This is a genomic window from Burkholderia pseudomultivorans (assembly GCF_001718415.1).
Taxonomy (GTDB): Bacteria; Pseudomonadota; Gammaproteobacteria; order Burkholderiales; family Burkholderiaceae; genus Burkholderia; species Burkholderia pseudomultivorans_A.
This window is the reverse complement of record NZ_CP013377.1, coordinates 1,144,246-1,374,931: the sequence shown is the minus strand read 5'-3', so window position 1 is coordinate 1,374,931 and position 230,686 is coordinate 1,144,246. Positions and strand designations below refer to the sequence as shown.

General features: G+C 67.8%; 189 protein-coding genes and 1 pseudogene (2 of these 190 running past the window's edge). 92 read left to right on the top strand and 98 right to left on the bottom strand.

The window, feature by feature from the left end:
* The 3 genes from WS57_RS05810 to WS57_RS05800 form a co-directional block, all read right to left on the bottom strand.
* Positions 1 to 386: the 5' portion of a hypothetical protein gene (locus WS57_RS05810; protein WP_040131680.1), read on the bottom strand. The gene continues 31 nt to the left of window position 1, outside the view; only the first 386 of its 417 coding nucleotides appear in the window; it begins with the start codon at positions 384 to 386; its stop codon lies beyond the left edge, outside the window.
* A complete protein-coding gene (locus WS57_RS05805; RefSeq protein ID WP_081056830.1) occupies positions 383 to 1,138 on the bottom strand; it encodes an RNA polymerase sigma factor in 756 nt (251 codons plus the stop codon). Before WS57_RS05805 ends, WS57_RS05810 begins: the two co-directional genes overlap by 4 nt.
* A gap of 216 nt (positions 1,139 to 1,354) precedes the next feature.
* Positions 1,355 to 1,654 carry a YXWGXW repeat-containing protein gene (locus WS57_RS05800; RefSeq protein ID WP_040131679.1) on the bottom strand — a complete coding sequence of 100 codons (300 nt, stop codon included), beginning with the start codon at positions 1,652 to 1,654 and terminating at the stop codon, positions 1,355 to 1,357.
* Positions 1,655 to 1,986: 332 nt separating this feature from the next.
* Here WS57_RS05800 and WS57_RS05795 point away from each other — a divergent pair, with 332 nt between their 5' ends.
* The 3 genes from WS57_RS05795 (at position 1,987) to WS57_RS05785 (ending at position 4,637) form a co-directional block, all read left to right on the top strand.
* A complete protein-coding gene (locus WS57_RS05795) occupies positions 1,987 to 3,675 on the top strand; it encodes a purple acid phosphatase family protein (RefSeq protein ID WP_059480242.1) in 1,689 nt (562 codons plus the stop codon).
* Between the two features lie 113 nt (positions 3,676 to 3,788).
* Entirely contained in the window at positions 3,789 to 4,046 is a 258-nt protein-coding gene (locus tag WS57_RS05790) for a hypothetical protein (RefSeq protein WP_040131677.1), read from the top strand.
* A 294-nt stretch (positions 4,047 to 4,340) separates the two neighbouring features.
* Positions 4,341 to 4,637: a DUF4148 domain-containing protein gene (locus tag WS57_RS05785; RefSeq protein WP_040131676.1), complete on the top strand. Its 297-nt coding sequence runs from the start codon at positions 4,341 to 4,343 to the stop codon at positions 4,635 to 4,637.
* A gap of 133 nt (positions 4,638 to 4,770) precedes the next feature.
* Here WS57_RS05785 and WS57_RS05780 read toward each other — a convergent pair whose 3' ends face one another.
* The 6 genes from WS57_RS05780 to WS57_RS05755 all read right to left on the bottom strand — a co-directional run bounded on the left by WS57_RS05780 (position 4,771) and on the right by WS57_RS05755 (position 13,606).
* Positions 4,771 to 6,642, bottom strand: coding sequence for a sensor domain-containing diguanylate cyclase (locus WS57_RS05780; RefSeq protein WP_081337583.1), 1,872 nt, complete (start codon positions 6,640 to 6,642; stop codon positions 4,771 to 4,773).
* A complete protein-coding gene (locus WS57_RS05775) occupies positions 6,639 to 7,763 on the bottom strand; it encodes an ABC transporter substrate-binding protein (protein ID WP_009689265.1) in 1,125 nt (374 codons plus the stop codon). Before WS57_RS05775 ends, WS57_RS05780 begins: the two co-directional genes overlap by 4 nt.
* Before the next feature lie 303 nt (positions 7,764 to 8,066).
* The gene (locus WS57_RS05770) at positions 8,067 to 9,650 is read right to left on the bottom strand and encodes an aldehyde dehydrogenase (NADP(+)) (protein WP_069243865.1); all 1,584 of its coding nucleotides are present in this window, start codon (positions 9,648 to 9,650) and stop codon (positions 8,067 to 8,069) included.
* Positions 9,651 to 9,724: 74 nt separating this feature from the next.
* Entirely contained in the window at positions 9,725 to 10,657 is a 933-nt protein-coding gene (locus WS57_RS05765; protein WP_059517267.1) for a dihydrodipicolinate synthase family protein, read from the bottom strand.
* A 28-nt stretch (positions 10,658 to 10,685) separates the two neighbouring features.
* Positions 10,686 to 12,260, bottom strand: a complete 1,575-nt coding sequence (locus WS57_RS05760; RefSeq protein WP_059517269.1) for a UxaA family hydrolase — start codon at positions 12,258 to 12,260, stop codon at positions 10,686 to 10,688.
* Positions 12,261 to 12,292: 32 nt separating this feature from the next.
* Positions 12,293 to 13,606: an MFS transporter gene (locus tag WS57_RS05755; RefSeq protein WP_059480232.1), complete on the bottom strand. Its 1,314-nt coding sequence runs from the start codon at positions 13,604 to 13,606 to the stop codon at positions 12,293 to 12,295.
* A 258-nt stretch (positions 13,607 to 13,864) separates the two neighbouring features.
* On the opposite strand from WS57_RS05755, the gene WS57_RS05750 reads away from it, so the two are divergent.
* The 5 genes from WS57_RS05750 to WS57_RS05730 all read left to right on the top strand — a co-directional run bounded on the left by WS57_RS05750 (position 13,865) and on the right by WS57_RS05730 (position 18,961).
* A complete protein-coding gene (locus WS57_RS05750) occupies positions 13,865 to 14,596 on the top strand; it encodes a GntR family transcriptional regulator (protein ID WP_052102481.1) in 732 nt (243 codons plus the stop codon).
* A gap of 35 nt (positions 14,597 to 14,631) precedes the next feature.
* Positions 14,632 to 16,053: a PLP-dependent aminotransferase family protein gene (locus WS57_RS05745; protein WP_069244343.1), complete on the top strand. Its 1,422-nt coding sequence runs from the start codon at positions 14,632 to 14,634 to the stop codon at positions 16,051 to 16,053.
* An 88-nt stretch (positions 16,054 to 16,141) separates the two neighbouring features.
* On the top strand, positions 16,142 to 16,537 hold the full coding sequence (locus WS57_RS05740; protein WP_059517271.1) for a hypothetical protein: 396 nt from the start codon (positions 16,142 to 16,144) through the stop codon (positions 16,535 to 16,537).
* A 196-nt stretch (positions 16,538 to 16,733) separates the two neighbouring features.
* Complete coding sequence (locus WS57_RS05735; RefSeq protein WP_069243864.1) at positions 16,734 to 18,500, top strand: nitrite/sulfite reductase; 1,767 nt, start codon at positions 16,734 to 16,736, stop codon at positions 18,498 to 18,500.
* A complete protein-coding gene (locus WS57_RS05730; protein ID WP_069243863.1) occupies positions 18,497 to 18,961 on the top strand; it encodes a DUF934 domain-containing protein in 465 nt (154 codons plus the stop codon). The genes WS57_RS05735 and WS57_RS05730 overlap by 4 nt, the downstream gene beginning before the upstream one ends.
* Before the next feature lie 84 nt (positions 18,962 to 19,045).
* Here the strand turns inward: WS57_RS05730 and WS57_RS05725 are convergent, their stop codons facing one another.
* The 6 genes from WS57_RS05725 to WS57_RS05705 all read right to left on the bottom strand — a co-directional run bounded on the left by WS57_RS05725 (position 19,046) and on the right by WS57_RS05705 (position 26,067).
* Positions 19,046 to 20,326 carry a virulence factor family protein gene (locus WS57_RS05725; RefSeq protein WP_069243862.1) on the bottom strand — a complete coding sequence of 427 codons (1,281 nt, stop codon included), beginning with the start codon at positions 20,324 to 20,326 and terminating at the stop codon, positions 19,046 to 19,048.
* Complete coding sequence (gene mprF / locus WS57_RS05720; protein ID WP_069243861.1) at positions 20,323 to 22,917, bottom strand: bifunctional lysylphosphatidylglycerol flippase/synthetase MprF; 2,595 nt, start codon at positions 22,915 to 22,917, stop codon at positions 20,323 to 20,325. Before mprF ends, WS57_RS05725 begins: the two co-directional genes overlap by 4 nt.
* 493 nt (positions 22,918 to 23,410) lie before the next feature.
* Positions 23,411 to 24,046 (bottom strand): hypothetical protein, encoded by a 636-nt coding sequence (locus WS57_RS05715; protein WP_236871906.1) that lies wholly within the window; start codon positions 24,044 to 24,046, stop codon positions 23,411 to 23,413.
* A gap of 42 nt (positions 24,047 to 24,088) precedes the next feature.
* Entirely contained in the window at positions 24,089 to 24,397 is a 309-nt protein-coding gene (locus WS57_RS36890; RefSeq protein ID WP_155774264.1) for a hypothetical protein, read from the bottom strand.
* Between the two features lie 254 nt (positions 24,398 to 24,651).
* On the bottom strand, positions 24,652 to 25,086 hold the full coding sequence (locus tag WS57_RS05710) for a hypothetical protein (RefSeq protein ID WP_009687064.1): 435 nt from the start codon (positions 25,084 to 25,086) through the stop codon (positions 24,652 to 24,654).
* A 72-nt stretch (positions 25,087 to 25,158) separates the two neighbouring features.
* Complete coding sequence (locus tag WS57_RS05705; RefSeq protein WP_236871911.1) at positions 25,159 to 26,067, bottom strand: LysR family transcriptional regulator; 909 nt, start codon at positions 26,065 to 26,067, stop codon at positions 25,159 to 25,161.
* Positions 26,068 to 26,163: 96 nt separating this feature from the next.
* On the opposite strand from WS57_RS05705, the gene WS57_RS05700 reads away from it, so the two are divergent.
* Entirely contained in the window at positions 26,164 to 26,607 is a 444-nt protein-coding gene (locus WS57_RS05700) for a GlcG/HbpS family heme-binding protein (RefSeq protein ID WP_059517283.1), read from the top strand.
* A gap of 4 nt (positions 26,608 to 26,611) precedes the next feature.
* Complete coding sequence (locus WS57_RS05695; protein WP_009687067.1) at positions 26,612 to 27,388, top strand: SDR family oxidoreductase; 777 nt, start codon at positions 26,612 to 26,614, stop codon at positions 27,386 to 27,388.
* 97 nt (positions 27,389 to 27,485) lie between these two features.
* On the opposite strand, the gene WS57_RS05690 is transcribed toward WS57_RS05695, so the two are convergent.
* Genes WS57_RS05690 through WS57_RS05675 form a run of 4 tightly spaced genes read right to left on the bottom strand, consistent with a single transcriptional unit; the run spans position 27,486 to position 36,019 of the window.
* Positions 27,486 to 31,676 carry a bifunctional nitrate reductase/sulfite reductase flavoprotein subunit alpha gene (locus WS57_RS05690; RefSeq protein ID WP_069243859.1) on the bottom strand — a complete coding sequence of 1,397 codons (4,191 nt, stop codon included), beginning with the start codon at positions 31,674 to 31,676 and terminating at the stop codon, positions 27,486 to 27,488.
* A 16-nt stretch (positions 31,677 to 31,692) separates the two neighbouring features.
* Positions 31,693 to 32,040, bottom strand: coding sequence for a nitrite reductase small subunit NirD (gene nirD, locus WS57_RS05685; RefSeq protein ID WP_060296293.1), 348 nt, complete (start codon positions 32,038 to 32,040; stop codon positions 31,693 to 31,695).
* Between the two features lie 32 nt (positions 32,041 to 32,072).
* The gene (nirB, locus tag WS57_RS05680; protein WP_069243858.1) at positions 32,073 to 34,673 is read right to left on the bottom strand and encodes a nitrite reductase large subunit NirB; all 2,601 of its coding nucleotides are present in this window, start codon (positions 34,671 to 34,673) and stop codon (positions 32,073 to 32,075) included.
* A 20-nt stretch (positions 34,674 to 34,693) separates the two neighbouring features.
* Positions 34,694 to 36,019 (bottom strand): MFS transporter, encoded by a 1,326-nt coding sequence (locus WS57_RS05675; protein ID WP_069243857.1) that lies wholly within the window; start codon positions 36,017 to 36,019, stop codon positions 34,694 to 34,696.
* A gap of 644 nt (positions 36,020 to 36,663) precedes the next feature.
* Between WS57_RS05675 and cobA the strand changes: the two genes are divergently transcribed.
* From cobA to WS57_RS05645, 6 genes are all read left to right on the top strand, one after another.
* A complete protein-coding gene (gene cobA / locus WS57_RS05670) occupies positions 36,664 to 37,434 on the top strand; it encodes a uroporphyrinogen-III C-methyltransferase (protein ID WP_069244342.1) in 771 nt (256 codons plus the stop codon).
* A gap of 129 nt (positions 37,435 to 37,563) precedes the next feature.
* Positions 37,564 to 38,160 (top strand): ANTAR domain-containing response regulator, encoded by a 597-nt coding sequence (locus tag WS57_RS05665; RefSeq protein WP_069243856.1) that lies wholly within the window; start codon positions 37,564 to 37,566, stop codon positions 38,158 to 38,160.
* A 5-nt stretch (positions 38,161 to 38,165) separates the two neighbouring features.
* Positions 38,166 to 39,209, top strand: a complete 1,044-nt coding sequence (locus tag WS57_RS05660; protein WP_059480481.1) for a CmpA/NrtA family ABC transporter substrate-binding protein — start codon at positions 38,166 to 38,168, stop codon at positions 39,207 to 39,209.
* 151 nt (positions 39,210 to 39,360) lie between these two features.
* Positions 39,361 to 39,960 (top strand): uracil-DNA glycosylase family protein, encoded by a 600-nt coding sequence (locus WS57_RS05655; RefSeq protein ID WP_059605583.1) that lies wholly within the window; start codon positions 39,361 to 39,363, stop codon positions 39,958 to 39,960.
* A gap of 94 nt (positions 39,961 to 40,054) precedes the next feature.
* Positions 40,055 to 40,996: a helix-turn-helix transcriptional regulator gene (locus WS57_RS05650; protein WP_040131656.1), complete on the top strand. Its 942-nt coding sequence runs from the start codon at positions 40,055 to 40,057 to the stop codon at positions 40,994 to 40,996.
* 125 nt (positions 40,997 to 41,121) lie between these two features.
* Entirely contained in the window at positions 41,122 to 41,820 is a 699-nt protein-coding gene (locus tag WS57_RS05645) for a fumarylacetoacetate hydrolase family protein (protein ID WP_009692676.1), read from the top strand.
* Positions 41,821 to 41,854: 34 nt separating this feature from the next.
* On the opposite strand, the gene WS57_RS05640 is transcribed toward WS57_RS05645, so the two are convergent.
* Positions 41,855 to 43,159: a Bcr/CflA family efflux MFS transporter gene (locus WS57_RS05640; RefSeq protein ID WP_059605581.1), complete on the bottom strand. Its 1,305-nt coding sequence runs from the start codon at positions 43,157 to 43,159 to the stop codon at positions 41,855 to 41,857.
* Positions 43,160 to 43,348: 189 nt separating this feature from the next.
* Complete coding sequence (locus WS57_RS05635; RefSeq protein WP_236871905.1) at positions 43,349 to 44,929, bottom strand: trypsin-like peptidase domain-containing protein; 1,581 nt, start codon at positions 44,927 to 44,929, stop codon at positions 43,349 to 43,351.
* 320 nt (positions 44,930 to 45,249) lie between these two features.
* Here WS57_RS05635 and WS57_RS05630 point away from each other — a divergent pair, with 320 nt between their 5' ends.
* Entirely contained in the window at positions 45,250 to 45,756 is a 507-nt protein-coding gene (locus WS57_RS05630) for a GNAT family N-acetyltransferase (RefSeq protein WP_069243854.1), read from the top strand.
* A 95-nt stretch (positions 45,757 to 45,851) separates the two neighbouring features.
* Positions 45,852 to 46,409 carry a sugar O-acetyltransferase gene (locus WS57_RS05625; RefSeq protein WP_040131651.1) on the top strand — a complete coding sequence of 186 codons (558 nt, stop codon included), beginning with the start codon at positions 45,852 to 45,854 and terminating at the stop codon, positions 46,407 to 46,409.
* Positions 46,410 to 46,561: 152 nt separating this feature from the next.
* Here the strand turns inward: WS57_RS05625 and WS57_RS37930 are convergent, their stop codons facing one another.
* From WS57_RS37930 to WS57_RS05570, 11 genes and pseudogenes are all read right to left on the bottom strand, one after another.
* On the bottom strand, positions 46,562 to 47,431 hold the full coding sequence (locus tag WS57_RS37930) for a DUF6708 domain-containing protein (RefSeq protein ID WP_069243853.1): 870 nt from the start codon (positions 47,429 to 47,431) through the stop codon (positions 46,562 to 46,564).
* A gap of 15 nt (positions 47,432 to 47,446) precedes the next feature.
* Entirely contained in the window at positions 47,447 to 50,602 is a 3,156-nt protein-coding gene (locus tag WS57_RS05615) for a T6SS effector BTH_I2691 family protein (protein ID WP_155774263.1), read from the bottom strand.
* 16 nt (positions 50,603 to 50,618) lie between these two features.
* On the bottom strand, positions 50,619 to 51,569 hold the full coding sequence (locus tag WS57_RS05610) for a DUF4123 domain-containing protein (protein WP_155774262.1): 951 nt from the start codon (positions 51,567 to 51,569) through the stop codon (positions 50,619 to 50,621).
* A 14-nt stretch (positions 51,570 to 51,583) separates the two neighbouring features.
* Positions 51,584 to 54,421, bottom strand: coding sequence for a type VI secretion system Vgr family protein (locus WS57_RS05605; protein ID WP_069244340.1), 2,838 nt, complete (start codon positions 54,419 to 54,421; stop codon positions 51,584 to 51,586).
* 37 nt (positions 54,422 to 54,458) lie between these two features.
* Positions 54,459 to 55,097 carry a hypothetical protein gene (locus tag WS57_RS05600; RefSeq protein ID WP_144397926.1) on the bottom strand — a complete coding sequence of 213 codons (639 nt, stop codon included), beginning with the start codon at positions 55,095 to 55,097 and terminating at the stop codon, positions 54,459 to 54,461.
* The gene (locus WS57_RS05595) at positions 55,094 to 56,362 is read right to left on the bottom strand and encodes a hypothetical protein (RefSeq protein WP_059601635.1); all 1,269 of its coding nucleotides are present in this window, start codon (positions 56,360 to 56,362) and stop codon (positions 55,094 to 55,096) included. The genes WS57_RS05600 and WS57_RS05595 overlap by 4 nt, the downstream gene beginning before the upstream one ends.
* Positions 56,363 to 56,382: 20 nt before the next feature.
* A pseudogene (locus WS57_RS05590) lies at positions 56,383 to 59,055 on the bottom strand (type VI secretion system Vgr family protein); the annotation flags it as partial.
* Positions 59,056 to 59,179: 124 nt separating this feature from the next.
* Positions 59,180 to 61,576, bottom strand: coding sequence for a T6SS phospholipase effector Tle1-like catalytic domain-containing protein (locus WS57_RS05585; protein WP_009694744.1), 2,397 nt, complete (start codon positions 61,574 to 61,576; stop codon positions 59,180 to 59,182).
* Positions 61,573 to 62,187, bottom strand: coding sequence for a DUF3304 domain-containing protein (locus tag WS57_RS05580; protein ID WP_059517305.1), 615 nt, complete (start codon positions 62,185 to 62,187; stop codon positions 61,573 to 61,575). Before WS57_RS05580 ends, WS57_RS05585 begins: the two co-directional genes overlap by 4 nt.
* Positions 62,188 to 62,268: 81 nt before the next feature.
* Positions 62,269 to 63,093, bottom strand: coding sequence for a DUF4123 domain-containing protein (locus tag WS57_RS05575; protein ID WP_009694742.1), 825 nt, complete (start codon positions 63,091 to 63,093; stop codon positions 62,269 to 62,271).
* Between the two features lie 8 nt (positions 63,094 to 63,101).
* Positions 63,102 to 65,906, bottom strand: coding sequence for a type VI secretion system Vgr family protein (locus WS57_RS05570; protein ID WP_069243852.1), 2,805 nt, complete (start codon positions 65,904 to 65,906; stop codon positions 63,102 to 63,104).
* Positions 65,907 to 66,291: 385 nt separating this feature from the next.
* Here WS57_RS05570 and WS57_RS05565 point away from each other — a divergent pair, with 385 nt between their 5' ends.
* A complete protein-coding gene (locus tag WS57_RS05565; protein WP_009694740.1) occupies positions 66,292 to 66,552 on the top strand; it encodes a PAAR domain-containing protein in 261 nt (86 codons plus the stop codon).
* A 2-nt stretch (positions 66,553 to 66,554) separates the two neighbouring features.
* Positions 66,555 to 67,976, top strand: coding sequence for a hypothetical protein (locus WS57_RS05560; RefSeq protein ID WP_063888067.1), 1,422 nt, complete (start codon positions 66,555 to 66,557; stop codon positions 67,974 to 67,976).
* Between the two features lie 32 nt (positions 67,977 to 68,008).
* Here WS57_RS05560 and tssF read toward each other — a convergent pair whose 3' ends face one another.
* Together tssF and WS57_RS05550 are read right to left on the bottom strand one after the other, a co-directional pair.
* Complete coding sequence (tssF, locus tag WS57_RS05555) at positions 68,009 to 69,859, bottom strand: type VI secretion system baseplate subunit TssF (protein WP_059517315.1); 1,851 nt, start codon at positions 69,857 to 69,859, stop codon at positions 68,009 to 68,011.
* A gap of 153 nt (positions 69,860 to 70,012) precedes the next feature.
* Positions 70,013 to 71,488, bottom strand: coding sequence for a PLP-dependent aminotransferase family protein (locus tag WS57_RS05550; protein ID WP_040131643.1), 1,476 nt, complete (start codon positions 71,486 to 71,488; stop codon positions 70,013 to 70,015).
* Positions 71,489 to 71,642: 154 nt separating this feature from the next.
* Here WS57_RS05550 and WS57_RS05545 point away from each other — a divergent pair, with 154 nt between their 5' ends.
* Positions 71,643 to 72,842, top strand: a complete 1,200-nt coding sequence (locus WS57_RS05545) for a GNAT family N-acetyltransferase (RefSeq protein ID WP_009693392.1) — start codon at positions 71,643 to 71,645, stop codon at positions 72,840 to 72,842.
* A gap of 23 nt (positions 72,843 to 72,865) precedes the next feature.
* Here WS57_RS05545 and WS57_RS05540 read toward each other — a convergent pair whose 3' ends face one another.
* Together WS57_RS05540 and WS57_RS05535 are read right to left on the bottom strand one after the other, a co-directional pair.
* Positions 72,866 to 73,336 (bottom strand): DUF3331 domain-containing protein, encoded by a 471-nt coding sequence (locus WS57_RS05540; RefSeq protein WP_069243851.1) that lies wholly within the window; start codon positions 73,334 to 73,336, stop codon positions 72,866 to 72,868.
* A 44-nt stretch (positions 73,337 to 73,380) separates the two neighbouring features.
* On the bottom strand, positions 73,381 to 74,595 hold the full coding sequence (locus WS57_RS05535; protein ID WP_059517325.1) for a CynX/NimT family MFS transporter: 1,215 nt from the start codon (positions 74,593 to 74,595) through the stop codon (positions 73,381 to 73,383).
* A 314-nt stretch (positions 74,596 to 74,909) separates the two neighbouring features.
* On the opposite strand from WS57_RS05535, the gene WS57_RS05530 reads away from it, so the two are divergent.
* Positions 74,910 to 75,602, top strand: a complete 693-nt coding sequence (locus tag WS57_RS05530; RefSeq protein WP_155774261.1) for a hypothetical protein — start codon at positions 74,910 to 74,912, stop codon at positions 75,600 to 75,602.
* A 355-nt stretch (positions 75,603 to 75,957) separates the two neighbouring features.
* A complete protein-coding gene (locus tag WS57_RS05525) occupies positions 75,958 to 77,019 on the top strand; it encodes a 2,3-butanediol dehydrogenase (RefSeq protein WP_009693387.1) in 1,062 nt (353 codons plus the stop codon).
* A gap of 29 nt (positions 77,020 to 77,048) precedes the next feature.
* Here the strand turns inward: WS57_RS05525 and WS57_RS05520 are convergent, their stop codons facing one another.
* Positions 77,049 to 77,819: an alpha/beta fold hydrolase gene (locus WS57_RS05520; RefSeq protein WP_059601645.1), complete on the bottom strand. Its 771-nt coding sequence runs from the start codon at positions 77,817 to 77,819 to the stop codon at positions 77,049 to 77,051.
* 232 nt (positions 77,820 to 78,051) lie between these two features.
* Between WS57_RS05520 and WS57_RS05510 the strand changes: the two genes are divergently transcribed.
* From WS57_RS05510 to WS57_RS05495, 4 genes are all read left to right on the top strand, one after another.
* Positions 78,052 to 80,037 (top strand): hypothetical protein, encoded by a 1,986-nt coding sequence (locus WS57_RS05510; protein ID WP_155774260.1) that lies wholly within the window; start codon positions 78,052 to 78,054, stop codon positions 80,035 to 80,037.
* 349 nt (positions 80,038 to 80,386) lie between these two features.
* Complete coding sequence (locus WS57_RS05505; protein ID WP_009693383.1) at positions 80,387 to 81,472, top strand: helix-turn-helix transcriptional regulator; 1,086 nt, start codon at positions 80,387 to 80,389, stop codon at positions 81,470 to 81,472.
* Between the two features lie 111 nt (positions 81,473 to 81,583).
* Positions 81,584 to 82,240, top strand: a complete 657-nt coding sequence (locus tag WS57_RS05500; protein ID WP_009693382.1) for a VC0807 family protein — start codon at positions 81,584 to 81,586, stop codon at positions 82,238 to 82,240.
* Positions 82,241 to 82,341: 101 nt separating this feature from the next.
* Complete coding sequence (locus WS57_RS05495) at positions 82,342 to 83,208, top strand: CPBP family intramembrane glutamic endopeptidase (RefSeq protein ID WP_069243848.1); 867 nt, start codon at positions 82,342 to 82,344, stop codon at positions 83,206 to 83,208.
* Between the two features lie 18 nt (positions 83,209 to 83,226).
* Here the strand turns inward: WS57_RS05495 and WS57_RS05490 are convergent, their stop codons facing one another.
* From WS57_RS05490 to WS57_RS05470, 5 genes are all read right to left on the bottom strand, one after another.
* A complete protein-coding gene (locus WS57_RS05490; protein WP_040131634.1) occupies positions 83,227 to 84,207 on the bottom strand; it encodes an aldo/keto reductase in 981 nt (326 codons plus the stop codon).
* Between the two features lie 227 nt (positions 84,208 to 84,434).
* Positions 84,435 to 85,106 (bottom strand): MarC family protein, encoded by a 672-nt coding sequence (locus WS57_RS05485; RefSeq protein ID WP_009689372.1) that lies wholly within the window; start codon positions 85,104 to 85,106, stop codon positions 84,435 to 84,437.
* A 138-nt stretch (positions 85,107 to 85,244) separates the two neighbouring features.
* Positions 85,245 to 86,045, bottom strand: a complete 801-nt coding sequence (locus WS57_RS05480; protein ID WP_059517337.1) for an enoyl-CoA hydratase-related protein — start codon at positions 86,043 to 86,045, stop codon at positions 85,245 to 85,247.
* A 38-nt stretch (positions 86,046 to 86,083) separates the two neighbouring features.
* A complete protein-coding gene (gene paaK, locus WS57_RS05475; protein ID WP_069243847.1) occupies positions 86,084 to 87,406 on the bottom strand; it encodes a phenylacetate--CoA ligase PaaK in 1,323 nt (440 codons plus the stop codon).
* Between the two features lie 49 nt (positions 87,407 to 87,455).
* The gene (locus WS57_RS05470) at positions 87,456 to 89,012 is read right to left on the bottom strand and encodes a 3-hydroxyacyl-CoA dehydrogenase (RefSeq protein ID WP_069243846.1); all 1,557 of its coding nucleotides are present in this window, start codon (positions 89,010 to 89,012) and stop codon (positions 87,456 to 87,458) included.
* Positions 89,013 to 89,557: 545 nt separating this feature from the next.
* Here WS57_RS05470 and WS57_RS05460 point away from each other — a divergent pair.
* Positions 89,558 to 90,646 (top strand): calcium:proton antiporter, encoded by a 1,089-nt coding sequence (locus WS57_RS05460; RefSeq protein ID WP_009691032.1) that lies wholly within the window; start codon positions 89,558 to 89,560, stop codon positions 90,644 to 90,646.
* Positions 90,647 to 90,815: 169 nt separating this feature from the next.
* Here the strand turns inward: WS57_RS05460 and WS57_RS05455 are convergent, their stop codons facing one another.
* The 6 genes from WS57_RS05455 to WS57_RS05430 form a co-directional block, all read right to left on the bottom strand.
* Positions 90,816 to 91,637, bottom strand: a complete 822-nt coding sequence (locus tag WS57_RS05455; RefSeq protein ID WP_230945495.1) for an amidohydrolase family protein — start codon at positions 91,635 to 91,637, stop codon at positions 90,816 to 90,818.
* Positions 91,637 to 92,659, bottom strand: a complete 1,023-nt coding sequence (locus WS57_RS05450; RefSeq protein ID WP_059517342.1) for an NAD(P)-dependent oxidoreductase — start codon at positions 92,657 to 92,659, stop codon at positions 91,637 to 91,639. Before WS57_RS05450 ends, WS57_RS05455 begins: the two co-directional genes overlap by 1 nt.
* The gene (locus tag WS57_RS05445) at positions 92,656 to 93,735 is read right to left on the bottom strand and encodes a LacI family DNA-binding transcriptional regulator (RefSeq protein ID WP_059517343.1); all 1,080 of its coding nucleotides are present in this window, start codon (positions 93,733 to 93,735) and stop codon (positions 92,656 to 92,658) included. The genes WS57_RS05450 and WS57_RS05445 overlap by 4 nt, the downstream gene beginning before the upstream one ends.
* A 9-nt stretch (positions 93,736 to 93,744) precedes the next feature.
* Positions 93,745 to 95,637, bottom strand: a complete 1,893-nt coding sequence (locus WS57_RS05440) for a TRAP transporter large permease subunit (protein ID WP_081337581.1) — start codon at positions 95,635 to 95,637, stop codon at positions 93,745 to 93,747.
* A gap of 3 nt (positions 95,638 to 95,640) precedes the next feature.
* Complete coding sequence (locus tag WS57_RS05435) at positions 95,641 to 96,669, bottom strand: TRAP transporter substrate-binding protein (protein WP_009690542.1); 1,029 nt, start codon at positions 96,667 to 96,669, stop codon at positions 95,641 to 95,643.
* A gap of 236 nt (positions 96,670 to 96,905) precedes the next feature.
* Complete coding sequence (locus WS57_RS05430) at positions 96,906 to 97,811, bottom strand: LysR substrate-binding domain-containing protein (protein ID WP_059517347.1); 906 nt, start codon at positions 97,809 to 97,811, stop codon at positions 96,906 to 96,908.
* 113 nt (positions 97,812 to 97,924) lie between these two features.
* Between WS57_RS05430 and WS57_RS05425 the strand changes: the two genes are divergently transcribed.
* Complete coding sequence (locus WS57_RS05425) at positions 97,925 to 98,863, top strand: 2-hydroxyacid dehydrogenase (protein ID WP_069244339.1); 939 nt, start codon at positions 97,925 to 97,927, stop codon at positions 98,861 to 98,863.
* An 85-nt stretch (positions 98,864 to 98,948) separates the two neighbouring features.
* Complete coding sequence (locus WS57_RS05420; protein ID WP_069243844.1) at positions 98,949 to 100,313, top strand: MFS transporter; 1,365 nt, start codon at positions 98,949 to 98,951, stop codon at positions 100,311 to 100,313.
* 49 nt (positions 100,314 to 100,362) lie between these two features.
* On the opposite strand, the gene WS57_RS05415 is transcribed toward WS57_RS05420, so the two are convergent.
* Positions 100,363 to 101,334: a LysR family transcriptional regulator gene (locus tag WS57_RS05415; RefSeq protein WP_069243843.1), complete on the bottom strand. Its 972-nt coding sequence runs from the start codon at positions 101,332 to 101,334 to the stop codon at positions 100,363 to 100,365.
* A gap of 363 nt (positions 101,335 to 101,697) precedes the next feature.
* On the opposite strand from WS57_RS05415, the gene WS57_RS05410 reads away from it, so the two are divergent.
* From WS57_RS05410 to WS57_RS05400, 3 genes are all read left to right on the top strand, one after another.
* Positions 101,698 to 102,870, top strand: coding sequence for an HPP family protein (locus WS57_RS05410; RefSeq protein ID WP_069243842.1), 1,173 nt, complete (start codon positions 101,698 to 101,700; stop codon positions 102,868 to 102,870).
* A 99-nt stretch (positions 102,871 to 102,969) separates the two neighbouring features.
* Positions 102,970 to 103,383: a MarR family winged helix-turn-helix transcriptional regulator gene (locus tag WS57_RS05405; RefSeq protein WP_040131625.1), complete on the top strand. Its 414-nt coding sequence runs from the start codon at positions 102,970 to 102,972 to the stop codon at positions 103,381 to 103,383.
* A 13-nt stretch (positions 103,384 to 103,396) separates the two neighbouring features.
* A complete protein-coding gene (locus WS57_RS05400; RefSeq protein ID WP_059517353.1) occupies positions 103,397 to 105,184 on the top strand; it encodes a chloride channel protein in 1,788 nt (595 codons plus the stop codon).
* 181 nt (positions 105,185 to 105,365) lie between these two features.
* Here the strand turns inward: WS57_RS05400 and WS57_RS36885 are convergent, their stop codons facing one another.
* Positions 105,366 to 105,581 carry a hypothetical protein gene (locus WS57_RS36885; RefSeq protein WP_155774259.1) on the bottom strand — a complete coding sequence of 72 codons (216 nt, stop codon included), beginning with the start codon at positions 105,579 to 105,581 and terminating at the stop codon, positions 105,366 to 105,368.
* Positions 105,582 to 105,716: 135 nt separating this feature from the next.
* Here WS57_RS36885 and WS57_RS05395 point away from each other — a divergent pair, with 135 nt between their 5' ends.
* Positions 105,717 to 106,043 carry a hypothetical protein gene (locus tag WS57_RS05395; protein ID WP_009690553.1) on the top strand — a complete coding sequence of 109 codons (327 nt, stop codon included), beginning with the start codon at positions 105,717 to 105,719 and terminating at the stop codon, positions 106,041 to 106,043.
* Between the two features lie 108 nt (positions 106,044 to 106,151).
* On the opposite strand, the gene WS57_RS05390 is transcribed toward WS57_RS05395, so the two are convergent.
* Both WS57_RS05390 and WS57_RS05385 read right to left on the bottom strand, forming a co-directional pair.
* Positions 106,152 to 106,472 carry a pyrimidine/purine nucleoside phosphorylase gene (locus WS57_RS05390; protein ID WP_009690554.1) on the bottom strand — a complete coding sequence of 107 codons (321 nt, stop codon included), beginning with the start codon at positions 106,470 to 106,472 and terminating at the stop codon, positions 106,152 to 106,154.
* A gap of 100 nt (positions 106,473 to 106,572) precedes the next feature.
* On the bottom strand, positions 106,573 to 107,475 hold the full coding sequence (locus WS57_RS05385) for a LysR substrate-binding domain-containing protein (RefSeq protein WP_009690555.1): 903 nt from the start codon (positions 107,473 to 107,475) through the stop codon (positions 106,573 to 106,575).
* 181 nt (positions 107,476 to 107,656) lie between these two features.
* Here WS57_RS05385 and WS57_RS05380 point away from each other — a divergent pair, with 181 nt between their 5' ends.
* Together WS57_RS05380 and WS57_RS05375 are read left to right on the top strand one after the other, a co-directional pair.
* A complete protein-coding gene (locus WS57_RS05380; RefSeq protein WP_059517355.1) occupies positions 107,657 to 108,841 on the top strand; it encodes a M20 aminoacylase family protein in 1,185 nt (394 codons plus the stop codon).
* Between the two features lie 39 nt (positions 108,842 to 108,880).
* Positions 108,881 to 110,206, top strand: a complete 1,326-nt coding sequence (locus tag WS57_RS05375; RefSeq protein ID WP_059604207.1) for an MFS transporter — start codon at positions 108,881 to 108,883, stop codon at positions 110,204 to 110,206.
* An 88-nt stretch (positions 110,207 to 110,294) separates the two neighbouring features.
* Here the strand turns inward: WS57_RS05375 and WS57_RS05370 are convergent, their stop codons facing one another.
* The 5 genes from WS57_RS05370 to WS57_RS05350 form a co-directional block, all read right to left on the bottom strand.
* On the bottom strand, positions 110,295 to 111,398 hold the full coding sequence (locus tag WS57_RS05370) for a porin (protein ID WP_009690559.1): 1,104 nt from the start codon (positions 111,396 to 111,398) through the stop codon (positions 110,295 to 110,297).
* 63 nt (positions 111,399 to 111,461) lie between these two features.
* Complete coding sequence (locus WS57_RS05365; protein ID WP_059604212.1) at positions 111,462 to 111,881, bottom strand: DoxX family protein; 420 nt, start codon at positions 111,879 to 111,881, stop codon at positions 111,462 to 111,464.
* Positions 111,882 to 112,053: 172 nt separating this feature from the next.
* Positions 112,054 to 113,331 (bottom strand): c-type cytochrome, encoded by a 1,278-nt coding sequence (locus WS57_RS05360; protein WP_040131620.1) that lies wholly within the window; start codon positions 113,329 to 113,331, stop codon positions 112,054 to 112,056.
* 2 nt (positions 113,332 to 113,333) lie between these two features.
* Positions 113,334 to 114,953 carry a GMC family oxidoreductase gene (locus tag WS57_RS05355; RefSeq protein ID WP_009690562.1) on the bottom strand — a complete coding sequence of 540 codons (1,620 nt, stop codon included), beginning with the start codon at positions 114,951 to 114,953 and terminating at the stop codon, positions 113,334 to 113,336.
* The gene (locus WS57_RS05350; RefSeq protein WP_009690563.1) at positions 114,953 to 115,459 is read right to left on the bottom strand and encodes a sugar dehydrogenase complex small subunit; all 507 of its coding nucleotides are present in this window, start codon (positions 115,457 to 115,459) and stop codon (positions 114,953 to 114,955) included. Before WS57_RS05350 ends, WS57_RS05355 begins: the two co-directional genes overlap by 1 nt.
* A gap of 304 nt (positions 115,460 to 115,763) precedes the next feature.
* On the opposite strand from WS57_RS05350, the gene WS57_RS05345 reads away from it, so the two are divergent.
* Positions 115,764 to 121,808 (top strand): alpha-2-macroglobulin family protein, encoded by a 6,045-nt coding sequence (locus WS57_RS05345; protein WP_069243841.1) that lies wholly within the window; start codon positions 115,764 to 115,766, stop codon positions 121,806 to 121,808.
* A gap of 7 nt (positions 121,809 to 121,815) precedes the next feature.
* The gene (pbpC, locus tag WS57_RS05340; RefSeq protein WP_059517359.1) at positions 121,816 to 124,047 is read left to right on the top strand and encodes a penicillin-binding protein 1C; all 2,232 of its coding nucleotides are present in this window, start codon (positions 121,816 to 121,818) and stop codon (positions 124,045 to 124,047) included.
* A 9-nt stretch (positions 124,048 to 124,056) separates the two neighbouring features.
* On the opposite strand, the gene WS57_RS05335 is transcribed toward pbpC, so the two are convergent.
* Together WS57_RS05335 and WS57_RS37815 are read right to left on the bottom strand one after the other, a co-directional pair.
* On the bottom strand, positions 124,057 to 124,677 hold the full coding sequence (locus WS57_RS05335; RefSeq protein WP_059517361.1) for a LemA family protein: 621 nt from the start codon (positions 124,675 to 124,677) through the stop codon (positions 124,057 to 124,059).
* A gap of 79 nt (positions 124,678 to 124,756) precedes the next feature.
* Positions 124,757 to 126,223, bottom strand: coding sequence for a TPM domain-containing protein (locus tag WS57_RS37815; RefSeq protein ID WP_236871904.1), 1,467 nt, complete (start codon positions 126,221 to 126,223; stop codon positions 124,757 to 124,759).
* A gap of 120 nt (positions 126,224 to 126,343) precedes the next feature.
* On the opposite strand from WS57_RS37815, the gene WS57_RS05325 reads away from it, so the two are divergent.
* Positions 126,344 to 127,033 (top strand): hypothetical protein, encoded by a 690-nt coding sequence (locus WS57_RS05325; RefSeq protein WP_059517365.1) that lies wholly within the window; start codon positions 126,344 to 126,346, stop codon positions 127,031 to 127,033.
* A 23-nt stretch (positions 127,034 to 127,056) separates the two neighbouring features.
* Here WS57_RS05325 and WS57_RS05320 read toward each other — a convergent pair whose 3' ends face one another.
* Positions 127,057 to 128,304: a multidrug effflux MFS transporter gene (locus tag WS57_RS05320; RefSeq protein WP_069243840.1), complete on the bottom strand. Its 1,248-nt coding sequence runs from the start codon at positions 128,302 to 128,304 to the stop codon at positions 127,057 to 127,059.
* 307 nt (positions 128,305 to 128,611) lie between these two features.
* On the opposite strand from WS57_RS05320, the gene WS57_RS05315 reads away from it, so the two are divergent.
* The 3 genes from WS57_RS05315 (at position 128,612) to WS57_RS05305 (ending at position 131,028) form a co-directional block, all read left to right on the top strand.
* On the top strand, positions 128,612 to 129,157 hold the full coding sequence (locus WS57_RS05315; RefSeq protein ID WP_040131613.1) for a hypothetical protein: 546 nt from the start codon (positions 128,612 to 128,614) through the stop codon (positions 129,155 to 129,157).
* A 257-nt stretch (positions 129,158 to 129,414) separates the two neighbouring features.
* Positions 129,415 to 130,275 carry an urea carboxylase-associated family protein gene (locus WS57_RS05310; protein ID WP_059480148.1) on the top strand — a complete coding sequence of 287 codons (861 nt, stop codon included), beginning with the start codon at positions 129,415 to 129,417 and terminating at the stop codon, positions 130,273 to 130,275.
* A 78-nt stretch (positions 130,276 to 130,353) separates the two neighbouring features.
* Complete coding sequence (locus WS57_RS05305; protein ID WP_040131611.1) at positions 130,354 to 131,028, top strand: GntR family transcriptional regulator; 675 nt, start codon at positions 130,354 to 130,356, stop codon at positions 131,026 to 131,028.
* Between the two features lie 65 nt (positions 131,029 to 131,093).
* Here the strand turns inward: WS57_RS05305 and WS57_RS05300 are convergent, their stop codons facing one another.
* The 5 genes from WS57_RS05300 to WS57_RS05280 all read right to left on the bottom strand — a co-directional run bounded on the left by WS57_RS05300 (position 131,094) and on the right by WS57_RS05280 (position 136,559).
* Entirely contained in the window at positions 131,094 to 131,492 is a 399-nt protein-coding gene (locus WS57_RS05300) for an ectoine synthase (RefSeq protein WP_009691950.1), read from the bottom strand.
* A 61-nt stretch (positions 131,493 to 131,553) separates the two neighbouring features.
* Complete coding sequence (locus WS57_RS05295) at positions 131,554 to 132,885, bottom strand: amidase family protein (RefSeq protein WP_069243839.1); 1,332 nt, start codon at positions 132,883 to 132,885, stop codon at positions 131,554 to 131,556.
* A gap of 19 nt (positions 132,886 to 132,904) precedes the next feature.
* Positions 132,905 to 134,407 carry an amino acid ABC transporter permease/ATP-binding protein gene (locus tag WS57_RS05290; protein WP_009690323.1) on the bottom strand — a complete coding sequence of 501 codons (1,503 nt, stop codon included), beginning with the start codon at positions 134,405 to 134,407 and terminating at the stop codon, positions 132,905 to 132,907.
* Between the two features lie 93 nt (positions 134,408 to 134,500).
* Positions 134,501 to 135,343 carry an ABC transporter substrate-binding protein gene (locus WS57_RS05285; protein WP_069243838.1) on the bottom strand — a complete coding sequence of 281 codons (843 nt, stop codon included), beginning with the start codon at positions 135,341 to 135,343 and terminating at the stop codon, positions 134,501 to 134,503.
* A 319-nt stretch (positions 135,344 to 135,662) separates the two neighbouring features.
* Positions 135,663 to 136,559: a glutamate/aspartate ABC transporter substrate-binding protein gene (locus WS57_RS05280; protein ID WP_009691406.1), complete on the bottom strand. Its 897-nt coding sequence runs from the start codon at positions 136,557 to 136,559 to the stop codon at positions 135,663 to 135,665.
* Positions 136,560 to 136,982: 423 nt separating this feature from the next.
* Here WS57_RS05280 and WS57_RS05275 point away from each other — a divergent pair, with 423 nt between their 5' ends.
* On the top strand, positions 136,983 to 138,629 hold the full coding sequence (locus WS57_RS05275; RefSeq protein WP_059517375.1) for a S8 family peptidase: 1,647 nt from the start codon (positions 136,983 to 136,985) through the stop codon (positions 138,627 to 138,629).
* Positions 138,630 to 139,301: 672 nt separating this feature from the next.
* On the top strand, positions 139,302 to 142,064 hold the full coding sequence (gene mgtA / locus WS57_RS05270; RefSeq protein WP_069243837.1) for a magnesium-translocating P-type ATPase: 2,763 nt from the start codon (positions 139,302 to 139,304) through the stop codon (positions 142,062 to 142,064).
* A gap of 92 nt (positions 142,065 to 142,156) precedes the next feature.
* Here the strand turns inward: mgtA and WS57_RS05265 are convergent, their stop codons facing one another.
* The gene (locus WS57_RS05265; RefSeq protein WP_409070471.1) at positions 142,157 to 142,444 is read right to left on the bottom strand and encodes a transcriptional regulator; all 288 of its coding nucleotides are present in this window, start codon (positions 142,442 to 142,444) and stop codon (positions 142,157 to 142,159) included.
* 84 nt (positions 142,445 to 142,528) lie between these two features.
* A complete protein-coding gene (locus tag WS57_RS05260) occupies positions 142,529 to 143,416 on the bottom strand; it encodes a LysR family transcriptional regulator (RefSeq protein WP_009695426.1) in 888 nt (295 codons plus the stop codon).
* Positions 143,417 to 143,983: 567 nt separating this feature from the next.
* Between WS57_RS05260 and WS57_RS05250 the strand changes: the two genes are divergently transcribed.
* From WS57_RS05250 to WS57_RS05230, 5 genes are all read left to right on the top strand, one after another.
* Positions 143,984 to 145,078 (top strand): serine hydrolase, encoded by a 1,095-nt coding sequence (locus WS57_RS05250; RefSeq protein ID WP_069243836.1) that lies wholly within the window; start codon positions 143,984 to 143,986, stop codon positions 145,076 to 145,078.
* A gap of 41 nt (positions 145,079 to 145,119) precedes the next feature.
* Entirely contained in the window at positions 145,120 to 145,368 is a 249-nt protein-coding gene (locus WS57_RS05245; protein WP_009695422.1) for a DUF7661 family protein, read from the top strand.
* A 196-nt stretch (positions 145,369 to 145,564) separates the two neighbouring features.
* Positions 145,565 to 146,008 carry a MarR family winged helix-turn-helix transcriptional regulator gene (locus WS57_RS05240; protein ID WP_009695421.1) on the top strand — a complete coding sequence of 148 codons (444 nt, stop codon included), beginning with the start codon at positions 145,565 to 145,567 and terminating at the stop codon, positions 146,006 to 146,008.
* 76 nt (positions 146,009 to 146,084) lie between these two features.
* Positions 146,085 to 146,648 (top strand): isochorismatase family protein, encoded by a 564-nt coding sequence (locus tag WS57_RS05235; RefSeq protein ID WP_009695420.1) that lies wholly within the window; start codon positions 146,085 to 146,087, stop codon positions 146,646 to 146,648.
* Positions 146,645 to 148,099, top strand: coding sequence for a DHA2 family efflux MFS transporter permease subunit (locus WS57_RS05230; protein WP_069243835.1), 1,455 nt, complete (start codon positions 146,645 to 146,647; stop codon positions 148,097 to 148,099). Before WS57_RS05235 ends, WS57_RS05230 begins: the two co-directional genes overlap by 4 nt.
* Before the next feature lie 88 nt (positions 148,100 to 148,187).
* Here the strand turns inward: WS57_RS05230 and WS57_RS05225 are convergent, their stop codons facing one another.
* Positions 148,188 to 149,906 (bottom strand): SulP family inorganic anion transporter, encoded by a 1,719-nt coding sequence (locus WS57_RS05225; protein WP_069243834.1) that lies wholly within the window; start codon positions 149,904 to 149,906, stop codon positions 148,188 to 148,190.
* A 209-nt stretch (positions 149,907 to 150,115) separates the two neighbouring features.
* Between WS57_RS05225 and WS57_RS05220 the strand changes: the two genes are divergently transcribed.
* Complete coding sequence (locus WS57_RS05220; protein WP_059604167.1) at positions 150,116 to 151,375, top strand: mechanosensitive ion channel family protein; 1,260 nt, start codon at positions 150,116 to 150,118, stop codon at positions 151,373 to 151,375.
* A 106-nt stretch (positions 151,376 to 151,481) separates the two neighbouring features.
* Here the strand turns inward: WS57_RS05220 and WS57_RS05215 are convergent, their stop codons facing one another.
* On the bottom strand, positions 151,482 to 152,903 hold the full coding sequence (locus tag WS57_RS05215; RefSeq protein ID WP_069243833.1) for a PLP-dependent aminotransferase family protein: 1,422 nt from the start codon (positions 152,901 to 152,903) through the stop codon (positions 151,482 to 151,484).
* A gap of 155 nt (positions 152,904 to 153,058) precedes the next feature.
* Between WS57_RS05215 and WS57_RS05210 the strand changes: the two genes are divergently transcribed.
* Together WS57_RS05210 and WS57_RS05205 are read left to right on the top strand one after the other, a co-directional pair.
* Entirely contained in the window at positions 153,059 to 155,383 is a 2,325-nt protein-coding gene (locus tag WS57_RS05210; RefSeq protein ID WP_059480131.1) for an FdhF/YdeP family oxidoreductase, read from the top strand.
* Between the two features lie 12 nt (positions 155,384 to 155,395).
* Positions 155,396 to 156,316, top strand: coding sequence for a bestrophin family protein (locus WS57_RS05205; RefSeq protein WP_059517395.1), 921 nt, complete (start codon positions 155,396 to 155,398; stop codon positions 156,314 to 156,316).
* 24 nt (positions 156,317 to 156,340) lie between these two features.
* Here the strand turns inward: WS57_RS05205 and WS57_RS05200 are convergent, their stop codons facing one another.
* Entirely contained in the window at positions 156,341 to 158,380 is a 2,040-nt protein-coding gene (locus WS57_RS05200; RefSeq protein WP_059517397.1) for an FUSC family protein, read from the bottom strand.
* Between the two features lie 145 nt (positions 158,381 to 158,525).
* Here WS57_RS05200 and WS57_RS05195 point away from each other — a divergent pair, with 145 nt between their 5' ends.
* The 5 genes from WS57_RS05195 to WS57_RS05175 all read left to right on the top strand — a co-directional run bounded on the left by WS57_RS05195 (position 158,526) and on the right by WS57_RS05175 (position 164,138).
* Positions 158,526 to 159,428, top strand: coding sequence for a LysR family transcriptional regulator (locus WS57_RS05195; protein WP_060254320.1), 903 nt, complete (start codon positions 158,526 to 158,528; stop codon positions 159,426 to 159,428).
* 383 nt (positions 159,429 to 159,811) lie between these two features.
* Positions 159,812 to 161,371, top strand: a complete 1,560-nt coding sequence (locus tag WS57_RS05190; RefSeq protein WP_069243832.1) for a DHA2 family efflux MFS transporter permease subunit — start codon at positions 159,812 to 159,814, stop codon at positions 161,369 to 161,371.
* A gap of 143 nt (positions 161,372 to 161,514) precedes the next feature.
* Positions 161,515 to 161,844 (top strand): hypothetical protein, encoded by a 330-nt coding sequence (locus tag WS57_RS05185; RefSeq protein WP_069243831.1) that lies wholly within the window; start codon positions 161,515 to 161,517, stop codon positions 161,842 to 161,844.
* 257 nt (positions 161,845 to 162,101) lie between these two features.
* Positions 162,102 to 162,434, top strand: a complete 333-nt coding sequence (locus tag WS57_RS05180) for a hypothetical protein (protein ID WP_059517402.1) — start codon at positions 162,102 to 162,104, stop codon at positions 162,432 to 162,434.
* Between the two features lie 114 nt (positions 162,435 to 162,548).
* Complete coding sequence (locus WS57_RS05175; RefSeq protein ID WP_069243830.1) at positions 162,549 to 164,138, top strand: ABC transporter substrate-binding protein; 1,590 nt, start codon at positions 162,549 to 162,551, stop codon at positions 164,136 to 164,138.
* Between the two features lie 59 nt (positions 164,139 to 164,197).
* Here WS57_RS05175 and WS57_RS05170 read toward each other — a convergent pair whose 3' ends face one another.
* The 4 genes from WS57_RS05170 to WS57_RS05155 all read right to left on the bottom strand — a co-directional run bounded on the left by WS57_RS05170 (position 164,198) and on the right by WS57_RS05155 (position 168,838).
* The gene (locus tag WS57_RS05170) at positions 164,198 to 165,505 is read right to left on the bottom strand and encodes an Nramp family divalent metal transporter (protein ID WP_059604154.1); all 1,308 of its coding nucleotides are present in this window, start codon (positions 165,503 to 165,505) and stop codon (positions 164,198 to 164,200) included.
* A gap of 87 nt (positions 165,506 to 165,592) precedes the next feature.
* Positions 165,593 to 166,849: an oxalate decarboxylase family bicupin gene (locus WS57_RS05165; RefSeq protein WP_059517408.1), complete on the bottom strand. Its 1,257-nt coding sequence runs from the start codon at positions 166,847 to 166,849 to the stop codon at positions 165,593 to 165,595.
* Between the two features lie 402 nt (positions 166,850 to 167,251).
* Complete coding sequence (locus tag WS57_RS05160) at positions 167,252 to 168,586, bottom strand: type II toxin-antitoxin system HipA family toxin (protein ID WP_069243829.1); 1,335 nt, start codon at positions 168,584 to 168,586, stop codon at positions 167,252 to 167,254.
* Positions 168,587 to 168,589: 3 nt separating this feature from the next.
* Entirely contained in the window at positions 168,590 to 168,838 is a 249-nt protein-coding gene (locus WS57_RS05155; RefSeq protein ID WP_009692091.1) for a helix-turn-helix domain-containing protein, read from the bottom strand.
* A 50-nt stretch (positions 168,839 to 168,888) separates the two neighbouring features.
* On the opposite strand from WS57_RS05155, the gene WS57_RS36870 reads away from it, so the two are divergent.
* From WS57_RS36870 to WS57_RS05110, 10 genes are all read left to right on the top strand, one after another.
* Positions 168,889 to 169,038, top strand: coding sequence for a hypothetical protein (locus WS57_RS36870; RefSeq protein ID WP_155774258.1), 150 nt, complete (start codon positions 168,889 to 168,891; stop codon positions 169,036 to 169,038).
* Positions 169,039 to 169,073: 35 nt separating this feature from the next.
* Positions 169,074 to 169,940, top strand: coding sequence for a sap1 transcriptional regulator SapR (gene sapR / locus WS57_RS05150; protein ID WP_009692090.1), 867 nt, complete (start codon positions 169,074 to 169,076; stop codon positions 169,938 to 169,940).
* Between the two features lie 24 nt (positions 169,941 to 169,964).
* On the top strand, positions 169,965 to 170,528 hold the full coding sequence (gene ddpX / locus WS57_RS05145) for a D-alanyl-D-alanine dipeptidase (RefSeq protein ID WP_009692089.1): 564 nt from the start codon (positions 169,965 to 169,967) through the stop codon (positions 170,526 to 170,528).
* A gap of 47 nt (positions 170,529 to 170,575) precedes the next feature.
* Positions 170,576 to 172,177, top strand: coding sequence for an ABC transporter substrate-binding protein (locus WS57_RS05140; RefSeq protein ID WP_060254312.1), 1,602 nt, complete (start codon positions 170,576 to 170,578; stop codon positions 172,175 to 172,177).
* Between the two features lie 10 nt (positions 172,178 to 172,187).
* Positions 172,188 to 173,258, top strand: a complete 1,071-nt coding sequence (locus WS57_RS05135; protein WP_069243828.1) for an ABC transporter permease — start codon at positions 172,188 to 172,190, stop codon at positions 173,256 to 173,258.
* 66 nt (positions 173,259 to 173,324) lie between these two features.
* Entirely contained in the window at positions 173,325 to 174,239 is a 915-nt protein-coding gene (gene nikC / locus WS57_RS05130) for a nickel transporter permease (RefSeq protein WP_009692085.1), read from the top strand.
* Between the two features lies 1 nt (position 174,240).
* Complete coding sequence (locus WS57_RS05125; protein WP_081337579.1) at positions 174,241 to 175,149, top strand: ABC transporter ATP-binding protein; 909 nt, start codon at positions 174,241 to 174,243, stop codon at positions 175,147 to 175,149.
* Complete coding sequence (locus tag WS57_RS05120; protein WP_009692082.1) at positions 175,146 to 175,937, top strand: ABC transporter ATP-binding protein; 792 nt, start codon at positions 175,146 to 175,148, stop codon at positions 175,935 to 175,937. Before WS57_RS05125 ends, WS57_RS05120 begins: the two co-directional genes overlap by 4 nt.
* 123 nt (positions 175,938 to 176,060) lie before the next feature.
* On the top strand, positions 176,061 to 176,315 hold the full coding sequence (locus tag WS57_RS05115; protein WP_009692081.1) for a GlsB/YeaQ/YmgE family stress response membrane protein: 255 nt from the start codon (positions 176,061 to 176,063) through the stop codon (positions 176,313 to 176,315).
* Between the two features lie 334 nt (positions 176,316 to 176,649).
* Complete coding sequence (locus tag WS57_RS05110; RefSeq protein WP_009692080.1) at positions 176,650 to 176,985, top strand: type 1 fimbrial protein; 336 nt, start codon at positions 176,650 to 176,652, stop codon at positions 176,983 to 176,985.
* Positions 176,986 to 177,028: 43 nt separating this feature from the next.
* Here the strand turns inward: WS57_RS05110 and WS57_RS05105 are convergent, their stop codons facing one another.
* The 3 genes from WS57_RS05105 to WS57_RS05095 form a co-directional block, all read right to left on the bottom strand.
* Positions 177,029 to 177,901 (bottom strand): LysR substrate-binding domain-containing protein, encoded by an 873-nt coding sequence (locus tag WS57_RS05105; RefSeq protein WP_009692079.1) that lies wholly within the window; start codon positions 177,899 to 177,901, stop codon positions 177,029 to 177,031.
* Between the two features lie 94 nt (positions 177,902 to 177,995).
* A complete protein-coding gene (gene bla, locus WS57_RS05100; RefSeq protein WP_040131576.1) occupies positions 177,996 to 178,898 on the bottom strand; it encodes a class A beta-lactamase in 903 nt (300 codons plus the stop codon).
* A 209-nt stretch (positions 178,899 to 179,107) separates the two neighbouring features.
* A complete protein-coding gene (locus WS57_RS05095) occupies positions 179,108 to 179,968 on the bottom strand; it encodes a peptidoglycan DD-metalloendopeptidase family protein (protein ID WP_059517419.1) in 861 nt (286 codons plus the stop codon).
* Positions 179,969 to 180,481: 513 nt separating this feature from the next.
* Here WS57_RS05095 and WS57_RS05090 point away from each other — a divergent pair.
* The 5 genes from WS57_RS05090 to WS57_RS05075 all read left to right on the top strand — a co-directional run bounded on the left by WS57_RS05090 (position 180,482) and on the right by WS57_RS05075 (position 186,564).
* A complete protein-coding gene (locus WS57_RS05090; RefSeq protein WP_009693979.1) occupies positions 180,482 to 181,384 on the top strand; it encodes a LysR substrate-binding domain-containing protein in 903 nt (300 codons plus the stop codon).
* An 84-nt stretch (positions 181,385 to 181,468) separates the two neighbouring features.
* Entirely contained in the window at positions 181,469 to 182,176 is a 708-nt protein-coding gene (locus tag WS57_RS05085) for a hypothetical protein (protein WP_069243826.1), read from the top strand.
* Positions 182,177 to 182,228: 52 nt separating this feature from the next.
* Entirely contained in the window at positions 182,229 to 182,624 is a 396-nt protein-coding gene (locus tag WS57_RS05080; RefSeq protein WP_069243825.1) for an ester cyclase, read from the top strand.
* A gap of 150 nt (positions 182,625 to 182,774) precedes the next feature.
* Positions 182,775 to 183,782 (top strand): phosphotransferase enzyme family protein, encoded by a 1,008-nt coding sequence (locus WS57_RS35435; RefSeq protein ID WP_081056836.1) that lies wholly within the window; start codon positions 182,775 to 182,777, stop codon positions 183,780 to 183,782.
* 616 nt (positions 183,783 to 184,398) lie between these two features.
* Entirely contained in the window at positions 184,399 to 186,564 is a 2,166-nt protein-coding gene (locus WS57_RS05075; RefSeq protein ID WP_069243824.1) for a hypothetical protein, read from the top strand.
* A gap of 95 nt (positions 186,565 to 186,659) precedes the next feature.
* Here WS57_RS05075 and WS57_RS05070 read toward each other — a convergent pair whose 3' ends face one another.
* Together WS57_RS05070 and WS57_RS05065 are read right to left on the bottom strand one after the other, a co-directional pair.
* Positions 186,660 to 187,400, bottom strand: coding sequence for a sulfite exporter TauE/SafE family protein (locus tag WS57_RS05070; RefSeq protein ID WP_009693973.1), 741 nt, complete (start codon positions 187,398 to 187,400; stop codon positions 186,660 to 186,662).
* Between the two features lie 124 nt (positions 187,401 to 187,524).
* On the bottom strand, positions 187,525 to 188,535 hold the full coding sequence (locus WS57_RS05065; protein WP_059517424.1) for an aldo/keto reductase: 1,011 nt from the start codon (positions 188,533 to 188,535) through the stop codon (positions 187,525 to 187,527).
* 140 nt (positions 188,536 to 188,675) lie between these two features.
* Between WS57_RS05065 and WS57_RS05060 the strand changes: the two genes are divergently transcribed.
* Positions 188,676 to 189,587: a LysR family transcriptional regulator gene (locus WS57_RS05060; RefSeq protein WP_009693971.1), complete on the top strand. Its 912-nt coding sequence runs from the start codon at positions 188,676 to 188,678 to the stop codon at positions 189,585 to 189,587.
* Between the two features lie 52 nt (positions 189,588 to 189,639).
* Here WS57_RS05060 and WS57_RS05055 read toward each other — a convergent pair whose 3' ends face one another.
* Entirely contained in the window at positions 189,640 to 190,794 is a 1,155-nt protein-coding gene (locus WS57_RS05055; RefSeq protein WP_059517426.1) for a porin, read from the bottom strand.
* A 387-nt stretch (positions 190,795 to 191,181) separates the two neighbouring features.
* Here WS57_RS05055 and WS57_RS05050 point away from each other — a divergent pair, with 387 nt between their 5' ends.
* Both WS57_RS05050 and WS57_RS05045 read left to right on the top strand, forming a co-directional pair.
* Positions 191,182 to 192,279 (top strand): OpgC domain-containing protein, encoded by a 1,098-nt coding sequence (locus tag WS57_RS05050; protein ID WP_059517428.1) that lies wholly within the window; start codon positions 191,182 to 191,184, stop codon positions 192,277 to 192,279.
* Between the two features lie 58 nt (positions 192,280 to 192,337).
* On the top strand, positions 192,338 to 193,267 hold the full coding sequence (locus tag WS57_RS05045; RefSeq protein WP_059517429.1) for an alpha/beta hydrolase: 930 nt from the start codon (positions 192,338 to 192,340) through the stop codon (positions 193,265 to 193,267).
* Between the two features lie 171 nt (positions 193,268 to 193,438).
* Here WS57_RS05045 and WS57_RS05040 read toward each other — a convergent pair whose 3' ends face one another.
* Positions 193,439 to 194,653, bottom strand: coding sequence for an FAD-dependent monooxygenase (locus WS57_RS05040; RefSeq protein ID WP_059517431.1), 1,215 nt, complete (start codon positions 194,651 to 194,653; stop codon positions 193,439 to 193,441).
* A 165-nt stretch (positions 194,654 to 194,818) separates the two neighbouring features.
* Between WS57_RS05040 and WS57_RS05035 the strand changes: the two genes are divergently transcribed.
* Both WS57_RS05035 and WS57_RS05030 read left to right on the top strand, forming a co-directional pair.
* Positions 194,819 to 195,763 (top strand): LysR family transcriptional regulator, encoded by a 945-nt coding sequence (locus tag WS57_RS05035; RefSeq protein WP_059517433.1) that lies wholly within the window; start codon positions 194,819 to 194,821, stop codon positions 195,761 to 195,763.
* Between the two features lie 97 nt (positions 195,764 to 195,860).
* Positions 195,861 to 196,619 carry an SDR family oxidoreductase gene (locus WS57_RS05030; protein WP_009688698.1) on the top strand — a complete coding sequence of 253 codons (759 nt, stop codon included), beginning with the start codon at positions 195,861 to 195,863 and terminating at the stop codon, positions 196,617 to 196,619.
* A 109-nt stretch (positions 196,620 to 196,728) separates the two neighbouring features.
* On the opposite strand, the gene WS57_RS05025 is transcribed toward WS57_RS05030, so the two are convergent.
* From WS57_RS05025 to WS57_RS05015, 3 genes are all read right to left on the bottom strand, one after another.
* Positions 196,729 to 197,055, bottom strand: coding sequence for a hypothetical protein (locus tag WS57_RS05025; protein ID WP_059517436.1), 327 nt, complete (start codon positions 197,053 to 197,055; stop codon positions 196,729 to 196,731).
* Between the two features lie 203 nt (positions 197,056 to 197,258).
* Positions 197,259 to 198,353 carry a potassium channel family protein gene (locus WS57_RS05020; RefSeq protein WP_040131555.1) on the bottom strand — a complete coding sequence of 365 codons (1,095 nt, stop codon included), beginning with the start codon at positions 198,351 to 198,353 and terminating at the stop codon, positions 197,259 to 197,261.
* 82 nt (positions 198,354 to 198,435) lie between these two features.
* Positions 198,436 to 199,770 (bottom strand): NAD(P)/FAD-dependent oxidoreductase, encoded by a 1,335-nt coding sequence (locus WS57_RS05015; RefSeq protein WP_069243823.1) that lies wholly within the window; start codon positions 199,768 to 199,770, stop codon positions 198,436 to 198,438.
* 238 nt (positions 199,771 to 200,008) lie between these two features.
* On the opposite strand from WS57_RS05015, the gene WS57_RS05010 reads away from it, so the two are divergent.
* Together WS57_RS05010 and WS57_RS05005 are read left to right on the top strand one after the other, a co-directional pair.
* The gene (locus WS57_RS05010; protein ID WP_009688022.1) at positions 200,009 to 200,863 is read left to right on the top strand and encodes a helix-turn-helix domain-containing protein; all 855 of its coding nucleotides are present in this window, start codon (positions 200,009 to 200,011) and stop codon (positions 200,861 to 200,863) included.
* 86 nt (positions 200,864 to 200,949) lie between these two features.
* The gene (locus WS57_RS05005) at positions 200,950 to 202,617 is read left to right on the top strand and encodes an ATP-binding domain-containing protein (protein ID WP_059517440.1); all 1,668 of its coding nucleotides are present in this window, start codon (positions 200,950 to 200,952) and stop codon (positions 202,615 to 202,617) included.
* Between the two features lie 41 nt (positions 202,618 to 202,658).
* On the opposite strand, the gene WS57_RS05000 is transcribed toward WS57_RS05005, so the two are convergent.
* A complete protein-coding gene (locus WS57_RS05000; RefSeq protein WP_059517442.1) occupies positions 202,659 to 204,230 on the bottom strand; it encodes a methyl-accepting chemotaxis protein in 1,572 nt (523 codons plus the stop codon).
* A gap of 229 nt (positions 204,231 to 204,459) precedes the next feature.
* On the opposite strand from WS57_RS05000, the gene WS57_RS04995 reads away from it, so the two are divergent.
* From WS57_RS04995 to WS57_RS04980, 4 genes are all read left to right on the top strand, one after another.
* On the top strand, positions 204,460 to 205,977 hold the full coding sequence (locus WS57_RS04995) for an MDR family MFS transporter (RefSeq protein ID WP_069243822.1): 1,518 nt from the start codon (positions 204,460 to 204,462) through the stop codon (positions 205,975 to 205,977).
* Between the two features lie 215 nt (positions 205,978 to 206,192).
* A complete protein-coding gene (locus WS57_RS04990; RefSeq protein ID WP_069243821.1) occupies positions 206,193 to 206,759 on the top strand; it encodes a GNAT family N-acetyltransferase in 567 nt (188 codons plus the stop codon).
* 9 nt (positions 206,760 to 206,768) lie between these two features.
* Positions 206,769 to 207,614 carry a MerR family transcriptional regulator gene (locus WS57_RS04985; protein ID WP_059604141.1) on the top strand — a complete coding sequence of 282 codons (846 nt, stop codon included), beginning with the start codon at positions 206,769 to 206,771 and terminating at the stop codon, positions 207,612 to 207,614.
* Positions 207,615 to 207,737: 123 nt separating this feature from the next.
* The gene (locus WS57_RS04980) at positions 207,738 to 208,718 is read left to right on the top strand and encodes a sulfonate ABC transporter substrate-binding protein (RefSeq protein WP_059480075.1); all 981 of its coding nucleotides are present in this window, start codon (positions 207,738 to 207,740) and stop codon (positions 208,716 to 208,718) included.
* A gap of 89 nt (positions 208,719 to 208,807) precedes the next feature.
* Here WS57_RS04980 and speB read toward each other — a convergent pair whose 3' ends face one another.
* A complete protein-coding gene (speB, locus tag WS57_RS04975) occupies positions 208,808 to 209,776 on the bottom strand; it encodes an agmatinase (protein WP_069243820.1) in 969 nt (322 codons plus the stop codon).
* Positions 209,777 to 210,111: 335 nt separating this feature from the next.
* Between speB and WS57_RS04970 the strand changes: the two genes are divergently transcribed.
* On the top strand, positions 210,112 to 210,822 hold the full coding sequence (locus WS57_RS04970) for a lysoplasmalogenase (RefSeq protein ID WP_069243819.1): 711 nt from the start codon (positions 210,112 to 210,114) through the stop codon (positions 210,820 to 210,822).
* 81 nt (positions 210,823 to 210,903) lie between these two features.
* Here WS57_RS04970 and arsH read toward each other — a convergent pair whose 3' ends face one another.
* The 4 genes from arsH to WS57_RS04950 form a co-directional block, all read right to left on the bottom strand.
* A complete protein-coding gene (gene arsH, locus WS57_RS04965; RefSeq protein WP_059480072.1) occupies positions 210,904 to 211,626 on the bottom strand; it encodes an arsenical resistance protein ArsH in 723 nt (240 codons plus the stop codon).
* 20 nt (positions 211,627 to 211,646) lie between these two features.
* The gene (gene arsB, locus WS57_RS04960; RefSeq protein ID WP_069244338.1) at positions 211,647 to 212,717 is read right to left on the bottom strand and encodes an ACR3 family arsenite efflux transporter; all 1,071 of its coding nucleotides are present in this window, start codon (positions 212,715 to 212,717) and stop codon (positions 211,647 to 211,649) included.
* Positions 212,718 to 212,783: 66 nt separating this feature from the next.
* On the bottom strand, positions 212,784 to 213,278 hold the full coding sequence (locus WS57_RS04955; RefSeq protein WP_059517454.1) for an arsenate reductase ArsC: 495 nt from the start codon (positions 213,276 to 213,278) through the stop codon (positions 212,784 to 212,786).
* A 13-nt stretch (positions 213,279 to 213,291) separates the two neighbouring features.
* Positions 213,292 to 213,642 carry an ArsR/SmtB family transcription factor gene (locus WS57_RS04950; protein ID WP_059517456.1) on the bottom strand — a complete coding sequence of 117 codons (351 nt, stop codon included), beginning with the start codon at positions 213,640 to 213,642 and terminating at the stop codon, positions 213,292 to 213,294.
* Between the two features lie 379 nt (positions 213,643 to 214,021).
* On the opposite strand from WS57_RS04950, the gene WS57_RS04945 reads away from it, so the two are divergent.
* From WS57_RS04945 to WS57_RS04930, 4 genes are read left to right on the top strand one after another with little or no spacing between them, the layout of a single operon-like run.
* A complete protein-coding gene (locus WS57_RS04945; RefSeq protein ID WP_060334865.1) occupies positions 214,022 to 215,599 on the top strand; it encodes a flavin-containing monooxygenase in 1,578 nt (525 codons plus the stop codon).
* Between the two features lie 21 nt (positions 215,600 to 215,620).
* The gene (locus WS57_RS04940; RefSeq protein ID WP_069243818.1) at positions 215,621 to 216,559 is read left to right on the top strand and encodes an SDR family NAD(P)-dependent oxidoreductase; all 939 of its coding nucleotides are present in this window, start codon (positions 215,621 to 215,623) and stop codon (positions 216,557 to 216,559) included.
* Positions 216,556 to 217,461: a metal-dependent hydrolase gene (locus WS57_RS04935; protein ID WP_069243817.1), complete on the top strand. Its 906-nt coding sequence runs from the start codon at positions 216,556 to 216,558 to the stop codon at positions 217,459 to 217,461. Before WS57_RS04940 ends, WS57_RS04935 begins: the two co-directional genes overlap by 4 nt.
* A 4-nt stretch (positions 217,462 to 217,465) precedes the next feature.
* On the top strand, positions 217,466 to 218,377 hold the full coding sequence (locus WS57_RS04930) for an alpha/beta fold hydrolase (RefSeq protein ID WP_059517462.1): 912 nt from the start codon (positions 217,466 to 217,468) through the stop codon (positions 218,375 to 218,377).
* Here WS57_RS04930 and WS57_RS04925 read toward each other — a convergent pair.
* The gene (locus WS57_RS04925; RefSeq protein ID WP_059517464.1) at positions 218,338 to 218,895 is read right to left on the bottom strand and encodes a putative glycolipid-binding domain-containing protein; all 558 of its coding nucleotides are present in this window, start codon (positions 218,893 to 218,895) and stop codon (positions 218,338 to 218,340) included. The genes WS57_RS04930 and WS57_RS04925 overlap by 40 nt on opposite strands.
* Positions 218,896 to 219,017: 122 nt before the next feature.
* On the opposite strand from WS57_RS04925, the gene WS57_RS04920 reads away from it, so the two are divergent.
* Genes WS57_RS04920 through WS57_RS04910 form a run of 3 tightly spaced genes read left to right on the top strand, consistent with a single transcriptional unit; the run spans position 219,018 to position 220,909 of the window.
* Positions 219,018 to 219,914 carry an urea transporter gene (locus WS57_RS04920; RefSeq protein WP_059604124.1) on the top strand — a complete coding sequence of 299 codons (897 nt, stop codon included), beginning with the start codon at positions 219,018 to 219,020 and terminating at the stop codon, positions 219,912 to 219,914.
* Entirely contained in the window at positions 219,889 to 220,665 is a 777-nt protein-coding gene (locus tag WS57_RS04915; RefSeq protein ID WP_059604121.1) for a class II aldolase/adducin family protein, read from the top strand. Before WS57_RS04920 ends, WS57_RS04915 begins: the two co-directional genes overlap by 26 nt.
* A 55-nt stretch (positions 220,666 to 220,720) precedes the next feature.
* Complete coding sequence (locus WS57_RS04910; RefSeq protein WP_006413826.1) at positions 220,721 to 220,909, top strand: 4-oxalocrotonate tautomerase; 189 nt, start codon at positions 220,721 to 220,723, stop codon at positions 220,907 to 220,909.
* Between the two features lie 50 nt (positions 220,910 to 220,959).
* On the opposite strand, the gene WS57_RS37920 is transcribed toward WS57_RS04910, so the two are convergent.
* Positions 220,960 to 222,021: an SAM-dependent methyltransferase gene (locus tag WS57_RS37920; RefSeq protein ID WP_230956375.1), complete on the bottom strand. Its 1,062-nt coding sequence runs from the start codon at positions 222,019 to 222,021 to the stop codon at positions 220,960 to 220,962.
* Between the two features lie 268 nt (positions 222,022 to 222,289).
* Here WS57_RS37920 and WS57_RS04900 point away from each other — a divergent pair, with 268 nt between their 5' ends.
* A complete protein-coding gene (locus WS57_RS04900) occupies positions 222,290 to 227,131 on the top strand; it encodes an NAD-glutamate dehydrogenase (RefSeq protein WP_069243816.1) in 4,842 nt (1,613 codons plus the stop codon).
* A 10-nt stretch (positions 227,132 to 227,141) separates the two neighbouring features.
* Here the strand turns inward: WS57_RS04900 and WS57_RS04895 are convergent, their stop codons facing one another.
* The 6 genes from WS57_RS04895 to WS57_RS04870 form a co-directional block, all read right to left on the bottom strand.
* Positions 227,142 to 228,026 carry a class I SAM-dependent methyltransferase gene (locus WS57_RS04895; protein WP_059604116.1) on the bottom strand — a complete coding sequence of 295 codons (885 nt, stop codon included), beginning with the start codon at positions 228,024 to 228,026 and terminating at the stop codon, positions 227,142 to 227,144.
* Between the two features lie 7 nt (positions 228,027 to 228,033).
* The gene (locus WS57_RS04890; RefSeq protein ID WP_009695541.1) at positions 228,034 to 228,384 is read right to left on the bottom strand and encodes a VOC family protein; all 351 of its coding nucleotides are present in this window, start codon (positions 228,382 to 228,384) and stop codon (positions 228,034 to 228,036) included.
* A 1-nt stretch (position 228,385) separates the two neighbouring features.
* Positions 228,386 to 228,562 (bottom strand): CopG family transcriptional regulator, encoded by a 177-nt coding sequence (locus WS57_RS04885; RefSeq protein ID WP_009695542.1) that lies wholly within the window; start codon positions 228,560 to 228,562, stop codon positions 228,386 to 228,388.
* Positions 228,563 to 228,675: 113 nt separating this feature from the next.
* On the bottom strand, positions 228,676 to 229,506 hold the full coding sequence (locus tag WS57_RS04880; RefSeq protein ID WP_059517478.1) for an arylamine N-acetyltransferase family protein: 831 nt from the start codon (positions 229,504 to 229,506) through the stop codon (positions 228,676 to 228,678).
* 126 nt (positions 229,507 to 229,632) lie between these two features.
* Positions 229,633 to 230,319, bottom strand: a complete 687-nt coding sequence (locus WS57_RS04875; RefSeq protein WP_059480042.1) for a hypothetical protein — start codon at positions 230,317 to 230,319, stop codon at positions 229,633 to 229,635.
* A 236-nt stretch (positions 230,320 to 230,555) separates the two neighbouring features.
* Positions 230,556 to 230,686: the 3' portion of an amidase gene (locus WS57_RS04870; RefSeq protein WP_059604113.1), read on the bottom strand. The gene runs 1,354 nt beyond the window's last position; only the last 131 of its 1,485 coding nucleotides appear in the window; its start codon lies off the right edge, out of view; it ends in the stop codon at positions 230,556 to 230,558.

Genomic DNA, 230,686 nt, shown 5'->3' with positions numbered 1-230,686 from the left:
CCGAACGTCGTCGTCAGATAGCCCGGTTCGTGAGCCGGCGGCGCGCTGCCGAGCATCAGCATCGACACCACGACCGCTCCCGCGAGCGCGCCGGCCAGGCCGACGCCCGCGAACGCCGCGCCCGACCACCACACGCGCCCGCGTCGCCGCGCACGATGCGGCGCGGGCGCCGTCGCCACGATGCGCTCGACGAGGGCCGGCGCGGGCGGCGCCACGCTGTCGCGCGCGAGCCAGGCGTCGAGTTCGGCGGCATCGTCGAGCGCCGCCAGCGCGTCGGCCGGATGCGCGCGCGCCCACGCCTCGGCGGCCGCGCGCTCGCCGTCCGGCCAGCGCCGCGCATCCGCGCCGTAGGCGGCGACGATGGTACGAAATCGTTCGGGTGTCATCGCTTGTCCTCGCTAGGTGAATCGCCGGCCAGTTGCGCGCGCAGGTTGCGCCGGGCACGCGCGAGCAGGCTTTCCAGCGCATCGACGGTGATGCCCATCAGGTTGGCCGCCTCCACGTTCGACAGATCCTGATAGTACTGGAGCACGAGCGCTTCCCGCTGCCGGGGCGGCAGCGCGGCGAGCGCCTGCCGCACGCGCGCATCGCGCGAGCGGTGCTCGGCGTACGCGGCCGGCTCGGGATGCGGGTCGGGCACCTCGGGCAGGCTGTCGACCGGTTCCTCGCGCCGGCCGCGCAACCGGTCGTAGCAGAGGTTCAGCACGACGCGGTGCAGCCACGTATCGAACCGCGCGCCGCCGTCGCGCCAGCCCGGCGCGTGCTTCCAGATCCGCAGGAAGGTTTCCTGTGCGACATCCTCGGCTTCCGACCGGTCGCCGAGCATGCGCGTTGCGAGCGCGAGCAGCCGCGGCAGCTTGCGCGCGACGAGCGTGCGCACGGCCGACGCGTCGCGCGCGCCGACCCGCTGCACGAGTTCCGCATCCGGATCGCCGTCGCTCAACGCAGCGCGCTCCGCGATACGACACGCCTGCGCCGCGCTGCGGCCGCCTTCGGGCTGAAGCTCATCGTCGTGCTCTCCTTGCATGCGCCGGATTGTCGGCGGATCGCGATGCGCGGCCTGCGGCCCGGCGTCGCCGCCGGCGTCGCATGCAGCATCGGCCAGGTCCGTTTCATCGACATCGCGCTCGGACTGCATACCGGTCATGTCGGCCGCTTGCCGGCGCGCTCAATATACGACGACCGGCGCGGGCCGGTAATAGGCCGGACGCGCCGGCACCACGACGCAGCCGGCGAGCACGACGGCCGCGACTGCAACGATTACGACGGTTCGGAACGGCATCGCTCGACTCGTGACGTGAGATGAGAAATCCGCCGCGCGGGCACGCCCGCCCGCGCGACGACCGGCGGGCCGTCAGGCCCAGTGGCCTGGCACCCAGCGCCAGTTCGGGCCGCGTGCGACCCAGTGTCCCGGCACCCAGTGATAGCCGGCCCGCACCACCTGCCAGTGGCCGGGGATCCACACATAGCGCCCCTGCCGCCAATGCCAGTGCCCCTGGTCCCACACGTAGCCTGCGCGCGGCGCGGGCGCGACTTCGACACGCGGCGGCGGCGGTGCGTAAGGGGCGACGATGACGGCCTGCGCGAAGGCGGCGGATGCGGCCAGCGCGGCCGCGGCGGCCACGACGACACGCAAGGAAAGAGAAAGCTTCATGACAGACTCCGAAGAAAAGGCGCCGACCGGAAGCGGTCGTTGATCCTTTAAACGACCGAGCCACGACAATCCGTCGCCGAATCCGCAAATAATTTGCCGGTGCGGCGAAGCACGCCGGCAGCCACCGGCGCGACGGCGCGCCGATCGCGGGCCGCACGCGGCGGCGCGTCGCACCGACCGCCGCGGCGCTGTCACACCGCGGCAAAACTGCCTGCCGACAATGACGCACGCCGGAATCCCGCTCGTTTCCGGTCCACGCCCCGGCCGCATGCGCGGTCGCGCCACGCCGGGCGGTCCCCTCCCTCGCGTCTCAATCAACGAAAATCCCGACCATGTCGAACCAGGACCACGATCCCATCCAGCCGAACGAGCCGGCCGCTTCCGTGTCGCGCCGCGGCTTCCTGAAACTCGCCGGCGTCTCCGGCCTCGCCACCGCCGCGGGCGGGCTCGCGGCCGCCGGCAAGGCCGCCGCGTCGAATCCGGACGGCACGCCCGAACAGGTGCACCTGACGTGGGGCAACGACCCGAGCGCCGAAGTCGTGATCTCGTGGGCGTCGCTCGCGGCGGCCGTGAACCCGCGCGCGCGCATCGTCGCGGACGGCGAACCGCCGCGCACCGTGCACGGCGTGCAGCGCCTCTACACGGACGGCCTCAACGGCGAGACGGTGTTCACCTATCACGCGCGCGTGCACGGCCTGAAGCCGAACACCCGCTACCGCTACGAACTCACGGCCGACAACGACAGCAACGCCGCGCAGCCGTTCGCCGCGACCTTCACGACCGCGCCGCGCGGCCGCGCGCCGTTCCGCTTCACGAGCTACGGCGACCTCGCGACGCCGAACGGCGCATGGGTGCTGTCGTCGCCGCAGAGCCGCTTCGCGGTGCAGGCCGTCGAGCAGTTCCAGCCGCTGTTCCATCTGCTGAACGGCGATCTCTGCTACGCGAACCTGAACCCCGCGCACCAACCCGAGGTGTGGCGCGATTTCGGCAACAACAACCAGACGTCGGCCGCGAATCGCCCCTGGATGCCCTGCCCCGGCAATCACGAAATCGAGTTCAACAACGGCCCGCAGGGGCTCGACTCGTATCTCGCGCGCTATACGCTGCCCGAGAACGGCACGCGCTTTCCGGGCCGCTGGTACAGCTTCCGCGTGAGTTCGGTGCTGTTCATCTCGCTCGACGCCGACGATGTCGTGTACCAGGATGCGGCCGCGTTCGTCGCCGGGCCCGACCCGCTCGTGCCGGCCGCGAGCACCGGCCGCCCGCCGATCGCGCCCGGCACGTCGTTCTACGTGCGCGGCTACAGCAACGGCGAGCAGACGCGCTGGCTCGAACACACGCTGCGTCACGCAGCGCACGACGACGACATCGACTGGATCGTCGTGCAGATGCACCAGGACGCGCTGAGCTCGTCGAAAACGGGCAACGGCTCGGACAAGGGCATACGCGAAGCGTGGCTGCCGCTGTTCGACCGCTACGGCGTCGACCTCGTGCTGTGCGGGCACGACCACGACTACGAGCGCAGCTATCCGGTGCGCGGCTGCAATCACCGCGCCGGCGTCGACGCGGCGACCGGCGAAGTGGTCGAGACGCTGCAGCCGCGTCCGGTGGGGCCGATCGATCCGGATCGCACGCAGTTCGACACGAGCCACGGCACGATCCACCTGATTCTCGGCGGCGGCGGCACCAGCGCGCCGCTCGACGTCTACGGCGAGAACCCGGCCACCGGCAACGCGCAGGCGAAGATCTTCACGAAGCCGAACCGGCCGGTGCCGGGCGCGGCGACGAACACGTTCGTGCGCCAGCCGGCCGACGCGCTCGAGGATGCGATCTGGTCCGCGCGCCGCGATACGGGCACCGGCTACGGCATCGCGGTGTTCGACCACGATCCGGGCAAGCCGGGCGGCCAGACGACGATCACGATGCGCTACTACCACGCGCCGGGCGCGGACCAGCATCCGACCGCACAGTACGAGCTGTTCGAGACGGTCGAACTGAGCAAGAAGCGGCGCGAACGCTGACGCGACGGGCGGCCGCCGCGCACGGTGCGCGGCGGCCGCGGCCGGGCCGGCGATGAACTGCCGGCCGGGGCGCGCGGCCGGTGCCGCCGGGCAAGACGCGTTAGACTGTCCGGATGGAACAATGCCGTTACTGCCACCGAATCCGCGACGAATGGGACTGCCACGGCGACGAGTGCCGCCGTGCGATCGCGAAGGCGCTGCGCCGGCAGCGCGCGGGCCTGCCGATGGTGCCCGACCGCATCCGCAACGAAATCCCGTCCGGCGCCCCGACCCAGCAGGTGATCGCGGTGCTGTCGCGCCAGCGCCTGCGCGCGCGCCGCGGCAACGAAGAGCGTCGCGAGCGCAAGGAAATCGACGACGACGGGGTCTGAGCCGTCCGGCTCCCGGCCGCTCCGCGCCCCCGCCCTCTGCCGGCACGCCGCACGCGCCGCCGTGCGCCGTTGCGTGCGCGACGCATCACGGCTGCCGATACCCTCCCGATTGCCAACATTTCCCGCAACTCCAAACGGGGACAGACGGCATTTGCGTCTGGATTATTGTCTCTGCGGCAATGATCTTTCGCTGAAATCCACGTTTACCCTAGGTACACCGAAGCCTACGATGTAATCAACCGCAGACGACATGGTGTCGAACGCGGAAAGCCAATACAAACATCGGAGGTCATCATGAAATCGCTCGTTTATGCAGTCGTCGCCGCTACCGCCCTGTCCGCTTCGTTCGGCGCATTCGCCCAAAGCAACGTGACCCGCGCGCAAGTGCGCAACGAACTGGTCCAGCTGGAACAGGCCGGCTACAAGCCGAGCCAGTCGAGCCCGTACTACCCGGCCGACATCCAGGCCGCACAAGCCCGCGTCGCCGGCGACAACAGCGGCTACGGCGCACAGCCGGCCCCGGTCGTCCAGGGCGGCGCGCCGGCTGCCAAGGTGCAGAACCCGCGCGACTCGGTCTACTTCGGCCACTAAGCTGTCGCCGCTGCGCGCGTCGCGCGCAGCCTGACGGCCACGCAACGAGCCCGTCCCGCGACGGGCTCGTTGCATTTGCGCCGGCGCCGGATTGCGCGCACACCGTCGCGTCGGCAAGCTGCCACCCGCGCACTCAGTCGTCGGCACGCCCCGGCGCAGCACCGGCCTCGCCACGACGATTCCCGCCGTCCGCGTTGCCGCCGGCCAGATCGCCGCCGTCCACGTCGTCGCCGTTCGCGGCGGCCGGCGCGAGCCCGTCCCGGTCGTCCTGCACATGGACGCCGCTCAGCAATTCCTGATAACGCACGCACGCGCGCCGCCCGTTCGCCTTCGCCGCATACATCGCCGCGTCGGCCTTGACGAGCAGTTCCTCGGCGGACGCGCCGTCGGCCGGAAACTCGCTGACGCCGATGCTCGCGCCGACCGCCATGCGCCGTCCGCCCAGTTCGAGCTCCTCGGCCATCATCAGCTGGATGCGCGAGGCGACGTCGCCGATCACGACCGGCGAGCGCACATCGAGGATCAGCACGACGAACTCGTCGCCGCCGAGCCGCGCGACCATGTCGTCGCTGCGCAGCACGAGGCTCAGGCGTTTCGCGATCGTCACGAGCGTGCGGTCGCCGACCGAGTGCCCGTGCTGGTCGTTGATCAGCTTGAAGCGATCGAGGTCGACGAACATCACCGCGAGTCCGGCGTCCACCGCGGTCGCGTGCCGGATCTCGGCGTCGAGGCGCTCCATGAACAGCAGGCGGTTCGGCAGGCCCGTCAACGGATCGTGACCCGCGAGATGCGCGAGTTCCTGCTGCTTCGCGCGCAGCATCGCGACCTGCGTGCGGATCTCGACGCGCATGCTGTCGAAGCAGCGCGCCAGCACGCCGATCTCGTCCGCGCGCGCGACCGGCAGCCGGTCGGCGGCCGGATCGTCGAACACGTGCGTCGCCGCGCGCGCGAGCGCCTGCAGCGGCCGCGTGATCGCACGCGCGAACAGGATCGCCAGGATGCCGGCCAGCACGCTCGATACCAGCACCATCCTGACGATCCGGTCGCCGAGCCGGCCGGCGGGCGTCAGCACGTCCGCAAGCGGGCGCGCGGTGCCCAGCACGACGAAGCGGCCGCCGTCGTCGTTGCCGAACCGCGTGCGCACGAACGCGAGCATCTGTCCCGGCGCATCGTCGGGTTGCGCCAGCCCGTTCAGCGTCACGTTGGTGCGCGCGCCGTCGAACAGCGCGCGCGTGGCGGGAAAGCTGTCCTGCATCAGCACGCGCCGCCCGCGATCGAAGCCGAAGGTCTGCGACGGATCGGGGTGCACGAGAAAATCGCCCCATTCGTTCGCCAGATACACCGAATAGTCCTCCGGCAGATCGCGTTCGAGCCGCTCGAACACGCGCGACAGCTCGATGTCGACCACCAGCGCGCCGACCGTCCGGCCGCCGGCGTCGACGATCGGCGTGCCGACGCGCAGGATCGGCAGCCCTTCGGCCGCATGCGAGCCGGTCTCGTGATTGATCGCGATCGCCGACAGGTAGATGTGCCCGCGCGGCATCGCCAGCGTGTCGAACACGTAGGAAAACTGCCCTTTCTCCTGCAGCGCGCGATCGGGCACCACGACGATGCCGTGCGCATCGCGATCGACGCGGATGCGCTCCAGCCCGAAATGGCCGCGCTCGATCAGGCGGATCTGCAGATACTCGGGATGATTGGCCATGAAGCTGCAATAGACCTGCTCGAGCCGCAGGCGCGGCGGCCCGCCCCGATCGGCGCCGCGCGCGACGATCACCGACGACGGCATCTGCGCGAGCACCAGCGCATCGTCCGCGACGTCCGACAGCGCGGTCTCGAAGCGCTGGCCGAGCAGCTGCGTCGACATCAGCAGGCTGTGCTGCGCCTCCTGCACGAGCATCGTGCGGTTCGCGCGATAGGTGTAGTAGCCGGTCGCGCCCGACGCGATGACGCCGATGCACGCAAACAGCAGCGCCAGCTTCGACGTGAGCCCGAGCCGGATCATTTGCCGAGGCGCTCCGGCGGGTCGCCCGACACGATGCGATTCCACAGCGCCTCGCGTCGCGCGATGTTCTCGACCGGCTGGATCCAGACCAGATGCTGCCTGCCGACGTCCCGGCCGTGCGGCGGCGCCAGCGTGTTCGCGAGCCCCTGGCGCGTGGTCAGCAGCGCGCCGATCGCCGGTTCGAGCATGTAGTCGATCCACGCATACGCGAGATCGACTCGCGCGACGCCGCGCGTGATGGCCCAGCAATCGAGCCACGCGAGCGCGCCTTCGTCGGGGATCACATAGCCGACGTCGGCGCCGGCGCGGCGCAGCAGTTCGACCTGCTGGGTCCCGTAGTTGCCGAACATCAGCGCCGCGTGATGCTGGACGAACAGCGCGGTCGCCTCTTCCGGAAGCGTGTAATAGGTCAGCAGGTTGCGGCGCAGGTCGATCAGCTTGTGCGCGACGGCGAGCGTCTGCGCGGGCGACAGGTGAAACGGATCGGGATAGCCGAGCGCGAGCGCCGTCAACGAGAAATTGTGCTGCGCGCTGTTGAAGTCGAGCACCTTGCCTCGATAGCGCGGATTCCACAGCTCGAGCATCGAGCGCGGCGCGACCGGCACCTGCTTGCGATCGTAGATCAGGCCCATCGACGAATACGTGAACGGCATCCCGTAGGTCGCACCGTGCTGCACGAGCCCGCCTATCGTCGCGAGCTGCTGGAAGTTCGGCAGCTGCCGGCTGCGGCTCGGGATGCGCGACAGGTCGAGCGGCGCCAGCAGGTCGTCGCGCGCATAGCGCTGGATCTCGGCCGTATTGGCCGCCAGCACGTCGTAAGGCGGCGGTGACGCGGCGTGCATGCGCGCCCATAGCGCTTCGTCGGAATCGACGAACGTCACTTCGACCCGCGCATGGAACTGCGCCTCGAACGCGCCGACGACATCGGGATCCGCATAGCCGGGCCAGGCAAGCACGCGCAGCACGTTGTCGTTCGCCGTGTCGGCCGGCGCGGCGATCGCAGGCGCACAGAGCAGGCCGAGCGTCAGGATCACGAACCGCCGGCGCGCGACGACGCATTCACGCGAATGCGCGTCGATTCCGCAGATCAATCGGTCCCCGCCCGAATCGCCCGGCTGCATTCGACTGTCCTTTTTCGAGTCGATGCGATACCGTGCAACGACACCATAAAAAGGCCGCCCGCGCAATTGGCACAAGCCGTACACGGCGGCGGCGCGCCCGTTTCGGCGGTCGTCTGGCGCACGTCAATGGTCAGGCGAAAGCGCGTGATCGACCGGTCATCGGTCGCTCATTCAACGGGCGTCGTCGCAGCCGCGCCGCATTCGTCTGTGCACGGTCGCCCACACGGGCAACGCAACGCGACGCCCATGGCGCGCATCGCATCGCATCGCTTCGCGGCCCGGATCGGTCGGGTCGCCGTCGCGCTATCCGCGCGCTGCGCCACGACCGTCAACGCTGCGCGGCACGTTCAGCGGGTTCGCATCGCGCAGCGCGTCGGGCAGCAGTGCGTCCGGCACGTCCTGATAGCAGACCGGGCGCAGGAAACGCGCGATCGCGAGACTGCCGACCGACGTCGAGCGGCCGTCCGAGGTCGCCGGATACGGGCCGCCATGCACCATCGCATGCGCGACCTCGACGCCCGTCCCGAAACCGTTCACGAGGATGCGCCCCGCGCGCCGCTCGAGCAGCGGCATGAACAAGCGGGCGTCGGCCCGGTCGGCTTCGTCGAGATGCAGCGCCACCGTGAGCTGCCCGTCGAGCCGGTCGACGAGCGCATGCATCGCGTCGAGGTCCGGACAGCGCACGACGAGCGATGCGGGACCGAAGACTTCGTCGTGCAGACCGGCGTCGCGCGCGAACGCGTCCGCCTTCGTCGCGAACAGCGCCGCGCGGCCCGCATGGCACACCGCGCCGCCCGTCGCGCCCTGCGCGAGCCGCTCCACGCCGCGATGCGCGGCAAGCCGCTCGACCGCCGCATCGTAGGCGCGCTGTATGCCGGGCGTCAGCATCGCGGTGGCCGGCGTGTCGGCCAACGCTGCGGCTGCCGCGGCCTCGAAGCGACGCAGCGCGGGGCCGTCGATGCCGACGATCAGCCCCGGGTTCGTGCAGAACTGGCCCGTGCCGAGCGTCAGCGATGCGGCGAACGCGCGGCCGATCGCTTCCGCGCGCGCCTCGAGCGCATGCGGGAACAGCAGCACGGGATTCACGCTGCTCATCTCCGCATAGACCGGAATCGGCTGCCGGCGCGCGGCCGCGAGCGCCATCAGCGCGACACCGCCCGTGCGCGAGCCGGTGAAGCCGACCGCCTGGATCTGCGGATGGCCGACCAGCGCCGCGCCGACCTGATGGCCGTCGTCGAACAGCAGCGAGAACGTGCCGTCCGGCATCCCGCACGCGTGCACCGCCTGCCGGATCGCCTGCCCGACGAGCGCCGACGTGCCCGGATGCGCGGGATGCGCCTTCACGACCACCGGACAGCCGGCAGCGAGCGCCGCCGCGGTGTCGCCGCCCGCGACCGAGAACGCCAGCGGGAAGTTGCTCGCGCCGAACACCGCGACAGGCCCGAGCGCGACATGCTGCAGCCGCAGGTCCGCACGCGGCAGCGGCTGGCGCGCCGGTTGCGCGGGATCGACGCGCACGCCGAGAAACGCGCCGTCCCGCACGACCTGCGCAAACATCCGCAACTGCGCGACCGTGCGGTCGCGCTCGCCTTCGATGCGCGCGCGCGGCAGGCCGCTTTCCGCGACGCAACGCTCGATCAGTGCATCGCCGAGCGTCAGCAGCTGCTCGGCGATCGTGTCGAGGAAGCTGGCGCGCGCATCGAGCGGCCGGTTGCGGTACGCATCGAATGCGTGTGCGGCGAGCCTGCACGCGTCGTCGACATCCTGCGGCGACGCACGGCCGAACACGGGTTCGAGCGTCGCGCCGGTCGCCGGGTCGATCGCACGGAACCCTTCGGCGCCGGCAACATTGCGCTGGCCGATCAGGGAAGCACCGGAAATCTGCATGAATCGTCCTTGTGGAATCGTGGCGTCGTTGGTTGAAGCATCGCAGCGTCGAGACGCCGCATCGGGCACGCCGCTCAGCGGCCCCAGCGCAGCACGAGCGGGTCGAGCGGCCGTGCGATGCGCAGCAGGCTCTCGCGCGTGGCCGGATGCATCGGCGGCAGCGGATGGCGCACCGCATCCGACGCGATCACGCCGCCGGCCTTCATCAGCGCCTTCGCGGTCGCGATGCCGCCCTGCCGGTTCTCGTGGTTGATCAGCGGCAGCCAGCGCTGGTACTGGCGCTCCGCCTCGGCCGCATCGCCGGCCGCCCACGCATCGACGATCGTGCGGATGCCGTCCGGATACGCGCCGCCCGTCATCGCGCCGGTTGCGCCCGCCTCCAGGTCGGCCATCAGCGTGATCGCCTCCTCGCCGTCCCACGGCCCGACGATCGCGTCGCCGCCGAGCGCGATCAGCTCGCGCAGCTTCGCGGCCGCCTGCGGCACCTCGATCTTGAAGTACGACACGTTCGGAATCTCGATCGCCATCCGCGCGAGCAGCCCGGCCGACAGATGCGTGCCGCTCGCCGGCGCATCCTGGATCATGATCGGGATGTCGATTGCGTCCGATACGGTGCGGAAGAATTCGACGATCGCCGTCTCGCTCGCGCGAAACGTCGCGCCGTGATACGGCGGCATCACCATCACCATCGCGGCGCCCGCATCCTGCGCGCGGCGGCTGCGCTGCGCGCAGACCGCCGTGCCGAAATGCGACGTCGTGACGATCACCGGCACGCGGCCGGCCACGTGTTCGAGCACGCAGTGCATGACCGCGTCGCGCTCGTCGTCGGCCAGCGAAAACTGCTCGGAGAAATTCGCGAGCACGCACAGGCCGTTCGAGCCGGCATCGATCATGAAATCGACGCAGCGGCGCTGCCCGTCGAGATCGACGCGGCCGTCGTCGGTGAAGATCGTCGGCACGACCGGGAACACGCCGCGGTAGCGCGGGCTTGGAACGTTCGCTTGCATCGGAAGGAATCCTTGTCGAAATTTGAATTCAGGTGATCGCGCCGATCTGCCAGGGCACGAACTCGTTCTGCCCGTAGCCGTGCAGTTCGCTGCGCGTCGCACGACCGGACGCCGCGTCGAGCATCATCCGGAACAGCGTCGCGCCGAGCGCGTCGATGCGCGCGCCGCCGTCGAGCACGTCGCCGCAGTTCAGGTCGATGTCGTCGGCCTGCCGGCGCCACAGCGCGCTGTTGGTCGCGAGCTTCAGCGACGGCGTCGGTGCGCAGCCGTACGCGGACCCTCGGCCCGTCGTGAAGCAGATCAGGTTGGCGCCGCCCGCGACCTGCCCGGTCGCGGAGATCGGGTCGTAGCCGGGCGTGTCCATGAACACGAGCCCTTTCGCGCGCACCGGCATCGCGTATTCGTAGACGTCGACGAGGTTCGTGCTGCCGGCCTTCGCGATGCCGCCGAGCGACTTTTCCAGCACGGTCGTGAGACCGCCCGCCTTGTTGCCCGCCGACGGGTTGTTGTTCATCGCGGCATGGTGGCGCGCGCAATAGTCCTCCCACCAGCGAATCCGCGCGACCAGCTTCTCGCCGACGTCGCGCGACACCGCGCGGCGCGTCAGCAGGTGCTCCGCGCCGTAGATCTCCGGCGTTTCCGACAGGATCGCGGTGCCGCCGTGCCGCACCAGCAGGTCGACCGCCGCCCCGAGCACCGGATTCGCGGTGATGCCCGAATAGCCGTCGGAGCCGCCGCACTGCAGGCCGACCGTCAGATGGCTCGCGCTGACCGGCTCGCGCCGCACGTCGTTCGCGGCGGCCAGCATCGACTCGACGATCGCGATGCCCTTTTCGATCGTCTGGCGCGTGCCGCCGCTGTCCTGGATCGTGAACGTGCGCAGCCGCGCATGCTCGGTCAGCCCCTGCGTTTCGAGCAGGCGCGGAATCTGGTTGGTCTCGCAGCCGAGCCCGATCACCAGCACCGCCGCGAAATTCGGATGGCAGGCATAGCCGCCGAGCGTGCGCTGCAGGATCGCGAGCGCCTCGCCGTCGGGATCGACCGCGCAGCCGACGCCGTGCGTCAGCGCGACCACGCCGTCCACGTTCGGAAACGCGGCGAGCGCGTCGGGATGAATGTCGCGACGGAAATGATCGGCGATCGCACGGGCCACCGTGGCCGAGCAGTTCACGGACGTCAGGATGCCGATATAGTTGCGCGTCGCGACGCGGCCGTCGTCGCGCACGATCCCGTCGAAACTCGCGCGCTGCGCGTCCGGCACGAAATCGGTCTCGCGCGTGCCCTCGCCGAACGCGTAGTCGCGCGCGAACTCGCCCATGTCGAGGTTGTGCGTATGAACATGCTGGCCGGGCCGGATCGGCTGGTTCGCGAAGCCGATGATCTGGCCGTAGCGCCGCACCGGCGCGCCGGCGTCGATCGCACGCGTCGCGACCTTGTGGCCGGCCGGGATCAGCCCGGCGACGGTCACGCCTTCGTCGTCGAGACGCGTGCCGCCAACCAACTGCTCGACGGCGACGACGACGTCGTCAGCAGGATTGAGCCGGATCGTGCGCGCCCGCGGCACGGCCGGCGCCGCGGGCGTTTCGATGGAAAGGGACGACATGGTGGTTCCTGGTTGATTCGTGCGACGCGCGCTCAGTCGAGGCCGCGGTCGCGATAGTCGATGAGGCTCGCGCAGACGGCCAGGCCGAACGCGGCGACGACGAAGAACATCAGCGCGAGGAAATAGGTGCCGGTGAACTGCACGATGAGGCCGATCAGGATCGGCACGATCACGCCGACGATGTTGCCGCTGAAGTTCATCGCGCCCGCCAGCAGGCCGGCGCGGGACTGGCCGCCGAGCGTGGCCGGCACGCCCCAGAACATCCCGCACCAGCGGATGAAGAACAGCGCGATCGACAGCAGCACGACGACGCTGACGAGCCCCTTCGCGAAGCTCACCGACAGGATCGCCGCGGCCGCCACGAAGCCCGCGACCGAGAACATCGAACGCATCACGCGGTTCGGCGCGCCGCCCGCCGCGCGCCACTTGTCGGCGACCCAGCCGCCGAACAGCTCGCCGACGAAGCCGCACATGAAGATGATGAAGGTCGCGCCGCCCATCTGCTTCAGGTCGAAGCCGTGCGCCTTGTGCAGGTAGCTCGGCATCCACGTCATCAGCCCGTAGAACACGCTGTTGTAGCAGGCCCAGCTCGCGAACATGCACAGCACCGAGCGGTCGCGCAGCAGCTCGCGGAACGGCACGCTCGCCTTCGGCTCGCCGGTGCGGGCCGCCGCCGCATGCGCGGTCACGTGTTCGAGTTCGGCGGCGTTCACGCCCGCATGCTCGGACGGATGATTGCGGATGTACCACCACGCCGCGATGCCGACCACGATCGTGCCGACGCCCGCGACGACGAACGCGAGCCGCCACGAGCCGAGGCCCGCGATCAGCGCGGTGATGATGATCGCGCCGCACGCCGAGCCGAGCGGCGCGCCGCCGTCGAGCAGCGCCGCGCCGCGGCCGCGCTCGGACGGCGTGAGCCAGGCGCCCGCGAGCTTCGCGCCCGCCGGCATGATCGGCGACTCCGCGATGCCGAGCCCGAGCCGCGTCAGCAGCAGCGGCACCCAGCTGAAGCAGGCCGCCGCGACGGCCTGGCAGGCGCCCCAGCCGATCGTCGCGAGGCCGACGATCGTGCGCGCCTTGAAACGGTCGACCAGCAGCCCGCTCGGGATCTGCATCAGCGCATAGGTCCAGAAGAACGCGCTGAGCAGCACGCCTTCCATCGCCGGCGACAGGCTGAATTCGGTCGAGATGATCGGCAGCGCGACCGACAGCGACGCCCGGTCGATGTAGTTGATCGACGACAGCAACAGCAGCAGCCAGAAAATCCGCCAGCGCACGGCGGTCGGCGCGGCGGTCGTGGCATGGGCCGTCTGGCGGGGTCCGGCTGAGTCTTCGAGATGCATGCATGTCTCCTGGGGTGGTCGCCGGCCGCGCGTTCTTCGACGCGTTGGCCAACTAATATATTAGTTGGCGATTATAGAGATGTGCCGCGTCGCCGTCACCCGGGTAAACCCGCTGACCGGTCCGTCGGGGCCGCCGAATTGAGGTGCCCCGTGCCGGAAGTGGTCCGCACACTAATATACTTATCGACCCGCGTCCGCCCGGACGCGCCGGACGCGGCGCCGGCGGAAGCCGGCTGCCTGTCCTTCTTTTGCCGATTTATGAAGTCAGAAACCACCGTCCAGGACGCGTTCATCGCCCGCCTCATCCCTGCCGGCTATGCGCTGGAGCGCTCGCAGCCGCTGTCCGTGCAGATTCACGCGCTGCTGCGCGACGCGATCGTGACGATGACGCTGCATCCGAACGACGTGATCTACGAACGCGCGATCGCCGAAGCGCTCGGCGTGTCGCGCACGCCGGTGCGCGAGGCGCTGCTGCAGCTCGCGCGCGAGGAACTCGTGCTGATCGCCGCGCAGTCGGGCACCTTCGTCGCGCCGGTGCGGCGCGAGCAGTTCGTCGAAAGCGCGCTGATCCGCAAGGTGCTCGAAACGGCCGCGATCCGCCGCGCCGCCGAAATCGTCAGCACGCGCGAACTCGAACAGCTGCACGACATCCAGGAAGCGCACCGGCGCGCGATCGCGCGCGACAACGCGGTCGCCGCGATCGCCTGCGACAACGCGTTTCATGCGACCGTCAGCGCGGCCGCGCGACTGCCGCGCGTGCAGCAGCTCGTCGAACTCGTGCGCGCGCCGATCGATCGGGTACGGCACGTGACCGTGCGCGATCCGGTCGTCGGCGAAGTCACGCTCGCGCAGCACCAGAAGCTGCTCGAAGCGCTCGAACGGCACGATGCCGATGCGGCCGAACGCGCGCTGCACGAGCACCTCGACGATGCGTATGCGCGGCAGCAGCGCGCGTACGACGCCAACGTCGCGCTGTTCGAAGGCCGCTGAAGCCTCACGACGACGCAGCGCGCCCGCCGATGCCGATGAAACGCTACGAAACCCTCGCCCACACGATCGCCGACGAGATCCGCCACGGCAACCTCGCGGTCGGCACGCGCCTGCCGTCGCTGCGACAGATCATCGCGCAGCACGGCGTCAGCCAGTCCACCGTGTTCCGCGCGTACTACCTGCTCGAACAGTGGGGGCTGATCCGCGCGCGCGAGCGTTCGGGCTATTACGTCGCGCCGGGCGCCCAACCGCCCGCGGCGCAGCGTGCGGACCGCGCCGCCGCGACGCGCAAGGTCGACATCAGCGATCTCGTGTTCTCGGTGCTCGACGCCGCGACGCAGCCGGGCATCGTTCCGCTCGGCTCCGCATTCCCGTCACCGCAGCTGTTTCCGCTGCAACGTGTCGCGAAGTCGCTCGCCCAGGCGACGCGGCAGGTCAGCCCGTGGAGCACGGTCGTCGACCTGCCGCCCGGCAACGAAGCGCTGCGCCAGCAGATCGCGCGGCGCTATCTCGCGACCGGCGTGTCGCAGCCGGTCGACGAGATCGTCGTCACGAACGGCGCGCTCGAAGCGCTGAACCTGTGCCTGATGGCCGTCACGCGGCCCGGCGATGTCGTGGCCGTCGAAGCGCCCGGCTTCTACGCGGCGTTGCAGGCGATCGAGCGGCTCGATCTGCGCGCGGTCGAGATTCCCGTCGATCCGCGCAAGGGCCTCGATCTCGATGCGCTCGCGAACGCGCTCGAACAGCACGACATCCGCGCGTGCTGGTTCATGACCAATTTCCAGAATCCGACCGGCGTCACGCTGTCCGCCGACAAAAAGCGCGCGCTGGTCGAACTGCTCGCGGCGCGCGACGTACCGCTGATCGAGGACGACGTGTACGGCGAACTGCATTTCGGTCCCGACTATCCGCTGCCCGCGCGCGCGTACGACCGGCATGGCCTCGTGATGCACTGCAGTTCGTTCTCGAAGACGCTCGCGCCCGGCTACCGGATCGGCTGGGCCGCCGCCGGCCGTTTCGCGGAGAAGGTGCAGCGGCTCAAGCTGATGACGACGCTGTCGGCCAGCATCCCCGCCCAGGCCGGCATCGCGAACTACCTGGAGCACGGCGGCTACGACCGCCATCTGCGCAAGCTGCGCGGCGCGCTGCACGCGCAGCGCGAGCGGATGGACGACGCGCTGCGGCGGTGGCTGCCGGCCGGCGTCGACTGGGCGCAGCCGGAAGGCGGCTACTTTCTGTGGCTGACCTTCCCGGACGCCATCGATGCAATGGAACTGCACCGGCGGGCCATCGCGCGCGGCATCAGCTTCGCGCCCGGGCCGCTGTTCTCCGCCACGCACGATTTCGAGCGCTGCGTGCGCGTGAACTTCGGCCATCCGTGGAGCGCCGAGATCGAACGCGCGATCCGCGTGCTCGGCGAACTGGTGGCGGAGCCGGGCGTGCGCAAGTCCGCATAGACGTCGGCAGGGCCGCGCCGGTGCTGGAGCGATGCAGGCAATCGTGGCGCGCGGTACATTGCGGGTCTCGTCACTCTATCCCCGCCTCATGAGCCCACTGCCCTATCTCGATCACGACGCGCTGCTGCAACTGGCCTCCGCAGCGGCGCACGTCACGCAACCGTGCACGTGCACGAAGACGCCGCTTGCCGGATGGACGACGCTGCCGCTGTCGCTGCCCGCTACGCAACTGGTCGAAGTGGGCACGCTCGCGCCGCCCGGCGACGCGGAACCGACCTACGCCGAGCATCACCCGGCCGGCACGCGCTACGCGTCGGACGATGCGCCGATCGCACTGCGCCACTTCCCGTACAACCGCTGCACCGTCAACCGCTGCAGCGAATGCGGCCGACTGTTCCTGCGTTATCAGGAAGGCGGCGGCTACTTCGTCGACCAGCGCATCCGCGCGCTCGATCCGTCGCTGATCGTCGACGTGCAGGCGTGATCGGGCGGCGGGCATGCACAGATGCATGCTCGCCGCCGCACACGTGTCGAACTGCTGCGCCCTTTTTGCACCCATCTGCTGCTTGTCCCGCCGCCCCGCGTTCCCTACGCTGTCTCCCGTTGCCTGACGCCAGCCGCACCCTCCGTTCCGAGTGGCGCGCGCCCCGTGCGCCGCCGCGCTTCCCGCGTATCACGTCATGTATCGATATACCGATTTCGACCGGGCGCTCGTCCATAGCCGCGCCGCCCAGTTTCGCGACCAGCTCGAACGCTGGCAGCGCGGCGCCCTCAGTGAAGACGCGTTCCGGCCGCTGCGCCTGCAGAACGGCTGGTACGTGCAGCGCCACGCGCCGATGCTGCGCGTCGCCGTGCCGTATGGCGCGCTGTCGAGCGCGCAGCTGCGCGTGCTGGCCCGCATCGCGCGCGACTACGACGTGCCCGACGACGCCACCTATCGCACCGCCTGCGATGCGCAGGCGCGGCTCGGCACGCTGCGCCTGCCGACTCGCAACGCGCACTTCACGACGCGCACCAACGTGCAGTTCAACTGGATACCGCTCGCGAAGGCGGCCGACGTGATGGACCTGCTCGCAACCGTCGACATGCACGGGATCCAGACGAGCGGCAACTGCATCCGCAACATCTCGTGCGACGAACGCGCGGGCGTCGCGCCCGACGAGATCGCCGATCCACGCCCGTTCGCCGAAGTGATGCGCCAGTGGACCACGCTGCACCCCGAATTCGCGTTCCTGCCGCGCAAGTTCAAGATCGCGATCACGGGCGCCGCCGAGGACCGCGCGGCGACCGACTGGCACGACGTCGGGCTCAGGCTGGTGCGCGACGACGCGGGCGCGCTCGGCTTTCGCGTGAGCGTCGGCGGCGGGATGGGCCGCACGCCGACGATCGCGACGCTGCTGCGCGCGTTCCTGCCGTGGCAGCACGTGATGAACTACATCGAGGCGATCGTGCGCGTGTACAACCGCTACGGCCGTCGCGACAACAAGTACAAGGCCCGCATCAAGATCCTCGTGAAGACCGAGGGGCAGCGCTACATCGACGAGGTGGAAGAGGAATTCCGGCAGATCGTCGAACTCGACGGCGGCCCGCACACGATCCCGCAAGCCGAGTTCGACCGCATCGCGGCCTCGTTCGTGCCGCCGGCGCTCGCGCCGCGCGCGCTCGCCCCGGCCGACGCGCACGCGAGCCGCGATCCCGCGTACGCGCGCTGGCTCGCGCGCAACGTCGCCGCGCATCGCGACCCGGCGCTGCGCATCGTCACGCTGTCGTTCAAGCGCCGTCTGCAGGCGCCCGGCGATGCGTCGCCGGACCAGCTCGACGCGCTCGCCGATCTCGCCGATCGCTTCTCGGCCGGCGAGGCGCGCGTCACGCATACGCAGAACGTCGTGCTGCCGTGGGTGCACGTCGACGACCTGTTCCCGCTGTGGGAACAGGTGCGCGCGAGCGGCCTGGCGAGCGCCAACGTCGGGCTGCTGACCGACATGATCGCGTGCCCGGGCGGCGACTTCTGCGCGCTCGCGAATGCGCGCTCGATCCCGATCACCGATGCGATCGCCGAGCGCTTCCAGGATCTCGACATGCTGCACGACGTCGGCGACATCGACCTGCACATCAGCGGCTGCATCAACTCGTGCGGCCATCATCACAGCGGCCACATCGGGATCCTCGGCGTCGACAAGGACGGCGCCGAGTGGTACCAGGTGACGCTCGGCGGGTCGGACGGCTCGGCCGCGAGCGGCCCCGCCCGGCCGGGCAAGGTAATCGGCCCGTCGTTCTCGGCCGACGAGATCGTCGACGTCGTCGATGCGCTCGTGAACACGTACCTCGACGCGCGGATCGACGCGAACGGCCGCCGCGAACCCTTCATCGACACGGTGCGCCGCATCGGCGCGGAACCCTTCAAGGCCGCCGCGAACGGCGCACGTCATCAGGCGGAGCACGCATGACCCGGAACACCGAAGCACCGCACGACCGGATCCGGCTGCTGACGCCGGCCCAGCATGCCGACCAAACGCGGCAGCCCGACGCCGCGACGCTGACGATCGCCAACGACGACGAACTGCCGCCGCTCGCCGCGCGAATCGCGCAGGCATCGCGCATCGACCTGCAGTTTCCGTCGTTCACCGACGGGCGCGCGTACAGTCAGGCTTATCTGCTGCGCAAGCGCTTCGGCTTCGCCGGCGACCTGCGCGCCACCGGCGACGTGCGGGTCGACCAGTTGCTGCTGATGGAGCGCACCGGGTTTTCGAGCGCGGTGCTCGGCGACGGCACCGATATCGAGGATGCGCGCCGGCAGCTCGATCGTTTTCCGGGCTTCTATCAGCGCGACGCGAGAACGGAGAGGCCGCAGCAGGACGCAACGTCGAATGCGGACCAGACCGACCGAACGCCCCGCGCGCCGCAATGAAAACGGGCGGCACGATGGCCGCCCGAACGATGCGCCGGAAACAGACGGCCGGCGTCGCCGCGAAGCGGCCGCCGGCCTGCGCGTTCAGCGCGCCGCGACCGGCTTGCCGAATGCACCGAGAATCTTCTTCTCGAGCGCGATGTAGTCGTGGCCGAAGTGGTGATCGCCCTCCGTCCTGATCACGTCGATGCCGCTGTTCGCGAGCGCCGGACACATCGTGTCCTTTTCCTCCGCGCCGTAGAAGCACTGCACGATGCCCGGCGGCACCTTCGCAAGCTCGGGCGCGACCTTCAGCGCCTTGTCGCTCGCCGGCATCCCGAGCCAGCCCGTCACGCGGATCTGGAAATCGGCCGCCGGTGCGAAACCGAGCAGCGACATCACCGAGACCCTGTCGCGCAGGTCGGCCGGCAGCCGGTTGTACGCGAACGGCATCACGTCCGCGCCGAACGAATAGCCGACCAGCGCCACGCGATTCGCGTGCCAGCGCGCCATGTACGTGCGCATCACGCGCGCGAGATCGCGGCTCACCTGTGCCGGCGGTTTCTCGCTCCAGAAGTAGCGCAGGCTGTCGATCCCGACCACCGACACGCCGTCGCGCTGCAGCGCTTCGCCGATCGTCTTGTCGAGATCGCGCCAGCCGCCGTCGCCCGAGATCACGATCGCGAGCCGGTCGCTGCCGCCCTTGGCCGGCAGTTCGACCAGCGGCAGGTCCGACACGTCGAGCTCGTCGCTGCTGCCGACATCGTGCAGGTGCGCGGTGACCAGCGACACGAGCTTCGCGCTATCGCCCGCGGCGGCCGTATCGACGAAGCCCGGCATCGCGCGGCGCACGATCGTCGGATCGGGCGGGCACGGCCTGAAGCGCGGATCGAGCTTCGGCGCCGGATCGACCGACACCACGCCGGCGATCGTGTTCTCCGGCGCCATCGCGAGGATCTGCTTCGCGATCGCGCCGCCCTGGCCCACGCCCGCGACGATCGGCGTGTAATAGTGCGACGACTGTGCGAGTCGTTCCAGTTGATGGCTGACCGCTTCGGCATCGCCGTCGAGGTGGTGACAGGTTTCCTGCTTCGCGGCGAGATTGCGCGCGTAGCGTTCGGAATCCACGCCGACCGTCATCGCGCCCGCTTTCGCGAGCGCATCGGCTGCCTGCTGGTCGGCCGCGCTCCAGCCGGCCTCGCGCGAGAACAGCACGACGAAGCCGCGCAGCGGGCCGCTCGGCTTCGTCACCGTGACCGGCCCGTAGCGGCCGCCCGACACCGTTTCCGCCTTGACCGCCGCCGGCTGCGCCGCATGCGCGGCGCCGGCCAGCATCAATCCCGCGCAGGCGGCTGCCGCCCGCGCGATTCCCTTCCTTGACATCATGAACGCCGACCTCCAGCCAGCAGGGACAGATCCGCGAGCGTGACGAACACGCCGACCGAGCCCGAGGCCGCGAGATAGCGCGGCTCCCAGTGCGGCTCGAACTTGCTCTTGAATGCACGCAAGCCGCGGAAGTTGTAGAAGCGTCCGCCGAAGCGCCAGACCATCAGCCCGAACCGGTGCCACGGCGACGGCATCTTCGCCGCCCCCATGCCCGAGAACGGCGCGATGCCGAGGCTCAGCTTGCGGAAACCCGCTTCCTTCAGATGCAGCGCGAGCTGCGTAAACAGATACTCCATCGCGTACGACGACGCTTCCGGCAGATGACGCATCACGCCGACCGTCGCCTCGGTATTGAGGTCGGTCGTCATGAACGTGACGAAGGCGATCGGCTTGTCGGCCTGCCGCACCAGCATCACCGACTGCGTCGCCAGATAGCCGTCGTGGAACGCGGCGACCGAGAAGCTCTTCTCGCGCGCGTCGCGGCTGTCGAGCCAGCCGTCGGAGATGTCGCGCAGCGCGGGCAGCGCCGCCGGCACCTCGCTCGGCGCGATCACCTCGACCGTCAGCGCATCCTTGTCGCCGCGGCGCAGCGCATAGCGCAGGTGCGAGCGATGCGAGCCCTTCAGGTCGAACTCGTCGAGCGCGATATGGGCCTCCTCGCCGAGCTTCATCAGCGTGAGACCTGCGTCGAGATACAGCGGCAGCGCGTTCGCGCGCACCTGGTAGAACGCCGCGCGTCCGCCGTGCTTGTGCGCCAGCGCGATGAACTTCGCGATCAGCGCCGGCCATTCCTCGCGCGGACCGACCGGATCGTACAGCGCGGCCCAGGTGCGGCCGTACTTCGCATACATCAGGAACGCCTGGCGCGATTCGGAAAACAGGAAGGTCTTGTCGCCCATCAGCGCGAGGCCCGCGTCGCTGCATTCCTGCGCGCGAATGATCTGCTCGGCGTCGAGCAGGTCCTGCGGCGCCGGCTTCATGAAGCGGCCCGGCGCCGGACGCAGCAGTTGCCACAACGCGAACATCGCGACGAACACGCCGGCCGCGAGCGTCGCGCGCAGCGCGCGCGGCGCGCGAGCGTCGAACGAGAAGTGCGACCACAGATCGCGCGTGTACGGCACGTCGCGGAACGCGAAGCACAGCACCCACACCGCGAGGATCAGCACCATCGTCACCGACACGAACCAGCTGATCGTGAAGCGCTCCGCGAACAGCGACGAATGACGGTTGAAGCGGCGACGGCTGACGAGCAGCAGCACCAGCAGCGTGCCGAGCACGCCGGCCTCGACGAACGCGAGACCCTTCGCCAGCGACAGCGCGAGGCTTGCGATCGTCAGCGCGAAGGTCATCCACCACGCGCCGTCGAGACGGCGCAGCAGGCCGCGCGCGACGAACAGCAGCGCGACGCCGAGCACGCTGCAGATCACCTGCGAGCCTTCGAGCACCCACAGCGGCACGACGTTGCGCAGGATCGCGATCCGATGCCAGAACGCGGGCGTCGCGCTCGAGATCACCAGCATTCCGCCGACCGCGAACGTGACGAGGCTCAGGAACAGCGGCGCGAGCTGCGACACGCGCGCAGCCTGCCGCGACACGAGCCGGCGGCGCAGCGCGCGGCCCTCGAATGCAGCGAGCAGGCCGGCCGACAGCACGAGCGGCACGCCGAAGTAGATCGCGCGATATGCGATCAGCGCGGCGACCATTTCATGCGCGGGCACCGCGCGGCCGAGCGTGAACACCATCGCGGCCTCGAACACGCCGATCCCGCCCGGCGTATGGCCGATCATGCCGAGCAACAGCGCGGCCGCATAGACTGTGATGAAGGTCGGGAAACCGACCGGCGTGCTCGGCAGCAGCACCCAGAGCGTGAGGCCGGCCGCGACGACGTCGAACACCGCCGACACGATTTGCGCAACGAAGTCGCGCCGGGCCGGCACGTCGAACGCGAGCCACTTGAAGCGCGTGACGACCGGACGCGCGGCCTTGCCGCACATCGCGGCCATCGCGGCCAGCGCCGCCAGCAGCGCGGCGCCGCTCCACGTCAGCACGCCGGGCGCGACGTGCAGCATCGCGGCGAGCGTCTGCGGCACGCAGACCATCCCGATCGCGGTCATCAGCACCAGCGCGAGTGCGAGCGTGACGCTGGTAAATACCGTCATGCGGCCGATCTGCGCGGGCGTCACGCCCGACACGCCGTAGACGCGCGCGCGCACCGCGCCGCCCGTCAGCGCGCCGAAGCCGGTCGCATTGCCGAGCGCGGAGCCCGCGATAGCGCCGATCCACAGCGCGGCGCGCGGCACCCTGGCCGCGACATAGCGCAGGCCGACCGCGTCGCGGGCGACCAGCGCGAGATAGCTGATGGCCGTCGCGGCAAGCGACGCGCCCCACTCGCCGACGGACATGTGGCGCAGCTCGCGGATCACCGACCGATAGTCGACGGATTGCGACAGGTGCTGGAAGACCACGATCAGCAGCAGGCCGATGCCGAGCGCGAGCAGCGGCGACAGCACGCGCTCGTTGCGGATCAGCGCCGGGATACGGGCGATCGCCGCCGCGGCACGGCCGGGCGGACCAGGGTGGCGGGAAGACATAGGTTATTCGTGGTGGTGCATAGCATGTCGCGGCGCGGGGGGCCAGGCGGCGACGAATCTGGTTGTTCTGCGTGGGCGGTCAGCCGAAGAAAGGAGGCAGCAGCGCCTGGATCAGAACTTACGAGTATACGGAACTAATATTACAAAATCTTTCGGTCTCGCTTTGTGCGCATTTGTGGTGCCGCGTGCATAAACGTCGTATCGGTTTCGGCGGCACAATCGCGCGCGAGGTGCGCATCATACCGGGAACCGGCGCGGATTTTTCATCAGATGAATGACTTGTGATGGATTTGGGAGAAATTTGCCCGTACCGCGCGCTGCGACGAGCAGGAGTCCGCCGGGCCGGGCGGGTTCTCCAAACGGGGCCGGATGCCCTCGATCCGGCGTTCGATCGTCTGACGGCGCCCCGCCGCGTACGTGATGCCGGCCGCGGCTCGACGCACCACTTCGTCTGGCTGACGAAGCGGGACGCCCGCTGCGGCCGGCGCCGCGCTTACCGTTTCAGACGCACCACGTACAAGCCGGGCGCGTTCGGATAGGCGGTCAGGCTGAAATTCGGCGGCGTCGAAATGAGACTCCCCTGGACCGCCGGCTTGTACGTGACCGTTCCACTCGATACGTCTGCCAGTTCGATAACCGGCGGAGATGGATCGGGGATGACGTTCGACGTGAAGTTCAGCGTCAGTTTCCGCTCCGGCATTTCGTAGAAACCGCCATACGTCTTGATCTCGTAGACCACATCGGCCTGTACGCCGGCCGGAACCGGATCGGGCTTGCCGAGACACACCGTCCCGTCGCGGACCACGCCGTCCTGCGGCGTCTTGAATGTATACGTCGCCACACCGTCGTCGGTCACGAGCGTCATGGTTGCATTCGGGATCGTGCTCTTCGTCAGCTGTATCGACTTGTAGCCGCTCGGACACTTGAATGCGACGGTTTGATCGGTCGACGCGGTATCCGTCGTCGCGCCGGCCGAGCCGTTGTTGTTGCCGCTGTTGCCGGTCGCGGCGGCGACGCTGCCGTCGCCATCGCCGCCGCCGCATCCGGCCAGCAGTACCGCCGCGCCGATTGCGGCTGCCAGGTACAGTCGGTTCATTTTCAATTTATTCTCCTTGAACGTTATCTTCACCCCGCCCCCTTTTCTTTACATAAATTGCCGCCGGAGCCGTTATTAACGAGAAGTCACCCAACCTCGATAATTTCGAATTCCGACGTTAAAAACAAAGCCCGGTCCTCCACCGACCGGAAATGCAGTCATGGCCATTTCATTTCGGTGAAACTTGAATTTCGCAATCTCGCCCGGGCCGATTGCTTCAACCGCCGAGCGAAGCCTGTCCGGCAGGACAATGCGTAATGAAGGCCCGCCATCGGCCATGACCGGCCGGTTGACGATGATCCGCGCGGATCCACCAGGCCCGAAATTCAAGCGCCCGTTCCCCCGAAATCGCGAATACACCAGACGGCAGGTCTGCTTGCTCATCGTTCTTTATTGGATTTCTTTCAGATCGATGAACGTTAGCAAAGCAATCGTCAGCAGGCCATAGGACGATTGTCAACTATTGCCAAACGTTGTAAAGCTGCAAGGCATTGCATTTCTCGAAGAATCCGTCCGATATCGCATCGCACCGCGATAATCGGCGAAACAATCGAAATGCATTGCCGACGATTCGTCGCATCAGGCGATTCGCGCCTCGGCCTCCATCCTCGCGGGGATGACACAGCACACGCGCAAACTCACTTCCCGCGCTCGTGCGCCGCCAACCCGATCGCCTTGTAGTCGTAAGTCGGATAGAACTCCGTCCGGTAGGCGCCCCACGCCGTATCCTCGAGCACGCGATTCACCTCGCGCAGCCGCGACGCCGGCAGCCGCAGCACGACGATCTGCCCGATCCCCATGGCGACGGTCCAGCTCACCACTTCGACGCCCGGCGGCGGAAACGCCTTGTAGAAGCCCTGCTTCGCAAGCTGCGCGTTCAGCTCGGCAAGCGGACGCGACTGATCGTGTTTCAGGAACACCGTGAGCAGCACCGCATTGTCGGGTGTGGCCGCGTCCGTGCGGGCCGGCACGGTCGAGGTCTGGGCGACGGCCGGTACGCTGCCGAGCGCAGCGGCGGCGGCAAGCGAGACGGCGATACCCAGCGTTCGTAACGACAGCGGAAGAATCGGCATGACATGACTCCGTCGACACAGGGATGGAGCCGCCATCATGCGCCGTCCCGCGCATCGCTGCCCGCAGCCGCGCTATGTCGAACCGGCCCGCTCCCGCAACACCTCGATAAACGCCCGCAACTTGGCCGGCACGTGCTTGCGGTTCACGTAGTACAGCCACATCGGCGGCAGCGCGCGGCACGCACCGGGCAGCACCTCCACCAGCGTCCCGTCGCGCAGATCGCGCTCGATGCGTTCCCGCATGAACGCAAATGCAATGCCGACGCCCGCGCGCGCGGCATCGACCACCGCATCGGCGTCGTTCGTCACGAAGACGCCCTCCGGATCGAGATCGATCTCGCGTCGCCCGTCGCGCAGCAGCCATTTATGCAGACGCCCGCTCTCCGAGAACCGGAAACGGACGCACGCGTGCCGCTCCAGCTCGGCGATCGACGTCGGCGCCCCGTGTCGCGCCACATAATCCGGCGAAGCAACCAGCGCACACGTCAGCTCGGGCGCGATCCGCACGCCGATCATGCCGGGCTGGAGCCGGTCGGCAAGCCGGATCCCCGCGTCGAAGCCGTCCTTCGCGATATCGACCAGCTCGTTCTCGTAGCGAATCTCGAGCCGGACTTTCGGGTAGCGCTGATGAAAGCTCGCCAGAATCGGCGCGATCACGAGCGTGCGCGCAAGCGGCAGCGCGGTCACGCGCAGCAGCCCGCCGGGCTCGCCGCGCACGTCCTTCAGCTCGTCGCGCGCCTGGACGATCTGCCGGTATGCGGCTTCCGTCTGCCGCAGATAGCGCTGCCCCGCTTCCGTCAGGCTCACGCCGCGCGTGCTGCGGTTGAACAGTTTCACGTTCAGCTCGCTCTCGAGCTGCCCGATCGCGAGGCTGACGGCGGCAGGCGTCAGTCCCAGCGCGGCGGCGGCCCGCGTGAAGTTGCCGGAGGTCGCGACGCTCATGAACACGTGCAGCCCCGTCATCGGATCGCGTCGGCTCATCATTAAAAAAACTTGAAACTCATTCGAGCGGAATGCCGATTCTCGCATATACCCGGACTGCCTACACTGGCCATGCCGTCCCCACCGGAGCCTCGAATGAACGCCCTGTCCAGCACCGCACTGTCGCTCGCCACTGCCCGGCGCACGATCGAAACCGGACTCGCGCACGCCGCGTCGCTGCAGGTCGCCGGCATCGCCGTCGCGATCGTCGATGCCGGCGCGAACCTGCTCGCGTTCGCGCGCAGCGACGACTGCTTTCTCGGCGCGATCGATCTCGCGCAGCGCAAGGCGCTGACGGCGGTCCGCTTCCGCGCCTCGACCGCGTCGCTCGGCGCGCTGTCGGGCGACGGCGGCCCGCTGCGCGGCATCGAGCACAGCCACGGCGGACTCGTCACGTTCGACGGCGGCGAACCGCTGTTCGATCGCGACGGGCGCTGTGTCGGCGCCGTCGGCATATCGGGCGGCAGCGTCGACGAAGACCGCGCGATCGCGGAACACTGCCGCGTCCGCTTCCTGGCCACTCTCCATCACGAAAGGTAAATACATGACCCGGAAACACATCCTCATCACCGGCGCGACGTCGGGCTTCGGCCGCGAAGTCGCATTGCGGCTCGCCGAGCGCGGGCATCACGTGACGGCAGGCGTGCGCGCCGTCGCCGATATCGAAGGGCTCGCGGACGAAGCCGCGCAGCGCGACGCGGCGCTGCAGGTCGTCAAGCTCGACGTCACGTCGGCGTACGACCGCGCCCGCGCGGCGGACCAGGACTTCGACGTGCTCGTCAACAACGCAGGCACCGGCGAAGCCGGCGCGCTCGTCGACCTGCCCGTCGAGATCGTGCGCGAACTGTTCGACGTGAACGTGTTCGGCCCGCTCGAACTCACGCAGCAGGTCGCGCGCGGGATGCTCGCGCGCAAGCGCGGCAAGATCGTGTTCGTGTCGTCGATTGCAGGCCTGATCACCGGGGCCTTCACCGGCGCCTACTGCGCGTCGAAGCACGCGGTCGAATCGGTTGCCGAGGCGATGCATGCGGAACTGGCGCCGCACGGCATCAAGGTCGCGGTCGTGAATCCCGGCCCGTACAGCACCGGCTTCAACGACCGGATGATGGACACGCCGAGTCGCTGGCGCGATCCGGCCGTCCATCACGTGACGCCCGAGCGGCTGACATTCCCGCTCGAACAGCACGATCCCGAAGAAATGATCGCGAAGATGGTCGACGTGATCGAAAGCGACGACGGCGCATTCCGCAACCTGCTGCCGAAGTCGGCCGAAGCGTTCGTCCGCGCGGAACAGGCGCATGCGTGGGATCGCCGGCAGTGACGGCCGGCATCGCGGCGCAGGACCGCGCCGCGATGCACATGGCGTGTCGCGGCAGGCAGCCGCCTCGCCGCGAATCCCGCCCGCAGCCGGTCAAAGCTCAGTACACATCGCGCACATAGCGCCGCGCCTTCGCGAGCCGCGCGACATACTCGTTCGCGCCGTCCGCGGACATCCCGCCGTGCTCGGCAACCACCGACTTCAGCGCCGCGTCGACGTCCTTCGCCATGCGCGCGGCGTCGCCGCACACGTAGACGTGCGCGCCCTCCTCCAGCCACGCGAACAGCTCGGCGCCGTGCTCGCGCATCCGGTCCTGCACGTAGATCTTGTCGGCCTGGTCGCGCGAGAACGCGAGGTCGAGCCGCGTCAGGAAGCCGCTGTCGCGCATCGCGGTCAACTCGTCGCCGTAGTAGAAGTCGGTCTGCGCATGCTGCTCGCCGAAGAACAGCCAGTTGCGGCCGCGCGCGCCACTCGCCTGCCGCTCGTGCAGGAAGCCGCGAAACGGCGCGACGCCGGTGCCGGGACCGACCATCACGATCGGCACGTCGCCGCTCACGGGCGGACGGAAATGCGCGGACTTCTGCACGAACACCGGTACGCGGCCGTCTTCCGCGCGATCGGCGAGGAAGGTCGACGCGACGCCTTTGCGCGCGCGCCGGCCGTTGTGATAGCGCACTGCCGACACGGTCAGGTGAATCTCGCCGCGATGTGCGCTCGGGCTCGACGCGATCGAATAGAGACGCGGCTGCAGGCGCTTGAGCATGCCGACCAGTTCGCCGCCGGACAGCTCGACCGGGAACTCGTGCAGCACGTCCGCAAGCTGCTGGCCCCACAGCCACTGCTTCAGGTCGGCCTTGCGGTCCTCGCCGAGCAGCGCCTTCAGTGCGCCGTTCGCGCTGCGCGATGCGATGAACGCGAGCGTGTCGGGATGCGGGCGCGTGATGTCGCAGTGACGCGCGAGCGCGTCGCCGAGGCGCAGCTCGCCGATGCCCGGCAGCGACACGGGCGTATCGGCCTTCAGCGCGGTGACGGCGAGCAGTTCGTCGACCAGTTCCGGGCAATTGGTCGGCCACACGCCGAGCGCGTCGCCGGTTTCGTATTCGAGGTTCGCGCCTTCGGTCGACAGCGACACGTAGCGCGTATCCTTCGCCGCGCCCGGGCGGTTCAGCCGCAGGTTCGCGACGAGCCTCGACGGTGCGGGATGCGCCTTGGTCGGCAGCAGCCCCGTCGCGCCCGGCGCACCGCTCGGCACCGCGTGCAGCGCGGCATCCGCTTCCTTGATCCGTGCGATCACGCGCTCGAGCCACTGGTCGGCGTCGCGCTGGAACTCGACGTCGCAATCGACGCGCGCACACAGGCGCGTCGCACCGAGTTCGGCGAGCCGCGCGTCGAGCCGGCGGCCGTGCCCGCAGAACTGGTCGTAGTTGCGATCGCCGAATGCGAGCACCGCGAACCGTGCGCCGTCGAGACGCGCGGCCGATGCATCGTGCAGCGCATCCGAAAATTCGCGGCCGTTGTCGGGCGGATCGCCGTCGCCGAACGTGCTCGTCATCAACAGCACGTACTGGGCGCCTGCAAGCGACGCGACCGGATAGTCGGACATGCACGCGGTGCGGATCTCGAAACCGGCGTTCATCAGCTGCGTCGCGTAATCCTCGGTCAGCGATTCGATGTTGCCCGTCTGCGACGCCCACAGCAGCACGACCTTCGGGCGCGTCCGCACGATCCGCACGCCGCCCGGCGCGGCCGCCGCCGACGCATCGGCCGGCAATGCGGGCGACGCGGCGTCGGTCACGCGCGCAGGCGTCGAACGGCTGAACAGCCCCGCCAGCATCCCGTCGAGCCAGAGCCGCACCGGCGGCGTCAGCGGCGCGAGCGCGGGCAGCACCGGCACGCCGCCGTCGCGCCGTCCGGCGCTCGCCTTCAGGCCGCCGACGAGGCCGGCCACGTACAGCCGCTCCGTATCGGTCAGCGGCGGCGGCGCAAAATCGGCCACGCCGAGCGCGACCGCGAATGCATCGATGTCTGCCATGTCGGGTTCCTGTGAGGTGACGGCCGGCGCGGGACGCGCGGCGTCGGCGGACACGTCGGGCTGCGCCGTGTCGTCGTCGGCGGACGCGAACGCGTCCGTTTCGACGCGCGTCAGCGCGACCGCGCAGTATTTCAGTTCGGGCTGCTGCGACTCGGCATCGATCGCGTCGTTCGTGACGGCGTTGACGCACAGGTCGTCGCCGTACACGTCGTTCCAGTGCATCGGCGCGAAGCAGTTGCCGCGCTGCACGCGGTCGCTCACGACGGCCGGCAGCACCGCGCGGCCGCGCGCCGAGCGAATCTCGACGCTGTCCCGGGCCGCGATGCCGAGCGTATGCGCATCGTCCGGATGCAGTTCGACGAACGGGCGCGGATTGAGCTTGTTCAGCATCGCGACCTTGCCCGTCTTCGTCATCGTGTGCCACTGGTGCTGCAGCCGGCCGGTGTTCAGCACGATCGGGAACGTGTCGTCCGGCAGCTCGGCCGGCGCGACGTGCGGGCGCGCATAAAAGCGCGCCTTGCCCGACGGCGTCGGAAACGCGATGCGCGGCGGGCGCGCCGCATCGCCGTCGGGCGCGGTGCGCAGCGTCTGGCTCGCGCCGTCGTTCAGATAACGCACCGGATGCCGGTCGCGCGCCGTGCCGGGCGCGACCGGCCACTGCACGGGTCCGTCGCGCAGCGCCGCGTGGCTCGCGCCGCGCAGGTCGTAGCCGGTCGCCGGATTCGAGAAGCGCACGATCTCGTCGAACACGTCGGCCGCCGACGCATAGTCGAACGCGTCGGCGAACCCCATCGCGCGCGCGACCTCCGCGACGATGCGCCAGTCGGGCAGCGCATCGCCGGGCGGCGCGATCGCGGGCCGCATCAGCGTCATGTTGCGTTCGGAATTCACCATCACGCCGTCGCCTTCGGCCCACAGCGCGCCCGGCAGCAGGATGTCCGCGTAGCGGTTGGTCTCGGTGTCGAGGAACGCGTCCTGCGCGATCACGAGTTCCGCGGCCTGCAGCCCGGCGATCACGTTCTGCCGGTTCGGCACGGTCGCCACCGGGTTCGTGCAGATGATCCAGCACGCCTTCACGTCGCCGGCCTGCATCCGCGCGAACAGGTCGACGGTGCCGCCGCCGGCCTCCGCGCGCAGCGTGCCGGGCGGGACGCGCCACAGGTTCTCGACGAAGCGGCGGTCGTCGTCCGACAGCGTCGAGCGCTGCCCCGGCAGCCCCGGCCCCATGTAGCCCATCTCGCGCCCGCCCATCGCGTTGGGCTGGCCGGTCAGCGAGAACGGTCCGCTGCCCGGGCGGCAGATGCGGCCCGTCGCGAGATGCAGGTTGCAGATCGCATTGGTGTTCCACACGCCGTGCGTGCTCTGGTTGAGCCCCATCGTCCAGCAGCTCGTCCATTCGGGCGCGTCGCCGATCCATTGCGCGGCGGTGCGGATGTCGGCCTCGGCCAGCCCCGTGATCGCCGCGACGCGCTCGGGCGTGTAGTCGGCGAGGAACGCGGGCATCGCGTCCCAGCCTTCGGTGAATTCGGCGATGAAGGCGGCATCGGTGCGGCCGTTCGCATGCAGCAGGTGCAGCAGCCCGTTCATCAGCGCGAGGTCGGTGCCGGGACGGATCTGCAGGAACAGGTCGGCCTTGTCGGCGGTGCCGGTGCGGCGCGGATCGACGACGATCAGCTTCGCGCCGGCCTTCACGCGATCCATCATGCGCAGGAACAGGATCGGATGGCAGTCGGCCATGTTCGCGCCGATCACGAAGAACAGGTTCGCGCGATCGAAGTCCTGGTACGAGCCGGGCGGGCCGTCCGCGCCGAGCGACTGCTTGTAGCCGGTGCTCGCGCTCGCCATGCAGAGGCGCGAGTTCGACTCGATGTTACAGGTGCCGACGAAGCCCTTCGCGAGCTTGTTGACCAGATACTGCGCCTCGATCGACATCTGCCCGGAGACGTAGAACGACAGCGCGTCGGGGCCATGCGCGTCGAGCACCGCACGCAGCCGGCGCGCGGTCTCGGCGATCGCATCGCGGGCGGGCAGCGGCACGAGGTCGTCCTCGCGCGCGCGGCGCACGAACGCGCGATCGAGCCGCCCGGAGCGGCGCAGCGCGACGTGCGCCGACGAACCCTTCGTGCACAGCCGCCCGAAGTTGGCCGGATGGTCGGGGTCGCCGGACACCTTGACGACCTCGCCGTCCTCGACGTGCAGCACCATCCCGCAGCCGACGCCGCAGTACGGGCATACGCTCTTGACGGGGGTGGCGGTCATGCGCGCTCCGGTGCCGTCAGGCCGCGATCCACACGAAGCCGTCCTCGACCCGCGACGGATACGCGTTCACCGACTGCTCCGGCGCCTCGACGCATTCGCCGGTGCGCAGGTCGAAGTGCTGCTTGTAGAGCGGCGACGCGACGACCACCCGTTCGCCGAGGCTGCCGATCAGCCCGCGCGACATCACGGCCGCGCGCGACACCGGATCGACGTTGTCGATCGCGAACACGCCGCCGGCTTCGGCATGCGTGACATGGAACACCGCGACCTGCTCGCCGTTGACGAGCGCGCACACGCCGGTGTTCGGCACGATATCGTCGAGGGCGCACACGCGGGTCCACGACAGCGGAAGACGATCGTTCATGATGCTCTCCTTGAAGATGAGGTTGGCGTCGGTCAGGCGGTTTCGGATTCGGCGACGGCTTGCGGCACATCCGCGGCGACGACGGGAATCGCGATGCGCTTGCCGCGCAGGCGCTCTTCCGGCGTCGCGGGACGGATCTGGCCGCGCGTCTCGACGAACGCGATGTTCGCGTCCGGCGTATCGCTGTTCACGAAATGCCGGAAGCGCTTGCGCGTGTCGGGATCGGCGACGGCCTTCTTCCATTCGCACTCGTAGGTATCGACCACGTGCTGCATGTCGGCCTCGAGCTCGGCCGCGATGCCGAGCCGGTCGTTCACGACGACGTCGATCAGGTAGTCGAGGCCGCCTTCGAGGTTGTCGCGCCACACGCTCGTGCGCTGCAGGCGATCGGCGGTGCGCACGTAGAACATCAGGAAGCGGTCGATATAGCGAACCAGCGTGTCGCGATCGAGATCGGCGGCCAGCAGTTCCGCGTGGCGCGGCTTCATGCCGCCATTGCCGCACACGTACAGGTTCCAGCCCTTCTCGGTCGCGATGATCCCGACGTCCTTGCCCTGCGCTTCCGCGCACTCGCGCGTGCAGCCCGACACGCCGAACTTGATCTTGTGCGGCGCGCGCAAGCCCTTGTAGCGGTTCTCGATGTCGATCGCGAGGCCGACCGAATCGTCGACGCCATAGCGGCACCACGTCGAACCGACGCAGGACTTCACGGTGCGCACGGCCTTGCCGTATGCATGGCCCGATTCGAAGCCGGCCGCGATCAGCTCCTCCCAGATCGACGGCAGCTGCTCGACGCGCGCACCGAACAGGTCGACGCGCTGGCCGCCGGTGATCTTCGTGTAGAGCCCGTATTTCTTCGCGACCTGCCCGACCGCGATCAGCCCTTCGGGCGTGACCTCGCCGCCCGGCATGCGCGGCACGACCGAATAGGTGCCGTCGCGCTGGATGTTCGCGAGGTAGTAGTCGTTCGAATCCTGCAGCCCGGCATGCTCCTTCTTCAGCACGAACTCGTTGAAGCACGACGCGAGAATGCCCGCGACGGCCGGCTTGCAGATGTCGCAGCCGAGCCCGTGGCCGTGCTTCGCGAGCAGTTCGTCGAAGGTCGTGATGCGCTCGACGCGGATCAGATGGAACAGCTCCTGGCGCGAATGCGCGAAGTGCTCGCACAGGCGGTTGTCGACCGCGAGGCCCTGCTTCTTCATCTCGGCCTTCATGATCTGCGTGACGAGCGGCACGCAGCCGCCGCACGACGTGCCCGCGCCCGTGCACGACTTCAGCGCGCCGAGGCTCGTCGCGCCGTCGGCGACCGCCGCGCAGATCTGCGATTTCGACACGTTGTTGCACGAGCAGATCTGCGCGCCGTCCGGCAGCGCATCGACGCCGACCGCGGGCTTCGCCGCGCCGTCCGACGACGGCAGGATCAGGAATTCCGGCGACTCCGGCAGCTCGATGCGGTTCAGCATCATCTGCAGCAGCGTGCCGTATTCGGCCGCATCGCCGACCATCACCGCGCCGTGCAGGAACTTGCCGCAGTCCGACACGACGAGCTTCTTGTAGACCTGGCGGCGCTCGTCCGCGTACTGGTAGACGCGGCTGCCGGCCGTCGTGCCGTGCGCGTCGCCGATGCTCGCGACGTCGACGCCCATCAGCTTCAGCTTGGTGCTCATGTCGGCGCCCGCAAAGGTGGGCAACGCAGTCGAACCGTTCGCCTCGCCGCCGAGCTGCTTCGCGACCACGCGCGCCATGTCGTAGCCGGGCGCGACGAGGCCGTATACGGTGCCGTTCCACGCCGCGCATTCGCCGATCGCGTAGATGTCGGCGTCGCTGCTGCGGCATGCGTCGTCGATCGCGACGCCGCCGCGCGGGCCGATTTCCAGCCCGCACGCGCGCGCCAGCTCGTCGCGCGCGCGGATGCCGGCCGAGAACACGATCATGTCGGTATCGAGATGCGTGCCGTCGGCGAACACCATCCGGTGCGCGCCGGTTTCGCCGTCGACGATCTCCAGCGTGTTCCTGCCCGTATGCACGGTCACGCCGAGCGCCTCGATCTTCGCGCGCAGCATCCGGCCGCCGCCGTCGTCGACCTGCACGGCCATCAGCCGCGGCGCGAATTCGACGACGTGCGTGTCGAGCCCCATGTCGCGCAGCGCCTTCGCGCATTCGAGGCCGAGCAGCCCGCCGCCGACCACGACGCCGCGTTGCGCATGCGTGCCGCACGCCTGCATCGCTTCGAGGTCCTCGATGGTCCGGTACACGAAGCAACCGGCGCGATCGTGTCCGGGCATCGGCGGCACGAACGGGCGCGAACCCGTCGCGAGCACGAGCTTGTCGTAGGCGAGCGTTTCACCGGACGCGAGCGTGACCGTGTGCGCGACGCGATCGATCGACGCGACGCGCGCATTCAAGCGCAGGTCGAAGGCCGGATGACGCTCGAAGAAACCGGCTTCGACGAGCGACAGGTCGTCCGCCGACTTGCCCGCGAAGAATTCGGACAGATGCACGCGGTCGTAGGCCGGGCGCGGCTCCTCGCCGAGCACGGTGACCTGCAGCCGGCCGGCCGCGCCCGCTTCCGCCGCGATGCATTCGAGGAGCTTGTGGCCGACCATCCCGTGGCCGATGACGATGAGTTTCATGATGACGTTCCTTCGATCGATCAGTTCGCGGCGTTGGCGGCAGAGAGCGCGCGGTCGCGCAGCTCGGCTTCGCGTGCCTTGTGTTCCTCGCTGAAGCGCACGGCCATCGCGCACAGCGCGGTCGCGGTGACGGCGAGCCCGAGCAGGCTCAGCGTGTGCTGCACGTCGCCGACGCCCTTGAGCAGGAAACTCGCGGCGACCGCGCCGACGTTGCCGCCCGCGCCGACGATCCCCGCGACGCCGCCGAGCGCCTTGCGGTCGATGAACGGCACCAGCGCGTAAGTCGCGCCGCATGCCATGTGCGTGAACAGGCCGAAGGTGAGCATCGCGACGAGCGCGAGGCCGACGCTTTGCGCATGCGAGAACCACACGAGGCCGAGCCCTTCGCCGACGATCAGCGCGCAGAGCAGCGCCGCGCGCACGTCGAGGCTGCGGCGCGCGGCGATCCGGTCGGACAGCCAGCCGCCGAGCGCGCGTGCGAACAGCGCGAGCAGCCCGAACAGGCCGGCCGCGAGGCCGGCGTCCTTCAGCGACAGGCCGAAGTGATCGACGTAGTACAGCGCGGCGATGTTGTGGATGAACACCTCGACGCCAAAACACGCGCCGTACGTGACGAACAGCATCCACACGCGATAGTTGCCGCATGCGGTGAAGAAGCTCGCCCAGCCGCCCTTCTTGCCGCTGTCGACGGTCTCGCCCTGCCGGCGCAGCGCGACGAAGTCGCCTTGCGGGCAATCCTGCGTGTAGCGCCAGTACGCCCAGGCCATCGCCAGCATCGCGATGCCCGGCACGACGAGCGCGACGCGCCACGACGCGTCGTCGCCGAAGCCGAGCATCATGCCGGCCGCAACGAGCAGCGGCATCAGCGCCTGCGTCGCGCCCGCGCCGGCGTTGCCCCAGCCGGCCGTCGTCGCGTTCGCGGTGCCGACCACGTTCGGCGCGAACATCACCGACGTGTGGTACTGCGTGATCACGAAGCCAGCGCCGATCGCGCCGATGCCGAGCCGGCAGATCAGGAACGACAGGTAGTCGTGCGTGAACGACACCGCGAACACGGGAATCGCGCCGAGCACCAGCAGCCCCGCATACACGTGGCGCGGCCCGAAGCGGTCGCACAGCGGGCCGACCAGCAGCCGCACGGCGATGGTCGCGGCGACCGCCGCGATGTTGATGTTCGCGACCTGCGCGGCGCTCAGGTGGAATTCGCGCGCGATGAGCGGCATCAGCGGCGCGCACGCGAACCACGCGAAGAAACAGACGAAGAACGCCATCCACGTCAGGTGAAACACGCGCATCGGCGCGGTGCGGAGGCTGAAGAGATCGATACGGGTAGCTTTGTCGGTCATGTCATCCGCCAAACGAAAAACGGCGTCCTGCGCACCCGGTCTCGTCGAGACCCGATGCGAAGGACGCCGTTGCCCATGAAGCCCGTTGCCGGGCGCGTCGGTATTCGGTGCTGCGAACGGATCGCCATTGATCCGCCCGGACCTGCTAACGCAAACGCCATGCCAGGCTGGCGCGATTGACGCGCGCGTGCCCGCCGCGCAAGGCTCGGCGGACGATACGCGTGACTCCGCCGCGCACCGCCCGCGATGCGTCGTGACGCAGCGAAGCACAGTTGTGGTGCGCTGCAGCACTGTCGCCGTGCGACATCGCGGTGCGCATTGGCCGGCCGCGACGCACCCCGATGCGGCATTGCGTCCCCCGGCGCGATGCGGCTGGACGCGCATGCAGCGTCGTCGCACGCCGCGTCTTGCCGGGTGCGGCCCACGCTGGCCCGGATATTGCTGAATCCGCGTCATGCCACCGGCAAAGGCGCCGGTGGGCAGTCCCAGCAAGATCAGGCCCGTCGTCGCGGACGGGCTCGTCAGGACAACGGCGTCCGTTCGTGCGTGGCACGGCCGGATGCCGTCGTCGCTTCGGCTGCCTGCCGCTGCCGCGCACTCAATGCGTTATCGACCGCCGCGTGCAAGTGGCAATGGAACACGACATGACGACTGGCAAAGTCACCCTGCTGGGCGCCGGGCCCGGCGACCTCGATCTCCTCACGCTGAAGGCCGTGAAAGCGCTCGCCGCCGCCGACGTGCTGCTGCTCGACGATCTCGTCGATCCCGGTATCGTCGACCTCGCGCCGCGCGCGCGCGTGGTACGGGTCGGCAAGCGCGGCGGCTGCCGCTCGACGCCGCAGGCGTTCATCGAGCGGCTGATGCGCCGCTGCGCGCTGCGCGGCGCGCACGTGGTGCGCGTCAAGGGCGGCGACGCGCTGCTGTTCGGCCGCGCCGGCGAGGAGCTCGCGATGCTGCGCGCCGCCGCGATTCCGGTCGAGATCGTCAACGGCATCTCGTCGGGCTTCGCGGCCGCCGCGAGCCTCGGCGTGTCGCTCACGCATCGCGAGCACTGCCACGGCGTCACGTTCGTCACCGCGCACCGGCAGGACCACGGCGAACCCGACTGGTCGCGCGTCGCGGCAGCCGGCACGACGCTCGCGATCTATATGGGCATGAGCCGCATCGAACGAATCGCCGCCGGCCTGCTCGACGTGCTGCCTGCCTCGACGCCGGCCGCGGCCGTCCAGTGGGCCGGCACGCCTGCCGAACGCCGCTGGACCGGCACGCTCGGCCGGCTCGCGCCCGGCGTCGCGGAAGCGGGGCTCGGCAGCCCGGCCGTGATCCTCGTCGGCGCGGCGATCGGCGAGGCGGCCGCGCAAGGCCTGCCGGACGCGGCCGCCACGCGCGCAACGCCGCTGTCGCAGGCCGCGTAGCATGCGCGATGTCACGCGGCACCGGCCGCCTACCCTTCGTGCAGACAGCGGCGATCGCGCTGCCACCGCGTGCGGCATCGACCTGCGATCCGCGCCGCCCGCCACGCTTTTGCCGCCGCCGTTCGCGTCATGAATACGTCCGCCTCGCCCCTGCGCCTGCGCGTGCTGCTCGTTACCGATACCGACAAGCCGATCGGCGAACTCGGCGACGCGCTCGCGCGGCTCGGCTACGAGATGCTGAACGACGTCGCGACGCCCGCGCGGCTGCCCGCCGCCGTCGAGGAGCAACGCCCCGACGTCGTGATCATCGACACCGATTCGCCGTCGCGCGACACGCTCGAACAGCTCGCGGTGATGCATGCGACCGCGCCGCGCCCGGTGCTGATGTTCAGCCACGACGCCGACCAGCAACTGATCCGCGCGGCGGTCGGCGCGGGCGTCAGCGCGTATCTCGTCGAAGGCCTGTCGGCCGAGCGCCTCGCACCGATTCTCGAAGTCGCGCTCGCGCGCTTCTCGCACGACGACGCGCTGCGCCGCCGCCTCGCCGACGTCGAGCGCGAACTCGCCGACCGCAAGCTGATCGACCGCGCAAAGCGCCTGCTGATGGATCAGCGCAGGCTGTCCGAGCACGACGCGTATGCGACGCTGCGCAAGCGCGCGATGGACCAGGGCCTGCGCATCGTCGACGTGGCGCGCCAACTGCTCGACGCGTCACCCCAGCCATGAACGCCATGAACCCTTCCCTTCCCGCCGCGCCGGAACGCGCGCATCTCCGCCTCGGCTTCGTCGCGCTCAGCGACGCGGCGCCGCTGATCGTCGCGCAGCGGCTGAACCTCGGCGCGCCGCACGGCCTGACGCTCGAACTGAGCCGCGAACCGTCGTGGGCCGCCGTGCGCGACAAGCTGCTGAGCGGCCAGCTCGACGCCGCGCACGCGCTGTACGGGCTCGTCTGCGGGCTGCAGCTCGGCATCGGCGGGCCGCAGGCCGACATGGCGGCGCTGATGGTGCTGAACCGCAACGGCCAGGCGATCACGTTCTCGCGCACGCTGGCCGATGCGTATCGCGCGAGCGGCAGCGTGCGCGACACCTTCGCGACGCTCGGCCGCAAGCCGCTGCTCGCGCAGACTTTCCCGACCGGCACGCACGCGATGTGGCTGAATGCGTGGCTCGCGTCGCACGCAATCGATCCGCTGCGCGACGTGCGCAGCGTCGTGATCCCGCCGCCCGAGATGGTCGCGGCGCTGGCAAGCGGCGAGCTCGACGGCTTCTGCGCGGGCGAGCCGTGGCACGCGGTCGCCGAAGCGTGCGGCGCGGGCCGCACCGTGGCCGTCACGAGCGAGATCTGGCCCGATCATCCGGAAAAGGTGCTCGCGAGCCGGCGCGATTTCGTCGCGCTGTATCCGGCGACGGCGCGCGCGCTGATCCGCACGCTCGTCGACGCGTGCGCATGGCTCGACAGCGCCGCGCACCGCACCGAAGCGGCCGGCTGGCTCGCGTCGCCCGACGCGCTCGGCGTGCCGGCCCGGCTGATCGCGCCGCGCCTGCTCGGCGACTACGGCGCGGGGCCGTTCGCGGAACCGCCGCTGCCGATCCGCTTCCACGACGGCGGGGCGGCCAACCGGCCGGAGCCGCGCGACGGACTGTGGTTCCTGTCGCAGTACCGGCGCTGGGGCATGCTCGACGGCTCGCACGACGACGCGGCGATCGCCGCGGCAATCGCGCAGACCGCGTTGTATGATGCGGCAGTCGCCGAAGGCGGCGCGGCGGACGCATGATGCGCAACGCGGAAGGCACGCGTTCGATGCGGCCGCCCGCCGGACGCCGCCCGCTGCGCGGCTGCCGGCTTCCGCTGGCCGTCGGCAAACGCCGGTGCCGCCGAACCACCCGCACGCCTTCGCGTTGTCACGCCGTCCCCGCCCCCGATCGATGTCGAAACGAACCCGCCCGCCGCTCGACCTGCTGCTCACCGACATCCGCGCGTGCCGCGTCTGCGCGGCCGACCTGCCGCTCGGCCCGCGCCCCGTGGTGCGCGCGCACCGCGACGCGCGCATCCTGATCGTCGGGCAGGCGCCCGGCACGCGCGTGCACGCGAGCGGCATTCCGTGGGACGACGCGAGCGGCAAGCGGCTGCGCGGCTGGCTCGACGTCGACGCCGACACGTTCTACGACGAGACGCGTTTCGCGATCGTGCCGATGGGTTTCTGCTATCCGGGCCGCGGCGCGGGCGGCGACAACCCGCCGCGCCCCGAATGCGCGCCGTTGTGGCTCGACCGGCTGCTCGCCGAACTGACGGCGATCCGCCTGACGCTGCTGATCGGCCAGTACGCGCAGCGGCATTTCCTGCGCGACACGCGCAAGGCGACGCTGACCGACACCGTCCACGCGTGGCGCGACTACGGCCCCGACGTGCTGCCGCTGCCGCATCCGTCGCCGCGCAACCAGGCGTGGTTCAAGCACCATCCGTGGTTCGACGCCGAAGTCGTGCCCGAACTGCGCCGCCGCGTCGCGCCGCTGCTCGCCGGCTGACCGTCGGTGCCGCACGCACGGCCGCGCGCCCGCCGGGCGGCCCCGGTTGCGGTACCATCGCGGCTCAACCGCGTCACGAACCGCAGAATCCGTCATGTCCTCCATCGCCCCGCCGCGCCTGTACGGGATGCCCGAACGCAGCGACCGGCTCGACTTCTATATCCGCGACCAGGCGTCGCGCCAGGCGATTACCGAGCCGCACCGGCACGCGTATTTCCAGATCCAGTTCAATCTCGGCGGCGACACCGAACAGCGCATCGGCGGCGTCACGCGGCCGTTTCCGCGCGGCGCGCTCGCGTTCGTGCTGCCGTACCGCGAGCATCTGATTCCGCATCCGGAAGGCGCGCACTTCATCGTGATCAACTTCAGCCAGGCGTTCCTGCGCGCCGATCTCGACGTCGATCCGCTCGATCTCGAGGACGTGCCCGCGCACCGCTTTCCCGAGCTGACGCCGTTTCGCTTCCAGGAGCATCTCGACTTCATCCTGACCGGCGACGCGTTCGACGAGGCGCGCCGCCTCGCGCTGTGCATGATCGACGCCGACCGCGCGCGCACCTTCGGCTCGACGACGCTGCTGCGCGGCTATCTGCTGCAGCTGATCGGCCTCGTCTGCACACAGTACGCAGGCGCGCTCGACAAACTCGCGCAGCGCGGCGCCCAGCGCGCGGGCCGGCGCGACGCGCTCGCGCGCGTGCTGCGCCACGTGCGCGCGAACCTGACCCGCGAGGACCTGACGCTCGCCGCGACCGCCGAGGCCGCGTTCCTGTCGCCGAACTACCTCGCCCACCTGATCCGCAAGGAGACCGGCAGCACCTTCACCGATCTCGTGACCGAGCGCCGGATCGCGCTCGCGCAATCGCTGCTCGCGCATACGAGCCGGCGCATCGCCGATATCGCCCGCTCGGTCGGCTTCCGCGACGAAGGGTATTTCGCGCGGCGCTTCCGCGCGCGCGTCGGCGTGTCGCCGAAGGCCTATCGCGACGCGAACGCGGCGCTGCCGGAGGCGGACGACGCACCGGCGGCGCACGACGCGTAGTTTTGTCCCGGTAAAGCGCAATTGCGTCGCATCCGGCCGCGCGCGCGTCGGGTATCGTTGCATGCGTGCCGGCCAGCGCCCCGCGCGCGGCCGTGCGCCGTCTTCCTACCGAACGAGGCCCTCCGATGTCCGCATACGTCATCGACGCTCCCGAGCGTCCTTCCGTCGAAGTCGAGCAGTCGTCCGCGCGCTTTCCGCTGCGCCGCGTGTTCTGCGTGGGCCGCAACTACGCGGACCATGCGCGCGAAATGGGCGCCGATCCCGATCGCGAACCGCCGTTCTTCTTCACCAAACCGGCCGACGCGATCGTGCCCGCCAGCGGCACCGTCCCCTATCCGCCGCTGACCGGCGACCTGCATCACGAGATCGAGCTGGTGGTCGCGATCGGCAAGGACGGCCGCGCGATCGAGCCGGCCGATGCGCTGTCGCATGTGTGGGGCTACGCAGTCGGCGTCGATCTCACGCGCCGCGACCTGCAGGCCGAGGCGAAAAAGCTGAGCCGGCCGTGGGACTGGGCGAAGGGCTTCGACGCATCGGGCCCCGTGACCGCGCTGCGCCCGGTTTCCGCCACCGGGCATCCGGCGACCGGCCGCATCTGGCTCGCGGTCAACGGCGACACGCGCCAGCAAGGCGATCTCGCCGACATGATCTGGGCGATTCCCGACGTGATCGCATACGTGTCGCGCTCGGTCGAGCTGAAGGCCGGCGACCTGATCTTCACCGGCACGCCGGCCGGCGTCGGCGCGCTGCAGCCGGGCGACCGCGTGACCGGCGGCGTCGACGGCGTGGCGACCTTCGAGTTCCTGGTGGGCGCGAAGCCCTAAGCACGGTGGCCGCCGCGCCTCGACGGCGACGTCGTCAGTCGAGCGCGGCGGCGGCTCGTTCCCCGTCGCGCGCATCGAGCGCGCGCACATACAGCGCCGCGAGCAGCGCAAGCGCCGCCGACAGCAGCATCATCGCGAGCGGCGCCCAGCCCGCGTTGCGCGTCGTCAGCAGCGCGCCCGTCAACGACGACAGCGCGGCGCCGCCCGCGATCGTCATCGCGCCGGCCAGCCCCGACGCACTGCCCGCCAGTTCGGGCCGCACCGACAACGCGCCGGCATGCGCGCCCGGATTGGTCAGTCCGTTGCCGATGCCGACCAGCACGCACGGCCCGAACCACGCGGCCGCGTGCGTCGCGCCACCTAACATCAGCCCCAGCGCGATGAGCGGCCCCGCGCATGCGACCAGCCGCCCGCCCAGGATCGTCGCGGTCAGCGAACAGCGCTGCGCCAGACGCGCGGTCAGGAAACTGCCGCATACGAAGCCGGCCGTGATCGTTCCCATGTAGAAGCCGATCTCCGCCGGCGGGATCGCGAAGCGCGTCTGCGCGGCGAGCGGCGCGCCGGTGAGGAACGCGTAGAAGGAACCGGTCGAGAACGCCATGCAGAGCGCATAGGCCCAGAAGCGGCGCGCGCGGAACAGCGCCGGATACGCACGAAACTGGCGCGCGAGCGTCGACGCGCGACGCGTATGGGTTTCGGCAAGATCGAACGCGCACCAGCCGAACAATGCGATGCCGATCGCCGCGAGCAGCCAGAAGCTCGTGCGCCAGCCGGCTGCCTGATCGAGCATGCCGCCGAGCGTCGGCCCGATCATCGGCGCGAACGCGGCCGCCATCGCCGCATAGCCGATCCGGCTTGCCGCGCGGCTGCCGCCGCCCGCATCGCGGATCGTCGCCATCGATACCGGATAGACCGACGTGATCGCGGCCTGCATCAGCCGGCATGCGAGAAACACGCGGATATCGGTCGCCAGCGCGCAGCCGAGCGAACCGAGCGCAAATACGCCGACACTCGTCAGCACGATCGGCCGGCGTCCGAACCGGTCCGACAGCGGCCCCATCACCAGCTCCAGCGACGCCGCAACCGCCGCGTAGCCGCCGAGCGACAGCCCGACGAGCGCGTAGTCGGCCCGCAGGTCGCGCGCAATTGCTGGCAGCGACGGCAGGAACAGGCTCAGCGGCAGCACCGAGAGCGCGCACAGCAGAATCAGCGTCGCCGGTGCCGGTGCGGACGATCGGAAAGCGGTTGGCCGGGTCGGTTGCAAACGGGTTCCTCCGCGCACGCGCCGGGCGGCGGTGCGCCATGCAAAAAAAAGCCCCCGAGCCGGTCGGGGGCGCATGGATTCCGGCGCGGTTCCGCTACCGGACCTTGCGCCTGCGTGCTACTGGACGAGCAATGCGATTCGGATTCGTTTTCATGCCGGACGACTCCTGGACGACGACGATGTCCGACGATACTAGGAGACCCCCGCCGACGCCGTCAACACCCACGGGCCGGTTCACACGCGCCACGGACTGGCGAACGAGCGCTAGCGCGCACGCACCGACACGAACTTGCGCGCGTTGGCGCGCTGGATCAGCACCGCGATCACGCTGCCGCCGTTCGCTTCGAGCGCCGGCACTTCGTCCGGCGACTCGAGCAGCGTATCGTTGAGCTCCAGCACGACGTCGCCCGGCTGAATGCCAGCCTTCGCCGCCGGGCCGTGCACCGCGTCCACCATCATGCCGACCGCGAGCCCCGTCGAACGCCGTTCGTCGTCGCTCAGCGGATGCATCGTCAGTCCAAGGCGGTCGCCGCCATCCTGCGGGCGCGCGGCGCCCCTCGTCGCGGCGGCCTCGACCGCGCCGGCCGCGCCCGCCGCGTCGCGCGGCCTGCCGGCCGCCTCGCCCGCGCCGGTGATCGTCATCGTCATCGGCGCACGGTTGCGGATCAGCCGGAGCGGCGCCTTCTCGCCGGGCGGCAGCGCAGCCGCAAGGTCGTTCAGCTCGGCCGACCGGCCGATCCGCTTGTCGCCGAACTGCACGATCACGTCGCCGGGCTTCACGCCGGCCGCCGCGGCCGGCGAGCCGGGATCGACGCCGTTGACGAGCGCGCCCGCCGGCCGCGGCAAGCCGAACGCGGCGGCCAGCCCCATGCCGACGTCCTGCACGTCGACGCCGATCGCGTTGCCCGACGGTGCACGCGACTCCGCCGCCTGGGCCCTGGCCGGGGCTTGCAGTTGCGCCCGCGCCTGGGCCCGCGCCTTCGCCGCGAGTGCAATCGGAATCGCGAACGTCGTGCTCGCGTAACGTTCGGCGCCTGTATACAGCTGCACCGCGATGCCGATCACGTCGCCCGCGCGATTGAAGACGGGGCCGCCCGAGTTGTCCGGATTCACCGCGATGTCGGTCTGGAAGAACGGAAACGCGCTGCCGTCGGGCAACGTGCGCGGCGTCGCGCTGACGATGCCGGCCGTGACCGTGTTGCCCGAGCCGTCCGATGCGCCGATCGTCATCACCGGTTCGCCTGCGCGCACCTTCGCCGAATCGCCGATCCGCACGAACGGCAGTTTCCTCCCGTCGACCTGCAGCACCGCGACGTCGCTTTGCGGGTCCACCGACAGCACCGTCGCCTTGAATTCGCGACGGTCCGTGAGCCGGACCGTCACGTCGGTCGCCTCGTCGACGACATGCGCGGAGGTCAGGATCATGCCGTCCGCGCTGACGATGAAGCCCGAGCCGCTGCCCGACACCGCGCGCGGCGCCGTATCGGGCGCCGGCGCCTGCGGCCCCTGCGCAGGCAGCTGCGGCGTGCCGTGCCGGAAGAACGCGGAGAGCGGATCATCGGGATCGAGGATGGCGAGCGACGGCTCGCCGCCGGCCTGCTGATCCGCGTTGGCGGTGCGAATGGTCACCACTGCCGCACCGTAGCGTTCGACGATCGCCGGGAAATCGACCGGCATCGCGACACGCGCGACGGCCGGCCGTTCCTTCGCGACGGGCTGCGACGCGACGGGCGGCGGCGCAACACTCGCCGCGATGGCGGCCGGCTGCAACGCCGCGAAACCGGCAAGCGCGCCCCCGATCAGCGCGGTACGAAACACGGCGCGAGCAAGCGTCTGGCGAACCACGGTGCACCTCCCCCGGGCAGTCGCGACGCCGACCTGCGCGAGACGCGCAGACGCCCGACAAGCACCGGTACACGCATCCATTTATAGTCCACGCGGCCGGACGGAACCACGAATCGAAACCCGGACGGCGGCCCCGACGGCGTGCTGCGAAGCCGTGACAGCGCTCGTTCCGGACAAAGTGCGCGGTTCGTCAATCCGCATAAGTCCGATCGTGCCGCGGCGCTGCACGCGATCCGGTTCGACAATCGGCGTGTCGGTCGGCACGATGTAAGGGCACGTTGCTAAGCTGCACGCTCACGCAACCTGTGGGGGGACAGACAATGACGAAGCTGCTCGTCCGCCGGGCCGGCGAGCCCGATGTGCCGGCCCTGCTGCAGATCCGCAACGATGCGCACGCAAGGAAGGTTGCGCATCGCGACTACGCATGGGGCCACGCACGCGACGGCTTTTCCGAGCGGTGGGTGCGAAACAATGTCGCCGAAAAGGACGTGTACGTCGTCGAACGGAAGGGTACGGCGGTCGGCACGTTTTCACTGCGTCTCGACCTCGACGATCACTGGGGACCGCAGGCGCCGGTCGCCGGCTACGTGCACGGGCTTTGCGTGCGGGAAGGCTACAACGGCTGCGGACTCGGCGGCTTCATGCTGAACTGGTGCGCCGACACGGTGCGCGGCCTGAACCGGCATTTCGTGCGGCTCGACTGTGCGGCCACGAACGCGAAGCTGTGCGCGTACTACGAGTCGCTGGGCTTTGTCCGTGCGGGGCTGTACCCCGAACCGGCGCCCGATGGTCAGGTGTGGTCGCTGTATGAAAAACCGGTCGGCTGATGACCGTCGATCCGCCATTGCCGACGCCCGACGCCCGACGCTGCGTTGCGCGGCGGCAGCCTCGAGTGAAGTGAACGCAAACAGGAAACCCGTGAATGTCGCATGACGATCGCACTCGAATCATTCCACGACGCACGCCCGAGTCGGCGGCGATGCTGGCCAGCATCAAACGCGCGATGGCGATGACCGCCCGCATCAACCAGCTGACGTTCGACGACGCGGACGAAGTCCGGACGCTGTTCGCCGAGCTGATCGGCAAGCCGGTCGACGACAGCTTCGTGCTGATTCCGCCGTTCTACACGACCGGCGGCCCGGACATCACGGTCGGCCGCAACGTATTCGTCAACCAGAACTGCACGTTCTACGACCTCGGCGGACTCGATATCGCGGACGACGTGATGATCGGGCCGAACGTGAGCCTGATCACGTCGGGCCACCCGCTCGAACCGTCGAAGCGGCGCGCGTTCGTGGTCGCGAAGCCGATCGCGATCGGGCGCAACGTGTGGATCGGTGCGGGCGCGACGATCATCGGCGGCGTGACGGTGGGTGAAAACGCGGTGATCGGCGCGGGCTCGGTCGTCACGCGGGATGTGCCGCCGAATGTGCTGGTGGGCGGGAATCCGGCGCGGGTGATTCGGGCGGTTGTCGGGTGAGGGACGGCATCGGTCCGCATTCCGCATGCTTAGCCGAGCTTCGGTAGGAAACGCGGCACCTGCGGCGATCCAGCCTCGAGATAGCATGAGTCCGCGTGCCATCCACGGTGAATTCACATGGCGGCGAAATCGGGAAAAATGCAATTATCGCATCAGGGGCTCGCCGCCTCCTCAGCCGTAGTTGCTGCGCCGCCTGCTGCAAGAATGATCTCCGCCGGAAACGTGGGCATTTTGCCGGTACCCGTCTGACGCAATCCTTCACCATGCGGTATCGGCGGACCGTTCTCCTCCATGTAACGCCGGATGTGCTCGTATAGCCGCCACAACATCGCGTCCTCCCACCAGCCGGTGTAGCCGATATTAACGATCTCCGCACACGAGCGCGGATTATCGGCCTCGCCCCATAACAGTGACAGGAAATAGGACTCGCGGGCCGCCGCACCCGTAAATTGCGTCCATTTGTACGATCGCACCTTCACGTCATCCCATTTGCGCGTGCGCACGGCTCCAGCCCCACCTTTTTCCCAGAATCGCCAGAACGACGGCGTCACATAAGGAATGAAGCTAACGGTGCGATCTCTCCTGTTGAAGAGAACGGGAAGATCCCGAGGGGAAAAGAGCGCGGCCCGAAGGCAGAACACTGCAAATAAAAAGAACAGCACAGAGGCAGCAGACACGAAAACGCCAAAGACAGGGATTTCGAGTAAAGCGAGCACCGCCAGATAACCGATGCCGCCCGCGCCGAGCAGACCTATCAGTGTGCCGAGTATCAGATACACCGTTTTCCCACCGGCGCCCATCGGCGTCCCAACCTCGATCGCATTCGGATAGATACTCAGCAGGGAATCGCAGGTGCTGGCCATCTCATGGACAGGCCGATGCTTGTCATCGCTTGCCACGCGCCACGGTGGCGTGACGCCCTGCCTGGTTCTCGCCAGTTTCCCGGGGAACTTGTTGAAATACGGATCTGCCTGATTCCATTCCGGCAAAAGGACCCGGTAGTCGCTCTTGTTGCTTTTCATATCTATACTCATCTTCTAATTCGGCAGCCGTTCGTTCAGGACTTCTTCACCGTCCTTCGTCTCCACGGCCACTTCTGCATACGCCCCGCTGAATTCGATGACGCTCAGATCGAGCGAGAGGCGAATGTCCTGATCCTGATCCTTCACCTCGGCGTTCAGTTTCGCGAGCGCCGAAGCGCCACCTGCAGCCAGCCCTGAAGGCCGTGCAGAGCCACCTACTCGTTCCAGCAAGAGTGTCGACCCACCTTTCTTGCTCTTGCCGTAGATGCGCGCAACCCAGTCCAGTTGCGCCCGCAATCCCACGGGAATACGCAAGCGCAAATATACTTCTCGATAATCCATTGGATTGCTGTTGTTGCCTCCGGGCATGGGTAGTCCGCCCATGATGCCGGCCCCCATGCTGCGGCCGGCCAGATCCCAAAAACCGTCCTTGTAGCTGAAATCGATGCTAATTCCCAACAGCAACTTGTTCGATTCCTCCTGCTCGCGAGCTAGGCTTCCCCACTTGTCCTTGGCGCGCCCCCAGATCGTGCGTGCCGCCCATTCCTCCGCAGGCCGACTCTGCAGAAGCTGGGCCAAATAGCCCGCGGCCATACCAATAGCAACCAGCACCAGTCCCCATCCGGTCCAGGAAAGTCCGAAGCCGCCCGTCATCGAGAGGGCGCCGATGGCTTCGAGAAAACCCGCCCCGCTGGCCACGGTCGCGGCGACAAAGAATATCGCCTGAATTGTATAGGCCGTAAAGGCACCCATATTGTCCCGCGTATATCTCGAGGCGGCTTTCATGATCGCGGTGGCACTATCAAAACCGGCGGCGATCGTGGCGACCACACCCAGCATGACCTTCGTACCGAGCGCAGCGCCTGCCGCCTCCCATTTCTTCGCAGCGGCCTGACCGATTTCCAGCAATGCGGCAGCGCAGCCCAGCGACGCAGACCCGATGCCGAGAACACCGTCCAGTCGCTCGTCGTCATTGCCATACTTGTATTTGTCGATCGCATCCTGCAGGCTCAAAATCTGCAGCCACCCGCCTGCCGCCGACAGTACCGTGCCCCCCTCGCGCAGCAATTCACCGACCTTGCGTGCAAACTTTTTCAGTTCCCCCATGTCGGCGGGCAACTGAGCAACAACGGTGGTGGTTGCTGTGACACCGACCCGTTCGAAAACGAATACCTCCATCGTCCCGCTTTTACCCGACACGTCAAACGCACCGCCGCCGCTCCGGGAAACGCTGACGGTACGCGTGTCGCCGACCTTCGACGTTGATCTGCCACCTTCGTTGCTGCCCTTCGCGCTCGCAACTTCGCGCCAGTAGAACTTCGCCTGCCTGTACGATGCCTTGACCCGCGTGACGCGGATGCCATTCTTGCCGACACTGGTGACGCCGATTCTTGCAATCGCCAATTCGACTTTCTGGATTAGCACCGGAGACGGCGGATTTTTTAGGCGGCGCAAGGCGAGACAGGAAGCGCTCAACAACGACACCAGGCTGAAACTCCACAGCGAAGCCAGCGCCCGCAATTGCGGCAGATTGCGCGCAAGTGCCCCGATCAGTTCACCGCCCTTGTGCTTGCTCTCGAGTTCCTCGATCACATCGAACAGCGCCTTGGATTCGTCAATCGTCTTGGATCGCTGATCCTTATCCTTGAACCAGGTGAAGAAATCCTGCTGGTTGCCGAGCATCGCGCGAATGAGCAGATTGTTCTTGTCGCCTGGGTTGTCCTGCATGAAATCTGCGAACCACTGCAGGCCAGCATCGGTAATGTGGCCGCCATGGCACACCATGCACACCAGTACTGCGTAGTAGACGCCGTCCTGTCGCGTCGTATCGTCGCAATCGTGTTCGGTCACCAGCTTGCGTGCCGGACTTTTCAACCACGCACCATAATCCGGCTCGATAGCCGCAAGCAATCGGCTATCGTCATTGCATGCGGATTGGTACTGGTCCAGGAAATTCTGATAATTGTTGCCCAGCTTCTTCTTGATCTGCTCCGCCGGCAGTTCGTCCTCCGGTATCGCAACAATCCCCATCGACGGGTTCGTATAGGTTCCAGCGAACATTCCCGTCCCGGAGATCGTCTGCGGCATGAAGGTTGCGCCTGGCGGAAGATTCCCACTCGCCTTCATCGCGTCGAACTGATCCCTGGCCATATATGTATTCGGATCACCCGACATCCCGGACAGATTCCCGATATGGCTGTATTGCTGCTGCAGCGTGTCGACCAATCCCTTGATGCACATTGCCGACTGCAGCTTCCAGTAGCCGTCGCCCTTGAGCATCGTCTTCGCCTTCTTCGGCACGGTGATACGGAAGTTCGCAGCCTCGTGCGTCACGCCGACTGCGTCCGGTACGCTGACGATCATCGCCTTGCCGATATCGAATGTCTGGCTCTTCTTGACGATCTCGACCGCCTGGTCGTAAATGTCCTTCGCCGTTTCGCGACGTCCGCCTTTCGGATCCATCCGTGCCGGTTTCCTCAATGGAAACGCATTGTCGTCGCCATACAGCGCAGCCGATGCCACCGCATAGTTCGCGTTGTACTCCTCGACGATTTTTCCGATTTCGCCCTCCGTCAGTGGAGCAGAACGCTCGCATTGTGCATGCGGCGCATCAATGCACACCATGCGCTGCCGCCGCAACGCTTCGTTCTTGGGATTCGCGTATGCGTTCCGAACCTTCTCGCTCCATGGCGTATCGCTGAATCCGATCCATACGCGTTGCGTCTCCGCCGCGTTCGGGATGACGAACAGCATCGCAGCCGCATAGCCGGCCGTGCGTTGACATGCGAACGCGGGTGCCTTGCCGGGCAATGGCAGTTCGCCAAGCGAATAGGGCGTCATATATCCGCCGCTATCAACCTGAAATGCTTGCCATCCCTTCTGCTCCTTTAGCTCGGGGGTGTGCGGCCGCTCGTAATACGCATAGACATACCCCCCGCGCAAGGTTCGCATCGTGTAGCCGAAGTAGCTCAACCCGACGTCGGCGACCCCGGGCTTCAGCTTCGCGATCACGGCTTTTTTTGCGTCGGCGTACTTTTTCTCGGCCAGCGCTGGCCTGACCAGCAAAACCGGCAATCCGGCCTTCACGCATGACGGGCAACCGCCCGCGGAACAGTGCGGCGCGCCAGCGGCCGCCGCATTCGCATTCTGCGCATATTTGCCATCTGCCATGATTCGATTTCCTTTGCTACCGGCACACAATCGCGACGGACGGCTCGCGCGACGCTTTGTGCTCCAGTTCGAGACGCATCGCGTCCCACATGTCATCTCCGACCGCGCCGAGTCGCTCGCTCAAGCTTGCCCGATCGCTCAATGCCGACTTCACCAGTTCGATCACATGCGCGTGCTTGCATAGCGCCGGATGAATCTGCAGCACATATGCACCCAGCAGCACGATGTCGGCTCCCCGTGTCAACCCAAGCGATTGCGCATCAGCAACCGCAGCATCCGCCCGATTCAGGTAATCGTCGGGCAATTCGCGCTCGAATACACACCAGCCTCGGAGCAGGTCTTGCACTGTCGCGCATCGATCCACACGCTCCCATTGAGCGGCATCGAGAGCGAAAAACGTGGAGCGTGACCCATGTGCGTCAAAACCAGTCGGCGGCGTCCGCTCGACGAGTGCGGTCCTTCGGTCAAGCACATGCCATGCTGCGATCGGGCCGAGCAAGTCACTGCGCTGACGATCGTTCAACGCCGGCCAGATCCATTCGAATACGCGACGATCGGCCCACCGGACGTACTTCGGGCCAACCTGCGGGCGCGGCGAAATCATCACGCGGGCCAGATGCACAGCGACGATTTCCGGTGGCAGCCTCGAAATCAGCCAGCCGCCCACCGTGAAACCGCGTACCACTTCGTCATGTGGATCACGTTGTTCGTCGCACGCCGCCCGGACCGATGCGCCGATCAACTCGATATCGTCATGATCGAAACAGATCAGCCGTGGGCGCTGATGCTCGAGAAGCGACGCACTGGCCACTGGAATCGGCACGATCTCGCGCTCCGCAAGCATCGGCAAATGCTCATCAAGCGGCTCCCGCAAATACGGATCGACAAGCAGATATCCGCTCAGGGAGTCCTCTTTGCGCAACGACGCCTGTATCTGCAGCGTCATCGCTTCGATCGGTATACTCACGTCTGCTCTCGCTGTCACAACGTGGCGGCACCACGGCCTACCGCATCGCCGTCCTTGGTCGGACAGGCCTTCACCTGACTTTGCGAGACCTGCGGATTCATATCTGCGCTGCGTGGACCGGTCAGCACGTGGTTCGCCGCATGAAACTTCACGGTGCCAGGCGCTCCGATCTCGATTCCACCGCCTTCCATCTTCAGATAGGCTTTGGCTGCCGTAAGCAATACCTTTACCGACGCCTGCGCAGTCACACTGGCCGTCGAACTTGCCACGCTGACGCCTTGCTGGGCAACGGCTTCGAGATTGCCGCCACGTTGGGCTTGCAGCCCGATCGATCCGCACGCCGCATGCAACGCGATACCCGACACGGCAACCGGCCGATAATCGGCTTTCTTGCCGTCCGTGTACAACCGGATTCCCTGGCTCGCGACAATGCTCGTTTTGTTCTTCGACGTCCATTGCAAATCCTGCCCCGCGGCCAGTACCGTCTCGGTACCCGACACCCAGACATGGCTCTTCGCCGATGCAGCGACCACACCATCCTGGCCATAGGCCACGAGATGCGGGCGGCTCCACGCGGTGGCACTGCCGCCGCCGCCGGTCGCTTGATTGGATGTCGATCCGGCTTTTGTGGCACTGATTGCCTGCTTGCAGTCACACAGCCCGGCAACGGCCGCCAGCGTGGACGACGACGCTCCCGGATCCGCTCGTTCCGGCAACGAGGCATTCGGCTGCACAGCGGACGACTGCGATGTGCCAGGCTCTGCACCTTGCGCACTCGCCGTCTGCGCCAACCTGTCGAGCAGATCATGGCTGTCCCCGAGGACCTGGGCCGCTCCGGATGCGTCCATCTGGGTTACACCGGCCGCTGCGCTGAGCAGTACACCCGAGCCGCCGCGCACCGCGCCCGATGCTTCGGTATTCAGGTCCACACCATAACCGCGGTCGGCCTGCCGAACGTTGTCCTTCATCGACTTCAGGTGACCAAGCATCAATCCACTGCAGCTATCAGTCGTGTAGAGATGAACGCTAGGCTGTCCCGCCGTGTCGTCCATCATGAAGTGACGATAGCCACCCGTTCCCTGCTGGCTCAGCCCCAGGTCCTGGGTCTTGAATCCGGTCAGCGTGGCTGCATGTCCGTTGCCCGCAAACCACGCGGCCGCATTGCCGGTGCTGCCGCTAGGTCCCCCGGCCCGCGCATTGTGCTGCGCATTGTCATTGCCAATCCCGTTATACAGGGACGCCACCGCCACCGGACGGTCAGGTTGGCCCTCCAGCCAGTCGACCCACACCTCCTGCCCCACTCGCGGAACGGCAACGCCTCCCCAGTTGTCGCCGCCGATCGGAGTCATCATCCGCGTCCAGGTACCCGCACCATGATCACCGGGCGCATTGGATTCGCGAGGATGTTCTTCGCGACTGGCTGCATTTCCACCGCGCTGTGCATGATGCTGAATACGAACTCGGTGGTCGCGGTCGGTATGAATTGGCGCGTCGGAGCCGACGACAATCGCCGTCTGCGCCCCTTGCACGACGGCTTCAGGATGCGAACGCACACCGTGTAGACCATCCGATTGCGGCCGGTAGGACTGTTCGACCGGCAACGCCACAAACGCATTTCCGTACACGCGGCCGGCGTCATCCCGCAACAATGCATCGCCGGGATATGCACCGGTAGCGGGCAAGCTGTCCTGCGACAAGCCTTCGACGACAGCGAACGCATCGACTTCGTCCGCCGGCGGAATCTTGCCGAGCCTGCGTTCGATTGCGCCGTGAACATCGGCGTCCACGTTCGCCCGCACTTCATGCTCAACACCCAGACAAACGAAGGCTTGCGAGACTTTCACCGCCGGATGGTCGCGCATTGCGAACCGCATGCCCGGCCTCATGTCGCGGCGCGTACCGCGCCCTTCGCTGCGCGCCGCGGCCACGCGTTGCGCATCCAGTTGCTGCTGGGCCCGATAGTCGCCGATTGCAGCAGTCTGATATGCATAGGGGCCCGCGACATCGCGATCGACGCCTGGCATGACCGCGCCTTTCACCGTCGCCTCGGACGGCCTCGTGGACAGGGTTCGATAATCCCAGCTCGCGCGCGCCACCTGCCCGATGCGCCACCGGCGTGCGGCCATGAACTCCTGGATATTCCCTGTCGGCTCCCCGTCGCTCTTCTGATGGAAGCCGATTACGACAGGGTCGTCCGGCTTGAATTGCTGATTCGAGTCTGCCAACACCAGAGTATGCTGGCCGAAGCTAGAGGAGTTTGCCTCGCCCTCGTGTTCGAACCAGTAAAAGATGCCTTCTTCCGCCCACAAGCGTTGCAGGAAATCGAAATCCGATTCGCCGGCCTGGGCAGTCAGGCTTCGTTTTCGATACTTCGACTGATCGATCAACGCCCATCGCCATGAGGGTGCAATCGAGCCCCGCGCGTAGTAGCCGAAGATCTGCTCGCTGATATCGATCACACTGGCGTGCTGATAGTTGTAGCTGTCGACTCGCTGACGAAGCAACGCAAACCATGGCTCGATCGTGAAACGAAAACGAGCAAGGCCGCCGTTACTGCCGACCAGTTCCGCAGCAATGACGTGCCCATGGATCGGACGCCGCGTATCACTCCCTTCTGCGGCCTGCCACTCAATCAGAATCGGGCTGCCGATCAGCTTGCCGATTGCAAGGCGGGCATTCTCGGACAATGCCGTCAGTTCGAAACGAAATCCGCCACTGCCGACCGCTTCCCAGCCACGCAGGCTCTCCGCGATCAAGGAATCCGCGCCGAACGTGGTATGCATCCACAGAAAGCGGCTGTGCTGCGACCAGCCCCGAAGCAGCAAATTCAGTGCGTCTGTATCGATAGACATGGTTTTACCGTTCATTATCGCGAGCGATCGCCCACCATCACATCGAATTGACCGTATGGGTCTCCGCCAGCGCCTGCAGGCGTCGACTCAGGTCGCGGACCGCATCGGCCGGTGCGCCCGAGACGACGAAGCACAGGTTCTTGTAGATCCATACGAAACCTCTTCCTGGCCCGGCGACGGTGCTCTGGACCGACACGGTTCCGAGAGGATCAGAGTTCGTCTCGAACGGCACGCGCGCGGTCGACGGCGATGTCGTCTCGTTGAAAAAATAGTCCGCCGCCCTGAAGCGATCCGTGGCCTGTGCAACCGTGATCGACACGCGCGCTCCGTTGTAGTGACCGTTAAAAACGTACTCGCGGATATCCTTGAGCGGTCCGGTTTCGTTGAGGTGCTGCTCGTGGCTCTCGATTTTCAGCGAGGTGAAACCGGCAATGTGCTGCGTCGCGAGTCTGCCCCAGTCGAATGCGACGACCTTCCGGCCATCGTCGGTTGCAAACTTACGGTCAAAATCGATGCGCGACTTGTATTCGTCGACACGAGCGGTCGGGTTGAAGGCTCTCTGAATGGCTGCGGCTCTTTCATCCGGATTCATGGCGTTTCTCGATACCGGCGCCTGCGCATTGCACGCGACGGCAAAAATGGAACATAACAACAGCCCGATGACACACTCTTTCACTTCACCGCTCCTACACCGGGAAATTCTTTTGTCGTCATCAGGAGTTGCCCGATGTATTCATCAGGCGCCAGGGGCGGCTGGATTTTGTATGCCCGGCTGATTTCGCGACTCGATTGAACCGTATCGATCGAGGCGGTAAGGTACGCGCGCAACGCTTCGTCGTGATGGGGCCCGGCACATGCGTCTTCGACCTTGTGCGCCAGATGCGCAAAAGCGTGATTGCCGAAGCTGGTCCGCGACGGAGAATCGCCGGCGATGACCGGCGTCGACCCGTTCGACGAAAAAAACGGGTTGTTGCAGGAGCCGATTCCGACGAGATCGGTCGAGTTGATATATCCAAACGGGTTTTGAAAATAGATTCCCGGCTTCACGCCCAGCGCTGCCGCGAGACAGAACACGGCCGACGCCTGATCGTAGCAGTTCACGGTTCGTCCATCGTCAGCGGCGCCGCCCGACGCGGCAGCGCCGGCCGGCTTGACCGCACGCTTCTGCATGTATTTCGTCAACTCGAACAGGCCGCCAGACATCGCTACGGCCCCGCCGAAATGGGGCGCGCCGGAAATCGTGTCGTAATGCAACCCGTGGCCGTGGTGACAGTAGTCTGTGACTTTCGCGATGGCAGCCTTGCTTGTCGACACGCCTGCAACCGACGCTCGCTTGAAGAGAAAGCGCAGCACTTCCGCCCACACACCGGAACCGAATGGCGTACCCGGCCGATCGAGTAACACGTACACTTCGAGCCGCGTCGCGGGCGTCACGGCGGCACTGATACCCGTCGCGGCATCATTCAGTTTCCACGATGCATCGCCGCTATAGCAGGCAAGCGTGTCCGGCAAATTCACGACTGTCGCCGTGATCTGATGCTCGCCAACTGCAGTGGGACAATCGCCCTCGATCGTCAGTCCGCCCAATGTCCCCTTCAGTTTCATCGTGGAGGGCGCCTCCGGCTTTGTCTTCGTGACGCGCAATTTGATGTCGACCTTGTTGTTCGCCCCAGCCTTGGACTTGACGAGATACGCGGCAGGACGCTGCGAGCCCGCTGCATAGCAAAACTCATCCGGCTGCTCGATCTCGACGAGATTTGCATCGTTCTTCCAGTGAGGCGAGGCGACTGCGGATTGCTTGCGCGTAACGGTCACTCCGCCTCGCCAACTGATCTCCAGCAACTGTGCCTCTATCACGCGCCCAGGAATCAATACCGTCTTGCGCTTCGTGCGCGAGATCGGACTCGTTGTGGACGACGATTTAACGGGAATATCCGACATGCGTTCTCTCAGCGATCGATCTCGATGGACAGCGGCTCGGCGTCAGCCGAGGTCACCAGGTGGGTGTGTCCGGTTGAGTCGGTTACACCATGTTCAACCGCCCCGTTTGCGCGGATGATGCGGTATGCGCGCCCGGCGATCGGCTCACCGGTCTGGTCGTCCTTGAGCACGAACGCCTCGTCGAACATCGGCGCGCGGGAATCCGGCAGCCCGGGCAGCGAAGGCGCTGCGGCCAGCGGCCCCGGAAACGGATGCGATCCGGCCTTGACGGTAAACTGTCCCGGCGTCTCGATCGTGATATCGCCGCCCTTCAGCGTAATACGGCTCGGCCCTTGCTGGATCACGATCGCGTCTTTCGCCAATACATCGACGCGGCCTTCCGTCGATGTGACTTGCACTGACTGGTCCGCCAGGACCTCCATTGCGCCGGTATGCGCCTCGACACTAACCGGCCCGTGATTCGCGATTATCTTCACGCCTCCCTGCGAGCCATACAGGCTCAGCGACTCGCCCGATACGCCGGCGATCGTCGCGCCTGCCGAGTAATGCGCGTCACCCTGCGCCGTCAGATGCACATGCTCGGCAGCATACGAGACGGCTGTCTTTGGCGTCACCAACGCTACGTTTTCCGGAGATTCCATAACGATTGCGGGAACCGCGAAGCGCTCGACAGGGTCGCTGCCATTGCGCTCCGTTCCGCTCGCCTTGGTCGATGCTTGCCCGTTGACCGGGCCGGTATACTTTCCGTCCTGCTGCGGGTCGATCGCCTTGAGAAAATCCGTCTGCGCACCGTTCGCGCCGAGGCCTTCGGCCTTAGCGTCAACGGCAGTTCCATCGAGCTGCCGCGCAGTCAGGACTGCCTGTTTCAGTTGCCCAACACTCTCGGCCACGTCCATTTGCGTCGAGGTCGCTTCGGGGCGAGCCGTGCTCGACAGGAGAACACCTTTGCCTGCTCGCACGACATTCCAGCCGTCAGTGGCAAGTTCGAACCCTTCACCGCGGTACATACCGCGCGACGCTCCGTTCTGCGCAATCAGGTACCCCTGCGCCAACACACTATTCGCAACGGCGTTGCCGACTTCGTGGCGCAATTGTCCCGCCGCATCGTCCATCACCCACCGCGTGCCAGGCTGGCCGTCCAGCGTGCGGGTCTGCACACCGGACAGCGCGCCGGCGTGATTCGCATTGCTGCCCTCGCCGGCCGCGAACGGCGGCTGCACACGTCCTCCATAGACTTGACCCAGGACGACCGGCATGTCGATATTTCCCGAATCAAAACCGATCACGACTTCGGCTCCCACGCGCGGCGTGAAGCTGTGCCCGAAATTCGGCCCTGCCGTCTGCTCGGCGACGCGCGCCAGCACACCGGACCGATGATCGCCCGGTGCATGTCCGGCAGGATTCGAACGGCTCGCCGTATCCGTGAGTCCGCCGGGAAGCGGCGACTCCCCTCTCATCCAAGGAAACTGCACGCGAACCTGGTGATCGCGCGTGCTGCTCACCGAACTGCCTGGCTCTCCGACCACGATCGCCGTTTGCACGCCAGGCACGATCGGTCGAGCCCGAGTATCGGGCACGATCGCTGTATCGGGAGGAATGCCGATGAAGCTGTTGCGATACAGACCGTTGTCCAGCTGCCCTTGGCCGAGCAACTGCGCGATCTCTGCACCGAGATTGTTGACGGCCTCATGGTCGATGGAGAGTGGAACGAACCGGATCGCTTCGTCCAGGTAACCGTCCAAGGTGTATACGCTACCGGTTTCGAGCGTTCGAATCGAGCCAGCGCCACGATGAAGCCGCCTGGGTAGCCGAAGGGCGTCGAGACGCTGCCCCGCATATTGATCCGCCTGATCCGAACTGTTGAACCGGCCAGCGCACAGCCCGTCGTATATCTCGCGGGCGGGGAGCATGGGAGTGTCCGGGTCGGCCTGACTGTGCGCACGACCGGAAACGGCCACGAGTTGATCCGCTTTCCAGCTCGATACCACGACACGATCCGGAACCATCTGATGACGCTCGGTGAAATAAGTCATCACGCCGTCCGGATCGCCAACATCCTGCAGATTGTACTGAACGGTCCCGCCCGCGGGCAGCGTGGCGTGCGAATCGAACACGATGAGCGTGTGATCACCACTGGGCGCTTTCTCCGCATCCTGCGCGTGCTCGAAACGGAACGACAGACCGGCTTCCGACAATAACCGCAGCGTGAATTCGTGATCCGTCTCCCGATATTGTCCGCGCAGCTTGAACGTTCGCAGCGCGTCTGTGAGGTCATAGCGACGACGCGCTTCGGGATAGTCGCCGAATACACGTTCACAAATGCCTTCCGTGTCGAGATCCACGAAGTACAGACAGTTTCGGCGCAAATGCAGGAAGGCAAGCCATGACTCCAGCGTCAGCCGGTAGCGTGTGATTCCACCGTCGCTGTCTGCGTATGCAGCGTGTGTCACATAGCCGTTCCAGCACCGCTGGCCGGCCCCGCTCGCCAGTCGCAGCCGGGCCGCACTACCAATCAGCGGCGCGAGGTCCAGAAACGGTTCGGTCGACAGCAGATCGATCTCGAACCGGAACGATTCGTTGATTCCCTCTCGTCCATGGAAGCGTTCGACCGCAAACTTGCCCGGCATGGCGGTATCGATCTGGATGTGACGAGTCGTCTGATCGTATCCCATCAATGCGGCGGTTAGATTCATGACAATATCCAGTTCTGCTTAAGTCCCATGGGTATCTTGCTCCGCGCCACAGCTCCGAATATCGGTTCGTTCCGTAGATGGCAGGGGAGCGGCATCCTGCTACCGAGTTGCCTCGTACCCGCGATCAACCGGGCCATGTGAACTTGGCCGCGCGGAACTCGTTCAACTTCAGTTCGCCTTCCCATTGCTCCTGCGGGGTTTCGACGTGCGGTGGTTCCCAGCGCTTGCCGTCCACGTAAACGGTCCGCCAGCGCAGGTAGCCCCAGATGCAATAGGGCTCGCGACCACCGGTCTGCTGCTGGAGTCCGCTTGTCACCTTCGGGTCGGTCAGCACTGCGCTGTCTGAAGGTGCAGCGTAGCTATTCTCCGCCCGCGCCTTCTGCGCCGCTTGCATAGCAGCGTCGTATCGCTTCAATACATCGCTCTCCTGCGCAGTGAGCGGTGACTGCGGCTCCGGGCCCGGCGGCATGCCGACGCTCGGCCCCAACGCCAACGTATTCGGGTTCATTGTCCGCAGGCGTGGCCACGCGCCCGGCAGGCCAGAATCGACCTGCGTCTTCCATGCGGCGTGTTCGCGCGTGTAGCTGGCCTGCTTGGCTTTCAGTGCCTGGATCTGCTTATAGTTCCAAACGTCATCGTCGTCGCCCATCGGCTTGAACCAGGCGCGCGAATCGTGCATATAGTTGTCGTATAGCGTGCTAATGGGCTCTGCGAGAGGCAGGGTTGCATTCCAGTCGTCACGCACCTGCTTCCACTGTTCCCACTTGTCTTGCAATTGCGCCTGCGCGACCTGCATCGCCCGCTTGCTGACACCGGCCGCCGCGGGAACCGCCATCGGCACGCTTCCGAGAATCATGATGAACGGCAGGAGCGCCACGGACGCAACAGCCGCGCCCTTGGGATTTTCACGGAGCCAGTTTTCACCGTACTTGCCGATGTAGTAACCAAGACTCGGCCCCCCGTCCCGCTCATGCTGCAGCAAATCTTCCCACTCAATCTGCAGTTCCTGATTTGCGCTGTCGAGATCCGTTGCATCCTGCGGATACCCGGCCTGAGCCGCCTTGAAGCCCGGTTGAGCCCGCATGTTCTTGAGCCGCATCCTCCGCCATCGCAAGTAGTAGCCGTAGTGGGCACGCATCAACCCCGGCGTGCCATGTGACGGGTCGTGGTAGCAGCCCGCGGTCGCATTCACGTAGGCTGCGAACGCCTGCTTCAGACCGGGAGATATCTTGAAGGCATTCGCCGCTTCTGCGGAAACGCCCACTCCCTTGATGTCGAGCGGCACGCCTGCTTTGCGTGCTTCGCGGTACATGTCGAGCAACGGAATCTGGGACAGCTTGTCGGAATCGTCGCGACCGCGCCCCTGCTCGCCAGGCGCGTAGCCACCGCCGACATCCGAGTGCACGCCGGGATATACGATTTCTTCGCGACCGCCACCAGAACGATCGATCAGATCCAGAGGAAACGAGCCGCGTGGCTCGTGCGCCGCGACCATGTGAACGCAACGACGAACATACGCGGGCACCGCCATCAACTGGCCGCGCCCCCAGCCCCCGTGCCCGTCGAACAGCGTGGGCGCGGCGCCCTGTGCAATGCCGACAGAAGCCACCGTATCGAAAATGCCGAGAAATTCGTATGAAACCGGCACCCCGCAGAGGTTGAAATTGTCGAGTGCATCCGGCAGCCAATTGGAAAAAGTACGTGCCTCCGCGGATCCCCGGGAGAAGCCGAATACATACAAACGAATATTCCGCAGTGCAGGTTTGCCTTTTACGAGCTTGTCGCCGACGCGCTCCTTGAGGCGTGCGAGCCGCTCATTCAACACCTTGCGGCGCATCGCGTCCCAGGCCTGCATCGCGGCGGCCCACTTCGACGAGTCAACTTCGCTCTTGAGCTGCGCCCAGATCGAATCGTGCTCCCACGTCAGCTCGATGCCGTTCTGCTCAGCGGCCATCAGCTTGAGCGCGCCGGCGCCGGGGCTGGAGCGGGCCTTGATGTCGCCGAGACTTCCCGGTTTGGGGATCACGCCGCCGGAATCAATGCCCTTGAAGTTCATGTCGACGCTCATGGATTTCACGAGGCTCTTGTCCTTCACACCGAGCGCCGCACTTAGACCGATCTTGAACGCGCATTCGTGCACGACGTTATGGATTTGCAACAACGCCCAGTTGATGCGCCCTTCCCCCGCCCATCCGGCGGCGGCGCCTGCGGCCGCCTGCAGTCCTACGCCGTAGTCGCCGACTTCTTCAGTAAAAGGCGTACCGACGCCCGCGACATAAATCGCCTTATGATATTCGTCCTGCTGAAATGTATCCCGGAGCCGCGCGACATTGCTGTGCTTGTGTCCGGATCGATCCCGCTCGGCATTGTTGCGTGTGCCATCGAAGAAAATACCGATATGTAGCGTCTTGCAGCAACTCATGCCGTCGTCCTCATGAAGCCGACGGAGGATCGCATCCTGCTCTTCTGACGTCACTACACTGACATCCGGTCGTTCGGCGGAAGCAAAGCGAACGCTCATGGCGCGGCCTCCACAATCCTTTTATCCGGCTTCGGGCAGTCGCGGCTGCTGTTCAGCACCGTAAAGTGCCCCGGACAAGCCTTGTTCGGTACCTGTAATCCTTCCGGGAACGCCGGCGCCCCCGGTAGCCAGGGAGACGCATATGCTTTGATCCTGTCCCCCGGGAAAAACACGATCCACAGATAGCCATCCGAGAATGAACCATACTGCTCGATCGGTACGACCCGGCTTGCCACCGCATCCGGATTGCGCTTGTACATCTCGTCGTTGCGCCATTCGACCTTGACCGTCAGTCCGGGACGCCATTTTTGAGGAACCGACACGCAGCATGTGATACCGCCGCCCGCGCTACCGATACGGGCGGGCACATTCCCACCCCAGGTCCCGTCGACATAGAACGTGCCGATCGGCACGTCCGTGTAGTTCAGCGCATTCAGCTTCAGCCCGATCCGGGCATCTTCATCACCAGGTCGCGCGATCTCCTCCACCGTCGTCCCGGTTTGCGTAGCCGCGTGATCTGTCGCACGAGAGCAACCTGCTCCTGCGACGAAGGCGACCAGAAAAACAGTCAGGCGAACAACGGCCATCACCGATCCAGTTCGTAAATTCATGACTCGATTCCCATGTCTGGATCCCGTTTATCCATGCATTGCATCACATCGCGCTCCGTTCCGAATCGATCCGCATCGCGCTCATACCGATATCGTCGTCACGAGCCACCCGGCCGCCCTCAGTGCATCGAGTGCCACTCGCGGCGTTCGTGCCGATGCATCTTCCCTCTCCCACGCATCACGCACGCACGCGTATGCCTCGGATGGTTTCGCGTGCAACTGTCCAAAGGTTTCCGGGCGTTGCCGGACATGGAAGAGCAACGTATCGACCTTGGCCGCCTGCCTGAGCGCAGCGATCTGGTCCGGGTCAAGCCGGTACGGCGCGGAATTCGTATCAGCGGCACCGCCGCCGCCCGTATCGACGGATTCGACGTCGAGCGCCAGCAACGAACCGGTACGATCGAATACCCACCATGCATCGATTCCGGCAAAGAAGCGTTTGCGTTGCGACGGCGTCAGCACATTCACCCAAGTCGGCAGGCAACGAGTATCGGCGAGGCGCACAAGGAATGCCTCTCCGTCGTCGGCACGTGCCTCCATTTGTCCCCGCAGATGCGCAGCCAACGCATCGGCGCCGATCGCCGCGCCCAGGAGGCTCAACATCGGACGCCCGTCCGTATGGTGCAGCAGATCGGCACACACGGCCGCCCGCATTTCCGCCTCCTCGGGCAACGACATCAGGCAAGGCGAAATCGCCATCAGCCCGTCGCCCTCATAAACGCCTTCGTACAGCGCGATGACCGAACGCCCGGAAGACGGCGGGGACAAGCGATCGCGCAACGATGGCAGAAAACTCATATCGAGCAATACGTACCAGTGCGTGGACGCCGCAGACGCGTCGAGCACCTGTCGCATTTGCGACAGCGCGTCCGGCGGATACGAATCGATCAAGTCCGCGTTATCCATCGATTTGCTCAAACCGACTTGCCGGCAAGTGCACTACCCGATTGCATCGCGTGCATCAAGCATTCGACGCAAACCTTGTCGGCAAATTGCGGCAATTGCGTATCGAGTTGATCGGGACCAACGAATCCATGCTTCGCAGCGTGCACCGTAAGCGATCCCGGGCAACCGAACACGACGTTGCCATCCTCGATCGTCAGATGCGCACCGCCACTCACCGCGAGATGTAAAGTCTTCCTGGCGGCCAGTTCGACGTTCGCGTTGACTGATACCATCTTCAATTCCTTCTGCGCATGTAGCGTCATCCGATCGTGCTGCGCCTGAAGATCGAAGCCCGCCGCACCGGAAATCACGCTCAGCCCCGCGCCCGACGCTTCGCGCGCCGCCGCGAGCCAGCCGATCCCCTGGCCGCTGTGCATTCGCACGACCTGGTTCACGGCCATGTTGATGTCCTCTCCGCTGCCGACGGTCAACGTCTCGCCAGCGGCCCAGTGCAGCGCCTGACCGGCAAGGATCCCTTGACCACCCTGTGCCTCCAGCCCGAGTACGGCATCGCCCGTGTGAGGCAAGGATTGGCCTGAATTGCGTTGTCGAGCGTCGCTCGCCGCCTGGTCGAAGCTTGCAGCGCTGACGGTCGTGGAAAATGTTTTGGTGAGGGCGTCGATGGGACCTGAGTGATTGTCGAGCATCGACTGCCCGGTCCGTTGCACGCCCCGCTGAACGGCAAGCGGCACCGTACGATGCGTTTCCGCCGCTTGATCGAAAAGGCGCGCAAGCGTCGCTTGCTGCGCCAGTAGCGATTGCAACGCAGACACGTCGCCCGCCGGCTGATCGGGCATCGTCGCGTAACTCGATACGAGCACACCGCGTGCACCGCGCACCGCGCCATATGCGTCCGTCCGCAACTCGACACCTTGTCCGCGAAAACTGCCGAGATAGTTGTCGGCCTGATGACGGAGATGACCAAGGTTCAATTCGGTCGCTGCATGCGTCGTAGCCATCTGCAAGCGCCCCATCGCATCGCTATCGTCCGCGACGAGCTGGTTGTAGCCTTGGCCATCAAATCCCTGCGACTTGAAACCAGACAGCACACCGACATGATTGTGACCATCGGGTCCGCCACCGGCCCCGTGCCAACTCGGGCTATAGCCGCCGGCAAGATTGCCTTGCGCGCTCGGGGCATGATCCGACGCTTGCCGATAGATGGCAGGATCGGACGGCTGTGCCGGCTCGCCGCCTGGAGTGGGCGCCTCACCGCCTTCGCCACGGCCGTTGAACAGGCCACCCAGCACGATCGGCCGGTGCACGAGTCCATGCTGAAACTGTACGAGGACTTCCTGACCGATTCGCGGTGTCTGCTGCAGCCCATGCCCGTCGCTCGCGAGCCGCTGCATGCCACGGGTCGGGTAGGTACCGTGGTCGCTATCGAGTTGCCAGTGGAAGCGGATCCGAACCCGCCCCTGTGCGTCGGTATGTACCGGACCAGAAGCCGCCGGCTCAAGCTCGCCTTGCGGGCCAGCCACCCGGGCAGTCTGGGCTCCCAAAGCAGTCGGCACCGGGTTGAGTCGCTGTCCGCTACCGTCCTCGAGTGTTGGTCGCCATGCCTGTCGACGCGGCACGGCTTCAAAACGATTCGCATAACCGCTGGCGACGGCGTGCGCCGAAATCCGGGAATCGGAACTCGGAGGCGGTGGCATGCCAAGGCCGCGCTCGACGAGCGCGATCACGTTTTTCGGCAGATTGTTCACACCGGCATGTTCGATTCTCACCAGCAGAAACTCGTCGGGTACCGATGCATTGTCTCGCGCCAACTGCCAGGCGGGGTTCGCGATTCGGAACGCGTTGCCGGAGCGCGCTGATCGCAGCGTGCTGCAGCCCATCCAGAAGCGAGCCCGGGACACGATTGCGTCGGCCTGCCGACGCGCCGTATCTTCAGCGTGTTGCACGCTTTCGAATGCCTCGGGTCCGACGTCGTCGTAGAGTTCTCTCGCACCGCTCGGATTACCGAGGCTCGCAGATGCGGTAATCGCCTGGTTGCTGCGGTAGTCGCTACTGATCAACGTAAGCCGATCGGCCGTCAGCGACAAGGACTGGCCGATACCGAGAATCTGGTCAGCCGCTACCGTGTCGCCGTCGCTCAAACGCTGCGGAATTCCGCCGAGACGGGCGGACGTTTCGTCGTCGGGAAGTTGCGCGCTGTCGTCGAAAATCACGAGCGTGTGACCTGCCGGCGCGTCGTCGTCCTCGACAAAGCAAAATCCCAATCCAGCGTCCGCAAGCAGTTGCCGAACGAAGCCGAAGTGCGTCTGCGTTCGGTACTGGATCTTGTAGTCGAGCAACCCGAGCGCCTCGATACGCTTATCTGCGTCGCCCGTGAAGCGCCAACGCGCAATTCGCTCGTATTCACCGAATATCGTTCCGATAATATCGGCGAGACTCTGCTTCACGAATGTGCGCTGGGTCCGCCCGTGATCCAGCACCGCAAGCCAGGGCGCGAGTTGCAGCGAGTAACGCGCCACCATACCGTCGAAGCCGAGACAGCGGGCCTCGACAACCAGTCCGCTGCGCACGGCGAAAGATCCATTCGTCAGCGCGCAGCGGAGCGTAACGCGCTGACCTAGCATGCCTTCGAGGTCCAAAGCGGGATCACGGGACAACCCGTAGATGTCCCATCGATAGTTTTCCGAGAGATGCTCCTTCCCGGACCAGGACTCGACTTGCAGTCCAGCTAGCGACCCTTGGCCTTCGAGGGAATAAAGGCGATCGGCGGCACTAAATAAGTCCGCCAACGAAGACGATTGTGAAGAGACGTCCATGCAATCCCCGCTCTCTCGGGCGCCAAGCCGTATCTATTTTCGGATTGTGATAATCGAGGAGGCGAAAGCCGCGCCCCGTAGCTTCGGGTCAGCGACCCCTGGATATTCAGCATTGGAATCTGATAATCATTGTCGCAACGCCCCAATGATGCGGCCCTATTTACTGAATATTATCGCGTAGCTTACCATGAGCCAAGTGCATGCCAAGTGTCCTTGTCAGTTTCCATATGCAAATTAAGCCGGTCGAGTGATCCGTCGGTTTGCGCCGAGTTAAACGAACCGGTTCCATGCGGTAAATCTGATACGATATTCAGCTTCCCCGGACGCAATATCAGGTAATAATTTCCCAATTTAACGCTTGCCCATACAAGGTAAGGAGAGATCCATGACACGTCCGTTCATCGTTCTCGGCGACAAACACAGTCATGGCGGCACCGTAACCAGTGCCTCCACACTTGCCGATATCGGAGGCAAGGGGATTGCGCGGAGAAACGACAAGGTCACCTGCCCGGTCCACGGCCCAAACTACATCGCGGAAGGAGATGACACCGCCATCATCGACGGAAGCGGTGCCGCGCGCGACGGATATAAAACCGCATGCGGCGCCACGTTGATTGCCGGCCAATCGACCACGGGCGGCGAATAAACATGCTGGGCAAACAGCGGAAAGCATTGCCGATCGTGCGCATTGCCGTCGGAGTCGTTTCAACATTCGGCCTGGTGTGGCTGGTTGTCGCCGCATACTGGAGAGCAACCTTCCACGTCCCGACGGGAACCGATCTTGCCGTGTATGGGATAGTGCTGCCCGTCGCTCTTATCGCGGTGACTGCCTGGCTTCGCGACAGGATACGCGCACCGCACCGGCGGGATTCCGCAGCCGCCGCTTCCACTGCGCTCCCAGAACTGCCGAACCGGGACGTGCACCCTGATTCCTCGATCGCATTGCTGGACAGCAGCGTCCGGTTGCCCGCGGGCGATAATGCGGATATGGTGCTCGACACCGCCCTTGACGGAACGACAGCCGGGCTGCATACCGACCTGAAGCGCGCCGACGGCTCCGGGGTATTTGCAGCCGCTGTTACTTCGATCTCGGTGCCAAGCTTCGACGACAGTCTGCTGCCTCCAGGGGTCACGGCGGACTGGAGCAATGAACAACGCCGCGCACTGCTACTCGCCGCGGAGGCGATGGACGACCTATTGCAGAGACATGCAGCCGCCGCGTTATCGAACGATACCCGTGAATGCGGAGTACCCGCCTTCAGGCTACATTTGCTGGTTCCTGCTCGATGGCAGGCGATCGCACAGCAACTCGGCGCGTGGCTCGATGCCCATGTCGCCCGCAACCGGTGGCGCCCCGGCGTCGAAGCAGCCCGCGTTGTCCCCGTAGCGAACGCGGTTCAAGCGCTCTCGCTCGTCGATGCGCTGAATCTGGACATCAACCGGCACCCTTCCGCCCTGCGGCATATTGTCCTTGCGTGCGAATCGCTTCTGGATCAAGGCACGGTCCGCACCCTCGACGGCACCGACAGGCTCTACGGACGAAATCATCTCGATGGCTGCATACCCGGTGAAGGCGCGTGCGCGTTGCTGCTCGCTCACCCGACGGAAGCGTATGCGCAGCCTGTGCCTCATCTGTTTCGCGTCTCGGTGGCGAACCGCGACGCGCCCGTCGATCGATTCGATGCGCAGCAGGACGACGTGCTTCATCGGTTGATCGAACAAACCGTCGGCCAGTCCCTCGCCTCAGACAGGGAAACGAAGGTCAGCGGAATCGTCTGCGACACCGACCAGCGCAGCAGTTGGCGCACGGAACTCATCGGCGCACTTGAAACGTGGCGCGCAGCTACGCCAGCCGTAGCGCCGGATGCGGCACCGCCCATGCTGGGGCTCGCCAACGGGGAAAGCGGCGCGGCGTTGGCGCTCGGCGCGATCGCCGTCGCCGGCGCGCGCCATCTCCGCGAACATCAGCCGGTGCTCGTCATTTCCAATAGCGATTCGATTGCCCGCGGCGCCCTTCTCGTCGGATCAGCTCCGACAGATGAAGATCGGAACCACATCGCCGGCACCTGACACGCTGTCCGCGTCTGCAGCGACACTCGTGGTCAGAGCAGGAAATCGGCGCCTCGGCGCCGCGGGAATCTGAGAAGTTCGTGCCCGTCTTCGTTCGACAACAGCACGAGTTGCGTAAAGCCGCTCGTGCTGAAATACAGGCTCAGGAGATCGTCGAGCATCCGCGCAAATGCATAGATGCCCGTACTGGCAAAATGCGTTTCGTCGATCGTCAGGTGCAATTCGATGCCTCGAGCGACCCCGGCAAATGATGCAGTAGACAGCCATGCCGTCGCCATCTTCCATTGCAAGTCGACCAAGCCGTCGATCTGGTGAATCGCAGGGCCGACCTTCGTCGGACTGTGGAGCGACAGCAGGTCGCGCACAGGCTCGATCCCGGTCAACGCAATGGGACTGTGCGCCAGTTGAGAAATGAGGCGCCACCATGCGCCGCGATCTCGGCTGAAGTTTTGAGGTTTCGTTGGCGAGTGCAACAGCATGATGCGTCGGGCGAGCGTTCCCCCCTCCATCATCAGGTCGCCCGTCGCCGTGCCGTGCTCGAGATGTTCCGCCAGGTTACGATTACTGCATGTCAGTTTGAAATCAAGCCCGGGTGGAGGTCGCATGGGCTCCAGCGCACCATTCACAAAGCCCAGCACAAACTCCAGACCAGGGCGGCTATTCTCCGCCAGAGTATCGCGACTCGCACACCAGTACGCTGCATGCTGCGTCTCCGGTCTAGCCCTGTGGCTCAACGCGTAAAGCGACTCGAATTGCGCAACCGTCGTCCCCTGGGATGTTTCTTGCGTCTGCTCGACAGCGTCAACCGAATACACTTGGTAGCCGAGAATGTTCTGCTCATCCACCACAAGGGGATAAGCATCCCTGCTAGATACGGAATCGAATGAAGCGGATAGCTTGCCCGTCGTGTTGAACAGGTTGACGACCGGCGTGCATCCAAGCAGGATGTTTTCCACACCGAGTTGCGTGAGGACCCGAGCGGTGGGCGAATCTGCCTTCAGGTCCTTGAGCAGGATATGCAGCGTAAAGTGCCGGCTACCGGCACGCCTGATTTGCCGTAAATCGCAGTCGAAGAAGCCGAACTTTTCCGGATAGGCAAAATATTCGGTGAGAAACAGATACGTCGGATTCGATCTCTCTGGAAACGGAATCAAACTTTCCTGACGCCGCAGTCCCGCGAGCGCCAGCGGTATCTGTTCGAGCGCTAGCCATTTGCCACTGTAATCGGGCTCTACGTACGCCCGCAACGCGCGCATAGACAATGCATCACGCAATGATGCGGTAAGCAAGGGATCACCTTGCGTGTACAGGCGAATCGAATCGAGATTCAACGTTTCAAGCGAAACATGTGCCGACTGCATGGAGAATGACAGCGAGATCTGTGCCGTCGTCTGCGGCGGCAAACGGAGCGTCCTGGGAATTTGCGCGACAGCTTCGAAACGCACGTCGGTCAGTTGCAACGGCGACAGCACAACATCATACGCGGTCCGAAACATGACCTTGGTGCCATTCACCGGCCGGCTGTACAACTGAGTCCCTCGCGGAATGACGACAGCGGACGACATCCGCGATGCGCGACCGGCATCGACGTCGAAGCAGGCAATGGAGCATGACGGAAACGGACGCAGGTAGTGCGGATACATCGTCTCGATCAGCCCCTCGGCGAATTCGGGGTAGTCGTCCTCAACGCGCCGAGCGGCACGCGCCGCGATGAAAGCGAATGCCTCGAACATGCGCTCGACGGAACGGTCACCGCTCTCTTTGTCCGAATTTCCGGCCAGCAACAGTCGGCTCGCCACCTTCGGATAATCCGCGGCAAACTTACGGGCGCTCTGACGCAGCAGTGCGAGCTCTCTTTCGTAGAAAGGCAGCAGGTCTTCCATGCGCTATGACCCAAGAATGGGATTCTGATCTCGACCGGCAGTATCGCATTCAGCCGGAGTCGCTTCGTCTAATGAAGCGGAGTTTACTTCACAGTCACACCGAACCCTCGCGCCGTATCGCGCTTTCACCGTCGCGCGCACCACTTCCGTCCTTCATTCAACCCGCCCCACCCGCTCCGCAATCGCCGACACTGTCCGCAACATCGGCTCGAACGCATCGGCCGACGTATTGCCGAAGCCAAGCACGAGCCCGTTGCCGGCCGCCTTCGCATCCATCGAAAATCCCGACAGCGGAAACGGCCCGATGCCATGCGCACGCGCCGCCTCGACGATCGCGCGATCGCGGTAGCGCGCGGGCATCCGCAACGTCAGATGCAGCCCGCACGGCCCGCCCTCGACCTGGTGCGGCACGCTCAGGCTGCCGTCGAGCGCGGCCAGCAGCAAACGCCGCCGGTCGCGATAGAGCCGGCGCATCCGCCCGAGATGCCGGCCGTACTCGCCGGTCTCGATGAAATCGGCAAGCGCGAGCTGCACATGGCGCGTGCCGCCGCGCAGCATCTCCGGCAGCGCCGGACGTACGGCGGCCAGCAATGCGTCGGGCAGCACCAGAAACCCGATGCGCAGCGCCGGAAACATCGTCTTGCTGAACGAACCGAGATAGACGACCGGCGAATCGGGCGCCAGCCCGTGCAGCGCACCGATCGGCTCGCCGGTATGACGGAACTCGCTGTCGTAGTCGTCCTCGATGATCCAGGCGCGATGCCGGCGCGCGGCGTCGATCAGCGCCAGCCGCCGCGAGATCGACAGCACCGCGCCGGTCGGGAACTGGTTCGACGGCGTCGTGTAGACGAGGCGCGGCGTGCGCGTGTGCCAGTCGTCCGCGTCGGCGCGCAACCCCTCCGCGTCGACCGGCATCGGCACGACGTCGAGATCGGCCGCCTGCATCGCGGTGCGCGCGCCGCGATAGCCGGGCTCCTCGACCCACACCGTATCGCCGGGGTTCGTCAGCAGTTGCGCGCACAACGCGATCGCGCCCTGCGCGCCTTCCGTGATCACGATCTGCTCGGGATCGCAGCGCACGCCGCGCGTCACGGCCAGATGCCGCGCGAGCGATTCGCGCAGTGCGCGCTCGCCGAGCGGATCGCCATACGCGAGCAGGTCGTGGCCCGCGCGGCGCAGCGCACGGTCGATCGCATGCCGCCACGCGTCCACCGGAAAATGCGACAGCGCCGGCACGCCCGGCCGAAACCCTTCCGATTCGCCGGTCCCGACGAGGCTCGGACGGATCCGCTCGAGCCGCTGCGCAACGGCCGGCGGCGCGGCACGCCGACGCGGCGGCGCCGGCCGCGACAGCCCGACGACGCGCGTGCCGGTGCGATCGGACTGCAGGAAGCCTTCGGCGACCAGCTGCTCGTAGACGGCGGCGGTCGTATTGCGCGACACGCCGAGCGTCTCGGCCAGCGCGCGCGTGCCCGGCAGCCGCGTGCCGGCCGGCATCGCGCCGCCGAGGATCGCGTCGCGCACGCGGCGCAGCAGCTGCCGCTGCAGCGAAGGCGCGCCCGGGGCGCGCGTGAGCGGCGCATCGAGCGGCAGCGGCCGCGCATCGCCGGAAGGAACGGGAGTCGTCATCGAAGCGTCGGGATGTCAGGGTGCCGGGTACGTCGCATGCCGCTCGTGGCACCATAAATTTGCCGATCTCTGGCACTTCTCATGGTACCTCGGCCGGACTACGATCGTCTGCATGCCGGCATGTCGCCGGCCGCCAACCGACGCGAGATCGACCTTGTCCACGCTCACCAACGACTACCGACAACCCATCGGCCACCCCGTTTCCGACTGGTCCGCGCGCCCGCGCCCGGAACGCATCGTGCTCGAGGGCCGCTACTGCCGTCTCGAACCGCTCGACGCCGAGCGCCATGCGTCCGACCTGTACGCCGCGTACGCGCAGGCGCCAAACGGCAGCGACTGGACCTATCTCGCGCACGGCCCGTATGCCGACGAAGCCGGCTACCGCGACTACGCGCGCAGCGCGCAGGCAAGCGCCGATCCGCTGCACTACACGGTGATCGATCGCTCGACGAACCGCGCGGTCGGCACGCTCGCGCTGATGCGCATCGATCCGGCCAACGGCGTGATCGAGGTCGGCTCGGTCACGTTCTCGCCGCTGCTCAAGCGCACGCCGGTATCGACCGAAGCGCAGTACCTGCTGATGAAGTATGCGTTCGACACGCTCGGCTACCGCCGCTACGAATGGAAGTGCGACGACCTCAACGAGCCGTCGCGCCAGGCGGCGGTCCGGCTCGGCTTTCGCTACGAGGGCACGTTCCGGCAGGCGATCGTCTACAAGGGCCGCAATCGCGATACCGCGTGGTATTCGATCGTCGACGGCGAATGGCCGGCCGTCGCGGCCGCGTTCGAAGCGTGGCTGTCGCCGGACAACTTCGACGCGCAAGGCGCGCAGCGGCAGTCGCTCGCCGCGATCCGTCACGCGCAGGCCGACGCGCGCGACGCGGCCGGCCGCACGAACCACGCGACGCGCGTCACGGTGCGGCCGCTGGTGGCCGCCGACGAAGCCGCATGGCGCCCGCTGTGGCAGGGTTACCAGAAGTTCTACAACACCGCGCTGAGCGACGCGGTGTTCGCGACGACGTGGGCGCGCCTGATGGATCCGGACGAGCCGATGTTCGTGCTCGGCGCATTCGACGCGTCCGGGACGATGATCGGGATCGTGCACGCGATCTACCACCGCTCGTGCTGGACCGAAGGGCCGTACTGCTATCTGCAGGACCTGTTCACGTCCGCCGACGCGCGCGGCCAGGGCGCCGGCGGCGCGCTGATCGAGGCCGTGTACGAACGGGCGCGCGAGGCCGGCGCAAGCCGCGTGTACTGGCTCACGCACGAGACCAACACGACCGCCCGCGCGCTGTACGACCGGCTCGCGAACAACGCGGGGTTCATCCAGTACCGGAAGGATCTCAAGTAACGCGCGTGCCGGCGCCCCGGCGTTCAGCCGAGGACGTCGGCCGGATCGCTCGCGTCGACGGCGTCCGATGCGGCGTTCTCCGCGCCCGGCACCGCCGCCGGGCAGATCATCTCGTCGCCGTTGACGGGCACCGGTCGCCGCACCGGTCGGTACACCGGTTCGCCCGGCTCGATCGGCCGCCCCGAGATCGCACAGCGTCCCGGCTGCAGCGCGACGCGCAGCCGCCAGCGCTGTTCGCCGTAATGACAACGGCCGCTTTCGCTCCAGCGCACCAGCAAACCGTCGTCGCCGGCCTCCAGGATCGTGACGAACAGTTGCGGACGCAACGACGAGACAGCCGGCGCACCATGCTCCGACAGCAGCGCGCGGTCGGCCTCCATCATCTCGCGCGCCATTCCCGCCGTGCCGGGCGACGGCCCCGCATCCGGTTCGTCGCAGGCCAGCAGGTGGTACGACACGTATTCGCTGATGAGTCTTTCCATGAGGTTCGGCATGCTTGACGAATTTCCGTGAAGATTGAATCGAGCCGGCGCTGCGCTCAACGCCGGCCCGTCGGTTCGCGCAGCAGCGCCAGGCCGATCGCCGTGCCGAGCGCGGCGGCCGCGATCATCAGCCCGATCCCGCCCGGCCAGCCGAACGCACCGACGATCGCGCCGATCGCCAGCGGCCCGATCACCTGTCCGAGATAGTTGCCCTGCACGACCCAGCCGATGCTGAGCGGCGCAAGCGATGGCGACGGCGCGGAGCCCGGCGCGCACGCCAGGATCGTCGCCGGCAGCATTCCCGCGATCGCGGAGAACGCAAAGCCCAGCGCGACCGCGATCGGCGCGGGCGTCGCCGCGCTGAAAAAGCCGATGCCCGCCGCACCGATCGCGACCGAGGTCGCGGCCATCACGATCCCCGGTCGCGCGCCGCGCGACAGCAGCCAGCCGGCGCTCAGGTTGCCGATCACGCAGGCGGCGACGATCGCCGCGCCGATCAGCCCGGCGGTGCCGACCGCGACGCCGAGGCGCTGCATCAGGAACACCGGCAGGAACGCCATCACCGCGAAGAACTGCACGTTGTAGGTGGCGAAGCCGAGCGCGAGGAGCGTCGTCGAGCGCTTCGCAAGCACCTCGCGCAGCGCGGTGCCGATGCGCGGCGCGCCCGCGTCCGACGAGGTCGGCGTGTCGGCGGACGTCGTGACGGGCACCGCCGCCGCCGCGACGAGCGTGAGGATCGCGGCCGCGAGCCAGCCGTTGCGCCAGCCGCCGAGCAGCGGCCCGACGAGCATCGACAGCGCGATGCCGGCAGGCATGAACGTGCTCCACAGACCGAACACGAGATTGCGCCGTTCGGGCGGCGTCACGCGATTGAGCACGGCCGGCGCGGCGACGACGACGATCACGAAGCCGAGCCCTTCGGCGAAACGCGTGCCGAGCAGCAGCGCGAAGCTGTTCGTCCATGCGCCGGCGAGACTGGCCGCGCCGAGCATCGCGAGGCCCGCAATCAGCAGCAATCGGTCGCCCCAGCGCCGCACCAGCAGGCCGGCGGCGATCCCGCCGATCACGCCGACGAACGGGAACACCGACATGATCGCGCTCAGCGACGCGAGCGAACCGCCGAATTCGTGCCGAAGCGACGGCAGCGCGATCGTCGCCTTGCCGACGTGAAACGCCGACACGATGCTGGCCAGCACGACGTTCGCGACGGCGGCGCGGTAACTGCGAGAAGCGGTCGCGGCGGCGGGCGCGGCGACAGGCGATTCGGTCATCTCCCACCTCCGTTGAGGCGCCGCGCGGAACGGGACGTTTGGCGCGGACACGATCGGACTGGCGCACATGATACAAATTGAAGTTAACTTCAAGTAAAGGGGTAACGTGCGCAACGATCCGTTTCACGGGTCGCGATAATGCGTCGTCGCCGGCGTCAGGACACGCGTCCATATCCCGCTCGCCGAAGCTCGGGCAAACTACGGCGGACGATTCGGCCTGCCCGACTGCGCCGACCAAAAACAATATCCATTGATCGTTTCCGAGGTGGTTCAAAACCATGGCCCGAAAATCCGGCAGCAAATACTTCAAATACGTGGCGATTTTCGTGCTGTGTTTCGTCGCCGCGTGCTACATGGTTCCCGAGTATCCGGACTATCCGCAGTCGGACCGCTCGATGGTCGACGAAATGAAACTGGACGGCACCGGAGACAAATTGCTCGTCCGCACGAAACAATACGATTACGACTTCGCGCTCGGCGATCGCACGCTGAGCGCGGCCCTGGCCCCGCTGCGGCACTCGAGCCCCGTGCAGCCCTCCGATACGCCGTGGTACGCACACGGAGAACTGTCCGACCTGCAGATCCAGCCCGACGGCAGCTTCAGTTCGCGGCTGACGGTCAGCTTCATCGGCTACGACCCGGACTATCGCCCGACCGACATCGGCCTGCCGGACGACGAAATTGCGCGGCTGGAGAAATACGGCTTTACGCGAACCCGCACCAACTTCGGCGATGCGTTCGGCGCCTCGTGGTCCGCCGACGTCGTCGGCCACCGGCACGCTCGCGGCAGCCTGGGCACCTACGCCGGCGCGGATCTCCTGACCTGCTGCGGCACTGAGGTGAACGAGATTCTCGACACGCAGGAAAAGATCGCGCACAACCGTCGGCTCAACGCGATGCTGCGGCCGGTGACCGTGGTGACCGATGCGGTCAGGCATGTGATCGCGGGCGCCGCCCTCGTCGTCGTCCTGTTGTTCGGCGGTGATCTGGGGCTGCCGCGCGGTTGACGAACGGGATGGCCGCCTCGGGCGTTCGCGGCCCTCGTTCGTCTCGCGATTCATCTCATTGCGCTGAGACGAATGTCCCACCGTCTCACCGGGCACGAGATTTCGCATCCGCAGCAAATTTCAGCCGCGTGTGTCGCAGCTCCGCCTGCTGTCGATCCGAAAGAAATGCTGCATCGCACCGCTTCGCCATCCTCCCGGAGCGCGGCATCGCCCCGAATCACGCTGGCCCCGTTCCTGCTTGTCCGTCGATCGCGCAATCGCGCGACGGACGGGAGCGCCACACCGCCTCCCCGCCCGACGACAACCTGACGGAGACAGCAACGTGAGTACACCGGCACCGATCACCGCCCCCAGCATGAAGGCCGCCGTCTGGCGCGGCCGCCGCGACATCCGCGTCGAAGAGGTTCCCGTTCCCGAGCGCCCGCCGGCCGGCTGGGTCCAGATTCGCGTGCACTGGTGCGGCATCTGCGGGTCGGACCTGCACGAATACGTCGCCGGGCCCGTGTTCATCCCGGTCGACGCGCCGCACCCGCTGACGGGCCTGAAAGGCCAGTGCATCCTCGGCCACGAGTTCAGCGGCGAGATCGCGGCGCTGGGGGCGGGCGTGACCGGCTTCGCGGTCGGCGATCGCGTGACGGCCGACGCGTGCCAGCATTGCGGCAAGTGCTGGTATTGCACGCACGGCCTCTACAACATCTGCGAGAACCTCGCGTTCACCGGGCTGATGAACAACGGCGCGTTCGCCGAATACGTGAACGTGCCGGCCGAACTGCTGTACCGGCTGCCCGACAACTTCCCGACCGAGGCCGGCGCGCTGATCGAGCCGCTCGCGGTCGGGCTGCATGCGGTGAAAAAAGCCGGCAGCATCGTCGGGCAGACGGTCGTCGTGGTCGGCGCGGGCACCATCGGCCTGTGCACGATCATGTGCGCGAAGGCCGCGGGCGCCGGGCGCGTGATCGCGCTGGAGATGTCGGCGGCGCGCAAGGCGAAGGCGCTGGAGGTCGGCGCGAGCGTCGTCATCGACCCGAAGACGTCGGACGCGATCGCCGAAGTCAAGGCGCTGACGGGCGGCTATGGTGCGGACGTGTCGTTCGAATGCATCGGGCACACGGCCACCGCGAAGCTCGCGATCGACGTGATCCGCAAGGCGGGCAAGTCGGTGATGGTCGGCATCTTCGAAGAGCCGACCTCGTTCAACTTCTTCGACATCGTGTCGACCGAGAAGGAGGTGATCGGCTCGCTCGCGTACAACGGCGAATTCGCGGACGTGATCCGCTTCATCGCGGACGGCCGCATCGACGTGCGGCCGCTGATCACCGGGCGGATCGCGCTCGGCGATATCGTCGCGCGCGGCTTCGAGGAACTGGTCAATCACAAGGACCGGAACGTGAAGATCATCGTGCAGCCGGGGAGCTGACGGTATCCGCGACACATTGCGCGGCCGGGCTACGGCGGCCACCATGCGGACAGCGGCGCATCGAGATGAACGAAATGGCCGCCCGGCACGACGCTGAAACGGGCGGCCGGACACAGCGCCGCCCACCGGCGGCATTCGATATCGACGTCGAGCATCGGATCGGCGGCACCGAGCACCACGTGCACACGCGCGGCAAACGCCGCGCCGTGTTGCGGCGACGGCAGCGGCAACGGCCGTGACCACGCATCGCCGACGACCGCGTCGAATACGTCACGGTCGAACATGCCGCGGCACGGCGCCCGCGCGCGGTGCCGCCATTGTGCCGGGACCATCGCCACCGCCGATCGCGCCCGCACGATCGCATCGACCAGCAAGCTGAACCGCGCAAAATCCGGGCGTTCGCGAAACGCCGCCAGCGCCGCCGTCACGAACCCCGCATCGTTCCCGCCGGCATCGAGCGACATCGCGAGCCGCACGAACGCCGCGCCGACATCGGCGACCGGCGCCAGCAGCACGACCCTGCCAAGCGCATCCGGCATGCGCGCAGCCAGTCCGAGCGCGAGCGTTGCACCGAACGCATGGGCCACCACGTCGACCGGCCCGCCTCCGCGCTGCGCGAGCAGCCGCAGTTCAGCCTCGGCCGCGCCGACGAGCGCGCCGAACGGGCTCGGGTACAGGACGACCGAGCGCGGCTGATCCCACCAATGAATCGGCAGCGAGCGGCCGAAGTGCGCGCGCTCGAACGCGGCGCAGCCGCCAGGGCCACCGTGCAGGAACAGCGTGGGCGCGTCGCCGTGCATGAGTTTCCCCGTTCGCGGCTGCGACATGAGAAGTCGAGGGTTCGTTCGCCTATGGCAACGCATGCGCGTTCCATCGCTAAACGGACCCTAGCGCACACGCCGCTGCGCGCCTTTAGTCAATTTGAATCATGGAAACGCCGGTGCCCGACACCTAGCCTACGACGTACGCGATCGCGTCGCGTGCACCGGCCGGTCGGCCTCGCCCGACCCACTCATCCAGGGAGAATCCATCATGAAGCGCTCCTCTACCCAGCTTCGCATGGCATTGACGGCCATCGCGGGTGCGGCGGCCGTCTGCGCGTGCGGCGGCGGCAGCGACAGTTCGCCCTCCTCGCCGCCGGCCGCGTCGGTGCAGGGCACCGTCGCGAGCGGCGCCGCGATCGCCAATGCCGCCCTCACCGCGACCGACGTCAACGGCAAGACGGCAACCGCGACGGCCGGCGCGGACGGCACCTATACGCTGGACGTCGGGCAGCTGAGCGCGCCGGTCGTGGTCGTGGCCACCGATCCGCAGGGGCGCGCCGATCCGCTCGTGTCGGTGATCGCGACGCTGCCGGCGGCCGGCGCCTCGTCGACGGTCAACGTCACCACGCTGACGACCGCGATCGGCGACCTGCTGACCGCGAGCGGCAATGCGCTGGACCTGACGGCGCCGGCCACGCTCGGCGCGAACGTCCAGCCCGCGGCCGTGCAGAAGGCGTCGGGCACGCTCAACAGCGCGCTCGCCGACATCCTGCAGCAGAACGGCCTGTCGGCGTCGAGCTTCGACGCGATCGCGACGCCGTTCACGGCGAATCAGACCGGCGCGGATGCCGTGATCGATTCGGTGCAGCTGCTGCGAAATGGCAGCGGCACGACACTCGTGTCGAACGGCTCGCCGGCGCAAGGCCTCGCCCTCAACAACCAGACGACCGCGCCGGCCGCCCCGCTTGCGGCGCCTCCCGTCGCGGCGAACACGCTCGGCTTCATGTCGGGCCTGCTGAAAGCGTGCCTGTCCGCGCAGGTCGCGCAGCGCGGCACGAACGCGTCGTGCGCGGCCGCATTCGATTCGCACTACATGGACAACGGCTACACCAGCGTCGACGACTACGTGGCGGCGTTCCAGCTCGCGACATCGGTCGGCGCGAGCGTCGGCCAGCCCGTGACGCTGCAATACTTCAAGGACGCGAGCAATACGCAGTCGGCGCTCGTGCGGATTCCGTACACGCTCACCGACGGCACGCAGGGCAGCTTCGTCACGACGGCTCATCAGCTTGCCGCGCCCATTACGCTGCCGGACGGCAGCACCGCGTCCTGGAACCTCGTCGGCAACCAGCTCAAGTACGACGCGCGCACCGAATCGCGCGTCACGCTGCGCACCTTCCTCGATTCGTTCGCGGACAGCACCGGCAATCCGGACGTCAGCCATTACGATGCCGGCATGTCGTTCGTCTTCAATCCGCAGGGGCCGAACGCATCGAACGTCAATGCCGTCCAGGTGACCGGGCCCGGCCTGCCGACCGGCGGCCTGTTCCTGTTCCGCTCGAGCGCCTGCGGCACCGCGAACTATCTGGCGATTCCCGGCACGAAGCCCGCGACCTTGCCGCCGACCGGCAGCCTCACCGTGGCGAGCGATACGAACGAATACCGGTGGTCGTGGCAAACCGTGGCCGGCGCCGCAACGACCTTCACGCCGCCGTCGAAGTATTTCTGGGATACGTCGCAGCTCGATCCGTCGAGCGTGCCGTTCTATCCGCAATACACCTACGAACTGTTCGACTCCAGCGGCAATCCGCTCGACTCGTTCACGGTGACGAGCGCCACGCCCGTGGTCAGCGCGAACCTCGGCGCGACCACGCCGTGGGCCACGGTCGGCCAGGATGTCGTCGCGAACTTCCTGACGCCTGGCGGCTCGGCGGCCGGCGCGGCGACGACGGCCAGCGTCGACTGGACGCCGAACGCCGATGCGCCGCCGCTGCTCGGCGTCGCGGTACTGACGCTCGGCAAATCGACGGCGGGCGTCGACGGTTTTACGTCGGTTCCGGGCGGGGCGACCTCGGCGACCGTGACGGCCGGCGTCGACTCGACCGGCGCGCAGACTTGCGCCGGCTCGCAGTTCCTGCCGCTCGTCGACGGCAACTACCGGATCGTGCAACTGCGCGCAAAGAACGCGAACGGCGTGCGCTTCTTCCAGAACGTGACCTATCGCGACGGCGCGTCGGCGCCCAACGCGTCCTGACACGTCGACCCATCCATCGGGGATCGCCGGGCGGTGCAATGCCGCCCGGCCGGCGTTTGGCGTTTTGCCGGCCCTTGACCACCGCGCGCGTGCCGCCGCACCGACCAGGCCCGACGCGCAATCAGGGACAAACCGCACTTGATGGCCCCGCGCAATCGCAAGAAAATGGCCGCAAGCGCGTCGTCGTCGCGTCACCGCGTGTCGAATCTGCAACGTTTTTCGCCCGACATCGTTTGTTCCGCGCGCGCCGCGCCGCTCCGACAAGGGTTCGCACGCGAATTGCTCATGTCTCGGTATCTTCTGCCGAGCCTGTCGGCGGCACGCTCCGCCGGCCGGGTACCGAACGCCCATGTCCACGACCGCCGCCTTCCGAACCGCGATGGACGCGATCCGCACTGTGGCGGATCCCGATCCGCCGTGGGCGGCGCTGCTCGATGCGGCGCGAACCTTGGTGGGTGCCGACGCGGCCGGCCTGATGATCTTCAGTACCGGATACGAACTGGCGGTGCTTCGCCAGCATGGGCTCGACGACAGCGCGGAGCAGGACTATCGCAACCACTTCGCACACGACGATCCGATCGTGCGGGCCGCGCAGCACTCGGCGAAATGCACGTGGCTGAACAGCGACCGGTTGCGCGTCGCGCCCGACGTGAGTCGTCATCCGTTCTACAACGAATATCTGCCGACCCATCGCATCGGCCAGGTGCTCGCGTGCGAACTGACCGTCAACCGCGAAATACGCGCCGGCATCACCTTCCTGCGCGCGACGTCGCCGGCGGCGCCGCGCGACGACGACGCGAATTCGCCGGTCGGCCGTTTCGTGCGGGCGCTGTCGAAAGCCATCGACGATCGCGCCCGCGCGTTGCAGGCGCGCATGGACGCGCTCGACACCGGCCTGGCCGCCGTCGGCGACGCGATGCTGCTGATCACGCCACGCGCGTCGATCCTGATGCGCACCGCCAACGCGACCGAATGGCTGGTCGAAGGCCGGCTGCTGGGCCCGACCGAACGGACGCTGACCCATCCGCATCCGGCGCTCGCCGCCGGTCTGAGGCGGGCGATCGCGCGAGCGGATTCGAGCCGGCAAGCCGTGACGTTTTCGGTTCCGACGTCGTGGGGAGAAGGCCTGCGGCTCGATATCGCGCCGGCCCCGCCCGCGTTCACGTTCGCAAACGAATCGACGCTGATCGTACGAATGCGCAAGAACAGCGCATTCGCGGTGCCCGGGCTCGACGAACTGGCCGCCTTCTTCTCGCTGACGCCGGCCGAGGCGCGCGTGCTCGCCGCGCTCGTCAGCGGCCACTCGCCGGCGGAATATGCGGCCGCGACGGGCGTTGCGACCGCAACGGTGCGCAACCAGATCGGTTCGCTGATGAGAAAGATGTCGTGCAGCCGTCAATCCGAGCTCGTCCGGCTCGGCACGCTGCTGTTCTGAATGCCGTTGCCGCCGCGACGCCATCGCCCGATTCTTCGATATACTGGTCCGTACCGCTTCCGCGCCAGCCGTCCGTCTGGCGCGCGCGCCCTCAACTGCATAGAGTCGCCCGTGAAACCACGCGCCGGCCTGATTCTGGAACTCGTCGTCAACCTGCTGCTGCCCTGGGCCGCATACCGGGTCGCGCAGCCGTATTTCGGCGAAACCGGTGCGCTGTACGCGTCGGCAATCCCCCCCATCGTCTGGTCGATCGTCGAATTCATTCGCACGCGTCGCATCGATGCGGTCGCAATCATCGTGCTGTTCGGCATCGCGCTGTCGATCGTCGGCATGGCGCTCGGCGGCAGTCCGCGCACGCTGCTGATGCGCGAGTCGCTCGCGTCCGGCACGATCGGCGTGCTGTTCCTGCTGTCGCTGTTCCGCGAGCGTCCGTTGATCTTCTATCTGGCGCGCGCGACCGTGGCCCGCGAGATGGCCGGCGGCGCCGCCCGCTTCGAAGCCGTGTGGGACCAGCAGCCGGGGCTGCGGCAGATGCTCCGGCTGATGACGTTCGTCTGGGGCGCCTGCATGACGCTGGAGATGCTGCTGCGCTGCTGGATGGTGATGACCTGGCCGGTCGAGCGCGTGCTTGTCGTGTCGCCGATCATCGGCTACTCGGTGTTCGGCTGCCTGCTCGCCTGGACGTTCTGGTATCGGCGGCGCATGCGCACACGCAACAGCGTCGACATCCCGAGCCGCGAAGGCGTCACCGAGGTCGCCGGCCGCTGACGGCCGACCGTTCGCGGTCGGCCGGCAAGGCCGCACCGTCGCGCGAGCCGGCCGCTGCGGTATGATGCGCGGCGTCTCGTCCGACGAATGCCCCGCTGCCGATGCCCGCCCTGACTCTCCCGTTCGCCGCGACCTGGCTCGCGCTGTTTGCCGCAGCCGCCCTCGCGTGGCACCGTCCGCTGCGCCTCGCCAGTCTGATTTTCGCCGCGCTCGGTTACGCGGGTGCGCTGGCGACCGGTCAGCTCGCGCCGGTCGCGCTGGCGCCGCTCGCGCTGCTGGCCGCGGCCGCATGGGGTGTCGCCCCCGACCGGCCGCTCGCGGCGCGCATCGCCGCGCACGTCGTGTTCGTCGCGCTGGCGGTCGCGCTCAGCGTGCACCTGCTCCCCGGCTTCCACAATCCGCGCGTGATCGGCCCGACGCGCTTCACCGCGGATGCCGCGCCGTTCACGATGTACCTGAATCTCGACAAGCCGCTCGTCGGCCTATGGCTGCTGTGGGTGCTGCCGTGGGTCGCGCCCGACGTCGCGCCGTCGCGCGCGCTGCGCACGGGTGCAGTGGCCGCGCTCGCGACGGCGGCCGCGTGCCTGGCCGGTGCGCTCGCGTTCGGCATGGTCGGCTGGGCGCCCAAATGGCCGCCGTCGGCCTGGCTGTGGCTCGCGAACAACCTGCTGCTCGTCACGCTCGCCGAAGAAGCGCTGTTTCGCGGCTACGTGCAGGGCAGCCTGACGCGTGCGTTGCGCGCGTTCGCGTGGGGACCGTGGGCCGCACTCGCGATCGCTGCGGTGCTGTTCGGCGCCGCGCACGCGGCCGGCGGCTGGCCATGGATCGTGCTCGGCACGGTGGCCGGCATCGGTTACGGCCTCGCGTGGCGGCGCGGCGGACTGCTCGCGGCCGCGCTCGCGCACGCGGGGCTGAACATCGTGCACTTCGGGTTGTTTACCTATCCGATGCTCGCCGCCGCGCGCTGACCGGCGCGGCGACGACGCTCAGTTGAAACCGGCGACCGCATGCGGGACATACGGGCGTTCGAGCGTCGCGATTTCGTCGTCGGTCAGTTTCAGTTCCAGCGCGCCGAGCGCATCGTCCAGCTGTTGCGGCTTCGAGATGCCGACGATCGGCGCGGTGACGCCGCGCTTCTGCGCGACCCAGGCCAGCGCCACCTGCGCGCGCGGTACGTTGCGCGCGGCCGCGATCGCGGCGACGGCCTCGACAACCGCGCGATCGGCCTCGACCGTCGCGTCGTACAGCCGCTGGCCGACCTCGTCGCTCTGCTGCCGGCTCGACGACTCGTCCCAGTTCCGCGTCAGGCGACCGCGCGCGAGCGGGCTCCACGGAATCACGGCGATGCCCTCGGCCTCGCACAGCGGCAGCATTTCCCGTTCTTCCTCGCGGTACAGCAGGTTCAGGTGGTTCTGCATGCTGACGAAACGGGTCCAGCCGTGCTGCCGCGACGTGTACAGCGCCTTCGCGAACTGCCACGCGAACATCGACGACGCGCCGATATAGCGCGCCTTGCCGGCCTTCACGACGTCGTGCAGCGCCTCGAGCGTCTCCTCGAGCGGCGTGTGGTAGTCCCAGCGATGAATCTGGTAGAGATCGACGTAGTCGGTACCGAGCCGCTTCAGGCTCTGGTCAATGTCGGTCATGATCGCCTTGCGCGACAGGCCCGCGCCGTTCGGCCCGGGGCGCATCCGGTAGAACACCTTGGTCGCGATCACGACCTCGTCGCGCTTCGCGAAGTCGCGCAGCGCGCGGCCGACGATCTCCTCCGACGTGCCGTCCGAGTACATGTTCGCGGTATCGAAGAAATTGATGCCGGCCTCGATCGCGCGGCGGATGATCGGGCGGCTCTCCGCCTCCGGCAGCGTCCACGGGTGCGTGCCGCGCGACGGCTCGCCGAACGTCATGCAACCGAGCACCAGTTTCGACACGTCGAGCCCGGTCGCCCCGAATTTCACGTATTCCATCGCATCCCTCGCCATTCAGTTGAACGTGCGGCCGGATGCGCGTCGGCGCGCGACGCAGCGCGCGAGCCGGACGCCGCGCATCCGCCGGAACGTCGCATGTTATACCGCGCGGCGCACACGCGTGTTGTCGCGCCCGTGCGCACCGGGCAGCTGCGATGGCGATGAAAGAGGAGCGAATCCGCGCCGCGCGGCGACGCCCGTTCACGCGGATCGGCAGGCCGGGCCGATTACTTGATCTGGTCGGCGATCGGCTGCAGGAATTCGGAGAAGCCGGTCAGCATGATCTGCACGCCGATGCAGAGCAGCAGGAACGCCGACACACGCTTCGCGACCTTGGTGCCTTCGCTGCCGAGGTAGCGCGACAGCAGCGCGGCGCGGCTGTAGGTCTGCCAGATCACGACCGCGACCAGCACCGAGACGGCGATCGACACGATGCTCGACAGCATGAACTCCGACAGCTTGTGCGTGCGGTTCGCATTCAGCGCGATCGCGGTCGCGATCGAGCCGGGGCCGACCGTCAGCGGCACGGTCAGCGGAAAGAACGCGCGCGTCATGATCGCGTTCGCGTCGATCGGCTTGACCGGCGTGTCGCCGCCGCCCGGCCCGTCGGGCTCGTTCAGCATCTGCCAGCCCGCCACGGCGACCGCGAAACCGCCGCCGATCCGCAGCGCCTCCATCGAGATCCCGAAGAAATGCAGCACCGGCGTGCCGGCGAAGAACGCGACCAGCAGCACGATGAACGCGTTGAACGCGACTTTCTTCGCGAGCAGGTCCCGCTCGTGCTCGGTCAGCGCCTCGGTCCGCTCGAGAAACAGGAAGGCAATGCCGATCGGATTGATGATGCCGATCAGGCCGGTGAAGCCGAACAGGATCTCGGAGACAAGACGATTGACGATCATCGGGCAGGAAAGCGGTCGGGGCTGGGCCGGCGGCGCGCCGGGGGTCACGCATTGTAGAGCAAGCGCCCGGCGCTGCACACACGTCGCCGTTGCGGCGCCGGCGGCGCGGCACGCCGCCGTCACGCGCGCCGCGCCTGCTTATTCCGCGACCGGCTCCCACGCGGGCGGCCGCTTCGCGAAGAACGCGGCGAAGCCCTCCTTCGCTTCCGGCGTCGCGCGCACGCGCGAAATCGTCTGCGCGGTGAATGCCGCGCGCGCCTCCGACGGCGGATACTCGCCGATCGCGTCGAAGAAGCGCTTGATCTCCGTCAGCGCATGCGGACCATTGCGGCTCAGTTCGGCAAGCGTCTTGTCGAGCGCCTGATCGAGCGCGTCGAGCGGCACGGTCTGGTGGATCAGCCCGATCGCGACGGCCTCGGCGGCGCCGAGCTGCGTCGCGGTCAGCGCGAGCCGGCGCGCCTGGCGCTGGCCGACGGCTTCGACCAGGTACGGCCCGATCACCGACGGCAGGATCCCGAAACGTGCCTCGCTGACCGCAAAGCGCGCCTGGTCGCTCGCGATCACGATGTCGCACGCCGCGCACAGACCGACGCCGCCGCCGAACGCGTGGCCCTGCACGCGCGCGACGGTCGGCTTCGGGCACTGACGGATCGCGCGCATCATCGCGGCGAACCGCTCGGCGTCGCGCAGGTTCGCGGCCGCGTCGTTCGCGCTCGCGCGCTGCATCCATTGCAGGTCGGCGCCCGCGCAGAACGCGCGGCCCTCCGAGCGCAGCACGATCGCGCGCACGTCGTCGCGCGCGCCGAGCGCCGTGAATGCGTCGGTCAGCTCGGCGATCATCGTCTCGTCGAACGCGTTCAGCACGTCGCCGCGCTGCAGCGCGACGCTGGCAATGCCGCGCGCGTCGACCGCGACGGCCAGGGTCTTCAATCCATCCATCGAACAGGTTTCCTCGGGTAGAACATCGGGTCTCGACATCACGCGGCGTGACGGCGGTCGATCACGCGGCGGGCCTTGCCGGTCGCGCTGGCCGGAATGCCGCCCGCGCCCAGCACCGTCACGCCGGCCGACACGCCGACCATCGTCTTGATCCGGTGCTGCACCTCGCGCGCGATCGCGGCGCGCTCGCCTTCGCCGACGCCCGCCGCGGCTTCGGAGCGCAGCTCGACGGCGAGGTCGAGGCGGTCCATATGGCCGTCGCGCGAGATCGTGATCTGGAACTGGCCCGACAGCTTCGGCTGTGCGACGACGATTTCCTCGATCTGGCTCGGAAACACGTTGACGCCGCGCACGATCAGCATGTCGTCGGAGCGGCCGGTGATCTTCGCGAGACGGCGCATCGCGCGCGCGGTCGGCGGCAGCAGCGCGGTGAGGTCGCGCGTGCGATAGCGGATCACCGGCATCGCCTCCTTCGTCAGCGACGTGAACACGAGTTCGCCTTCGCTGCCGTCGGGCAGCACCTCGCCGGTGACGGGGTCGATGATCTCCGGGTAGAAATGGTCTTCCCAGATGACCGGGCCGTCCTTGGTCTCCACGCATTCGCATGCGACGCCCGGGCCCATCACTTCCGACAGCCCGTAGATGTCGAGCGCATCGATGCCCGCGCGCGTCTCGACTTCGTCGCGCAGCGCCTGCGTCCACGGCTCCGCGCCGAAGATGCCGATCTTCAGCGACGACTGCGCCGGGTCCATTCCCTGCCGCACCATCTCGTCGATCAGGTTCAGCATGTACGACGGCGTGACGAGGATGATCTTCGGCTCGAAATCGCGAATCAGCTGCACCTGCTTCTCGGTCTGCCCGCCCGACATCGGCACGACCATGCAGCCGAGCCGCTCGGCGCCGTAGTGGATCCCGAGGCCGCCGGTGAACAGCCCGTAGCCGAACGCGTTGTGCAGCGTGTCGCCGGGCCGGCCGCCCGCGGCGCGGATCGAGCGTGCGGTCACGTTCGCCCACGTGTCGATGTCGCGCGCCGTGTAGCCGACCACGGTCGGCTTGCCGGTCGTGCCGCTCGACGCGTGCACGCGCACCACCTGCTCGCGCGGCACCGCGAACAGGCCGAACGGGTAGTTGTCGCGCAGGTCGGACTTCGTCGAGAACGGGAATTTCGCGAGATCGGCGAGCGATTTCAGGTCGTCGGGGTGCACGCCCGCCGCGTCGAACGTGCGGCGATAGTGCGGCACGTTGTCGTACGCGTGGCGCAGCGACCATTTGAGGCGCTCGAGCTGCAGCGCCTGCAGTTCGTCGCGGCTGGCGGTCTCGATCGGCTCGAGAGCGGCGGCGGGATGCGTCAGGTGAGTCATCGGGGTGCTCCTCCAGTGGAGTGACGTCGTTATCGTGATCGGGTGGCGGCTACGACCGGAACAGCCGGCCGGCGGCATGCAATGCGGCGATGCGCGGCGACACGCGATAGCGGTCCTCGCCGTAGCTCGCCGCCAGGTTCGACAGCACGCGGTGCACGCGGCCGATGCCGATCGCATCGGCCCACGCGAGCGGGCCGCACGGGTAGTTCACGCCCTTCTCCATCGCCAGATCGAGATCGGCGGGCGAGCACACGCCCTGGTTGACCGTGTCGGCCGCTTCGTTCGCGAGCATCGCGACGGTGCGCATCGCGACCATCCCCGGCACGTCGGCGACGCCGACGACCCGGAAGCCCGCCTGCTGGAACAGGCCGACCGCGTCCGCATAGGCGGCGTCGCTGCACTGGAGCGCGCGCGTCAGCGCGACGAGCCCGGCCTGCGCGTAATCGCGCGCGAGATCGACCAGCACCAGGTCGGCGACGCCCGTCTGCGCGGCGCGCGCGGTCGCGGTGCGCCCGTCGGTCAGCGCGATCGATGCGCGGCCGGCCGTCGCGAGCAGGTCGTCCGGATGCGCGTCGTGCCGGCGTGCGCCGGCGATGCGTTCCGCGAAGCGGGCGTGCAGCGCCGCGGCCGGACCGTCCTGGGCGAACAGCGCGACCTCGGTCGGCGCGTCGCGCGGCGGCTCGAATTCCGGCGCGGGCGGCGCCGCGCCTTCCGCATACGAATAGAAGCCGCGCCCCGACTTGCGCCCGAGGAAGCCCGCATTCACCAGTTCCTGCTGGATCAGCGACGGCGTGTAGCGCGGATCGTTGAAGTACGCGCGGAACACCGATTCGGTCACCGCGAAGTTCACGTCGTGGCCGATCAGGTCCATCAGCTCGAACGGCCCCATCCGGAAGCCGCCGGCTTCGCGCATCACCGCGTCGATCGACGCCGGCGTGCCGCCCTGCTCGTTCAGCACGCGCAGCGCCTCTGCGTAATACGGCCGCGCGACGCGGTTCACGATGAAGCCCGGCGTCGATTTCGCCATCACGGGCTGCTTGCCCCACGCGGCCGCGGTGGCGTACAGCACCTGCGAGACGTCGGGCGCGGTCGCAAGGCCGCTGACCACCTCGACGAGCGCCATCAGCGGCGCCGGATTGAAGAAGTGCAGGCCGGCGACGCGCTGCGGCACGCGCAGGCCGGCCGCGATCGACGTGATCGAGATCGACGACGTGTTGGTGGCCAGCAGGCACGCATCATCGACATGGCGTTCGAGCGTCGCGAAGATGTCGCGCTTCACGTCGAGCCGTTCGGCCGCCGCCTCGACGATCAGCGCGGCGGGCGCGAGTTCGGCCAGCGCGCGCACCGCGCGCAGCCGGTTGCCGGCGGCCTGCGCCTGCGCCGGTTCGAGCCGGCCCTTCTCCGCAAGCCGCGCGAACTGCGCACGAATCGACGCGAGCGCCTTGTCGCAGGCGGCTTCGTTCAGGTCGTACAGCAGGACCGTATGGCCGGCCGCCGCCGCGACCTGCGCGATGCCCGCGCCCATCGCGCCCGCGCCGATCACGCCGACGACCGCCGTGCGCGCCAGCGCGCCCGAGTTCACCGAATGTGCAGAGGAAACCGTCATCGCTTGCGATCCGTCATGAAGTGGAAGTGCGAGCGATTATAAACCGACCGGTCGGTTGATTTATGTCGGGGTGTGCCCGAATGCTTCGTGCAACAGAGCGTTACGGATACTGCAAAGATAAAAAATGAAGGATTCGGGGCACTTTTTGTCAACCGAAAGGTCGATGTAAGCGTTCGAATATGAGATAGCGGCCCCCGAACGCCTGATAAGATTCGACAAATCGCCGGATTTCGGGAGAAAACCGCGTGTCACGCCGCCACTGTCGTCTCTCGTCGCCCGCCCTTCGGGGCCGGAACCGGGCCGCCGGCCCGCCGGCCGGCATGACCCGCACCGCCCACGGCGGCCGGCTGCATCGAACCGTTTCATCCTGCGACGGGCTTCGGCCCGCCCGCGCCCGTCGTCGCGTCGCCGCGACGCACCCCGGGCAGCGCCCCGCTGCGCTGCCGCCCTTCGGTTTCACCGTCCTCGTTCGGCAGATTGTCCGGCCGGGCTTCGTCAACCCGTGACGGCGCATTGCGCGCCGCCACTCGAATAAGGAACCCTCGATGCCGATCTCGTCCAACCAGCTTCCGCGCTGGACCCTGTTGGCCCCGCTTGCCGCATGGCTGGTACTCGCGCTGTCGCGCGTCGTGCCGGCCGAAGGCATCGTCATCGCGCTGTTCGCCGCCGCGCTTGCCGGCGCCGTGTTCGCCGCGGTTCACCACGCCGAAGTCGTCGCCCATCGCGTCGGCGAGCCGTTCGGCACGCTCGTGCTCGCGGTCGCCGTGACCGTGATCGAGGTCGCGCTGATCGTGTCGGTGATGCTCGGCGCGGGCCCCGAGAAATCGGGCCTCGCCCGCGACACCGTGTTCGCCGCCGTGATGATCATCTGCAACGGCATCGTCGGCCTGTGCCTGCTGGTCGGCGCATGGAAGCACGGCGAACAGGACTTCCAGGGACGCGGCGCGAGCAAGGCGCTCGCGGTGCTCGCGTCGCTGTCCGTGCTGTCGCTGGTGATGCCGAACTACCTGAGCGCCGCGCCGGGCCCGCAGTTCTCGAGCTCGCAGCTCGCGTTCGCCGGCGTGTCGTCGCTCGTGCTGTATGGCGTGTTCGTGTTCGTGCAGACCGTGCGCCATCGCGACTACTTCCTCGCCGACCACGACAGCGCGAACGAATCGGTGCACGCAGCGCCGCCGAGCGGCCGCACCGCGCTGATCAGCCTGCTGCTGCTGTTTGCGAGCCTCGTCGCGGTCGTGCTGCTCGCGAAGCTGCTGTCGCCGGCGGTCGAGCATGCGGTGCTGAAGCTCGGCGCGCCCGAGGCCGCGGTCGGCATCGTGATCGCCGCGCTCGTGCTGCTGCCGGAAGGGCTCGCGGCCGTGACCGCCGCGCGAGCGAATCGCCTGCAGACCAGCATGAACCTCGCGCTCGGCTCGGCGCTCGCGAGCATCGGGCTCACGATCCCGACCGTCGCGGCCGTGTTCATCTGGGTCGGCCAGCCGCTCACGCTCGGCATCGGCGCGATGGAAACCGTGCTGCTGTCGCTGACGCTGCTGGTCAGCACGCTGACGCTCAGCCAAGGGCGCACGACGGTGCTGCACGGCGTGGTTCACCTGTCGCTGTTCGCTGCGTACCTGTTCCTGTCGGTCACGCATTGACCGATGCATCGGGGACGGCGGGCTGCGTGCGGAGATTGCGCGTGGCAGCCGCGTGCACCGGCGGCGTACGTCCGGCTGCAGACGGCGCAAGTCGTCCCTCACGCGGGTCCGTTGCAGCGCACCGAACCCGCATCCGCATCGACGCGTCGCTGCGCGTCGCCCCCTTTCCTCAGAATCCGTAAAGCGCGGCCGCATTGTCGGCCAGAATCGCATCGGCGGTCGCCGCGCCGCCCGCGCAATCGCGCAGCCAGTGCAGCAGCGTCGCATCGTCCGGCAGCGGCGACGCATTCGGATGCGGCCAGTTGCTGCCCCATACGCAGCGTGCGCCATGCTCGCGCGCAAGCACCGACGCGAGCCGCGCGACATCGCGATAGCCCGGCGCACCGCTGCGCGACGTTTCGTACGGCGCGGACAGCTTCACCCACGTGCGCCCGCCGTCGAGCAGCCGTCGCAATGCGGCGAACGGCTGCGCATCCGGCGCGACAGGCTCGAGAAACTTCCCCGTATGGTCGATCACGAGCGGCGCGCGCAGCGCCGACAGCGCGGGTGCGACATCGGGCAGCGTGCGGCCGTCCAGCTGCAGGTCGATATGCCAGCCGAGCGGCGCGATTCGCGCGGCCATCGTGTCCAGTTCGTCCCATCGCGACACGCCGCCCGCGAGCATCATGAATCGCACGCCGCGTACGCCGGCCGCGTGCAGTCTCTCCAGTTCGGCATCCGGCACGTCGCACGGCAGCGTCGCGACGCCGCGCGCCGACGCGCCGAGCGCCGCCAGCGCGTCGAGCAGGCAGCGGTTGTCGTAGCCGTAGCCGGTGGGCTGCACGACGACGACGCGCTCGAGGCCGAGCGCACGCTGCACGCGGCGATACGCGTCGACCGGCGCGTGCGGCGGACGAAACGTCGCGGTCGGCGCGAGCGGATACGCGTCGTCGTAGATATGGATGTGGCAGTCGCACGCCGGTGCCGCGCCGGCGCGGTGACGATCTCGCATCATTGCGCGTGAGGCGCCGCAACCGCGTCCGCAGACCGCCAGCGCGCGACGCGCGCCGCATGCGCGCCATTGACCGAGCCGACCGGCAGCCGCCCATCGAGCAGCGCGGCGAGCTGGTCGACCGTCTCGAGCGCCTGGTGCTCGATCGCCGGCAACGTGAGCCCGCCGATATGCGGCGTCGCGATCGCGCGCGGATGCGCGGCGAGCGCGGGCGTCGGCATCTGGTCCGGCGCGCGGCCGACGTCGAGCGCACACCCTGCGAGCCGGCCGCCGTCGAGCGCATCGGCCAGCGCGCGTTCGTCGACGAGTTCGCCGCGCGACGCGTTGATGAAGTACGCGTCCGGCTTCATCAGCGCGAGCGCGCGCGCATCGATCAGGTTCTCGGTGGCCGCGCTCGCCGGTGCGAGGCAGACGACGAAATCCGCGGCCGCCAGCAATACAGCCGTGTCGACCTGTTCGAGCGCCGGCGCGTCGACGCACACGTACGGATCGCTGACGAGCACGCGCATGCCGAGCGCGGTCGCGATCGGCGCGAGATGGCGCGCGATCTGCCCGTAGCCGATCAGCCCGAGCGTGCTGCCGCGCAATTCGCGGCCCATCTGCGGCACGGGCGCCGCGCCGCGCCGATACGCGTGCGCATAGTCGCCGATCCCGCGCGCGAGATCGATCATCGCGCCGACGACCCATTCGGCCACCGCCGCCGCAAAGCCGGGGCTCGCCTGCGTGACCAGCACGCCGAACGCGCTCGCCGCGTCGACGTCGACGGTCCGGATATCGACCGCGCATCGCAGAAACGCGGCCAGCTGCGGCAGCGCCGCGAACAGCGCGCGCGGCGCGGGTGTCTGCCGGTAAGCGATCATTGCGTCGCAGCCTTGCGCCGCGTCGATCAGTTCGTCGGTCGTCAGTTCGCGGTCGAGCGGATTGCACGCGACGTCGGCGATCGCCGTCAGCGCGCGCATCGCGTTCGCGCCGAAGTAGCGGTCGAGCATCGCAGTCGGATGCGTGACGAATACGCGTTTCATGCGGCGCCTCCCGTCCGTGCGATCGACGGCGGTGGCGCAACCGATGCGCGCGCAACCAGCGTCACGCCGGCGAACACGCACGATTCGGGCGCGTGCGGCGCGTCGCCGTCCTGACGCATCACGCGCCGCACCATCTCCGCGGCCATCTCGGGCACCGGCAACTGCACGGTGGTCAGCGCGGGCGACGAGATCGCCGACAGGAAATGGCCGTCCATCCCGACGATCGACACGTCGTCCGGCACGCGCCGCCCGCCGTCGCGAAGCCCGGCCATCAGCCCGAGCGCGAACAGATCGTTGACCGCGACGATGCCGGTCGGCCGCGCCGGATCGTCGGCAAGCGCGATACCGAGCGCGCGGCCGACCTCGACGATCACCGCATCGCCGTATTCGTTCGCAGGGCCGCCGTCGAGCACGCGCGCGTGCGCGCCGAGGCCCGCGTCGCGCACGGCGGCCTGAAAGCCGCGGATCTTGTCGCTGCGGCTCATCGTCATCCCCGCGACGGTCGCGAACGCGAGCCGCGTATGGCCCGCATCGATCAGACAGCGCGTCGCGAGCCGCGCGGCCGCTTCGTTGTCGGCCGTCACGTGATCGACCTTCGACGCTTCGCCGGGCGTCGCGCGCCGGTCGTAGCTGACGACCGCCATCCCGCGCGCGGCCGCGCGTTCGAGGTGGCTTTCGTCGGCAAGCGACGAAATCACGATCACGCGCCGCACGCCGTGCGCGAACAGATCGTCGAAGAACGACGCCTCCTTGCGCGCGTCGCGATACGTGTTGCCGATCAGCACGCGATGGCCGTACTGCTCCTGCGCGCATGCCTCGACCTCGCGCGCGATATAGCCGTACATCGGGTTCGCCATCGACGGCACCAGTAGCCCGACGAGCGGCGTCTGCCCGGTTTTCAACTGGCGTGCCAGCGTGCTGGGCCGGTACTGCAGCGCGTCCATCGCGGCCTTCACGCGTTCGAGCGTTGCGGGCTTCATCTGGTCCGTGCGGCCATTGAGCACGTTCGATACCGTGCTGACCGAGACCGCTGCGTGGCGGGCCACGTCCTGAATCGTACTCATATCGTCTTGCAGAAGTGACGGCTACAGGCCGAAACGCGCCGGCAGCCACAACGAAAACGCCGGCACGACGATCAGCGCGACGAGCGCGGCGATCAGCACCAGCAGATACTTGAGCATCGGTCGCGCGACGTTGCGCACTTCGGTGCCCGTGATCGCGCAGGTCGCGAACAGCCCGAGGCCGACCGGCGGCGCGAACAGCCCGAGCCCCATCGCAACGACGACGACCGTCCCGAAATGCAGCGGATCGATGCCGAGCTGCAGCGCGATCGGCGCGAGCAGCGGCCCGAAGATGATCAGCGCCGGCGCGCCTTCGAGCACCGCGCCGAACACGACCATCAGCAGCGCCGCGAGCAGCAGGAACGCAGTCGCGCCGTACTGGTGCGCGAACGCCGTCATTGTGCCCGACACGAGCGCCGGAATCTGTTCGATCGACAGCGCAAACGACACGCTCGACGCTGCCGCGACGATGAACAGGATCGCGCTCGCCATCGACGCGGCGCGCACGAACACGCGGCCGACGGTGCGCCACGTCAGTTCGCAGAACGCGAGCCAGCCGACGACGAGCGCGTAGACGACCGCGAACGCGGACACTTCCGTCGACGTCGCGATGCCCGACGTCACGCCCTTGCCGATCATCGCGACCATGATCAGCGCGACCAGCGCACCGCCCGCGAGCGGCAGCCACGCGCGCCGCTCGGCGAGCACCGCGGTGACGTCGATGCGCCGGCCGCCGATCACCGCGACGATCGCGAGCGACGCGGCGAGCACCGCGGCCGGCACGAGCCCGGCGACGAACAGCCCCGCGATCGAGATGTTCGCGACGAAACCCATGATGATCATGTTCACGCAAGGCGGAATCGTCTCGGCCATCACCGCGCTGCACGCGAGCAGCGCCGCCGTCTCGTTCGGGTCCTGGCGCGCGCGGCGCACCGCCGGCATCACGACGCCGCCGACTGCCGCGATGTCGGCGAGCTTCGATCCCGATACGCCGGAGAAGCAGGCGGTCGCGAGGATCACGATCAGTCCGAGCCCGCCGCGTACGCGACCGAAGATCCGCAGCAGCAGCTCGACGAGCCGCGCGGACATCCCGTTCGACTCCATCAGCAGCCCGGCCAGCACGAAGAACGGCACGGCGAGCAGCACGAAGTGATCGGCGCCGGCCATGATCTGCTGCGAATAGACAAGCAGCGGCAGCGTCGGATCGGCGAGGAAGTACAGCATCGCCGAGAATGCGAGCACGAAGCCGATCGGCACGCCGAGCACGAGACCGCCGACGAAACCGGCGACCAGCAGCGCGCCGGGCGCGATCGCGTGGTCGGGCAGCAGCGCATTCCAGCCGTACACGGCCGCCGTGAACGCCGCGCAGCACGCGAGCGTGCCGAGCACGCGGCGCAGCGGCGCATTCAGCGCGTTCGCGAGCGCGAACACGGCCATGAACAGCGCGCCGAGCATCATCGGATAGACGTTGATCCAGCCCGGCAGCCCGCCCGGTGTCAGCTGGTCGTACGAATCGGCGAGCAGTTCGCACGATGACACGAACAGGTTCAGCGACACGGCCGCGACGATCCAGTGCCCGATCTGCACGAGTGCCGGCTGCCAGCGCGCCGGCAGCCAGCCGCGGAACAGGTCGATGCCGACGTGCTGGCTGCGCCCGAGCACGGTCGCCGCGCCGAAGAACACCAGCACGATCATCAGCGCGCTTGCGACCTCTTCGGCCCAGTCGACCGGATCGTGCAGGAAGTAGCGGCACACGACCGACGCGAACACGACCAGCACGTCGACCGCGAGCACCGCCGCCGACGCGATTTCGAGCACACGCAGCGCGGCATCGAGCACGCGCGCGGTGCGGCGCGCGCCGCGAGCGCCGTCGCGCGCCTGCGCGTCCGCGGCGCTCGGCATGGAACGGATATTCATCGTTCAGCTCCGTGCGGCGGCGATCGCCGGGAACAGCGGCGCGGTGGCCGCGTATTGCTTCGCGAACGGCACGTACAGCCGGTCGTGCATCGTCTGCCGCAGCGCCGCGCGCTCGGCGGCCGCGATCGGATGAAACGTCATCCCGTGCTGACGCAGCGTCTGTTCGGCCTGCTCGGCCTTCTGCGCGGCAATCGCGCGCTGCTGCGCGGTCGCATCGGCGACCGCCCGGTCGAACGCGGGGCGCAGGTTCGCCGGAATCCGCGCGAGCGCGCGCCGCCCCATCACGACCGTCATCGCCGCGAACACGTGATGCGACTGCCAGCACGACTTCACGACTTCGTCGAACTTGCTCGCGAGCACCGTTGCCGGATCGTGCTCGAGCCCGTCGACGACGCCCGTCTGCACGGCCATGTACAGCTCGCCGAACGGAATCGGCGTCGGCACCGCGCCCATCGCCCTGAACGTGTCCATGAACGCGGGCGTCGGCAACACGCGCAGCTTCGCGCCCTGCAGCCCTTGCAGCGCAAGCACCGGCTTTTTCGTGAACACGCAGCGGCCGCCGAAATGCGAACCCCAGGTGAGCACCGTGCAGCCGGCGCGCTTTTGCAGCAGCGCGTTCAGGCTCGCGCCGACCGAGCCGTCGAGCACCTTCGCGACGTGCGTATAGCTGTCGAACAGATAGCCGAGATCGAGCATGCCGAGTTCCGGCGCGACCGTCGCCCAGATCGACGAGCCGGCGATCATCATGTCGATCGCGCCGATCTTCACCTGCTGCACGACGTCGCTCTCCTTGCCGAGCTGACTGTTCGGGAAGTAGTCGACCCGGATCGCATCGCCGACGCTCGCCTTCAGGTTCGCCGCGAGCCGCTCGTACCACACGTAATGCGCAGCGTTCTGGTCTGCCGGCATCGACGACGAGCAGCGCAGCGTCACGACCGGCTGCGCACGCACGGCCGACGAAAATCCGCCCGCGGCCGCGAGCGTGGCAACGGACGCTGTCTGCAGAAAGCGCCGCCGGGTCAAGGTGTTCATGGGCCGTCTCCTGTGCAAATGCGCCGTCTCGGCGCAACTGTATCGATTTAGTGTATCGATACAGTAATACGACGACCGATGATGCGGGTATCGGGGTTTGCCCTCGACGGTTCGTCAGTGGGTGCGGGGCCGGGCGCCATAAGGGCGCCGATTCCTTGCAGAAAGGCAGGCTGCGGGCGCGGCACGACGCGCGCCGCGAGGGCACGCCTCAGTCGTCAGACGACCGATGTGATCGACTACGTCGCCGTTTCCGCGCTTTCCGTCAGGAAGCGCTCGACCATCGCGTTGAATACCGGCAGCACCGGATTGTCGTTGTCGGTCCGCCACGCGAGATACAGCTCGGCCGCCACGTCGGCATCCGCGAGCGGCCGGAACACCACGCCGTCCACGTGCAGCTCGCGCGCCGAGGCCGGCACGAGCGCGGCGCCGAGCCCGGCGCGCACGAGGCCGAGGATCGTATGCGTCTGCCCGACGTAGTGCAGATAGTTCGGCAGCCGGCCCGCGCCCGCGAACATCCCCGAAATCATGTCGTGGAAGTACTTCCCCTCGTTCGGCGAATACGCGATGAACGGCTGCCGGTCGAGATCGGCGGGGCCGATCCGTTCATGCGCGGCGAGCGGCGCGCCTTCCGCAACCGCGACCAGCATCGGCTCGCGCTGCACGAGCCGGTATTCGAGCGGCTGCCGGCCGGCGCGCTGGCGCACGAAGCCCGCGTCGAGCATCCGCGATGCCAGCGCATCGACCTGCACGGTCGACACCATCTCGCGCAGTTCGACGTCGATGTCGGGCAGCGCGTGCGCCGCATGGGCGAGCAGCATCGGGATCATCCGGTACGCGCTGACGGCCGTGAAGCCGAGTGTGATGCGCCCGGCTCCGCCGTGCGCGACGCGCTGCGCGGCCTGCTCGGCCCGCGCCGAGAATTCGAGGATGTGGCGCGCATCGCGCAGGAAGCGCTCGCCGGCCGCCGTCAACCTGACCTGCCGGCTGCTGCGTTCGAGCAGCGCGATGCCGAGCGCGTGCTCGAGCAGCTGGATCTGCCGGCTCAGCGGCGGCTGCGTCATGAAAAGCCGCTTCGCCGCGCGGCCGAAGTGCAGTTCCTCGGCGACCGCGACGAAGCAGCGGAGCTGGTGCAGTTCGATCATTCAAATCTTGAATCAATCAATAGGCTCTTGATGTTAGACGAACATCAATGCGATTCCTATACTCGGTTGCACCCGATGCGCGGCCCGCTCCGCGCACGCCGACCGAGACCTTGATGACCATCGATATCCTGCTCACCCAGCCGCTGCCCGACACCATCGACGCCGAACTGTCCGCCCGCTACGCGGTGCACCGACCGTATGCGACCGACCAGCCTGACGCCTTGCTCGCGCGCGTCGCACCGCGGATCCGCGGCGTCGTGACCGGCGGCGCGAACGGGCTTGCCGCCGCGCTGATGGACCGGCTGCCCGCCCTCGAAATCGTCGCGATCAACGGCATCGGCACCGACGCCGTCGACCTCGAACGGGCCCGCGCACGCGGCATCCACGTCACGACGACGCCCGACGTGCTGACCGACGACGTGGCCGACATGGCGATGGGGCTGATCCTGATGACCTTGCGCGACCTCGGTCTCGGCGAACGCATCGTGCGCGCCGGCCGCTGGGGCAAGTTCGCGCAGCCGCTCGCGACGCAGGTGACGGGCAAGCGGCTCGGCATCGTCGGCCTCGGCCGCGTCGGACGCGCGATCGCGCAGCGCGCGCAGGCGTTCCGGATGCCGGTCAGCTACTGCGGCCCGCGCGAGCAGCACGACAGCGGCTACCGGTTCGTGCCCGACCTGATCGCGCTCGCACGCGACAGCGACGTGCTGGTCGTCGCCGCGTCGGCCGATCACGGCAAGGTGCTGATCACGGCCGAGGTCCTCGCCGCGCTCGGCCGCACCGGCTTCCTGATCAATGTCGCGCGCGGCAAGCTCGTCGACGAAGCCGCGCTGGTGCGCGCGCTGGCGGACGGCACGATCGCCGGCGCAGGCCTCGACGTGTTCGCGAACGAACCGCAGGTGCCGCCCGCGCTGCTCGAACTCGACCGCGTCGTCGTGCAGCCGCACCGCGCGAGCGCCACGCGCGAAACGCGCGAGGAAATGGGCCGCATCGTGCTCGCCAATCTCGCCGCGTGCTTCGCGGGCCAGCGCCCGCCGACCAGCGTCACGACCTGAACGCGTCGCGCCGCGCGACCGCGCGCGCTCGCCTCGCCACGACACACACAACATGCCTCCGCGCGACGGAGGCCAGGAGACACGCATGCCCAATCGATCCTCCGGCGCCGCCGTCGCCGCGCCCGCTGCCGCCTCGCGCACGGTCGGCCGCGTCCGTTACGCGGTCCTCGCCCTGATCTTCGCCGTCACCGTCGTCAACTATGCGGACCGCGCGACGATGTCGATCGCCGGCACCGGCGTCGCGCACGACCTCGGGCTCACGCCCGTGCAGCTCGGCATCGTTTTTTCGGCGTTCGCATGGGCCTATGCGATCGGGCAGATCCCGGGCGGCTGGCTGCTCGATCGTTACGGCGCGCGGCGCGTCTACGGCCTGAGCCTGCTGCTGTGGTCGGTGTTCACGATGCTGCAGGGCACGGTCGGATGGCTCGGCGTGCAGGCCGGCGCCGCCACGCTCGCGCTGTTCGCGATGCGCTTCATGCTGGGCCTCGTCGAATCGCCGGCCTTCCCGGCCAACTCGCGAATCGTCGCGTGCTGGTTTCCGACCGCCGAACGCGGCACCGCGTCGGCGCTGTTCAATTCCGCGCAATACATGGCCGTCGTGCTGTTCACGCCGGCGATGGCGTGGCTCACGCGTGCGCTGGGCTGGACGCACGTGTTCCTGTGGATGGGGATGCTCGGCATCGCGCTCGCCGCGCTATGGTTCGCGTGGTATCGCGAACCGCACGGCCACCCGCGCGTGAGCGACGCCGAGCGCGACTATCTGCGCGCGCACGGCGCACTGGTCGATCTCGAGGCGAACCGCGTGCGGCACCGGCCGCGCGTCACGTGGCGCGCCGCGTCGCAGCTGTTCCGCCACCGCAGCCTGTGGGCGATCTACATCGGCCAGTACTGCATCACGGCGCTCACCTACTTCTTCATCACCTGGTTCCCGATCTACCTGATCAAGGGACGCGGCATGACGATCATGGAAGCCGGCTGGGTCGCCGCGCTGCCGGCGATCTGCGGGTTCACGGGCGGCGTGCTCGGCGGCGTGCTGTCGGACTGGCTGATCCGGCGCGGCATGCATCCGTCGCGCGCACGCAAGACGCCGTTCGTCGCGGGGATGGCGATGGCGACGCTGCTGGTGCTCGCGAACGGCGCATCGTCGAACACGCTCGTGATCCTGCTGATGACGATCGCGTTCTTCGGCAAGGGACTGGCGGCGGTCGGCTGGGCGGTGCTCGCCGACACCGCGCCGGAAGGCATGGTCGGCCTGAGCGGCGGCGTGTTCAACGGCCTCGGCAATATCGCGGGCATCGTCACGCCGCTCGTGATCGGCTACTTCGTCGCGCACACCGGCTCGTTTGCCGGCGCGCTGTGGTTCGTCGCCGCGCACGGGCTGATCGGCATCGCCGCGTATGCGTGGCTTGCGGGCCGCTTCGAGCGGATCCGCGTCGCAGCGGGCACGTGATCGCCGCCGCGCACGGGCGCGCGTTCGGGCGACCTGCCCGCGCGCCGCGTCACGCGCGCTTGAGGCCGCCGCCCTGCGCCTGCTCGATCGTCAGCCGGTCGAGTTCGCTCAGGTCGCTCTGCAGCGCAGGCGTCAGCGTCGTGCGCAAATGATCGAGGAAGGTCCGGATCTTCGCGTCGAGATAGCGGCGCGTCGCGTACACCGCGTACACGCTGACCGTCTGCAGTCGATATTCCGGCAGCACGCGGATCAGCCGGCCTTCGCGGAGATCGTCGAGCACCGTATACAGCGCGATGCACGCGATCCCGCGCCCGGCCCGCACCGCGACGCACAGTGCGTCCGGCACGTTCACCTGGAACGGCGCGGGCTGCAGCTCGTAGACGGTTTCCTCGCCGTCGCTGCGCTCGAGCCGCCATTCGCTGGCCGGCGACGCCGGCGTGTCGAGGCGCAGGCACACGTGGTTCGGCAGGTCGTCGGGCGTCTGCGGCGTGCCGTGCCGCGCGAGGTATTCGCGCGACGCGACGAGCACGCTGCAGCTCGTGCCGCAAGTCTGCGCGACGTAGCCCGAATCGGGCAACTGCGAGGCCGTCACGATCGACACGTCGTAGCCTTCCTCGACGAGGTTCGGCATCCGCTGCGCGAGCGTCAGCTCGACCGACACGTCGGGGTTGTCCTCCTGGTAGCGGACGATCGACGACACCACGTGACTCTTGCCGAGCCCCGTCATCGCATGGATGCGCATCTTGCCGCTCGGCCGCAGCAGCGCGTTGCGCGCCTCGGCGTTCGCGTAGTCGATTTCCGCGAGGATCGATTTCGCGCGCTCGAAATAGCGCTCGCCGCTTTCGGTCAGGCCGAGGTGGCGCGTCGTGCGATGCAGCAGACGCGTCTGTACGTGGGCTTCGAGGTTCGACACCGCACGCGACACCTGCGCGGTGGTCGCATCGATTTCCTTGGCGACCGCGGTAAAACTGCCGGCTTCGACAACGCGCACGAACAGGCGCATGTTTTCGAGCATGTCCATTGGATTGGTTTCGGGAGAGTCAGTAGGGAGGCATGGACGGCGCTCGCGTCAGACGGGAAACGAAACGAGGCCGCGAACCACGCAGAATCGATCACCGTGCCGGGGAGAAGGCGGGAGAGCGGGCATCGCGTGCGTGGTTCTGACATATCGGGGGTTCGGTGGCCGGAATTGTACGCCGCTGCAGACAAACGTGCGCGATCGACCGGCCTGCGATCTTTCATCCAATGAAAGCATTGCGAAAGATTCGCGCGTGGCGTGCAGACAACGGCGTGATGCGGTGCGGCAATTTGTATCACAACACGATATAATTGCGCTCCGGTCACGGCGCGCTTCCCGCGCCGTCATTTTTATCCGTTCCCGTCCATGTCGTCAGGCTCCTCTTCGTCGCGCCGCACGTTGCGCCAATGGCTGCATAGTTTCATTCCCCATCCGATGACGCTCGGCTGGCGCGAACGCCTGCGCTCGTGCGCCGGTGCGCTGGTCGGCATCGCGACGGTCGGCGTCACGATGCGCGTGCTGCCCGGCGTGCCGGGCCTCGTGCCGCTGCTCGTCGCGCCGATGGGCGCGTCCGCGGTGCTGCTGTTCGCCGTGCCCGCGAGTCCGCTCGCGCAGCCGTGGTCGATCATCGGCGGCAACCTGGTGGCGGCGACGGTCGGCGTCGCGTGCGCGCAGTGGATCGCCGATCCGGTCACCGCCGCCGCCGTCGCGATCGCATGTGCGATCGGCGGAATGTTCGCGCTGCGCTGCGTGCACCCGCCGTCGGGCGCCGTCGCGCTCACGGCCGTGGTTGGCGGCCCGGCGATCCATGCGCTCGGCTTCGGCTTCGTGCTCGAACCGATCGCGCTGCAGTCGGCGATCCTGCTGTCGGCCGCGCTGGTCTACCACGCGCTGACCGGGCACCGCTATCCGCACGGCAGCGCACGCGCCGACGCGAAACCGCAGGGCGCCGCGGCGCCCGCACGCGGCGGCTTCACGCGCGAGGACCTCGACGCCGTGCTCAAGCGTCGCAGCGAATGGCTCGACGTCGATCCGGACGACCTCGAAGCGCTGCTGCGCGAAACCGAAATGCAGGCGTACGCGCGCACGTTCGGCCAGCTCACCTGTGCCGACCTGATGACGAAGAACGCGGTCAGCGTCGCGCCGTCGACGTCGGTCACGGCGGCGCTCACGCTGCTCGATCGCCATCGCGTGAAGGCGCTGCCCGTCGTCGACGGCGACGGCCGCCTGACCGGCATCGTCACCCGCGCCGACCTGACGCGCCAGCTGCGCCGCCCGACTCCGCTGTGGCAGCGCCTGTCCGCGCGCTTGCCCGAAGCCTTCGGCGGGCAGCCCGCGAGCGTCGCCACCGTGATGACGCGCGAGGTCGCGTCGGTGCCGCAGACCATGCCGCTCACGGCGCTCGTGCCGCTGTTCACGCATTCGGGCCACCACCATATTCCGGTCGTCGACGCGTCGCGCCGCCTCGTCGGCGTCATCACGCAGACGGATCTCGTCACGGGCCTCCATCGACAGACGCAGATGCTCGCAGCCGCGTAACGACAACGACGAACACCACCCGTTTTCCGCCGAATTCGGCCATTTATATCATATTGTGATATATTTGCCCGTTATCGAAACTGTCCGGACGCCCCTGCGATGACCGATACCCGACGCGCGCTGACCAAGAGCGATTTCCAGCAACTGTCCGAATTCCGCTACCAGATGCGCCGCTTCGAGCGCTTCTCCGAACGCGCCGCGCAAAGCGAAGGCGTGACGCCGCTGCAATACCTGTTGCTGCTGCATATCAAAGGCTATCCGCATCGCGAATGGGCGACCATCGGCGAGCTGGCGGAACGCCTGCAGGCGCAGCATCACGGTGTGGTCGCGCTGGTCACGCGCTGCGAAGCGCTCGGGCTCGTGAAGCGCAAGACGAGCGAAGCGGATCGCCGGCAGGTCGAGGTACACCTCGAGGAAGCCGGCGAGACGCTGCTTGCACGCCTCGCGGCGATGCACCGCACCGAACTGAAATCGCTGAAGGGCGCGTTTCAGGTTCCCCAGATCGACCATTGACCTCCCGACTCCGATGAACGCCCCGCACAAACGAGATTTCTCGACCAACGAGCGCCTGCCCAGGATCGCGCTGCTTGCCGCCGTGATCGGCGTGCTCAGCACGCTCGCGGCCTTCGTGCTGCTGAGCCTGATCCACCTGTTTACGAACCTGTTCTTCTTCCAGCAGTTCTCGTTCGCGGACCGCTCGCCCGCAGGCAACGCGCTCGGTGCGTGGGTAATCGCGGTGCCGGTGATCGGCGCACTGATCGTCGGCATGATGGCGCGCTTCGGCTCGGAAAAGATCCGCGGCCATGGCATTCCGGAGGCGATCGAGGCGATCCTGTTCGGCAAGAGCCGCATGTCGCCGAAGGTCGCGGTGCTCAAGCCGCTGTCGTCCGGCATCGTGATCGGCAGCGGCGGCCCGTTCGGCGCCGAAGGCCCGATTATCATGACGGGCGGTGCGCTCGGCTCGCTGCTCGCGCAATGCGTGCACGTGACGGCCGCCGAGCGCAAGACGCTGCTGGTCGCGGGTGCAGCCGCCGGCATGACCGCCGTGTTCGGCACGCCGGTCGCCGCCGTGCTGCTGGCCGTCGAGCTGCTGTTGTTCGAATGGCGGCCGCGCAGCTTCCTGCCGGTCGCGCTCGCCTGCGCGGTGGCGGGCTTTGCGCGCGCCGTGTTCTTCGGCGTCGACCCGCTGTTTCCGCTGACGACCGCCGCGCCGTCGCCGGTCGCGCTCGGCTCGTGCATCGTCGCGGGGCTGCTGTCGGGGATGCTTGCGTGCGGGCTGTCGGCGGCGCTGTATCGCGTCGAGGACACGTTCGCGAAGCTGCCGGTGCACTGGATGTGGTGGCCCGCGCTCGGCGCGATCGTGATCGGTGTCGGCGGCTGGCTCGAACCGCGTGCGCTCGGCGTCGGCTACGACGTGATCGGCGACCTGCTGCACCAGCACATCGCGCTGAAGATCGCGCTCGCGCTGTTGATCGTGAAGGCCGTGATGTGGGTGATCGCGCTCGGCTCCGGCACGTCGGGCGGCGTGCTCGCGCCGCTGCTGATGCTGGGCGCGGGCCTCGGCACCGTGCTGTCGCCGGTGCTGCCGGGCGGCGATCCGGCGCTGTGGCCGCTGGTATGCATGGCCGCGACGCTCGGCGCGACGCTCGGTGCGCCGCTGACCGCGATCGTGTTCGCGTTCGGCCTCACGCACGACGCCAACGCACTGCTGCCGCTACTCGCGGCGACGCTGGTCGCGCACGGCTTCGCGACCGTCGTGATGAAGCGCTCGATCATGACCGAAAAGATTGCGCGCCGCGGCTATCACATCTATCGCGAGTACGGCGTCGATCCGCTCGAGCGGCACGACGTCGGCGAAGTGATGACGCCGGCCGACGCGCTCGTCGCGATCGACGGAGCGACCCCGCTGGCCGCGGTCGAAGCGCAGTACTTCGGCGCGCAGCAGACGCATCGCGCCTACCCGGTCGTGCAGAACGGCCGCCTGCTCGGCCTCGTCGACCGCGCGCTCGTCGATGCGCAGCGCGCGCAGGCCGCCGCCGATACGCCGATCGCGGCCGCCTTTGCCGATCGGCCGCCCGCGATCGCGCTCGCGCACGAAACCTGCCGCCTCGTCGCATCGCGACTCGCGATGCTCGGGCTCGAACGGCTGCCGGTGGTCGACGATCCGCAATCGCTGCGCATCACGGGCCTCGTGTCGCGCAGCGACCTGATCAAGCCCGCGCTCCAGCACTTCGACGACGAGCACAAGCGCGAGCGCTTCCGCCCGGTCGTACCGGCGAATCTGCGCGACGCCGGCGCGCGCAAGGCCGGCTGACACATCAGCGCGCGCGGCGATCGCGTCGCGCGCACTTCCCCTCTCCCGCACGGATTGCTTCCCGTCACGATGCGGCGCGCCCGTCGCGCGCCGCATTGTCATCTGCCCGCGTTTAAAGTTGCTTGACAATTGAACTGACGAAAGTTTGTCATCATGGTGTCCATGCGACGGGGCCACCCATTCAGCCATTCCAGCTTCGCAAGCCGATAAACCGATAAGCCGATAACGGCAGCCGACAACAACGCGTCGCGACGCGCCATGCCGATGCATGCCGGACGTCGCGACCCTCCTCGACCACACGACCGGGCAGCGAGCCGACCGCAGCACGCATGACGTCGTCGCGCGGGCACGCATCGTGCGCGACATGCATGCCGCGTTGCAGCACTTCGGACTGCAACGAGGTTCGCCGTTTGGCAAGCGCGTTAACAACTTGTTTCGGAATCGTCGGAACCGCGTCTGTCGAACGCAATCTCACTTGCACGCAGTACTACTGCGCTTCCCACTCAATCAATCACGACTCGAGGGAGATAACGTGAAATACTTACCGCTGATCGCATTGACCGTGGCAATTTCTGCTCATGCAGCCGACCCTGCCGTGCAGAACGTGGGACAAAGCCAGAAGCCCGCACAGGACGTATCGGCCTGCATCGCCAAGACCTGGGCCGACAAGTCCCAGCAACAGGTGATCTCGCAGAACGTACTCGCGAACGGCCTCGCGACCGACGTCTACGCGCCGGGCCAGCAGCCGCCGAACGGTGCCGCCGCGATGGTTCGTCCGTCGTGGAACGCCAGCGCAAAGACGTGGGTCGGCCTGCGCGGCGACGCGGCCTCGGCAGGCGACATCAACGCCTGCCTGTAACGCGCGTAACGGATGGCCGTGCGCCATCCGCTTGCGACAAGCCCCGCCTCGGCGGGGCTTCTTTTTTACTACGGGCGGACGGCACCGGCCGCCCGCGTGCGGGCGCACTTACAGATAGCTGCAGACGTAGTCGAGCGTTTCGAGCACTTCGATGTCGAAGCGGCTCTTGCCCGGCACCGAGAACGATTCGCCGGCGCCGTAGGTCTGCCACTCGTCGCTGCCGTCGAGCTTCACGCGGCACTTGCCGGCCTGCACTTCCATCAATTCGGGCGCATCGGTGCCGAAGTTGAGCGCACACGGCAGGATCACGCCGAGCGTCTTGCGCGTACCGTCCGGGAAGATCACCGCATGCGACACGCACTTGCCGTCGAAATAGACATTGGCGCGCTTGACGACCGACACGTTGTCGAATTGGGTTGCACTGGTCATGTAATGCCTCTGGTTGCTGGATACGGATGCCGGAGTGGCGAGTTTGTCGAAGGCCGGCCGGTACGGCGGGCCGGCCGCTATGATACCGGCTCGCGCGCGGCTACCGCAGTCCCTTGCGCCGCGCCGAATCGCGCAGGCAGTCGAGCAGCATCGCCGCGGCCGGCGTCAGCGGACTGTCGCGACGCGTGACGGCCTGCACCGACACGGCCGGCAGCCGTTCGCGGATCGGCAGCACGGCGAGCTGTTCGCGCGCCCACTCGCCCTGCAACAGCTGCTCGGGCATCGACGCGATCAGGTCGCATCCCGTCATCAGGCTGTGCGCGAGCCCGAAGCTCGGGCATTCGACCACGCGCGTCGGCATCGGCAGCCCGTACGCGACGAACGAATTGAACAGCACCTGCGTCGAGCTTTCCGGCGACGGGTTCATCAACCAGTCGGCGTCGACGAGATCCGCGAGCGACGTGGCCGACGCGAGCGGATGCCCCTTGCGCGCGACGATCAGCGAGCGGCTCGCGTAGAGCTCCGCGTGATCGAATTCGGCCGCCAGCAGTTCCGGCACGACGACGGCCACCGCGAAATCGAGCGAGCCGTCGTGCAGCCGCGGCAGCGCGACGCCCGGAAACCCTTCGATGAGATTCACGCGCGCGACCGGAAAGCGCCGCCGGAACGCACGGAACGCGTCCGGCAGGATCGTCACCGCGGCGGCCGGCGTGATCGCCGCCGCCACCGAGCCCGTCATCGCGCCCTGCGCCTGCTCGATGTCGTCGCGCGCGCGCTGCATCTCGGTGACGATCAACCGCGCACGCACCTGCAACTGCTGACCGAACGCGGTCAGCTGCACGCCGCGCGCGGTGCGCACGACGAGTGACACGCCAAGCGCGATCTCCAGCTCCTTGACCGCCTTGGTCAGCGCCGCCGGCGACACGTTCAGGCGGCGCGCGGCCGCGCGAATGCTGCCCTCTTCCGCGACGGTGACGAAGGCTTTCAGCTGATGGTATTTCATGGCGGCAATGCGCGATTCGTGGAAACCCGGAGCTCGATCACGCGGGCTGCCTCAGGGTATTCCCGAGCGGCAACCGGCGGTGTGCACCAAAGCAATTTATCAGCTTATGGTGCGCAAAAGAAATTTATATGCTTGCTCGTCATATGCGCGTCAAACGCCCTTCGGCCCCACTGGAGACACCATGCCCCACGCCGTGAACCCCGTCATCCCCGGCATCGCCGCGATCGCCCCCGAACTGATCGAGGTGCGCCGCCGCATCCACGCCCACCCCGAACTCGCGTTCGAGGAAACGCTGACGAGCGATCTCGTCGCCGAGCTGCTCGGCGGCTGGGGCTATGAAGTGCATCGCGGGATCGGCAGGACGGGCGTCGTCGGTGTGCTGCGCGAAGGGCAAGGCACGCGCACGGTCGGGCTGCGCGCCGACATGGACGCGCTGCCGCTCGCGGAAGCCACCGGCCTGCCGTATGCGAGCCGCCAAGCGAACAAGATGCATGCGTGCGGGCATGACGGCCATACGGCGATGCTGCTCTGCGCGGCGCGCCATCTCGCGGCGACGCGGCGGTTTTCCGGCACGCTGAACCTGATCTTCCAGCCGGCCGAGGAGAATTTCGGCGGCGCGAAGGCGATGATGGACGACGGCCTGTTCGACCGCTTCCCGTGCGACGCGATCTTCGCGATCCACAACATGCCGGGCCGCGCAGCGGGCGACATGGCGTTCCGCACCGGCGCCGCGATGGCGTCGGCCGACCGCGTGACGATCACGTTGCGCGGCGTCGGCGGCCACGGCGCGATGCCGCACTTCGCGCGCGATCCGATGTCGGCCGCCGGCAGCATCATGGTCGCGCTGCAGACGATCGTCGCGCGCGAGGTCGATGCGCAGCATGCGGCGGTGATCACGGTCGGCAGCGTGCAGGCCGGCGAAACCTTCAACATCATTCCCGAAACCGTCGTGATGAAGCTGTCGGTGCGCGCGCTGAACGCCGACGTGCGCGCGCTGCTCGCCCGCCGCATCGAGGCGCTCGCGAAAGGCCAGGCCGAAAGCTTCGGCGTCACTGCCGAAGTCGACTACGACTACGGCTATCCGGTGCTCGTCAATCACGCGGAGCCGACCGCGTTCGCGGCCGACATCGCGCGCGGGATGCTCGGCGCCGAGCGCGTCGAAACCGACGCGCCGCCGCTGATGGGCAGCGAGGATTTCGCGTTCATGCTCGAGGCGCGCCCCGGCTGCTATGCCTTCATCGGCAACGGCATCGGCAGCAAGGGCGGCTGCATGGTGCACAACCCCGGCTACGACTTCAACGACGACATCCTCGCGATCGGCGCGAGCTACTGGGTCCGCGTCGCCGAAGGCTGGCTCGCGGCCTGACGGCCCTTCATCACGCCGCTGCGCTTACCGGGGAAATCCATGGAAACGTCCACCCTTTCGTTCGACGACACGCCGGCCGATGCACGCACCGCCGCGAAAAAGCGCCGCCTGATCGCGGCCGCCGCGGTCGGCAACGCGCTCGAGTTCTACGACTTCACGGTCTACAGCTTCTTTGCGATCCTGATCGGCAAGCTGTTCTTTCCCGTGCACTCGTCGTTCGGGCAACTGATGCTCGCGGTCGCGAGCTTCGGCGTCGGCTTCGTCACGCGCCCGCTCGGCGGCCTCGTGATCGGCATGTATGCGGATCGCGTCGGCCGCAAGAAGGCGATGATCCTGACGCTGCTGCTGATGGCGCTCGGCACCGCGACGATCGCGATCGCGCCGACCTACGCGCAGGTCGGCATCGCCGCACCGCTGCTGCTCGTGCTCGCGCGCCTGCTGCAAGGGTTCGCGTCGGGCGGCGAAGTCGGCGCGTCGACGACGCTGCTGCTCGAACAGGCGCCGCAGCATCGCCGCGGCTTCTATGCGTCGTTCCAGTTCTCGAGCCAGGGCCTCGCCGCGCTCGCGGGCGCGCTGACCGGCGTCGCGCTCACCTCGACGCTGAGCGCCGCGCAGCTCGAAAGCTGGGGCTGGCGCGTGCCGTTCATCATCGGCACGCTGTTCGTGCCGCTCGGCTACTGGCTGCGCCGCACCGTCGAGGAAGTGCCGGGCGACGCGCACGCGCACACTCACGCGCAGGCGGAAAAGGTCGCGTCGCTGCCGCTCGCCGACGTGCTGCGCCACCACGGCAAGGCCGTGTTCGCAGGGCTCGGCGTGACGATCGGCGGCACGTCGATCCACTACATCATCGTGTTCTACATGGCGATCTACGGCGTGCAGGTGCTGCACCTGCCGACCTGGCTGTCGATGACGGCCGGCTGCGTCGCCGGCGCGATCCTGATGCTCGCGACGCCGATCGGCGGCTACCTGTCCGATGTCTACGGGCGCAACCGGATCGTCTGGTGGACGCGCATCGCGCTGATGGTCGCGATCTACCCCGCGTTCGTCGCACTGAACCGCTGGCCGGGCGCCGCGTCGCTGCTGTCGATCATCGCGGCGCTGTCGGTCGTGCATGCGATCAACATCGGCGCGACCGGCGCGATGCTCGGCGAACTGTTCCCGCGCGCCGTGCGCGCGACGGGCGGCGCGCTCGTGTACAGCATCGGCGTCGCGATCTTCGGCGGCTTCGCGCAGTTCTTCGTCACGTGGCTGATCGCGGCGACCGGCAATCCGAATGCGCCGGCATGGTATGCGATCGGCTGCGGCGTGCTGACGCTGCTCGCGATCCGCAGCATGGACGAGAAAGCCGGGAAGTCGCTCGACTGAGCGGCGCCGGGCGCGGCCGCGCGCCGCACCAACGAAAAAGGCACGGGTTCGATCGCCCGTGCCTTTTTCATGTCCGGCGCCGCACCGCTCAGAACGTGTGCATCATCCCGACATATGCGCCCGTCTGCGACTCGCCCGTCATCGGGCTCGTGTTCGACGTCGCGTCGCGCGGCGTCGCGAGCAGCGAGAAGTTCGAGTTGCCGCCGTTGCGCACGTACGCGACGGTGCCGTACAGGAAGGTGCGCTTCGACAGGTTGTAGGTGGTGCCGAGCACGTACATGATCGCGTGGCCCGACGGATCGTGCGACGCATCGCCGCCGCCGTCGCCGACCTTCACGTAATAGCCGCCGCCCGTCACGGCCCATTGCGGCGTCGCAGTGTAGGTCGCGCCGAGCCAGTAGTGATCGGCGCGATCGGCGACGCCGGCCGGGCTGTCGGGCGCCTGGTAGTGCGTATAGGCGCCCTGGATCTTGAACTTCGACACCTTCACGTTCGCGCCGACGAAGTATTCGCGCGACGCGGTGAAGATGTTGCTGAGCTTGCCGTTGTTGTCGCGCAGTTCGTCGTAGATGCCGCGCACGTCGAGCATCGGCGAATGGTACGAGATCATGATCCCGTCGGAGCGGCCGAAATCGTCGGCCGCACCGTAGTTGAAGCCGCGCGACTGATTGCCGAACGCGTATTGCGCCTGCACGTCGAAGCCGCCGAACACCGGGCTGTGATATTCGATGTTGTTGCTGGTCTGCTGCCAGTTGCGGCCGCGCACCAGCGATGCCGACGAAAACGCCTGCTGGACGAACGGATCGAATTCCCACACGCCGTCGCTGTCGATGAACAGGTTGCGGCCGGCCTGCAGCTGGCCCCACGTGTCGCTTTTCAGCCCGACATACGCGCGCCGCGACCACATGCGCCCGCCGCCCGTCTGGCCGTTCATCACCTGGAATGCGGTTTCGAGGTTGAAGACCGTCGACAGCCCGCCGCCCAGATCCTCGATGCCCTTCAGCCCGAACATGCTGGTGCCCCAGTCGCCGCTTTCGGCGCTCCAGCGCGTCGCGCTGCCGTTCGGCGTCGCGATGTGGTTCAGGTATTCGACGCCGCCGTCGACGCGGCCGTACAGCGTCACGCTCGTCTGTGCGACCGCAGCCGCCGGCGCGGCGGCCGCGATCAGCCATGCGAAATGTTTGAGTCGCAAAATGATGCCCCCTCGGAGTCTCGACCCTTCGGCGCGCGCCCCATGCGCGCGCCCAGGATCCTGTCAACCGCGATCGACCGAAAAGCGTCCGGGGCCGGCCGCGCAAAGCGCGAGCAGGCCGCCCGAGATCGCGATGTTCTTGTAGAAATGAATCATGTTGTTGATCTGCTCGCCACCGGTCATGTTCCAGTAGTGATGGCCGATGAGGCCGGTGCCAATCGTATACAGCGCAAGCAGCAGCGCGAGCGGCCGCGTCTGGAAGCCGACGAGGATCGCGATCCCGACGAACAGCTCCATCACGACGGAGATCGCGGCGGAGACGATCGGCGCGGGCGCGCCCTCGGAGCCCATGAACGCGATCGTGCCGGGAAAGTCGACGATCTTCTTCCAGCCGAACATCACGAACAGGATCACGAGCAGAATGCGGGCAAGCAGCAGCAGCACATCGCGCTGGGACGCGAGAAACGGTTGATTCGGTGTCATGGTGTCGATCAACGAAAACGATGCGCGCCCGGATCGAACGCGCAGCGGATTGCCAACGAACCAGGGCGGGCGGCCGCCTGCGCCGCCCGCCCCGCTCTGCAACAACCGGCATCGGGTACCGCCCGATGTGCTGCGTGCCTCCTCTGGTCCGATGTTGACCTGCGCCACCGCGTCAGCGCAGCTTCGCGACGTCCTGGTCGCTCACCTTCGCGGCCGGATTGCCGAACTGCCCGGTCAGGTAGTTCGCGAGCGCGGCGATCTGCGCATCCGACAGCTCGTTGCGGAACGCCGGCATCCCGATGTCCTCGCTGCCGGCCTTGCGCTGCACGCCGTTCAGGATCACCTGCACGAGGTTGGTCGGATTCGACGCGCCGACCGTCGAGTTGTGGAACAGCGACGGATAGTAGCCGTCCGGCGTGCCCTTGCCCTGCATCTGGTGGCAGGTCGCGCAGTTGCCGAGATAGAGCCGCGCCGGATCGATGCCCGACGACGCCAGCGCGACGCCGCGCAGCTTCAGCCCGTCCTCGGCCGGCTTGCCCCACGACGCGCGCGACTGCTTCGCGTCGCCGTTCGACACGGCCGGCACCGTACGGATGTACGTCGCGATCGCGCCGATGTCGGCATCCGTCATCTTCGAGAAGCTGTGCTCGATCGCCTCGGACATCGGGCCGGCCGCCTGCGCGAGCCCCGGCACGCTGCCGGTGCGCAGATACTGCACGAGCTGCTGCTGCGACCAGCCGCCGATGCCCGCGTTCGGGTCGGACGTGATGTTGTAGCCGTCCCAGCCTGCGAGCACCGAACCCGACAGGAAGCTGCCGCCCGTTTCATCGAGCGACTTCTCCTGCATCGCGATGCCGCGCGGCGTGTGGCACGTGCTGCAGTGCGCGAGGCCCTGCACCAGGTACGCACCGCGGTTCCACTCGGCGCTCTGCGCCGGCTTCGGCTGGTACGCGCCGTCCTTCAGGAACAGCCAGTTCCAGATCTTCAGCGGCCAGCGCATGCTCAGCAGCGCGGGGATCTCGTTCTTCGGCGGCGCCTGCTTGACCGGCTCGACACCGTGCATGAAGTACGCGTACAGCGCCTGCACGTCGTCGTCGTTGATCTTCGCGTACGACACGTACGGCATTGCCGGATACAGGTTGCTGCCGTCCTTCGACACGCCGTGCCGCACCGCGCGCTCGAAGTCGTCGAACGTCCAGTTGCCGATGCCCGTATCGGGATCGGGCGTGATGTTGCTCGTGTAGATCTTGCCGAGCATCGGAACCGGCATGCCGAGACCGCCCGCGAACGGCTTGCCGCCCTTCGCGGTGTGGCACGCCATGCAGTCGCCGGCGACGGCGAGGTATTCGCCGCGCTTGACCAGCGCGGGATCGGCCGGATCGGCCGCGCGCGCGAGGCCCGGCAATGCGAGGCAGCCGGCGAGGAGGAAGGTGAGAGTAGATTTCCGCACGGTCAGACTTCCTTCTTCAGCGTGTCCGACATCCGCAGCGCAAGCGCCGCGATCGTCAGCGTCACGTTTACCGTACCGACGGTCGGCATCGTCGCGCTGCTCGAGATGAACAGGTTCGGATGGTCGAACGTGCGGCAGTCCTTGTCGACGACCGAGTCGCGTGCATCCGCGCCCATGATCGTCGACCCCGTGATGTGGTTGTTCGGCGCGAACTCGTCGTTGAACACGACGTCCGTGCCGCCCAGCACCTTCGCGGCCGTCGCGTAGACCTCGCGCGTATGCACCGCGCCGCGCTTCACGTAGTCGTCGATCGCGTAGGTGATCTCCGGGCGCGGAATGCCGATCGCATCGGTCGCCGTCTTGCTCGGCACGATGCGGTTCTCGGGCTGCGGCAGGATTTCGTGGAAGCAGTCGAACTGCACGTAGCGCGCGGAACGGTCGCGGATCTGCGCATCGAGATCCGCCGGCTTCATCAGCTTGCCGGCCTTGAAGATCTTCTGCGTTTCCTGGTTGATGCGCGACATGTTCGACAGGTGGATCTTCTTCGCAGCCTCGGTCGCGCGGAACGGGCCGTCGCGAAAGCCGATCAGCGAGGTCATCTCCTGCGGGCCGCGGCCCGGCCACAGCTTGTCGTTCGCGTAGAACGACACGCCGGTGCCCGGGTGGTCCATCAGGTTGCGGCCGACCATGTCCGAGCTGTTCGCGACGCCGTTCGGGAAATCGCGGTTCGCGGACATCAGCAGGATCTTCGGCGTCTCGATGCCGTTCGCGGCGAGCACGAAGTACTTGCCCTCGACGCGATGGTCGGCGCCGGTCTTGTCCTTGTAGATCGCGGCGACGATGCGCTTGTCCGGCCCCGTCTCGAGCTTGTAGACGACCGCGCTGTCGATCAGCTTCGCGCCGGCCTGCTCGGCCTTCTCGACGTGCACGATGCCGTTGTACATCGCGCCGATCGGGCAGATCGGCATGCAATTGTTGTTCCCGCAACAAGTCGGCCGGCCGTCGTACGGGCGGCTGTTGCGCGCGACCGGCTCGGTCACCACGTGGAATTTCGGATCGTAGCCGTTCAGCGCCGTCTTGATCGTCTGCTCGTTGAACGACAACGGCAGCGGCGGCATCGGGTACGGCTGCTTGCGCGGCGAGTACAGGTCTTCCTCGGGGCCCGGGCCCCACACGCCGAGTTCCTCCTCGGCGCGCTGGTAGTAATGCTCGAGATCGTCGTACTGGATCGGCCAGTCGCGACCGACGCCGTACACGCTCTTCATCTTGAAGTCGTTCGGGATGAAGCGCCACGCCGACGCGGCCCAGTGCCACGTCGTGCCGCCCACCGCGCGAATGTACTGCGAGTTGAACTTGTGCTCGCCCTTCAGGATCAGGTAGTCGTTCGGCGGGCCGTATTCCGGATGCGGCGCCCACGGGCTCGACGGATACGGCGCCATGAAATCGGTCTTGTCGGGCTGGTTGCGAAAGCGCTCGACGATTTCCCAGCGCGGCATGCGCGGGCCGGCTTCCAGCAGGATCACCGACTTGCCCGCCATCGCGAGCTGGTGTGCCACGATCGCGCCGGCGACACCCGACCCGACGACCACGACGTCGGCTTTTTGCGTATCGGTATCGGCCATCAGGCTTGCCTCTCGATCGGTTTTTCGGCCCAGAAGCCGGGTTTGTTGGGGCAATACGAAGGGATCACGAGCGTATCCGACACGACGCCGAACATTAACGCTTCTTCGTAGGTAATCACGACGTTGTCGACGATGCCGAGATACCACGCTTCGAGAATCGTCAGCGCGAGCGATTCCTGATCGGGCGTCAGCGAGCCCGACGCAAGTGCGCCGGCGAGCTGCGACAGGCCGTCGGTCGTCTTGAACGAGCCTTTCTGCAAGGCCTGCAGGAAGCGCTGGCCGGTCACGCGGCTCAGCCCTTTCTTGCCGGTCAATGCTTCGGAGAGCGTCATGAACGTATCGAGCGGCGCAGTGCCGGGATCGTCGGCCAGGGCCCGCAACGCCAGCGAACCGGTCAGGCCCGCTGCCGTCAGCGCCAGTGCGCCCTGCAGCCATTGACGCCGCGTGATGCCGCTTGCGGCTGCGTCGCTGTCGCGACGCGAGTGGGGGGTGTTGTCGTTGTGCATGTTTCCTTCTCTCGAACACCGGATTCGGGAAAACCACGCTTGATATTTCTCAAACTTTAGCGCGGACCTGCAATGTACGCGCTCAAACCGGATCGAACAATCTTTTTATAGTCCATTAAATGTTCCGCTATCCGTGACAATCGACATTTCGCTGCATTTTTGTGTCGTTGGCGCGACAATTCTGCGTCCCGCTTGCGGATGTCGCAAGCCGGCGACACGCATCGTGTTGCGATCCGCCTACATGACGGTCGGTTAGAATCGCGTGCAATCAAACAGAAAGCTTCCCCTCCGAGGGCATCGAGCGATGAAGCAGCACGACAAGCACAACAAACCGAATCGAACCGGCCACACCACCCGTCTGTTCTGGCGCATCGGCGCCGTCGCCGCGCTCGGGGCCGCCGCGGCACTCTCGCTGCATGCGGGCGCGGCGCGCACCGTGAGCGTATCGCCGCAGGGCACCGTCACCGAAGTGCGGCAGAGCGTCGTCAAGTTCGACGAACCGATGGTCGCGTTCGGCTCGGCCTCCGCGCCGAATCCCGCACGCGTGACCTGCACCGACGCCACCGCGGCACGCGGCCAGGGTCGCTGGCTCGACGACAAGACCTGGGTTTACGATTTCGAAAACGACCTGCCGCCCGGCGTGCGCTGCTCGGTCGCGCTCAACGAGACGCTGCGCTCGGTCGCCGGCAACGCGGCCAGCGGTCCGCGCCGCTTCACGTTCCAGACCGGCGGCCCGTTCCCGGTGACGGTGCGCCCCGGCTCGCGCGAGATCGAGGAACGGCAGGTGTTCGTCATCAAGCTGAACGGCCCGGCCGACGCACGCTCCGCGCTCGCGAACATCTGGTGCGAAGCGGCCGGCATCGGCAACCGCATCCCCGTCACGGCCGCCGACGGCGATACGCGCACCGCGCTGCTCGATCACTTCGGGTTGAAGCAGGACGCCGCGCGCGTGCTGACGCTGTCGTGCGCGCAGGCGCTGCCGGCCGGCGCGAAGATGCAGCTCGTCTACGGCAAGGGCGTCACGAGCCCGAGCGGCATCGCGAATGAAACCGAGCGGCGCTTCGACTTCACGGTACGCGCACCGTTCGCCGCGAGCTTCTCGTGCGAGCGCGAGAACGCGAAGGCGCCGTGCACGCCGCTGCGCCCGCTCACGCTCTCCTTCAACGCGCCGGTGTCGCGCAAGCAAGCCGAGTCGATCAAGCTGCGCGGCCCCGACGGCACGCTGTCGCCGAACTTCGCGGCCGACGACAAGAGCGACGAAGTGACGACCGTCACCTTCAACCCGCCACTGCCCGCGCAGGCCGACCTGACGATCGAACTGCCGTCGGGCCTGCGCGACGTCACCGATCGTCCGCTCGCCAACGCCGACCTGTTCCCGCTCGCGACGCGCACCGCGCCGATGCCGCCGCTCGCGAAGTTCTCGTCGGGCACGTTCGGCATCGTCGAGCGCTTCGCCGAGCCCGATACGCCGGCGCTCGTGCCGGTCACGCTGCGCAACGTCGAAGCCGATCTGCATGTCGCCGGGCTCAATGCAGGCGGCGCGCAGTTCGCGAACCTGCGGGTCGAGAACGACACCGCGATCCGCCAGTGGATGCGCACCGTCGACCGCTTCGACAACTGGTCGATGACGGCCGGCTCGATCGACGAGCAGATTCCCGGCCTGCTGACGCGCAAGGGACAGCATCCGGTCTACGTGCCGCTCGGGCCCGGCGAGAAAATGCCCGCGCCGAAGGACCGCCGCATCGACGTGCGCTCGCTGTCGCTGCTCGCCGGCGAGCCCGGCGCGCAGGCCTTGACGCTGCCGAAGGCCGACCCGAAGGCGCTGCGCCCGTTCGAGATCGTCGGCGTGCCGATCGAGAAGCCGGGCTTCTACGTGCTCGAACTCGCGTCGCCGGCGCTCGGCCGCTCGCTGCTCGCGAAGCCGTCGAGCATGTACGTGCGCACCACGGTGCTCGTCACGAACCTCGGCGTGCACCTGAAACAGGGCCGCGACAACAACCTCGTGTGGGTCACGACGCTCGACAAGGGCAAGCCGGTGCCGAACGCGCAGATCCGCGTGTCCGACTGCAACGGCGACGAGATCGCGGCCGGCAAGACCGATGCGCAGGGCCTGCTGAAGATCGACGGGCCGTTCGAGCCGAAGCGTGAATGCAAGTCGTCGGAGACCTTCAGCGACTATTTCGTATCCGCGCGCGTCGACGACCCGAAGAGGGGCCCCGACATGGCGTTCGTCAGCTCGAACTGGAATCGCGGCATCGAGTCGTGGCGCTTCAACGTGCCGACCGATACCGACAGCGCGCCGACCGTGCGCGCGCATACCGTGTTCGACCGCACGCTGCTGCGCGCCGGCGAGACCGTGTCGATGAAGCATTTCATTCGCACCGAAACGCTGCAGAGCCTCGCGTTCCCGTCGCAGTACCCGACGCGCGCGACGATCCGCCATCTCGGCACCGGCCAGACCTACAAGCTGCCGCTCAGCTGGGCGGCCGACCACAGTGCGGACACGCAGTTCACGCTGCCGGCCGCCGCGAAGCTCGGCGAATACAGCGTCGAGCTCGAAGGCGGCCCGGACGATGCGCCGACCAGCAGCTACTACAGCGGCAGCTTCCGCGTCGAGGCGTTCCGGCTGCCGGTGCTGAAAGGGTCGATCGGCGCGCGCGACGCGCAGAAGAGCCCGCTCGTCGCGGCGAAGGAAGCGCCGCTCGCGGTGCAGATCGACTACGTGTCGGGCGGCGGCGCATCGAACCTGCCCGTGCAGGTGTCGGCCTTGATGAAATGGGCCACGCCGCCGTTCGCCGATCGCTACGAGGATTTCAGCTTCACGCCGTATCGTCCCGACCGAAGCGACGGCAATGCGGACGACGACTCGCAGGACGGCGACAACGCGTCGTCCGCGAGCAGCGATCCCGACGCGACGAAGCTGATCGCCGACAAGCTGCCGCTGACGCTCGACCGCAACGGCGCGGGCTCGGTCACGCTGAAGGGCCTGCCCGACATCGACGCGCCGAAGCGCCTCGCGCTCGAAGCGACCTTCGCGGACCCGAACGGCGAAGTGCAGACGATCCGCGGCGACACGATCCTGTGGCCGGCCGCGGTGGCGACCGGCATCAAGGCCGGCCACTGGGTCTCGGTCGGCCAGCGCGTGCCGGTACAGGCGCTCGCGGTCGACCTGCAGGGCCAGCCGCGCGCGTCGGTGCCGATCGAGATCAAGGGCGTCGCGCATGTCACGACGTCGTCGCGCAAGCGGATGGTCGGCGGCTTCTACGCGTACGACAACAAGAGCGACACGCGCGACCTCGGCGTGCTGTGCTCGGGCAAGACCGACGACAAGGGCCGCATGGCCTGCGAAGCGACGCTCGAACAAGCCGGCAACGTGCAGCTGATCGCGGTCGCGAAGGACGGCGACGGCCGCACGTCGAACGCGTCGACGTCGGTGTGGGTCACGCGCGAGGACGAACTCTGGTTCGGCGGCGACAACACCGACCGCATCGACGTGATTCCGGAGAAGACCGCGTACGAGCCGGGCGAAACCGCGCGCTTCCAGGTGCGCATGCCGTTCCGCTACGCGACCGCGCTGGTCGCGGTCGAACGCGGCGGCGTGATGGAAACGCACGTCGTCGAACTGAACGGCAAGAATCCGACTGTCGACCTGAAGGTCGGCGACACGTGGGGGCCGAACGTCTACGTGTCGGTACTGGCGCTGCGCGGCCGGATCCGCGAGGTGCCGTGGTATTCGTTCTTCACGTGGGGCTGGAAGGCGCCGGTCGAATGGGCGCGCGCGTTCTGGCGCGAAGGCCGTCACTACGAAGCGCCGACCGCGTTCGTCGACCTGTCGAAGCCGGCGTTCCGCTACGGCCTCGGCGAGATCAAGGTCGGCACGGCCACCCACCGCCTCGGCGTGAGCGTGACGACCGACGCGACGCGCTACACGGTGCGCAGCAAGGCGCAGGCGCACGTGAAGGTCACGCTGCCGAACGGGCAGCCCGCGCCGGCCGGCACGCAGATCGCGGTTGCGGCCGTCGACGAGGCGCTGCTCGAACTGATGCCGAACAACAGCTGGGACCTGCTCGACGCGATGCTGCGGCGGCGTGCGTACGGCGTCGAGACGGCGACCGCGCAGATGGAAATCGTCGGCCGCCGCCACTTCGGCCGCAAGGCCGTGCCCGCGGGCGGCGGCGGCGGCAGCGCGCCGACGCGCGAGCTGTTCGACACGCTGCTGCTGTGGAATCCGCGCGTGACGCTCGACGCGAACGGCAGCGCGACCGTCGACGTGCCGCTCAACGACGCGCTGACGCGCTTTCGCATCGTCGCGATCGCGGCCGTCGGCCCCGACCGCTTCGGCACCGGCAGCACGTCGATCCGCAGCACGCAGGATCTGCAGCTGATCTCCGGGCTGCCGCCGCTGGTGCGCGAAGGCGATGCGTTCCGCGCGCAGGTCACGCTGCGCAACACCACCGACCGCGCGATGCAGGTCGTCGTGACGCCGCACGTGACCGGCCTCGACGTCGCGCCGCAAACCGTGTCGCTCGCGGCCAATGCGGCAAGCGAGGTCGCGTGGACGATCACCGTGCCCGAGCAGGCGCTCGACGGCGCCGGCGCGCTGAACTGGCGCATCGACGCGGCCGAGCAAGGCGGCAAGCGCGCGTCCGACGCGCTGGCCGTCGCGCAGAAGGTCGTGCCGGCGCTGCCAGTCACGGTCCAGCAGGCGACGCTCGCGCAGGTCGACGGCACGCTAACGGTGCCCGTGTCGGCGCCGGCCGGCGCCGCGAACAACGCGCAAGGTGCGCCGCGCGGCGGCATCGCCGTGTCGCTGCAGTCGAAGCTCGCCGACGGGCTGCCCGGCGTGAAGCGCTGGTTCGAGCGCTATCCGTACCGCTGCCTCGAACAGCAGACCTCGCGCGCGATCGGCCTGCGCGACCCCGCGCAATGGCAGGCGCTGGTTGCCCGCATGCCCGTCTATCTCGACGGCGACGGGCTCGCGAGCTACTTCCCGCCCTCGTCCGACGATTCGCACTACGGCAGCCCGACGCTGTCGTCGTACCTGCTCGTCGTGTCCGACGAGGCAAGCCGCCTCGACCCGCGCTTCGCGCTGCCGGAAGACCTGCGCACGCAGCTCGAAGCCGGGCTCGCGCGCTTCGTCGACGGCCGCGTCGAGCGCAACGCGTGGGCGCCTCGCCAGGACCGCGACCTGCGCAAGCTCGCCGCGATCGAGGCGCTGTCGCGCTACGGCGCCGCGCAGGGCCGCATGCTCGGCTCGATCGAGATCGCGCCGAACCAGTGGCCGACCTCGGCGGTGATCGACTATCACGCGATCCTCACGCGCGTGAAGGATATCCCGCAGCGCGACGAGAAACGCGCGCAAGTCGAGCAGATCCTGCGTGCGCGGCTCACGTACCAGGGCACGCAGCTCGTGTTCTCGACCGCGCGCGACGACGACCTCTGGTGGCTGATGACGAGCAACGAGACCAACGCCGCACGGCTCGCGCTCGAATTTGCCGGCGATCCGGCGTGGAAGGACGAGATGCCGCGCATCACGGCCGGCCTGCTTGCGCTGCAGCGCCAGGGCGCATGGCAGACGACCACGTCGAACGCGCTCGGCCTGCTCGCGGTCGAGCGCTTCTCGCGCAGCTACGAGAGCACGCCCGTCAGCGGCACGACGAAAGTCACGCTCGGCAGCGAGGAGCGCACGATCTCGTGGTCGCAGCCGAGCGCACCGGCCGCCGCCGACACGGCCGCCTCCGCGACGCCGGCTACCCGCGCGGCTGCCGCCCGCAGCGTGATGCTGCCCTGGCCGCGCGCCGCGCAGGCGCCGGCCACGCTTGCCGTCACGCAGGACGGCACGGGCCGTCCGTGGGCGACCGTCGAGAGCCTCGCGGCCGTGCCGCTGCGCGCGCCGTTCGCGGCCGGCTACCGGATCACCAAGACCGTCACGCCCGTGTCGCCGGCCGTCAGCGGCGTGCTGACGCGCGGCGACGTGGTCCGCGTGCATCTCGACATCGACGCGCAGAGCGACATGACGTGGGTCGTCGTCAACGATCCGATCCCGGCCGGCGCGACGATCCTCGGCTCGGGCCTTGGCCGCGATTCCGAGGCCGCGACGCAGGACGAGAAGCGGCCCGACGGCGCGTGGCCGGCGTTCATCGAGCGCGACTTCGACGGCTATCGCGCGTACTACGACTATCTGCCGAAGGGCAAATTCTCGGTCGAGTACACGGTCCGGCTGAACAACGTCGGCACCTTCGGGCTGCCGCCGACGCGCGTCGAGGCGCTGTATGCGCCGTCCGTGTACGGCCTGTGGCCGAATCCGCCGATGACGGTGAAGCCGGCCGCCGCGGGCGGGAAGTCGTGAGCACGCGATGAAAGATCGTGCTTTGCCGCGGCCGGCGCGTTGCGTCGGCCGCCTGGTGGTTGCTGCCGTGCTCGCCGTGCCGCTCGTCGCGCATGCGCTGCCCGGCTACGACGAGGTGCGCCGCAACTGGCGCAGCTCCGACTGGGTGCTGCTCGCGCGCGACGGCACGCCGCTGCAGCGCACGCGCGTCGATCTCACCGAGCGGCGCGGCGACTGGATCGCGCTGGCCGACGTGTCGCCCGCGTTTCGCGAGGCGATCGTCGTGTCCGAGGACCGGCGTTTCTACGAACACAGCGGCGTCGACTGGCGCGGCATCGCGGGCGCGGCGTGGGGCAATCTGTGGAACGAGCGCACGCGCGGCGCATCGACCGTGACGATGCAGCTCGCCGGGCTGCTCAGCGATTCGCCGCGCCGCTCCGGCCAGCGCTCGCTGCCGCAGAAGGCCGCGCAGGCGATGAATGCGCTGCTGCTCGAACGCGGCTGGCGCAAGGACCAGATCCTCGAGGCCTACCTGAATCTCGTGCCGTTCCGCGGCGAGACGGTCGGGCTCGCGGCGCTGTCGCAGGTGCTGTTCGGCAAGGCGCCGTCGGGACTCGACGCGCGCGAGGCCGCGATCGCCGCCGCGCTGGTGCGCGCGCCCAACGCGGCGCCCGCGAAAATCGCCGAGCGTGCGTGCCGGATCCTGCGCGACATGCATGCCGAAGCGGCCTGCGCATCGCTCGACGGCTACGTGCAGCTCGTCACTGCGCGCCCGGCGAACGCGGTGCGCGACGACGGCGCGGCGCTCGCGCCGCACTTCGCGCGGCGCATTGCCGCCGAGGTGCGGCCGACGGCCGGCATGCAGGTTCGCACCACGCTCGACGCGCCGCTGCAGCGCTTCGCGCGCGATACGCTGACGCGCGCGCTGACCGAGCTGAACGCGCCCGCGCATCGGCGCAACGTGCAGGACGGTGCGGTCGTCGTGATCGACAATGCGAGCGGCGAGATTCGCGCATGGGTCGGCTCGTCGGGCGCGCTGTCGAGCGCGCGCGACGTCGACGCGGTGCTCGCGCCGCGCCAGGCCGGCTCGACGCTCAAGCCGTTCCTCTACGCGCAGGCGATCGACGAGAAACGGCTGACCGCCGCGTCGCTGCTCGACGACGCGCCGATCAACCTTGCCGCCGGCGGCGGCCTGTACATTCCGCAGAACTACGACAAGGACTTCAAGGGCTGGGTGAGCGTGCGCAGCGCGCTCGGCGGCTCGCTGAACGTGCCGGCCGTGCGCACGCTGGTGCTCGTCACGCCGCACCGCTTCGCGCGCACGCTGACCGCGCTCGGCTTGCCGCTCGCGCAGGAAGGCGACTACTACGGCTTCAGCCTCGCGCTCGGCAGCGCCGACGTCACGCTGCTGTCGCTGACCAATGCGTATCGTGCGCTCGCGAACGGCGGTGTCGCGCGCAAGGTCGTCGACCTGCCTGCGCCGGCGTCCGGCGCCGCGGCGCCCGCGCGCGCCGACGGCGGCACGCGCGTGTTCAGCGAAGCGGCCAGCTTCATCGTCACCGACATCCTGTCCGACAACAATGCGCGCGTGCGCACCTTCGGCTTCGACAATCCGCTCGCAACGCGCTTCTTTTCGGCGGTGAAGACCGGCACGAGCAAGGACATGCGCGACAACTGGACCGTCGGCTTCACGTCGCGCTATACGGTCGGCGTGTGGGTCGGCAACGCGGACGGCTCGCCGATGTGGGACGTGTCGGGCGTCACCGGTGCGTCGCCGGTATGGTCGGCCGTCGTCGGCTACCTGCACCGCGACCTGCCGAGCCGCGCGCCGCGCGCGCCGGCTGGCGTCGAAGCGCGCCGCATCGCGTTCGAGCGCGACGTCGAGCCGTCGCGCAACGAGTGGTTCCTCGCCGGCACGGCCGTCGACACGGTGCGCCTCGCCGCCCCCGTCACGCCCGACAAGAACGGCACGCGCGCGCCGCTGACGATCGGCGCGCCGACCGACGGCACGATCTTCGCGATCGATCCGGACATCCCGCCGAATAACCAGCGGATCTGGTTCGAGCGCAGCGCCGGACGCGCCGCACGCTTTGCGTGGCGGCTCGACGACAAGGTGATCGGGCGCGCCGACCGCATCGCGTGGATGCCGTGGCCGGGCCGGCACCGGCTCGAACTCGTCGATGCGCGCGGCAACGTCGCCGATGCGATCAGCTTCGAGGTGCGCGGCGCGTTCGCGAAAACGCCCGCGCGCAAGCCATGAGCGCGTCGTTTACTGGCCGGCCGCGTTCGCGTTGGTCGGCTGGGCGGAGAAATCGAGCGCCGGCGCGGTCGAAATCGCGGCCTCGTTCGCGACGCTGAAGTTCGGGCGCGGCTGGTAGCCGAAGATCCGCGCGATCACGACGCCGGGGAACTGGCGGATCTGCACGTTGTAGTGCTGCACGGTCTTGATGTAACGGCCGCGCGCGACCGCGATGCGGTTCTCGGTGCCTTCGAGCTGCGTGCGCAGGTCGCGGAATCCTTCGTTTGCCTTCAGTTCCGGATAGCGCTCGGACACCACCATCAGCCGGCTCAGCGCGCTCGACAACTCGCCCTGCCGTTGATCGAACGCCGCGAGCGCGGCCGGATCCTTCGCCGTCTCCGGCGTCACCTGGACGCTGCCGACGCGCGCGCGGGCCGACGCCACCTCGGTCAGCACGCGCTCCTCGTGCGACGCATAGCCCTTCACGGTCGCGGCGAGGTTCGGCACGAGATCGGCGCGACGCTGGTACTGGTTCAGCACCTCGGACCACGCCGCGTTGACGTCCTCGTCGGACGACTGGATCGCGTTATAGCCGCAGCCGGCAAGCGGCGCCAGCATGCAGCACATGAGCAGGACTCGAAACCATTTCATCGTGGGTTTTGTTTCCGGTTGAATGCTCCGGACGGAGCGAAGGGTAAAAAGAAACGGTCGCGCGTGCGGCGTGGCGCGTCTACCAGCGGCCCGACGCACCGCCGCCGCCACTGGAGCCGCCGCCGCCGCGAAAATTCGAGTCCGAACTCGACGAAGATCGCGAGCGGGACGACGAGGACGAGGAACCGCCGCCGGTCAGCTTCGCCCAGATCGCCGCAAACACGAACAGCACGCTGAAGATCCCGGACAGGATCTCCTTGATCGAATAGTCCATCTGGCGCCCGATCGCGATCACCATGAACAGCACGCCGCCGACGATCGCCGTGCATTTGCGCACGCGCGCGGATCGGACCAGTTCCATGCCCAGCAGGCTGGTGGCCGCGCCGGCCGCCGTCGGGACGAACAGCGCCGCGCCCAGGATCGCCTCGAGACTGCCGTTGAAGATCTCGCCGATCGGCAGCATCACGCCCGGCACGATCACCGCAACGAGGTAGCCGGCCGGAAGCACCATCCGTCGACGCAACCCGCGCCAGGCACCGACGACGCCAAGCGCGACGTTCGCGAGTCCGAGCAGGAACCAGAACCGCACGCTGCCGGTATCGGGGGATTTCCGTTCGGGCAGGCCGTTGTCGCGCCGCAGCGCGTCGACCGCCTGCGGGGCGGACTGCGCCGTTTCCTGTTCCGCGATGTCATCGCGCCCGCGCGGCTGCGCCTCCGGCATCGTGCTGTCCGCTGCGGCCGTCTGCGGCGGCGTCAGCTCGCGAGCGAGCGCATCGACCGCGTCGCTCACGCCGGCTTCGATGCGCTGCGCCCGAAACGCCGGCACGATACGCTCGCGGATGATGCGTCCCGCGACGATGTCCGGTATCGCCCCTTCGAGCCCGTAGCCGACCTCGATCCGCACGCTGCGGTCGTTGAGCGCGGCGACGAGCAGCAGACCGTTGTCGACCTTCTTCCGGCCGAGCTGCCATGCGTCGAACACGTCGGTCGCGAATTGTTCGATCGTCGAATGGCCGGTCGAGCCGACCAGCAGGATCGCCATCTGCACGCCGAGCCGGCTTTCGAGATCGGCCAGACGTGCAGTCAGTTCGGACGCGCACGCGGCGCCGAGCACGCCGGTCGTGTCCGTCACGCGCCCTTTCAGCGGCGGCGGCGCTTCCGGCTTGGCGGCAACGGGATAGGCGCTCGCGGCGGCCACGTGCGTACACGCCGACGATGTCGTGGTGAACGCGGTGCTGGCTGCCGGTGCAGTGGCGGCACTGTCTTCGGCGGGCGACGCCGCGCATGCCGCGCCGTAGCACAACGTCACGCCCGCGAGCACGGAGGCGATCCATTTCGCCAGGCCGGTCGCGCGCGTCGCGCGGATGAACCGCATGTCGTTGCGGATGGTGCGTGCCGTCGATGCCGGCTGGCCGTCGTCGCTCATCGCGCGGGGTTGGCCCGTCAGTTGTTTCTGGTTCATGTCGGAAACGGCGCGCCGCCCTCGTCGGGCATGGCGCGTTCTCTCGTCGTTTTTTAGTCGTTCCGCAGCATAACCAATTGCCAAGCAAATCGAAAGGTTCGCCGTCGCGAGTCCGGCGTATCACGCCCGGCAAAAGCGATCCCGTTGTGAGCGCGATCGATTCGATCGACAATACGGGCGAGTTTGTCCCGATCGCAGGCGACCATGAACATTCCCTCTGCGCGCTTCATTCGTCCCGCGCTGCGCACGGCCTGCGTCGCCGCGCTTGCCGCGCTGCAGGCCTGCAACGGCGACGCGTGTTTCGGCGTCGACGTCTGCTTCAACGACAACACGCAAACCGTCGCGCTGTCGGGCACGGCCGCCACCGGCACCGCGCTGGCGAGCGCGTCGGTGACGGTCAGTTGCGCGCAGGGCTCCGCCACCACGCTGACGGACGGCGGCGGCAACTATCGCGTGACGGTCAATGCGGCGCTGCCCTGCGTGCTGACCGTGACGTCGGGCGGCACGAGCCTGCACTCGCTGGCCTACGCGGGCGGCACCTTCAACACGACACCCGAGACCGAGCTGATGCTCGTCTATCTCGCGGCGCGGCTCGGTACGAATACCGCCGGGCTGATCGGCAACTTCCAGGGTAGCGCGCGTTTCCAGCGCGCAATGAACGATCCGGGTATCGTGCAGGCCGCGCAATCGGCCGTCGTGACGAATCTCCAGCAACGTTATTCGGTCGCGTTGGCGACGCCGGCGTTCTTGACGACGCCGTTTACGGTCGGGCAACCGGGCGTCGACGCCGATCTCGACGCACTCGCGAAAGCCGGCGCGATCGATGCGAACGGGATGCCGGATGCGGCGGCCGTTTCGCTATTGACGCAGGCGGGGGCGGCGCAGCCGTTGTGAGGCGGCCGGCTGGCCGCCCGCCCCTACGCCACCTCCCCACTCCCGCACACAACGCTCGCCGCCTGCTGCTGCGTCAGATAACGCAGCAGCTTGGTCACCATCCACACGACGACCAGCGACAGCGCGACGAAGAACACCGCGAGCGGCGTCAGCACCTGCACCGACACGAACCCCGCGAGCCCCATCATCGCCGACGACACGAGCAGCAGCGCACATCCGAGGATCGCGCTCGTCAGGCCCGCGATATGCGGAAACAGCGAATTGCCCTTCGCCATCAGCGTCGGATACATCGCGCCGGCGCAGAAGCCCATCACGAGCACCGGCGTCGCGAGCGTCCATACGCGCAGGCCGACCGTCAGCCCGAGCACCAGCATCGCGAGCGATGCGCCCGCCATCACGCGCGCGCCGATGCGCAGCCGCTGTTCGGCGCTCGGCAGCCGCGGCCCGTGGATCCGGTTCGACAGGCCGCCGAGGAAATACATCAGCCCGATCCCGAGCGCGAGATAGCCGAAGAAGGTCGGCGGCCGGTGCAGCGTGTTCTGCACCATGAACGGCCCGACGATGTTGAACACCAGCAGGATGCTGTAGCACAGCCCCTGCGCGAGGAAGCAGCTCTGGAACACCGGGCTCGACAGCACCTTGCCCGCATTCGCCATCAGCGTGCGCGGTTCGAGATGCACGGGCTGGCGCAGCGTCTCCTTGTAATGCCATAGCAGCGCCCACATCGCCAGCGAATACACGAGCAGGAACACGAGGCAGGAGCGCCAGCCGAACCAGGTCTGCAGATGCGCGCCGATCACCGGCGCGACGATCGGCGCAAGGCCCCACGCGATCGACATGTAGGTGAACGCATGCATCAGCGCCTGCCCGGAGAACGAATCGGTGATGATCGCCTTCGCCAGCAGGTTGGTGGTCGCGATGCCGAAGCCCTGCAGCGCACGCGCAAGCACGAAGGTCTCGAGGTTCGGCGCGCCGAGCGACAGCAGGCAACCGATCGTGTAGATCACGAGGCCGAACGCGAGCACGCGCTTGCGTCCGTACGCGTCGGCGATCGGACCGAAGATCAGCTGGCCGAGCGCGTAGGCCGCCATGTAGCCCGACACGCTCGACTGGATCGCCTGCGGCGTCGTCGCGAACGAACGCGCCATGTCGGGCAGCGCCGGCACGTAGATGTCGATCGCGAGCTGACCGGCGGACGCGAACAGGCAGATCAGGAACAGCAGGAAGCGCGGCGAGTTCGACCCGCGCGCGGAAGTGGATGTGGGATTCATGACGACCGGGAAAAAGGCAGGCGACGTCGCGACCGCGCGCTGTTCGAATGGCGAACGCGCGTGCGCAACGCGTCGAATGGCGTATTGTGCCTGTTGTTGCGCGGTTCGACGCGATTTACCCTGGCGTGGACGAGGTTGAGTGCCGATTGCAGCCGGCGGCGCAGCGCGCCTGCGAAGCGGTGCGGCCAGCCGCCGTTTTTAATCCTGCTTTAAGCCTGCCGCTGCATAGTCGCCAGTGGCTCATTCCGTGAGCCGCACGATGGCTTCAATGTCGATTCGATCAGTATCGTTTGATGGAGATACCAAGATGCGATTCCGTTCGTCCATGGCGGCGGGCGCACTGGCGCTGATGCCGGTGTTCGCGATAGCCGGGCAGGCCGACGCCGCCCCCGCCGCACAGCCGATGTTCGTCAATGTCAACGGGCAGGCCGTGCCCGTGAAAGCCGAGACACGCACGGTGCAGACCGCCGTCGGCCCGATGAAGGTCAGCACGTGGAGCTGGCGCAGCCCGCACGGCGGCGCGAGCTTCGAGATGCAGACCGCCACGTCGTCGGGCGGCATGCCGCCGGAGGCCGCGATGCGGCAGATGCAGGCGGCCCGGTATCAGATGCAGGCCGCCCAGGCGCAGATGATCGCCATGCAGCAGCAGATGATGGCGCTACAGCACATCGCGCTCGCCAACGCGTTCGCGATGCCGATGCCGCAGCCGGTCGGGTTCGCGATGCCGGCGTGGGTCATGCCCGAACCGGTCGTCGTGATCGTGCCGGCCCGGCCGGCAGCACGATCGGCCGCCCCTGCCGTACCGAACGCACCGGCCGTACCGGCCGCACGCGGGCCGGAAATCAAGGCCTGACGCGTTTCGCGTCGCCCGGGCCGCGAGGCTCGCATCGCAACCGCCGGCACATGCCGGCGGTTTTTTTATGGCGCGTCGCGCGCGCTCCCCTCCGTACTTTCCACCCATTGACACGCCTCCCCGGCTTCGCCCTATACTCCCCGCAGCGCCAACAGATTGTTGAACAATCAAACATCGAAATTGACGCCTGACCGGCCACCACAAAGGAGTTCGGCCGGATATCCGCATCTCCCAACCCCGTCCGAGAGCACCGTGCCATGTCGAACTATCCCGCCGCCTACCAGGTCACCAAAGGCTCCGTCCTGAACGTCGACAAGTCCTTTTATTCCGCAATCGCGCAGCGCCAGGACGCGCGCCGGCGCATCGAGTCGCATGTCGTGCCGATCCGCAGTGGGTTCGCGTGGACGGTGCCGGCCGGCCACGTGTTTCGCATCGTCACGCTGGAAGGTCCGCAGGTCGCCGACTTCAACATGTGGAACCTGCACAATCCGCGCGAGCGCATGTGGGCGTCGCGCACGCGCCAGCTGCAGGCCGCGCACGTGACGACCTTCGACCGCCTGTGGTCGACGCTGCCGTATCTGCGCCCGATGGCGACGATCACCGACGACACGCTGGCCGACTACGGCGTCGACAGCGACGGCGGCCGCGTGCACGACCTGCTCGGCACGCGCTGCGATCCGTACGTGAACAAGCTGCTGACCGGCGAGGATTTCCACTTCCACTGCCATTCGAACCTGGTGCGCGCGGTCGCGCCGTACGGGCTGACCGAATTCGACGTGCACGACGTGCTCAACGTGTTCCAGTGCACGGGCCTGAACGACGACGACAAGTACTTCATGAAGGCCTGCCCCGCGAAACCCGGCGACTATCTCGAGTTCTTCGCGGAAATCGACCTGCTGTGCGCGATGTCGACGTGCCCGGGCGGCGACCTGTCGGTGCCGATGTGGGGCCCCGACGCGCGCGATCCGATCGACGTGTGCCGGCCGCTCGGCGTCGAGATCTACGCGCTCGATGCGACGCTGCTCGAAGGCTGGTCGTCGCCGCCCGTCGCGCCGTATCGCGGCCAGCACGGGATGCAGCCGCCGCGCGCCGACTGGCAGCACGACGGGAACGCGTGACAAAGCCCGTAGAATGACGCAACGCCGCCGGCCGGCCACGCCGGCGGCGCACGATCAGGACAGGAGCGAACGAACAGCATGGCAAGCGAAAAAGCGAGAGGACAATCGGTCGCCGACCGGATCAGCCATCAACTGCGCGAGCACATCATCAGCGGCAAGCTGCCGCCCGGCACCGCGCTGATCGAAATGGACCTCGCAGCCGAATACGACACGTCACGCAACTCGCTTCGCGAAGTCCTGCATCAGCTCGGCCGCGAAGGGCTCGTCACGTTCGTGCGGCACAAGGGCGTCGTCGTGCGCACGCTCAATCGCCAGGATGTACGCGATCTTTATGTCGCGCGCCGCACGCTCGAACTGCATGCGCTGAATACGGCCGAACTCGCGCAACCGCCGCTGCTCGAGAAAATGCAGGCGGCGATCCGCGCGGCCGAGCGCGAACTCGCGAAGGAAAACTGGCAGGCGGTCGGCACGCACAGCCTGCGCTTTCACCAGCATATCGTCGCGCTGCAGAAGTCCGCGCTGCTCGACGAATTCTTCCGTACGATCTCCGCGCAGCTGCGTCTCGTGTTCGCGTCCGATCCCGACGAGAAACGCGTGCAGACGCCCGACTGGATCCAGCGCGAATACCAGATCTACGACCTGCTCACGCAAAACCGCCGCAGCGAGGCCGTCACCACGCTCGCGCGCTATCTCGACGATTCCGAGCGGATGCTCGTCGAAGCGATCAGGCGCAGCCAGCGCGACGCAGCCTGAGCGCCGCGTCGGCGGGTGCCCGCATGCCGCACGGGCGCGGCGCGCGGGCCGAGGCTCGCCGTTCTTCAGCTCTCCTCGCCGGCCGGCAGCGCATAGCTGCCGTCCTCGCGGTGCGTCTCGCGCCCGGTCAGCGGCGGGTTGAACACGCAGACGAGATGCAGGTCGCCGCGCGTCGCGCGCAGGATATGCGGATCGTTCAGGTTCAGCGCGTAGATCGTGCCGGGCGCGATGCGATGCACGGTGCCGGTCGCCGTGTCGACGACTTCCCCTTCGCCCGCGACGCAGTAGTTGGTCTCGAAATGGTTCTTGTAGTGCAGATGCAGTTCCGCGCCTTCATGCACGCGCGTCTCGTGAACCGAGTAGCCGACGCCGTCCTGCTTGACGATCATCCGCTTGCTGTCCCAGCCGGGACCGTGCGCGTGGCGTTCGGTATGGGCGATATCGGCCGATCTTACGACAATCATGAGTACCTCTGAGCAATGAAGATGAGAAATGGCAAGGCCGTCCTTGCCGCCGGAAAGCGGATCATTCGGCATCGGCGAACACATGCTCGACCAGCACCGCCGCATCGAGCAGCCGCGTGTCGTCGCCGCGCCGCCCCGTCATCAACAGGCCGATCGGCCGCTTGCGCCGCCGCTCGGCCGGCACGCTGATGCTCGGCAGGTCGAGCCGGTTCGCGAATTCGGTCAACCGGAACGCGCGCGCGTTCTGCGCGAGATACACGGCTTCGTCGGCGAGGTCGGCGATGCGCGGCGGCAGCATCGGCACCGTCGGCGTCAGCACCGCGTCCGCGTCGCCGAGCGCCGCGTCGTACGCGCGGGCCAGCTCATTCAGCCGCAGCAAGGCCGCCGCGTAGTCGTGCGCGCGCACCTGCTCGCCCGCCGCGATGCGCGGGCCGACGAGCGGATCGTAGCGATCCGCGTCCGTTGCGAGCCGCGCGCGATGCAGCATGAACGCCTCGGCCGCGATGATGCCGCCCGCGCGCGCCGCCGCGCCGGCCTCGGCCGCGCAGTCGAGCCGCTTGCGCTCGATTCGTGCGCCGTGCGCGGACAGCCGCGACAGCCACGCGTCGAACGCCTGCGCGACCTCGGGATCGACGTCGTCGGTCGCGAATCGCTCGGGAACGATGAAATGCAGGTCCCTCACGACAGCCGGCGCCGGCCGGCGCTCCGTTCGGCCGTGCAGCGCCGCGTCGACCCGCCGGCACAGACCGGCGGTCGCGGCCAGCAGGCCGGGCACGTCGAAGCTGGTCGACAGGAAACGCATGCCGGCATCCGCATAGCGTCCGCGCGACGGCTTGAAACCGGCCACGCCGCAGAACGCCGCCGGAATGCGCGCCGACCCGCTCGTATCCGAGCCGAGCGACAGGTCGGCCGCGCCGAGCGCCACCGATACCGCCGCGCCCGAACTCGATCCGCCGGCCACGCGCTCGCGCCGCGCATCGAGCGGCGTCGCGGGCGTGCCGTATGCCCGGTTTACGCCGAGCGCGCCGTACGCGAACTCGGTCATCGCGGTCTGCGCGACCAGCACCGCTCCCGCACGGCGCAGCGCCGCCACCAGCGCTGCATCGGCCGACGCGGGCGGCGCATCGGCCAGCACGCGCGAGCCGGCATGCGTGACCCAGCCCTCGCAGTCGAAGCAGGCCTTGACCGTCAGCGCGAGGCCTGCGAGCGGTGCCGGGCGGCCCGTCGCGGCATCCCATGCGCGCGCGTCGGCCAGCGCCGCCGCGTCGCGGCGCGCGGGCCATGCGAGACCGATGTCGTCGGGATGCGCATCGGCGCGCGCGAGACAAGCCCGCACCCGGTCGATGCAGGCGTGTTCGTCCATCTCGCGCGGCGAGCAAGCGGTCGCGTTCATTCGTCCTCCCCGTCGCGCATCATGCGAAGTGAACATGGCGCAGGAAATCCTTCACGCGCGCGTCGGCGCTGCCGCGAATCCGCTCGGGCGGCACGTCGTAGAGGATCCGGCCGTTTTCCATGAAGACGATCCGGTCCGACACCTTGAACGCGAAGTTCATCTCGTGCGTGACGATGATCATCGTCATGCCCTCCTTCGCCAACGTCTCGACCACCTTCAGCACTTCGCCGACGAGCTCCGGATCCAGCGCCGACGTCGGTTCGTCGAACAGCATGATCGACGGCCGCGTGGCCAGCGCACGCGCGATCGCGACGCGCTGCTGCTGGCCGCCCGACAACTGATGCGGATACTTGTTCGCATGCTCGAGCATTCCGACCTTCGACAGCAGCGCCAGCGCCTGCAGCCGGATCGCGTCGGTATCGGCCTGCCGGTGATAGCACGGCGCCATCATCACGTTCTGCAGCGCGGTGCGATGCGGGAACAGGTTGAAGCTCTGGAACACCATGCCGATGTCGAGAATGCGATCGTGCGGCACGCGCGGCGGATGCGAGCCCGCCGCGCGAATGAACGGCGCGCCGTACAGGTCGATCTCGCCCGCGTTCACCGGCGCGAGCCCGTTGATGGTGCGGATCAGCGAGGTCTTGCCCGAACCCGACGGGCCGATGATCGACACGACCTGGCCGGGCGCGACGTCGAGATGGATGTCCTTCAGCACTTCGTGACGGCCGTAGCGCTGCTGCACGCCCTTGATCCGCAGTGCGAACTCGGCGTTCGCGCGCGGGCGCGGCGCGACAGCCGGCGCCGACTGCGGCAGCGTGACGCTCGCGGGCCCGGCCTGCGCCGGCGTGCGGCGGCTGACGTCGAGATGCCGTTCGAGATAGGCGAGCAGGCGGCTGAACACCGTGACGATCAGCACGTAATAGAACGCGACGGCCAGCATCGTTTCGAACACGAGGAAATTCTGCGTGTACAGCCGCTGTCCGACGAGCAGGATCTCGGCGAGCGAGATCACCGACACCAGCGAGGTCAGCTTCACGATCGTGATGAACTCGTTCGCGAGCGCCGGCAGCGCGATGCGGATCGCCTGCGGCATCACGATCATCCGCTGGATCCCGGTGAAGCGGATGCCGAGCGCGCGGCCGGCCTCGAGCTGACCGCGCGGCACCGACAGGATCCCGCCGCGATGGATCTCCGCGAAATACGCGGTCTCGCTCAGTACCATCGCGATCAGGCCGGCCGTGAACGGGTCGGACAGCACCGCGCTGGTCGCCGGAAACACCTGCGGCAGGTTGTAGATGAACACGAGCAGCACGAGCAGCGGCAGGCTGCGAAAGAACCAGATGTACACGGCCGCGACCCGTTTCAGCGCCGCGTGATGCGACTGCCTCGCCAGCGCGACCGGAAAGCCGAGCAGCACGCCAAGCAGCCACGCGGACACGCTGAGCTTGACCACGACGACGCAGGCGCGCCAGAAATCCTTGTCCCACAACAGCTGCAACGCGTAGTGCCAGTCGAACTGCATCGAAGACTCCTCAACCGGAATGATGAAGCGGCCGCGCGGCGCGCATCGGGCTAACCCGCGCATCGGCGCGGTGCAGTCGTCACGTCGTCGCGATTACTTCGCAGTACCGAGTGCTGTCGCGACGTCGGCCTGCGTCGGTTCCTGCAATCCGTATTTCTTCACGAGGCTGCCGTACTCGCCGCTGCGCTTCGCATCGTCGAGCGCGCCTTCCAGCGCGTGCTGCAATCCGCCATCGCCCTTGGTCACGCCCAGCCCGATCACGATCGGATACAGCAGCGCGGTCGAGCTGAGCTCGATGCGTCCGTTCGTCTGCTTCGGAATGCCCTGCGCGACGGCCGCGTCCTCGATCTGCACGTCGACCGCCTTCGACATCAGTGCGGACGTCGCTTCCGGCGAGGTCGGGAACTCGAGGATCGCGATTTCGCCGCGCCCGGCCGCCTTGCACGCGCCGTCCGACACCGCGCGCAGCTTCGGCGTCCACGATGCGCCCTTGATCGTGCCGACCCGCTTGCCGCACAGGTCCTGCGGCGCTTTCGGCCAATACGCGCTGCCCTTCGCGACCAGCAGCGACGCGCCCGTCTTCAGGTACGGCACGAAGTCGACCTGCTTCACGCGGTCGGGCGTCACATACAGCGCCGAGGCGACGACGTCGAAGCGGCGCGCCTTCATCCCGAGGATCAGGTCGGGGAAGCGCGTGTCGAGAAACACCGGGTCGAGCTTCAGGTGGCTCGCCAGCATGCGCGAGAACTCGGCGTCGAAGCCGGCCGGCTTGCCGCCGTCGAGATACGCATAGGGCGGATAGGTGAGATCGGAGCCGATCAGCAGCGTGCCCGGCTTCACCGTCTGCAACGGCGCAGCAGACGCGAGCGAGCATGCACAAGCCAGCGGCACGAGCGCGCCGCGGATGAAACGTCGAAGCGAAGACTGACCGGACATGGCGTGGCTCCTGAGGTTTTTCGGCACTCGCGCGGAAAACCCGCAACGGCTCCCGCGCGCCGCTGCATGCGGCTTCGCGAGATTTTCGACCGAAAATTGTTGAACAATTTCGGCCGATTCTGACCAGTTCAAATTGAAATCTGAATCCGGGTTTACGCGGGAATTTACGTGAAGGGCTGGGCGCGATCGCATGCGGGACGCGGTTTTCGGGGAACAAAAAAAACGGCGATCCGGGTGGATCGCCGATGCGGTGCGGGTACGCCGTCCAACGGCGCGATGTGGCCAGTGCGAAGGGACAGACGGCGAGTGGCGGTTTTCGTCAGTACTGCGCCTGGTCGGTCGGATTCCTGAACAGCTGCTTCATCTCCGGCGACAGCGGATAGTTGAGGCTCACACCCTTCGGCGGAATCGGCTGCATGAACCAGCGGTCGTACAGCTTCTCCGCGTCGCCCGAGGTCTGCATCTTCGCGATCACGCCGTCGACGACGTGCTTGAACGCCGGATCGTCCCTGCGCATCATGCATGCATAGTTTTCGTGCACGAGCGGCGTGCCCGTCACCGTGTAGGCGCCCGGATTGCGGTCCTTCGCGATCTCGCCGTACAGCAGCGGCTCGTCCATCACGAACGCGACCGCGCGTCCCGTCGTGACGTTCATGAACGCTTCGGCATGGTCCTTCGCGCTGATGATCGTCATGTTCATTCCCTTCTCCTCGTTCAGCTTGCGCAGCAGGCGCTCGTCCGACGTGCCGGCCGTCGTCGCGACGGTCTTGCCCGCGAGATCCGCGAAGTCCTTCACGCCCGAATCCTTGCGTGTGCTGAAACGAATGCCATAGAGGAAGATGCTGTTCGAGAACGCCGCCTGTTTCTGCCGTTCGAGCGTGTTGGTCGTCGATCCGCATTCGAAGTCGATCGTGCCGTTCTGCAGCAGCGGGATCCGGTTCTGCGACGTGATCGGAATCTCCTTCACCGCGAGGCCCGGCAGGTTCAGTTCGGTCTTCAGCTGCTCGATGATGCGCGCCGCGATGTCGCGCGAATAGCCGATGTTCTTCTGCTGATTGTCCGAATACGAGAACGGCACCGACGATTCGCGGATGCCCAGCGACACGACGCCCGTGTCCTTGATCTTCTTCAGCGTGCCGGTGAGCGCCTGCGCGTGCGCGGCGCCCGCCAGCGCGCAGGACAGCGCGACTGCCAGCCAACGAATGCGGCGATCCATGCTTTTCTCCTGAAGAAACGTTGATCGAATCGCGATCCTACGCCCGACAAAATTCGCGTCGCATCAGGGAAAGCGTAAGGAACCTTCCCCCCCCCCTCGCCCGCGCGCCGCGCTTTTCCGTACCGCGAAAACGCCTGCGCGCCGCGCGTCTCGCCCGACGGGCCGCATGCGCCCGCAGGCGCCCGTCTGTGCCAGTCGTTCCATACGCGCGTTCATGCTGCATCGCGGCGGCGTAATCGTTTGCGCGACCCGGTTTATTTCTCCGTCGATCCCCTCAAGAAGGCGTCGCGGCGGCCGTTACCCACAGCATGGCGCGTCGCAGCAAGCGCGCCGCTACCGTCAGACAAAAACGACCGGGGCCGGTCTCGGCCGGCCCCGCGCCTCCGCCGGCACGACGACTATCTACGAGGATTGAACTCCACCATGAGCGCCAAACGTTTCAACTTCGCCTCGGCCCGCGCCCGCCATGCGCACATGCTCGCCGGCGTGCTGTCCGCCGCCGTCCTGCTGCCGCTCGCCGGCTGCGGCGGCGGAGGCGGCGACGGCAGCAGCCCGTCTTCGTCCAACGCCTCTCCCGCGCCGACGCCGTCGCCGGCGCCGACGACCCCGACGACACCGCCCGCCTCGTCGAGCAGCAATGCGTGCGCGACACAGCAGGCGGCCGTGCAGATGGCTGCGCAGACCGTCGCGCCGACCGAACCGCCGATCGATCACCTGATCGTCAGGCTGAAGACGTCGACCGCCACGCACGCGATGGCGGCCGTCGACACCGCATCGCGATTCGACGCGGTGATCCAGCGCTCGATGACGCGCTGGAGCGCGCCGACCGCGACCGCGCGCGCATACGCGAGCGGCGTCGCGCCCGCGGCGCTGAACGTGCAGGTCGAGCGCACCGTCTCGAACGGCGCGGCCGTGCTGTCGCTCGGCCAGCGCATCGCGGCCACCGACGCGACCGCGCTCGCGCAGGCATTCGCGGCCGACGCCGACGTCGACTACGCGGAACCGGATCATCCGATGAAGGTGCGCGACACGCCGAGCGATCCCGACTACAGCCAGCAGTGGTATCTGTTCGACCCGACCGCCGGCATCGACATGCCGCCCGCATGGAACCTCACCAAGGGTTCGCCGGCCGTCGTCACGGCCGTGCTCGACACCGGCTATCGCCCGCACGCCGACCTCAGGGCCAACCTGCTGCCGGGCTACAGCTTCATCTCCAGCGCGAGTACCAGCAACAACAGCCTGACGCGCGGCCCCGACGCGACCGACCCGGGCGACTGGGTCACGCAGCAGGAAATCGACAATCCGAGCGGACCGTTCTATCACTGCGCGGCCGAGCCGAATGCCAGCACCTGGCACGGCACGCGCGTGATGGGCGTGGTCGGCGCCAACGCCAACAACGGCACCGGCATCGCCGGCGTGTCGTGGCTCGGCCGGATCCTGCCGGTGCGCGTGCTCGGCAAGTGCGGCGGCACCACCAGCGACATCGCCGACGCGATGCGCTGGGCGGCCGGCATTCCCGTGAACGGCGTGCCGAACAATCCGACGCCCGCGAAGGTCATCAACCTGAGTCTCGGCGGCGTCGGCGCATGCAGCACGACGTTCCAGCAGGCGATCGACGACGTAACCGCGAAGGGCGTGACCGTGGTCGTCGCGGCCGGCAACGACGGCCTGTCGACCGGACAGGACCAGCCCGCGAACTGCCGCGGCGTGATCAGCGTCGGCGCCACCGACGCGACCGGCCGGCGCGCATCGTTCAGCAACTTCGGCACCGACGTGTCGCTCAGCGCGCCGGGCGTCAACATCCTGTCGACGTCGAACGCGGGCACGACGACGCCCGGCGCCGACACCTACGACACCGACAACGGCACGAGCTTCGCGACGCCGCAGGTGTCGGGTGTCGTCGCGCTGATGCTCGCGATGAACGGCAACCTCACGCCTGCGCAAATCCAGCAGAAGCTGCAAGGCGGCACGCGCGCGGCGAAACTGGCGGCCGGCACCGCATGCACCGCACTGCCGGCAGGCTCGGGCATCCTCGACGCCGGTTCGGCGGTCGCGTCGGCGTCGCAGTAACGCGAAGCGCAGTAAGTACTGCCGCGCGTACGTCGACCGGCGTGCGCGCGGCGGCTCGGCACCACGCCGGGCGCATCAAGCGAAGCCGCACCGACAAAAGGCTTGACGCTTCGCACGACGAGCCCTTACCATCGCCCCCGTCTGATTATCTGGAGTGTTCTGTGAACACCGATGCGAGTTGTAGTTGGTGCTCGACCAACTTGACTGCTGCCTGAGGAAAACGCGCAGAGCCTCGTCTTCTGCCGCATCCCGGGAAGCAGGATGCGGCGTCCTTTCGGCCTGAACAGGCCGGATTCCCGCCGAATTTTCGATATTGCCGAACGACACGCGATGGCCTTCGTGCGCGTGCGTTCGTGCTGCGCGCAGCGCTGGCTGCGTGCATGTTCCGTTCGCGTGCCGTCCGGCCGCGCGCCGCGTTGCGCGCGCCGTCTGCCCGCGCCGTCGACCCGCAACCGACAGGAGTACCGATGAACCCAGACGACAGTAGTCGATTACCGCTCGCCGGTGCGACGCTGCGCATCGATCGCCCGACCGCACGGCGCGCGCCGGCGAGCCCGCCCAACTTCACCGATCCACAGCCGATCGCGCGCGACGCGACGCGGCGGGATGCGCGCATGCGTCGATAGCGTCGCGGCCGCTCCCGCCCGCCGACTCGCGCGCCAGGAGCGACCCATGACACAACGAAATACTTCGCACAAGAAACAGCGCGGCTTCATCAAGACCGGCGCCGGGCAGCAGCACGAACCGCGCCTGATGCGCGCCGCCCAGGAAGCCGCCCGCCCGCTCGACGACACGCTGAAATCGCTGCACACCAGCACGCGCGGCCTCACCTGCGAGCAGGCCGCCGACCGCCTGCTGCGCGACGGCCCGAACGAGATCGCACACGACAAGCCGCCGCACTGGTCGCGCCAGCTGCTGATGTCGTTCCACAACCCGTTCGTCTACGTGCTGCTGGTGCTGGCCGCGATCAGCTTCTGCACCGACGTCTACTTTGCAGCGCCCGACGATCGCGACTACGTCGGCATGACGATCCTGCTGACGATGGTCACGATCAGCGCACTGCTGCGCTTCGTGCAGGAATTCCGCTCGCTGCGCGCGGCCGAGAAGCTGAAGGCGATGGTCCGCACCACGGCCACCGTGCAGCGCGCGGTGACCGACACGGCCGAGCCGGCGCGCCGCGAGGTGCCGATGCGCGAGGTCGTGGCCGGCGACATCGTGCATCTGTCGGCCGGCGACATGATCCCCGCCGACGTGCGCCTGCTGTCGTCGCGCGACCTGTTCATCAGCCAGGCCGTGCTGACCGGCGAAGCGCTGCCCGTCGAGAAGTACGACACGCTCGGCGCGGTCGCCGGCAAATCCGCGAGCACGCGCGCGGCCGGCGCGGCGAACGACGCATCGGCTTCGCTGCTCGATCTCGAGAACGTGTGCTTCATGGGCACCAACGTCGTCAGCGGCACCGCGACGGCCGTCGTCGTCGCGACGGGCGAGGACACCTACTTCGGCTCGCTCGCGCGCAACGTCGTGAGCCACAAGCGCATCGAGACGAGTTTCGATCGCGGCGTGTCGAGCGTGAGCTGGCTGCTGATCCGGTTCATGTTCGTGATGGTGCCGGTCGTGTTCCTGATCAACGGGCTGACCAAGGGCGACTGGCTGAGTGCGCTCACGTTCGCGCTCGCGGTGGCCGTCGGCCTCACGCCCGAGATGCTGCCGATGATCGTCAGCGCGAACCTCGCGCGCGGCGCGGTCGCGATGGCGCGCCGCAAGGTCGTCGTCAAGCGGCTGAACTCGGTGCAGAACTTCGGCGCGATGGACGTGCTGTGCACCGACAAGACCGGCACGCTGACGCAGGACCGGATCATCCTCGAACACCATCTCGACCTGTCCGGCCACCGGAACGAGGAGATCATGCGCCTCGGCTGGCTGAACAGCTTCCACCAGAGCGGCCAGAAGAACCTGATCGACATCGCGATCGTCGCGCGCGCCGACGAGATCGGCGAGCGCGCGAAGCCGCACGGCTACCGAAAGATCGACGAACTGCCGTTCGACTTCGTGCGGCGCCGCCTGTCGGTCGTCGTCGAGGATGCGCGCGGCGCGCACCTGCTGATCTGCAAGGGCGCGGTCGAGGAAATGCTGGCGGTGTCCACGCACGTGCAGGACGAGGACGGCGTGCGCCCGCTCGACTTCGTCGCGCGCAAACGGCTGCTCGAACAGGCGAACGCGTACAACGAGGACGGCTTCCGCGTGCTCGTGCTCGCGACGCGCACGATCGCGCGCGGCGACGAACGCGAGCAGTACCGCACCGCCGACGAGCGCGACCTCGTCGTGCGCGGCTTCCTGACCTTCCTCGATCCGCCGAAGGAATCGGCCGCGCCGGCGCTCGCCGCGCTGCGCGAGAACGGTGTCGCGGTGAAGGTGCTGACGGGCGACAACCCGACCGTCACGATCAAGGTCTGCCGCCAGGTCGGCCTCGAACCGGGCAAGCCGATGCTCGGCACGGAAATCGAGGCGCTCGACGACGCAACGCTCGCGCGGGTCGTCGAGCGCACGACCGTGTTCGCGAAGCTCACGCCGCTGCAGAAGGCGCGCATCGTCAAGGCGCTGCAGGCGAACGGCCACACGGTCGGCTTCCTCGGCGACGGCATCAACGACGCGCCCGCGCTGCGCGACGCCGACGTCGGCATCTCGGTCGACAGCGGCGCCGACATCGCCAAGGAAACCGCCGACATCATCCTGCTCGAAAAGAGCCTGATGGTGCTCGAGGAAGGCGTGATCAAGGGCCGCGAGACGTTCGGCAACATCCTCAAGTACCTGAACATGACCGCGAGCTCGAACTTCGGCAACGTGTTCTCGGTGCTGGTCGCCAGCGCGTTCCTGCCGTGGGAGCCGATGCTCGCGACGCAGCTGCTGGTCTTGAACCTGATCTACGACACGTCGCAGATGCTGCTGCCGTGGGACCGGATGGACCCCGAGTTCCTGAAGCAGCCGCGCAAGTGGGAAGCCGGCAACATCGGCCGCTTCATGCTGTGGGTCGGGCCGACGTCGTCGGTCTTCGACATCACGACGTACCTGCTGATGTGGTCGGCGTTCGGCGCGGGCGCGCTGTATCACCTGCACGGCGGCTCGGGCGGCCAGATCGTGATGAATTCGGGCTGGTTCATCGAGAGCCTCGTGTCGCAGACGCTCGTCGTGCACCTGCTGCGCACGCAGAAGATCCCGTTCCTGCAGAGCACGGCGTCGCTGCCGGTGCTGCTGTCGACGTTCACGGCGATCGCGATCGGCTGCTGGCTGCCGTTCTCGCCGTTCGCGGACGCGCTCGGCTTCATGCACCTGCCGGGCAGCTACTGGCTGTGGCTCGGCGCGACGATGGTCGGCTACATCCTGCTCGCGCAGATCGTCAAGACGATCTACGTGCGCCGCTACCGGCAGTGGTTCTGAGCCTCTGGCGATGACGGCCGTCACCGCGCAACAGTGACGCGCCGGCATCGCGCATCGAAGCATCGACGGGTCGCCTCGGCGGCCCGTTTCCTTCAGCGGGCGTCGTTCGCGCCGAACAATTGCGCGCACACCGCGCACCCTTCGTCGGTCAGCGCGGCGCTGCCGGTGCCGTCCTCGTTCAATGTCGTCGCGGTGAGGCCGGCCGCGTCGAGCTGCGTCAGCACGCGGCGCAGCGTGCTCATCGGCAGCTGCGCGCGCTTCGCGATCTTCGGCAGCGACCACGGCTTGCCGGCCGGATCGCTCGCGGCGTCGTTCAGGGTCGCGAGCGTCGCGACGAGCGCGGGGTCGAGCGGGGATTGGTCGGATTCGGGAGTCGTCATGGCTTCGGGTTTCGGCAGGACCGGGACATCGTCCGGCATGCGACCGCGCACCGTGCGCCGGTCGCGGACACTATACCGCGTCGTTCACGCGCGCCTGCCTGGCGCTTTCAGCGCGGCGCGCATGAACGTCACGAAACGCGTCGTGACCGGATCGTCGCGGCCGGACAGCCACGCGAGCCCCACGCGCCATTTCGCCTCCTTGCCGCCGAGCGGCAGCACCGTCGCATCGCGCAGCAGGTATTGCGCACGCGACGGGATGAATGCGACGCCGACGCCGGCCGCGACCGAGGTCAGCACCGACTGCACATCCTCGGCCTGCTGCGTCACGTGCGGCACGAACCGGCGCTCGACGCACCAGCGGTCGATCTGCGCGGCAAGGCCCGGGCCGCGTGCGCGCTGCAGTGCGATGAAGCCGAGCGCGTTGAGCGTATCGAGATCGGCCGGCACGCGCGTGAGGCCCAGATGCGGCGGCACCGCCAGCGCCAGCCCTTCGTCGATCACCTTGAACGACGACAGCCCGTCGTCGGACGGCAGGCGCAGGAAACCGGCCTCGAGCTTGCCCGCGCGCAGCCGGCGCGTCTGCTCGGCGGACGACAGGTCGCTCAGCGTGACCGCGATGCCCGGATTCAGCCGGCGAAACTCCGCGACGAGCCGCGGCACCAGCGTCAGCACCGACAGGCAGATGCCGAGCCGCAGATGCCCGCGCTGGCCGCTGGTCGCTTCGCGTGCGCGCGCCAGGATCTCGTCCGCGTCGCGCACCAGCGCCTGCGCATCGGGCAGGAAGCGCTCGCCGAACGGCGTCAGTTCCGCGCCATGCCGCCCGCGCTCGAACAGCTTGCCGCCGAGGCTCGCTTCGAGTGCGCCGATCTGCTTGCTCAGCGCCGGCTGGCTCATGTGCAGCGCATCGGCCGCCCGGCTGAAATGGCACAGCTCGGTGACGGTCAGAAACGTTCTCAGCAGCTTCAGTTCCATTCTCGAAGGGAATCGAAACGACCGAAATATTCATTTTACTGATTGAATTGCATGACGTTCAATACGGGCATGCCCTTTCCGGAACCGCCCGCCATGTCGCTGGATCCCGTATGTGAATGCCCGACCGAGACATCGTGCGCCGCCGTCGCGGCGACCGATACGCCTGCGCCAAAACGCCGCACCGAACGCGCAGGGCGTGTCGACGGCCGCCACCGCTTCCGCTTCGGCGACGCGATCGACGCTATGAACGACGCGCCGCCACGCCCCGTCACCGGTTCGATCGCGATCAGCTTCGCGGTCGTGTCGCGGCGGAACTGGCCGCGCTGAAGCCGGCCGCGCGATCGCCCCGCGATCGCGTCGCACTCCTCCGCATCGCGCGGGCGTTGGCCCGCATTGCGCCGCCCGCCTCATCCGCACGACAGTAAAAACGCCCGAAATCCGCGAAATATCGCATCTTTTCCCGCTTTCCATCGTCATCGCCGCGCGATCGACCGTATAATTTTCCGCACCCCCTGACCGCTCAACCATGCCACGCTGCCTCGTCGCGCGTGAAAAGGAGACTTTCGCTTGACCGGCCTCATCGCGCGCCTGACTCTCGCCCGGACCACCCTGCTCGTCGCGTTGTCGATCCTGATGCTCGCGTTCGCGACGAATGCATCGTCCGCGCAACGCCACCCGCCCCAGCGCGCCGCGCATGCCGAGCCGCATGCGAAGGCGGCCAAGAAAACCGTCAAGAAAAAGCCTGCCCAGCGCAAGAAAAAAGCCGTCAAGCATCGCCGCCCGCGCGTGAAGCACCATGCCGTCAAGCGCCACGCGGCGCCGGCGCCGCAGCAGCGTCGCGCGAAGCGCACGACGGCGGCCCGCCCCCATCCCGCCACGAAACCGCGCCTGCTCGCGAGCTGCGGCTACAACCCGCGTGCGGTCAGGTCGCTCCATTCGCGCGCCACTTACGTGCTCGACGTCGATTCCGGCACGCCGCTGCTGGCCCGGAACTCGCGCACGGTGCGGCCGATCGCATCGATCTCGAAACTGATGACGGCGGTCGTCGCGCGCGATGCCGATCGGCCGCTGAACGGCGTGCTGCGCGTCACCGCGCACGATCGCGACACGATCAAGTTCACCGGTTCGCGCCTGCAGGTCGGCTCGGAACTGTCGCGCCGCGACATGTTCCATATCGCGCTGATGTCGTCGGAGAATCGCGCGGCCGCCGCGCTGAGCCGCGACTATCCGGGCGGCCGCACCGCGTTCGTCAAGGCGATGAATCGCGAGGCACGCCGGCTCGGCATGCGCCACACGCATTTCAGGGAGCCGACCGGGCTGTCGCCGCACAACGTGTCGACGGCCGAGGATCTCGCGCGGCTCGTCGGCGCGGCCGCCCAGGATCCGCTGATCCGCTACTTCTCGACCGACACGTCCACCACCGTGCGCCCCGGCGACGGCGAGCTGCTGTATGTGAATTCCGATCCGCTGGTCCGCTATCGCCGCCTGCCGATCCGCCTGCAGAAAACCGGCTTCATCAACGAATCGGGTCACGGCGTCGTGATGCGCATGCGCGTGAAGGGTCGCCGCACGACCGTCGTGCTGCTCGGCGCACCGACGCGCGCCGGCGTCTCGAGCGATGCGATCAAGATACATCGCTGGCTGGCCTGCTCGATCCAGTAAGCGCGCAGACGGCCGGCACATTCATCTTCGGGAGCAATGCGATGCCGGACGAATACCGCTTCAACGCATTCGGACGCCGTCTCGCCGTCGTCCGCCGAAACGACCGCTGGGCCGTGTTCGATCTCGGCGTCGAAGGCAAGCGGCGGCCGGCCGACCTGCATATCCCGTCCACGCTCGCCGCCGAAGAACTCGCGCAGTATCTCGGCGACTTGCTGCATGAAGCCGCCACGCCGAGAAACAGCGAGGTCGTGCCGCTCGCGCCGCCCGATCGCGGCAGCGAATCCTGCTGAACGCGACGCGCGCGCCGCCCGCTGCCGCTGCAATCGTCGACGGGTCGGCGTCTGTCCGCCGCCCGTCGCCCCGACCGATTCAATCGCTGAGCCGGCCTGTCCACCCCATGCTTTCGTGGCGAAACGCATCCGTCTCCGCCACCCAACTCGACAGTTAAACTTGCAAGTTTAACTGTCTTATCCTAAGATCCGCTCCATGAACGCCGCCCGCAAACCGAACCTCGCCGCCGACGCCGTCGCCACCGACCTGGCCCTCGCCGTCGGCCAACTGATCCGCCGGCTGCGCTCCGAAGTCGCGTCCGACGGGCTCGGCATGTCGCAGACGAGCGCGCTCGCGCGGCTCGAATCGAACGGCCCGATGACGACCGCCGATCTCGCCCGCGCCGAGTCGATGAAGCCGCAATCGATGAAGGCGATCCTCGCGAGCCTCGAAGAGGAAGGTCTCGTCGAGCGCGAGCCGCATCCGACCGACGGTCGCCAGATCCTGTTCCTGCTGACCGCGGCCGGCCTCGAGGCGCGCCGCAAGCGCAGCGCCGCGAAGCACCGCTGGCTCGGCGCCGCGATCGAGAAGCTCGATCCCGAAGAAATCCGCACGCTCGCCGCCGCGATCCCGCTGATCCGGCGAATCGGCGACAAGTGAGTCCGGCGCGCCGCAACGCCGCCGCATCCGTGCGCGCGCCCTTCCCGTCCACCGTCCCTTCCATGGAGTCCCCATCATGAGCGCAACCCGTCTCGACACGAATACGGCGCTGGTCGTCATCGACCTGCAGAAAGGCATCGTCGCACTGCCCACCACGCATCCGGTCGGCGGCGTGATCGAGCGCACCCGCGAACTGCTCGACGCATTCCGCAGCCGCGACCTGCCGGTCGTGCTCGTCAACGTCGCGGGCGGCGCACCGGGCCGCACGCAGCAGTCGGTTCGCCTCGACGCGCTGCCGCCCGACTGGACCGAACTCATCGCCGAACTGGGCCAGCAGCCCGGCGACCATCTGGTCACGAAAAAGACCTGGGGCGCATTCACCGGCACCGATCTCGACGCACACCTGAAGGCGGCCGGCGTCACGCAGATCGTGCTGGCCGGCGTCGCGACGAGCATCGGCGTCGAATCGACCGCGCGGCACGCGCACGAACTCGGCTACAACGTGACGCTCGCCGTCGATGCGATGACCGACCTCAACGCGGACGCCCACGCGAACAGCGTCGAGCGCGTGTTCCCGCGCCTCGGCGAGACGGGTTCGGCGGGGGACATCGTCGCGCTGCTCGACCGGCGCGGCGCGTGAGCGACGAACGTTCGCGACCCGCACCGGCCCGCGCGATGGGCCGGCTCGACCCGTCGATCTGGAAGGTCAGCGCGGTCGCGATGCTCGGCTCGCTGCTGTCGCAGCTCGACGCGACGATCGTCAACGTGTCGCTGTCGAGCCTCGCGACGGATCTGCACACGAGCCTCTCGACGATCCAGTGGGTGACGAGCGGCTACCTGCTCGCGCTCACGCTGGTGCTGCCGCTGAGCGGCTGGCTCGTCGACCGGATCGGCGCGAAGGCGCTGTACCTGTGGTGTTTCTCCGCGTTCACGCTGACGTCCGCGCTGTGCGGGCTCGCGTGGTCCGCGCCGTCGCTGATTGCATTTCGCGTGTTGCAGGGCATGAGCGGCGGACTGCTCGCGCCGATGGCGCAGATGATGATCGCGCGCGTCGCGGGCCAGCAGATGGCGCGCGTGATCGGCTACGCGGCCGTGCCCGTGCTGCTCGCGCCGATCCTCGGTCCGGTCGTCGCCGGCGCGATCCTCCAGCACACGTCGTGGCGCTGGCTGTTTCTCGTAAACCTGCCGGTCGGCGTTCTGGCGCTCGCGCTGGCCGCCTGGTTCCTGCCCGGCGATCGCGAAGAGACGCAGCGGCGCGAGCTCGACTGGATCGGGCTGTCGCTGTTGTCGCCTGGGCTCGTGCTGTTCCTGTACGGCGTCGAGCGCATCGACAAGGCGTCCGGCATCGCGGCGCTCGCAGGCGCGGCGCTGCTGCTGGCGACTTTCCTGCGCGTCGAAACGCGCAAGGGCGATCGGGCGCTGCTCGATCTCGCGCTGTTTCGCCGCAAGGTGTTCGGCGCGGCGGCCTCGACGCAGTTCCTGTCGAACGGTGCGCTGTTCGCCGGCCAGATGCTGATCCCGGTGTTCCTGATCCAGGCGTGCGGCCGCTCGCCCGGCGAGATGGGCTGGCTGCTCGCGCCGATGGGCCTCGGCATGCTCGTCACCTATCCGTCGATGGGCGCGCTGACGGGCCGCTTCGGCGTGCGGCGGGTCGCTGCCGCCGGCGCGCTGCTCGCGCTGGTCGCGACGCTGCCGTTCGCGTATCTGGCGCTGCACGGCTACGATCCCGTCGTGCTGGTGCCCGCGCTGTTCCTGCGCGGGATGGGACAGAGCGAGATCGGCGCACCGTCGATTACCGCCGCTTATGCATCGGTCGAACGCCGCGACCTGCCGATGGCGACCACGTCGCTCAATATCGTGCAGCGCCTCGGCGGCCCGACGTTTACGACGCTCTGCACGCTGTTTCTCGCATGGCGGCTGCAGGCCGATCACGCAGCGGGCGGCAGCGCGCACGGGACCGCTTATGCCTGGGCGTTCGGCCTGCTGTGCATGCTGCACGCGTCGAGTTTCGTTACCGCGCTTCGCTTGCCGTTGTGGTCGGCCGGCGCGGGCGGGCGTCGCGCGGCACCGGCGTCAAGCGGCTCGCGCTGAACGCGCCGGCCGCGCCGCAACCGAACTGGCCCGTCACCTGCGCAACGGCTTCGCGCGCCTGCGCGCGGCCGCCTAGCGCCGCTACGCGCTACACGACGCCCGGCTCCTGCGGCGCGGACTTCACGCCGGCAGCCTCCAGCGCCTGGTGCAGCGTCGGGAAGATGCACGATGCGCCGACGACGTCGGTGATGCGGTGACGATCCATGTCCGCATGCAGGTAGCGGTTGACGCGCCCGAACAGCACGCCGATGCGCCGCGCATGCAGGCCGCGGACGAGATCGGTCAGCGTCCGCGCGGCCGAATAGTCGAGATCGGTGATTGCGCCCGCGTCGACGATGAACCAGCGCAGCGGTTCCGGCGCCGCGTCGACGAGTTCGCTGACCTCGGCCGCAAACCGGTGGTCGTTCGCGAAGAACAGGTCGGAGCCGAACCGGTAGACGATCAGCCCGGGCGCGGTCATCGCGCCGGGCCGCGCGGGCACCGGCAGCCAGCGTCCGTTGCCGGCGGCGGGCTCGAGCACCATCGTATGCGGCTGGTAGCTGTGGCGCACATGCCGCATCAGCGACAGCGCGACCGCGAGCAGAATGCCGTGCTCGACGCCGACCGTCACGACGGCCGTGGCCGTCACGAGTGCGAGCGTGAATTCGCCGGGGCTTTCGCTACGGATCGCGGCGAGGCTGCGCACGTTGATCAGCCCCAGCGCGATCGTCAACACGATGCCGGCCAGCACCGCGTGCGGCAGATACTGCAGCATCGGGCTCAGGAACAGCAGCACGATCGCCACGACGGCCGCGAACGCGAGATGTCCGACCTGGCTGCGCACGCCCGCGCCGTCGGCCATCGCGGTCTGCGTCGGGCTGCCGTTGACGACGAACGCGCCGCCGACCGCGGCCGCCGCATTCGCGGCCGCGAGCCCGAGGATGTCGGCATTGGTGTCGACGTCCTCGCCGTACTGCTGCGCGAACACGCGCGCCGCCGCCGCGCTTTGCGCAATGATCATCACGAAGCACGACGCGGCGACCGGCACCAGATCGAGAAACTGCTGCCACGTGACGGACGGCCAGCGCAACGGCGGCAGCCCGCCCGCGACGGGGCCGAGCACGGCAATGCCGTGCGCGGAAAAGCCGAATGCATGGCTCGCCGCGATGCTGCCCGCGACCGCGATCATCGGCATCGGAAAGCGCGGCACGAAGCGCTTGCAGGCGAGGATCGCGACGACCACGAGCGCGGCGAGCGCGAAGGTCGGCCGATGCAGCTGCGCGAGATGCGTGACGACATAGTCGAATTGCGCGACGCTGCGCGAAGCCGGATACGGCACGGCCAGCCCGAGCATGTCGCCGAGCATCGCGATCGACACCTGTACGCCGACGCCCGCGAGAAACCCCACCAGCACCGTGCGCGACAGGAAATCGGCAAGAAAGCCGAGCTTGAAGAGGCGCGCGAGCAGCAGCATCGCGGCGGTCAGCAGTGCGACCATGCCGGCCAGCGCCGCATAGTCGGCGCTGCCGGCCGGCGCCATCGACGACAGGCGGCTCGCGAAAATGGTCGCGGTCGCCGAATCGGCGGCGACCACCAGGTGACGCGACGCGCCGAACACGGCGAACGCAACGAGCGGCAGGAACACCGTGTAAAGGCCCGTGACGGCCGGCATCCCGGCAATGCGCGCATAGCCGAGCACTTGCGGAATGTCCATCGACGCGAGAGAGAAGCCCGCAAAGATGTCGCGAATCGCCGCCGCGCGGCGGACCGGGAGAATCCCTTTCAGCAGGCGTATGCCTGGCGACGGGCGGGTACTGGAATCGGGCATGCGTGGTGAAGAGCGGCGAAGTCGTTCGCGCATCGTGCCCCGGGCAGGCATCGGATGGCAAGTGCGGCCGTCCATCGCGGCCGGCCCGACGTCGCTGCACGCACCCGGAACCCGATGGCACAATCGTGGTCCCTTTCAGATGCCCTTCATCGGGCACGCGCCGCATCGCGGCGCCGATTCAACGCACAAGAAGGATCCCGCCTGCCCTTATGACCCTGCACGAAACCTGGTTTGCGCCGCTCGTCGGCACCCTCGTCCTGCTCGCCGCCGCCGGCGCCGTCACCGCGGCCGTCCATTTCCTGCTGTTTCGCGTCGTCGCGCGGCTCGCGCGGCTGTCGGCCACGCGCGTCGACGACGCGCTGTTCGAGTTCGGCGCGTTCAAATGGCTGAACCGCATCGTCCCGTTCGTCGTGATCAAGCTCGGGCTCGGCGCGGTGCCCGGCATTCCGGACGCCGCCGCGCTGGCCGCCGACAAGGTGCTGTTCGCGCTGATCGTGTTCCTCGTCACGATGACGATCAGCGCCACGCTGTCCGCGCTGGAGCACACCTACCGCGCGAGCCGGCGCGACCAGCCGCGCCTGTCGCTGAAAGGCGCGATGCAGCTCGTCAAGCTCGTGATGTTCATCACCGCCGCGCTGGTCGTGATCGGCGACGCGACCGGCAAGCAGATCGGCCTGCTGCTGTCGGGCATCGGCGCGATGTCGGCGGTGCTGATGCTGATCTTCAAGGACACGCTGCTCGGCCTCGTGGCGGGCGTGCAGCTGTCGTCGAACGACATGCTGCGGATCGGCGACTGGATCACGATGCCGTCGGCCGGCGCGGACGGCACCGTGATCGACATCACGCTGAACACCGTCAAGGTCGCGAACTTCGATCACACGATCATCACCGTGCCGACCTGGAAGCTGATCACCGAGAGCTACCAGAACTGGCGCGGGATGACCGAAGCGGGCGGCCGCCGCATCAAGCGCGCACTGTTCATCGACGCGACCAGCGTGCGCTTTCTCGGCAACGACGAGATCGAACGGCTCGAACGCCTGACGCTGCTGAAGGATTACCTCGAGGACAAGGTCGACGCGATCACGCAATGGAACGGCGCGCTTGGCAGCGCCGGCGATTGTCCGGCCAATCGCCGTCAGCTGACGAACCTCGGCACGTTCCGCGCGTACGTCGCGAACTATTTGCAGTGGCATCCGCGGATCCGCCGCGACATGACCTGCATGGCGCGGCAACTGCCGCTCACCGCCGAGGGCATTCCGCTCGAACTGTACTGCTTTACCGACACGACGACGTGGGTCGACTACGAGACCATCCAGGCCGACCTGTTCGACCATCTGATCGCGGTGCTGCCGGAGTTCGGGCTGCGCGTGTACCAGCATCCGTCGGGGTTCGACATGCGGCAGATGACGGCTGCGGTGCCGCGTGCGGATGCGGCGCGGCTCGAGGCGCAAGGCGCGCACGCGAAGTAATTCGTGGCGGGGTGCGGAAGGCGTTGCATGACGATCCGCATCGAGCGCGGGTACGCAGCGGATCGCGTTGAGGCGGGGCAAGACGATTCATCGGCCACGGCCCCCCTCACCCGCCCGCACACTCCACCGCGAGCCGCCCCAGCACCTTCAGCGCATCCTCGATCTGCCGCGACCACGGATAGCTGTAGTTGAGCCGGATGAAGTGCCGGTAATCGCCGCTCGCCGAGAACATGTGCCCGGGCCCGACCGTGATCCGCTGCGCGAGCGCGAGCCCGTACAGCTTCATCGCGTCGACCTGCCGCGGCAGCTCGACCCACAGCACGTAGCCGCCCTGCGGCTGCGACAGCCGCGTGCCCTCCGGAAAGAACCGCCGCACCATCGCGCTCATCAGGCTCGCCTGCTGCGCATACTGCTTGCGCATCCGTCGCAGATGGAAATCGTAGCCGTCGTGCTTCAGATACTCCGCGATCGCCAGTTGCTCGATCGCCGGCGTCGCGAGCGTGTTCAGGAATTTCAGCTTCTCGACCTGGTCGCGATAGCGCCCCGGCATCGCCCAGCCGATCCGGTAGCGCGGCGACAGGCTCTTCGTGAACGACGCGCAGTGCAGCACCAGCCCGTCGCGGTCGAACGATTTCAGCGCGCTCGGCGTCGCCTCGCCGTAGTGCAGCTCGTGATAGACGTCGCTCTCGATCGCCGGCACGCCATGCTTCGCGAGCAGTTCGACGAGCGCGCGCTTGCGCGCATCGGACATCTGGAAGCCGAGCGGATTCTGGAAGTTCGGCATCACCATGCACGCGGCGATGCGCTCGCGTTCGAGGATCCGTTCGAGCGCATCGAGATCGATGCCGTCGACCGGATGCGTCGCGACTTCGAGCGCGCGCATGCCCAGCCGCTCGATCGCGTGCAGCATCGCATAGAACGTCGGCGATTCGACCGCGATCGTGTCGCCCGGCTTCGCGACGGCCTGCAGGCACAGGTTGATCGCCTCGGTCGCGCCGATCGTCATCACGATCTCGCCGGGCTCGACCGCGATCCCGCGCTCCGCGTAGCGGCGCGCGATCTGGCGGATCAGTTCGAGGTTGCCGGGCGGCAGGTCGTCGATCACGCCCCAGCGCGTGCGGCGGCGCCCGATTGTCTGTGCATAGCGCGCGAGCTTCTGCACCGGAAACTGCGACGCATCGGGATACGGCGAACCGAGCGGCACCGCGTCGTCGCGCGCGATCGAGCGCAGCGTCGACAGCACGAGCCGGCTCACGTCCACCGCCGACGGCTCGGCGGCCGGCGCCGACGCGTGCAGTTCGGCCCCGGCCGGCTCCGCCGTCCGCGCGCGCACGAAATAGCCGGACTGCGGCCGGCTTTCGATCAGGCCGCGACTTTCCAGCACGAGATACGCGCGCAGCACGGTCGTCACGCTGAGCTGCTGCTGCCGGCTCGCCTGACGCACCGACGGAATCCGCTCGCCGGGCCGGTACACGCCGCGCTCGATCTGCGCGTGAAGCTCGTCGGCCAGTTGTTCGTAACGCTTCACCCGCCTCCCCTTCAAATACCTTTCAGCAACACAGTTGCGATCCGCACTGTGCAAGTTGGCGAAACTGTACTCTTTTTTGAAGTGAACAGGTGTACACACAGCCGCCGGGGCGCCCCACGTACTCTGCACCCATCGATCCCGACTCACGCAGCATCATGAAAAAGAAATCCGCCACCGCGCGCATCGAGCCCTATACCCATCCCGCCGCTGGCTGGGGCGCGCTGAAAGCCGTCACGATCAACCTGATCAAGGAAAAGGTCGCCGGCGGCAACTACCGCACGCTGCTGCGCCAGAACCAGCCGGACGGCTTCGACTGCCCCGGCTGCGCATGGCCCGATCGCCAGCACGCGTCGACCTTCGAATTCTGCGAGAACGGCGTGAAGGCCGTCGCGGCCGAAGCGACCAGCAAGCGCGTGACGCCCGCGTTCTTCGCCGCGCACACGGTAACCGAGCTGCTCGAACAGTCGGACTTCGAACTCGAGCAGCACGGCCGGCTCACCGATCCGATGGTGTACGACGCGCAGACCGACCGCTACGTGCCGATCGCGTGGGACGAGGCGTTCGCGCTGATCGCGCGCCACCTGCGCGCGCTGCCCGACCCGAACCAGGCCGCGTTCTACACGTCGGGCCGCGCGAGCAACGAAGCGGCGTTCCTGTATCAGTTGCTGGTGCGGCGGTACGGCACGAACAATTTCCCCGACTGCTCGAACATGTGCCACGAGGCGACCAGCCGCGGGCTGCCGGCGTCGGTCGGCGTCGGCAAGGGCACCGTCACGCTCGACGATTTCGAGCACGCAGACACGCTGCTGATCTTCGGCCAGAACCCGGCGACCAACCATCCGCGCATGCTCGGCGAGCTGCGCGAATGCGCTAAGCGCGGCGCGACGATCGTGTCGATCAACCCGCTGAAGGAACGCGGGCTCGAGCGCTTCGCCGATCCGCAAAGCCCGCTCGAAATGCTGACGATGTCGGGCACCCGGATCGCATCGACGTTCATCCAGCCGACCATCGGCGGCGATTTCGCGCTGATCAAGGGCATCGCGAAACGCGTGCTCGAACTCGACGACGCCGCGCGCGCCGCCGGCGCATCGCGCGTACTCGACATCGCGTTCATCGACGAGCACACGGCCGGCTTCGACGCATTCGCCGACGATCTGCGCCGCGAAAGCTGGGCCGCGCTGACCGCCGAGAGCGGCGTGCCGTACGAGCAGATCGACGGCCTCGCGCAACGCTACGCACGCAGCGAACGCGTGATCGCGACCTGGGGGATGGGCATCACGCAGCACAAGCATTCGGTCGCGACCGTGCAGATGCTGACCAACCTGATGCTGATGCGCGGCAACATCGGCCGCCCCGGCGCGGGCCTGTGCCCGGTGCGCGGCCACTCGAACGTGCAGGGCAACCGCACGGTCGGCATCGAGGAAAAGCCGACGCAGGCCTTCCTCGACCGGCTCGGCCGCGTGTTCGACTTCGAGCCGCCGCGCCATCACGGCTACGACGTCGTCGAGACGATCGAGGCGATGCTCGAAGGCCGCGTGAAGGTGCTGATCGGCCTGGGCGGCAACTTCGCGATGGCGACGCCCGACACGCCGCGCACCTGGGAAGGCATGCGCCGCTGCGACCTCACCGTGCACATCACGACCAAGCTCAACCGCAGCCACCTCGTGCACGGCCGCGACGCGCTGATCCTGCCGACGCTCGGCCGCACCGAGATCGACCTGCAGGACAACGTGCCGCAAGGCGTGACGGTCGAGGACTCGATGAGCATGGTGCACGTGTCGTACGGGATGAACAAGCCGGCGTCGCCGAACCTGATGTCGGAACCGGCGATCGTCGCGCACCTAGGCCACGCGCTGTTCGGCAGCGACAAGATCGACTGGCTCGCGTACAAGGACGACTACGCGAAGATCCGCGACGCGATCGAGGCGACCCTCGACGGCTTCTACGACTACAACGCGCGCATCGCGCGGCCGGGCGGCTTCCACCTGCGGGTCGCGTCGCGCGACCGCGAATGGCTGACGCCGACCGGCAAGGCGAACTTCATCGCGCATGCGCTGCCGACCGACACGCCGATCCAGCGCGCCCGCGCGCTGCACGGCGAGCGCCTGATGACGCTGATGACCACACGCTCGCACGACCAGTACAACACGACCGTGTACGGGCTCGACGACCGCTATCGCGGCGTGTTCGGGCAGCGCCGCGTGGTGTTCGCGAACCGCGACGATCTCGCGATGCTGGGGCTGAAGGCCGGCGAATGGGTGGACATGGAAACCGTGTGGCACGACGGCATCGAGCGGCGCGCGGACGGCTTCCTGCTCGTCGAATACGACATCCCGCGCGGCTGCATCGGCGCGTACTACCCGGAAACGAACCCGCTGGTGCCGCTCGACAGCGTCGGCGACGTGTGCAACACGCCGACCTCGAAGTCGATCCCGGTGCTGCTGCATCGCGCGGCCGCGCCGGCCTCGATCGCCGCCTGACGGAGCGCCGCGATGATCGTTCGCCCGCGCGAGCACTGGCTGCGCATGCTGCTGGTCTGGAACGGCTCGGTGCTGCCGACGATCCTGCCGCAGCTCGTGCTGACGCTCGTCATCAGCCTGGTCGCGGTCTGGGGCGGCGGCCGCGTGCTCGGCGAGAAGGTGCCGCTGAACCCGACGCCGTTCACGCTGATCGGCCTGACGCTCGCGATCTTCGCGGGGTTTCGCAACAACGCGAGCTACGACCGCTACCGCGAGGCGCGGCAGCTGTGGGGCGGCGTGCTGACCGCCGCGCGCACGCTGACGTCGCAGGCGCTCTGCTACGGCGCGGTTCCGCCCGACGCACGCGAGCGACGCGCGTTCGTGCGCACGGTCATCGCGTTCGTCCATGCGCTCAAGCACCAGTTGCGCGGCACCGATCCGGTCGACGACCTGCGCCCGCTGCTCGACGACGCGACCCACGCGCGCATCGCCGCCGCGCGGTTTCGTCCCGTCGCGATCGTGCACGAACTGCGCGCGACCTTCGCGGCGCGCGCCGACGCGGGCCGCCTCGCCGACACGCGATTGTGGATGCTCGATGCGCGCCTCGACGATCTCGTGTCGATGGTCAGCGGCTGCGAGCGCATCGCGTCGACGCCGATCCCGTTCTCGTACGACGTGCTGCTGCACCGGACCATCTACGCGTACTGCGTACTGCTGCCGTTCGGCCTCGTCGATTCGATCGGCGCGGCGACGCCGTTCGTCACCGTGTTCGTCGCTTACACGCTGATCGCGCTCGACGCGATCGCGCATGCGATCGCCGAGCCGTTCGGCGACGGGCCGAACCATCTCGCGCTCGATGCGATCACGCGGCAGATCGAGCGCACGCTGCTCGAACTGAACCGCGAGCCGCTGCCGGCGGAAGTGATGCCCGGCAAGGCGTATCGGCTCAGCTAAGGCGCCTGGGTCGCCTGGTTCGCGTCAATCGCGTCGATCACGTCGATCGCACAGGAACTCGCCGTGCGCAGCGACCGCGTCTGCGATCGTCCGCAGCAGCACGACGCCGGACAGCAGCACGCGCCCGTCGTCGCTGTCGAGATCGGCCACGCGCCGTCGCAGCGCGCGGGCCGCTGCGTCGCAGGCTCGTTCGATCCGGGCGAACTCCTGCCGCCCGATCCGCCCCCGCACCACCGCCACGGCCCGGCGCGCGGCCGGTTCGCGCGCCGCCAGTGCGGCCAGCGCCAGCAGGCTGTCGCCAATCGTCCAGGTCGCGAGCAGGTCGCGCAGATCACGCTCGATGACGGCCTGCGGCAAGCTGCCCGCGAAGCCGAACGCGCGCGCGAGACGGTCGGCCGTGCGGCTCAGCCATGCGCTCTCGCGCCACTTGTGCGGATCGCGGGCCAGGCTCGCGAGATCGCGGCGCACGGCGCGATGCATGCGACGCCGGCTCCCGCCGGGGTCGCCGGGAAACACCAGTGCGAACACCAGCGCGCCGAATGCGATGCCGAGCAGCGTCGCGAGCGCCGAGTTCAGGAATGCGGCGTCGCCGATGCGCGCGGTATTGTCCGGCGACGTGAAATTCCAGAAGAAGATCGAGAAGCCGCTGCCGATACCGGCCGTGCGCGGATTGCGCATCGCGATCCCGGTGCCGATCATGAACACGCCGAGGATGTAGGCGAGCATCTCGAAACCCGACACCGCCGGCAGCAGCACGAAATTGCAGAGCGCGCCCGCGACCGCCGCGCAGGCTGCCCCTTTCAGGAAGCCGACGGTGGCGCTTACCGAATTCGGGCGCGTCGAGAACAGCGCGCAGACCACGCCCGTGATCGCGACGAAACCGCCGCCCGACGGCCACGCGCTGACGATCCAGATCGCCGCCGCGGCCAGCACCGCGACGAATGCGCGAATGCCGTTGTGCCACGCAAGCACCGCGTCCCGATGGTACGCATAGCGGACGCGCGACGTCGGCCGCTGCTCCCGGTCGATCAGCGTCTTGCCCGCAAACGCGCGCTCGAACCCGGCGAGCACCGCCGCGAGCCGGTCGAGCGTGAGCAGGCGCGACGGGTCCGAACCGACCGGCTCGGCGGCTTCGGCGCGCAACGCGTCGTTTACGCGCGTGCGCAGCGCCGACATCTCCGGCCCCGCCTCGGCCGATGCGGCCACGCCGTCGAGCACGCGCGCGGCATCGGCAACCAGCGGCTCCGGCTCGCCGCCGCTGCGCGCCGCATGCTCGCGCAGCGCCTGCCCCGCGGCCTGCGCGGACAGCACGCCCAGCACCGCGGTGCGCAGATGGCCGATCGCGTTGCGCACCGGCGGCGCGCCCGCGGCCGCATACTCGGCCGCCGTGTCGAGCTCGAGCGCGTCGGCGAACAGCCGATGCACGGCCGCGCCGTTCGGCTCGCGGCGCAGCGCGCCCGCGCCGACGGCGGCCGCGTGCCGCAGATAGTTCGCGAACCGCGCGCGCACGTCGCGCAGCGGCGAGCCCGGAGCGAACACCGTCTCGAACGCCGCGCCGCACAGGATGCCGACCACCACGTACAGGAACCGCGCGGTGGCGATGTCGAACGCGTGCAGCGGCGCGGACACCGCGTCCATCGCGATGATGGCCGCCGTGTAGCCCGCCAGCACCGCCGCGTACGCGCGAAAATTCCGCAGAAAGGTCGCGACGCCCGCGCACAGACCGATCCATCCCGCGAGCGCCGGCACGAACAGTTCGGGCGTCTGCGCGAACGCGCCGGTCAGCACGAGCGCGACCACCGCACCGACCGCGGTGCCGAGAATCCGGTACTGACTCTTCGACAGCCCCATTCCGCGGCTGCCTTGCGCCACGATCCAGACGGTCGACGCGGCCCATTTCGGGTCGTCGAGATTCATCCGGAACGCGATATAGAGGGCAAGCAGCGAGGCGGCCGTATTGCGCAGCGCGAAGCCGAGCGCGCCGGGCGGCAGCGTCGGGCATGCGTCGCGCAGCGCGGTACGGACGGCCGCGAACGGCGGCAGGTTGGGGAGCGCGAATTTCATGCGGCGAGCATACGATTGCGCGGCTCGGCCACTAAGACGCCCCGGCGGGATGCGTTATTGCACCTGGCAGGATAATCGGCGCGACCGACAGGAATCGCCGCGGGAACGCTAAGATGCGCGGAGGCCGACCCTTCAGGCATTTTTCATGGACTTCGACAGCATCCGGATCTTCCTGCGCGTGGTGGAACGCGGCAGCTTCACCGCCGCCGCCACGCTCCTCGACATGCCGCTCAGCCGCGTGAGCCGCAAGGTCAAGCAGCTCGAAGACGACCTCGGCGTGCAGCTGCTGTACCGCACCACGCGCCGCGTGTCCGTTACCGAGGCCGGGCGCGACTACTACGAGCGCTGCCTGCGCGCCGAGGAAATCCTGCTCGACGCCGATCGCCAGGCCCGCGCGCTGCGCACCGCGCCGGAAGGCACGCTGCGCGTGCTGGTGCCCTACTCGATCGGCCTCTTCGAACTGGAGCCGGCGCTCGCCGAGTTTCGCCGGCGCTATCCGCTGGTCCAGCTCGTGCTGATCTACGACAACAACCCGCTCGACCTGGTCGAGCACGGCTTCGACGTCGCCCTGCGCGCGGGCGTGCTGACCGATTCCAGCTACGTCGCGCGCTCGCTCGGCTGGTCGCAGGCGAAGCTCGCGGCGAGTCCCGCCTATCTCGATCGCGTCGGCCGGCCGTGCACGCCGCACGACCTCGCGCAGCACGACCTGCTGCTGGTCGGACGCGACGCGCCGGGCCTGACGCTGCGGCTCACCAACGTGGCCGGCGAAGTGGCCGACGTGCCGGTGCGGCCGGTACTGATCACGAACGAATCGGTGACGGTGTTGCGCCAGGCCGCGAGCGGCGGCGGTATCGCGTTGATCTCGACGCACTACACGGGCCGTCGGCTCGAACGGAACGAACTCGAAATCGTGCTGCCCGACTGGCACCGCAGCGACGACGTCGAGCTGCACGTGCTCTACCCGCGGCGCGCGACGCTCGACAGCAAGGTGCGCGCCTTCGTCGATTTCCTCGCGGAGGTGTTCACCGGATGGCGCGCCGCGCCGTGAGCGTCCGGTTCGCGGGCCGATTATTGCGCACGGCGCAATCGATTGATGAGCCGGGGCCAGTTGATGGTCGCGCGCCGCATCATTAGCCTGTGTCGATGCAAAACGACCACGACCGCGGCCGCCTGAGCGCCGCCCGCAGACGCGTCATGCGCGTCGCGCCTTCCTGACCGCCGCCCTCCCGCCGTTCCGAGGCCGCTCACGGCTTCGTGCATCCGATCCAGCCGCCTGCTGCACGCGGTGCCCCGCCGACGGGGCGCACATCGCGCGCGGCGGGTTTCCGTCCGTTTCGCGGCGCAACCGCGCAGGCGTCGCGCGTACGCGCCTGCGCGGTCGCGGAGACGCGTGCGCGCCGCCACGATCCCCCTTCTTCACGCAGGAACCGCATGTCCTCTCCGTCCTCCCCAGGCCCGTTGTCGGGCGGCCGGCTCGCGATCGGCACGATCGCGGTGTCGCTCGCGATGTTCATGAACGTGCTCGACTCGTCGATCGCGAACGTCGCGATCCCGACGATCTCGGGCGATCTCGGCGTGTCGGTCGACGAAGGCACGTGGGTGATCACGATCTTCGCAGCGGCGAACGCGGTGTCGATTCCGCTGACGGGCTGGCTCACGCAGCGCTTCGGCCAGGTCCGGCTGTTCGTCGCGTCGATCCTGCTGTTCGTGTTCGCATCGTGGCTGTGCGGGATCGCGCCGAACCTGCCGATGCTGCTCGCCGCCCGGATCCTGCAGGGTGCGGTTGCGGGCCCGCTCGCGCCGCTGTCGCAGGCGCTGCTGCTCGGTGCATGGCCGCGGCAGAAATCGTCGAGCGCGCTCGCGCTATGGTCGATGACGGCGCTGGTCGGCCCGATCGCAGGCCCGTCGCTGGGCGGCTGGATCACCTACGACTACAACTGGTCGTGGATCTTCTACATCAACATTCCGGTCGGCTTCTTCGCGGCGGCGGTCACGTGGCTCGTGTTCCGCGATCGCGAATCGGCCTCGCGCCGGCTGCCGATCGACACGGTCGGACTCGTGCTGCTCGTGATCTGGGTCGCATCGCTGCAGATCATGCTCGACAAGGGCAAGGACCTCGACTGGTTCAATTCGCCCATGGTCGTCGCGCTCGGCATCGTCGCGCTGGTCGGCTTCGCATTCTTCCTCGTATGGGAGCTCACCGAGAAGAACCCGATCGTCGACCTGCGCCTCTTCACGCAGCGCAACTTCGCGGGCGGCACGATCGCGATCTCGGTCGCGTACGGGATGTTCTTCGGCACGCTCGTGCTGCTGCCGCAATGGATGCAGGGCTACCTCGGCTACCGCGCGATCGACTCGGGGCTCGCGACCGCGCCGCTCGGGATCTTCGCAATCGTGCTCACGCCGGTCATGGGGCGCATCCTGCCGCGCACCGATCCGCGCTATATCGCGACGCTCGCATTCGTCGGCTTCGCCGCCGTGTTCATGATGCGCACCACGTTCTATGCCGACGTGTCGCACTGGGACCTGGTGCTGCCCACGCTGCTGCAGGGCATCCCGATGGCGATGTTCTTCGTGCCGCTGACGTCGATCATCCTGTCGGGACTGCCGCCGGAAAAAATCCCGGCCGCGGCGGGCCTGTCGAATTTCGGTCGCACGTTCTGCGGCGCGGTCGGCACGTCGCTGATCAGCAATGCGTGGAACGACCGCACGATCCTGCACCACACGCGGCTCACCGAACAGGCGAGCGTCGACAACCCGGTGTTCTCGCAACAGGTCGACGCGCTGCGCACGCTGCTGCACCTGAGCCCCGATTCGGCGTTCGCGTTCTTCAATGCGTCGGTCGATTCGCAGGCGGCCGTGATGGGGCTGAACGACATCTTCTACGTGTCGGCGATCATCTTCATCGCGATCATTCCGCTGATCTGGATCACGAAGCCCGCGCGCTCGGCCGACGGCGACGCGAATGCCGCGGCGGCGGGCGCGCACTGATCCGGCGCCCGGCCGCGTCCGCCAATCGGCAGACGTAATAAACGCTTGCAATCGATACAGATCGAGCGTCAACAGGCGGCGCGGGCAGCGCGTTTTTTCGTCAAGCGTCCACGATCCGGACGCGCAACGACAGGAGAAACATCATGCGAGCCCTTACCCGCCATTTCGCGATCGCCGCCACCCTGATGTCGGTGCTGACCGGCACCGCCTTCGCCGACACGCCGTGGCAGCAGGCGCATCCGCGCCGCGAAGAGGTCAACCAGCGCCTCGCGAACCAGAATCGCCGCATCCATCACGAAGTGAGGGAGGGCGAGATGTCGCACGCGCAGGCCGCGCGCCTGCACCGTGACGACCGCAAGATCCGCCAGGAAGAGCGGGACATGGCCGCGCAGGATCGCGGCCACATCACCAAGAGCGAACAGCACGTGCTGAACCGGCAGGAAAACGCGGTCGGCAACCGGATCGGTCAATAAGCGTTCACGACAAACCCGCCGATACCCGCGCCCAGTCGCCATCGCCTGAACACCCGCTGCCCGGTGCGGCAGCGGGTGCTTGTTGTATCGAATCGTTTCAGCCCGCAATCCGTGTCGGATGCTGCGGGTATACTTCGTCGTCAACCGCCCGCGTCGCCCGTCAAAAACGGCGCGATTCGCCGCGGTTTCGTCGCGAAGCTTCGCGTTTCGCCTACCCCGCGCCCCAGCCTCGACACGAGAGACACGACGATCCGACCATGAAACGATTCCTGCTGCTCCTTCCCGCCGCCCTGCTCGCTGCCTGCGGTTCGGCTCCTTCGTCCGAGTCCGCCGCGTCCGGCGCGGCGCCGATGATCTACGTGTCGTCGCAGCGTCCGGCCCACGCGATCGCCAACTGCCTCGACAGCCGGCTGTCGGGCACCGAGCAGTCGCAGCACAACGGCGTGACCGACATTACCGTCGGCTCGCGCGCGTATTTCGTCACGCTCACGCCGTCCGGCAACGGCTCGGTCGTCAAGGTCGTACGCGGCTCGGGCAGCGAGCCGGCCGAGGAAGCGATGCGCTTCGCGATCGCGCGCTGCGTGATCTGACGGCCGCCCGGGCGCATTCGCGCCGCGCCGGCCCCGCGCGCGCCGGTTATTTTCATCCGGACGGCCGTCGATGAGAGAATCGCACCCACGATTCCCTTTCGATGGAGCCTCCGCATGAAGCAACTGCTGTCCCGGCTGTTCGTCAGCGCCGCGCTCGTCGCCCTCGTTCCGGCGCTGCCGGCACAGGCCGCGACGCCGCCCGGCATCTTCGTCGTCGCCACCCAGCTCGGCGAATTCACGACGCTCGACCCGAGCGGCATTTACGAACTGGTGCCGTCCGAATATGTCGCGAACACCTACGAACGGCTCGTGCGCGTCGACCTGAAGGACCCGACGCGCTTCAATGGACAGATCGCACAGTCGTGGACGGTCGGCGCGGACGGCGTCACCTACACGTTCAAGCTGCGCCCCGGCCTCACGTTCCACTCCGGCAACCCGGTGACCGCCGACGACGTCGCATGGTCGTTGCAGCGCACCGTCCTGCTCGACAAGGGTCCGGCCGGCGTGCTCGCCGATCTCGGGCTCACGAAGGCCAACGTGATGCAGAAGGTCCGCGCGCTCGATCCGCAGACCGTCGTGCTCGAAACCGACCGCAAGTACGCACCGAGCTTCGTGCTCAACGTGCTGAGCGCGTGCCCGGCGTCGGTGTTCGACAAGAAGCTGCTGCTGTCGCACCAGCAGGGCAACGATTTCGGCAGCGGCTGGCTGAAGACCAACGATGCGGGCTCCGGTCCGTACCAGCTCGTCAAGTGGTCGCCGAACGAGAGCATCGTGCTGCAGCGTTTCGAGAAATACCGAACGCCGTACCCGATGAAGCGCGTCGTGCTGCGCCATGTGCCCGAAGCGTCCGCGCAGCGGCTGCTGCTCGAGAACGGCGACGTCGACGCCGCGCGCAACCTGAGCCCGGACAGCCTCGCGGCGCTGACGAAGGCCGGCAAGATCAAGGTCGCCTCATGGTCGGTGTCCGCGCTGCTGTACCTGAGCCTCAACACGAAGAACCCGAACCTCGCGAAGCCCGAGGTGCAGCAGGCGATGAAGTGGCTCGTCGACTACGACGGCATCCAGCGCAATATCGTCAGCACGACGTACAAGGTGCACCAGACCTTCCTGCCCGAAGGTTTCCTCGGCACGCTCAATGCACGGCCGTACAGGCAGGACGTCGCCAAAGCGAAGGCGCTGCTCGCCAAGGCCGGGCTGCCGAACGGCTTCGACGTGACGATGGACATGCCGAACGACTATCCGTACATCGAGATCGCGCAGGCGCTGCAGGCGAATTTCGCGCAAGGCGGGATCCGCGTGAAGCTGATCGCCGGCGACGCGAAGCAGGCGATCGGCAAGTACCGCGCGCGCCAGCACGACATCTTCATCGGCGAATGGTCGCCCGACTACATGGACCCGAACAGCAACGCGCGCGGCTTCGCATGGAATCCGGACAACTCGGACCAGTCGACCACGAAGATGCTCGCATGGCGCAACAGCTGGGACATCCCGCAACTGACGAAGGACACCGAGGCCGCGCTCGTCGAGCCGTCGCCGGCGAAGCGCGCGCAGCGTTACGAGGCGCTGCAGAAGGCCGTGCTCGCGAACTCGCCGTTCATCATCATGTTCGAGAAGGTCGTGCAGGTCGCGACGCGGCCGGGCACGACGGGGCCGGAGATCGGGCCGATCAACGATCTGGTTTCGTATCGGACCTTGAGCAAGTAACGCGCGGGATGACCGATCCGGCGGCGGCGCGCGCTGCCGGATCGGTTCAATGAATCGGTTCAGTTGAACGCAGCCCACACCAGGTACGCGTTCAACCCGACGATCACGACCGTCGCCGCACCGGCGACGATCCGCAGCGGCATCCGCATCGCATAGGCGCCCATCACGTCGCGGCGCGCCGACAGCATCAGCAGCGCGATCATCGGCATCGGCAGCACGAAGCTCAGCACGACCTGGCTCACGAGCATCGCGCGCGTGACGTCGCAGCCGAGCGCGACCACCGCGAATGCAGGCACGATGGTTACCGCGCGCCGCACCCACACCGACAGGCGGCGCCGGATGAAGCCCTGCATCACGACCTGCCCGGCCATCGTGCCGACCACCGAGCTCGACACGCCCGACGTCAGCAGCGCGACGAGAAACAATACGCCGGCCGCCGGCCCGAACACCGGGATCAGCGTGTGATACGCATCGCCGATGTCGGTCATGCCCGGCGCGCTCAGGTGGAACGCCGACGACGCCATCATCACCATCGCGATGTTCACGAACCCGGCCAGCCCGAGCGCGACGACGACCTCGCGATTCGAGAAGCGCACGAGCCGCTGCCGCTCCCGGTCGTCGCGCGGCGCGGTGCGGTCCTGCGTGAGGCCCGAGTGCAGATACAGCGTGTGCGGCATGATCGTCGCGCCGATGATGCCGACCGCGATCGCGAGCGCCGCGTGATCCGGGATCTGCGGGACCACCAGGTGGAACGCGGCCGACTGCCAGTCCGGCGGCGCGATCAGCAGTTCGCCGAGATAACACGCGCCGATCACGCCGACCAGCGCCGCGATCGCGGCTTCCAGCGGCCGGAAACCGCGCTTCTCGAGCGCGAGGATCGCGCAGGTCGCGAGCGCGGTCGCGATCATGCCCGCGAACAGCGACAGGTGACACAGCAGCCCGAACGCGAGCGCGCCGCCGAGGAATTCGGCGAGATCGGTCGCCATCGCGGCGATCTCCGACGCGATCCACATGCCCCACACCACCGGCGCGGGGAAATGGTCGCGGCACAGCTCGGCCAGGTTGCGGCCGGTGACGATGCCGAGCTTTGCCGACATCGCCTGGAACAGCATCGCGATCGCGTTCGCGGCGCACACGACCCACAGCAGCCGATAGCCATACGCGGCGCCGGCCTGGATATTGGTCGCGAAATTGCCGGGATCCATATAGCCGATCGACGCGATCACGGCCGGGCCGACGAACGGCAGCAGCGCGGCAAGGCCGGTGCGCCGCCCTTCCAGCGCGGCGCGCGCCGCGCCGCAGGCGCGCTCGGTGGACAGGCCCGGCAGCGTGAAGCCGCCGGCGGTTTTGCTGGTGACGGGAAGCATGGTCGGGTTCCTTTCCGATGGGAACGGCTTGCGCGGAAACGGGCGCCGCGGCCGGCATGCCGCCGGCGGCCCGCGGCGGTGGCGGCGTTACAGCGGCACGACGTCGGGACGGTTGCGGGGAAACTGCGCGATCACCTCCGGCGCGACCTTCAGGTGCGCTTCGACGAGCTTCGGCGGCGTATGCGCGAGCCAGTCGGACAGCGATACTTCCGCATAGCGGTCGGTCTTGAAGATCTCGAGGAACACCAGGTCGGTCTTGCCGGTGTTCTGCACGTAGTGCCCGAGGCTCTTCTTCACGTAGCCGACGTCGCCCGCGCGAAAGTCGGCGGTCTGCGCCTTCGGCCCGGTGTCGAACACGGTCATCCGCGCTTCGCCCTGCAGGTAGTACTGCCATTCGTCCGCGTTCGGATGCCAGTGCAGCTCGCGCATGCCGCCTGGATGCACGGTGACGAGCGCCGCCGCGACAGTCCTCGACACGTTGAAGTTGGTGCTGTCCGCGATCCGCACTTCGCCGCCGCGCGTCTTGCGGACCGGCTTCATGTCGCCGAGCGAGAAGACGAACGGCTGCGGCGGCGTGCCGGCCGACGCCGCCGACGCGCGCTGCGCCTCCGCGAGCGGCCCCGGATCGTCGCCCTGGAAGATCCACAGATTGTCGAGCGGGATGTTGCTGAACGCGTCGGCCGGCACGCCGAAGTTGAGCGCCAGCACGTCAGGCGGCGTATGCGCGACCCAGTCGGTCAGCAGCAGCGTATTGAATTCCGACGCGCGGCCGTTATCGAATGCGAGCAGGAATTCGGCGCCGTCGGCGCCGAGGCCCTGCAGCGAATGCGGCAGGCCGGGCGGGAAATACCAGAGATCGCCGGTCTTCACGTCCTGCACCGACGGCCGCCCCAGCTCGTCGAGCACCGTGATCCGGCAGCGACCGTCGAGCATGATCGCCCACTCGGCCTGCTGGTGCCAATGCAGTTCGCGAATGCCGCCGCGCGTCAGGCGCATGTTCACGCCTGAAATGGTTTCCGAAATCGCAAAATCGTCCTGCGTGACTTCGCGCGCCCAGCCGCCATTTTGAATGCGTTTATGGGCATTATTGAACGATGCCCAGAATAAGGGCATCCCGTTGATATCGGTGGCCGGCGGATCCTGAAAGGACGGAAACTGATTCGCCAATGCCGGGTTTTTCGGCCCCGGCTCGGTCAGGCTCTGGCGATTGAGTGCATTGGCCGCGCCCTCCGGCGGACGATCGGGGTTGCCGAACGACGCGGCCTTCGCCGATACGGCAAGACCGGCGGCGGCGATCGCGCCGGCCGTATTCGCAAGCATCTTGCGACGAGACAGACTGGTCATGGTTTTTCTCCATTCCTGCAATTAATCGAATTCCCGTTACGGAACAGATGCCTTTTCTCGAATAATCGAAAATCGAACATTCCGTCACGCAAGTAAAAGTCAAATTGCAGGAAAAATTAAATGAATTATTAACCTGACTTGATGATTTAATCTGATCGTCTTTAATTTTGTAAGTGTTGCGGTGCCGCGCGATTGCGCCGCGGTTGCCGGGCCGGACGGGCGATATGGACGCGCGGCGGCACGCGGTTGCGATGTCCTGGATCGGAGACAAGTACAACGGAAACTACCGGACACGCGATGCAGGATGCCGGCCGATCGATTCGGATTACCGAACGTATGTATCAAACCGGGGGGCGCGTCGAACTGCCGGCCCCGCCCGGTCCGGCCGCGCCGCGTTGCGGCTCACGCCAGCGGCGTTTCGTCGAGCCGCTGTGCGGCGAAGCGCAATCCGCCGAAGATGCGCTCCGCGAGCCGCGCGGGAAACCCCGGCGGCAACGCGGAGCCGACCGAATCGATCACGCGCGGCGTCGCGGCCACCAGCCGCTCGACGATCGGTGTCGCGATATCGCCGAGCAGGCACTGTTCGGCCATCACGCTGAAGTGCCGACGCGTCATATCCCGCATCGCGTAATGCTTGCGCTTGCCGTGAACGGCCATCGCCAGTTTCGCCTTGTGCCACGACCACTGGTTCGCGCCGTCGCCCTCCACCGGCCAGATCGACATCACGTCGTAGAGCGGCGTGAGGCGAAACCGGCCGCCGGGCAGCAGGCGCAGGCTGAAGTTCTTCGCATGCCCGTCCGGCGCTGCAAGCATCCAGAACACGACCAGCGCGGCGAACAGCGTATCGAGATCCGCTTGCGCCGCTTCCGAACGGCGCAGCAGGCCGACCAGATCGGGGACGCCCGGGCCGCCGTGCGACTCGTATTTGAGGTGAGGCGGCACGCCGAGCGCCTGGCAAAAATCTTCCTGCGGCAAGCGCAGCAGCGATGCGCCGTCGCGATGCAGCGCACGGTCGAAGCGCGCGACCGACAGCACCTTGTGCGCGCCGAAATGCACGATCCGCGCATCGGCCGCCGGCAAGCCGAATGCGCGCAGAATCGCGAGACACAGCCACTCGTTCTCGACCGACATCGTGAGATCGGCGCGCTTGTTGCCGACAAGCCCGAGCGGCAACTTGAGGATATGCGTGGTCGGCGTCGCGCCATGCGGGCGCATCCATCGCCCTTCGTGAAACAGCAGCGCGGTCTTTTCCTGTGCGCCGGCCAGCGACAGGCGGAAGTCGTCGTCATCGGCCGCGCCGGCGGCCACACCCGTCGCCTGGTCGAGCACGCGGGCGACCTCGTCGTCCGATAACGGCGTGCCGTCGATCCGGTCATGGCCGGCCGGCGACTCGTCTTCGCCGAGCAGTTGCACCGCGCCGACGCAATCGCGGCCGAGCGCGGCCAGCAAATCGAACGGCGCGATCGTCGCCGTACCGAAACGGGCCGCGAGGCGGCGGCGAATGACGTCGCTGTCAGGCAGCAGATTGTCGAAGTAGTAACCGACGCGCTCCCCACGCAACGGCGCATCGCCGACGCCGAACGGCAGCGACAGCGACAACGGGCGCCCGATCGCAGACTGCTTCCAGCCGGCGTCGTAGATCAGTTCCATGTCGCCGCGCACCGGGATCCGCCAGGTCCCGACACGCAGCCCGTTGGTCCAGATCGATAGCGCGCGCGTCGCGGATTTGCGCCCCATCGCCTACCACTCCGCGCCGCTCGCGCCGCTGTCCCCCTTCGTGCGAACGCCGAGTTCGAGGCCATACAGTGCAGTCAACGCAAGCAGCTGGTTCAACGACAGGCTCTCGGTACGCGTGGTTTCGAGCGCCGACAGGCGCGGCTGGCTGATTCCGGCCCGGGCGGCGGCTTCGGCCTGCGTCATGCCCTTGGCCTGGCGCGCGGACGACAGGATTTCGCCCAACTGGGCAGGGGTGTTGACGATGAAGTTCACGGCACGGATTCCTGGACAGAATCACCGCAGTATATTCCTGTGGCGAATAAATGCAAATTATTCACCACAGGAATAAACGTGATTTAATTGCAATACAAATAAATCCCGCTCCATTCCCCGCCACCCGCGCGCTATCACCTGCGCCAACCAATAGTTTTTATCCTCTGGCGCGAATGATTTTGGTTTTGTTAGATGAGTGACATCCGATCCCAGGACGACAGCGTTCTAACAGTCGATGACCTGCACGTTCGCCCGCACCGTCGAATCCCGCTTTGCCGAACTGACGCCGACCGCGAAGCGCATCGCGAGCTACATGCTCGCGAACCTCGACCGGCTCGGACTCGAAACCGCCGACCAGATCGCGCAGCAGGCCGGCACCAGCGGCATCTCGGTCGGACGCTTCCTGCGCAGCGTCGGCTATCGCAACCTCGACGACCTGAAGCGCGAACTGCGCGGCGGCGGCGACCGCCCGTGGATGATCACCGATCGCCTCGACGAATACCGCCGCACTGCCGGCGCGCCGTCGGCCGGCGCCGAACGCGCGCTCGCGTCGTCGCTCGAACGCGAACTCGACGCGATCCGCCACGTGTACCGGCTGGCCGAAGGCCCGGTGTTCGCCCAGGTCGCCGACCGCATCGCGCATGCCGATGCCGTGTTCATCCTCGGTATCCAGTCGACGCGCGGTATCAGCAATGCGTTCAGCAGCTATCTCGAATACGTGCGGCCGCACGTGTTCTATTCCGACGGCCAGTCGGGCTCGTACGTCGACTCGCTGAATTCCGGGTTCGAGCGGCCGTACTGCATCGTCACCGACACGCGCGCGTATTCGCGCAGTGCGCGGCGCTATTGCGAGGCCGCCGCCCGGTACGGCCAGCCGTTCGCGCTGGTCACCGACCTCTATTGCCCGTGGGCGCGCGAATGGCCGGCCGACCTGCTGCAAGTGAAAACCGACGTCGGACAATTCTGGGACTCGCTCGCGCCGCTCACCTGCCTGTTCAACCTGCTGATCAGCGCCGTGATCGACCGCCTCGGCCCCGCGATCGACCGGCGCGTCGCGCGCAACCGCGAACTGCAGCACACCTTCGACCAGTTCGAATCCTGAATGCCCGTGCCCACCGAACCGCCGATGACTTCTCACCGCCTCGTCGAAATCACGCCCGCCACGCACGGCGTCGACATCGACCTCGTCTACGCGACCGACCGCAACCTGACCGGCAAGCCGATCTATCGCCGCGCGCACTGCCTGCTGCTCGAACCGGCCGAGGCCGCGCTGCGCCGCGCGGTCGGGATCGCCGCGCAGGCCGGCCTCACGTTGCGCATCTACGATGCGTACCGGCCGCCGCAGGCGCAGCAGGTGCTGTGGGACTTCCTGCCCGATCCGAACTTCGTCGCGGATCTCGGTCGCGGCTCGAATCACAGCCGCGGCACCGCGCTCGACCTGACGCTCGTCGGCGCAAACGGCGAGCCGCTCGACATGGGCACCGGCTTCGACGAGATGGTCGCCGCGTCCGGTCATTTCCACACGGGGCTGCCCGACACCGTGCAACGCAACCGCCTGCTGCTGCTCGGCGTGATGCTCGCGGCCGGCTTCGCGCACATCGACAGCGAGTGGTGGCATTACGAACTGCCCGGCTCGCGCGCGCTGCCGCAGATCGACAACGCGGCGAGCGGCCCGTGGCGCCTGATGTGATGCACGCTTCGCCTTTCCGTTCACGTTCGACAACCGATGGAGTCCCCATGAATGTCCTGACCTCCCGGCTCGTCGCGGCCCTGTCCGCCGCGTCCGTGCTCGCCGCCGTGCCGTTTGCCGCCGCGCACGCGGAAACGCCGAAAGACATGTTCGTGATGGCGACGCTGCTCGACGAATTCACGACGCTCGACCCGGGCGAGATCTACGAACTGGTGCCGGAGGAATACGTCGCGAACACGTACGACCGGCTCGTGCGCGTCGACCTGCGCGATCCGTCGAAATTCAACGGCGACGTCGCGCAGTCGTGGACGGTCAGCCCCGACGGCCTGACCTACACGTTCAAGCTGCGGCCCGGCCTCAAGTTCCATTCGGGCAACCCGCTGACGGCCGACGACGTCGCGTGGTCGATCCAGCGCGCGGTGCTGCTCGACAAGGGCCCGGCCGCGGTGCTGACCGGCATCGGCCTGACCAAGGCGAACGTGGCCGCGAACGTGAAGAAAATCGACGACCTGACGGTGTCGGTGACGACCGATCGCAAATACGCGCCGACCTTCGTGCTGAACGTGCTCGGCTCGTGGCCGGCGTCGGTGGTCGACCGGAAGCTGCTGCTGTCGCACCAGCAGGGCAACGATTACGGCAACGCGTGGCTGAAGACCAACGAGGCCGGCTCCGGCGGCTACAAGCTCGTCAAATGGACGGCCGGCGACAGCGTCGTGCTGCAGCGCTTCGACGGCTACCGGCTGCCGCTCGCGATGAAGCGCATCGTGCTGCGCCACGTGCCCGAAGCCGCGAGCCAGCGCCTGCTGCTGGAAAACGGCGACGTCGATGCGGCGCGCGACCTGAGCCCCGACGATCTCGCCGCCGTCGTGAAGTCCGGCAAGGCGAAGGTCACCGCGTCGCCGCAGGCGACGCTGCTCTACCTCGGCCTCAACACGAAGAACCCGACGCTCGCGAAGCCCGACGTGCAGGAAGCGCTGAAGTGGCTGGTCGACTATGCGGGGATCCAGCACAACGTCGTGAAGACGACCTACAAGGTGCACCAGGCCTTCCTGCCGGAAGGCTTCCTCGGCGCGCTGAACACGAACCCGTACAAGCTCGACGTCGCGAAGGCGAAGGCGCTGCTCGCGAAGGCCGGCGTGCCAAACGGCTTTTCCGTGACGATGGACGTGCGCAACGACTATCCGTACACGGAGATCGCACAGGCCGTGCAGGCGAACTTCGCGCAGGCCGGCATCAAGGTGCAGCTGATCCCCGGCGACAACAAGCAGACGCTCGCGAAATATCGTGCACGCCAGCACGACATCTACATCGGCGAATGGTCGGCCGACTACATCGACCCGCACAGCAACGCGCAGGGTTTTGCATGGAACCCCGACAATTCCGACAAGTCGAGTTATAAAATGCTGGCCTGGCGCAACAGCTGGGATATCCCGCAACTGACGAAGGAAACCGACGCCGCGCTCGCCGAGCCGACTGCCGCGAAACGCGCGCAGCTGTACCAGGCGATGCAGAAGGAAGTGCTCGCGCACTCGCCGTTCGTGATCATGTTCGAGAAAGTCGCGCAGGTCGCGACGCGGCCCGGCGTCAGCGGGCTCGAGGTCGGCCCGATCAACGATCTCGTGTCGTACCGCAACCTGAAGAAGCAATAAGACTCGCCGCATGTCGACTCCCGCCTCCTCCCTCGAAGCGCTGCGCACGCTGCCCGCGCGGCGTCCGGCCGTGCGCTGGACGCTGCGCGTGCTGCGCTGGGCGCTCACGCTCGCCGTCACGTTCACGGGGCTGCTCGCGCTGACCTTCGTGATCGGCCGCAAGGTGCCGATCGATCCGGTGCTGGCGATCCTCGGCGATCGCGCTTCGGCCGAGGCGTATGCGGCCGAGCGCATCGCGCTCGGGCTCGACAAGCCGCTGCTGACGCAGTTCCTGATCTACGCGCGCGACGTGCTGCACGGCAATTTCGGCGTCTCGCTGCTGACGGCGAACCCGGTGCTCGACGACATCAAGCGCGTGTTTCCGGCCACGCTCGAACTGGCGACGATCGCGACGCTGATCGGCATCGCGGTCGGCGTGCCGCTCGGCGTCGTGGCCGCGGTGAAGCACAACCGGCCGATCGACCACGTCGCGCGTTTCGTCGGGCTGATCGGCAGCTCGGTGCCGGTGTTCTGGCTCGGGCTGATGGGATTGCTGCTGTTCTACGCGAAGCTGCACTGGGTGGGCGGCCCCGGCCGGATCGACCCCGCATACGACGGGATGGTCGATACGCACACAGGCAGCCTGCTGATCGACGCGGCGCTCGCCGGCGAATGGGACGTGCTGCGCAACGCGCTGTCGCATATCGCGCTGCCGGCCGCGATCCTCGGCTACTACTCGGTCGCGTACCTGAGCCGGATGACGCGCTCGTTCATGCTCGACCAGTTGAGCCAGGAGTACATCGTCACCGCGCGCGCGAAGGGTCTGTCCGAGCGCCGCGTGATCTGGCGGCACGCGTTCGGCAACATCATGGTCCCGCTGCTGACCGTGATCGCGCTCACGTACAGCAACCTGCTCGAAGGCTCGGTGCTCACGGAGATCGTGTTCGCATGGCCGGGGCTCGGCTCGTACCTCACGGGCGCGCTGCTCAATGCCGACATGAACGCCGTGCTCGGCGCGACGCTCGTGATCGGCGCGATGTTCATCACCGTCAACCTGCTGACCGACGCGCTGTATCGCGTGTTCGATCCGCGTGCACGATAAGGGCCGCGACGACATGACCGCTTCATCTCTGCCTGCTTTCCCGTCCACGCCGAAGGTCGTCGAATCATGAATGCCGAGCGTCTCACGCTGCGCGCGTGGCTGCTGTCCGATGCGCCCGCCTCGCGTTCGCAGGCCGCGTTCGGCCTCGCGTATCGCCGCTGGCGCCGCTTCGCCGCGAACCCGCTGAACCTGTTCGGGCTCGCGATCCTCGTCGCGCTGGTCGCGGTTGCGATCGTCGGCCCGCTGATCATGCCGCACGATCCGCTGCGCCAGGTGCTGTCCGACCGGCTGCTGCCGCCCGGCTCGCCGTCGCACTGGTTCGGCACCGACCAGCTCGGCCGCGACATCCTGTCGAGGCTGATCGGCGGCTCGCGCCTCACGCTCGGCATCGCGCTGCTGGTGGTCGTGATCGTCGTGCCGATCGGCCTGCTGATCGGCACGACGGCCGGCTACTGCGGCGGATTCGTCGACAGCGTGCTGATGCGCATCACCGACGTCGCGCTCGCGTTCCCGAAGATCGTGCTGGCGCTCGCGTTCGCGGCCGCGCTCGGCCCCGGCGTGATCAACGCGGTCGTCGCGATCTCGATCACCGCATGGCCCGCGTATGCGCGGCTCGCGCGCGCGGAGACGATCCGCATCGCGCAGGCCGACTATATCCACGCCGCGCGGCTGCAAGGCGCGTCGGGCCCGCGCATCCTGCTGCGCTACATCGTGCCGCTGTGCATGTCGTCGGTGATCGTGCGCGCGACGCTCGACATGGCCGGCATCATCCTGACCGTCGCCGGCCTCGGCTTCCTCGGCCTCGGCGCGCAGCCGCCGAGCCCCGAATGGGGCTTCATGGTCGCGTCGGGCCGCAACGTGCTGCTCGACGCGTGGTGGGTCGCGACGCTGCCCGGCGCAGCGATCCTGCTCGTCAGCCTCGCATTCAACCTGCTCGGCGACGGGCTGCGCGACGTATTCGATCCGCGACATGGAGCGTGACATGACGATGCATTCCGCCGCCGCGCCGCTGTGCGAGATCGACGGCCTGAAGATCGGCTTTCGCGGCCACGACGGCGTCGTCGCCGACGCGGTGCGCGACCTGTCGCTGACGCTCGCGCCGGGAGAACGGCTCGGCATCGTCGGCGAATCGGGCTCCGGCAAGTCGCTGACGGGCCGCGCGCTGCTCGGCCTGCTGCCCGACGCCGCGCAGTGGTCCGCGCGCACGATGCGCTTCGCCGGCCACGACCTGCTCGCGATGTCTCTGCGCGAGCGCCGGCGGCTGTGCGGCAGCCAGATGGGCATGATCCTGCAGGACCCGAAATATTCGCTGAACCCGGTGATGACGGTCGCGAAGCAGATGGGCGAGGCGTTCCGGCTGCACGAGCCGGGCCTGCGCGGCCGCGCGCTGCGCGAGCGGATCGTCGAGGCGCTCGCGGCCGTGCAGATCCGCGACTCGGCGCGCGTCGCCGATGCGTATCCGCACGAGCTGTCGGGTGGCATGGGCCAGCGCGTGATGATCGCGATGATGGTGTCGACGGGGCCGCGCCTGCTGATCGCCGACGAGCCGACCTCCGCGCTCGACGTCGCGGTGTCGATGCAGGTGCTTGCGGTGCTCGACGCGATGATCGCGCGGCACAACACGGGCCTGATGTTCATCAGTCACGACCTGCCGCTCGTGACGTCGTTCTGCGATCGCGTCGCGGTGATGTATGCGGGCCGCGTGGTCGAGACCTGCGCCGCGCGCGACCTGCGCCACGCGACGCATCCCTATACGCGCGGGCTGCTCGCGGCCAACCCGCCGCTCGCGAACCCGCCCGACGAACTGCCGGTGCTGCGGCGCGATCCGGCGTGGCTCGACGCCGCCGCAACCGCGCCGGTCTCACCCGTTCAGCAGGAGGCCGCACGATGATCGACGTCGATCACGCATCGATCCGTTTCCCGACCCGCACCGGTCATGTCGACGCCGTGCGCGACGCGAGCTTCGCGGTGCGCGACGGCGAGGTGTTCGGCCTCGTCGGCGAATCGGGTTCCGGCAAATCGACGCTGCTGCGCGCGCTGACCGGCCTCGTGCCGCTCGCGTCCGGCCGCCTGTCGATCGACGGCCGGCCGGTCGGCGGCACGCCCGACCGCGCGTTCCGCCGCCACGTGCAGATGGTGTTCCAGGACCCGTACGCTTCGCTGCATCCGCGCTTCACGGTCGACCAGACGCTGCGCGAGCCGCTGTCGATCCACGGCAGGGACCGCCCCGACATGCGCGACGCCGACGCGCGCATCGCCCGCGCGCTGGCCGAGGTCGGCCTCGGCCCGACCTTCCGCTTCCGCTATCCGCACCAGTTGTCGGGCGGCCAGCGGCAGCGCGTCGCGATCGCACGCGCGCTGATCGTCGAGCCGCGCGTGCTGCTGCTCGACGAGCCGACCTCGGCGCTCGACGTGTCGGTGCAGGCCGAGATCCTGAACCTGCTGCGCCGGCTGCATCGCGAGCGCAACCTGACGATGATCCTCGTCAGCCACAATCTCGCGGTGGTCGGCTTCCTGTGCCAGCGCGTCGCGGTAATGCAGCACGGCGAGATCGTCGAGCAGCTGCGCATCGAGGACGTGCGCGCGGGGCAGGTCGCGCGCGACTACACGCGCACGCTGCTGCGCGCGACCGAAGGCTATCGCCGGCTCGAACCGGCCGCGGACGCACCGGCCGCCTGACATCCTCCCGACGCGGCGGCGTGCGATACTCGGCCCGCTGTCCGCCGCGCCGCGCGGAACCCTGGCGTTGCGCGCGGGTCCATTCGTTTCCTTCAACAACGCGATATCGACAGGGAGGCGTTCATGCTGCAATTCATCGAAATGCTGGTGGTCGGATTCATCGTCGGCCTCCTCGCCCGTGCGCTCAAGCCCGGCGACGACAAGATGGGCATCCTGATGACGACCGTGCTCGGCGTCGTCGGCTCGCTGGTTGCCGGCTACGTCGGCCGCGCCGCCGGCTGGTATGCACCCGGCCAGGGCGCGGGCTGGATCGCGTCGATCGTCGGCGCGATCGTGCTGCTGGTGATCGTCGGCGCGGTGCGCAAGCGCGCAGCCTGAGCAGCCGGTCCGCCGGCTGCCACGCAGGAATGGCCGCTCACCTGGTGAGCGGCCATTTTGTTTTCCGGATCGCGACAGGCCGTTGCCCGCGCAACGATCGCGACTAACGTCGGGCCCGGACGCCTATGCCACCCGGCAATACCCTGACTTGCGGTTGCGCAGATTCGGCCTACATTGTCTGAAGCAACACCACGTCATTTGCTTATCGCCGGTATTTCGGATTTTTCATTCAAGAGGTTCGATGGATCTGCCGTTTACGCACTCAGCATCGCAGCGTTGACGGACTGCCATTCGAGCGACCCCGCTGCGACGCGCTTCCTCTCTGGAGCCTGTCATGAAGCATCGCCTGATCGCCGCCTCGTTCGTGCTGGCTGCCTCGCTTCTGGGCACATCCGCGTCGTTTGCCGCCGGCGCGTCCGGCATCATTCACTTCACCGGCATGATCGTCGAGCCGCCCTGCTCGTTTGCGCTCGACGCGCCCGATACCGCGCCCGCGCACGTGCGCCCCGACTGCCCGCGCCCGGCGACCGGACAGATCGCGTTCGTCGATGCGGCGAGCATGCAGGCGATCAGGACCACGACCTTTACCCAGGCTTCGCGCGCAATCGTTTTACCTGACCGGCCGGGCCGCAATCGCGCGCCGATGATCGCCGTCGTCACGTACCAGTGACGACGGCCGGGCGCGCGCCGCGCAGCGGTTCGGCGCGCCCGCGTCAGTCGCGGTGGCGCGCGATCCAGTCGCTGAACGCGCGGATCTTCTGCTGGCTGGCGCTGTGCTCCGGATAGACGAAGAAGTAGCGCGCGCCGGTCTCGAGCACGATGTCGAACGGCCGTTCGAGCCGGCGCGCGCTGACGTCGTCGTCGACCAGCGTCACGTCGCCGATCGCGACGCCGAACCCCTGCATCGCCGCATTGGTCGCCAGATCGAGCGTGTCGAAGGTCGGCCCGCGCTCGGCGTCGATCGTGCGCGCGCCTGCGTGATCGAGCCATGCGCGCCAGTCGCGATGGTCGCGGGTCGGATGCAGCAGCGTGTGGCGCGCGAGATCGTCGATCGCGTCGAGCGGCGACGCCTGCCTCAGCCCGGGCGCGCATACCGGCGTGAGCCGCTCGTCGAACAGCGGCAGCGCGAATACGCCCGCACCCGGCGAAGTGCCGTAGACGATCGCCGCATCGAACGGCTCGCTCGAAAAATCGACGACGTGCTGCCATGCGGTCGTGATCTGCACATGCAGGTCGGGATGCTCGCCCTGGAAGCGCATGATGCGCGGCAGCATCCAGCCCATCACGCAGGTCGGCACCTTCAGCGCGAGATCGGTGCGCTGCCGCGTGAGCTTCAGCGAAATGTCCTCGATCCGCGCGAAGCTTTCGTTGACCACCGGCAGCAGCTGCTCGCCCTCGGCCGTCAGCGTGAGGCCCTTCGCATGCCGGCGGAACAGCGGAAAACCGTAGTGCGCCTCGAGCGTCTGGATCTGCCGGCTGACCGCGCCCTGCGTGATGCACAGTTGCTCGGCCGCGCGCGTGAAGCTGCGGTGGCGGGCCACCATCGAGAAGATCTGCAGCGCGTGCAGGGGCGGAAGTCGGCGCATGACGAGGCGAAGTGGGCGGAAGAATCGCGCGCCGGCACCGGCGTGCGCTGACCGACACGATAAGGCAAACGCCGGCTTTGCGCGAGGCCGGCGCTCAGGCCGTCGTGGCGAGCGCGTTCGCCACGATGCGCGCGGCGGACGCGACGACATCCGCACGCGCGGCCGCATCGGCGCGCGGCTGCGTAAACGATACGGCCATCACGAGCGGCGCGCGCGACGGCGGCCACACGACCGCGACGTCGCTCGTCGTGCCGTAGCGGCCCGTGCCGGCCTTGTCCGCGACGCGCCAGCCGGGCGGCACGCCCGCGGCGATGCCGGCCGCGCCGCGCGCGCCGCCGACCATCCACTCGATCAGCTGCGCGCGCTGCGGCTCGCGCAGCAGCGTGTCGCCGAGCAGCAGCCGCTGCAGCATGTCGACCATCGCGACCGGCGTCGACGTGTCGCGTTCGTCGCCGGGCGCGGCCGCATTCAGCTCGGGCTCCCAGTGATCGAGGCGGAACGTCGTGTCGCCGCTTTCGTGCGCGAACGACGTGACGGCCTGCGGGCCGCCGAGCACGCCCATCAGCAGGTTGCCCGCCCCCTTGTCGCCGGACTGCAGCATTGCCGCGCACAGCTGCGCGATCGTCATGCCGGTGTCGACGTGGTTTTCCGTGACGGGCGAGCCGGCGACGACGTCGTAGCGGCGATACAGGATGCGGCGCGGCAGCAGCGTCGCGTCGAGCGAGCCGCGCGCGAGCACCGCCGCGGCCGCGACGACCGCGTACGTGCCGCACAGCGGGAAGCGCTCGCGCGCATGGTGCGCGACGCGCGCGCCGTTCGAGGTGTCGAGCGCGGCGACGCCGAGCCGGCCGTTCGACGCTTTTTCGAGCGCGGCGAGGTCGGATTGCGCGGCATGAACGCGTCCTTGGTCGGCGACGGGAGCCGGTGCGCACGCGGCGACGAACGGCGCGGCGACGGCGGCGAGCAACAGCGAGCGGCGTGTCGAGGAATGATCCATGGATGAATGGTATTCGGTCGGAAGCGGTGGCATCGAGCAACGCGCGCGTCGGCGACGCGCGCCCGTTCACGCCGGCGGCCGGCCCGCGCGGCCCTCGCCGCGCACCGTGCAGACGCCTTGTCGGCCCGCTTTCGCGAGGCCGCGTGAACAGACCCTAGCGTAGCAGCGACGGTGCCTGCGTTCCAGCCTCGGAGGGCCGGTTCCCGCTTCTAGCCGCGCGACGACGGCAGGTACGGCAGCGGATTGACGGGCTTGCCGTCGCGCCGGACCTCGAACAGCAGCGCGACGCGCGAATTGTCGAGATCGCCCATCTCGGCGATCTCGTCGCCCTGATGCACGACGTCGCCGGTCTTCACGAGCAGCTTGCGGTTGTGCGCATAGGCGGTCAGGAAGTCCGCGTTGTGCTGGACGATGATCAGGCTGCCGTAATCGTTCAGGCCCGTGCCGGCGTACATCACGCGTCCGTCGGCCGCGGCGCGCACCGGGTCGCCCGCCCGGCCCGCGATCTGGATCCCGCGGTTCTGCCCCGGCCGGAACCCGTCGACGATCTTGCCGTGCGCGGGCCACGCCAGCGCCACGCCGCTCGCATGGCGCTTCGTCTGCTGGACGACCTTTCGGTCGCTCGCCGTCGATTCGCCCGGCTGAACGGCCGCCGCCGCATCGCTCGCGGCGGCCGGGGTGGCCGGGGCAGTCGGCTGCGCGGCGGGCGCCTGCCGCGTGTCCTGCGTGACGATGCGCAGCGTCTGCCCGATGCGCAGCCTGCTGCGCGCGCCGAGCTTGTTCCACAGGCGCAGGTCGTCGATGCTGCAATCGTTCGCCTTTGCGATGCCCGTCAGCGTGTCGCCGCGCTTCACGACATAGTCGTGCGCGACGAGAATCGGCGCCGGGGCGGGCGCGGCCGGTGCGGCCGCCGGCTGGGCGGCGGCGGACGGCCTCGTCGGCGACGGCGCTTGCGCTGCCAGCGTGTCGCTCGGCGGAACCGACTGCGTGCTTGCGCAACCGGCCATTGCGAGCACGGCGAGCAGGCTCGACAGCCGTGCCGCATGGCGGTTGATCTCGCGCTTTTCCATGGTCGATCGTGCTCCGGTTTGACAATCTTTCAAGCATCTCAAAAACGGAACGGCCGACGTGTAACCGGATGCAAACAATGATGACAAACGATCACGAAAGACGCGCCGATGGCGATTTTCGTCGGCTGCCGCGATCGATTCAAGCAAATATGACAGGCTGCGCGCGCGAGTCCGGCACGATTTTCCCGCTCATCGCCAAGCGATGCCTTCTCCCGGCGGGACCGGAACGCGCGACCGGCCGGCGCACTCAGCGCAGCCAGTCGATCAGCTCCGAACAGGCCCACGCAATGCCGACGCAGAGAAAAAACACATGCAGCGCGATCTTGAAAGACACGCCCCAGGACGGATCGACAGGCATGACAGTCTCCCCCATTGATGTCCGGCCATGATCGGCCATCGATCGCGCCCCGAAAATGCGGAAGCGGCGAATCGGGTCTCAGGCTGTGCCTGAGCCTGACGCCGCCGTTTTTGCTACCTTATCGGCCATTCCAACGATATCGCGCCCCCGACATCATGCGCTTCGACCTGACCGACCTGCGGCTCTTCCTGAACATCTGCGAGGCCGGCACGATCACGAGCGGCGCCGAACGCACGCATATCACGCTGCAGGCCGCGAGCGAACGCATCCGCGGCATGGAGGACGAGCTCGGCGTGCCGCTGCTGCACCGGACCAAGTCGGGCGCGCAGGCGACCGACGCCGGCCGAGCGCTCGAGCACCATGCGCGCACCGTGCTGCAGCAGATCGACCACATGCGCGGCGAACTGCAGCAATACGGCCAGGGGCTGCGCGGTCATATCCGGCTGCTCTGCAATACCGCATCGCTCAGCGAATACCTGCCCGATGCGCTCGCCGCGTACCTGCCCGACCATCCGAAGCTGTCGATCAGCGTCGAGGAGCGTTCGAGCCAGGAAATCGTCCATGCGATCCGCAACAAGACCGCGGAGATCGGCATCGTCGCCGATTCGGTCGGCCTCGGCGGGCTCGAGCAGAAGCCGTTCCGCGAAGACTGGCTGGTCGTCGTCGTGCCGGCCGGACATCCGCTCGCGTCGCGCGACAAGGTCGCGTTCGACGCGATCGTCGATGCCGACTTCATCGGCCTGACCGACGGCAGCGCGCTGCAGGTCCACCTCGCCGACCAGGCGCGCGCGCTCGGCGAGCGGATCCGCTATCGTGTGCAATTGAAGAGCTTCGACGCGATCTGCCGCGTGATCGAAAGCGGCGTGGGCATCGGCATCGTGTCGCGACATGCGGCCGTGCGCGCGATGCAGACGATGGATGTGCGGCTCGTCGATCTGTCCGATTCGTGGAGCCACCGGAAGCTGACGCTCTGCGCGCGGTCGTTCGACGCGCTGCCGAAATACACGCGCGAGTTCGTCGCGTTCCTGTCGGGGGAAGCGCCGACGCAACCGCGCTGATCCCGCGCGGCCGCGCCGCGTGCTTGCGTTCCACCTGCCCGACACTGCCAGCTGCCGCATTCGAACCCGCGCTCCGAACCCGACATGACCGCCATCGCCAACGCCTCGTCCGCACGCACCGATCGCCGGCTGGTGATCGTCGAAGGCATGATGGGCTCGGGCAAATCGACCACGATGCGCTTCATCGCGACGCGAATGCAGGCGGCCGGACGCGCCGCCGTCGCGGTCCACGAGCGGACCGATCCCCATCCGGTGCGCGCCACCGACGAACTCGCGCATTGGTTCGAGCCGTGGCGCGATGCGAGCGCGGCGCAACTCGCCGCGCGTGCGCTCGCCCGCTGGCGCGCCTTCGCCGACACGGTGCAGCGCAGCGGCGCGCTGCACGTGCTGGACGGACAGCTGTTTCATGGCGACCTGACCAACATGCTGTTGATGGAAGCCGACCCCGCGTTCATCGATGCGTACGTGGGCGAGCTGGCCGCCGTCATCGCCCCGCTCGCGCCGCTCGTCATCTATTTCTGGCAACGCGACATCGATGCGGCGATCCGCACGGTCTGCGCGGAGCGCGGCGACGACTGGGTCGCGTACCAGACGAACTGGAAACTGGCGTCGCCGTACTGCGTGCGGCGCGGCTACGTGGGCCTCGGCGGGCTGATCGCGCTGTACCGCGACTACCGGCAGTTGACCGACACGCTGTTCGGCCGGCTGCCGCTCGACACGCTGTCGATCGAAAACGGCGCGCGCGACTGGCCCGCCCATGAGCGCAGGATTCGCGATGCGCTGAACCTGTAGCGGCAGCGGTGCGGCGTTCGCGCCGCCGTCGCCCGAACGAGGAGACATCGCCGTGACTCGAACCGATCTCGCCGCGCGCTACCGCGCGTATATCGACTGCCTGAACCGACGGGACTGGGCCGCGCTCGACCGCCATGTCGCGGCCGACGTGATCCACAACGACCGCCCGCTCGGGCTCGCCGGCTATCGCGCGATGCTGGAGCAGGATGTGCGCGACATCCCCGATCTGCGCTTCGAGATCGAATGGCTCGTCTGCGAGCCGCCGCGCGTCGCGTGCCGGCTCAGGTTCGATTGCACGCCGCGCGCGACGTTTCTGGGCCTCGCAGTCGACGGCAGGCGGATCGCGTTCAGCGAGCACGTGTTCTACGAATTCCTCGACGGGAAGATCCGCCAGGTCTGGTCGGTCATCGACAAGGGTGCGATCGAGCGGCAGCTTCAGAGCGGCTAACGGGGGCGCACAGTCGATGATGCGCGGCGCTGAACGGTATCTTGTATGTATTGCAGACGGGCATTCCGCTGGCGACTCCATGGGATCGGGGTCATAACCTCTTGCATGTCTTCTCTCGCTTGAACGATCTGATCGGGAGATCAACCAATCATGAGTCGAGAACAAAATCACAAATCTCGCCATATAGAACTTGTCCATAGGTTCGTGGCGGACGAGTATGACATCGATGTGGATCACATCGATGAGGTCGTTCATGGCGTGAATTGGACGTTTCGCATCGCGGCCACCACGGGTGCCAATTACTTTCTTAGAATCTACCGTGAACTTGATCGGACGCCCGCCGACATTATGGCGGAAATTGAGGTTCTCAATTCCATACAGACGAGTGAGATTCTAAAAGTATCTCTACCAATCAAAAATCGAAATCAGCAATATTTGCGAGACTTTATAACTGCGGATGGTATTCGAAGGAGCGCAGTGCTGTTTGCGGAGGCTCGAGGACGTGTGCCAACGCCGACGCATAATGATATGCACGCTGCAGGCCTGGCGCTCGCCGAGCTGCATCGGCAATCGTGGCTGACGCAGCTTGCTCCATCACGCACGCTCGCCAATGTCGAATGGGGGCGACGTGTTCTCGACGAAGTCTCTGCACATTCCGCAGCAGCGGCCAACGTAGTGTCGAGATTGGTCGAGTCATTTCCAGGCTTGTTCAGGGTTCCTGCTAAAGAGTACGACTACTGGGGATTCTGTCACGGAGACTTTCGCCTGGATAATCTTCGCCTTCACGATTGCACCATTACTTTGTTTGATTTCGACGATTGCGGCACAGGGCCGCAATTGTTCGACCTGGCAACAATAGCCTGGTGGCTTGAACTTGGTCCGGAACCAGCTCCTGGTCCCTTGTGGGCGGATCTGGTTGACGCATACAGCCATGTTTTGCCCGATCGGTACATCGAGAATCACGAGATCGCGCGGTTGGTGATATGTAACGAGCTTCGGTCGTTGCAGTTCCTAGTCCGCTATTGTCGACTGCCGGATGAGTTGTGGGTCGAGCAATTTGATCGTCTCGAGAAGTTGTGTATACGAGCATCCGATCTGGAGTTGCGAATTCTTGGCGCGGATAGGTCCATCGCCAGTTTTCATGACCGCAACTCATGAAGCCGGGCAAACCCCGGATTCGCTTCGAGCGCCGCCTCGATCTTCATGCCGCTTTGCTCGCTCTGACTGACGCCGTCATCTGCTCTAGATTCGTGGACGACTCGTACTCTTAACCGGCTCCGGTGCGACCGACGGCGGCCGCCTCCAGGGTCGATCGTCACGCACATCTGTCGCGGCGACCCTTATGGATAACGTTTTCTTCTTCGAACGGAAGAAAGCGCGCATTCCTTGCACTCCGATTCCCGCCGCTTCCACACCGCTCACCGCAAACACCGGAAGGAAATATCTGCAATAAACACGCCTGAAAACCGCACATTTCCGGTCCAGTCCGGGGTCCTCGTCTCTTTTCCATCCGGGTTTCCCCCGCCACCATCCTGACGAAAGATCATTGACAGCATGCCTGTCGATGCCTAAATTTGGAAAACGTTTTCCAATGCCAACGGCGGCGGCCCGAACCACCGCTCCCGCACCGGAAAACGTCGGCCCGCTCGGGTTGCGATTCAGGCGTCCGCCTTCAGGGATCAGGGTTGCAAGGCGGAAGTCGGGTACGGGCGTCGAGCGAGGCAGCGTCGGACCGGCCCGTCCTCACCACTATTCAAACCGGAGACACCCCACAATGCATCCGCGCAGCAGATTCGCGCTCGGCGCCGCGCTCAGCGCCCTTTCCGTCCTGTTCGTCAGCGCATGCGGCGGCAGCGACGTGACCGACACGCAGCCGCCCTCGCCTTCATCGCCGTCGACGCCCGCACTCGCCGCCAACTCGCTGCAGGCGCTCGTCTATGGCGCGCCCGACACCAGCGTGCCGGCCGGCGCCGACATCCCCGTCACGATGATGGGCCAGATGCGCGCGCTGTTCGACCTGATCCGCAAGTCGCCCGACTTCACGCAGGTCGTGATGGATCTCGGCGACGGCACGCCGGTCCACGTGCTCGACACGAACACCGGCGACAAATTCCTGCCCGGCAAGCTCGCGCTCGGCCTGTCGTACATCCTGATCGACATGAAGTCGAAGGGCGACCCGCAATACGCGAGCTATCTCGCGACCTACCAGCAGATCACGACCGCGATGATGGCGCAGTCGGGCGCCAACTACACGTATGCGAATACGTCCTGGGGCGAGTACTACTATCTCGTCGCGCTGAACAACCTGAAGGCGCACGGCATGCTCAACGAAGTGTTCAGCGACGCGATGCTCGCGACGCTGCAGCGCCGGCTCACGTTCTGCGACATGTTCGGCCCGGACGCGAGCGGCAAGACCAACACGTGCCCGGCCGCCGGCACGCCGATCGACATCGCGTCGCTCAACACCGCCCAGAACTACTATGCGGTGTCGTACGGGATCGCCGGGCTGCGGCAGAAGCTCGGCTGGAGCAATCCGTCGTTCGCGTCGGCGACCGATCCGGCCGTCGCGACGATGGGCGCGCGCGACGCGCTGCTGTACACGCTCACGAACCATATCCGCAACGATTCGTCGGGCGGCTTCTCCGACGAGGCATCGAACACGCACACGACGTACTACGACAAGGCCCGCTTCGACCGCTACAGCACGCTGCTGATCGGCGAAGTCGTCGAGCGCACCTTCGAAATGGACAACGCAGCGAATCTCACGCCCGAGCTGAAGGGCTATCTGCGCAAGTCGGTCGACCTGATCCTGCCGCAGCTGAACACGGACGGCCAGGGCTTCAACTACGGCCGCTCGATCGGCCCGTACGGCGACTCCGCCTTCATGGAAGTGCTGACCGCGGCAGCCAATGCAGGCGTGCTGACCGACCAGGAAAAGCAGATCGCCTACGCGTTCATCTACAAGGCCGCGCACCGCTTCGACACGTACTGGTACGACCCATCGCTGCCGACGCCGTCGGTAAACATGTGGGTCAAGGGGCGCGGCACCGACGCGTATCGCGGCAAGCCGCGCGTGATGGGCGAGAACTTCAGCCTGCTGCACCAGTACCTGTACGTGAACGCGTGGTGGAACAAGCTCGGCTTCGGCGGCAAGGCGCCGATGGCCGATGCGGACTACGGCGCATGGCTCGATGCACTGCCGCGCTACACGCTCACCTGGTACAACCAGCCCGGCGACACCGCGCATCCGTACAGCGCGGCGCTGCTCACCGTGCGCGACGGCCGGCGCGTGATCAACCTGAATCTGAGCCAGGCGCCCGACTACAACTCGTACACGCCGTACTATCCGGTGCCGTTCTCCGACAAGCTGTCCTACGGCACGACCGATCTCGGCTATGCGCTGCTGGTGCCGCAGGTCTCGTACAACGGCAAGACCTACATTCCCGTCACGTACTACAAGAACCTGAACGTGCAGCAGACCGGCACCCAGGTGATCGTGTCGTTCGATACGGCGAAATTCCGGCTCGCGACGAAGAACGCCGCCTACACGACGGACCTCGACCTGCAGGCGCATACGGTGCTGACGTTCGATCACGGCACGATCTCGCGCAGCGACACGCTGAGCTCGGGCACGCTCGCCGGCACGCTGTCGGTCGAAACGGACTTCACGTCGTTCGCGGACTTCGCGGCCACGCAGGTCAACGGCGACGGGATGTCCGTCAGGTATGCGAACGGCATCGCGACCGGCTACGCGGCATCGGGCTTCGACAGCTGCGCGCTGTCGGCTTTCGACACCGTGAACGGCGCGACGAATCCGCTGTCGACGACGCCGATCGGCCAGCTGCATTCGAACTTTGCGTGCACGACCCGGCCGTTTGCGCTCGGCTCGGGAGCCAGCCGCTCGTTCGGATGGACGCTGAAGTACGCGGATCCCGCCTGAGCGGAAGCACGCCGTTCCGTCATGCCGCCGGAAGCCGATTGTCGATGCGGGCTTTCGGTGGCAGCAGTGACGGCGGCGTGCTCGCCGCGAGCGGCCTATCGCAGCCCGGAAACCGCCATATACGCACCGAGCGCGATCAACCCGACGAAGAAGCAGCGCTTGAAGGTCTTTTCGCTCATCACGCGCCGCGCATACTGGCCGCCGGCCATGCCCGCCAGCGCCGGCACCAGCGCAAGCGCCGACACGCCGAGGTCGACGGTCTGCAGCGCGCCCGACACGCGCAACTGCAAGCCGAGCGCGATCGTCGACGCCGTAAACGACAGCCCGAGCGCCTGGATCAAATCGTCCTTCGAGAGCCGCAGCGCCTGCAGATAGGGCACGGCAGGCACGACGAACACGCCGGTCGCGGCCGTCACCACGCCGGTCAGATAGCCGACCACGGCCGACAGCCACGTCTCGTGCCGGCCCGGCGCCGGCAAGCGCGCGGCCGCGAGACCCCACAGACCGTACAGGATCAGCACGACGCCGAGCGCCGCATGCGTCCACGCGCTGCCGGCCGCGAGCGCGGGCAGGCCGCCCGTCAGCGTGCCGATCGTCAGCCCCGCGATCAGCGGCCACAGCCGGCGCAGCAGCGGCCCGAACGACGGACCGAGCCACAATTGCCAGATATTGGTGATGAACGACGGCACCAGCAGCAGGCTGGCCGCGGCCGACGGCGGCATCGCGAGCGTCAGCAGCCCCATTGCGATCGTCGGCAGGCCGAGGCCGATCATGCCCTTGACCGCGCCGGCGAGCAGGAACACCAGCGCGATGATCGTCAACGTATGAATTTGCATGGCGGGCGTTCCGTCCGGTTGAACACGGCGCCGATGGTGCGCCGCCCGCGCGCCGCCCGCCATCTGGTTTTGCCTGAGTCTGGCTAGGGCGCGGCGGGCGGGGACCGCCCGCCGGGCGCACCGCTCAGCCCTGGTGCGCCCCCCGTCCCTGCTCGCTGTCGAGATGCGCCATCTGTGCGGCCGGATAACGGTCGCCGGCAGCCGCCCCGGCGGGAACCGCCGCTTCGATGCGCGCGATATCACTGACCGTTAGTTGCATCTCAGCCGCCTGCAACGCGTCCTGAAGCTGCGTGCGCTTGCGGGCGCCGACCAGCGGCACGATGTCGTCGCCGCGCGACAGCGCCCACGCGATCGCCACCTGCGCCGGCGTGCGGCCGCGTTCGTCGGCGATGGCCCGCAGTGCGTCGACGAGCGCCAGGTTGTGCGCGAGGTTCTCGCCCTGAAAACGCGGGCTGGCCGCGCGGAAGTCGCGCTCGCCCTGCCGCGCCTTCCATTGGCCGCCCAGCAGCCCGCGCGACAGCACGCCGTACGCGGTCACGCCGATCCCGAGTTCGCGGCAGGCCGGCAGGATGTCGGCCTCGATCCCGCGCGACAGCAGCGAGTATTCGATCTGCAGGTCGGCGATCGGCGCGACGGCCGCCGCGCGCCGGATCGTGTCCGCGCCGGCCTCCGACAGCCCGATATGGCGCACATATCCGGCCTTCACCAGATCGGCGATCGCACCGACCGTGTCCTCGATCGGCACCGCCGGATCGACGCGCGCCGGCCGGTAGATGTCGATATGGTCGGTGCCGAGCCGCTTCAGCGAATACGCGACGAAGTTGCGGATCGCCACGGGTCGCGCGTCGTAGCCGGCGAACCCGCCGGCCGGATCGCGCAGCGCGCCGAACTTCACGCTGATCAGCACCTGGTCGCGCGTCCTTCCGCGCAGTGCGTCGCGAATCAGCATCTCGTTGTCGCCCATTCCGTAGAAATCGCCCGTGTCGAGCAGCGTGATGCCGTTATCGAGCGCCGCGTGCAGCGTCGCGATGCTTTCGTCGCGGTCGGCCGACCCGTAGAAGTCCGACATCCCCATGCAGCCGAGCCCGATCGCCGAGACCTGCGGGCCGGTGCGGCCCAGTTGACGCTTATTCATGTCCGTTTCCCTCATATGGTCGGTGGATGGACGGGATTCTGCGCGCATCGCGCTGCACGATAAACACGCAACAGGCCACCAAACCATTCAACGCTGATTAACAATGGAGCCTGTCTCAATCCGCCGGGGTTCCGTCACGCATGGATCATCTGCATGCAATGCGCATCTTTGCGCGCGTCGCCCGTCTGGGCAGCTTCACGAAGGCGGCCGAGCAGTTGCAACTGCCGCGCCCGACCGTCAGCAACGCGGTCCAGTATCTGGAAAAGCATCTGAAGGTGCGCCTGCTGCAACGGACGACGCGGCGCGTCGGGCTGACGGCCGAAGGCGCGACCTACTACGAGCGCTGCGAGCGGCTGCTCGCCGATCTCGACGATGCCGAGACGCTGTTCGAGGAAGCCGGCGCGTCGCCGCGCGGCGTGATCCGCGTCGACCTGCCCGAGCGTTTCGCGCTGACCCGCGTGATTCCGGCGCTGCCGGCGTTCCACGCGCGCTTTCCCGACCTGCGCGTCGTGATGAGCACGACCGACCGCTTCGTCGATCTGGTCGCGGACGGCATCGACTGCGCGGTGCGCGTCGGCGCGCTGTCAGATACGTCGCTGGTGGCGCGGCGCGTCGGCGAGATGGCGCAGATCAATTGCGCGTCGCCCGCCTATCTCGCGCGCCACGGCACGCCGCGTTCGCCGGACGACCTGCCCGACCATGTCGCGGTCGGCTATTTCTCGAGCCGCACGGGCCGCGAGCTGGACTGGGAATATGCGGACATGGACAGCGGCGAGCTGCATACGGTGAAGATGCGCAGCGTCGTGTCGGTCAGCAGCTCGCACGCGTATCTCGCGTGCTGCGTCGCCGGCCTCGGGCTGATCCAGGCGCCGCGCGACGGGCTCGCCCCGCTGCTCGCGGACGGCTCGCTCGTCGAAGTGCTGCCGGAATGGAATGCGGCGCCGCTGCCGGTGTCGGTGGTGTTTCCGTACGGGCGCCATCTCGCGCCGCGCGTGCGGATCTTCGTCGACTGGCTCGCCGAGACGCTCGGCGACTTGAGCGGCGCAGGCTGACGCGGGCCGGACCGAACCGCCCACCGCCCGCGCGCCGCCGCGCAGCTGCCGCTCAGAACTTGTGACGGATCGCGGCGCGCACCGAGAACTGGTTCGACGACGACGACGGTCCGTCGGTCCCGACCACATAGCCGCCATCGGCCGCCGTGCCCGTCTTGTCGCCGGCGGCCTTCTGCCACGCGCCCTGCAGGTAGACGTCGGTGCGCTTGGACAGGCTGTAGTCGGCCATCAGGCCGACCGTGTGGTACTTCGGCTTGAACGAGCCGGCCGCCGCATCGAACTTGCCGTCCGTATACACGTACTGCGCGCCGAGGAAGAAATCGGGCGTGAGCTGGTACTTGCCGTTGACCTCGAAGTTCTGGAACTTCGTCGCCGTCAGCCCGAGGCCCTCGAACGTCGAGGCCGGCAGGTAAACGGTCGACACCGGATTCTTCACGTCGGCCTTCGTATAGACGAAGCCGACCGTCGCCGGGCCGAACGTGTAGTTGATGCCGCCGCCGAAGATCCGCAGGCGGTCGGCGACGAAGTTCGCGTCGTCGGCCGCGATCGCGCCCGCGCTGCCGGCGCCCGGGTTGTTCGCCTGCAGATAGGCCGCCGCGACCTGCAGCCCGGCCAGCGAATACTGCGCGCCGACACTGTACTGGCGGTTGTTCGAGAAGCCGGTGCTGTTGCTGAAGCTGTAGGTGCCGCCGAAGGAGAGCCCGTTCCAGTCGCGGCTCGCGTACTTGACCGTGTTGTTGACGCGGAACGAGTTGTCGGTGTTGTCGTTGTCGAACGGATGCGAGAACAGCGTGCCGCCCCAGTTGCCGTTCGCGGTCAGCGGCGCCAGGTAGTCGACCACCGAGTCGTACTGGCGGCCGAAGGTCAGCGTGCCGAAACGGGAATCGGCGAGCCCGACGAATGCCTGACGGCCGAACATGCGGCCGCCCTGGCCGAGCCGGCCGTTGTTCACGTCGAAACCGCTTTCCAGCGTGAAGATCGCCTTCAGGCCGCCGCCGAGGTCCTCGCTGCCCTTCAGGCCCCAGCGGCTGCCCTGCGCATAGCCGCTCGCGAGCTGGTAATTCGCCTTTCCGACCCCGTTCACGTTGACGTTGTTCGTGTAGTTGAAGCCCTCGTCGATCAGGCCGTACAGCGTCACGCTGTCCTGCGCGAAAGCCGGCGCGGCGAATGCTGCGAGCGCGGCGGCAAAAAAGACGTGCTTCCTCATGTCGGATCTCCGGAGCCGGGTGCCGGGCAGGCGCGCGCCCGGCGAATTGTTTGGACTTTTAGGGTGTTGCATGGTTGGCCCGCAGCGCGGACGACGCGGTGTGCGGCCGCGCGGACAAAATGGTGTCACGTCGCAAATCGTCCGTCCATCGGGGCGGGCGAACGGCGCGCAAAGCGTTGCGCCCTCCCAACTGCGTCGCCTGCGCGGCGGCCCCGACTGCCTTGGCGGCCGCGGCGGGCCGGCTCGCCATCGGCGTAAACCCGGGATCCGTCGCATCGGTGGCACAATGCGCATCCATTCGTCATTTCTTCACGCAGTCATGCTTTACCCCGATTCACGCGCGGCGGGTGCCCGTCGCGCCCGCGGCCCCCGGCGGGAGGCGGCCCGATGACCGCCCCGGCCCGTGCCGGCCGCTACGCGGAGCTCGATTTCTTCCGCGGCCTCGTGCTGCTCGTCATCGTCGTCGACCATATCGGCGGCAGCATCCTGTCCCGCGTGACGCTGCATGCGTACGCGCTGTGCGACGCCGCCGAGGTGTTCGTGTTTCTCGGCGGCTTCGCGACCGCGATCGCGTACAACTCGCTCGCCGAGCGCCACGACGAAGCCGCCGCGCGCCAGCGCTTCATCCGGCGCGCGTTCGAGATCTACCGCGCGTTTCTCGTGACCGCCGGCCTGATGCTGCTGATCACGGCCGTGCTGAACGCGTTCGCGATCGACGGCCCGAACATGCCGACCAACGATCTCGACGGCCTGCTCCAGAAACCGCTCGCCGCGCTGCGCGACATCCTGCTGTTCCGCCGCCAGCCCTACCTCGCGTCGGTGCTGCCGATGTACGCGTTCTTCGCGCTGCTCGCGCCGCTGGCGCTGCCGCTCGCGCGCACGCAGCCGTGGCTGCTGCTCGCGTTCAGCGGCTCGCTGTGGTACGCCGCGCCGCACGCTGCGCGCTTCCTGCCGACCGTCGAAGGCGCGCCGTGGGATTTCAACCCGTTCGCCTGGCAGTTCCTGTTCGTGCTCGGCGTGATTTCGCGCTGCCAGCCCGTCTACCAGACGCTCGCGCCGAAGCCGCAGGGCTGGCTGCTGACGGCCGCCGCGCTCGCGATCGTCGCGGCCGGCGCGTACTACCGGCTGCGCGTCGAGCCGTTCCCGACCGATCCGTCGATCAAGCAGAACCTCGGTGCGCTGCGGCTCGCGAACTTCCTCGCGATCGCGTGGCTCGCGGCCAAGCTCGTGCACCTCGGCTGGATGAAGAAGGTCGCGCACGCGATGCCGTGGATCGGCACGATCGGCCGGCAGGGCCTGCTGTGCTTCGTCGCGGGCACCGCCATCTCGCTCGCGGTCGATTCGCTGCTGTACCAGGCGACCGACGGCTACCTCGACGTGCCGCTCGGGCTGACCGCCGACGTGGTCGCGATCGGCCTGCTGTATCTCGTCGCGAAACTGTACGCACCGCTGATCGCGCGGCTGCCGTTCCGCGCGCGGCGATGACGCACCGCGCCGTCATGCGCCGCTGCTACGATAGGCGATCCTTCTGAAACGATTCGACATGCGCCGACTCGCCCTTCCGCTCGCCCTTGCCCTGACCGCCGGCGCCGTCGCCGCCGCGCAAGCCACGCCGGCCGCCCCGGCCCTGTCGCCGGGATCGGCCGCCACGGCCGCACAGCCCGCGCCCGCCGCGTTGGCCGCACCGGCCGTCAATCCGGGCAGCAGCATCGTGATGCGCACGTTCCGTTCGGCGGCGCTGCAGCGCGACTGGTCGTACACGGTCTACCTGCCGCCGGGCTACAACCCCGAAGGCGCGCGCTACCCGGTGATGTACCTGCTGCACGGCAATGCCGGCAACGCGAACGACTGGATCACGCAGGGCCGGCTGCAGGCCACGGCCGACACGCTGATCGAGCGTCACGAGATCCCGCCCGTCGTGATCGTGATGCCGCAGGGCGGCACCGACTGGTACGTCGACCGCAAGGAGAAGATGCAGAGCGCGTTCCTCAACGACCTGCTGCCCGAAGTCGAAGCGCACTTCGCGGTGTCGAACCAGCGCGCGGGCCGCGCGATCGGCGGCGTGTCGATGGGCGGCTTCGGCGCGCTGCGCTTTTCGCTGCTCGAGCCGGGGCTGTTCTGCGGCGCGATGCTGTTGAGTCCCGCGATCTACGCGAACGAGCCGCCGCTCAATTCGGCCGCGCGCTATGTCGGCGTGTTCGGCGACCGGCAGTTCGATTCGCGCGTGTGGCACGAACTGAACTATCCGGCGCTGCTGCGCGGCTATTTCGCGCGCACGTGGCGCGTGCCGATGTTCATCGCGGCGGGCGACGACGACCTGACGATACAGGCCGAGTCGAGCGTGCTGTATACGCATTTGCGGCGCGCGCAGAATGCGGCCGAGCTGCGCATCGTCGACGGCGGGCATACGTGGGAGGTGTGGCGCGGGCTGCTCGGGCAGGGCTTGAAGTATGCGCTGGAGTGCGTGAAGTGAGACGGGCGGCCCTGGCCGCCCGTTTTTCATCGTGCCGGACGTCGCGCGGCCGTACGCCGGGTGGCCGATCCGGATAATGCCGATCGGCCGTCGGCGCGCGACGCGTGCAACTGGCGGCCAGCCGCCGCAGCACACCGCGCGGTCACGGTGCGGATTTCGCGTCTGCCCGGCTCACAGCCACGTCCCGCCCTGCCGCTCGCTCGGCTCCTGTTCGAGCGCGTCGAAATCGTGAATCCAGTCGAGGTGATGCAGCACGCGATCGCGCTCGGCGAGACGCGCATTGCGCGCCTGCGCGGCGGGCCCGTCGGGCAGATGCAGCACGTCGGCGGCGGAGATCGATGCGTACTGCACCTTGCGCGTACGACCGCGGCGCAGGCGCTCGTACGCTTCCTGCGCTTCGCGCCAGTTGCCGGGCCCCGCCTTCGCCAGTTGCGCCGCCAGCACGACCGCGTCCTCGATCGACTGGTTCGCGCCCTGCCCGTGGTGCGGCACCAGCGCATGCGCGGCATCGCCGATCAGCGTCACGCGCCCGCGGCTCCAGCGACCGAGCGGCGGCCGATGGAACAGGCCCCAGCGCTGGCTGATGGGCACGGCGGTAATCATCTGCACCACCGCCGGGTGCCAGTCCCGGAACAGGCGCAACTGCTCGCCCTCCTCTGCCGGCATCACCCAGTCGCGCGACGGCCACGGCGACGGATGCCGCTCGACCAGCAGGAAGTTCTGGTCGCCGTTGTCGCCGATCGGATAGTGCAGCAGATGCCCGTGCGGCCCGACCCAGAACTGGATGGTCTCGGGGTCCGGCAGCAGGTCCATGCGCCCGGCCGGCACCACGCCGCGAAAACCCGAGCAGCCCGAATACAGCACGTCGTCGTAGCCGAGCATCCAGCGCCGCGTGATCGAGCGCGCGCCGTCCGCGCCGATCACGAGATCCGCCTCGACGCGCCGGCCGTTGTCGAAGCTCAGCGTGACGCGGTCCGGATGCTGCGCGAGATCGACGAGACGATGGCCGAGATGGATGCAGTCGAGACCGACCGCCTTCGACAGTACGGCTTGCAGATCGGCGCGATGGACGCCCCAGTACGCGCCGCCGAATTGCCTGCGATAGCTCGGCTCGCCGCGATGATGGCCGATTACCGCGCCGCTGCGTCCGTCGCGATAGACGAGGGCCGGAATCTCCGCGCACACCGCGTCGAACTGCGGACGCAATCCCATGCGTTCGTAGAAGCGCGTCGCGTTGGCCGACAGCGCGACGGCCGCGCCGACCTCGCGCAACTCGCTGGTCTGTTCGTAGAGCTGCGCGTCGATGCCGTGCTCGCGCAGCGCGAGCGCCAGCGTCAGGCCGCCGATGCCGGCGCCGACGATCGCGATCGTCAGATTCGTCTGCATGATGAAGGTGTCTCCGATATTCAGGTTAGGGGTCCGCGGGGGCGCGGCGGTCGTGCCGAATGCAGGCGCCGTATCGGTATTGTCGGGAGCGGGTTCTCATCCCACAATAAAATGGAATGAATCCGCTTCATCACTGAATGAAATAATCTGGAGCCACGTCAACCCATGGAACTGAGCGATCTCGACCTCAACCTGCTGTTGCTGTTCCAGCGGCTGATGCAGGAACGGCGCGTGTCGACCGTCGCCGAGCAGATGAACATGAGCCAGCCGGGCGTCAGCAACGCGCTCGCGAAGCTGCGCCGGCGGCTCGGCGATCCGCTGTTCGTGCGCGGGCCGGGCGGCGTCGTGCCGACGCCGTTCGCGCTGCGTCTGGCCGAACCCGTTTCGCACGCGCTCGCGACGCTGCACGCCGCGCTCAATCCCGAGACCGGATTCGACCCGCAGCACGCCGCGCGCACGATCACGATCGGCATGACCGATATCGGCGAAGTCGTGTTCCTGCCCGCGTTGCTGGAACGCCTCGCGCAGGCGGCGCCCGGCATCGTGCTGAACACGGTGCGCAACACCAGCGTGAACCTCAGCGACGAAATGGCCGAGGGCCGCGTCGACCTCGCGATCGGGCTGCTGCCGCAACTGCAGGGCGGCTTCTATCAGCGCCGGCTGTTCGATCAACGGTATGTGTGCCTGTTTCGGCGCGGCCATCCGCTCGAGGCCGCGCCGCTCACGCTCGACGCGTGGCGCGACGCCGGGCATCTGGTCGTGGTGTCGGCCGGAACCGGCCACGGACAGGTGGACGAATGGCTGAAGCGGCGTCGCGTGACGCGCAACGTGCGGCTGACGGTGCCGCATTTCATGAGCGTCGGCTATATCCTGCAACGCACCGACCTGATCGCGACGGTGCCGGAGCATCTCGCGCTGCAGTTGGCGGCGCCGTTTTCGCTAGGCTGGCGCGCGCTGCCGGTGATGCTGCCCGGCGCGCCAATCCATATGCTGTGGCATGCGCGGGTCAACCAGGACGAGGGCAACCGCTGGCTGCGGGACGTCGTGGTCGAGCTGTTTGCGGACACCGGCGCGCGGCAGCGGAAATCCGCACCGGCGCGAAAGAAATAGGCGCGTGTACGATGTCGCGTGCACGGGCGACGAAACCCCGCGACGACATCGCTCGCGCGTCTGCGCTGTGCCCCTTCAACCCGCAGGAAATCAAGCCATGTCTGTCTCGAAGCAATTCGCAGCCGTCACGGGCGCCGGATCCGGCATCGGCCGCGCAGCGGCCGTCGCGCTCGCCGGCGCGGGATTCACCGTCGCGCTGATCGGGCGTACGGAAGCGTCGTTGCGAGAAACGCAGGAAGCGATTCGCGCCGCGGGCGGCGACGCGCACGTGTTTCCCGCCGACGTCACCGACGAAGCATCGGTCGACCACGCGTTTGCGCAGATCGCGCAGCAGTTCGGCCGGCTCGACGTGCTCTTCAACAATGCCGGACGCAATGCGCCGCCCGTTTCCCTCGACGCATACGAGCTCGACGTCTGGAACGCCGTGGTCGCGACCAACCTGACCGGCGTGTTCCTCTGCGCGCGAGCGGCCTGGCGCATCATGAAGGCGCAGACGCCGCAAGGCGGCCGGATCATCAACAACGGTTCGATCTCGGCGTACTCGCCGCGCCCCGAGACGATCGCGTACACGGCCACCAAGCACGCGGTGACCGGAATCACCCGGTCGCTGGCGCTGGACGGCCGCGCTTACAACATCGCCTGCGGTCAGATCGACATCGGCAACGCGGCGACGCCGCTCACGGAACGCATGACGCAAGGCGTGCCGCAGGCGGATGGCAGCATGGCGCCGGAACCGCGCATGGACGTCGCGCATGTCGCGAACGCGGTCGTGCAGATGGCCAGCCTGCCGCTCGACGCGAACATCCTGAACATGACGATCATGGCGACTGCGATGCCTTTTGTGGGACGGGGGTAGGTTTGCGGGCGCGGCACGACCGCGCCCGTGATTCACCACCCGGACGCGTTGTCGAGCGTCGACATCGCGGGATCGGATGCGCGGCCGCGCCGCGTCCGGCAGCGCCTGCTCAGATCGCGCGGACTACCGCAATCTTGCCAATCAGCACAAGATAGGAAATCGGCCAGAATAGGAGCGCGCGGACTTTGGTCGAGAATACGTTGTGCAACGTGTTATAGACCGGATGAAACGTGATCAGATTTCGCAGCACCGTACGGTTCAGGAAAATACCGCAGGCAAAATAAACGACAAAGTAGACGATCGATGCCTTGCTTAAGGCAGCGATCACCGCACCGGCAATCAACGCAACCACGGCCCCGACGTAAAACCCGAAAGCCTTGCCGAGTGACATCAGTCCACCATCCCCCCGAACGGCGTCGTCGCTTGCGATACTCATTTTTTTCCTTGTCGAATTGAACGGGTTATTTCGAGCAGCCGTCATTCGGCTGCCCAGCCCCGGAGTATCGGCATAGGGAGAGAAAACTTGAGAGTGATACGAAATTGTCCGACCGAACGCGTCAAACGATTTCGAAATGGTCGTGAAGCCTGCCTTTTCGACGATACGGTTTGGGGAAGTCAGCCGGCTTTTTAAAAAACCGCTCAGGCATCCGCATCCTGAATCCGCGCCGACTGAATCACCACCAGCGTATCCCCCGCCTCGATCCGGCAAGGCGGATCCTCGTAGAACGACTGGATCTTCCCGCATCGGTCCAGCCCGACGACGATCGCGCCCGGCACGACGTTCGTCATGCAGCCGATCTCGTGCGGCAGCGCCTCGCGCTCCAGCAGCGTCGCGCGCCCGCGCGTCGACAGCATGTCGTTGACGAACGGCACGATGTAGCGGCTGTGCACCGCATCCGCGAGCAGCAGCGCGCCGATCTTCGTCGACGACACGATCACGTCCGCTCCCGCCTGCCGCAGCTGCCGCTGATACAGGTTCTCCTGGATCCGCACGACGATCTTCGTGTCCGGTGCGATGCTGCGCACCGACAGCGTCAACAGGATCGCGGTCGGATCGTCGGTCACCGAGATGATCACGGCCTTCGCCGCGCGCACCTGCGCCTGCTGCAGCAGGTCCTCGTGCGCGGGATCGCCGAGCAGCCCCGTCACGCCGAGCGAGGTCGCGGCTTCGAGCGCCTGCTGCTGCGCATCGATCACGATGATCGTCGCCGGATCGACGCCGCTTTCGAGCAGCTCGCGCACGGCGATCGAGCCCGACAGCCCGTAACCGCACACGACGATGTGATCGGACAACTGCTTTTGCAGACGTTTCATGCGGAATTCCTCGACGACGCGCTGGATCACGAACTGATACGCCGTGCCCAGGAAGATGAACCAGATGCCGATGCGGATCGGCACGATGAAGAATGCATCGATCAGCCGCGCCCGCGCGGTGACCGGCACGATGTCGCCATAGCCGACCGTCGCGACCGTGACCATCGTGAAATAGACGAGATCGGCGATGGTCATCGGCGTGTCCTTCGTCGAATCGCGCAGGCCGCTGCGATCGAGATACAGCACGAGGAACGCGAGCGCGCAGAGCAGCACGACCATGCCGAGCCGGAACAGCAGCGTGCGCCGCGGCGACGTCGCGGGGCGCGTGAACAGCGTGCGTGCGCGCGGCGCCTGCCACGGATTGCGCGCGCGACGCAGGCGGGAACGCAACGAACGACGCTGGGCGGAAGGCGTTGCCAACGGGGATTCTCCTGAAGGATGCGGGCTCGATTCTACGACGGTACGGCACGGTCCGGCCGGCGCCATGACGCCGGTTCGTCTGCTACAGCATGCTGCGCGGCCGCATCATCGTCCCGTCGACGAAACGCTGCGCGCGGAATGCCGACAGATCGAGCGACGGCGCGCCCGTGTCGATCCATTCGGCCAGCAGCCGCCCGACGATCGGCCCCATCGCGAAGCCGTGACCGCAGAACCCGGTCGCGATCGCGAGCCCCGACGGCGTGCCCGGCGCGTCGATCACCGGAATGCCGTCGGGCAGCACGTCGATCAGACCGGCCCACGCCTCGACGACCTGCACCTCCTTCAGCGCGGGAAACATCCGCTTCAGCTTCGCGAGCGCGCGCGGCGCATGCGCGCGATTCGGCTGCGGCTGCGGATCGCGCGGCTCGATCGGGCCGAGGCCGCCGCCGATGCGCGCCAGCACGTCGCGCCATGCGGCGGCGTTCAGGTGCAGACGGAACTTCTCGCGCTGCGACCAGAACTCCGGCCAGAACACGCTCAATCCGCGCAGGTGGCCGAGCGTCAGGTCGACGTCGACCTGCATGTCGTCGGCGAGATTGATCGCGCCGTTCTCGCGCTGCCGGATGCCGAGGCCATGCCCCCAGATCGTCGCCGCCGACAGCGGCGGCACCACGTTGGTGCGCATGCAGGTGCCGCGCACCGCCTGCTGCGGCAGGCGGATGCCGATGCCGTCGAGCAGCCGGAAGCTGGTCGCGCCGGCCGCGCAGATCACGCGCCGCGTGCGGATCGCGCCGCGCTCGGTCGCGACGCCGACCACCGCGCCACCGGCCGTCTCGATCGCCGTCACGCCGCAGCCTTCGAAAAACCGCGCGCCGGCCTCGGCCGCACGCGCGGCGAATGCGGCCGCCACGCGCCGCGGTTCGGCCTGCCCGTCGGTCGCGGTGTACAAGCCGCCGAGCGTGCGCGCCTGCGTCGACAGCCCGCGCACGCGCTCGTCGATCTGCGCGCGCGTCAGCGTGCGCGTGTCGAGCCCGTGCTCGCGCGCGACGGCAAGCCAGGCCTGGAACGACGTCCAGTCCGTTTCGTTGTCCGCAATATAGAGACAGCCGCCCTGCCGCCACTCGAGGTCGAAACCGAGCGTTTCCTCTAATCGCTCCCAGATTCGCATGCCGGCCATCATCAATGGCACTTCGGCGGATTCGCGGCCCTGCTGCCGGACGAAGCCCCACGCGCGCGTCGACTGCTGTCCGGCAATTCGCGACTTGTCGAACACGACCGCCTTCAGGCCGCGCAAACCCAGGTAGTACGCGGCTGCGCAGCCCATGATGCCGGCCCCGGCGATCACGACGTCGGCTTCGTCCGGGAACGGCGTATCGGCGCGCGTCAACGCGTCGTGCAGAGGATAGGTTGTCGTCATTATTTCTCTTTGGGTGTGAATGCACTTGCCCTGCGGGCTTCCGCGGTAACGTCGCGATACACCTTTCACAGAAACGCACTGATCGCGACAAGGAGCGGACGCCATTTTGCGGTAAAGTTATCTTTTCCGCGCGTGGCCGGTCGGCTCGCCACTGGACATCGTCAAGACTGTCCGCCGAGACCCGCCGCAAGGCGTCGTTCTGAACGTCATCCGAATCGACCCGATCCGTTCCCGTAGCATGACCACTGAAGCAATCACCACGGATTCCCTCGCGGTTGCCGAGCGCGTGCGCGAGCTGATGACTCGCCACGGCATCGGCAAACGCCAGCAGACCACCGAGCTCTGCCGCATCCTCGACCTGAGCTTTTCGCAAGGTCACCGCAAACTGCGCGGCAGCAGCCCCTGGACGCTCGCGCAGATCAAGAAAGTCGCCGAAGCCTACGGCGAGCCCGCCGCCCAGCTGTTCGGCGCGCAGACGCTCGACCCCGGCATGGTCGGTGCGTATTCGCAGGACGCGGTGCTGTACGCGGGCGTCGCCGAAATTCCGTGCACCGCATGGATCGGCGCGCCGCTCGAGGCCGGCGCGCGTCCCGAATTCGTCGCGTACGAACAGAACGGCCGCTGGCGCGTGCTGCGCCACACGGGCGTGCTGTACCAGAACGCGTACGACGTGCACAAGATCGAAATCTACCCGCGCCGCGCGGAAAGCGACAAGCTCGTCGTCGCCGTGATCGATCCCGATCGCGTCAGCGCGACCGAGCTGTGCCGCTATCTGGAACGGCAGGGTTTCGCGACGGCGTCGTTCGACGGCATCACCGCGTTCGTCGACGCGCTGCAGGGCCAGGCATTCGACGCCGTCGTCACCGAATGGCTGTTCGACGACTGCACGGCCGCGACCGCGATCAAGGCCGTGCGCACGTCCGACAATCCGGGCGCGCCGATCTTCGTGCTGACGGGCGACCTGCTCACCGGCCGTGCAAGCGAAGCGGACATCAGCGAAGTGATCCGCACCTTCGACGTCGTCTGCTACGAAAAACCCGCCCGCATGGCGATCCTCAGCGCCGATCTCGCGAAACGGCTCGCGCGCGGCTGAGGCCCGCGCGTCGCGGCCGCGAACAGGTTCCTCAGTACAATAGCCGGACCCGTTCACGCCCACGCCGGCATCTGCCGCCCGACGCCATGGCCCGCCTCATCCCCGACGACTGGAAAAGCCTCGCCGCGACCGGCGCGGCCGAACGCGAGCGCGAAACGCTCGCCGCACTCGAACACGCACTGCCGGACGGCTACACCGTCTATCACGGCGTGCACTGGACGCGCGCCGAGCAGGCGTTCTCGGTATTCGGCGAAGCGGCGTTCGTGGTCGTGAGCCCGGCCGGCCGCGTGCTGCTGATCGAACAGAAGGCCGGTTTCCTGCGCGAAACGCCGAAGGGGCTCGTGAAGGTCTACCTGCAGACCGAGCGCAACGTCGCGATCCAGCTCGCCCGCACGCAGGAAACGCTGCGCCGCCGGCTGACGGCCGCGCTCGGCGCGGGCGTCTACGGCGTCGAGGCGCTGCTGTACTGCCCCGACTACGCGATTCGCCAGGCCGCGATCGCGGGCGTCGCGGCCGACCGCATCGTCGACGCGTCGCGCAAGGCGCAGCTCGCGCAGGTGATCCTGCAGATCCTGCCCGAAGACGACGAAAGCCTGCCGAACGCGGCGAAGCTCCATCATTTCCTGGCAGACGAACTCGCGCTCACGCCCGATACGAGTGCGCTCGTCGGCCAGGCCGGCACGCTCGTCACGCGGCTGTCGGGCGGGCTCGCCGCCTGGGCGCGCCAGCTCGAATTCGCGCCGTTCCGGCTGCGCGTGACGGGCACCGCCGGTTCGGGCAAGACGCAGCTCGCGGTGCAGGCGATGCGCGATGCGGTCGCGGCCGGCAAGCGCGTGCTGTACGTCTGCTTCAACCGGCCGCTCGCCGACTACATCGCGCGCATCGCGCCGCCCGGCGCGAAGATCGCGAACTACCACCAGCTGTGCGACTGGGTCGCGCGCGACAGCGGCTACGTGCCGGACTTCCAGACACCGGGCGCGTTCGAGCGGCTGGAGGCGCGCTTCGCGCAGACGCCGGTTTCCGAGCGCTGGCGCGTCGACGTGCTGATCGTCGACGAAGGACAGGATTTCCACGCGCCGTGGGCGGCCGCGCTCGAGCGCCTGCTCGCGCCGGACGGCGCATGGTGGTGGCTCGAAGATCCGCTGCAAAACCTCTACATGCGCGAACCGGTCCCGCTGCCGGGCTGGGTCACGCTGAAGGCGCTCACGAATTACCGCAGCCCGCGCGACCTGCTCGAATTCGTGCGCGACATCGTCGGCCGCGTCGAACCGCTCGCGGCCGAGCTGCGCTCGGGCAGCCCGTTCGACGGGTCCGATCCGTCGGTGTCGGCTTACGGCGAAGCCGGAGCGTCGGCCGACGCGCTCGCGCAGGCATGCATCGACGCCACCAAGCGCGCGATCACGCATGCGCTGGCGCTCGGCTTTCGCAAGCAGGACATCGCGGTACTGTCGTATCGCGGCCGCGAAAGCTCGGTGCTCGCGTCGCTCGATCAACTCGGCCCGCACCGGATCAAGCGCTTCACCGGCAAGTACGACCTGTTCGGCAATCCCGAATATCGCGAAGGCGACGTGCTGCTCGATTCGATCTATCGCTTCAAGGGGCAGTCGGCGCCGTGCGTGATCCTCACCGAGATCGACTTCGACACGCTCGATGCGCGCGCCGCGCGCAAGCTGTTCGTCGGTACGACGCGCGCGACGATGAAGCTGCTGCTGGTCGCGTCGTCGCGCGCGGCCGCGCAGCTCGCGGCCGGCTGATACGGTCGGCCCGCGCAGGCGGCCGCGCACCGCTCATCACCTCACGCCACGACTGACGCGACGCGGAACGCCCCCACCGCGCGGCGCAGCCCGTCGGCCTGCTCCTCGAGCGACGCGGCAGCCGCCGCGGCCTGCTCGACGAGCGCCGCGTTCTGCTGCGACACCTGATCCATCTGCGACACCGCGCGGTTCACCTGCTCGATGCCGTCGCGCTGCTCGTTCGACGCGGCGGCGATCTCGGTCATGATGCTCGTCACGCGCGCGATCGCCTGCTGGATGTCCTGCATCGTCGTCCCCGCCACGCCGACGAGCCGCGAGCCGTTCGCGACGCGCTCGACCGACTCGCCGATCAGCGTGCGGATTTCCTTCGCCGCCGACGCCGAGCGCTGCGCGAGCGTGCGCACCTCGCCCGCGACCACCGCGAAGCCGCGGCCCTGCTCGCCCGCGCGCGCGGCTTCCACGGCCGCGTTCAGCGCGAGGATGTTGGTCTGGAAGGCAATTCCCTCGATCGTGCCGATGATGTCGGCGACCTTCTGCGAACTCTGGTCGATCTCCGTCATCGTGCCGATCACCTCGCCGACGACCGTCGCGCCGCGCGTCGCGATCTCGCTCGCGCTGTCCGCGCAGGCCTGCGCCTCGAGCGCGTGGTCGGCGTTCTGCTTCACGGTCGCCGTCAGCTGCTCCATGCTCGCGGCCGTTTCCTGCAACGCGGCGGCCTGCTCCTCGGTGCGCTGCGACAGGTCGGTGTTGCCCGCGGCGATCTGGTGCGTCGCCGTCGAGATCGCGTCGGAACCTTGCGCGACCTGCCGCACCGTGTCCGCGAGACTGCGCTGCATGCCCGTCACGCCCTTGACCAGTTCAGCCATCTCGTCGCGCGACGTCCAGCGCACCTCCGACGTCAGGTCGCCCTCGGACAGGCGGCGGAAATGCGTGAGCAGCCGGTTGACCGGCTGCGTGATCGCGAAATGCAGGCCGATCGCGCAGCCGAGGCAGGCCGCGAGGCCAAGCGCGATGCCGGCGACCGCGCCCGCGCGCAGCCAGCCGTAGTAAGTCTGCGCGGTGTCGTAGGCGGCCTGGCCGCGCGCCGCCTGGAACGCGTCGAGCGCGTCGGTCGCCTGCGTGAGCGAAACCGACAGCGGCGGCGCGACCGTCATCAGCAGGCGGTCCGCGTCGTCGTGCCGCCCCGCGCGGATCGCGTCGATCAGCGGCTTCAGCGCCTGGCCGATCAGCGTCTGGCGCGCGGCGTCGAGCCGGCTCGCGAGCGGCCCCTCGTCGCCGTCGTGCGGCATCGCCGCGTAGGTCGCCCATGCGGTGTTGGCCTTCGCGAGATAGTTTTCGGCTTTCGCGACAAGATCGGGCACTTCCGGCGCATCCGGATGCAGCAGCGCGCGGTCGAGCGTCGTGCGCACGATGGTCAGGTTCAGGCTCGCCGCGGCCAGCGCGGTCTTGGCGGCCAGCTGCCGCGTATAGGCCTCGTCGAGCGCGCGATTCGAGCTTTGCATGCCGGCGAGGCCGATCAGCCCCGACACGACGAGCAGCGCCGCGACCAGGCCGAGCGTGGAAAAGATCCGCGTGCGGATCGAGAAACGGGAAAACAGGGCGTTCAGGTTCATGACGGCACGTGAGCGATGAAAGACGCCGCGACAATCGGGCCGCGGCACTCTGGATTACGGTTTGCCTGCAAAAAACTTGAGTCCGACCCGCGATCCGGCTGACCTGGGTCAATTCGGGGCGCCGGCAATCTCCTGTTACGGCTGCAACAATTCGAGGCTAGACAGAAATTGACCAGTCAACAATTAGCCTCTATATTTCGGTCCATTCCCTGCCATGGCAGATATCTCGATGAGAACCGATACCCTCCTCTCCGCACCGGCCACCGAAACCGCCCGCCGCGACGCGCCGACCGGCCTGATCGTCGCCGCGCTGCTGCTCGTGATGCTGCTGTCCGCGCTCGACCAGACGATCGTGTCGACCGCGCTGCCGACGATCGTCGGCGAACTGGGCGGGCTCGACCAGCTGTCGTGGGTCGTCACCGCATACCTGCTGTCGTCGACGGTGGTGCTGCCGCTGTACGGCAAGCTCGGCGACCTGTACGGTCGCAAGATCGTGCTGCAGGTCGCGATCGTGCTGTTCCTCGCCGGCTCCGCGTTATGTGGAGTCGCGCAGGACATGACGCAGCTGATCGTGCTGCGCGCGCTGCAGGGCCTCGGCGGCGGCGGCCTGATGGTCGTCACGATGGCCGCGATCGGCGACCTGGTGCCGCCCGACCGGCGCGCACGCTATCAGGGGATGTTCGGCGGCGTGTACGGCCTCGCGACGATCGTCGGCCCGCTGCTCGGCGGCTTTCTGGTCGAACACCTGTCGTGGCGCTGGATCTTCACGATCAACCTGCCGCTCGGCTTTGTCGCGCTGGCGGTGATCGGCATCGCGTTCCGGCCGCACACCGCGCACGTGAAGCACCGCATCGACTACATGGGCGCGGCGTTCCTCGCGACGGCCCTGACCTGCGTGATCCTGTTTACGAGCGAAGGCGGCTCGCTGCTGCCGTGGTCGTCGCCGCAGCTGTGGATGACGCTCGCGCTCGGCATCGTGGCGATCGGCGGCTTCGTCTATGAAGAACGGCTCGCGGCCGAGCCGATCATGCCGCTCGAACTGTTCCGCCACCGCACCTTCGTGCTGGTCAGCCTGATCGGCTTCGTGGTCGGCATCGCGCTGTTCGGCTCGGTCACGTTCATCCCGCTTTATCTGCAGGTCGTGAAGGGCTCGACGCCGTCGCAGGCCGGCATGCAGCTGCTGCCGATGATGGGCGGGATGCTCGCGACCTCGGTGGTCAGCGGCCGGCTGATCTCGCGGCTCGGCTCGTACCGCGCGTTTCCGATCGGCGGCACGCTGATCGGCGGGATCGCGATGACGCTGCTGTCGACGCTGTCGCTCGATACGCCGCTGCACACGATGTACGCGTACATGGCGCTGCTCGGGATCGGGCTCGGCATGGTGATGCCCGTGCTGACGCTTGCCGTGCAGAACACGGTCGAGTTCCGGCACATGGGCGTCGCGACCTCCGGCGCGACGCTGTTCCGCTCGATCGGCGGCTCGCTCGGCGTCGCGGCGTTCGGCGCGCTGTTCTCGCACGGCTTGCAGGCGCGGATGACGGCGGCGCTGCCGGCCGGCACGGAGCTGCCGCCCGCGCTCGGCCCGTCGGCGGTGCACCAGTTGCCGGACACGGTGCGCGACGCTTATCTGCATGCGTTCGCGGGCTCGCTGCATGTCGTGTATCTCGCGGCGGCGACGGTGATCGCGATCGCGTTCGTGCTCGCGTGGTTCGTCGAGGATGCGCCGCTGCGCAAGCACAACGGCTGAGGATCCGCGCGGCCGGTACGCGGCGGCTCGCCGCTTCGCCGGCCGCCAGCCACGCTTCGGGCCGCCGGCCGAGTGCCCGTCGTCTCGCCCCGGCTCGCGGCCTCCTGCCCGATACCGGCCGGTCGCTCACGATCACGCGCGACTTTACCGAGCCCGCCAACCGGCCGCATAGTGGAGGCTTCGCCACCCGATCCGACTCGCCCCGACCCGCAGCCATGCCAGCCGCCTCTCCTTCCCCCTGCGTCGTGCGCGACGCGACCGACGCCGACCTGCCCGCCGTCCAGGCCATCTACGCGCACCACGTGCTGCACGGCGTCGCGTCGTTCGAGGAAGCACCGCCCGATGTCGCCGAACTGCGCGCCCGCCGCGACGCGGTGCTGCGTCACGGCCTGCCGTATCTCGTCGCGGAATGCGACGGCCGCGTCGCCGGCTACGCGTATGCGACGCCGTATCGCCCGCGCAGCGCATACCGCCACACGATCGAAGACTCGATCTACATCGACGACGCACAGCGCGGCCGCGGGATCGGCAGCGCGCTGCTGGCGGCGCTGATCGCGCGTTGCGAGGCCGGCCCGTGGCGGCAGATGATCGCGGTGATCGCCGACGGCGGCACCGGCGGCTCGACGTCGCTGCATCGCGCGTTCGGCTTCGAGCCGGCCGGCACGTTGAAGGCGGTCGGTTTCAAGCACGGCCGCTGGATCGACACCGCGTTGCTGCAGCGGACGCTCGGCGACGGCGCGCGCACGCAGCCTGCGTCGCCCGCCCCGGCCGCGTCGCGCTAGAATGGCCGCATGCCAAAACAGACTCAACCCACTTCCGACGAGGCCGCTGCGGACACCCGCAACGAGTACACGGTCGACGAACTGGCGCGCGTGTCCGACACGACCGTGCGCAACGTGCGCGCGTACCAGGATCGCGGCCTGCTCGCGCCGCCCGAGAAGCGCGGGCGCGTGGGCATCTACGACGACACGCACGTCGCGCGCCTGAAGCTGATCAACCATCTGCTCGCGCGCGGCTACACGCTGTCGAACATCCAGGACCTGATCAAGGCGATCGACGAGGGCCACGACCTGCGCTCGATCCTCGGCCTGGAAAACGCGATCGGCGGCCGCTGGTCGCACGAGTTGCCGAAAACCTATTCGCTCGCCGCGCTCGCGCAGATGTTCGGCCCGCAAACGCCTGCGCAGCTCGCGCGCGTGACCGAGCTGGGCCTGCTCGAGCGGCGCGGCCTGTCGTTCGTCGCGAAGAGTCCCGCGCTGCTCGAAGCGGCCGCCGCGATGACCAAGGAAGGCATTCCGCCGCGCGAGCTGCTCGACGTGATCAGTCTCGCGCGCCCGCATTTCGACGCGATCGCGCGGCTGCTCGTCGACCTGGTCGTCAAGCGGCTCGACCGCTACGACGCCGGCACGCTGCCGCCGGCGACCGACGTGCCCGCGCTGGTCGACGCGATCTGGCGACTGCGCCCGCTCGCGGCCGTGTTCGTCGAAGGCGAGACCAACCGCGCGCTCGAGACCGCTGCGAGCGCCTACCTCGGCGGCCGCGTGGCGACGATTCTCGACAGGAAACTCAGCGACGAAGCGGCGCGGCAGGCCGGCGCGCCGGACGCATCCGACACGCCGCGCGACGACAAAGCATAAGCGCGGCGCCGTCATATTCTTATCGGCATTGCTTCGTTTGCGGGTATCCACGCCCATGCGACGATTCTTCCAACCGAGCGGCGCAAGCCGCTCCCCGAAGACGCTACGCATGGAGTTCGTTCGATGATTCGTTTCACCCGCTGGATCACCCGCACCGCCGCGACGACGCTCGTCGCGCTGTCCGCCGTGTCGGCCTTCGCGCAAGGCGGCGCCGACAAGGTCGTGCGCATCGGCTACCAGAAGGCCGGCCTGCTGTCGATCATCAAGGCGCAGGGTTCGCTCGACGCGCGGCTCGGCGCGCTCGGCTACCACGTGCAGTGGTTCGAATTCCCGGCCGGCCCGCAGCTGCTCGAAGCGCTGAACGCGAACAGCATCGACTTCGGCTATACGGGCGCGCCGCCGCCGGTGTTCGCGCAGGCGGCCGGCGTGCGCTTCGTCTATGTCGGCGCGGAACCGCCGGCGCCGCATAACGAAGCGGTGTTCGTAAAGGCCGATTCGCCGATCCGCTCGCTCGCCGACCTGCGCGGCAAGAAGGTCGCGCTGCAGAAGGGTTCCAGCGCGAACTACCTGCTGCTCGAAGCGTTGAAGAAGGCCGGCGTGCGCTACGACGAGATCCGTCCGGTCTATCTGCCGCCGGCCGATGCGCGCGCGGCGTTCGAGAGCGGCAACGTCGACGCGTGGGCCGTGTGGGATCCGTACTACGCCGCCGCACAGAGCGCGCTGAAGGTGCGCACGCTGTCGGACTATTCGGGACTGGCGGCGACGAACAATTTCTACGAGGCGACGCGCGATTTCGCGCAGCAGCATCCCGAGGTGGTCGGCGCGATCCTGAAGCAGGCGCGCGAGACCGGTCAATGGGTGAACGGGCATCCGCGCGAGACGGCCGCGCTGCTGGCGCCGAAGGTCGGCCTGCCGCAGCCGCTCGTCGAGACGTGGATCAAGCGCGTGCCGTTCGGCGCGGTGCCGCTCGACGAGCGGATCGTCGCGGTCCAGCAAGGGGTGGCCGACGCGTTCTATGCCGCGAAGCTGATTCCGCAGAAGCTGACGGTTGCGGACAATGCGTGGATCGACAAGAGCGTGGCGGGAGCGCTTGCGGCGAAGTAAGGGCGGGCGCTACGGGCATGTCATCGAGGAAAGGCCGACGGGCGGCGCGCTCGTCGGCCTTTTTGTCGCGCCGCACCGGCGGCCTGCACCTACTTCGACACCCCCGCCACCTTCCTCTGCCGCCACAGACACAGCAAATCGCAGGCGATATGCGCGGCAGCGATCGCCGTAATGTCTGCATGATCGTAAGCGGGCGCCACCTCGACGACATCGGCCCCGATCAGGTTCACCGCACCCAAGGCCCGCACGATCGCCAGCGCCTGCGCCGACGACAGCCCGCCCGCGACCGGCGTGCCCGTGCCCGGCGCGAACGCCGGATCGAGACAATCGATATCGAACGTCAGATAAGCGGGCCGTGCGCCCACGATCCCGACGATCCGCTCGACCGCCGCACGCGGACCCTGCTCGTGCACCCACGCGGCATCGAGCCGCTCGATCCCCAGGAAATCGTCGTTCCACGTGCGGATCCCGACCTGCACCGACGTCGCGGGATCGATCAGCCCCTCCTTCACCGCCTTGTAGAACATCGTGCCGTGATTGAGGCTGTCCGGCTCGTCGTCGGCCCACGTATCGCAATGCGCGTCGAAATGAATCAGCGACAGCGGCTTGCCGTAACGCTCCGCATGCGCGACCAGCAGCGGATACGTGATGTAGTGGTCGCCGCCGAAGGTCAGCATCTTCGCGCCCGAGCGCAGGATCGTGCGCGCATGCTCGACGATCGCCGGCTTGATCGACAGCGGCTGGTGCGCATCGAACCAGCAGTCGCCGTAATCGATTGCCGCGAGATCGTCGAACGGGTCGAAGCCCCACGGATACGGATTCAGCTCGGCCAGTTGCACGCTCGCCGCGCGGATCGCGGCCGGGCCGAGCCGCGCGCCCGACCGGTAGGTCGTCGCGAGATCGAGCGGCACGCCGGAAATCGCGACATCGACGCCGTCGAGCGCGCGCGAATAATTGCGGCGCATGAACGACAGCACGCCCGCATAGGTGTTCTCGATCGAGGAGCCGTACGGCGTCGTGCGACGGATCGCGCCGTCGCCATGCAGAAGTTCGGTCATGGTCGAACCTGTTGTCGTGGGCGCCGGACTCGCCCGCCTGCGCGGTCGGGCACGGCGCCGTTTCATTGGGCGCGCGGCGCCGCGTCGTGTAACGCGGCCGCCGCGCCGGCCGCACGAATCCTGTCGCGCGGCCGGACGAAACAACGGATACCGCGGCGATGATAGCAAGCCGAATTGCCGTCGTTGCCCCGGCTCGACCGGGGCAACGCGCCGGCCGGCAGCGCTCGCGCACTAGAAGGGTTTGCCGGTTTCCGCGCCGCGCTTCTTCCGGATAATGACCGTCGGCCGCGCCCGCGCAGGCACGCCGCCGACCACGACAAACCGGAGACACCGCCTTGATCGCCACCCCGCTTCCCGCCCCCTACCGCCGGCTCTGGCCGCTCGCCGTGGCCGCCGCGCTGCTGTACGGACTGTCGCTCGCCGCGGCACCCTATCCCGGCCAGGCCGCCGCGAAAGCGGCGATGGGCGTGCTGCTGCTCGTCGCCGGCAGCGCCTGCGCGGCGCCGCGCGAACGCGGATGGCTGTGCGCCGCGCTCGCGACGGCCGTGCTCGGCGACGTGCTGCTCGCGCTGCCCGACTGGCCGCTGTCGTTCGTCGGCGGCCTGGGCGCGTTCCTGCTCACGCACCTGTGCTATTGCGCGATCTTCCTGCGCTGGCGCGCCCGTCCGCACGGCTGGCGCGTGGCCGCACTGATCGCACTGTGGATCGCGGCGCCCGGCTTCTATGCGGCGTTCTTCCCGCATCTCGGCGAGCTGGCCGCGCCGGTCGCGGTCTACATGCTGGTGCTGTGCGCGATGGCGAGCTTCGCGCTCGCGGCCCGCACGCACGGCCCGCTGGTTGCGCTCGGCAGCCTGATCTTCGTCGGCTCCGACACGCTGATCGGCGTCGGGCGCTTCTTCGGCGGCTTTCCGGGCATCGACTACCTGATCTGGGGCCTCTACGCGCTCGCGCAGGTCACGATCGTCGCCGGGGTGTTTCGCGAGACGATCGCGCGCGACGCCGACCGCCGTTTTCCTGTCGCCCGAACGGGGCTGCCGTCACGGTGAAGCGTTGCATGCCGGGCCAAGCCGGTTTGCCGCGCGGCCTCCAATACATCGCCGCACCGCGCGCGATCGCGTCGGGCCGGCTCAGATATCGGCCTGATTCACCCGCCGCGACAGCGCTTCCGCGCTCTCCTTGCGTTCGCTGTATCGGTCGACGAGGTATGGGCCGATGTCGCGCGTCAGCAACGTGAATTTCACCAGTTCCTCCATCACGTCCACGACACGGTCGTAATAGGCCGACGGCCTCATCCGGCCGGCCTCGTCGAACTCCATGAACGCCTTGGCCACCGACGACTGGTTCGGGATCGTCAGCATGCGCATCCAGCGTCCCAGCACGCGCATCTGGTTCACCGCGTTGAACGACTGCGAGCCGCCGCTGACCTGCATCACCGCGAGCGTCTTGCCCTGCGTCGGCCGCACGGCGCCGGCCGACAGCGGGATCCAGTCGATCTGCGACTTCATGATCCCGGTCATCGCGCCGTGCCGCTCCGGCGAGCACCACACCATGCCTTCCGACCACATCACCTGTTCGCGCAGCTCGACGACCTTCGGATGGCTGTCCGGCGCGTCGTCGGGCAGCGGCAGGCCGCTCGGGTTGAATACGCGCACCTCGGCGCCCATCGCCACCAGCAGGCGCGCGGCTTCCTCGACCAGCAGCCGGCTGAACGAACGCTCGCGCAGCGAGCCGTACAGCAGCAGGATCCGCGGCGGATGGGTGGACGGCGAGGCCGGCCGCAGCTGCCCGGCGTCCGGCACGCGAAACAGCTCGACGTCGAGTTGCGGCAGATCGTTCAAGGTATTCGGCATGGGAAAGGTTCCTGTCTTGCTCAAGCGCGCTCGTACCAGCTTTTCGACCGGTTGACGATGCGTACCACCAGCAGCATCGCCGGCACCTCGATCAGCACGCCCACGACGGTGGCCAGCGCCGCGCCGGAATGAAAGCCGAACAGGCCGATCGCGGCCGCGACGGCCAGCTCGAAGAAGTTGGAGGCGCCGATCAGCGCCGACGGGCACGCAATCTCGTGCTGCTCGCCGACTGCGCGATTGAGCCAGTAGGCAAGCGCCGCGTTGAAGAACACCTGGATCAGGATCGGCGCCGCGAGCAGCGCGATCACCAGCGGCTGCTTCAGGATCGCCTCGCCCTGGAACGCGAACAGCAGCACGAGCGTGGCCAGCAGCGCGGCGATCGACCACGGGCCGAGCCTCGCCATGGCCGCATCGAATGCGGCCTGCCCCTTCGCGAGCAACGCCTTGCGCCAGATCTGCGCGAGGATCACCGGGATGACGATGTAGAGCACGACCGACGTCAGCAGCGTCGTCCACGGCACCGTGATCGCGGACATCCCGAGCAGCAGGCCCACCAGCGGCGCAAACGCGATCACCATGATGCTGTCGTTCAGCGCGACCTGCGACAGCGTAAACAGCGGATCGCCGCCGGTGAGCCGGCTCCAGACGAACACCATCGCCGTGCACGGCGCGGCGGCCAGCAGGATCAGGCCGGCGACATAGCTGTCGAGCTGGTCCGCCGGCAGCATCGGCGCGAACAGATGACGCACGAACAGCCAGCCCAGGAACGCCATCGAAAACGGCTTGACGAGCCAGTTCACGACGAGCGTGACGCCGATCCCTTTCACGTGCCGACGCACCTCGTGCAACGCGCCGAAGTCGACCTTCACGAGCATCGGGACGATCATCACCCAGATCAGCAGCCCGACCGGAAGATTGACCTGTGCGTATTCGATCCGGCCGATCCGCTGGAACAGGCCCGGCAGCGCCTGGCCGAGCGCGATGCCGGCGACGATGCACAGCGCGACCCAGACGGTCAGATAGCGTTCGAAGAAGCGGATGGAAGGCTGGGCGGCCGCCTTTGCGGGCGCAGCGACGCGGGACGTGTTCATCGGGCAGGTGTCGGTCCTGAAAATGCGCGCGGCACCGCGACGCAGCGGCGCCACGATGCGCGGCGATCAGTTTCGCGAGATGTCGGTCAGTGCAGCCTGGAGTGCGGCGTTGTCCAGACGTTCGAGCGGCAGCGCGAGCAACTGCAGCATCCGATACGCAATCGCCTGGCGCGTCAGCTCGAACGCGAGCCGCTTGCCGTCGTCGCCTCCCGGCGCGCTCGACGGATCGGCATAGCCCCAATGCACGTTGACGGGACTGCCGGGCCAGTACGGGCAGGTTTCCGCGGCCGCACTGTCGCAGACCGTGATGACGATGCGCATCTCGGGCGCGCGATCGCCGACGAATTCGTCCCAGCTCTTGCTGCGGTATCCGCCGACATCGACGCCCGCTCGGGTCAGCGCCTCCAGCGCGAACGGATTGAGCCGGCCGCTCGGCGCGCTGCCCGCGCTGTACGCGCGCACGTCCTTGCCGAGCTTCGCGGCCCAGTGGTTGAGCATGCCTTCCGCCAGCACGCTGCGCGCGGAATTGTGAGTACAGAGAATCAGGACGCGGGTCGTCATGGTGGAGTGCGCTTCAAGACTGATCGTTGCAGGAGGCCGCGTTGCCCGAAGGCGAACACGCGGACACCGGCGAGCACGGATTGCCGCCGCAGCAGTTCTCGGTCAGATAGGCAAGCAGCCCGTTCATCGTGGCGTAGTTCGCGCAGTAGATGACGAAGCGCCCTTCCTGACGGCTGGTAACGAGCTGCGCGTGGGTCAGTTCCTTCAGATGAAAGGACAGCGACGACGGCGGCACGTCGAGCAGCGCGGCAATCTGCCCGGCCGGCAAGCCCGACGGCCCCGCCTGGACGAGCGCGCGGAAGATGGCGAGCCGGGATTCATGCGCGAGCGCGGAAAGGACGGCGATGGTCTGATTCGTTTCCATGTTTCGATATTAGTCGAAATATCAAACAAAAGAAACCGGCGTCAAGGGCGTCGACGGCCTGATGCGGCCCAGACGGTCGCCGGGAAGGCTCCATGAAAACCCTAGCCGCTGCGGAAACTTGCGCCTTGCTGCGGCGAAATCAAACAGGCTTCCTTCCGTCGGCGACCTGCGCCCGTCATCTTCCCGCCCCTTCCACCGGCCCTCTGCGTGTATTCCGCATTGCAAAAACCGCAGCGTTCCAAACCGCGCTCAGCCTTTCCCGGCGTGCTTTCCGGCCCTTAGAGTCCCGCTTCTAGCCTCTTGCGGTTTGGCGGCGCAGCCCCTATCGTTACATCAATCAATGTAACATTCAAAAATGAGCCAGATCGGAGACACCCGGATGAATGCTCGCACCCTGCCTTTCGGCCCGCCCGGCCACGACGGCCTGGACGAAACCGTCGACATCGCCGTCATCGGCACCGGCTTCGCCGGTCTCGGGATGGCCATTCGCCTGCGACAGACCGGCGTGACCGACTTCGTCGTCCTCGAAAAGGCGGCCTCGGTCGGCGGCACGTGGCGCGACAACCATTACCCCGGGTGTGCATGCGACGTGCAATCGCACGTCTACTCGTTCTCGTTCGCGCCGAATCCGCGCTGGACGCGCATGTTCGCGCCGCAGCCGGAGATCCGCGCCTATCTGGAAGACTGCGTGCAGCGCTTCGGAATCGGCTCGCACCTGCGCCTGAACCACGAACTGCAGCGCGCCGAATACGACGAGCGCGCGCAGCGCTGGAACCTGACCTTCACGAACGGCAAGCGGCTGTCCGCGCGCGTGCTCGTATCGGGCATGGGCGGCCTGTCGCGCGCGGCGCTGCCGGCGATTCCCGGCGTCGAGGACTTCAGGGGTCGCGCGTTCCACTCGCAGCAGTGGGATCACGACTACCCGCTCGAAGGCAAGCGCGTGGCGGTGATCGGCACCGGCGCGAGCGCGATCCAGTTCGTCCCGCAGATCGCGCCGCGCGTGAAGACGCTCGCGCTGTTCCAGCGCACGCCGCCGTGGATCATGCCGAAGCCCGACCGCAGGCTGACCCGTTTCGAGCAGTGGCTGTTCCGCACGCTGCCGATCACGCAGAAGGTGATGCGCAGCGGCATCTACTGGATGCTCGAATCGCGCGTGCTCGGCTTCGCGATCCATCCCGGGCTGATGAAGAACGTGCAGAAGCTCGCGCTGCGCCACATCCGCAAGCAGATCGCCGATCCAGAGCTGCGCCGCGCGGTGACGCCGGACTACACGCTCGGCTGCAAGCGCGTGCTGATCTCGAACGACTATTACCCGGCGCTGTCGCGGCCGAACGTCGACGTGATCACGACCGGCATCGATCACATCGAGGCCGACGCGGTGGTGACGACCGACGGCCAGCGCCATGAAGTCGACTGCCTGATCTACGGCACCGGCTTCCAGGTCGCCGATCCGTTTCCGCGCGGCGCGATCGTCGGCCGCAACGGCCTCGACATCGTCGATGCGTGGCGCGACGGCGCGCATGCCTATCTCGGCACGACGCTGCCGGGCTACCCGAATTTCTTCATGATCGTCGGCCCGAACACGGGCCTCGGCCACAACTCGATGGTGTTCATGATCGAATCGCAGATCGAATACATCCTCGGCGCGCTGCAGGCGATGCACCGCGAACGCGCCGATGCGATCGAGGTGCGCCCGACCGTCGAGGCACAGTACAACAGCGCGCTGCAGGGCAAGCTGAAGAAGGCGATCTGGTCGACGGGCGGCTGCAAGAGCTGGTACCTCGATCCGCGCACCGGCAAGAACACGACGCTGTGGCCGGGCTTCACGTGGCGCTTCCGCCAGGCCACCGCGCACTTCTCGATCGCCGACTATCACGCGTACCGCGCACCGCGGCACGACCCCGCCGCGCAGCCGCTGGCCGCGCCTGCCGCTTCCGCATCCGCCGAAGCGGCCTGACACCGACAAGGAGCCATCGACATGAGAGATTTCGCCAACAAGGTCGCCGCGATCACGGGCGCCGGCTCGGGCATGGGCCGCTCGCTCGCGGTGCAGCTCGCGCAGGCCGGCTGCCATCTGTCGCTCGCCGACAAGAACGGCGTCGGCCTCGCCGAAACCGAGCGGATCGTCCGCGCGATCGCGCCGAACGTGCGCGTGACGACGCGCGTGCTCGACGTCGGCGACCGCGAAGCGATGTTCGCGTGGGCCGACGACACCGCGAAGGCGCACGGCAAGGTCAACCTGATCTTCAACAACGCGGGCGTCGCGCTGTCGAGCACGATCGAAGGGATGGAATACAGCGATCTCGAATGGATCGTGAACATCAACTTCTGGGGCATCGTGCACGGCACGAAGGCGTTCCTGCCGCACCTGAAGGCGGCGGGCGAAGGCCACGTGATCAATACGTCGAGCATCTTCGGGATCTTCGCGCAGCCCGGCATGAGCGGCTACAACGCGACCAAGTTCGCGGTGCGCGGCTTCACCGAATCGCTGCGCCAGGAGCTCGACATGATGAAGTGCGGCGTGTCGGCGACCTGCGTGCATCCGGGCGGCATCCGCACCAACATCGCGCAGTCGAGCCGCATCGCGAAAAACATGGTCGGCTTCATGATCGAGAGCGAGCAGCAAGGCAAGGACGATTTCGAGAAGTTCTTCATCACGACCGCCGACGACGCCGCGCGCACGATCCTGTCCGGCGTGCGCCGCAACAAGCGCCGCGTGCTGATCGGCCGCGACGCGAAGGCCGCCGACTGGATGGCGCGGATCCTGCCGTCCGCCTACCAGACGCTCGTCGTGCTCAAGTCGCGCCAGGAGGCCCGCAAGGCGCGCCGCCGCGCGGCCCGCTACGGCACGCCGGCGAGCACGCCGCTTCACGCAACCTACAACAATGCAGGCAATCAGGGAGGAAACCAGTCATGATCACCCCGCACATGATGCCGGTCAGGCGCGACATCCGCTTCGCCCTGCCGCCCGAACGCGCGAAGGACTGGCACGTACAGGGCGTGCCCGTCACGCACTTCATGAACGCGCTGTCGCTGCTGTTCCCGGCCGGCGAGCGCTTCTTCATGGATTCGGTGCGCAACTACCGCGACCGGATCGAAGACCCTGAACTGAAGAAGCAGGTGCTCGGCTTCATCGGCCAGGAAGCGATGCATACGCGCGAGCACATCGAGTACAACGACCTGCTGCAATCGTCGGGGCTGCCCGCGCACAAGCTCGACAAGCGCCTGTGGACGATCCTCGGCTGGTTCCGCAAGCTGCTGCCGCATTCGATGCAGCTGGCGATCACGATCGCGCTCGAACACTACACCGCGATTCTCGCGAACCAGCTGCTGTCGGGCCACGAGCACCGCATCGACGGCTCGGTCGAGGGCTACACGCAGATGTGGATGTGGCACGCGATGGAAGAGACCGAGCACAAGGCCGTGTCGTACGACGTATGGAACGCGGTGATGAAGCCCGGCCTCGGCAGCTACCTGCTGCGCACCGGCACGATGCTGTTGACGACGCTGACGTTCTGGACCATCGTGTTCGACTTCCATGTGCGCCTGATGCTCGCACACCGTCGCCGTCACGGGAAGTTCGGCGGAATGTGGCGTCTCGTCAAGTATCTGTACGGGCCGAAGCACGGCGTGTTCCCGAGCATCGCGCGCGAATGGCTCGACTATTTCCGCCCGGGCTTCCATCCGTGGGACCACGACAACCATCAGTACCTGCAAGGGCTCGACACGCTGCTCGCGAACATCGACGCGACCAATGCGCGCTATGCGGCGCAGGCGGCCCCGCGCCGCGTGCCGCTGCATCCGGTCGCGCAGGCCTGATGCGATGGCGCGCGCCAGCGAGATGCTGACCGTTCGATCGGGCGACGTGAAGCTCGCCGTCTACGTCAGCGGCCCGCGTCGCGCGCCGCCGCTGATCCTCGTGCACGGCTACCCCGATTCGGCGGCCGTGTGGGCGCCGATCCGCGCGCGGCTCGCGCAGCGCTACCGCGTGATCGCGTACGACGTGCGCGGCGCGGGCGCGTCCGATGCGCCGCGGCGCCGGGCCGACTACGCGCTCGCGCGGCTCGCGGACGACCTGAAGGCGGTTGCCGACGCGACCTGCGGCGACCGTCCGTTTCACCTCGTCGGCCACGACTGGGGGTCGATCCAGTGCTGGGAGGCCGTCACCGATCCCGCGTTTCGCGGACGGATCAGGTCGTATACGTCGATCTCGGGCCCGTGCCTCGATCACGTGTTCCGCGCGAGGATGCGGCTCAAGCAAAGCCTCAAATCGTGGTACATCGCGTTCTTTCATCTGCCGATCGTGCCGTCGCTGGTCTGGCGGCTCGGCGGTGCCGCGCTCTGGCCGCGCTGGCTGCAGCTGACCGAACGCGTGCGCGTCGAGCGCGATCCGTCGCAATTGAAGAATGCGCTGAACGGGTTGCAGCTGTACCGCGCGAATTTCATCGCGCGTGCAAGAAAGCCGCGCGAGCGGCATGCGCAGGCGCCGGTGCAGATTCTCGTGCCGGTGCGCGACCGCTACGTGACGCCCGAGATGACGATCGATCTCGATCGCTGGCTCGGCGAGCATGTCCGCGAGGAAATCGACGGGGCCCACTGGATCGTGCTGCGCGATCCCGACCTGATCGCGTCGCGGATCGACCGTTTCGCGACCGTGCAGGAACGCAAGGCGGCGCCGTCGCACGCGGCCATCGCTCAGCCGGGCGTCGGCAGACGCCTGAACAGCGTCTCGTAGTCGATCACTAGGCCGTCGTCGTCGATATCCATTTCGGCGGTGAAGTTGCGGAAGATGCCTTCGTAGCGATAGCGCCGGCCCGGCTCGATGCACGTGTACGCCTGCTCGACGCGCGTCGCGGCCAGGTCCGGCACCGACAGGTAGACGACGTCGATCGGCCGCCGCTCGCCGCGCGCGAGTTCGAGGCGGCCGATCGGCAGCGCGTTCGTGAACGGCGTCGCCGCGATATCGATGTCGACGCAGCCGTCCAGTGCGGGCAGCGCGCGGCCCGCGCCGTCGCACCAGTGGCCGGCGCCGTCGCCGTGCAGTTCGAGCGTGCCGCCGCCCATCACCTTGAGCACCGCGCAGGTCACGCGCCATCGCGCATCGCAGACCAGCCGATACGCGAGCCCGTAGGCCCGGCCGTAGCGCTGGCCGACCACCGCGCTTTCGACGACGATGCCTTCGTCGCTCCGCTCGAACGTCAGATGTTCGATGCCGTCGCCCTCGAGCGACGCCCAGCGCACCGCTTTCGTCATTCCGCCTCCTTCCACGCCCCACGGCGGGGCATCGCGCACAAATCCCGACTATCCAGAATTCCCTATTCCGGTGCACGGGATTGTGTCCTATGCTCGCGGCTCGTCCTGCTCCGCCGCCATCCATGTCCACCGCACACTCTGCCACGCCGTCGATCGACCTGCGCATCCTGCTGCGCAGCATCGGACAGATCGTGCTGCAGGCGAACGCGCTCACGGGCGCGCTGCTGCTCGCCGCGCTGGCGCTGACCGACCTGCGGCTCGCCTGTGCGGCCCTGCTCGGCGCGGCCGCCGCCAACCTGACCGCGGTGCTGACCGGCGCGCGGCGCGACGATGTCGAACAGGGGCTGCACGGTTTCAACGGCGCGCTCGCCGCGCTGATCGCCGTCGTGTTCGCGCCGGATCCGCTGATCGGCGTCGTGCTGTCGCCGTTGCCCGCGATCGGCGCGGCGCTGGTGCACCGCGCGATGCGCGGGCCGCTCGCGAAATGGCGGCAGTGTCCGTATTCGAGCCCGTGCCTTGTGATGTCCGCGCTCTGGCTGCCGTTTTTTATTGCGACGCAGCATGCAGATGGCGCGATCGCCGGCGCGACGCCGACGTGGTCCGCCGTCGGCCCCGCGCTGCTCGCCGGCGTCGCGCAAACCACGTTCGCGCAAGGCGCGTGGGCCGGCGCGCTGATCGTCGCGGGCATCGCGGCCGAGTCGCGCCGCGCGGCTGCCTTCGCGCTCGCCGGCGCGATCGTGTCGACCGTGCTGCTGACCGCGCTCGGCGCCGACGCTGCGTCGCTGACGAACGGCCTGCTCGGCTTCAACGGCGCGCTCGCCGCCCTCGCGCTGCTGCCGCGCGGCCCGCGTGCGGCGCTCGCGGCCGCCGCGCTGGCCGCGCTGATCCAGTGGCTCGCGATGCGCGCCGGCCTCACCGCGCTCACCGCGCCGTTCGCGCTCGCGTCGTGGATCACGGTCGCCGTCGCGCGGCGCTTTACTCTCGGAGAACCCGATGTCGTCATTCGCACACCGTCCTGATGCCGTGAAGCCCGGCGGCCCGATCTCGGACGCCGAACGCCGGCTGCGCGTCGATCTCGCCGCCGCGTACCGGCTCGTCGCACTGAACGGCTGGGACGACCTGATCTATACGCACCTGTCCGCGACCGTGCCGGGCGAGCCCGGCCATTTCCTGATCAACCCGTTCGGCCTCACGTTCGACGAAGTCTGCGCGTCGAACCTCGTGAAGATCGACCTGGCCGGCAACCGGATCGGCGACGGCGAGCACGCGGTCAACGTCACCGGTTTCGCGCTGCATGCGGCGGTTCATGCCGCGCGGCCCGACGCCGTCTGCGTGATGCACCTGCACAACACGGCCGGCATCGCCGTGTCGATCCAGCGCGACGGGCTGCTGCCCGCGTCGCAGCATGCGCTGCGGTTTCACGGCGACCTCGCCTACCACGACTACGAAGCGCTCGCGTTCTCGCCGGCCGAAGGCGCGCGGCTGACCGCGAGTCTCGGCGCGAAATCCGCGATGCTGCTGCGCAACCACGGCACGCTGACGGTCGGCCGCACGGTCGCCGAGGCGTATGTGCTGATGGATACGCTAATCAAGGCCTGCGACATCCAGCTGCGCGCGCAGGCAGGCGGCGGTCCGCTCGTGCTGCCGGAGCCGGCCGTCGCGGACCGCACCGCCGAGCAGTTGCGCGACGGCGGCGCGATCGAAGGCGAACTCGAATGGCCGGCGCTGCTGCGCCGGCTCGACCGGCTCGACCGGTCGTATCGCGACTGAGCCGCGCGCGCATCCGGCCGAATCGATTTTTCCAAACCAACCCGGAGGTTTTGTCATGCCGACTTTCAATATCCAGTTGTTCGAAGGCCGCACCGTCGAGCAGAAACGCGAATTCGTCGAAGCGATCACGCGTGTGACGTGCGAAACGCTCGGCTGTGAGCCGGGCTCCGTGGATATCATCCTGACCGACGTGAAAAAGGAAAACTGGGCGACGGGCGGCAAGCTGTGGAGTGAGGCGCGCTGAGCGGCACGCATCCGTATCGCGGACAGGCCCGGCGGAACCCGCCGGGTGTGCTACCGCCCTCGCGTCACGACCAGCCCGGCCGACGTGACGACGTACTTTTCGTAGGCCAGCTTCAGATGCGGAATGCTCTTGTAAGGCGGCGCATCGACATGAAAATCCAGCGGGTGGGAGTCCGGCGCAACGACGAACGGCCTTACGTCGTGTCCGCGACTCCTCAGCCGGCCAACCAGGTCCAGCAGATCGCGCCGTCGATATAACACGGTCTGTCCGCTTTCCAGGGTGTCGTCGTCGGAAGTCAGGTTGAACTCGGTCGTATGTACCGCCACGCCGCCAACCCGCAGACATTTTTCCACCGCGTTGATCACGAACTGCTTGCCGGCTTCGAGATTGCCGAGATGTTCGAAGCAGCACGACGACCAGTTGAAGTCGAAATCGCGCAGATGATCGGGAATGTGGTTCATGTCGCAGGTCTCGTACGATACGCGCTCGTCGAACAGACTGCCGTCGACGATATCCTCGTAACGAATCTGCGACAGCGTCGCACTATGCTGGCCGGTGGCTTTCCAGCCTTTCGATTCACCGATGTCTTCCGGCGCATCGGTCGCGACGATCTGCGCGCCCAGCTTCGCGAACAGCGCCGGCAACCGCTCGCTGCCGACACCGAATACCAGCCCGCGCGCACCCGGCTTCACCTTGCCCGACTCCAGCAAGTGATGAATCACGAACACCCACTCCCACAGTTTTCGATGAAACACGAAATGGTGGTTCAGCATCGCGCAGATCTCGAGCAAGCGCGGATGATAGAAATCCGCGACGCTGCAGGTCGAAAACGGCATGAATTCGCCGGGTTCCGATGTGCGGGTAAACGGCGGGACCGGAACGAATGACGGCCGCTCGACGGCGTGCGGCTGCTGCTCGACCATCTCCATCAATTGACGACAGGTGGATTCGAGCCGGGCAATTCTTGCATCGAGGGAATCGATATCGGCCTGTTGATGTTCGTTCTTACGCTGCGCCGACACCGCGAATTGCGATAAAGAGTGCTGAATATCCAGTACCGCTTGATACATGCGGGTGATTTGTCGAAACGGGGTAATGCGCGTCATATTCATCTATCAAATTTCTCCGATGATGGCTACCGCGTATTGAGCGTCGGTTAACGACAGGACCTCTATTCGCATCCCGAAGCGGGGGTATCGATACGGCATCATGCAGTAAATCCGGCTCCCCCGCCATAAAAGGGACGCATACCGCAGCGACACATTCATTCGCGATCCGCGTCCGCCACCGCTTGTGCACCCGCACATCGCAACGTCACGCAATCGGCGCATAATGCCGGACAGACGCAGCAGCCGATGGCCACCCGACGAGGAAACCGCCATGGAAGCGAAGAACGAAGAAGTCGTCGCACACCTGCTCTCCGATGTCGTCGAATTCGCGCGCGCGCGCCTGCCCGAGACGACCTTCCGGACCGTCGAACCGTTCCTGCGCCACTACTACGATTTCGTCGACGCCGAGGACCTGCAAAGCCGCGGCATCGCCGATCTGTACGGCGCCGCAATGGCGCACTGGCAGACCGCCCAGAAATTCGTGCCGGGCAGCGAGCGGCTGCGCGTGTACAACCCGATCCTCGAACAGCACGGCTGGCACTCGGACCACACCGTCATCGAAATCGTCAACGACGACATGCCGTTCCTCGTCGATTCGGTGACGATGGCCGTCAACCGGCTCGGGCTGGCGCTGCATTCGGCGCTGCACCCGGTATTCCGCATCTGGCGCGGCGGCGACGGCACAATCGAGCGCGTCGACGCCGGCGGCGCGACGCCCGACGACGGCCATTCGCAACTCGCATCGTTCATCCATTTCGAAGTCGATCGCTGCGGCGACGCGGCGCTGCTGCATACGCTGCGCGACGACATCGCGCGCGTGCTCGGCGACGTGCGCGCCTCCGTCGAGGACTGGCCGAAGATCGTCGACATCGCGCGCACCACGATCAAGGAAATGAAGGCGCGCGAATCGACCGCCGAGGACATCGAGGCGCGCGCCTTCCTCGAATGGATGGTCGCCGACCACTTCACGTTCCTCGGCCATCGCGACTACGCGCTCGTGTCGGACGGCTCGGCCTTCGGGCTGCGCGGCATCGCGGGCTCGGGCGCCGGCATCCTGCGCGAATCGCTGCGCGCACCCGGCACGCCGGACGTGACGCCGCTGCCGCCCGCCGCCGCCGAGATCATCACGGGCCCCTGGCCGATCTTCCTGACCAAGGCGAATTCGCGCGCGACCGTGCACCGGCCCGGCTATCTCGACTACGTCGGCGTGAAGCTGGTCGGCGCCGACGGCAAGGTGGCCGGCGAGCGGCGCTTCATCGGGCTCTACACGTCGACCGCGTACATGGTGTCGAGCGCCGAGATTCCGATCGTGCGCCGCAAGTGCGCGAACATCGTGCGGCGCGCCGGCTTCTTGCCGAAAGGTCATCTCGGCAAGTCGCTCGTGACGGTGCTCGAAACCTATCCGCGCGACGAACTGTTCCAGGCCGACGAAGACCAGCTCTACGACATCGCGCTCGGTATCCTGCGGCTGCAGGAACACCAGCGCACGCGCCTGTTCGTGCGGCGCGACCGCTTCGACCGCTTCGTGTCGTGCCTCGTGTTCGTGCCGCGCGACAAGTACAACACCGACCTGCGCCGACGCATCGCGAAACTGCTCGTCGACGCCTATAACGGCGTGAACGTCGAGTTCACGCCGCTGCTGTCCGAATCGGCGATCGCGCGCATTCATTTCGTCGTGCACGCGGAGCCCGGCACGATGCCCGACGTCGACACGCGCGAACTCGAAGCACGGCTCGTGCAGGTCACGCGCCGCTGGCAGGACGATCTCGCCGATGCGCTGCTCGATGCGTTCGGCGAAGAACAGGGCAATCGCCTGCTGCAGCGCTACGCCGACTCGTTCCCGGCCGGCTATCGCGACGACTACCCGGCCCGCACCGCCGTGCGCGACATCGAGCTGATCGAGCGCGTGAAGGACTCCGGCCAGCTCGCGATGAACCTGTACCGGCCGATCGAGGCCGGGCCGCGCGCGTTCCGCTTCAAGGTCTATCGCGCGGGCGAGCCGATCGCGCTGTCGCGCAGCCTGCCGATGCTCGAACATCTCGGCGTGCGCGTCGACGAGGAACGGCCGTACCGGATCCAGACGCAGGGCGCCGCGCCCGCGTGGGTGCACGACTTCGGCCTCGAACTCGCTGACGATGCGGAATTCGACATCGAGCGCGTGAAAGGCCTGTTCGAGGACGCGTTCGACCGAATCTGGAACGGCCGGATCGAGAACGACGATTTCAACCGGCTCGTGCTGCGCGCGCACCTCAGTGCGCGCGAGGTCACGATCCTGCGCGCGTATGCGAAGTATCTGCGGCAGGTCGGCTCCACCTTCAGCGACGCGTATATCGAACGCGCGCTGACCGGCAATCCGGCCATCGCGCGGCAGCTCGTCGAATTGTTCGTCGTGCGCTTCGACCCGCGTATCGGCGACGTGCGCGACGTGCAGGCCGAGCACCTGCTGAAGGGCATCGAGACCGCGCTCGACCAGGTCCCGAACCTCGACGAGGACCGCATCCTGCGCCAGTTCCTCGGCGTGATCAACGCGACCGAGCGCACCAACTACTTCCTGCACGACGCGAACGGCGAGCCGAAGCCGTACCTGTCGTTCAAGTTCAATCCGTCGAAGGTGCCCGGCCTGCCCGAGCCGAAGCCGATGTTCGAGATCTGGGTGTATTCGCCGCGCGTCGAGGGCGTGCACCTGCGCGGCGGGCGCGTCGCGCGCGGCGGGCTGCGCTGGTCCGACCGGCGCGAGGATTTCCGCACCGAGGTGCTCGGGCTGATGAAGGCGCAGATGGTCAAGAACGTCGTGATCGTGCCGGTCGGCTCGAAGGGCGGCTTCGTCGTGAAGAACCCGCCGCCGCCGAGCGATCGCGAAGCGTGGATGCGCGAAGGCATCGCGTGCTACCAGACCTTCCTGCGCGGGCTGCTCGACCTGACCGACAACCGCGTCGGCAACGCGATCGTGCCGCCGCGCGACGTGGTGCGGCACGACCCCGACGATCCGTATCTGGTCGTCGCGGCCGACAAGGGCACCGCCACCTTCTCCGACTACGCGAACGCGATCTCGCACGAATACGGCTTCTGGCTCGACGACGCGTTCGCGTCCGGCGGCTCGGTCGGCTACGACCACAAGAAGATGGCGATCACGGCGCGCGGCGCCTGGGAGTCGGTGAAGCGGCACTTCCGCGAGATGGGCGTCGATACGCAGACGACCGACTTCACGGTGGTCGGCATCGGCGACATGTCGGGCGACGTGTTCGGCAACGGCATGCTGCTGTCGCCGCATATCCGCCTCGTCGCCGCGTTCGACCACCGCCACGTGTTCCTCGACCCGAACCCCGACCCGGCGACGAGCTTCGCCGAGCGCCAGCGCCTGTTCGCGCTCGAACGCTCGAGCTGGGCCGACTACGATACGGGCGCGATCTCGCCGGGCGGCGGCGTCTACCCGCGCACCGCAAAGACGATCGCCCTGTCGCCGGCCGTGCAGGCCGCGCTCGGCATCGACGCACACGCGCTGCCGCCGACCGAGCTGATCCGCGCGATCCTGCAGGCGCCGGTCGACCTGCTGTACAACGGCGGCATCGGCACCTACGTGAAGGCGGCGCACGAAACCCACCAGCAGGTCGGCGACCGCGCGAACGACGCGGTGCGCGTCAATGGCGCGGACCTGCGCTGCAAGGTCGTCGGCGAAGGCGGCAATCTCGGCTGCACGCAGTTCGGGCGCATCGAGTTCGCGCAGCGCGGCGGCCGCATCAACACCGACGCGATCGACAACTCGGCCGGCGTCGATTGTTCGGATCACGAAGTCAATATCAAGATCCTGCTCGGGCTCGTCGTCGCCGACGGCGAGATGACCGAAAAGCAGCGCAACGCGTTGCTCGCAGAGATGACCGACGAAGTCGGGCTGCTCGTGCTGCGCGACAACTACTACCAGACACAGGCACTGTCGATCGCGGGCCGCTACAGCGTCGAGCTGCTCGACGCGGAGGCGCGGCTGATGCGCTGGCTCGAACGCGCGGGCCGCCTGAACCGCGTGATCGAATTCCTGCCGACCGACGACGAGATCGCCGAGCGCCAGGCCGCGAAGCTCGGGCTCACGTCGCCGGAGCGCGCGGTGCTGCTCGCGTACAGCAAGATGTGGCTGTACGACGCGCTGCTGGAATCCGACGTGCCGGAAGACCCGCTGGTCGCCGCGATGCTCGTCGACTATTTTCCGAAGCCGCTGCAGCAGCGCTTCAGCGAGCCGATGCGCCGCCATCCGCTGCGCCGCGAGATTCTCGCGACACACCTGACCAACGCGCTCGTGAACCGCGTCGGCTGCGCATTCGTGCATCGGCTGATGGAGGAGACCGACGCCAGGCCGGGCGACATCGTGCGCGCATGCATCATCGCGCGCGACGTGTTCGACCTCGACGCGGTATGGCGCGACATCGACGCACTCGACAACCGCGTCGCCGACGACGTGCAGGCGCGCATGTTCGTCGATGTCGCGCGGCTGCTCGAACGCGCGGCGCTGTGGTTCCTGCGGCATTTGCAGGCCGGCGCGGTGGCCGACGGCGGCGTCGCCGAACTGCTCGCGCGCTGCCGCGACGCGGTCGAGCGGCTTGCACCGCAACTGCCCGCGCTGCTGCCGGCCGACGATCTCGATGCGCTGTCCGCGCGGCAGCGCGTGCTGGTCGACGCGGGCGTGGACAGCGCGCTGGCGGTGCGCGTCGCGAGCGGCGACATCTCGGCCGCGCTGCTCGATATCGCCGAGGTGGCCGCCACCTGCAACCGCAGCCTCGAACTCGTCGCGGGCGTCTACTTCTCGCTCGGCACGCTGCTCAACTATGGATGGATCGGCGAGCGCGCGGCGACGCTGCCCACGCCCACGCACTGGGACATGATGGCGCGCGCGGCCGCGCTCGCCGAAGTCGCGCGCCTCAAGCGCACGCTCGCGACGAGCGCACTCGCGGAATCGCCGGATTCGACGACGCCGGAAACGATCGTCGCCGCGTGGCGCGAACGCCGCGCGGCCGCGCTCGAACGGTATGCGCAACTGCTCGCGGACCTGCGCGCCTCGGGTGGCGCGAGCCTCGCGGTGCTGCTCGTGGTGGTGCGCGAGATGGCCGTGCTCGAACGGGCGTGACGCCCCGGGTTCAGACCGTCGCGACCAGCAGTTCCTCGGCGTTGCGCGGCGGCCGGAGGCGGTCCGTGCGATCGGCGAAGTAGCGCCGCGTCAATTCGGCGGCCGACACATGATCGGCCCTCGAAAAACCGGCCTCTTTCGCGAGCGCCTGCATCTGCGCCGGCATGAAGAAGCTGATGAACGGCGTGCCGCTCGCGCGTGCGCCCTTCTCGGCCATTTCGAGTCCCGGGCGCACCTCGGCGTCGGCCTGCTCCAGCGGCAACAGGAACGTCATCGCGAGCGTCGAGCCCGGCGCGAGCGACGCGACTTCGCGCAGCGCGGCCGCGTTCGCCGCGCGCGTCAGGTACATGCTGACGCCGGTCGATACGACCACGGCCGGCTTGCCCGCATCGAAGCCTGCGCCGACCAGCGCATCGCGCCACGATCCGGCCGCCTCGAAATCGACCGGCACGAACCGCAGCCAGTCGGGCACGCCGAAGCCGAGCTCGACGAGCCGGCGCCGCTTCCACGCCTGCGGCGCCGGCTGGTCGACTTCGAAGACCGTCACGCGCGACGCCATCTCCGGGCGGCGCTGCACGAAGCTGTCGAGCCCCGCGCCGAGGATCACATACTGGCTCACGCCGCGCGCGGCCTGCTCGACGACGAGATCCTCGATGAAACGCGCACGCGCGACGATCGACGCGCGAAACGGCCGCGTGAACTGCGGATCCATGTCGCCGCGCTGCTGCCAGCCGGGCGCCGGCGCGAGCAGCTGCAGCCCGACTTCGTCGACGAGCACGTGCGGCGGCGCGTCGAGTTCGACGTGCAGCGCGCGCCACAGCGCGACGCGTGCGGCGGTGCTGTCCGGCCCGGCTTCGGACGTATCGGGCGTATCGGGTGTCTCGGACGTCGTCATGCCGGCCTCACGCGTTCGACTGGCCGGGCGCCTGCAGGCGCCACACGCGCCCGTCCGGATCGCGCACGGACATCTCGCGCGTGCCCCAGTGCATATCCTCGAACGGCGTGACGACATCGACGATCGGCTGTGGCCGCACCGCACGCTCGTCCGCGACCTTCAGCACGACCTGCATGTCCGGCGCCTGGTCGGGCGGCACTTCCGCGATGAACAGATACGGGCCGTCGCCGTTGCGCAGCTGGCCCGAGTGGTGGTCGGTTTCGAATTCCAGCGTGAAGCCCAGCGCCTGGAAGAACTTGGCCGACTTGCCCCAGTTGTGCGTCGTCAGGAATACGGCTTCGATACGCTCGGATGACATGTCATTCCTCCTTGGTGGAAGCGTCCTGCCCGGATGGCGGCGTGGCGAGGTACGCGCGCAGCGCATCGGCGACCAGCGCGGACAGCGATTGCTCCGTCTCGATCGCACGATGCTTGACCTGCCGGATCAGGCTCAACGGCAGATAGACGTTGAACTGCTTGACTTCTTCGTCGCTCATGGATGCTAGTATGCTAGCAAAATAGCAAATGTCAACCTGTCGGATTGCGGGCTGGATCGAATCTGCGCGCAGCGTGAACGAAGCGGGCGATGCAGGCCACCGCCCGCCGCGCCCTACCGTCCCGGCCGCGCCGCCACGCGCGCAAACAGCGCGTCGAGATCGAACCCTGTCGTATCGATGCCGATCGTGTCGCGCAGACACGCGCTCCAGTCGGCCGCATTGTCGAGCGTCACGGTGCGCCCCGCGCCGCTCGCGTCGCGCAGCGTCAACGCGGTGTTGAACAGCGCCGCACGGCCGTCGGGCAGCACGCGGCACGCGATCAGGTCGTTCACGAAGACCGATTCGGGATAGGTCGACGTGAACCAGTTCGCGGCGTCGTAATCGATCCATTCGGCCGGCTTCAGCGAGAAGCGGTAGGTCGTCAGCCAGCCGTCGGGCGCCTCGCACTGCATGTCGAATTCGTCCGCGACGGGCGCGGCGACGACGCGGAACGCGCCGTGCGGCGTCAGCTGCCGCTCGTCCGGCGCGAAGCGCAGCGGCGCGGTCAGCGTCGCGCTGCCGAAGCCGATGTCGGCGAGCCAGACCGCGCCGTCGAGATCGATGCGCAGCAGCATGTGCGTCTGCGCGGTGACGACCTCCGGCGGACGCATCCAGCGCACGCGCGCGATCAGCGGCGTCACGCGGAAGCCGATCCGCGTGAGCGCGGTGTAGAACAGCTTGTTCAGTTCGAAGCAGTAGCCGCCGCGCCGCCGCGCGACCAGCTTGTCGACGACGGCGGGCAGATCGAGCGCGACGCGCGCGCCGGTCAGCGGATTGAGGTTTTCGAACGGGATCGCCTGCGGATGCAGCAGATGCAGCCGGCGCAGCACGTCGAGGGTCGGCTCGGCCGGGCCGTCGTAGCCGATGCGGGTGAAATAGCGCGAAAGGTCGAACGAGTCAGTCATGAAGCGGCACCATAACGGGGACACGCCACGATAGCATCGAGCGAAATCCCCATGTTGCGCGGGGCGATCGTCCGGCGCGTCGCGCGGGGCGCCGGCACGGCATCCCGCGCGCGCTTTCGCGCACCGTTACGGCAGCAGCTTCAGCGCCGACGACGCGACCGACGGCACCGAAATGCCCTGGCGCGTCGCGAACTGCACGGCCTGGCTCAGCGTCGTCGCGAGCGACTGCAGCTGGCCGGGCGCGCTCTGCGCGATATACGACGCCGCCTGCAGGTTCTGCGGATTCAGGCCCGACTGCAGCAGCGACGCCGGGCTCGCGGAACCGAGGCTGCCGAGCCCCGACTGCAGCTGCGTGTACTGCGTGAGGCCCTGGCCCAGCGATGCGAGGCCGTTGCTGAACGCCTGCTTGTCGACCGGGCCCTGCGTGGCGCCGCCGCTCGCGAACGCCTGGTCGAGCGCCTGCGACACCGACTGCTGCGCGCCGCCCATCTGCGACAGCGTGGCGGGCGACAGCGCATCGCCGCCGCTCAGCATGCCCGCCGCCTGCTGTGCCTGCCCGGCCGCGCCGGTCAGCCCCATCGCCGACGCCAGCGACGACTGGCCCGCCAGCACCTGCTGATTCGCGCCGACATAGGCCTGCAGCAGCTGTGCTGCGCCGCCCTGCGCGGGTGCGGACGACGGCTGCGCGCCGCCGAGCAGCGACGAACCGATCGACTGGAGATCGAGTTGCGCATGAGCGGCGCCGCTCAGCAGGATGCCGAGCGCGATGCCCGCCGCGGCCACGCGCTTGGCCGTCGCGCGAATGTGCTTCATTTGTGTTCTCCCGTGCCGGAATGATGAGCCGGGTATTGTCGAAGCGCGTCGCGCGCCGCCGCAACGACTGAAACACATCGATACGAAATCGCCCGGCGCCGTCGCTTGCCATTCCGCGGGATTCGCGCGCCGCCACGCGCATTCGCGCGCATCGACGATGCGATCGCGCGCGGCGGCGGCGATTCTTTCCGCGGCGTCGTCAATCCGTTGTCAATCGCCCGACGCGCGCGGGCGCGTCAGGCCGCCATCCACGCGGGCAGGCGCTCGCCGACCCAGTCGGCCGCCTGCTCGTAGCCGCGCGCCAGCTGCAGCACGGCCAGATCCGCGCGCGGACGACCGATCAGCTGCATCCCCATCGGCAGCCCCG

What these genes read in the sequence shown, in the direction of transcription:
- WS57_RS05305 (WP_040131611.1), top strand. Translation starts at nt 130,354, where the DNA reads ATGGCAAGCGAAAAAGCGAGAGGACAATCGGTCGCCGACCGGATCAGC.
- nirD (WP_060296293.1), bottom strand. Translation starts at nt 32,040, where the DNA reads ATGAACGATCGTCTTCCGCTGTCGTGGACCCGCGTGTGCGCCCTCGAC.
- WS57_RS05410 (WP_069243842.1), top strand. Translation starts at nt 101,698, where the DNA reads ATGTCGTCAGGCTCCTCTTCGTCGCGCCGCACGTTGCGCCAATGGCTG.
- WS57_RS05350 (WP_009690563.1), bottom strand. Translation starts at nt 115,459, where the DNA reads ATGCACAACGACAACACCCCCCACTCGCGTCGCGACAGCGACGCAGCC.
- WS57_RS05740 (WP_059517271.1), top strand. Translation starts at nt 16,142, where the DNA reads ATGAGCCCACTGCCCTATCTCGATCACGACGCGCTGCTGCAACTGGCC.
- WS57_RS05675 (WP_069243857.1), bottom strand. Translation starts at nt 36,019, where the DNA reads ATGACCGACAAAGCTACCCGTATCGATCTCTTCAGCCTCCGCACCGCG.
- WS57_RS05660 (WP_059480481.1), top strand. Translation starts at nt 38,166, where the DNA reads ATGAACCCTTCCCTTCCCGCCGCGCCGGAACGCGCGCATCTCCGCCTC.
- WS57_RS05060 (WP_009693971.1), top strand. Translation starts at nt 188,676, where the DNA reads ATGGATCATCTGCATGCAATGCGCATCTTTGCGCGCGTCGCCCGTCTG.
- WS57_RS05490 (WP_040131634.1), bottom strand. Translation starts at nt 84,207, where the DNA reads ATGGAATACGTGAAATTCGGGGCGACCGGGCTCGACGTGTCGAAACTG.
- WS57_RS05160 (WP_069243829.1), bottom strand. Translation starts at nt 168,586, where the DNA reads ATGGGGCGCAAATCCGCGACGCGCGCGCTATCGATCTGGACCAACGGG.
- WS57_RS05005 (WP_059517440.1), top strand. Translation starts at nt 200,950, where the DNA reads ATGGCCCGCCTCATCCCCGACGACTGGAAAAGCCTCGCCGCGACCGGC.
- arsH (WP_059480072.1), bottom strand. Translation starts at nt 211,626, where the DNA reads ATGCCGAATACCTTGAACGATCTGCCGCAACTCGACGTCGAGCTGTTT.
- WS57_RS05185 (WP_069243831.1), top strand. Translation starts at nt 161,515, where the DNA reads ATGCGAGCCCTTACCCGCCATTTCGCGATCGCCGCCACCCTGATGTCG.
- WS57_RS05460 (WP_009691032.1), top strand. Translation starts at nt 89,558, where the DNA reads ATGCCGATCTCGTCCAACCAGCTTCCGCGCTGGACCCTGTTGGCCCCG.
- WS57_RS05640 (WP_059605581.1), bottom strand. Translation starts at nt 43,159, where the DNA reads ATGCGCCCCCGACCGGCTCGGGGGCTTTTTTTTGCATGGCGCACCGCC.
- WS57_RS04875 (WP_059480042.1), bottom strand. Translation starts at nt 230,319, where the DNA reads ATGAAGCACATTCGCGCGACGGCCAAGCGCGTGGCCGCGGCGGGCATC.
- WS57_RS05220 (WP_059604167.1), top strand. Translation starts at nt 150,116, where the DNA reads ATGACCCTGCACGAAACCTGGTTTGCGCCGCTCGTCGGCACCCTCGTC.
- WS57_RS05045 (WP_059517429.1), top strand. Translation starts at nt 192,338, where the DNA reads ATGCGCCGACTCGCCCTTCCGCTCGCCCTTGCCCTGACCGCCGGCGCC.
- WS57_RS05175 (WP_069243830.1), top strand. Translation starts at nt 162,549, where the DNA reads ATGAAGCAACTGCTGTCCCGGCTGTTCGTCAGCGCCGCGCTCGTCGCC.
- WS57_RS05225 (WP_069243834.1), bottom strand. Translation starts at nt 149,906, where the DNA reads ATGCCCGATTCCAGTACCCGCCCGTCGCCAGGCATACGCCTGCTGAAA.
- WS57_RS04985 (WP_059604141.1), top strand. Translation starts at nt 206,769, where the DNA reads ATGCCAAAACAGACTCAACCCACTTCCGACGAGGCCGCTGCGGACACC.
- WS57_RS05595 (WP_059601635.1), bottom strand. Translation starts at nt 56,362, where the DNA reads ATGTCGGATATTCCCGTTAAATCGTCGTCCACAACGAGTCCGATCTCG.
- WS57_RS05540 (WP_069243851.1), bottom strand. Translation starts at nt 73,336, where the DNA reads ATGCCGAACCTCATGGAAAGACTCATCAGCGAATACGTGTCGTACCAC.
- WS57_RS05690 (WP_069243859.1), bottom strand. Translation starts at nt 31,676, where the DNA reads ATGACCGCCACCCCCGTCAAGAGCGTATGCCCGTACTGCGGCGTCGGC.
- WS57_RS05775 (WP_009689265.1), bottom strand. Translation starts at nt 7,763, where the DNA reads ATGCAGCCGGGCGATTCGGGCGGGGACCGATTGATCTGCGGAATCGAC.
- WS57_RS05285 (WP_069243838.1), bottom strand. Translation starts at nt 135,343, where the DNA reads ATGTCCGGTCAGTCTTCGCTTCGACGTTTCATCCGCGGCGCGCTCGTG.
- WS57_RS05550 (WP_040131643.1), bottom strand. Translation starts at nt 71,488, where the DNA reads ATGACGACTCCCGTTCCTTCCGGCGATGCGCGGCCGCTGCCGCTCGAT.
- WS57_RS05190 (WP_069243832.1), top strand. Translation starts at nt 159,812, where the DNA reads ATGTCCTCTCCGTCCTCCCCAGGCCCGTTGTCGGGCGGCCGGCTCGCG.
- tssF (WP_059517315.1), bottom strand. Translation starts at nt 69,859, where the DNA reads ATGGAAGACCTGCTGCCTTTCTACGAAAGAGAGCTCGCACTGCTGCGT.
- WS57_RS05390 (WP_009690554.1), bottom strand. Translation starts at nt 106,472, where the DNA reads ATGACCAGTGCAACCCAATTCGACAACGTGTCGGTCGTCAAGCGCGCC.
- WS57_RS05030 (WP_009688698.1), top strand. Translation starts at nt 195,861, where the DNA reads ATGTCTGTCTCGAAGCAATTCGCAGCCGTCACGGGCGCCGGATCCGGC.
- cobA (WP_069244342.1), top strand. Translation starts at nt 36,664, where the DNA reads ATGACGACTGGCAAAGTCACCCTGCTGGGCGCCGGGCCCGGCGACCTC.
- WS57_RS05780 (WP_081337583.1), bottom strand. Translation starts at nt 6,642, where the DNA reads ATGATCCGGCTCGGGCTCACGTCGAAGCTGGCGCTGCTGTTTGCGTGC.
- ddpX (WP_009692089.1), top strand. Translation starts at nt 169,965, where the DNA reads ATGACTTCTCACCGCCTCGTCGAAATCACGCCCGCCACGCACGGCGTC.
- WS57_RS05705 (WP_236871911.1), bottom strand. Translation starts at nt 26,067, where the DNA reads ATGAGCCGACGCGATCCGATGACGGGGCTGCACGTGTTCATGAGCGTC.
- WS57_RS05795 (WP_059480242.1), top strand. Translation starts at nt 1,987, where the DNA reads ATGTCGAACCAGGACCACGATCCCATCCAGCCGAACGAGCCGGCCGCT.
- WS57_RS05260 (WP_009695426.1), bottom strand. Translation starts at nt 143,416, where the DNA reads ATGGAACTGAAGCTGCTGAGAACGTTTCTGACCGTCACCGAGCTGTGC.
- WS57_RS05480 (WP_059517337.1), bottom strand. Translation starts at nt 86,045, where the DNA reads ATGGATGGATTGAAGACCCTGGCCGTCGCGGTCGACGCGCGCGGCATT.
- WS57_RS05355 (WP_009690562.1), bottom strand. Translation starts at nt 114,953, where the DNA reads ATGGCCGATACCGATACGCAAAAAGCCGACGTCGTGGTCGTCGGGTCG.
- WS57_RS05415 (WP_069243843.1), bottom strand. Translation starts at nt 101,334, where the DNA reads ATGGACATGCTCGAAAACATGCGCCTGTTCGTGCGCGTTGTCGAAGCC.
- WS57_RS05280 (WP_009691406.1), bottom strand. Translation starts at nt 136,559, where the DNA reads ATGGATCGCCGCATTCGTTGGCTGGCAGTCGCGCTGTCCTGCGCGCTG.
- WS57_RS05320 (WP_069243840.1), bottom strand. Translation starts at nt 128,304, where the DNA reads ATGAATCCCACATCCACTTCCGCGCGCGGGTCGAACTCGCCGCGCTTC.
- WS57_RS05650 (WP_040131656.1), top strand. Translation starts at nt 40,055, where the DNA reads ATGTCCTCCATCGCCCCGCCGCGCCTGTACGGGATGCCCGAACGCAGC.
- nikC (WP_009692085.1), top strand. Translation starts at nt 173,325, where the DNA reads ATGAATGCCGAGCGTCTCACGCTGCGCGCGTGGCTGCTGTCCGATGCG.
- WS57_RS05430 (WP_059517347.1), bottom strand. Translation starts at nt 97,811, where the DNA reads ATGATCGAACTGCACCAGCTCCGCTGCTTCGTCGCGGTCGCCGAGGAA.
- WS57_RS04900 (WP_069243816.1), top strand. Translation starts at nt 222,290, where the DNA reads ATGGAAGCGAAGAACGAAGAAGTCGTCGCACACCTGCTCTCCGATGTC.
- WS57_RS05655 (WP_059605583.1), top strand. Translation starts at nt 39,361, where the DNA reads ATGTCGAAACGAACCCGCCCGCCGCTCGACCTGCTGCTCACCGACATC.
- WS57_RS05575 (WP_009694742.1), bottom strand. Translation starts at nt 63,093, where the DNA reads ATGGATAACGCGGACTTGATCGATTCGTATCCGCCGGACGCGCTGTCG.
- sapR (WP_009692090.1), top strand. Translation starts at nt 169,074, where the DNA reads ATGACCTGCACGTTCGCCCGCACCGTCGAATCCCGCTTTGCCGAACTG.
- WS57_RS05525 (WP_009693387.1), top strand. Translation starts at nt 75,958, where the DNA reads ATGAAGGCCGCCGTCTGGCGCGGCCGCCGCGACATCCGCGTCGAAGAG.
- pbpC (WP_059517359.1), top strand. Translation starts at nt 121,816, where the DNA reads ATGAAAGATCGTGCTTTGCCGCGGCCGGCGCGTTGCGTCGGCCGCCTG.
- WS57_RS05420 (WP_069243844.1), top strand. Translation starts at nt 98,949, where the DNA reads ATGCCCAATCGATCCTCCGGCGCCGCCGTCGCCGCGCCCGCTGCCGCC.
- WS57_RS05265 (WP_409070471.1), bottom strand. Translation starts at nt 142,444, where the DNA reads ATGACGACTCCCGAATCCGACCAATCCCCGCTCGACCCCGCGCTCGTC.
- WS57_RS05710 (WP_009687064.1), bottom strand. Translation starts at nt 25,086, where the DNA reads ATGCCGATTCTTCCGCTGTCGTTACGAACGCTGGGTATCGCCGTCTCG.
- WS57_RS05615 (WP_155774263.1), bottom strand. Translation starts at nt 50,602, where the DNA reads ATGGCAGATGGCAAATATGCGCAGAATGCGAATGCGGCGGCCGCTGGC.
- WS57_RS05805 (WP_081056830.1), bottom strand. Translation starts at nt 1,138, where the DNA reads ATGCAGTCCGAGCGCGATGTCGATGAAACGGACCTGGCCGATGCTGCA.
- WS57_RS05090 (WP_009693979.1), top strand. Translation starts at nt 180,482, where the DNA reads ATGCGCTTCGACCTGACCGACCTGCGGCTCTTCCTGAACATCTGCGAG.
- WS57_RS05695 (WP_009687067.1), top strand. Translation starts at nt 26,612, where the DNA reads ATGACCCGGAAACACATCCTCATCACCGGCGCGACGTCGGGCTTCGGC.
- speB (WP_069243820.1), bottom strand. Translation starts at nt 209,776, where the DNA reads ATGACCGAACTTCTGCATGGCGACGGCGCGATCCGTCGCACGACGCCG.
- WS57_RS05520 (WP_059601645.1), bottom strand. Translation starts at nt 77,819, where the DNA reads ATGCACGGCGACGCGCCCACGCTGTTCCTGCACGGTGGCCCTGGCGGC.
- WS57_RS36870 (WP_155774258.1), top strand. Translation starts at nt 168,889, where the DNA reads ATGCAAATTATTCACCACAGGAATAAACGTGATTTAATTGCAATACAA.
- WS57_RS05025 (WP_059517436.1), bottom strand. Translation starts at nt 197,055, where the DNA reads ATGAGTATCGCAAGCGACGACGCCGTTCGGGGGGATGGTGGACTGATG.
- WS57_RS04920 (WP_059604124.1), top strand. Translation starts at nt 219,018, where the DNA reads ATGTCCACCGCACACTCTGCCACGCCGTCGATCGACCTGCGCATCCTG.
- WS57_RS36890 (WP_155774264.1), bottom strand. Translation starts at nt 24,397, where the DNA reads ATGAGCAAGCAGACCTGCCGTCTGGTGTATTCGCGATTTCGGGGGAAC.
- WS57_RS05040 (WP_059517431.1), bottom strand. Translation starts at nt 194,653, where the DNA reads ATGCAGACGAATCTGACGATCGCGATCGTCGGCGCCGGCATCGGCGGC.
- WS57_RS05065 (WP_059517424.1), bottom strand. Translation starts at nt 188,535, where the DNA reads ATGAATAAGCGTCAACTGGGCCGCACCGGCCCGCAGGTCTCGGCGATC.
- WS57_RS05070 (WP_009693973.1), bottom strand. Translation starts at nt 187,400, where the DNA reads ATGCAAATTCATACGTTGACGATCATCGCGCTGGTGTTCCTGCTCGCC.
- WS57_RS05735 (WP_069243864.1), top strand. Translation starts at nt 16,734, where the DNA reads ATGTATCGATATACCGATTTCGACCGGGCGCTCGTCCATAGCCGCGCC.
- WS57_RS05140 (WP_060254312.1), top strand. Translation starts at nt 170,576, where the DNA reads ATGAATGTCCTGACCTCCCGGCTCGTCGCGGCCCTGTCCGCCGCGTCC.
- WS57_RS05275 (WP_059517375.1), top strand. Translation starts at nt 136,983, where the DNA reads ATGAGCGCCAAACGTTTCAACTTCGCCTCGGCCCGCGCCCGCCATGCG.
- WS57_RS05095 (WP_059517419.1), bottom strand. Translation starts at nt 179,968, where the DNA reads ATGGAAAAGCGCGAGATCAACCGCCATGCGGCACGGCTGTCGAGCCTG.
- WS57_RS05470 (WP_069243846.1), bottom strand. Translation starts at nt 89,012, where the DNA reads ATGACGGTTTCCTCTGCACATTCGGTGAACTCGGGCGCGCTGGCGCGC.
- WS57_RS05630 (WP_069243854.1), top strand. Translation starts at nt 45,250, where the DNA reads ATGACGAAGCTGCTCGTCCGCCGGGCCGGCGAGCCCGATGTGCCGGCC.
- WS57_RS04880 (WP_059517478.1), bottom strand. Translation starts at nt 229,506, where the DNA reads ATGACTGACTCGTTCGACCTTTCGCGCTATTTCACCCGCATCGGCTAC.
- WS57_RS05385 (WP_009690555.1), bottom strand. Translation starts at nt 107,475, where the DNA reads ATGAAATACCATCAGCTGAAAGCCTTCGTCACCGTCGCGGAAGAGGGC.
- WS57_RS05455 (WP_230945495.1), bottom strand. Translation starts at nt 91,637, where the DNA reads ATGCGAGATCGTCACCGCGCCGGCGCGGCACCGGCGTGCGACTGCCAC.
- WS57_RS04930 (WP_059517462.1), top strand. Translation starts at nt 217,466, where the DNA reads ATGGCGCGCGCCAGCGAGATGCTGACCGTTCGATCGGGCGACGTGAAG.
- WS57_RS04990 (WP_069243821.1), top strand. Translation starts at nt 206,193, where the DNA reads ATGCCAGCCGCCTCTCCTTCCCCCTGCGTCGTGCGCGACGCGACCGAC.
- WS57_RS04995 (WP_069243822.1), top strand. Translation starts at nt 204,460, where the DNA reads ATGAGAACCGATACCCTCCTCTCCGCACCGGCCACCGAAACCGCCCGC.
- WS57_RS05000 (WP_059517442.1), bottom strand. Translation starts at nt 204,230, where the DNA reads ATGAACCTGAACGCCCTGTTTTCCCGTTTCTCGATCCGCACGCGGATC.
- WS57_RS05365 (WP_059604212.1), bottom strand. Translation starts at nt 111,881, where the DNA reads ATGACACCGAATCAACCGTTTCTCGCGTCCCAGCGCGATGTGCTGCTG.
- WS57_RS05300 (WP_009691950.1), bottom strand. Translation starts at nt 131,492, where the DNA reads ATGATTGTCGTAAGATCGGCCGATATCGCCCATACCGAACGCCACGCG.
- WS57_RS05725 (WP_069243862.1), bottom strand. Translation starts at nt 20,326, where the DNA reads ATGATGTCAAGGAAGGGAATCGCGCGGGCGGCAGCCGCCTGCGCGGGA.
- WS57_RS05440 (WP_081337581.1), bottom strand. Translation starts at nt 95,637, where the DNA reads ATGAATATCCGTTCCATGCCGAGCGCCGCGGACGCGCAGGCGCGCGAC.
- WS57_RS04955 (WP_059517454.1), bottom strand. Translation starts at nt 213,278, where the DNA reads ATGACGACCCGCGTCCTGATTCTCTGTACTCACAATTCCGCGCGCAGC.
- WS57_RS05375 (WP_059604207.1), top strand. Translation starts at nt 108,881, where the DNA reads ATGGAAACGTCCACCCTTTCGTTCGACGACACGCCGGCCGATGCACGC.
- WS57_RS05580 (WP_059517305.1), bottom strand. Translation starts at nt 62,187, where the DNA reads ATGAATTTACGAACTGGATCGGTGATGGCCGTTGTTCGCCTGACTGTT.
- WS57_RS04915 (WP_059604121.1), top strand. Translation starts at nt 219,889, where the DNA reads ATGTCGTCATTCGCACACCGTCCTGATGCCGTGAAGCCCGGCGGCCCG.
- WS57_RS04950 (WP_059517456.1), bottom strand. Translation starts at nt 213,642, where the DNA reads ATGGAAACGAATCAGACCATCGCCGTCCTTTCCGCGCTCGCGCATGAA.
- WS57_RS05510 (WP_155774260.1), top strand. Translation starts at nt 78,052, where the DNA reads ATGAAGCGCTCCTCTACCCAGCTTCGCATGGCATTGACGGCCATCGCG.
- WS57_RS04945 (WP_060334865.1), top strand. Translation starts at nt 214,022, where the DNA reads ATGAATGCTCGCACCCTGCCTTTCGGCCCGCCCGGCCACGACGGCCTG.
- WS57_RS04885 (WP_009695542.1), bottom strand. Translation starts at nt 228,562, where the DNA reads ATGAGCGACGAAGAAGTCAAGCAGTTCAACGTCTATCTGCCGTTGAGC.
- WS57_RS35435 (WP_081056836.1), top strand. Translation starts at nt 182,775, where the DNA reads ATGAGTCGAGAACAAAATCACAAATCTCGCCATATAGAACTTGTCCAT.
- WS57_RS05345 (WP_069243841.1), top strand. Translation starts at nt 115,764, where the DNA reads ATGAAGCAGCACGACAAGCACAACAAACCGAATCGAACCGGCCACACC.
- WS57_RS05425 (WP_069244339.1), top strand. Translation starts at nt 97,925, where the DNA reads ATGACCATCGATATCCTGCTCACCCAGCCGCTGCCCGACACCATCGAC.
- WS57_RS05790 (WP_040131677.1), top strand. Translation starts at nt 3,789, where the DNA reads ATGGAACAATGCCGTTACTGCCACCGAATCCGCGACGAATGGGACTGC.
- WS57_RS05120 (WP_009692082.1), top strand. Translation starts at nt 175,146, where the DNA reads ATGATCGACGTCGATCACGCATCGATCCGTTTCCCGACCCGCACCGGT.
- WS57_RS05290 (WP_009690323.1), bottom strand. Translation starts at nt 134,407, where the DNA reads ATGCAGTTCGACTGGCACTACGCGTTGCAGCTGTTGTGGGACAAGGAT.
- WS57_RS05505 (WP_009693383.1), top strand. Translation starts at nt 80,387, where the DNA reads ATGTCCACGACCGCCGCCTTCCGAACCGCGATGGACGCGATCCGCACT.
- WS57_RS05565 (WP_009694740.1), top strand. Translation starts at nt 66,292, where the DNA reads ATGACACGTCCGTTCATCGTTCTCGGCGACAAACACAGTCATGGCGGC.
- WS57_RS05205 (WP_059517395.1), top strand. Translation starts at nt 155,396, where the DNA reads ATGATCGTTCGCCCGCGCGAGCACTGGCTGCGCATGCTGCTGGTCTGG.
- bla (WP_040131576.1), bottom strand. Translation starts at nt 178,898, where the DNA reads ATGGATCATTCCTCGACACGCCGCTCGCTGTTGCTCGCCGCCGTCGCC.
- WS57_RS05495 (WP_069243848.1), top strand. Translation starts at nt 82,342, where the DNA reads ATGCCCGCCCTGACTCTCCCGTTCGCCGCGACCTGGCTCGCGCTGTTT.
- WS57_RS05210 (WP_059480131.1), top strand. Translation starts at nt 153,059, where the DNA reads ATGAAAAAGAAATCCGCCACCGCGCGCATCGAGCCCTATACCCATCCC.
- WS57_RS05605 (WP_069244340.1), bottom strand. Translation starts at nt 54,421, where the DNA reads ATGTCTATCGATACAGACGCACTGAATTTGCTGCTTCGGGGCTGGTCG.
- WS57_RS05235 (WP_009695420.1), top strand. Translation starts at nt 146,085, where the DNA reads ATGAGCGCAACCCGTCTCGACACGAATACGGCGCTGGTCGTCATCGAC.
- WS57_RS05015 (WP_069243823.1), bottom strand. Translation starts at nt 199,770, where the DNA reads ATGACGACAACCTATCCTCTGCACGACGCGTTGACGCGCGCCGATACG.
- WS57_RS05585 (WP_009694744.1), bottom strand. Translation starts at nt 61,576, where the DNA reads ATGAGCGTTCGCTTTGCTTCCGCCGAACGACCGGATGTCAGTGTAGTG.
- WS57_RS05050 (WP_059517428.1), top strand. Translation starts at nt 191,182, where the DNA reads ATGACCGCCCCGGCCCGTGCCGGCCGCTACGCGGAGCTCGATTTCTTC.
- WS57_RS05125 (WP_081337579.1), top strand. Translation starts at nt 174,241, where the DNA reads ATGACGATGCATTCCGCCGCCGCGCCGCTGTGCGAGATCGACGGCCTG.
- WS57_RS05535 (WP_059517325.1), bottom strand. Translation starts at nt 74,595, where the DNA reads ATGACCGAATCGCCTGTCGCCGCGCCCGCCGCCGCGACCGCTTCTCGC.
- WS57_RS05105 (WP_009692079.1), bottom strand. Translation starts at nt 177,901, where the DNA reads ATGCGCCGACTTCCGCCCCTGCACGCGCTGCAGATCTTCTCGATGGTG.
- WS57_RS04910 (WP_006413826.1), top strand. Translation starts at nt 220,721, where the DNA reads ATGCCGACTTTCAATATCCAGTTGTTCGAAGGCCGCACCGTCGAGCAG.
- WS57_RS05075 (WP_069243824.1), top strand. Translation starts at nt 184,399, where the DNA reads ATGCATCCGCGCAGCAGATTCGCGCTCGGCGCCGCGCTCAGCGCCCTT.
- WS57_RS04925 (WP_059517464.1), bottom strand. Translation starts at nt 218,895, where the DNA reads ATGACGAAAGCGGTGCGCTGGGCGTCGCTCGAGGGCGACGGCATCGAA.
- paaK (WP_069243847.1), bottom strand. Translation starts at nt 87,406, where the DNA reads ATGACTCACCTGACGCATCCCGCCGCCGCTCTCGAGCCGATCGAGACC.
- WS57_RS05560 (WP_063888067.1), top strand. Translation starts at nt 66,555, where the DNA reads ATGCTGGGCAAACAGCGGAAAGCATTGCCGATCGTGCGCATTGCCGTC.
- WS57_RS05785 (WP_040131676.1), top strand. Translation starts at nt 4,341, where the DNA reads ATGAAATCGCTCGTTTATGCAGTCGTCGCCGCTACCGCCCTGTCCGCT.
- mgtA (WP_069243837.1), top strand. Translation starts at nt 139,302, where the DNA reads ATGACACAACGAAATACTTCGCACAAGAAACAGCGCGGCTTCATCAAG.
- mprF (WP_069243861.1), bottom strand. Translation starts at nt 22,917, where the DNA reads ATGTCTTCCCGCCACCCTGGTCCGCCCGGCCGTGCCGCGGCGGCGATC.
- WS57_RS05135 (WP_069243828.1), top strand. Translation starts at nt 172,188, where the DNA reads ATGTCGACTCCCGCCTCCTCCCTCGAAGCGCTGCGCACGCTGCCCGCG.
- WS57_RS05745 (WP_069244343.1), top strand. Translation starts at nt 14,632, where the DNA reads ATGAAACGCTACGAAACCCTCGCCCACACGATCGCCGACGAGATCCGC.
- WS57_RS05035 (WP_059517433.1), top strand. Translation starts at nt 194,819, where the DNA reads ATGGAACTGAGCGATCTCGACCTCAACCTGCTGTTGCTGTTCCAGCGG.
- WS57_RS37930 (WP_069243853.1), bottom strand. Translation starts at nt 47,431, where the DNA reads ATGAAAAGCAACAAGAGCGACTACCGGGTCCTTTTGCCGGAATGGAAT.
- WS57_RS05800 (WP_040131679.1), bottom strand. Translation starts at nt 1,654, where the DNA reads ATGAAGCTTTCTCTTTCCTTGCGTGTCGTCGTGGCCGCCGCGGCCGCG.
- nirB (WP_069243858.1), bottom strand. Translation starts at nt 34,673, where the DNA reads ATGAAACTCATCGTCATCGGCCACGGGATGGTCGGCCACAAGCTCCTC.
- WS57_RS37920 (WP_230956375.1), bottom strand. Translation starts at nt 222,021, where the DNA reads ATGAATATGACGCGCATTACCCCGTTTCGACAAATCACCCGCATGTAT.
- WS57_RS05325 (WP_059517365.1), top strand. Translation starts at nt 126,344, where the DNA reads ATGAACATTCCCTCTGCGCGCTTCATTCGTCCCGCGCTGCGCACGGCC.
- WS57_RS04940 (WP_069243818.1), top strand. Translation starts at nt 215,621, where the DNA reads ATGAGAGATTTCGCCAACAAGGTCGCCGCGATCACGGGCGCCGGCTCG.
- WS57_RS05195 (WP_060254320.1), top strand. Translation starts at nt 158,526, where the DNA reads ATGGACTTCGACAGCATCCGGATCTTCCTGCGCGTGGTGGAACGCGGC.
- WS57_RS05645 (WP_009692676.1), top strand. Translation starts at nt 41,122, where the DNA reads ATGTCCGCATACGTCATCGACGCTCCCGAGCGTCCTTCCGTCGAAGTC.
- WS57_RS05380 (WP_059517355.1), top strand. Translation starts at nt 107,657, where the DNA reads ATGCCCCACGCCGTGAACCCCGTCATCCCCGGCATCGCCGCGATCGCC.
- WS57_RS05730 (WP_069243863.1), top strand. Translation starts at nt 18,497, where the DNA reads ATGACCCGGAACACCGAAGCACCGCACGACCGGATCCGGCTGCTGACG.
- WS57_RS05335 (WP_059517361.1), bottom strand. Translation starts at nt 124,677, where the DNA reads ATGAAATGGTTTCGAGTCCTGCTCATGTGCTGCATGCTGGCGCCGCTT.
- WS57_RS05315 (WP_040131613.1), top strand. Translation starts at nt 128,612, where the DNA reads ATGCGATTCCGTTCGTCCATGGCGGCGGGCGCACTGGCGCTGATGCCG.
- WS57_RS05110 (WP_009692080.1), top strand. Translation starts at nt 176,650, where the DNA reads ATGAAGCATCGCCTGATCGCCGCCTCGTTCGTGCTGGCTGCCTCGCTT.
- WS57_RS05770 (WP_069243865.1), bottom strand. Translation starts at nt 9,650, where the DNA reads ATGCAGATTTCCGGTGCTTCCCTGATCGGCCAGCGCAATGTTGCCGGC.
- WS57_RS05010 (WP_009688022.1), top strand. Translation starts at nt 200,009, where the DNA reads ATGACCACTGAAGCAATCACCACGGATTCCCTCGCGGTTGCCGAGCGC.
- WS57_RS05310 (WP_059480148.1), top strand. Translation starts at nt 129,415, where the DNA reads ATGTCGAACTATCCCGCCGCCTACCAGGTCACCAAAGGCTCCGTCCTG.
- WS57_RS05180 (WP_059517402.1), top strand. Translation starts at nt 162,102, where the DNA reads ATGAAACGATTCCTGCTGCTCCTTCCCGCCGCCCTGCTCGCTGCCTGC.
- WS57_RS04935 (WP_069243817.1), top strand. Translation starts at nt 216,556, where the DNA reads ATGATCACCCCGCACATGATGCCGGTCAGGCGCGACATCCGCTTCGCC.
- WS57_RS05165 (WP_059517408.1), bottom strand. Translation starts at nt 166,849, where the DNA reads ATGACCAGTCTGTCTCGTCGCAAGATGCTTGCGAATACGGCCGGCGCG.
- WS57_RS05085 (WP_069243826.1), top strand. Translation starts at nt 181,469, where the DNA reads ATGACCGCCATCGCCAACGCCTCGTCCGCACGCACCGATCGCCGGCTG.
- WS57_RS04895 (WP_059604116.1), bottom strand. Translation starts at nt 228,026, where the DNA reads ATGACGACGTCCGAGACACCCGATACGCCCGATACGTCCGAAGCCGGG.
- WS57_RS05400 (WP_059517353.1), top strand. Translation starts at nt 103,397, where the DNA reads ATGAACGCCCCGCACAAACGAGATTTCTCGACCAACGAGCGCCTGCCC.
- WS57_RS05245 (WP_009695422.1), top strand. Translation starts at nt 145,120, where the DNA reads ATGCCGGACGAATACCGCTTCAACGCATTCGGACGCCGTCTCGCCGTC.
- WS57_RS05055 (WP_059517426.1), bottom strand. Translation starts at nt 190,794, where the DNA reads ATGAGGAAGCACGTCTTTTTTGCCGCCGCGCTCGCAGCATTCGCCGCG.
- WS57_RS05450 (WP_059517342.1), bottom strand. Translation starts at nt 92,659, where the DNA reads ATGAAACGCGTATTCGTCACGCATCCGACTGCGATGCTCGACCGCTAC.
- WS57_RS05240 (WP_009695421.1), top strand. Translation starts at nt 145,565, where the DNA reads ATGAACGCCGCCCGCAAACCGAACCTCGCCGCCGACGCCGTCGCCACC.
- WS57_RS05750 (WP_052102481.1), top strand. Translation starts at nt 13,865, where the DNA reads ATGAAGTCAGAAACCACCGTCCAGGACGCGTTCATCGCCCGCCTCATC.
- WS57_RS05170 (WP_059604154.1), bottom strand. Translation starts at nt 165,505, where the DNA reads ATGCTTCCCGTCACCAGCAAAACCGCCGGCGGCTTCACGCTGCCGGGC.
- WS57_RS05485 (WP_009689372.1), bottom strand. Translation starts at nt 85,106, where the DNA reads ATGATCGTCAATCGTCTTGTCTCCGAGATCCTGTTCGGCTTCACCGGC.
- WS57_RS05625 (WP_040131651.1), top strand. Translation starts at nt 45,852, where the DNA reads ATGTCGCATGACGATCGCACTCGAATCATTCCACGACGCACGCCCGAG.
- WS57_RS05570 (WP_069243852.1), bottom strand. Translation starts at nt 65,906, where the DNA reads ATGGACGTCTCTTCACAATCGTCTTCGTTGGCGGACTTATTTAGTGCC.
- WS57_RS04980 (WP_059480075.1), top strand. Translation starts at nt 207,738, where the DNA reads ATGATTCGTTTCACCCGCTGGATCACCCGCACCGCCGCGACGACGCTC.
- WS57_RS05765 (WP_059517267.1), bottom strand. Translation starts at nt 10,657, where the DNA reads ATGCAAGCGAACGTTCCAAGCCCGCGCTACCGCGGCGTGTTCCCGGTC.
- WS57_RS05665 (WP_069243856.1), top strand. Translation starts at nt 37,564, where the DNA reads ATGAATACGTCCGCCTCGCCCCTGCGCCTGCGCGTGCTGCTCGTTACC.
- WS57_RS05760 (WP_059517269.1), bottom strand. Translation starts at nt 12,260, where the DNA reads ATGTCGTCCCTTTCCATCGAAACGCCCGCGGCGCCGGCCGTGCCGCGG.
- WS57_RS05405 (WP_040131625.1), top strand. Translation starts at nt 102,970, where the DNA reads ATGACCGATACCCGACGCGCGCTGACCAAGAGCGATTTCCAGCAACTG.
- WS57_RS05755 (WP_059480232.1), bottom strand. Translation starts at nt 13,606, where the DNA reads ATGCATCTCGAAGACTCAGCCGGACCCCGCCAGACGGCCCATGCCACG.
- WS57_RS04890 (WP_009695541.1), bottom strand. Translation starts at nt 228,384, where the DNA reads ATGTCATCCGAGCGTATCGAAGCCGTATTCCTGACGACGCACAACTGG.
- WS57_RS05435 (WP_009690542.1), bottom strand. Translation starts at nt 96,669, where the DNA reads ATGAACACCTTGACCCGGCGGCGCTTTCTGCAGACAGCGTCCGTTGCC.
- WS57_RS05115 (WP_009692081.1), top strand. Translation starts at nt 176,061, where the DNA reads ATGCTGCAATTCATCGAAATGCTGGTGGTCGGATTCATCGTCGGCCTC.
- WS57_RS05295 (WP_069243839.1), bottom strand. Translation starts at nt 132,885, where the DNA reads ATGAACGCGACCGCTTGCTCGCCGCGCGAGATGGACGAACACGCCTGC.
- arsB (WP_069244338.1), bottom strand. Translation starts at nt 212,717, where the DNA reads ATGAACACGTCCCGCGTCGCTGCGCCCGCAAAGGCGGCCGCCCAGCCT.
- WS57_RS05700 (WP_059517283.1), top strand. Translation starts at nt 26,164, where the DNA reads ATGAACGCCCTGTCCAGCACCGCACTGTCGCTCGCCACTGCCCGGCGC.
- WS57_RS05200 (WP_059517397.1), bottom strand. Translation starts at nt 158,380, where the DNA reads ATGAAATTCGCGCTCCCCAACCTGCCGCCGTTCGCGGCCGTCCGTACC.